At 63.9% G+C, this 230,686-nt stretch carries 210 protein-coding genes, 1 tRNA gene and 1 pseudogene (2 of these 212 running past the window's edge); 99 read left to right on the forward strand and 113 right to left on the reverse strand.

The features are described from left to right. The 5 genes in view from BLT92_RS08295 to BLT92_RS08315 are tightly spaced (at most 1 nt apart) and all read right to left on the reverse strand, a layout consistent with a single transcriptional unit that may run on beyond the window. A protein-coding gene (locus BLT92_RS08295; RefSeq protein ID WP_092104772.1) for a dipeptide ABC transporter ATP-binding protein crosses the window boundary here: on the reverse strand, positions 1–1,343 show its 5' portion. 370 nt of this gene lie to the left of the window's left edge; 1,343 of the gene's 1,713 nt are visible here — the first part of the coding sequence; the start codon lies at positions 1,341–1,343; the stop codon falls past the left edge of the window. Next, positions 1,343–3,148: a gamma-glutamyltransferase family protein gene (locus BLT92_RS08300; RefSeq protein WP_092104774.1), complete on the reverse strand. Its 1,806-nt coding sequence runs from the start codon at positions 3,146–3,148 to the stop codon at positions 1,343–1,345. The genes BLT92_RS08295 and BLT92_RS08300 overlap by 1 nt, the downstream gene beginning before the upstream one ends. Position 3,149: 1 nt before the next feature. After that, positions 3,150–4,064 (reverse strand): ABC transporter permease, encoded by a 915-nt coding sequence (locus tag BLT92_RS08305; protein WP_092104775.1) that lies wholly within the window; start codon positions 4,062–4,064, stop codon positions 3,150–3,152. Further along, positions 4,061–5,017 (reverse strand): ABC transporter permease, encoded by a 957-nt coding sequence (locus BLT92_RS08310; protein ID WP_092104777.1) that lies wholly within the window; start codon positions 5,015–5,017, stop codon positions 4,061–4,063. The genes BLT92_RS08305 and BLT92_RS08310 overlap by 4 nt, the downstream gene beginning before the upstream one ends. Then, on the reverse strand, positions 5,017–6,627 hold the full coding sequence (locus BLT92_RS08315) for an ABC transporter substrate-binding protein (RefSeq protein WP_231939092.1): 1,611 nt from the start codon (positions 6,625–6,627) through the stop codon (positions 5,017–5,019). The genes BLT92_RS08310 and BLT92_RS08315 overlap by 1 nt, the downstream gene beginning before the upstream one ends. A gap of 220 nt (positions 6,628–6,847) precedes the next feature. Between BLT92_RS08315 and BLT92_RS08320 the strand changes: the two genes are divergently transcribed. Continuing rightward, entirely contained in the window at positions 6,848–7,543 is a 696-nt protein-coding gene (locus BLT92_RS08320) for a YoaK family protein (protein ID WP_092104781.1), read from the forward strand. A gap of 28 nt (positions 7,544–7,571) precedes the next feature. Here the strand turns inward: BLT92_RS08320 and BLT92_RS08325 are convergent, their stop codons facing one another. From BLT92_RS08325 to BLT92_RS08335, 3 genes are all read right to left on the reverse strand, one after another. Then, positions 7,572–8,639, reverse strand: coding sequence for an FUSC family protein (locus BLT92_RS08325; protein ID WP_092104783.1), 1,068 nt, complete (start codon positions 8,637–8,639; stop codon positions 7,572–7,574). Positions 8,640–8,761: 122 nt separating this feature from the next. Then, positions 8,762–9,292: a MarR family winged helix-turn-helix transcriptional regulator gene (locus BLT92_RS08330; protein WP_157691393.1), complete on the reverse strand. Its 531-nt coding sequence runs from the start codon at positions 9,290–9,292 to the stop codon at positions 8,762–8,764. Between the two features lie 283 nt (positions 9,293–9,575). Further along, positions 9,576–11,138 (reverse strand): M20/M25/M40 family metallo-hydrolase, encoded by a 1,563-nt coding sequence (locus BLT92_RS08335; protein ID WP_092108994.1) that lies wholly within the window; start codon positions 11,136–11,138, stop codon positions 9,576–9,578. Between the two features lie 114 nt (positions 11,139–11,252). Here BLT92_RS08335 and BLT92_RS08340 point away from each other — a divergent pair, with 114 nt between their 5' ends. From BLT92_RS08340 to BLT92_RS08350, 3 genes are all read left to right on the forward strand, one after another. Next, the gene (locus BLT92_RS08340) at positions 11,253–12,161 is read left to right on the forward strand and encodes a LysR family transcriptional regulator (protein WP_092104787.1); all 909 of its coding nucleotides are present in this window, start codon (positions 11,253–11,255) and stop codon (positions 12,159–12,161) included. A 233-nt stretch (positions 12,162–12,394) separates the two neighbouring features. Continuing rightward, entirely contained in the window at positions 12,395–13,288 is an 894-nt protein-coding gene (locus tag BLT92_RS08345) for an IclR family transcriptional regulator (RefSeq protein ID WP_092104789.1), read from the forward strand. After that, positions 13,285–14,214, forward strand: coding sequence for a PCC domain-containing protein (locus BLT92_RS08350; RefSeq protein ID WP_092104790.1), 930 nt, complete (start codon positions 13,285–13,287; stop codon positions 14,212–14,214). Before BLT92_RS08345 ends, BLT92_RS08350 begins: the two co-directional genes overlap by 4 nt. A gap of 41 nt (positions 14,215–14,255) precedes the next feature. On the opposite strand, the gene BLT92_RS08355 is transcribed toward BLT92_RS08350, so the two are convergent. The 11 genes from BLT92_RS08355 to BLT92_RS08405 all read right to left on the reverse strand — a co-directional run bounded on the left by BLT92_RS08355 (position 14,256) and on the right by BLT92_RS08405 (position 28,449). Beyond that, positions 14,256–15,011, reverse strand: coding sequence for an MOSC domain-containing protein (locus BLT92_RS08355; protein ID WP_231939093.1), 756 nt, complete (start codon positions 15,009–15,011; stop codon positions 14,256–14,258). Positions 15,012–15,013: 2 nt separating this feature from the next. Further along, complete coding sequence (locus BLT92_RS08360; protein ID WP_092104794.1) at positions 15,014–15,781, reverse strand: SDR family NAD(P)-dependent oxidoreductase; 768 nt, start codon at positions 15,779–15,781, stop codon at positions 15,014–15,016. A 50-nt stretch (positions 15,782–15,831) separates the two neighbouring features. Beyond that, positions 15,832–17,364, reverse strand: coding sequence for a TRAP transporter large permease (locus tag BLT92_RS08365; protein ID WP_092104796.1), 1,533 nt, complete (start codon positions 17,362–17,364; stop codon positions 15,832–15,834). Continuing rightward, complete coding sequence (locus BLT92_RS08370) at positions 17,361–17,939, reverse strand: TRAP transporter small permease (protein WP_092104798.1); 579 nt, start codon at positions 17,937–17,939, stop codon at positions 17,361–17,363. Before BLT92_RS08370 ends, BLT92_RS08365 begins: the two co-directional genes overlap by 4 nt. 1 nt (position 17,940) lies before the next feature. Further along, on the reverse strand, positions 17,941–18,993 hold the full coding sequence (locus BLT92_RS08375; RefSeq protein ID WP_231939094.1) for a DctP family TRAP transporter solute-binding subunit: 1,053 nt from the start codon (positions 18,991–18,993) through the stop codon (positions 17,941–17,943). Positions 18,994–19,066: 73 nt separating this feature from the next. Next, entirely contained in the window at positions 19,067–19,909 is an 843-nt protein-coding gene (locus tag BLT92_RS08380) for an SDR family NAD(P)-dependent oxidoreductase (protein WP_092104800.1), read from the reverse strand. Then, positions 19,906–21,579, reverse strand: coding sequence for an AMP-binding protein (locus BLT92_RS08385; protein WP_092104802.1), 1,674 nt, complete (start codon positions 21,577–21,579; stop codon positions 19,906–19,908). Before BLT92_RS08385 ends, BLT92_RS08380 begins: the two co-directional genes overlap by 4 nt. Beyond that, positions 21,579–22,742: a thiolase domain-containing protein gene (locus BLT92_RS08390; RefSeq protein WP_092104804.1), complete on the reverse strand. Its 1,164-nt coding sequence runs from the start codon at positions 22,740–22,742 to the stop codon at positions 21,579–21,581. The genes BLT92_RS08385 and BLT92_RS08390 overlap by 1 nt, the downstream gene beginning before the upstream one ends. A 312-nt stretch (positions 22,743–23,054) precedes the next feature. Further along, positions 23,055–25,637, reverse strand: a complete 2,583-nt coding sequence (locus BLT92_RS08395; protein WP_092104806.1) for a GcvT family protein — start codon at positions 25,635–25,637, stop codon at positions 23,055–23,057. A 59-nt stretch (positions 25,638–25,696) separates the two neighbouring features. After that, positions 25,697–27,154, reverse strand: coding sequence for a flavin reductase family protein (locus BLT92_RS08400; protein WP_092104807.1), 1,458 nt, complete (start codon positions 27,152–27,154; stop codon positions 25,697–25,699). Beyond that, a complete protein-coding gene (locus BLT92_RS08405) occupies positions 27,151–28,449 on the reverse strand; it encodes an aromatic ring-hydroxylating oxygenase subunit alpha (RefSeq protein ID WP_407922878.1) in 1,299 nt (432 codons plus the stop codon). The genes BLT92_RS08400 and BLT92_RS08405 overlap by 4 nt, the downstream gene beginning before the upstream one ends. A 139-nt stretch (positions 28,450–28,588) precedes the next feature. Here BLT92_RS08405 and BLT92_RS08410 point away from each other — a divergent pair, with 139 nt between their 5' ends. Together BLT92_RS08410 and fdhA are read left to right on the forward strand one after the other, a co-directional pair. Continuing rightward, entirely contained in the window at positions 28,589–29,515 is a 927-nt protein-coding gene (locus tag BLT92_RS08410) for a LysR family transcriptional regulator (protein ID WP_092104809.1), read from the forward strand. A gap of 187 nt (positions 29,516–29,702) precedes the next feature. Continuing rightward, a complete protein-coding gene (gene fdhA, locus BLT92_RS08415; protein ID WP_092104811.1) occupies positions 29,703–30,917 on the forward strand; it encodes a formaldehyde dehydrogenase, glutathione-independent in 1,215 nt (404 codons plus the stop codon). Between the two features lie 296 nt (positions 30,918–31,213). Here fdhA and BLT92_RS08420 read toward each other — a convergent pair whose 3' ends face one another. Further along, positions 31,214–32,440, reverse strand: coding sequence for a M20 metallopeptidase family protein (locus BLT92_RS08420; RefSeq protein WP_092104813.1), 1,227 nt, complete (start codon positions 32,438–32,440; stop codon positions 31,214–31,216). Positions 32,441–32,776: 336 nt separating this feature from the next. Here BLT92_RS08420 and BLT92_RS08425 point away from each other — a divergent pair, with 336 nt between their 5' ends. Continuing rightward, positions 32,777–33,325 (forward strand): dihydrofolate reductase family protein, encoded by a 549-nt coding sequence (locus BLT92_RS08425; protein WP_092108999.1) that lies wholly within the window; start codon positions 32,777–32,779, stop codon positions 33,323–33,325. Between the two features lie 24 nt (positions 33,326–33,349). On the opposite strand, the gene BLT92_RS08430 is transcribed toward BLT92_RS08425, so the two are convergent. Continuing rightward, on the reverse strand, positions 33,350–33,706 hold the full coding sequence (locus tag BLT92_RS08430; protein WP_092104815.1) for a VOC family protein: 357 nt from the start codon (positions 33,704–33,706) through the stop codon (positions 33,350–33,352). A 235-nt stretch (positions 33,707–33,941) separates the two neighbouring features. Here BLT92_RS08430 and BLT92_RS08435 point away from each other — a divergent pair, with 235 nt between their 5' ends. The 5 genes from BLT92_RS08435 (at position 33,942) to BLT92_RS08450 (ending at position 37,930) form a co-directional block, all read left to right on the forward strand. Next, the gene (locus BLT92_RS08435; RefSeq protein WP_231939095.1) at positions 33,942–34,718 is read left to right on the forward strand and encodes a SurA N-terminal domain-containing protein; all 777 of its coding nucleotides are present in this window, start codon (positions 33,942–33,944) and stop codon (positions 34,716–34,718) included. Positions 34,719–34,983: 265 nt separating this feature from the next. After that, on the forward strand, positions 34,984–36,357 hold the full coding sequence (locus BLT92_RS08440) for an L-lactate MFS transporter (protein WP_092104816.1): 1,374 nt from the start codon (positions 34,984–34,986) through the stop codon (positions 36,355–36,357). Positions 36,358–36,375: 18 nt separating this feature from the next. Continuing rightward, positions 36,376–36,546: a hypothetical protein gene (locus tag BLT92_RS20400; RefSeq protein ID WP_157691394.1), complete on the forward strand. Its 171-nt coding sequence runs from the start codon at positions 36,376–36,378 to the stop codon at positions 36,544–36,546. 29 nt (positions 36,547–36,575) lie between these two features. Further along, positions 36,576–37,028, forward strand: coding sequence for a hypothetical protein (locus BLT92_RS08445; RefSeq protein WP_092104818.1), 453 nt, complete (start codon positions 36,576–36,578; stop codon positions 37,026–37,028). Positions 37,029–37,141: 113 nt separating this feature from the next. Then, complete coding sequence (locus tag BLT92_RS08450) at positions 37,142–37,930, forward strand: TVP38/TMEM64 family protein (protein WP_092104820.1); 789 nt, start codon at positions 37,142–37,144, stop codon at positions 37,928–37,930. A 27-nt stretch (positions 37,931–37,957) separates the two neighbouring features. On the opposite strand, the gene BLT92_RS08455 is transcribed toward BLT92_RS08450, so the two are convergent. After that, a complete protein-coding gene (locus tag BLT92_RS08455) occupies positions 37,958–38,566 on the reverse strand; it encodes a CueP family metal-binding protein (RefSeq protein ID WP_231939096.1) in 609 nt (202 codons plus the stop codon). Between the two features lie 98 nt (positions 38,567–38,664). Here BLT92_RS08455 and BLT92_RS08460 point away from each other — a divergent pair, with 98 nt between their 5' ends. After that, positions 38,665–39,258: a YdhK family protein gene (locus tag BLT92_RS08460; protein WP_092104824.1), complete on the forward strand. Its 594-nt coding sequence runs from the start codon at positions 38,665–38,667 to the stop codon at positions 39,256–39,258. Positions 39,259–39,265: 7 nt separating this feature from the next. Here the strand turns inward: BLT92_RS08460 and BLT92_RS08465 are convergent, their stop codons facing one another. Then, positions 39,266–39,616, reverse strand: a complete 351-nt coding sequence (locus BLT92_RS08465) for a winged helix-turn-helix transcriptional regulator (protein WP_092104826.1) — start codon at positions 39,614–39,616, stop codon at positions 39,266–39,268. A gap of 80 nt (positions 39,617–39,696) precedes the next feature. On the opposite strand from BLT92_RS08465, the gene BLT92_RS08470 reads away from it, so the two are divergent. Next, a complete protein-coding gene (locus tag BLT92_RS08470) occupies positions 39,697–40,482 on the forward strand; it encodes an NAD(P)H-dependent oxidoreductase (RefSeq protein WP_092104828.1) in 786 nt (261 codons plus the stop codon). Positions 40,483–40,542: 60 nt separating this feature from the next. Here BLT92_RS08470 and BLT92_RS08475 read toward each other — a convergent pair whose 3' ends face one another. From BLT92_RS08475 to paaA, 9 genes are all read right to left on the reverse strand, one after another. Further along, a complete protein-coding gene (locus BLT92_RS08475; RefSeq protein WP_092104830.1) occupies positions 40,543–41,319 on the reverse strand; it encodes an enoyl-CoA hydratase/isomerase family protein in 777 nt (258 codons plus the stop codon). An 82-nt stretch (positions 41,320–41,401) separates the two neighbouring features. Continuing rightward, a complete protein-coding gene (locus BLT92_RS08480) occupies positions 41,402–42,325 on the reverse strand; it encodes a 3-hydroxyacyl-CoA dehydrogenase family protein (RefSeq protein WP_092104832.1) in 924 nt (307 codons plus the stop codon). Further along, positions 42,322–43,197 (reverse strand): enoyl-CoA hydratase/isomerase family protein, encoded by an 876-nt coding sequence (locus BLT92_RS08485; protein ID WP_231939097.1) that lies wholly within the window; start codon positions 43,195–43,197, stop codon positions 42,322–42,324. The genes BLT92_RS08480 and BLT92_RS08485 overlap by 4 nt, the downstream gene beginning before the upstream one ends. Next, positions 43,194–44,360 carry a thiolase family protein gene (locus BLT92_RS08490; RefSeq protein WP_092104834.1) on the reverse strand — a complete coding sequence of 389 codons (1,167 nt, stop codon included), beginning with the start codon at positions 44,358–44,360 and terminating at the stop codon, positions 43,194–43,196. Before BLT92_RS08490 ends, BLT92_RS08485 begins: the two co-directional genes overlap by 4 nt. A 128-nt stretch (positions 44,361–44,488) precedes the next feature. Further along, positions 44,489–45,571 (reverse strand): 1,2-phenylacetyl-CoA epoxidase subunit PaaE, encoded by a 1,083-nt coding sequence (gene paaE / locus BLT92_RS08495; protein ID WP_092104836.1) that lies wholly within the window; start codon positions 45,569–45,571, stop codon positions 44,489–44,491. A gap of 1 nt (position 45,572) precedes the next feature. Next, entirely contained in the window at positions 45,573–46,166 is a 594-nt protein-coding gene (paaD, locus tag BLT92_RS08500; protein ID WP_092104838.1) for a 1,2-phenylacetyl-CoA epoxidase subunit PaaD, read from the reverse strand. After that, positions 46,160–47,140 (reverse strand): 1,2-phenylacetyl-CoA epoxidase subunit PaaC, encoded by a 981-nt coding sequence (gene paaC / locus BLT92_RS08505; RefSeq protein ID WP_092104840.1) that lies wholly within the window; start codon positions 47,138–47,140, stop codon positions 46,160–46,162. Before paaC ends, paaD begins: the two co-directional genes overlap by 7 nt. A gap of 10 nt (positions 47,141–47,150) precedes the next feature. Further along, positions 47,151–47,480, reverse strand: coding sequence for a 1,2-phenylacetyl-CoA epoxidase subunit PaaB (paaB, locus tag BLT92_RS08510; protein WP_092104842.1), 330 nt, complete (start codon positions 47,478–47,480; stop codon positions 47,151–47,153). Next, the gene (paaA, locus tag BLT92_RS08515; RefSeq protein ID WP_092104844.1) at positions 47,477–48,505 is read right to left on the reverse strand and encodes a 1,2-phenylacetyl-CoA epoxidase subunit PaaA; all 1,029 of its coding nucleotides are present in this window, start codon (positions 48,503–48,505) and stop codon (positions 47,477–47,479) included. Before paaA ends, paaB begins: the two co-directional genes overlap by 4 nt. 626 nt (positions 48,506–49,131) lie before the next feature. Here paaA and paaI point away from each other — a divergent pair. The 3 genes from paaI to BLT92_RS08530 all read left to right on the forward strand — a co-directional run bounded on the left by paaI (position 49,132) and on the right by BLT92_RS08530 (position 51,892). Beyond that, positions 49,132–49,668, forward strand: coding sequence for a hydroxyphenylacetyl-CoA thioesterase PaaI (gene paaI / locus BLT92_RS08520; protein WP_231939098.1), 537 nt, complete (start codon positions 49,132–49,134; stop codon positions 49,666–49,668). A gap of 112 nt (positions 49,669–49,780) precedes the next feature. Beyond that, entirely contained in the window at positions 49,781–51,076 is a 1,296-nt protein-coding gene (paaK, locus tag BLT92_RS08525; RefSeq protein WP_092104846.1) for a phenylacetate--CoA ligase PaaK, read from the forward strand. 84 nt (positions 51,077–51,160) lie between these two features. After that, on the forward strand, positions 51,161–51,892 hold the full coding sequence (locus BLT92_RS08530) for a TetR/AcrR family transcriptional regulator (RefSeq protein WP_092104847.1): 732 nt from the start codon (positions 51,161–51,163) through the stop codon (positions 51,890–51,892). 227 nt (positions 51,893–52,119) lie between these two features. On the opposite strand, the gene paaZ is transcribed toward BLT92_RS08530, so the two are convergent. Beyond that, positions 52,120–54,156, reverse strand: a complete 2,037-nt coding sequence (gene paaZ / locus BLT92_RS08535; RefSeq protein WP_092104848.1) for a phenylacetic acid degradation bifunctional protein PaaZ — start codon at positions 54,154–54,156, stop codon at positions 52,120–52,122. Positions 54,157–54,527: 371 nt separating this feature from the next. Between paaZ and BLT92_RS08540 the strand changes: the two genes are divergently transcribed. Together BLT92_RS08540 and BLT92_RS08545 are read left to right on the forward strand one after the other, a co-directional pair. Further along, the gene (locus tag BLT92_RS08540; RefSeq protein ID WP_092104849.1) at positions 54,528–55,880 is read left to right on the forward strand and encodes an MFS transporter; all 1,353 of its coding nucleotides are present in this window, start codon (positions 54,528–54,530) and stop codon (positions 55,878–55,880) included. Between the two features lie 93 nt (positions 55,881–55,973). Continuing rightward, the gene (locus BLT92_RS08545) at positions 55,974–56,984 is read left to right on the forward strand and encodes a threonine/serine dehydratase (RefSeq protein WP_231939099.1); all 1,011 of its coding nucleotides are present in this window, start codon (positions 55,974–55,976) and stop codon (positions 56,982–56,984) included. 116 nt (positions 56,985–57,100) lie between these two features. Here BLT92_RS08545 and BLT92_RS08550 read toward each other — a convergent pair whose 3' ends face one another. Then, positions 57,101–57,523, reverse strand: a complete 423-nt coding sequence (locus BLT92_RS08550) for a VOC family protein (protein ID WP_092104851.1) — start codon at positions 57,521–57,523, stop codon at positions 57,101–57,103. 283 nt (positions 57,524–57,806) lie between these two features. On the opposite strand from BLT92_RS08550, the gene BLT92_RS21030 reads away from it, so the two are divergent. Next, positions 57,807–57,929 carry a hypothetical protein gene (locus tag BLT92_RS21030; protein WP_269457385.1) on the forward strand — a complete coding sequence of 41 codons (123 nt, stop codon included), beginning with the start codon at positions 57,807–57,809 and terminating at the stop codon, positions 57,927–57,929. Positions 57,930–57,956: 27 nt separating this feature from the next. Here BLT92_RS21030 and BLT92_RS08555 read toward each other — a convergent pair whose 3' ends face one another. Then, entirely contained in the window at positions 57,957–58,142 is a 186-nt protein-coding gene (locus BLT92_RS08555; RefSeq protein WP_092104852.1) for a hypothetical protein, read from the reverse strand. 138 nt (positions 58,143–58,280) lie between these two features. Further along, complete coding sequence (locus tag BLT92_RS08560) at positions 58,281–59,096, reverse strand: ABC transporter ATP-binding protein (RefSeq protein WP_331712242.1); 816 nt, start codon at positions 59,094–59,096, stop codon at positions 58,281–58,283. A gap of 258 nt (positions 59,097–59,354) precedes the next feature. On the opposite strand from BLT92_RS08560, the gene BLT92_RS08565 reads away from it, so the two are divergent. Beyond that, positions 59,355–60,245, forward strand: a complete 891-nt coding sequence (locus BLT92_RS08565; RefSeq protein WP_092104853.1) for an IclR family transcriptional regulator — start codon at positions 59,355–59,357, stop codon at positions 60,243–60,245. A gap of 165 nt (positions 60,246–60,410) precedes the next feature. Here BLT92_RS08565 and BLT92_RS08570 read toward each other — a convergent pair whose 3' ends face one another. Continuing rightward, the gene (locus BLT92_RS08570; protein ID WP_092104854.1) at positions 60,411–61,325 is read right to left on the reverse strand and encodes a LysR family transcriptional regulator; all 915 of its coding nucleotides are present in this window, start codon (positions 61,323–61,325) and stop codon (positions 60,411–60,413) included. A gap of 74 nt (positions 61,326–61,399) precedes the next feature. Between BLT92_RS08570 and BLT92_RS08575 the strand changes: the two genes are divergently transcribed. Beyond that, a complete protein-coding gene (locus BLT92_RS08575; protein WP_231939100.1) occupies positions 61,400–63,001 on the forward strand; it encodes an aminotransferase class I/II-fold pyridoxal phosphate-dependent enzyme in 1,602 nt (533 codons plus the stop codon). On the opposite strand, the gene purU is transcribed toward BLT92_RS08575, so the two are convergent. From purU to glyA, 7 genes are read right to left on the reverse strand one after another with little or no spacing between them, the layout of a single operon-like run. Further along, positions 62,972–63,826, reverse strand: a complete 855-nt coding sequence (gene purU / locus BLT92_RS08580) for a formyltetrahydrofolate deformylase (RefSeq protein ID WP_092109011.1) — start codon at positions 63,824–63,826, stop codon at positions 62,972–62,974. The two genes, BLT92_RS08575 and purU, sit on opposite strands and share 30 nt — an antisense overlap. 47 nt (positions 63,827–63,873) lie before the next feature. Further along, entirely contained in the window at positions 63,874–65,286 is a 1,413-nt protein-coding gene (locus tag BLT92_RS08585) for an L-serine ammonia-lyase (RefSeq protein WP_092104857.1), read from the reverse strand. Then, the gene (locus BLT92_RS08590) at positions 65,286–66,005 is read right to left on the reverse strand and encodes a sarcosine oxidase subunit gamma (RefSeq protein WP_092104859.1); all 720 of its coding nucleotides are present in this window, start codon (positions 66,003–66,005) and stop codon (positions 65,286–65,288) included. Before BLT92_RS08590 ends, BLT92_RS08585 begins: the two co-directional genes overlap by 1 nt. Further along, the gene (locus tag BLT92_RS08595) at positions 65,998–68,961 is read right to left on the reverse strand and encodes a glycine cleavage T C-terminal barrel domain-containing protein (RefSeq protein WP_231939148.1); all 2,964 of its coding nucleotides are present in this window, start codon (positions 68,959–68,961) and stop codon (positions 65,998–66,000) included. Before BLT92_RS08595 ends, BLT92_RS08590 begins: the two co-directional genes overlap by 8 nt. Before the next feature lie 59 nt (positions 68,962–69,020). Then, on the reverse strand, positions 69,021–69,317 hold the full coding sequence (locus BLT92_RS08600; RefSeq protein ID WP_092104863.1) for a sarcosine oxidase subunit delta: 297 nt from the start codon (positions 69,315–69,317) through the stop codon (positions 69,021–69,023). Positions 69,318–69,342: 25 nt separating this feature from the next. Continuing rightward, a complete protein-coding gene (locus BLT92_RS08605) occupies positions 69,343–70,560 on the reverse strand; it encodes a sarcosine oxidase subunit beta family protein (protein ID WP_092104865.1) in 1,218 nt (405 codons plus the stop codon). Beyond that, positions 70,560–71,945, reverse strand: coding sequence for a serine hydroxymethyltransferase (glyA, locus tag BLT92_RS08610; RefSeq protein ID WP_092109014.1), 1,386 nt, complete (start codon positions 71,943–71,945; stop codon positions 70,560–70,562). The genes BLT92_RS08605 and glyA overlap by 1 nt, the downstream gene beginning before the upstream one ends. A 104-nt stretch (positions 71,946–72,049) precedes the next feature. On the opposite strand from glyA, the gene BLT92_RS08615 reads away from it, so the two are divergent. Next, positions 72,050–72,712 (forward strand): GntR family transcriptional regulator, encoded by a 663-nt coding sequence (locus BLT92_RS08615; RefSeq protein WP_092104867.1) that lies wholly within the window; start codon positions 72,050–72,052, stop codon positions 72,710–72,712. 118 nt (positions 72,713–72,830) lie between these two features. Here BLT92_RS08615 and BLT92_RS08620 read toward each other — a convergent pair whose 3' ends face one another. The 3 genes from BLT92_RS08620 to BLT92_RS08630 all read right to left on the reverse strand — a co-directional run bounded on the left by BLT92_RS08620 (position 72,831) and on the right by BLT92_RS08630 (position 76,365). Next, positions 72,831–73,607, reverse strand: a complete 777-nt coding sequence (locus tag BLT92_RS08620; RefSeq protein WP_092104869.1) for an IclR family transcriptional regulator — start codon at positions 73,605–73,607, stop codon at positions 72,831–72,833. Between the two features lie 106 nt (positions 73,608–73,713). Continuing rightward, positions 73,714–74,970: an aminopeptidase P family protein gene (locus BLT92_RS08625; RefSeq protein WP_092104871.1), complete on the reverse strand. Its 1,257-nt coding sequence runs from the start codon at positions 74,968–74,970 to the stop codon at positions 73,714–73,716. 81 nt (positions 74,971–75,051) lie between these two features. Then, positions 75,052–76,365: an MFS transporter gene (locus BLT92_RS08630; protein ID WP_092104873.1), complete on the reverse strand. Its 1,314-nt coding sequence runs from the start codon at positions 76,363–76,365 to the stop codon at positions 75,052–75,054. A 310-nt stretch (positions 76,366–76,675) separates the two neighbouring features. On the opposite strand from BLT92_RS08630, the gene BLT92_RS08635 reads away from it, so the two are divergent. Both BLT92_RS08635 and BLT92_RS08640 read left to right on the forward strand, forming a co-directional pair. Continuing rightward, on the forward strand, positions 76,676–77,359 hold the full coding sequence (locus tag BLT92_RS08635; RefSeq protein ID WP_231939101.1) for a haloacid dehalogenase type II: 684 nt from the start codon (positions 76,676–76,678) through the stop codon (positions 77,357–77,359). A gap of 79 nt (positions 77,360–77,438) precedes the next feature. Beyond that, positions 77,439–78,176, forward strand: a complete 738-nt coding sequence (locus BLT92_RS08640) for a mycothiol-dependent nitroreductase Rv2466c family protein (RefSeq protein WP_092104875.1) — start codon at positions 77,439–77,441, stop codon at positions 78,174–78,176. Between the two features lie 109 nt (positions 78,177–78,285). Here the strand turns inward: BLT92_RS08640 and BLT92_RS08645 are convergent, their stop codons facing one another. From BLT92_RS08645 to BLT92_RS08655, 3 genes are read right to left on the reverse strand one after another with little or no spacing between them, the layout of a single operon-like run. Beyond that, a complete protein-coding gene (locus BLT92_RS08645) occupies positions 78,286–80,829 on the reverse strand; it encodes a cytochrome b/b6 domain-containing protein (protein ID WP_092104877.1) in 2,544 nt (847 codons plus the stop codon). Position 80,830: 1 nt separating this feature from the next. Then, positions 80,831–81,817 (reverse strand): electron transfer flavoprotein subunit alpha/FixB family protein, encoded by a 987-nt coding sequence (locus BLT92_RS08650; RefSeq protein ID WP_092104880.1) that lies wholly within the window; start codon positions 81,815–81,817, stop codon positions 80,831–80,833. A gap of 11 nt (positions 81,818–81,828) precedes the next feature. Beyond that, entirely contained in the window at positions 81,829–82,605 is a 777-nt protein-coding gene (locus BLT92_RS08655; protein WP_092104882.1) for an electron transfer flavoprotein subunit beta/FixA family protein, read from the reverse strand. 343 nt (positions 82,606–82,948) lie between these two features. Between BLT92_RS08655 and BLT92_RS08660 the strand changes: the two genes are divergently transcribed. After that, positions 82,949–83,407, forward strand: coding sequence for an Lrp/AsnC family transcriptional regulator (locus BLT92_RS08660; protein WP_092104884.1), 459 nt, complete (start codon positions 82,949–82,951; stop codon positions 83,405–83,407). A gap of 60 nt (positions 83,408–83,467) precedes the next feature. On the opposite strand, the gene BLT92_RS08665 is transcribed toward BLT92_RS08660, so the two are convergent. Next, positions 83,468–84,115 carry a TetR/AcrR family transcriptional regulator gene (locus tag BLT92_RS08665; protein ID WP_092104886.1) on the reverse strand — a complete coding sequence of 216 codons (648 nt, stop codon included), beginning with the start codon at positions 84,113–84,115 and terminating at the stop codon, positions 83,468–83,470. A 148-nt stretch (positions 84,116–84,263) separates the two neighbouring features. Here BLT92_RS08665 and BLT92_RS08670 point away from each other — a divergent pair, with 148 nt between their 5' ends. From BLT92_RS08670 to BLT92_RS08685, 4 genes are all read left to right on the forward strand, one after another. Then, on the forward strand, positions 84,264–84,758 hold the full coding sequence (locus BLT92_RS08670; protein WP_092104888.1) for a YqeB family protein: 495 nt from the start codon (positions 84,264–84,266) through the stop codon (positions 84,756–84,758). A gap of 129 nt (positions 84,759–84,887) precedes the next feature. Beyond that, a complete protein-coding gene (gene pdhA, locus BLT92_RS08675) occupies positions 84,888–85,994 on the forward strand; it encodes a pyruvate dehydrogenase (acetyl-transferring) E1 component subunit alpha (RefSeq protein ID WP_092104891.1) in 1,107 nt (368 codons plus the stop codon). A gap of 11 nt (positions 85,995–86,005) precedes the next feature. Further along, on the forward strand, positions 86,006–87,010 hold the full coding sequence (locus BLT92_RS08680; RefSeq protein WP_172802576.1) for an alpha-ketoacid dehydrogenase subunit beta: 1,005 nt from the start codon (positions 86,006–86,008) through the stop codon (positions 87,008–87,010). Further along, positions 87,010–88,491: a dihydrolipoamide acetyltransferase family protein gene (locus BLT92_RS08685; protein WP_172802577.1), complete on the forward strand. Its 1,482-nt coding sequence runs from the start codon at positions 87,010–87,012 to the stop codon at positions 88,489–88,491. The genes BLT92_RS08680 and BLT92_RS08685 overlap by 1 nt, the downstream gene beginning before the upstream one ends. 48 nt (positions 88,492–88,539) lie before the next feature. Here the strand turns inward: BLT92_RS08685 and BLT92_RS08690 are convergent, their stop codons facing one another. Next, complete coding sequence (locus BLT92_RS08690; protein ID WP_092104895.1) at positions 88,540–90,174, reverse strand: ABC-F family ATP-binding cassette domain-containing protein; 1,635 nt, start codon at positions 90,172–90,174, stop codon at positions 88,540–88,542. A 349-nt stretch (positions 90,175–90,523) separates the two neighbouring features. Here BLT92_RS08690 and BLT92_RS08695 point away from each other — a divergent pair, with 349 nt between their 5' ends. Together BLT92_RS08695 and BLT92_RS08700 are read left to right on the forward strand one after the other, a co-directional pair. Then, positions 90,524–90,850: a DUF3311 domain-containing protein gene (locus tag BLT92_RS08695; protein ID WP_092104897.1), complete on the forward strand. Its 327-nt coding sequence runs from the start codon at positions 90,524–90,526 to the stop codon at positions 90,848–90,850. Further along, positions 90,847–92,361, forward strand: a complete 1,515-nt coding sequence (locus BLT92_RS08700) for a sodium:solute symporter family protein (RefSeq protein WP_092104899.1) — start codon at positions 90,847–90,849, stop codon at positions 92,359–92,361. The genes BLT92_RS08695 and BLT92_RS08700 overlap by 4 nt, the downstream gene beginning before the upstream one ends. A gap of 21 nt (positions 92,362–92,382) precedes the next feature. Here BLT92_RS08700 and BLT92_RS08705 read toward each other — a convergent pair whose 3' ends face one another. The 4 genes from BLT92_RS08705 to BLT92_RS08720 all read right to left on the reverse strand — a co-directional run bounded on the left by BLT92_RS08705 (position 92,383) and on the right by BLT92_RS08720 (position 96,236). After that, on the reverse strand, positions 92,383–92,691 hold the full coding sequence (locus tag BLT92_RS08705) for an addiction module antidote protein (RefSeq protein WP_092104901.1): 309 nt from the start codon (positions 92,689–92,691) through the stop codon (positions 92,383–92,385). Positions 92,692–93,065: 374 nt separating this feature from the next. Further along, positions 93,066–93,518: an SgcJ/EcaC family oxidoreductase gene (locus BLT92_RS21235; protein ID WP_157691395.1), complete on the reverse strand. Its 453-nt coding sequence runs from the start codon at positions 93,516–93,518 to the stop codon at positions 93,066–93,068. 91 nt (positions 93,519–93,609) lie between these two features. Next, entirely contained in the window at positions 93,610–95,781 is a 2,172-nt protein-coding gene (locus BLT92_RS08715) for a HelD family protein (protein WP_092104905.1), read from the reverse strand. 104 nt (positions 95,782–95,885) lie between these two features. After that, complete coding sequence (locus BLT92_RS08720; RefSeq protein ID WP_092104907.1) at positions 95,886–96,236, reverse strand: MerR family transcriptional regulator; 351 nt, start codon at positions 96,234–96,236, stop codon at positions 95,886–95,888. Positions 96,237–96,808: 572 nt separating this feature from the next. On the opposite strand from BLT92_RS08720, the gene BLT92_RS08730 reads away from it, so the two are divergent. Beyond that, the gene (locus BLT92_RS08730) at positions 96,809–97,123 is read left to right on the forward strand and encodes a hypothetical protein (RefSeq protein WP_092104909.1); all 315 of its coding nucleotides are present in this window, start codon (positions 96,809–96,811) and stop codon (positions 97,121–97,123) included. Here the strand turns inward: BLT92_RS08730 and BLT92_RS08735 are convergent. Together BLT92_RS08735 and BLT92_RS08740 are read right to left on the reverse strand one after the other, a co-directional pair. Further along, on the reverse strand, positions 97,104–98,720 hold the full coding sequence (locus BLT92_RS08735) for a peptide chain release factor 3 (RefSeq protein WP_092104911.1): 1,617 nt from the start codon (positions 98,718–98,720) through the stop codon (positions 97,104–97,106). The genes BLT92_RS08730 and BLT92_RS08735 overlap by 20 nt on opposite strands. A gap of 45 nt (positions 98,721–98,765) precedes the next feature. After that, positions 98,766–100,352 (reverse strand): ribonuclease J, encoded by a 1,587-nt coding sequence (locus BLT92_RS08740; RefSeq protein ID WP_092104913.1) that lies wholly within the window; start codon positions 100,350–100,352, stop codon positions 98,766–98,768. 583 nt (positions 100,353–100,935) lie between these two features. On the opposite strand from BLT92_RS08740, the gene BLT92_RS08745 reads away from it, so the two are divergent. From BLT92_RS08745 to pstB, 6 genes are all read left to right on the forward strand, one after another. Further along, the gene (locus BLT92_RS08745; RefSeq protein ID WP_092109022.1) at positions 100,936–102,159 is read left to right on the forward strand and encodes an MFS transporter; all 1,224 of its coding nucleotides are present in this window, start codon (positions 100,936–100,938) and stop codon (positions 102,157–102,159) included. A gap of 277 nt (positions 102,160–102,436) precedes the next feature. Then, complete coding sequence (locus BLT92_RS08750; RefSeq protein ID WP_092104915.1) at positions 102,437–103,960, forward strand: SulP family inorganic anion transporter; 1,524 nt, start codon at positions 102,437–102,439, stop codon at positions 103,958–103,960. Between the two features lie 1,228 nt (positions 103,961–105,188). Next, entirely contained in the window at positions 105,189–106,136 is a 948-nt protein-coding gene (locus BLT92_RS08760) for a PstS family phosphate ABC transporter substrate-binding protein (protein WP_092104919.1), read from the forward strand. Between the two features lie 20 nt (positions 106,137–106,156). Continuing rightward, positions 106,157–107,113, forward strand: a complete 957-nt coding sequence (gene pstC / locus BLT92_RS08765) for a phosphate ABC transporter permease subunit PstC (RefSeq protein WP_092104921.1) — start codon at positions 106,157–106,159, stop codon at positions 107,111–107,113. Continuing rightward, positions 107,113–108,018, forward strand: coding sequence for a phosphate ABC transporter permease PstA (gene pstA, locus BLT92_RS08770; RefSeq protein ID WP_092104923.1), 906 nt, complete (start codon positions 107,113–107,115; stop codon positions 108,016–108,018). The genes pstC and pstA overlap by 1 nt, the downstream gene beginning before the upstream one ends. Next, complete coding sequence (gene pstB, locus BLT92_RS08775; RefSeq protein WP_231939103.1) at positions 108,015–108,890, forward strand: phosphate ABC transporter ATP-binding protein PstB; 876 nt, start codon at positions 108,015–108,017, stop codon at positions 108,888–108,890. The genes pstA and pstB overlap by 4 nt, the downstream gene beginning before the upstream one ends. Before the next feature lie 694 nt (positions 108,891–109,584). Here pstB and BLT92_RS08785 read toward each other — a convergent pair. From BLT92_RS08785 to BLT92_RS08800, 4 genes are all read right to left on the reverse strand, one after another. Continuing rightward, positions 109,585–110,181 (reverse strand): arsenate reductase ArsC, encoded by a 597-nt coding sequence (locus BLT92_RS08785; RefSeq protein ID WP_331712248.1) that lies wholly within the window; start codon positions 110,179–110,181, stop codon positions 109,585–109,587. A gap of 332 nt (positions 110,182–110,513) precedes the next feature. Beyond that, complete coding sequence (locus tag BLT92_RS20405) at positions 110,514–110,834, reverse strand: ArsR/SmtB family transcription factor (protein ID WP_157691396.1); 321 nt, start codon at positions 110,832–110,834, stop codon at positions 110,514–110,516. Between the two features lie 426 nt (positions 110,835–111,260). Then, complete coding sequence (locus tag BLT92_RS08795; RefSeq protein ID WP_231939105.1) at positions 111,261–112,334, reverse strand: ArsO family NAD(P)H-dependent flavin-containing monooxygenase; 1,074 nt, start codon at positions 112,332–112,334, stop codon at positions 111,261–111,263. After that, on the reverse strand, positions 112,334–112,705 hold the full coding sequence (locus tag BLT92_RS08800) for an ArsR/SmtB family transcription factor (protein WP_092104933.1): 372 nt from the start codon (positions 112,703–112,705) through the stop codon (positions 112,334–112,336). Before BLT92_RS08800 ends, BLT92_RS08795 begins: the two co-directional genes overlap by 1 nt. 63 nt (positions 112,706–112,768) lie before the next feature. Between BLT92_RS08800 and arsB the strand changes: the two genes are divergently transcribed. The 7 genes from arsB (at position 112,769) to BLT92_RS08830 (ending at position 118,096) form a co-directional block, all read left to right on the forward strand. Beyond that, on the forward strand, positions 112,769–113,872 hold the full coding sequence (arsB, locus tag BLT92_RS08805) for an ACR3 family arsenite efflux transporter (protein ID WP_092104936.1): 1,104 nt from the start codon (positions 112,769–112,771) through the stop codon (positions 113,870–113,872). Next, positions 113,869–114,306, forward strand: a complete 438-nt coding sequence (locus BLT92_RS08810; protein WP_092103615.1) for an arsenate-mycothiol transferase ArsC — start codon at positions 113,869–113,871, stop codon at positions 114,304–114,306. Before arsB ends, BLT92_RS08810 begins: the two co-directional genes overlap by 4 nt. A 12-nt stretch (positions 114,307–114,318) precedes the next feature. Further along, positions 114,319–114,741 (forward strand): arsenate reductase ArsC, encoded by a 423-nt coding sequence (locus tag BLT92_RS08815; protein ID WP_092108793.1) that lies wholly within the window; start codon positions 114,319–114,321, stop codon positions 114,739–114,741. A 10-nt stretch (positions 114,742–114,751) separates the two neighbouring features. After that, positions 114,752–115,744 carry a thioredoxin-disulfide reductase gene (gene trxB, locus BLT92_RS08820; RefSeq protein ID WP_092103617.1) on the forward strand — a complete coding sequence of 331 codons (993 nt, stop codon included), beginning with the start codon at positions 114,752–114,754 and terminating at the stop codon, positions 115,742–115,744. Then, on the forward strand, positions 115,737–117,074 hold the full coding sequence (locus tag BLT92_RS08825; protein ID WP_092104938.1) for an NAD(P)-binding domain-containing protein: 1,338 nt from the start codon (positions 115,737–115,739) through the stop codon (positions 117,072–117,074). Before trxB ends, BLT92_RS08825 begins: the two co-directional genes overlap by 8 nt. Positions 117,075–117,106: 32 nt before the next feature. Beyond that, positions 117,107–117,283 (forward strand): hypothetical protein, encoded by a 177-nt coding sequence (locus tag BLT92_RS20410; RefSeq protein WP_157691397.1) that lies wholly within the window; start codon positions 117,107–117,109, stop codon positions 117,281–117,283. A 183-nt stretch (positions 117,284–117,466) separates the two neighbouring features. After that, complete coding sequence (locus BLT92_RS08830) at positions 117,467–118,096, forward strand: arsenate reductase/protein-tyrosine-phosphatase family protein (RefSeq protein WP_092104940.1); 630 nt, start codon at positions 117,467–117,469, stop codon at positions 118,094–118,096. A 131-nt stretch (positions 118,097–118,227) separates the two neighbouring features. Here the strand turns inward: BLT92_RS08830 and BLT92_RS08835 are convergent, their stop codons facing one another. Beyond that, a complete protein-coding gene (locus tag BLT92_RS08835) occupies positions 118,228–118,830 on the reverse strand; it encodes a recombinase family protein (protein ID WP_092104942.1) in 603 nt (200 codons plus the stop codon). A gap of 200 nt (positions 118,831–119,030) precedes the next feature. Next, entirely contained in the window at positions 119,031–119,474 is a 444-nt protein-coding gene (locus BLT92_RS08840; protein WP_231939106.1) for a MerR family transcriptional regulator, read from the reverse strand. A gap of 84 nt (positions 119,475–119,558) precedes the next feature. Here BLT92_RS08840 and BLT92_RS08845 point away from each other — a divergent pair, with 84 nt between their 5' ends. The 4 genes from BLT92_RS08845 to BLT92_RS08860 all read left to right on the forward strand — a co-directional run bounded on the left by BLT92_RS08845 (position 119,559) and on the right by BLT92_RS08860 (position 123,847). Next, positions 119,559–120,602: an acyltransferase family protein gene (locus BLT92_RS08845; RefSeq protein WP_092104945.1), complete on the forward strand. Its 1,044-nt coding sequence runs from the start codon at positions 119,559–119,561 to the stop codon at positions 120,600–120,602. 321 nt (positions 120,603–120,923) lie between these two features. Further along, the gene (locus BLT92_RS08850; RefSeq protein WP_231939107.1) at positions 120,924–122,036 is read left to right on the forward strand and encodes a tyrosine-type recombinase/integrase; all 1,113 of its coding nucleotides are present in this window, start codon (positions 120,924–120,926) and stop codon (positions 122,034–122,036) included. Beyond that, positions 122,020–122,367 carry a helix-turn-helix domain-containing protein gene (locus BLT92_RS08855; RefSeq protein WP_092104947.1) on the forward strand — a complete coding sequence of 116 codons (348 nt, stop codon included), beginning with the start codon at positions 122,020–122,022 and terminating at the stop codon, positions 122,365–122,367. The genes BLT92_RS08850 and BLT92_RS08855 overlap by 17 nt, the downstream gene beginning before the upstream one ends. A 13-nt stretch (positions 122,368–122,380) precedes the next feature. Then, positions 122,381–123,847, forward strand: a complete 1,467-nt coding sequence (locus BLT92_RS08860; protein WP_172802578.1) for a hypothetical protein — start codon at positions 122,381–122,383, stop codon at positions 123,845–123,847. Between the two features lie 329 nt (positions 123,848–124,176). On the opposite strand, the gene BLT92_RS08870 is transcribed toward BLT92_RS08860, so the two are convergent. The 4 genes from BLT92_RS08870 to BLT92_RS08885 form a co-directional block, all read right to left on the reverse strand. Beyond that, complete coding sequence (locus BLT92_RS08870; RefSeq protein WP_092104951.1) at positions 124,177–125,811, reverse strand: amidohydrolase; 1,635 nt, start codon at positions 125,809–125,811, stop codon at positions 124,177–124,179. A gap of 299 nt (positions 125,812–126,110) precedes the next feature. Beyond that, a complete protein-coding gene (locus tag BLT92_RS08875; protein WP_092104954.1) occupies positions 126,111–127,316 on the reverse strand; it encodes an acyl-CoA dehydrogenase family protein in 1,206 nt (401 codons plus the stop codon). Positions 127,317–127,376: 60 nt separating this feature from the next. After that, entirely contained in the window at positions 127,377–128,798 is a 1,422-nt protein-coding gene (locus BLT92_RS08880; protein ID WP_092104956.1) for a beta-ketoacyl-[acyl-carrier-protein] synthase family protein, read from the reverse strand. Continuing rightward, complete coding sequence (locus BLT92_RS08885; protein WP_092104958.1) at positions 128,795–130,435, reverse strand: class I adenylate-forming enzyme family protein; 1,641 nt, start codon at positions 130,433–130,435, stop codon at positions 128,795–128,797. The genes BLT92_RS08880 and BLT92_RS08885 overlap by 4 nt, the downstream gene beginning before the upstream one ends. Positions 130,436–130,639: 204 nt before the next feature. On the opposite strand from BLT92_RS08885, the gene BLT92_RS08890 reads away from it, so the two are divergent. From BLT92_RS08890 to BLT92_RS08900, 3 genes are read left to right on the forward strand one after another with little or no spacing between them, the layout of a single operon-like run. Continuing rightward, positions 130,640–131,287, forward strand: coding sequence for a TetR/AcrR family transcriptional regulator (locus BLT92_RS08890; protein WP_092104960.1), 648 nt, complete (start codon positions 130,640–130,642; stop codon positions 131,285–131,287). Continuing rightward, a complete protein-coding gene (locus tag BLT92_RS08895; RefSeq protein ID WP_092104962.1) occupies positions 131,284–131,625 on the forward strand; it encodes a DUF6204 family protein in 342 nt (113 codons plus the stop codon). Before BLT92_RS08890 ends, BLT92_RS08895 begins: the two co-directional genes overlap by 4 nt. After that, positions 131,622–132,068 (forward strand): helix-turn-helix domain-containing protein, encoded by a 447-nt coding sequence (locus BLT92_RS08900; protein ID WP_092104964.1) that lies wholly within the window; start codon positions 131,622–131,624, stop codon positions 132,066–132,068. Before BLT92_RS08895 ends, BLT92_RS08900 begins: the two co-directional genes overlap by 4 nt. Here BLT92_RS08900 and BLT92_RS08905 read toward each other — a convergent pair. From BLT92_RS08905 to BLT92_RS08915, 3 genes are all read right to left on the reverse strand, one after another. Further along, on the reverse strand, positions 132,004–133,284 hold the full coding sequence (locus tag BLT92_RS08905) for an MFS transporter (RefSeq protein WP_157691399.1): 1,281 nt from the start codon (positions 133,282–133,284) through the stop codon (positions 132,004–132,006). The two genes, BLT92_RS08900 and BLT92_RS08905, sit on opposite strands and share 65 nt — an antisense overlap. Before the next feature lie 217 nt (positions 133,285–133,501). Continuing rightward, positions 133,502–134,896: an NAD-dependent succinate-semialdehyde dehydrogenase gene (locus tag BLT92_RS08910; protein WP_092104968.1), complete on the reverse strand. Its 1,395-nt coding sequence runs from the start codon at positions 134,894–134,896 to the stop codon at positions 133,502–133,504. 258 nt (positions 134,897–135,154) lie between these two features. Further along, positions 135,155–136,204, reverse strand: coding sequence for a 1-aminocyclopropane-1-carboxylate deaminase (locus BLT92_RS08915; protein ID WP_092104970.1), 1,050 nt, complete (start codon positions 136,202–136,204; stop codon positions 135,155–135,157). A 204-nt stretch (positions 136,205–136,408) separates the two neighbouring features. Between BLT92_RS08915 and BLT92_RS08920 the strand changes: the two genes are divergently transcribed. From BLT92_RS08920 to BLT92_RS08940, 5 genes are all read left to right on the forward strand, one after another. Then, the gene (locus BLT92_RS08920) at positions 136,409–137,077 is read left to right on the forward strand and encodes a GntR family transcriptional regulator (RefSeq protein ID WP_092104972.1); all 669 of its coding nucleotides are present in this window, start codon (positions 136,409–136,411) and stop codon (positions 137,075–137,077) included. A gap of 157 nt (positions 137,078–137,234) precedes the next feature. After that, on the forward strand, positions 137,235–138,272 hold the full coding sequence (locus tag BLT92_RS08925; RefSeq protein WP_157691400.1) for a CE1 family esterase: 1,038 nt from the start codon (positions 137,235–137,237) through the stop codon (positions 138,270–138,272). 58 nt (positions 138,273–138,330) lie between these two features. Then, positions 138,331–139,092 (forward strand): FadR/GntR family transcriptional regulator, encoded by a 762-nt coding sequence (locus BLT92_RS08930; RefSeq protein WP_092104976.1) that lies wholly within the window; start codon positions 138,331–138,333, stop codon positions 139,090–139,092. Beyond that, the gene (locus BLT92_RS08935; RefSeq protein ID WP_157691401.1) at positions 139,089–139,880 is read left to right on the forward strand and encodes a creatininase family protein; all 792 of its coding nucleotides are present in this window, start codon (positions 139,089–139,091) and stop codon (positions 139,878–139,880) included. Before BLT92_RS08930 ends, BLT92_RS08935 begins: the two co-directional genes overlap by 4 nt. A gap of 182 nt (positions 139,881–140,062) precedes the next feature. After that, positions 140,063–141,595, forward strand: coding sequence for an AbgT family transporter (locus BLT92_RS08940; protein WP_092104980.1), 1,533 nt, complete (start codon positions 140,063–140,065; stop codon positions 141,593–141,595). A 45-nt stretch (positions 141,596–141,640) separates the two neighbouring features. Here the strand turns inward: BLT92_RS08940 and BLT92_RS08945 are convergent, their stop codons facing one another. The 7 genes from BLT92_RS08945 to BLT92_RS08975 form a co-directional block, all read right to left on the reverse strand. Continuing rightward, positions 141,641–141,871: a hypothetical protein gene (locus BLT92_RS08945; protein ID WP_092104982.1), complete on the reverse strand. Its 231-nt coding sequence runs from the start codon at positions 141,869–141,871 to the stop codon at positions 141,641–141,643. A gap of 139 nt (positions 141,872–142,010) precedes the next feature. Then, positions 142,011–142,406, reverse strand: coding sequence for a hypothetical protein (locus BLT92_RS20825; protein ID WP_231939108.1), 396 nt, complete (start codon positions 142,404–142,406; stop codon positions 142,011–142,013). 377 nt (positions 142,407–142,783) lie between these two features. Further along, complete coding sequence (locus tag BLT92_RS20695) at positions 142,784–143,533, reverse strand: DUF6114 domain-containing protein (RefSeq protein ID WP_197679691.1); 750 nt, start codon at positions 143,531–143,533, stop codon at positions 142,784–142,786. After that, a complete protein-coding gene (locus BLT92_RS08960; RefSeq protein ID WP_092104986.1) occupies positions 143,533–144,147 on the reverse strand; it encodes a DUF6230 family protein in 615 nt (204 codons plus the stop codon). Before BLT92_RS08960 ends, BLT92_RS20695 begins: the two co-directional genes overlap by 1 nt. Before the next feature lie 378 nt (positions 144,148–144,525). Further along, entirely contained in the window at positions 144,526–146,256 is a 1,731-nt protein-coding gene (locus BLT92_RS08965; RefSeq protein ID WP_092104988.1) for an alanine/glycine:cation symporter family protein, read from the reverse strand. Between the two features lie 120 nt (positions 146,257–146,376). After that, on the reverse strand, positions 146,377–147,111 hold the full coding sequence (locus BLT92_RS08970; protein WP_092109032.1) for a type 1 glutamine amidotransferase: 735 nt from the start codon (positions 147,109–147,111) through the stop codon (positions 146,377–146,379). A 232-nt stretch (positions 147,112–147,343) separates the two neighbouring features. Next, positions 147,344–147,802 carry a DUF2871 domain-containing protein gene (locus tag BLT92_RS08975; RefSeq protein WP_092104990.1) on the reverse strand — a complete coding sequence of 153 codons (459 nt, stop codon included), beginning with the start codon at positions 147,800–147,802 and terminating at the stop codon, positions 147,344–147,346. A gap of 145 nt (positions 147,803–147,947) precedes the next feature. Between BLT92_RS08975 and BLT92_RS08980 the strand changes: the two genes are divergently transcribed. Then, positions 147,948–148,433, forward strand: coding sequence for a hypothetical protein (locus BLT92_RS08980; protein WP_092104992.1), 486 nt, complete (start codon positions 147,948–147,950; stop codon positions 148,431–148,433). Positions 148,434–148,500: 67 nt separating this feature from the next. Here the strand turns inward: BLT92_RS08980 and BLT92_RS08985 are convergent, their stop codons facing one another. Continuing rightward, complete coding sequence (locus tag BLT92_RS08985) at positions 148,501–149,880, reverse strand: 8-oxoguanine deaminase (protein ID WP_092109035.1); 1,380 nt, start codon at positions 149,878–149,880, stop codon at positions 148,501–148,503. A gap of 486 nt (positions 149,881–150,366) precedes the next feature. Here BLT92_RS08985 and BLT92_RS08990 point away from each other — a divergent pair, with 486 nt between their 5' ends. Then, positions 150,367–151,962 carry a nucleobase:cation symporter-2 family protein gene (locus BLT92_RS08990; RefSeq protein WP_092104994.1) on the forward strand — a complete coding sequence of 532 codons (1,596 nt, stop codon included), beginning with the start codon at positions 150,367–150,369 and terminating at the stop codon, positions 151,960–151,962. Between the two features lie 98 nt (positions 151,963–152,060). Here BLT92_RS08990 and BLT92_RS08995 read toward each other — a convergent pair whose 3' ends face one another. From BLT92_RS08995 to BLT92_RS09005, 3 genes are all read right to left on the reverse strand, one after another. Beyond that, complete coding sequence (locus BLT92_RS08995; RefSeq protein WP_092104996.1) at positions 152,061–154,082, reverse strand: HNH endonuclease signature motif containing protein; 2,022 nt, start codon at positions 154,080–154,082, stop codon at positions 152,061–152,063. Positions 154,083–154,331: 249 nt separating this feature from the next. Continuing rightward, a complete protein-coding gene (locus BLT92_RS09000) occupies positions 154,332–155,009 on the reverse strand; it encodes an HAD family hydrolase (protein WP_092109037.1) in 678 nt (225 codons plus the stop codon). Positions 155,010–155,079: 70 nt separating this feature from the next. Further along, on the reverse strand, positions 155,080–155,829 hold the full coding sequence (locus BLT92_RS09005) for a M50 family metallopeptidase (protein ID WP_092104998.1): 750 nt from the start codon (positions 155,827–155,829) through the stop codon (positions 155,080–155,082). A gap of 235 nt (positions 155,830–156,064) precedes the next feature. On the opposite strand from BLT92_RS09005, the gene BLT92_RS09015 reads away from it, so the two are divergent. Beyond that, positions 156,065–156,805, forward strand: coding sequence for a LysE family translocator (locus BLT92_RS09015; RefSeq protein ID WP_092105001.1), 741 nt, complete (start codon positions 156,065–156,067; stop codon positions 156,803–156,805). 27 nt (positions 156,806–156,832) lie between these two features. Here BLT92_RS09015 and BLT92_RS09020 read toward each other — a convergent pair whose 3' ends face one another. Genes BLT92_RS09020 through BLT92_RS09050 form a run of 7 tightly spaced genes read right to left on the reverse strand, consistent with a single transcriptional unit; the run spans position 156,833 to position 164,941 of the window. Beyond that, entirely contained in the window at positions 156,833–157,852 is a 1,020-nt protein-coding gene (locus BLT92_RS09020) for a sugar phosphate isomerase/epimerase family protein (RefSeq protein ID WP_092105003.1), read from the reverse strand. After that, on the reverse strand, positions 157,849–158,841 hold the full coding sequence (locus BLT92_RS09025; RefSeq protein WP_092105005.1) for a sugar phosphate isomerase/epimerase family protein: 993 nt from the start codon (positions 158,839–158,841) through the stop codon (positions 157,849–157,851). The genes BLT92_RS09020 and BLT92_RS09025 overlap by 4 nt, the downstream gene beginning before the upstream one ends. Before the next feature lie 30 nt (positions 158,842–158,871). Beyond that, the gene (locus tag BLT92_RS09030; RefSeq protein ID WP_092105007.1) at positions 158,872–160,083 is read right to left on the reverse strand and encodes a substrate-binding domain-containing protein; all 1,212 of its coding nucleotides are present in this window, start codon (positions 160,081–160,083) and stop codon (positions 158,872–158,874) included. Positions 160,084–160,099: 16 nt separating this feature from the next. Then, on the reverse strand, positions 160,100–161,221 hold the full coding sequence (locus tag BLT92_RS09035) for an ABC transporter permease (RefSeq protein WP_092105009.1): 1,122 nt from the start codon (positions 161,219–161,221) through the stop codon (positions 160,100–160,102). Next, positions 161,218–162,273, reverse strand: a complete 1,056-nt coding sequence (locus tag BLT92_RS09040) for an ABC transporter permease (protein ID WP_092105011.1) — start codon at positions 162,271–162,273, stop codon at positions 161,218–161,220. The genes BLT92_RS09035 and BLT92_RS09040 overlap by 4 nt, the downstream gene beginning before the upstream one ends. Next, positions 162,270–163,844 carry a sugar ABC transporter ATP-binding protein gene (locus tag BLT92_RS09045; protein ID WP_092105013.1) on the reverse strand — a complete coding sequence of 525 codons (1,575 nt, stop codon included), beginning with the start codon at positions 163,842–163,844 and terminating at the stop codon, positions 162,270–162,272. Before BLT92_RS09045 ends, BLT92_RS09040 begins: the two co-directional genes overlap by 4 nt. After that, positions 163,841–164,941 (reverse strand): Gfo/Idh/MocA family protein, encoded by a 1,101-nt coding sequence (locus tag BLT92_RS09050; protein WP_092105015.1) that lies wholly within the window; start codon positions 164,939–164,941, stop codon positions 163,841–163,843. Before BLT92_RS09050 ends, BLT92_RS09045 begins: the two co-directional genes overlap by 4 nt. Before the next feature lie 108 nt (positions 164,942–165,049). On the opposite strand from BLT92_RS09050, the gene BLT92_RS09055 reads away from it, so the two are divergent. The 3 genes from BLT92_RS09055 to BLT92_RS09065 all read left to right on the forward strand — a co-directional run bounded on the left by BLT92_RS09055 (position 165,050) and on the right by BLT92_RS09065 (position 168,369). After that, the gene (locus BLT92_RS09055) at positions 165,050–166,237 is read left to right on the forward strand and encodes an ROK family transcriptional regulator (RefSeq protein ID WP_092105017.1); all 1,188 of its coding nucleotides are present in this window, start codon (positions 165,050–165,052) and stop codon (positions 166,235–166,237) included. Between the two features lie 189 nt (positions 166,238–166,426). Then, positions 166,427–167,266, forward strand: coding sequence for a PhzF family phenazine biosynthesis protein (locus BLT92_RS09060; protein ID WP_092105018.1), 840 nt, complete (start codon positions 166,427–166,429; stop codon positions 167,264–167,266). Further along, positions 167,263–168,369, forward strand: coding sequence for a methyltransferase family protein (locus BLT92_RS09065; RefSeq protein ID WP_092105020.1), 1,107 nt, complete (start codon positions 167,263–167,265; stop codon positions 168,367–168,369). The genes BLT92_RS09060 and BLT92_RS09065 overlap by 4 nt, the downstream gene beginning before the upstream one ends. Positions 168,370–168,372: 3 nt before the next feature. Here BLT92_RS09065 and BLT92_RS09070 read toward each other — a convergent pair whose 3' ends face one another. Beyond that, the gene (locus BLT92_RS09070) at positions 168,373–168,741 is read right to left on the reverse strand and encodes a VOC family protein (protein WP_069599141.1); all 369 of its coding nucleotides are present in this window, start codon (positions 168,739–168,741) and stop codon (positions 168,373–168,375) included. A gap of 73 nt (positions 168,742–168,814) precedes the next feature. Here BLT92_RS09070 and BLT92_RS09075 point away from each other — a divergent pair, with 73 nt between their 5' ends. Next, on the forward strand, positions 168,815–169,297 hold the full coding sequence (locus BLT92_RS09075) for a MarR family winged helix-turn-helix transcriptional regulator (protein ID WP_083248593.1): 483 nt from the start codon (positions 168,815–168,817) through the stop codon (positions 169,295–169,297). Between the two features lie 22 nt (positions 169,298–169,319). Here the strand turns inward: BLT92_RS09075 and BLT92_RS09080 are convergent, their stop codons facing one another. Then, on the reverse strand, positions 169,320–169,784 hold the full coding sequence (locus tag BLT92_RS09080; protein WP_226829547.1) for a VanZ family protein: 465 nt from the start codon (positions 169,782–169,784) through the stop codon (positions 169,320–169,322). Between the two features lie 83 nt (positions 169,785–169,867). Continuing rightward, the gene (locus tag BLT92_RS09085) at positions 169,868–170,458 is read right to left on the reverse strand and encodes a TetR/AcrR family transcriptional regulator (RefSeq protein ID WP_069599140.1); all 591 of its coding nucleotides are present in this window, start codon (positions 170,456–170,458) and stop codon (positions 169,868–169,870) included. An 82-nt stretch (positions 170,459–170,540) separates the two neighbouring features. Here BLT92_RS09085 and BLT92_RS09090 point away from each other — a divergent pair, with 82 nt between their 5' ends. Then, a complete protein-coding gene (locus BLT92_RS09090) occupies positions 170,541–170,993 on the forward strand; it encodes an anthrone oxygenase family protein (protein WP_092105024.1) in 453 nt (150 codons plus the stop codon). Between the two features lie 5 nt (positions 170,994–170,998). On the opposite strand, the gene BLT92_RS09095 is transcribed toward BLT92_RS09090, so the two are convergent. The 3 genes from BLT92_RS09095 to BLT92_RS09105 all read right to left on the reverse strand — a co-directional run bounded on the left by BLT92_RS09095 (position 170,999) and on the right by BLT92_RS09105 (position 176,487). Next, on the reverse strand, positions 170,999–172,075 hold the full coding sequence (locus BLT92_RS09095) for an NAD(P)-dependent alcohol dehydrogenase (RefSeq protein ID WP_092105026.1): 1,077 nt from the start codon (positions 172,073–172,075) through the stop codon (positions 170,999–171,001). A 144-nt stretch (positions 172,076–172,219) separates the two neighbouring features. Then, entirely contained in the window at positions 172,220–174,031 is a 1,812-nt protein-coding gene (locus BLT92_RS09100) for a bifunctional 3'-5' exonuclease/DNA polymerase (protein ID WP_092105028.1), read from the reverse strand. A gap of 62 nt (positions 174,032–174,093) precedes the next feature. Then, the gene (locus tag BLT92_RS09105; RefSeq protein WP_092109039.1) at positions 174,094–176,487 is read right to left on the reverse strand and encodes a transketolase-like TK C-terminal-containing protein; all 2,394 of its coding nucleotides are present in this window, start codon (positions 176,485–176,487) and stop codon (positions 174,094–174,096) included. Between the two features lie 357 nt (positions 176,488–176,844). Here BLT92_RS09105 and BLT92_RS09110 point away from each other — a divergent pair, with 357 nt between their 5' ends. The 5 genes from BLT92_RS09110 to BLT92_RS09130 all read left to right on the forward strand — a co-directional run bounded on the left by BLT92_RS09110 (position 176,845) and on the right by BLT92_RS09130 (position 180,277). Further along, on the forward strand, positions 176,845–177,330 hold the full coding sequence (locus BLT92_RS09110; RefSeq protein ID WP_092105029.1) for an Lrp/AsnC family transcriptional regulator: 486 nt from the start codon (positions 176,845–176,847) through the stop codon (positions 177,328–177,330). Positions 177,331–177,497: 167 nt separating this feature from the next. Further along, complete coding sequence (locus BLT92_RS09115; RefSeq protein ID WP_092105031.1) at positions 177,498–177,878, forward strand: YciI family protein; 381 nt, start codon at positions 177,498–177,500, stop codon at positions 177,876–177,878. A 13-nt stretch (positions 177,879–177,891) separates the two neighbouring features. Beyond that, the gene (locus tag BLT92_RS09120; RefSeq protein WP_197679692.1) at positions 177,892–179,157 is read left to right on the forward strand and encodes an RNA polymerase sigma factor; all 1,266 of its coding nucleotides are present in this window, start codon (positions 177,892–177,894) and stop codon (positions 179,155–179,157) included. Positions 179,158–179,198: 41 nt separating this feature from the next. Beyond that, on the forward strand, positions 179,199–179,582 hold the full coding sequence (gene cmtR, locus BLT92_RS09125; RefSeq protein WP_092105033.1) for a Cd(II)/Pb(II)-sensing metalloregulatory transcriptional regulator CmtR: 384 nt from the start codon (positions 179,199–179,201) through the stop codon (positions 179,580–179,582). After that, positions 179,579–180,277, forward strand: coding sequence for a cation efflux transmembrane domain-containing protein (locus BLT92_RS09130; protein ID WP_092105035.1), 699 nt, complete (start codon positions 179,579–179,581; stop codon positions 180,275–180,277). The genes cmtR and BLT92_RS09130 overlap by 4 nt, the downstream gene beginning before the upstream one ends. On the opposite strand, the gene BLT92_RS09135 is transcribed toward BLT92_RS09130, so the two are convergent. Continuing rightward, positions 180,252–181,766: a SulP family inorganic anion transporter gene (locus tag BLT92_RS09135; RefSeq protein WP_092105037.1), complete on the reverse strand. Its 1,515-nt coding sequence runs from the start codon at positions 181,764–181,766 to the stop codon at positions 180,252–180,254. The two genes, BLT92_RS09130 and BLT92_RS09135, sit on opposite strands and share 26 nt — an antisense overlap. 128 nt (positions 181,767–181,894) lie before the next feature. On the opposite strand from BLT92_RS09135, the gene BLT92_RS09140 reads away from it, so the two are divergent. After that, entirely contained in the window at positions 181,895–182,260 is a 366-nt protein-coding gene (locus BLT92_RS09140; protein WP_407922879.1) for a MerR family transcriptional regulator, read from the forward strand. A gap of 68 nt (positions 182,261–182,328) precedes the next feature. Here the strand turns inward: BLT92_RS09140 and BLT92_RS09145 are convergent. Next, positions 182,329–182,412 (reverse strand) — tRNA-Leu (locus BLT92_RS09145). Between the two features lie 398 nt (positions 182,413–182,810). Between BLT92_RS09145 and BLT92_RS09150 the strand changes: the two genes are divergently transcribed. The 7 genes from BLT92_RS09150 (at position 182,811) to pknB (ending at position 192,509) form a co-directional block, all read left to right on the forward strand. After that, complete coding sequence (locus BLT92_RS09150; protein WP_092105041.1) at positions 182,811–183,671, forward strand: FHA domain-containing protein; 861 nt, start codon at positions 182,811–182,813, stop codon at positions 183,669–183,671. Continuing rightward, positions 183,668–184,180, forward strand: coding sequence for an FHA domain-containing protein FhaB/FipA (locus BLT92_RS09155; protein WP_092105042.1), 513 nt, complete (start codon positions 183,668–183,670; stop codon positions 184,178–184,180). Before BLT92_RS09150 ends, BLT92_RS09155 begins: the two co-directional genes overlap by 4 nt. After that, positions 184,177–185,631 (forward strand): PP2C family protein-serine/threonine phosphatase, encoded by a 1,455-nt coding sequence (locus BLT92_RS09160; RefSeq protein ID WP_092105044.1) that lies wholly within the window; start codon positions 184,177–184,179, stop codon positions 185,629–185,631. The genes BLT92_RS09155 and BLT92_RS09160 overlap by 4 nt, the downstream gene beginning before the upstream one ends. Further along, the gene (locus tag BLT92_RS09165) at positions 185,631–187,175 is read left to right on the forward strand and encodes an FtsW/RodA/SpoVE family cell cycle protein (RefSeq protein WP_092105045.1); all 1,545 of its coding nucleotides are present in this window, start codon (positions 185,631–185,633) and stop codon (positions 187,173–187,175) included. The genes BLT92_RS09160 and BLT92_RS09165 overlap by 1 nt, the downstream gene beginning before the upstream one ends. Further along, positions 187,172–188,641 (forward strand): peptidoglycan D,D-transpeptidase FtsI family protein, encoded by a 1,470-nt coding sequence (locus BLT92_RS09170; protein WP_092105047.1) that lies wholly within the window; start codon positions 187,172–187,174, stop codon positions 188,639–188,641. Before BLT92_RS09165 ends, BLT92_RS09170 begins: the two co-directional genes overlap by 4 nt. Then, the gene (locus tag BLT92_RS09175; RefSeq protein WP_092105048.1) at positions 188,638–190,482 is read left to right on the forward strand and encodes a protein kinase domain-containing protein; all 1,845 of its coding nucleotides are present in this window, start codon (positions 188,638–188,640) and stop codon (positions 190,480–190,482) included. Before BLT92_RS09170 ends, BLT92_RS09175 begins: the two co-directional genes overlap by 4 nt. A gap of 83 nt (positions 190,483–190,565) precedes the next feature. Next, on the forward strand, positions 190,566–192,509 hold the full coding sequence (gene pknB / locus BLT92_RS09180; protein WP_092105050.1) for a Stk1 family PASTA domain-containing Ser/Thr kinase: 1,944 nt from the start codon (positions 190,566–190,568) through the stop codon (positions 192,507–192,509). 78 nt (positions 192,510–192,587) lie between these two features. On the opposite strand, the gene BLT92_RS09185 is transcribed toward pknB, so the two are convergent. The 4 genes from BLT92_RS09185 to BLT92_RS09200 all read right to left on the reverse strand — a co-directional run bounded on the left by BLT92_RS09185 (position 192,588) and on the right by BLT92_RS09200 (position 195,085). Further along, positions 192,588–193,100, reverse strand: a complete 513-nt coding sequence (locus BLT92_RS09185) for a GyrI-like domain-containing protein (protein ID WP_092105052.1) — start codon at positions 193,098–193,100, stop codon at positions 192,588–192,590. A gap of 136 nt (positions 193,101–193,236) precedes the next feature. Then, positions 193,237–193,911, reverse strand: a complete 675-nt coding sequence (locus BLT92_RS09190; RefSeq protein ID WP_092105054.1) for an anthranilate synthase component II — start codon at positions 193,909–193,911, stop codon at positions 193,237–193,239. Beyond that, positions 193,908–194,081, reverse strand: coding sequence for a hypothetical protein (locus BLT92_RS20610; RefSeq protein ID WP_092105056.1), 174 nt, complete (start codon positions 194,079–194,081; stop codon positions 193,908–193,910). The genes BLT92_RS09190 and BLT92_RS20610 overlap by 4 nt, the downstream gene beginning before the upstream one ends. A gap of 2 nt (positions 194,082–194,083) precedes the next feature. Beyond that, the gene (locus BLT92_RS09200) at positions 194,084–195,085 is read right to left on the reverse strand and encodes a class E sortase (protein WP_092105058.1); all 1,002 of its coding nucleotides are present in this window, start codon (positions 195,083–195,085) and stop codon (positions 194,084–194,086) included. A 381-nt stretch (positions 195,086–195,466) separates the two neighbouring features. On the opposite strand from BLT92_RS09200, the gene BLT92_RS09205 reads away from it, so the two are divergent. Beyond that, entirely contained in the window at positions 195,467–196,240 is a 774-nt protein-coding gene (locus BLT92_RS09205) for a cell division protein CrgA (protein ID WP_092105060.1), read from the forward strand. 509 nt (positions 196,241–196,749) lie between these two features. Here the strand turns inward: BLT92_RS09205 and BLT92_RS09210 are convergent. Then, positions 196,750–197,457 carry a rhomboid family intramembrane serine protease gene (locus BLT92_RS09210; RefSeq protein ID WP_092105062.1) on the reverse strand — a complete coding sequence of 236 codons (708 nt, stop codon included), beginning with the start codon at positions 197,455–197,457 and terminating at the stop codon, positions 196,750–196,752. A 74-nt stretch (positions 197,458–197,531) separates the two neighbouring features. Beyond that, positions 197,532–198,071: a peptidylprolyl isomerase gene (locus BLT92_RS09215; RefSeq protein ID WP_092105064.1), complete on the reverse strand. Its 540-nt coding sequence runs from the start codon at positions 198,069–198,071 to the stop codon at positions 197,532–197,534. A gap of 172 nt (positions 198,072–198,243) precedes the next feature. On the opposite strand from BLT92_RS09215, the gene BLT92_RS09220 reads away from it, so the two are divergent. Beyond that, complete coding sequence (locus BLT92_RS09220; RefSeq protein ID WP_231939109.1) at positions 198,244–199,107, forward strand: hypothetical protein; 864 nt, start codon at positions 198,244–198,246, stop codon at positions 199,105–199,107. Between the two features lie 141 nt (positions 199,108–199,248). Here BLT92_RS09220 and BLT92_RS09225 read toward each other — a convergent pair whose 3' ends face one another. Together BLT92_RS09225 and argS are read right to left on the reverse strand one after the other, a co-directional pair. Next, positions 199,249–200,520, reverse strand: a complete 1,272-nt coding sequence (locus BLT92_RS09225) for an MFS transporter (protein ID WP_092105068.1) — start codon at positions 200,518–200,520, stop codon at positions 199,249–199,251. Next, positions 200,517–202,241: an arginine--tRNA ligase gene (gene argS, locus BLT92_RS09230; RefSeq protein WP_092105070.1), complete on the reverse strand. Its 1,725-nt coding sequence runs from the start codon at positions 202,239–202,241 to the stop codon at positions 200,517–200,519. Before argS ends, BLT92_RS09225 begins: the two co-directional genes overlap by 4 nt. Positions 202,242–202,321: 80 nt before the next feature. Here argS and BLT92_RS09235 point away from each other — a divergent pair, with 80 nt between their 5' ends. Next, complete coding sequence (locus BLT92_RS09235) at positions 202,322–205,651, forward strand: S41 family peptidase (RefSeq protein WP_092105072.1); 3,330 nt, start codon at positions 202,322–202,324, stop codon at positions 205,649–205,651. A gap of 214 nt (positions 205,652–205,865) precedes the next feature. Here the strand turns inward: BLT92_RS09235 and BLT92_RS09240 are convergent, their stop codons facing one another. Further along, a complete protein-coding gene (locus tag BLT92_RS09240) occupies positions 205,866–206,453 on the reverse strand; it encodes a hypothetical protein (protein ID WP_092105074.1) in 588 nt (195 codons plus the stop codon). Between the two features lie 244 nt (positions 206,454–206,697). Here BLT92_RS09240 and BLT92_RS09245 point away from each other — a divergent pair, with 244 nt between their 5' ends. The 5 genes from BLT92_RS09245 (at position 206,698) to BLT92_RS09265 (ending at position 211,935) form a co-directional block, all read left to right on the forward strand. Next, positions 206,698–207,525, forward strand: a complete 828-nt coding sequence (locus tag BLT92_RS09245; RefSeq protein ID WP_092105076.1) for an enoyl-CoA hydratase-related protein — start codon at positions 206,698–206,700, stop codon at positions 207,523–207,525. 62 nt (positions 207,526–207,587) lie between these two features. Continuing rightward, on the forward strand, positions 207,588–208,733 hold the full coding sequence (locus BLT92_RS09250) for an acyl-CoA dehydrogenase family protein (RefSeq protein ID WP_092105078.1): 1,146 nt from the start codon (positions 207,588–207,590) through the stop codon (positions 208,731–208,733). A gap of 48 nt (positions 208,734–208,781) precedes the next feature. Next, positions 208,782–209,528 carry an SDR family NAD(P)-dependent oxidoreductase gene (locus BLT92_RS09255; RefSeq protein ID WP_092105080.1) on the forward strand — a complete coding sequence of 249 codons (747 nt, stop codon included), beginning with the start codon at positions 208,782–208,784 and terminating at the stop codon, positions 209,526–209,528. A 69-nt stretch (positions 209,529–209,597) separates the two neighbouring features. Beyond that, on the forward strand, positions 209,598–211,295 hold the full coding sequence (locus BLT92_RS09260) for an AMP-binding protein (RefSeq protein ID WP_092105082.1): 1,698 nt from the start codon (positions 209,598–209,600) through the stop codon (positions 211,293–211,295). After that, complete coding sequence (locus BLT92_RS09265; RefSeq protein WP_157691402.1) at positions 211,285–211,935, forward strand: TetR/AcrR family transcriptional regulator; 651 nt, start codon at positions 211,285–211,287, stop codon at positions 211,933–211,935. Before BLT92_RS09260 ends, BLT92_RS09265 begins: the two co-directional genes overlap by 11 nt. A 30-nt stretch (positions 211,936–211,965) precedes the next feature. Here the strand turns inward: BLT92_RS09265 and BLT92_RS09270 are convergent, their stop codons facing one another. Next, positions 211,966–212,718: a pyrimidine reductase family protein gene (locus BLT92_RS09270; RefSeq protein WP_092105086.1), complete on the reverse strand. Its 753-nt coding sequence runs from the start codon at positions 212,716–212,718 to the stop codon at positions 211,966–211,968. A gap of 184 nt (positions 212,719–212,902) precedes the next feature. On the opposite strand from BLT92_RS09270, the gene BLT92_RS09275 reads away from it, so the two are divergent. The 3 genes from BLT92_RS09275 to BLT92_RS09285 all read left to right on the forward strand — a co-directional run bounded on the left by BLT92_RS09275 (position 212,903) and on the right by BLT92_RS09285 (position 214,326). Then, complete coding sequence (locus BLT92_RS09275) at positions 212,903–213,268, forward strand: DUF488 domain-containing protein (protein ID WP_172802579.1); 366 nt, start codon at positions 212,903–212,905, stop codon at positions 213,266–213,268. A gap of 69 nt (positions 213,269–213,337) precedes the next feature. After that, positions 213,338–213,919: a DinB family protein gene (locus tag BLT92_RS09280; protein WP_092105088.1), complete on the forward strand. Its 582-nt coding sequence runs from the start codon at positions 213,338–213,340 to the stop codon at positions 213,917–213,919. A 50-nt stretch (positions 213,920–213,969) separates the two neighbouring features. Continuing rightward, positions 213,970–214,326, forward strand: coding sequence for a VOC family protein (locus BLT92_RS09285; RefSeq protein ID WP_092105090.1), 357 nt, complete (start codon positions 213,970–213,972; stop codon positions 214,324–214,326). Between the two features lie 68 nt (positions 214,327–214,394). Here the strand turns inward: BLT92_RS09285 and BLT92_RS21240 are convergent, their stop codons facing one another. Beyond that, positions 214,395–214,535: a DUF5808 domain-containing protein gene (locus BLT92_RS21240; protein ID WP_407922885.1), complete on the reverse strand. Its 141-nt coding sequence runs from the start codon at positions 214,533–214,535 to the stop codon at positions 214,395–214,397. Positions 214,536–214,693: 158 nt separating this feature from the next. On the opposite strand from BLT92_RS21240, the gene BLT92_RS09295 reads away from it, so the two are divergent. Next, positions 214,694–215,371 (forward strand): TetR/AcrR family transcriptional regulator, encoded by a 678-nt coding sequence (locus BLT92_RS09295; RefSeq protein WP_092105092.1) that lies wholly within the window; start codon positions 214,694–214,696, stop codon positions 215,369–215,371. Beyond that, a complete protein-coding gene (locus BLT92_RS09300; protein ID WP_092105094.1) occupies positions 215,368–216,615 on the forward strand; it encodes a Cmx/CmrA family chloramphenicol efflux MFS transporter in 1,248 nt (415 codons plus the stop codon). Before BLT92_RS09295 ends, BLT92_RS09300 begins: the two co-directional genes overlap by 4 nt. Here the strand turns inward: BLT92_RS09300 and BLT92_RS09305 are convergent. Further along, a complete protein-coding gene (locus tag BLT92_RS09305) occupies positions 216,598–217,107 on the reverse strand; it encodes a GbsR/MarR family transcriptional regulator (RefSeq protein ID WP_092105096.1) in 510 nt (169 codons plus the stop codon). The genes BLT92_RS09300 and BLT92_RS09305 overlap by 18 nt on opposite strands. Before the next feature lie 123 nt (positions 217,108–217,230). On the opposite strand from BLT92_RS09305, the gene BLT92_RS09310 reads away from it, so the two are divergent. Both BLT92_RS09310 and BLT92_RS09315 read left to right on the forward strand, forming a co-directional pair. Continuing rightward, complete coding sequence (locus BLT92_RS09310; RefSeq protein WP_092105098.1) at positions 217,231–218,808, forward strand: GMC family oxidoreductase; 1,578 nt, start codon at positions 217,231–217,233, stop codon at positions 218,806–218,808. A gap of 67 nt (positions 218,809–218,875) precedes the next feature. Further along, positions 218,876–220,297, forward strand: a complete 1,422-nt coding sequence (locus BLT92_RS09315) for an aldehyde dehydrogenase family protein (protein WP_092105100.1) — start codon at positions 218,876–218,878, stop codon at positions 220,295–220,297. 6 nt (positions 220,298–220,303) lie between these two features. On the opposite strand, the gene BLT92_RS09320 is transcribed toward BLT92_RS09315, so the two are convergent. Further along, complete coding sequence (locus BLT92_RS09320) at positions 220,304–220,924, reverse strand: dihydrofolate reductase family protein (RefSeq protein ID WP_231939110.1); 621 nt, start codon at positions 220,922–220,924, stop codon at positions 220,304–220,306. A gap of 44 nt (positions 220,925–220,968) precedes the next feature. Further along, positions 220,969–221,499, reverse strand: coding sequence for a winged helix-turn-helix transcriptional regulator (locus tag BLT92_RS09325; RefSeq protein ID WP_092105102.1), 531 nt, complete (start codon positions 221,497–221,499; stop codon positions 220,969–220,971). Positions 221,500–221,575: 76 nt separating this feature from the next. Between BLT92_RS09325 and BLT92_RS09330 the strand changes: the two genes are divergently transcribed. The 3 genes from BLT92_RS09330 (at position 221,576) to BLT92_RS09340 (ending at position 225,004) form a co-directional block, all read left to right on the forward strand. Further along, positions 221,576–222,922 (forward strand): MFS transporter, encoded by a 1,347-nt coding sequence (locus BLT92_RS09330; protein ID WP_197679693.1) that lies wholly within the window; start codon positions 221,576–221,578, stop codon positions 222,920–222,922. A 136-nt stretch (positions 222,923–223,058) separates the two neighbouring features. Continuing rightward, positions 223,059–224,432, forward strand: a complete 1,374-nt coding sequence (locus tag BLT92_RS09335; protein ID WP_092105107.1) for an NAD-dependent succinate-semialdehyde dehydrogenase — start codon at positions 223,059–223,061, stop codon at positions 224,430–224,432. Positions 224,433–224,662: 230 nt separating this feature from the next. Beyond that, a complete protein-coding gene (locus BLT92_RS09340; protein ID WP_269457386.1) occupies positions 224,663–225,004 on the forward strand; it encodes a helix-turn-helix domain-containing protein in 342 nt (113 codons plus the stop codon). Between the two features lie 26 nt (positions 225,005–225,030). On the opposite strand, the gene BLT92_RS09345 is transcribed toward BLT92_RS09340, so the two are convergent. Beyond that, positions 225,031–225,411, reverse strand: coding sequence for a hypothetical protein (locus BLT92_RS09345; RefSeq protein WP_092105111.1), 381 nt, complete (start codon positions 225,409–225,411; stop codon positions 225,031–225,033). A gap of 274 nt (positions 225,412–225,685) precedes the next feature. On the opposite strand from BLT92_RS09345, the pseudogene BLT92_RS20830 reads away from it, so the two are divergent. Next, positions 225,686–226,015, forward strand: a pseudogene (locus BLT92_RS20830) (ATP-binding protein); the annotation flags it as partial. Between the two features lie 351 nt (positions 226,016–226,366). Next, positions 226,367–227,698 carry a histidine kinase gene (locus BLT92_RS09350; protein ID WP_231939152.1) on the forward strand — a complete coding sequence of 444 codons (1,332 nt, stop codon included), beginning with the start codon at positions 226,367–226,369 and terminating at the stop codon, positions 227,696–227,698. On the opposite strand, the gene mobF is transcribed toward BLT92_RS09350, so the two are convergent. Further along, positions 227,670–230,686, reverse strand: partial view of a MobF family relaxase gene (gene mobF / locus BLT92_RS09355; RefSeq protein WP_172802666.1) — the 3' portion only. The gene runs 541 nt beyond the window's last position; only the last 3,017 of its 3,558 coding nucleotides appear in the window; its start codon lies off the right edge, out of view — the gene reads right to left on this strand; its stop codon occupies positions 227,670–227,672. The two genes, BLT92_RS09350 and mobF, sit on opposite strands and share 29 nt — an antisense overlap.

Genomic DNA, 230,686 nt, shown 5'->3' on the forward strand with positions numbered 1-230,686 from the left:
GGCAGAGCCACCTGATCGAGCACCTCGGCGACCTTCTTCTTCCGCTCGGCCTGCGAGCCGATCTTGAACACATCGAGAGGTTCACGGATGATCCGCTCGATGCCCCACATCGGGTTCAGCGATGAGAACGGGTCTTGGAACACCGGCTGGCTAAAGCGGCGCAGAATGCTGCGCTCGACTTTGGAAGTGGCGTCGACGTTGCGACCCCCGGCCAGAACCTCGCCGCTGCTGGACTTCTCCAGACCGAGCACGATCTTCGCGATCGTCGACTTACCCGACCCGGACTCGCCGATGATCGCAGTCGTCTGCCCACGCTTGGCGGTAAAGCTCACGCCGTTGAGTGCGTGGACCTCTTTGCCGCGGCCGCGCAGCTTGTAGACCTTGTGCAGGTCGTTGACTTCAAGCACATTCGCCGAGGTGGTCCCGTCCTGACCATCACCAGAGCCGGTCCGCGCAGCAGCCGTCGCCGACGCTGCAGCAACCGTCGCCGGCGCTGCCGTCGCCGGCGCTGCCGCCGTCGGGTTCGCCTCCCGCTCGACCACAATGCTGGGTGCGGCCTTGACCAGGGCCTTCGTGTACTCGTCCTGAGGGTTCCCGAGCACCTGCTGCGGAGTCCCGCGTTCGACGACGCGGCCTTCGTTCATGACGAGGATGGTGTCCGTCCGCTCCCCCGCGACGCCGAGGTCGTGAGTGACGAAGAGCAGCGAGGTTCCTCTTTCGGTGACGAGTTTCTGCAGATGATCGAGGATCTGCTTCTGCACCGTCACGTCGAGAGCTGAGGTCGGCTCGTCGGCGATGATGAGATCGGGTTCGCCGGACAGTGCGATCGCGATGAGGATCCTCTGCCGCATACCACCTGAGAATTCGTGCGGATAGGACCGTCGCCGGTTCTCCGCGTCGGGGATCCCCGCTTCCGTCATCAGCCGCACCACATTGCGGGTCACCTCGGCGGAATTCGACGTTCCGTATGTCCGCAGCGCGTCGGCGATCTGATCGCCCACGCGCATGCTCGGGTTGAGGCTGGCCATGGGGTCCTGCGGCACCAGGGCAATCGAACGGCCGCGCAGCGCCTGCAGGCGCAGTGGATCTGCCGACACGAGGTTCTCGCCGCGGTACTCCACGGATCCGGAGCTGACATGGCCTGCCCCGGGCAGGAGCCCGAGGATCGCACTGATGGTCGTTGACTTACCCGATCCCGACTGGCCGACCAGCGCCAATCGCTCCCCCGGCGCCAGAGTGAATCCCACATCGTGGAGGACTGGGGTCTCGTAGGAGACCTCGAGACCGGAGACTTCGAGGACGAATTCGGACGGTTCCCCACCGCCGGTGGTCACAGTAGTCATCATCTGCCTGCCGCGTACCCCTGAGCACCACGCGGGTTCGCCCCCGCAGTGACACGTCCGGAGCCAGGATCGCGGGTCACGCAGGAGAGCCTGCCCAGTTCCCAGTCGCCGGCCTTGGTCACCACGTGACCGCGGCTGATGAGTCCGTTGATGACGTCCTCGCCGAGGCGATCCTCGACGACCGCTCCACCCGGTACCCAGGTGCGCGGCCAGAACGATCCCGCCAGTGCAGTGGTGTGCAGGGCAGGTGCGTCGATCGCCTGCTGGGGTGCGTAGCCGCCGATGAGCATGCGCAGGATCAGCAGCAGCTGCCACTGTTCCTGCTGGTCTCCGCCGGGTGAACCGAGGGCGATGATCGGCTGGCCGTCTTTGGAGATCAAGGTCGGGGTCAGCGTGGTCCGCGGACGCTTGCCAGGGGTCAGTGCTGAAGGTGCGCTGTCATCAAGCCACATCATCTGCAGGCGAGTGCCCAGGCAGAAGCCGAGCTCCGGGACGACAGGGGAGGACTGCAGCCACCCGCCGGAGGGGGTGGCGGAGATGATGTTGCCCCACCGGTCGACGACGTCGATGTGGCAGGTGTCGCCGTTGTTGACGCCGTTCTTCTGCACGGTCGGTTCGCCGATGCCCGCCTTGGCCATGGCTTCTTTGTCCGCGCCCTCGAGCACGAGAGGCGGGGTGAAGGTCGGGGCAGTTCCTTCGCGGTTGGGTCCGGGACGGAACTCAAGAGAGGCCTCGTCGGTGATGAGGACCCGGCGGCTGGCAGCATAGTCCTCGCCCAGCAGCCAGTCGAGGTCGATCTCGGCATCGCCGTAGTAGGTGTCGCGGTCGGCCATCGCGAGCTTGAGGGCCTCGAGGATCGTGTGGGCACCGATTTCGGTCGAGGGATCGAGGTGTTCGTCGTCGAAGCCGTCGAGGATCTTCAACGTCTGCAGCAGCACAGGGCCTTGGCCCCAGGCTCCGATCTTCGCAATCGAGTAACCACGGAAGTCGATCGTCACCGGGGTCTCGAAGTGGGCGTCGAATCCGGCGAAGTCCGCGGTCGTCATCACACCCGCGTGGTCACCGCCGGTCGAATGCCGGTGCGGGGTGGAGGTGAGCTTCGCAACCGCCTCGGCGACGAACCCGGACTTCCATTCCTGACGTGCCGCAGCGACCTTCGCCGCACGACCTTCCACGCCTTCACCTGCGGCGATGAGCTTCTTAAGTACTTCAGCGTAGGGACGATTAAAGATCAGGTCGCCGGCCGCCGGGATCTTTCCCTCGGGCATCCATTGGGCGGCAGACGTCGGCCAGTGTTCGGTGAAGAGTTCCTGCACGCGTTCGATGGTGCCCACGACCCGGGCCAGGACGGGATGACCGTGTTCGGCGTAGTCGATGGCGAAGTCGAGGACCTCGGCGAGTTCCCAGGTGCCGTGGTGTTCGAGCAGGTTGAGCCAGGCGTCGACGGCTCCGGGGACTGCAGCCGCGAGTGCTCCGGCGCCCGGGACCATGTCGAGGCCTTCGCTGCGGTAGTGGGCGATGGTTGCGGCCTCCGGTGCCGGGCCCTGACCCATCATGATCTGCGGGTTCGCGGGATCCTCGGCGGTGGCGAAGACTCCGGTCATGTCACCGCCGGGGCCGTTGAGATGAGGTTCGACGACGTGGAGAAGGAAGGCTCCGGCTGCAGCCGCGTCGAAGGCGTTGCCGCCGCGTTCGAGCACGGCCTGCGAGGCGGCCGTCGCCAACCAGTGGGTGGAGGCGGCCATGCCGAAGTGGCCTTCCAGGGTGGGCCGGGTGGTGAAGGCAGCGGGTGGGGTGAACGTCATGTCAGTGTCCCTTCTTCGAGTTGGGGTCGAGGGCGTCGCGCAGGGCGTCCCCGAAGAGGTTGAAGGCCAAGCAGATGAACAGGATCGCAAGACCGGGGAATAGAGCCGTCGACGGCGCACGGAAAATGTACTGCTGCGCGTCGGAGAGCATAATGCCCAGGCTGGGAGAGGGCGGCTGTATGCCCAGGCCGAGGAAAGAGAGAATCGATTCTCCGATCACTGCGGTGGGAATGATGACGGTGGCCTGCACGATGATCGCCGAGGCGATGTTGGGCAGGATATGCATGCCCAGAATACGTGTCTTCGAGGCGTCGGTGGCGATGGCGGCCTTGACGAAGTCCGCCGACTTCAGCCGCATCGTCTCGCCTCTGACAACTCGGATCATCGTGGGCACTTGGGAGATTCCCAAGGCTATCGCGGCATTGGCCAGGCTGGGCCCGGAGATGGTTGCGAGGCCTACGGCGATGATGAGGAACGGAAACGCCAGGGTGACGTCGGTGAGCCGGGAGATGATCGCGTCAAGACCTCTGAAGTATCCGGCAATCAGTCCCAGTGGTGTTCCGACGACCACGGCCAGCGCAACAGCCAGGAGTCCGACCTGTAAGGAGGCGCGGACGCCGAAGGCCAGACGGGAGAGGATGTCACGACCTAGGTCGTCGGTGCCGAAGACATAGCCGATTGTGCCCGGAACTTGGAACGGCGCTTGGAAGTTCGTCTGCGCGAATCCATAAGGGGCGATGAGAGGTGCGAAGACTCCGATGAGCACGACGACGGCGACCATGACGGAGCCGATGAGTCCCAGCGGGTTGGAAAGGATTGAGCGCAGCAGCCACCAGGCGCGGTTGTTCGAAGTTTGGAACTCGGGGTCAAGGCCCTGGGTCTTCTTATCGGTGTTGGTGACGATGGGTGTGGTCATGAGGCATCCTCGCTGACGCGGATCTGTGGGTTGATGACCGAATAGAGGATGTCGACGGCCAGGTTGATGAGAATGTAGGAGGCCGTGATGACGAGGACGACCGCTTGGATGACTGGATAATCGCGGGAGAAGACGGCATCGAGAGTGAGCTTGCCGAGCCCCGGCAGAGCAAAGATCTTCTCTGTGACCACTGCCCCGGAGATCAGTCCGCCCAATTGCAGTCCGATGATCGTGACGAGGACGATGAGCGAGTTGCGCAGTCCGTAGCGGAAGAGCACCCGCGGTCTCGACAGTCCCTTGGCCCGTGCCATGCGCACGTAGTCGGTGCCCATACTCTCGATCATCGAAGCTCTGGTCTGGCGGGTGATGACTGCGGCGAGGCTGGTGCCCAGTATCACCGCGGGCAGGGTGAGGTAGTAGATGCCGCGGATCGGGTCGGAGAGAACGTCGACGTACCCCGAGGCGGGGAACCAGCCAAGGGCCACGGCCAATCCCATGATCGCTAAGAGCCCGAGCCAGAAATTCGGAACCGAGAGCCCGAGGAGGGCGATGAAGTTGCTGCCGAACTCGGGCCATTTTCCGCGGAAGCGCTCTGCGATCATGCCCAGTGCGATGCCGACGATGACGGCAACAACGATTGCGTAGAGCGAGAGCCAGAGGGTCACCGGGAGGGTGGTGGCGATCATTTCGGTCACGGCCAGGCCGGTTCGCGTGGATTCGCCGAGGTCGCCGGTGACGATGTCGCCGATGAACTTGAAGAACTGGACGAGCAGCGGCTGGTCGAGTCCGAGGTCGGCACGGATCGCGCCCAGGCGTTCGGGTGTTGCCTCCTCACCTGCCATTGCCAGGGCCGGGTCGCCGGGAAGCATGCGGACACCGAAGAAGATGACGATGCCGGAGAGCACGAACGTAATGATCGCGTGGAATATCTTGGTGAGCACGAACCGAGTCATCACTGACCTTCCTTCGCCAGGAATCCGGCTTCTGAAAGATGGACGACGCCATCGGAGAACACGTCGATGCCGGACACATCATCGGTGAAGGCCGTGAGGTTCTTCTGTCGATAGAGATAGATGATCGAGTTGAGCTCGCCGGTCCGTTGGGATGCCTGCCCATAGAGCTTCTTACGGTCATCCATGTCAGTGGCTTCGCTGGCGCGAGTGAGCAGATCGCTGAGCTTGTCGTCGTCGACTCCCGTGACGTTGTTGCCTGCTCCGGGGTAGTGGAAGGTGTAGAGGTTGCCGTGGGGATCGACACGACCCGACCAGCCCAGCTGCAGCAATTCGTAGTCGCCGCGGTCCTGGGAATCGAGCAGTGCGGTGTATTCCATCGGCTGGATCGAGATCTCGAAGCCTGCTTCCTTGGTGGCGGCCTGCACTGCCTGAGCAAACCGCAGCGTGTCCTGCGTGTTCGAGACCTTCATATTCACCTTGAGCGGAAGTTCGACTCCGGCGTCTTCGAGGAGCTTCTTGGCACCTTCTGGGTCGTAGTCGACACACTCATTGCTCGCCTCGGTGGCGAAGGGACTGTCGGGGGCAATGCCCGAACATGCTGGTGAGAACCAGCCGTTGAAGACCGTATTGACCAGCGCCTTGCGGTTGATGGCCATCGACAGTGCCTCACGCACTGTGGGGTCCTGACCTAGCGGTGTCTCATAGTTCTCCGGATTGTCGCCGAACCCCATGTTCACGGTCAGACCCTGATATCCCAGAGAATTCGACTGCAGGAGCCCGATTCCGGATTCCTCTTTGAGGGCGTCGACATCCTGCGGTGAGATGGTGTCTGCGACCTGCACATCGCCCGAGCGGATGTTCGCTGCGCGAATGTTTGCATCCGACATGATCTGGTAGGTGATCGAGTCGAGGTGAACCTTGTCAGCGTCATAGTAGTTGGGGTCCTTGACGACCTTGATCGAGGTCTGCGCGATGCGCTTCTCGAACTTGAACGGCCCCACGCACACCGGGTGATCGCCGAAGTCCTCACCCCTCTCATCCAGGGCAGTCGGGGACATGATCATTCCGGCGCGATCGGCAAGTGCCGCAGTGAATGGCGCGAATGGTTCATCGAAGGTGACTTCGAGGGTGTGGTCGTCGACGGCGCTCACGTCGTTGATCGGACCGAGTTCGGCGGAACGGGAGGACTCTTCGAGGTTGAGGCCGCGTTCGATGGTCGTCTTGACCGCCTCGGCGTCGAAGTCGGTTCCGTCTGCGAATTTCACTCCGTCTTTGACCGGGATCCGCACAGTCTTTCCGTCCTCGGAGATTTTGGGCAGTGCGGTCGCGAGCATCGGTGTGATCTCACCGTTGGCATCAATGTCGTAGAGCTTCTGACACATCGTCTGCATCACGTAGCGGGTGTAGAGGGAGGACGACGTCGTCGGGTCGAGACGGTCCGGCTCGGACGACAGCGCCATGACGAGGTTCCCGCCCTCTTTGAACTCCCCAGCGTCAGCATCGACCGACTTCACATCGGGCCGTTCGGGTGGTTCTCCGAGCGGCTGGACCGGAATGCACCCAGCCAGTAGGACGACGCTGGTGAGCACCGCCATTATCCGTTTTTTCACGCGCACTCCCATGTGAGCATCAATCTCAGCAGCTGAGCGAATCAGAGCATCAGCTTTGGTGTTTGCATACAATCTAATTGTTAATTAACGTTTTGTATACAACTGTGGAGAAGTTCCCGAATTCTGGGATCGCTCACGACTTCTGCCGGTGAGAGCGGGGCGCATCGGTTGATGCGCACCCGCTCACCGGACGGAAGCCTCGTGATCGGAAAGGACCGCAATGACACGTCGACTCGATCTGGCCATGCTGCTCGTGCTGACATTCTCGACCGGAATGGTCGACGCGATCGGCTACCTGGGCTTCGACAAGGTCTTCACCGGAAACATGACGGGAAACGTCGTCATCCTCGGCATGGGCCTGGCCGGCGCCGAGGACACTCCGGTCCTGCGCCCGGCACTGGCGCTCGTGTTCTTCATGGTGGGCGCGGCCCTGGGCGGGCGCGTCCTCGGCCGCATCGGCGAGGACTGGCACGTGCGCACCACGATCATCTATGCCGGCGTGGCCGTCGGCTGTGCGGGTCTGGCCGTCTACGTCGCACTCATTCCCGAGCCCGAGGTGGGGCTGGCCGGAACGATCTTCACCTCGGTGCTCTCGGCCCTCATGGGCGCGCAGGCGGCAGCGGCCCGGCGGATGAAGATCGCCGACGTCACCACCGTCGTCGTCACCTCGACCATCGTCGGTTTGGCGTCTGATTCGCGGTTGGCCGGTGGCGACAGTGTGCGCTGGGTCCGCCGTGCGCTCGCCGTGCTCCTCATCCTCATCGGCGCCATCGCCGGCGCCGCGACGCTGTTGATCAATCAGTGGATCGGCATCGCCATCGTCGCGGCGGCCATCGCCGTCGTGACCATCATCGGCCACCGGGGCTCCCGGAAGCGGGCCCTCGCCGAGGCGGCCGCCTCCCCCGTGCACGCCTGATTCCTCCCGCGCACGCTTGCAGCCTCCGTTAGCCTGCAGGCTCAGTTCGCTTGCAGGCGCAGTTCGCCTGTACCAGCGCCATCTCGCGTTCGCGCGCACGCTGCTTGCGGGTGGTGAGAAGGATGACGAAGAAGGCGATGACCGCACCGATCGTCGTCTCAAGGGCGCGATCAGCAATGAGGATTCCGGTGGGCCCGGGTGCGAGGAACTCGGTCATCATCAGCGCCACCGGCGTCATGAATACGAGCGCGATGCTGTAGTGGCTGATGACGAAGACCTCACCGGCGAACTGCAGGGCAGCGATCAGGAACGCGAGTCCCAGTGGGGGCCACTGAAAGGTGAACAGGGCAGCAGTGAGCAGGACGCCGGCGTAGGTGCCGATGATGCGGTAGACGGCGCGGACCAGGCCGCCTGAAGCGCCGATCGCAGAGATGGGCGCAGCGGCCGCGACCATGGCCCAATAGTGATGCCCCAGACCAGACGCGACTCCGATGGAACCGGCCAACCCGAGCGCGACGACATAGCGGCCGGACTGGGCGAAGATCCGCGACCAGTGCGGGAGAGGCGATTCGGTCAGCTGACGGTCGGGTTCTGTCCGTCGGGCCCAGAGCCTGCCGACGAATCCGAGAATGAGGGCGACACCCACGCTGGCGACTCCGGTCAGAGCGGCATCCCAGAGGCGTCCGTCGAAGGGCACGGAGGCGGTGGCCATGAAGGCGAAGATGTAGAAGAGCGGCCCGGCGGGACGCAGCCGGAGAACATCGGCGACGATCGACAGAACCCCTGCGATGAGTGTGCCGATGCCCACCAGCGCCCAGCCGTTGGTTCCGAGACCGCCGCAGATGACGCCGCCGACGATACTCAGGCTCATGAGGATGCCCGCGAAGGTCTGGTGCTTCAGCCGCAGCCAGTGAGGTTCGACGCGGCCGAAGACACCGGTGAGAGCGCCGAAGACCGCGAAGACGGTGAGATCGGTTCGGCCCATGAAGACGAGCGCGACGAGTGGGATGCCGATGCCCGCCGCGACCCTCAGCGCAGGCGTGCGGTGTCCACGCGGTGAGGGGATGCGGAAGAAGTCGCGGGCATAGGTCTTCACAGTTTTCGGGTGCCTCCTGGGCTGGGGTGCAAGTGATGGTGGGTAGCGGCGTCGGTGCCTGATGTTCGATGCTGTCGATCGTGCTGGGCGCTGACGAGCTCGGCAGTCAGCCGTCCCGCTGTCTAGCTGTCTGCTGTGTCTGCTTCGATGATGAGCAGGAGCTCGCGCAGACTGGTCGAAAGCTGATCCTTGGCCGCAGGATCGATGTCGGCCAGAAGTCGGTCTTCGAAGCTGAGGACGGACTCGAGGATCGGGCGCAACAGCTCCCACGCCTCGGCGGTCAGCTGCACGAGCGAGCCTCTGCCGTCTGCCGGGTCCGGAACCCGGGAGACGAGGCCCGCGCTGGCGAGGCACCTGAGGCGCTTGGTCACGCCGGCGCCGGAGATGATCAGTTCCGTCGACACTCGCGTCGGTGACAGCGTGCCACCGTGCCGGGCAAGCAGGGAGATGACGTCGAACTCAGCTCGGGAGATGTCTTGGGCGGCGAGCACTGCATCGCTTCGAGACTGAACGATCTGCGCAATGCGAGCGATCCGCCCCATGACGGCCACCATCGAAGTGTCGAGTCCTGGGAAGATCGTCTCCCACTGTCCACGAACCTCATCGATGTAATCGGCCCGTTCGCCCGGAGGATACTCGCGTCCAGTACTCATGGCGCGACTCATCCCATCTCGATCCGACCGAAGTCGACAGCGTCCAACGCTCATGCCGACAGACATATACTTTACCAGTTAAGTACTTTGCGACTCCCTGTTCCCCCATGAAACTCATCACGCTCCAACTGGGCCCACCTCGGTCCTACCAACGAAAAACGGGTTGAACGTCGAGAAACTTACGTGGAAACCCGCGACTCGAAACGGGTCCCGTTTTTCGGCGAATTGCACTCCACAGCCTGCACGAATCAGTTCACGCCGAGCTCCTTGAAGGCCGTGATGATCAGTTTCTCCCTGGTGAGGTCTCCTTCGAGGTGAACCAGTCGTCCGGATTCTGCCTCAGGTCCCAGAACATTCCGGCCATGATCTCGGCCCCCTGCTCGAGGATCGAATACAACGCGTGCTCGTCGGGTGCGTGTTGATTGCATCCGGGGTAGGAATGCGGCACCCACACTGTCGGCAGGCCCAGTACCTCGGCGAAGACGTCGTTGGGAATGGTTCCGCCCAGGTTCGGTTCGATCGCGGCCTCGAGGCCGGTCGTTGTCCTGATCGACTCCGCGGCCGCGGCGACGACGCGGGCGTTCGGGTCCAGTCGCGTCGCCGGCATGCAGTGCTCGAAGACGACGTCGACCCCGTGGATGCCCTGAGCCTCCAGGTGGGTTCGCACCGTGTTCTCGAAGTCGTCGATGTCGGTGCCGACGACGAAGCGCAGCTGCATGTGCGCCTCGGCCGCACCCGGGATCGCGTTGACCACCTGGTCCGGGTTCCCGGCCTTGAGGGCGAGGACCTCGATGACATTGAAGGCGAAGACCTTCTCCGCCGAGGTGAACCCGGGCTCTCCCCAGTCAGGATCGACCTCGGGTGACCCCTCTTCGACCACATCGGGCAGCTTCGCGACGGCTGTGAGCACCGAGGCGGGCGGGTCCTCAGGACGCAGCGCGGGGATCCGGATGACCCCGTTGCCGTCGACGAGACAGTTGATGGCGGAGGCGAGGACGGTGGCACAGTTGCGCAGCTTCCCACCCCAGTTTCCCGAGTGGTGGTCACCCTCGCGGTCATGGACGACGAGCCTGAAGTTCAGTGCCCCGCGCGAGCCGAGGAAGAGCGTCGGGTGCTCCGCGGCGATTCGGGGCCCGTCGGAGGCGAGGAAGAGATCGGCGGCGAGTGCGGCCCGGTGATCGGCGGCGAAGGATTTGAGACCCAGAGACCCGGCCTCCTCAGCGGTCTCCATGAGGATCTTCACGTTGTATCCCAGTCCACCGTCACCCGTGCCAGCGCCAGCGCCCGTGCCGGTGTCGAGTGACTCGAGCACGGTCTTGAGAGCCAGCGAGTTCACGGTGTGCTGCCCCTTGTTGTCGGCACTGCCGCGCCCGTAGAGCCGGTCGCCGTCACGAGTGAGCACCCACGGGTCGAGCCCGTCTGCCCATTGCGAGTCGTGAGCGAACTGCACATCGCCGTGACCGTAGAGGAGGACCGTGGGCAGGCTGGGATCTTCGATGCGTGAGGCGATGAGCAGCGGATGCTCATCGGACTCAGGGTTGTCGTGGATCGTCGTGGCGAAGGCCAGTGCTGTCAGCTCCGGGACGATCTCCTCGGCGAGGTAGGCGTGTGCGGCTGCGCCGTTGCCGGCTGCCTGACTTTCGGTGCGGCGGGCGACTCGGGCCGCCAGCAGCTCGAAGAAGTCCTCACTGCGGACGAACTCTCCGGCGCGTCGGGTGACGGCGGCACGGTCTGCGGTACGCGCCTCGGTGGATGACTCGGCTGGTGTGACGTCGGTTGATGCGTGGGATGGTGCGATGTCTGTCGGTGCCGCCTCGTCGCGGTCGGTGCTGTGGTCTGAGGTCATGTATGCAGACTGGCCGAAAACTGCTCGGATGGAAAGACAGATCTGTCCGGAATCCAGTGCGAATCGCACATGGCAAGTGTGCATGTCATGCACCACTCCGCTTAAAATGATCGCATGCCCGACCTGCGCAGCCTCAATACACTGCTGGCATTGGTCGAATACGGGTCGATTCATCTCGCCGCACGCGCGCTGTTCGTCTCCCATTCGACTGCCAGCCGACAGATCAAAACACTCGAAGACCATTACGGTACGACACTCTTCGAACGCTCGGCGACCGGAGTGATGCCCACCGGTCCGGGCCTGGCTGTCGCTGACTTCGCACGACGGATGATGGCCGAGTCCGAGCTGCTCACCGATTCGTTCGGCACCTACTCCCAAGCGGTGGAGACCATCACCATCGTCACAAGCACAGGACTGGGTCAGACCGTCGTCGCCGATGCCATCAATCAGGTTATGACCACCACTGATCAGGTGCAGGTCTCGGTCATCGACCGCGCCTCCCTCGAGGCTCTGCAGGTGCTGAAGAACCGGGAGGCGGATCTGTGCGTCAATTTCTCCGTATCCGATCAGAATATTGACTCGATTCCCGGCGTCAGGCAGATCGACCAGGTTCGGGCCCGGAATTTTGCGGTCCTCGACAAGAAGCATCCGCTGGCCCGGCGGTCCAGTCTCCACATCCGTGATCTGATCGACTACCCGATCGCCACACTGTCCGCCGGCAACACGGCCAGGATGAGGATCGAACAGGCCGTTCGCGCTCAGGGGCAGGTGTTCTCGCCGACGATCGAAGCCACCTGTCCCGTTCTCACGATGCGAGCCGTGTCGGGCACGACGATGATCGCGATGATGGCCGAGCGGACGATTCCGGACAACCTCTCCCATTCGGGATGCACCGCCGTGGAACTCGAGGACCCGGGACTCGATGCCCGCTACATTCAGATCCTCGCAGCCGATCCGCAGCGGGAGTCAGAAGGTCTCGGCCTGATGATCCAGGCCCTGCGCAGGCGACTGGCACCGAGGTAGATCGCCACAGGAGAGCCTATGCAACACGTTTTCTTGCAACTTCTGTGCCCATGCTGCTTGCAGAACCGGTGAAATGTGGAGCCACGAACCAGTGAAATGTGGAACGATCAGCTGGTGAAATATCGGTTCACTGGATGCTGGGATAGGGATCATCGCGACGTTCGCACCCGTCACCGGTCCACATCATGGATTCACCTCCTGCCCTTCACCGGCAACGGCCGATAATCGTCAGCATGGGCAATGAAGCGCAGACACATGATCTCGATCGGATGAAGATGCGCGGGCGGATCATGCGCCGGTCCGCATCGTTCAACGTCGCTCACGCCGTCGACGACCAGGGCCCGGGCACCGGAGCCCAAAGCATCCAACGCGCCCTGTCGCTGCTAGGTCTTGTCGGCATCATCGGCAGTGAGAAACCGAACGGCGCGCTCCTGGGTGAGATCGTGGCCATCAGCGGACGCCCCAAGGCCAGCGTGCATCGTATGCTCAATGCCCTCATCACCATGGGATACGTCGAACGGTGCGAGGACGGCGGGTACCGCCTCGGCGTGCAGTCGCAGATTCTGGGTCAGCTGGCGCAGAAGTCCGCCGAGCCCGCCCTTGAAGAGTCCGAGTCGAGTCTGCTCAGGCTCGCCGAGCTCACCCAGGACACCGCGTTCCTCACGCTGCGCACCGGCAGCTACTCGATCTGCGCCCGCCGTGAAGACGGCTTCGGTCCGATCTTCAACAATGCCCTGGCCGTCGGTGATCGCCACCCCTTGGGCATCGGCGCCGGAAGTCTTGCGATCATGACTCAGTTCACCGACGCCGAGGTGGACGCCTGCTTCGACGCCAACGCTCGAATTCTCGCCGAACGCTACCCCGAGGTGTCCGTTCCCGACCTCAAGGACATCATCCGCCGAGGCCGTCACGACGGTTTCGTCCACAACCCCGGCCTGTTCGCTCAGGGTTCCTGGGCGATCGGGGTCCCGGTGAGAATCACGGGCAGACAACCGCGGGCGGCACTGTCGATCGCCAGCATCGAGGAGCGGATGACCGGAGCCCGCGTGTTCGAACTCGCCACCCTGCTCCAGCACGAAGCACGCCAGATCGCCGAGGCCGTGACCAGCTTGGAGGGCCAACCATGAGCAACGCTGCGCAACCACACGAGACCACCAGTGAACACGATGCTCCTAGCTACCGCCTCGGCGAGCCCGGTGACATCGTCATCCATGCCGGGCCCCGGCAGAGTCCGAGAATCGTCTCGGTGCCGACCCGTCATAGCGAACATCTCGTCGATCTCGCCGCCGGCGATGATCTCTTCGACTCCGTGACCGGCCTCCTTGAATCGCTCGACGTTCAGGGACTCATGGTGGAGTTCGTCGATGGAGAGTTCGGTCGGATCGACTATGTCTACCCTGCCTATGGGCCCGACGCCGAGCACCCCATGTCCTTCACGTCCGAATTCCACCGCGAGGATCCGGCGACGCTGAATCACGCCTCGGCGACGGTGGGCTCGAGGGACGGTGCTGCCTTCTGCCATATCCACGCCTCCTGGATCACCGAGGAGGGCGTGACCAGGGGCGGTCACCTGCTGCCCGGCACCCGTGTCGGCCCGACGGGCATGCGCCTGCGTGCCTTCGCTCTCACTGATGCGCAGCAGCTCAGCGAGACCGACCCGGAAACCGGGTTCTCGGCATTCGCACCGGTGTCGGCACCGACTGGTCCTCCGACAGAGGAGCCGGCCGACGCGGTCATCTCCCGCGTGCGTCCCGGCGAACTCATCGACGAGGCGATCGCGTCCGTCTGTCGTGAGGCAGGATTCGATTCCGCCGAGGTGCGGGCCAGCCTCGGCAGCACCACCGGTGCCGTGTTCACAGACGCGACAGCACCATGGCCGGCGGTCGAGTTCACGCACCTGACAGGGTCGATCAAGGGCGCTCTGGGTGAGGATCCACGGGTGCGATTCGAAGCGGAGGTCGTCGATGTCGCCGGAGACGTCCACGCCGGAGTGCTCGCTGCCCGGGCGAACCCGGTGGCGGTGACCTTCGAACTCTTCGTTCTCCAGGCTTAGGCAGGCTGACAGGGGTAGGCGTAGACCGCCCCGCATCTCCCTCAACCCTGCGCCCCACCCACCACCTGCGCATAGACACCGAAGAACGGCTCTCCCTTGTCATTGCCACCGCGGTACTCGGCCAGGGTCTTCAAGACCCTCGGGCCCCGCTCCCCGGTGACGGGATCGAGGTCGATGACCGCACAGCGCGGAATCGCCTCCCCGATCCGCACCCGAACCCCGCCCAGCAGCATCTCCCGCCCGGCCCAGGTCTCCTCTATATAGGGGGTATCGGTATCGACTAGGGCAGTCGCCCGGAACCTCGCCGCCTCGGCAAGCAGATCGGGGTGCCCGACTTGCTCCCCGAGATCGCGGATTGAGGCCGTGGTCACGAGCGTGACCGGCTGGCCGTAGACGACGTCTCCACGCGGAACCTTCGCCAGGCGCACCGGTTCGCCCAACCAGGATGACAGCAGTGCATCATGCGATCCTCGGGTCAGTTCGGCTTCGACCTGCCTACCCCAGTAATCGCAGGTCAGCGTCTCGCCGGAGGCCTCCGGCGCGGCACAGACACTCCGCTCGTCGGGCAGCGTCACCTCCAGCTCGGCACCATGGAACTGGGCGAGGATGCCGACAAGTGAGGGGTTCTGCACGGTCCGCAGCACCCGCTGTTTGTCGATGTCGACGAGGCAGTACCGACGGTCGCCCACCGGCCCCCACTCGTCGAACTCGGCATCCGACTGCGCCAAATGCCGTGTCCCCTTGATCGGAGTGAACCCGACGCTGCGGACAGCAAGCTCGGCCGAAGGCTGACTCACAGTCACGACATCACGGCCCCACCGTCGATGCGCAGGATCTGTCCTGTCGTGAATGCCGCACCATCGCTGGCGAGGTAGGCGACCGCCTCGGCGATCTCAGCCGGTGTGCCCATGCGATCCAGAGCCTGATTCGAGGTGTCGTAGGCCTGACCTGCGGTCAGCGCGGACTCGACCGGGCCAGGTGCCACCGAGTTGCAGCGGATTCCCTGCCGCCCGTACTCCTTGGCCACCCACTTCGTCAGTGCGATGATCCCGCCCTTGCTCGCCGCATACGCCGGCCCTGACCTGGCCCCTGCCTCACCATCGGACACTGCACCACCATTGATCCCCGAGATCGAAGAGATGTTGACGATCGACCCCGTCCCGGCATGAAGCATGTGCGGGTGCACTGCGGCCTTGATGAAGTTGAACGTCCCGCCGAGGTTGGTGTCCAAGTCACGCTGCCACTGCTCGGCCGTAATCTCATCGATTCCGACTCGGGCGGCGGTACCGGCATTGTTGACGAGGATGTCAATCGCACCGGAGGCCTCCACGAAGGAGGCCACAGCAGCGGTAACCGCCTCGGCGTCGCGGACATCGAGTTCGTACCCCGTGAAGGTCTGCTCAGGGAACTGCTGGGACAGACTGGCCGCGGCCACCTCGGCGCCCTGGAGGTCGACGATCCCGACCGATGCTCCACGCTTAGCCAGGGCGGTGGCGATGGCCAAGCCGATACCCTGAGCTGCCCCTGTGACCAGGGCAGACTTGTTCGTCAGCAGATTGGGTTCCATGATTCTCCTTCGAAGGGTGTGAAAGACAGGCGGTGGCGGGTTACCCGGACTTAACCGACGCCGAGGAGGTCGGGCAGCCAGTTCGAGATCGCGGGAATGTAGGTGATGAGAAGCAGGGCGATGATCGCGGCAATGAGGAAGGGCATGACTCCGCGGATGACCTCCTCGATCCTGATCTTGCCGATGCCGGCTCCGACGTAGAGGTTGAGTCCCACCGGTGGGGTGAACAGGCCGATGGCGAGGTTGACGGTCATGAACACACCGATCGTGGTCATGTCCACGCCGACTCCCAACAGGATCGGTACGAGGATCGGAATGAACAGGTAGAAGGCGCTGATCGCGTCGACGAAGGCGCCGACGATGAGCAGGATGATCGTGATCACCGCGAGGATGACGAACTTGTTGTCCGTAACTCCCAGCACCGCCGTCGACACGGTCTCGGCGATGCCCTCGACGGTGATGACGTAGGAGAAGAGGCTGGCCACGCCGACGATGAACATGATGACCGCCGTCGAGACTCCCGATTCTAAGAACACCTTCGGCAGGTCGGGCAATTTCAGTTCGCGGTAGACGAAGAAACCCACCAACAGGGCGAACACCGACGCCACGGCACCGGCTTCGGTGGGGGTGAAGATGCCGCCATAGATGCCGCCGAGGATGATGACGGGAATGAGCAGGCCGGGAATGGCCTTGACCAGGGCGGCGAGGAATTCGCCGAAGCTGCCCTCGGTAGTCGCTCCCGTGCCGGTGACTCCGCCCGTGCCGATCCCGGAGCCGGTCTCCGAAACGGGCGTTCCAGCCTTGCCGGTTTTCAGCAGTCGAGTCTTCGTCGCACCGGTACCCGCTGTCGCCGACGAAGCAGCCGAGGCCGTAGCGGTCGAGTCCGAGGTCACGACCGCCTCGGCGCCGGAGGTGGTGCTGGGCTCGGTGCCTGCGGCCAGCAGTCCCCGGCCCGATTTCACGGGCAGGCCGGCGAGTTCGCGGACGCGGGGGACGAAAAGTGCGGCGATGAAGAACGCCACGGCCATGATGATGCCGGGCACGATACCGGCGATGAACAATCGGGTGATCGAGATCGATCCGAACTCCGAGGCGACGACGGCGAAGATGATGAACGCGATCGACGGCGGAACAACAATACCCATCGACCCCGAGGCCGCGACGAGGGAGACCGCGTGCTTCTTCTGATACCCATTGCGCACCAGCGCGGGAATGAGGATCGCACCGATCGCGGCCACCGTGGCCGGTCCCGATCCGGAGATCGCGGAGAAGAAGAACGCGGAGATGATCGTCACCGCCGCCAGGCCGTGGCTGAAGCGTCCGAAGACTAAGAACGCGAGATCGACGAGGCGCTGGGAGATGCCCGTGTACTGCATGACGATGCCAGCGAGGATGAAGAACGGAATCGCCAACAGCGTGCCCGAACTCATCGAGGGAAACATCACCGAGGGCACCACATCCAGGACCTGGAACCCATCGGTGGTGATGAGGACGGTGACGGCGGCCAGTCCGAGGGAGAACGCCACCGGGATACCCAGGGCGAGGAAGAGGAAGAAGCTTCCGAACAGCAGCAGCGTGATCATTTGCGGCCTCCCTCACGGTCGGTGGTGCCAGTCGAATGGGCGTGCCCGCTCAGTTCCGAGTCGTCGATGACCGGGGCGGCTTCCTGCGCCATGCGCTGCGCGATCGCCTCGGCGGAGGTGTCCTCGTGAAGCGATGCGCGCGCGGCCTGCAGCGTACGGACGATTCCGAGCAGGCCGGCCAGCGGAATGGAGAGCGTGAACAGCCACTGCGGGATGCCCAGCGACGGAGTCGCCCGGCCGCGGATGGCCTGGTTGATCATCATCTCGGTGCCCCAGATGAGGAGGACGGCGAGGAAGATGATCATCAGAGTGGTGCCGATGATGATCAGAGCCCGTCGCGCCCTCGGTTTCACGTTCTCCACCAGGTAGGTGAAGCCCAGATGCGCGCCGAGGCGGATGCCGACGACCGCGCCCATCATCGTGAGCACGACGAGGAGGTTGATCGTGATCTCCTCACTGAAGGCCAGGGAGGCTTGGAACGTGTAGCGGGAGACGACGTTGACGAAGGTGACGGCGACGATGACCATGAACGAGGCGACGACGACCCAGTCTTCGAACCATTTGACGATTTTCATCTCAGAGCCCTTCCGGAATGAACGCTTCGGACATGTCCTTGCCCCAGACCTCGCGGTATTCGGCGTACAGCGGCTTCAGTTCCTCACGGAACTCCTTCTTCTCCGAATCCGTGAGTCTGTTGACCTCCATGCCGCTGTCCTCGAGCTCGGCGATCAGCTCCTTCTCCCGGTCGCGGTTCTCCTTGATCTGGAACTCGTTGGTGTCCTCGGCCAGACGACTCACGAGCTCCTGGTCCTCGGCGTCGAGGGACTCGAAGAGCTTCTCGTTGACGCCGAAGACCAGCGGGTCGTAGGAGTAGTTCCACAGGGTCAGATAGGGCTGGACCTCTTGCAGGTTGGCGGAGTGGATGACGTCGATCGGGTTCTCCTGACCGTCGATGGCACCCTGCTGCAGCGCGGTGAAGACCTCGCCGAAGGGCATCGTCGTCGGATTCGAGCCCAGTGCCCGATAGAGGTCGGTGTAGAGACCGAAGCCGGGGATGCGGAATTTGAGCCCATGCAGGTCATCCGGGGTGTGGATCGGATGATGGGAGTTCGTGAGCTGACGCATCCCCGATTCGCCGAAGCCCAGGAGGTGGACGCCGTGCTCGGACAGATAGTCGGCGTAGACGTCTCCGCCGGGGCCAGCCAGTGCTTCCTGTCCCTCTTCGACGGTGTCGAAGATGAAAGGAGCGGTGACCGCGCCGAAGCGTGGGTCAACGGCCGAGTAGATGATCGGCGAGTTGTAGGAGAAGTCCTTCGCCCCGTCCATGAGCTGTTCGACACCCGCGGTGGCCTCACCGGCGGAGAGACGTTCGTTGCCGAAGACCTTGAGGGTGATGCGGCCGTTCGTCTCCTCTTCGAGGCTCTTGGCGAACCTCTCGGCGGCCAAGTACCAGGTGCTCGTCGAGCCTGTCGTGACGGTCATCTTCCACCGGTACTTCTGCTTCCCGTCGTCGGTCGTGCCGAAGTTCGTTCCGCACCCGCTGACCAGCAGGACGAGTGTGACCAGCACGGCGCACCAACCGAGCATGGTCCTCTTCGTCGGTGTTGTCGGCACCTTTGCCTCCATCATTGAGTTGTTCCTGTCTGTGTTGCTGTCGTGTCAGATCGTGGGGCCCTTCTCAGGTCCCAGCATGGTGGACGAGCTAGGTTCCGGCGTTGTGCACGAGTCCACCGTCGACGGGGATGAGCGTGGAGTTGATGTAGCTCGAATCGTCCGAGGCGAGGAACACCGCGAGCTTGGCGATATCCTCGGGCTGGCCCATCCGTCCCGTCGGGGAGAGTGCGTGCCTGGCGGAGAGCATGTCCTCGATCGAGTCATAGTGGCCGCTGATCGAGTTGTGGATCAGCGGTGTCTCGATGAGGCCGGGAGCGATCGAGTTCGCGCGGATACCCTCGGCCGCGTGCTGAGCCCCGACGACCTTCGTGAGTTCGATGAGTCCGGCCTTCGACGACGCATAGGCGGGGTAGTCGTAACCCATGTAGCGCATTCCACCCACCGAGGAGACCGTGATGATCGACCCGCCACCGGCGCGGCGCATGTACGGCAGCGCCTGCTTCATCGCCGCGAATGCCCCGGTGAGGTTGATGTCGAGAGCTTTCGCGAAGGCTGCAGTCTCGAGTGAGTCGAGTCCCCCGTTGACGACGATGCCGACGTTGTAGTGCAGCACCGTGGGATCGCCCAGGGTGGTCGCGCAGTGGTCGAAGGCTGCGGACAGGGAGTCCTCGTCACCGACATCGGCGACGACCGTGGTCACCCGTGAGTCCAGTTCAGCGTCAGGATCGGCCTCGCCGAGGTTGTCCGACGTCGCGTGCGCGGACCCGAGCGCAGCACGCGCATGCTCGAGGGCGGCCGAGTCCCGGTCGACGATGCACACCTTCGCCCCGGCGGCCAAGAACGCCTTCGCTGCGGCGAAGCCGTTGTTGACCTGCCCGTCAGGGGTGCCGCAGCCGATGGCCATGATGGTCTTGCCGGTCAGATCGCTCATCGTGCGCTCCCCCGTCCTTGAGAGTATTCGGTTTTGAGTTCCTTGCGGGCGAGTTTCCCGTAGGCGGTGACGGGCATCGTCTCGACGAAGTGGATCTCCTTGGGCACCTTGTAAGGGGCCAGCGTGGACTTGCACAGAGCGCGCAGCCGCTCGGCCGCATCTGCATCGGTGACCGTCGGCTCGATGATCGCGATTCCGATCTCTCCCCACTGCGGATCGGGCACGCCGACGACAACGGCCTGGGCCACCTCGGCGTCGGTGAGAAGGAGTTCCTCGATCTCACGCGGATACACGTTGGACCCGCCGGAGATGTACATATCGGATTTTCGGCCGGTGAGGAACAGGAAGCCGCGCTCGTCGAGGTAGCCCACGTCGCCGGTGTGGAAGACCCCGTGGGCAAAGGATTCGGCGTTGGCGTCGGCGCGGCCCAGGTACCCGGCGCAGACGGTGGGCCCGCCCACACAGACCTCACCCTGCTCACCTGCCGGCAGCTCGGCACCGGTCTCGTCGAGGATGACGATGTCGACGCCGGTGCGGGCACGACCGCAGGTGCCGATGCCGGCGGAGTCGACGGGGATCTGACCGTGCTCCTCGGGGCGCAAGACCGTGATCGCACCGGTCACCTCGGCGAGGCCGAAGTACTGCACCAGGCAGGGCCCGAGGCGTTCCAACGCTTGGGACTGGTCGGCCGCGAGCATTGGGGCACCCGCGTAGACGATTCGATTGAGGCTATGATCGGTGGGCCCACGGTCAGCAGGAAATCCTGCGACGATGCGGTTGAGGATAGTGGGCACGGTGAAGGCGTTCGTGATCGTATAGCCGTCGATCGAGTCCCACAGAGTGGCCGGATCGGCCTTGCCACCAGGGTGGATGATCGAAGGAGTGCCGCCGAAGACCTGCGCGAGCATATGGATCCCCGCCCCGTGCGAGAGCGGTGCGAGCACGAGCGAGGCCCCGTTCTCGTCCTCGGTGGGGAAGAGATCGCAGCGATGATTCATCAGGACCGCGCCGAGGTGGCGGTGCGTGAACGTCGCCGCCTTGGGTTTGCCCGTGGACCCTGAGGTGAAGAAGTACCAGCAGGGGTCATCCTCCTCGACCTCGAAGTCCCCGGCTGTCTCGTCTGCGCTCGAGCGGACCACTTCCCGTCGAGCGGACCCTTTATAGCCTGTCCCCTCGACGCCAAGTGGTCCGCTCGATGCGGATGGTCCAGCAGGCAGCTCCCCGATCCACAGCACGGCTCCTGTGAAGCCCGTCTGCTTCAGGGCCTCGACGAAGTCAGCGTGGGCTCGGTCGACGATGATCGCGGCGGGGGCGACATCGGCGCTGATGCTCAGCAGCTCTTCGGTCGACAGTGCGGCATTCGGTGGGGCGATGACCGCTCCGGCACGGATGATGCCCCAGAAGGATTGGACCACCTCGGCGTGGTTGGCCGAGACGAGGAGGACACTGTCGCGCCTGCCCACACCACTGGCCTGGAGCGTGCGGGCCAGAGCCTCGGCGCGGTCGTCTAGGTCCTTCCAGGTCCAGCGCACCGAGTGGTCGTCGTCAATGACAGCGGTGTGGTCCGGGATCCGGCGTGCCGTCTGGGTGAGGAAGCGGGAGACGTTGACCCCGCGCCGAGGTGTCGGTGTGAAGTCCTTGGCCGGTGAGGTTTGGGAGATGGCCCGCATCAGTGCGCGCGCTCGAGGATTGAGGCGAAGTTGGACACGGCGGCTCCGCCCATGTTGAAGACCCCGGCCAGTTCCGGATCCTGGATTTGGATGCCTGGTGAGCGACCCGTGAGCTGGGCGGCGGCGAGCGCGTGCATGGAGACGCCGGTGGCGCCGATTGGGTGGCCCTTGGCCTTGAGTCCGCCCGAGGGGTTGACCGGCAGTGCACCGCCGACGGCGGTGGTGCCCTCGGTCAGGAGACGGTGGCCTTGGCCGGGTTCGGCGAGCCCGAAGGCCTCGTATTCGAGGAGTTCGGCAATGGTGAAGCAGTCGTGGGTCTCAAGCAGGTCGAGGTCGAAAATGTCGATTCCTGCTGCCTCGAGCGCCTGTGCCATGGCTCGGCGAGCGCCGGCCATCTCCAGGGGGTCGCGCTGGGACAGGGGAAGGACGTCGTTGGCGTTGCCCATGCCGCGCCAGGTCACCGCCTGTGGGGCCGAGGCTGCAACATCCTCGGCGGCCATGACCATGCCGACGGCCCCGTCGGAGACCATCGAGCAGTCGGTGCGGCGCAGTGGTTCGGCCACGTAGGGGTTCTTCTCCGAGACCGCGTTGCAGAAGTCGAAGCCGAGGTCCTTCTGCATGTGGGCCAGCGGATTCTGGGAGCCGTTGGCGTGGTTCTTCGCGGCAATCCTGGCGAGTGTCTCCGAATGGTCGCCGTAGCGGTCGAAGTACTGGCGGGCGATCTCGCCGAAGACTCCGGCGAAGGATTTGTAGTGTTCTTCCTCTTCCCGGTAACTGGCACTGAGCAGGACCTCGTTGACGTCGTGGCCCGATGCCTGGGTCATGCGCTCGGCGCCGATGACCAGCGCGGTCTTGTGCCGGCCGGCAGCGATGGAGTCATGGGCGGAAAAGACAGCGGTGGAGCCCGTGGCGCAGGCGTTCTCGTGCCGATGAGCCGGGGTGAGGGCGAGCTCGGGGAACACGACTCCGGGAAGTGCCGCCTCGAATCCCTGCTTCGACAGACCGTTGTTGTAGACGCCGACATGGATGACGTCGATGTCGGCCGGCTCGAGGCCCGCATCGGCGATGGCATCGCGCGCGACATCGGCCATCATTTCAGGAAGCGGCGATTCGGAACGTCCGAACTTTCCGTGGGACCAACCGATGATCGCAGGCTTGGGCATGGACACTCCTTTGGATCCGCCACCGAGGTGGGACAGTCGACAGTAACTCCTGCTGTCATACTTTCGTCAGTCCCAGTTATTGGTCAATACGAATCCACCATATGGAACGAGGAGTGTCTCACCCAGGCGGCACCACCCCCAAGAAACAGAGGGAGTACAAACCGCCACGTCGAAACCACGCCGCTGCGTCGGGGCTCCGGTGCACGCCCGTGTGTGTCGACGCAGCGGCGTGGTCTCGGTGAGAGCGAAGTAGCCAACCGGGCCGCGCCTGCGCAGGCTTTCACGACTTCAAGCCCTCAGAAGCGCAGCGACTTACCCCTTCAGCCGCGTCATCTCCGGGTCGAAGATCGGCTCGGCGGTGACCGTCGCCGGCAGCCTGCGTCCCAGGTATTCGATCTCGACGCCGTCTCCGACGCTCAGAGTGTTCGGCAACCAAGCGTAGGCGATCGTCTGCCCGATCGAGTATCCGTAGGCCGCCGAGGTGACGTAGCCGTCGGCCTTCCCGGATCTGTTCACGGCGCCACTAGCTCCATGATCAGAACCTGCAGCATCAGTCCGGCCCGCGGAACCTCCCGCCACATACACCGGCTCACTCCCCAGCACCACGTCTTCCCGCCGATCCAGCGTCAGGCATGTCAGCTTCGTCGTCGCAGCAGCGGCCCGCGACTCAAGCGCGGCTTTGCCCCGGAAGTCGTCGGTCTTCGAGGCCTTGACCGCGAATCCGAGTCCTGCCTGGACCGGCTCGTGCTCGCTGGTCATATCTGAGCCGAAGGAGCGGAAGCCCTTCTCCAGGCGCATCGAGTTGAAGGCCTCGCGACCACCGGCGATGAGTCCGAACTCCCGGCCGGCCTCCCACAGCACATCCCAAAGCCGATGCCCCAGGTCAGCCGAGGTGTAGAGCTCCCACCCGAGTTCACCGACATAGGACAGACGCATCGCGGTGACGGGGACGCCGCCGATGGTGATCTGCTTGGTGCGGAAGTATTTGAGCCCGTCATTGCTGAGGTCGTCGTTGCTGACCTGCGAGATCACTTCCCGGGCCAGTGGTCCCCAGAGTCCGATGCAGCAGGTTCCCTGCGTGGTCTCACGCACGGTCGCCCACTTACTCGGATCTGCCGTCGACTGTTCCCGCGCCGCGCGGGTGATGGTGGCGAAGTCGATGTTGGAGTTCGCGCCCACCTGATACGTTTGCTCATCGAGGATCGCGACGGTGATGTCGCTGGTGATGCCACCCTCGTCGTCGAGTAGCAGGGTGTAGCTGACGGCTCCGGGCTTGCGCAGCATCGACGAGGTGGTCAGTCCGTGCAGCAACTCGCCGGCGCCGGGGCCTTTGACCTCGAAGCGTTTGAGAGCGGTCATGTCGTACATGGCGACATTCGTGCGCGTCTTCCACGCTTCGACCGCCGCGATCGGCGAGTGGAACATGTCCGCCCACCCCTCACGCTTCGGCGCCTTCCATTCCTCGGGCAGCTCTTCGAGCAGTGACGCATTTGCCTCGTACCAGTGCGGGCGCTCCCACCCATTGGTCTCGAGGAAGAATGCGCCGAGCTCTTTCTGCCGGTCGTTGAAGGGGCTGAGCCGCAGATCCCGGGGTGAGACGCGTGGCTGCAGCGGGTGGATAACGTCGTAGATCTCGACGAAGTTCTGCTGGGAGGTCTCACTGACGTATTCGGGTGTCGTCAGCGCGTCCTCGAAGCGGTTGAGGTCGATGCCGGACAGGTCGGTGTTCGAGCGGCCGAGGGCGATAAGCTCGGCCACCGCGCGAGCGATGCCGGCCCCATGGGTGACCCAGACCGCCTCGGCGACGAAGAATCCGTCGACCTCTCGCGACTGGCCCACGAGCGATCCGCCGTCGGGGGTGAAGGAGAAGATGCCGTTGAAGCCGCGCTGGACCTGCGTCTGGGCCAGCTCGGGTAGCAGCTCCTTGGTGGCCTCCCATTCGCGGGCGAAGTCCTCGGGGGTGAAGTCCAGACTCGAGGGCATGACCTCGTCGGTGATCTCATCGGGCGAATAGGTGCGCAGCGTGTCGAGGTCGACGGGCATCGGCCGGTGGGCGTAGGAGCCGATGCCGATCCGCTCACCCCATTCGCGGTAGTACAGATCCTTGTCTTGGTAGCGCAGGATGGGCGCCGAGGCTCTTGCCGGCTGTTCGTTCTTGCCCGCCAGGCTCGGCACTTCGGTCGTCCACGCGAACTGGTGGCCCAGCGGCAGCAGAGGAATCGTCGTCCCGACCATCGCACCGATGTTCGGACCCCAGAACCCGGCGCAGGAGACGACGATGTCCGCCGGGAACCTGTCGTCCCCGGCCAGCACTGCCGTGACCTTTCCGCCGGACTGTTCGATGCCGGTCACGGTGGTCCGGTCACGGAACTCGACGCCGGCGGCCCGAGCCCGGTCCATGACCAGCTGGGTGCCGCGGGCGGCGAGCGCCAACCCATCACCCGGGGTCAGCAGCCCACCGAGGACCTTGTCAGGCCCCAGCATCGGAAACAGCCGCAGGCATTCCTGCGCATCGACCACCTCGGCGTCAACACCCCAGGACCGGTTCCATCCGGCGCGACGATGCAGGTCCTGGAGCCGGTCCTCTTGGGTGGCGATCTCGAGTCCGCCGACGGGCAGGAACGAGCCCCGGCCATCGGACCCGGTCAACGAAGTGAGCTTTTCGATCGTGTACTGCGCGAACTCGGTCATCGACTTCGACCCGTTCGAGGAGAACACGAGACCTGGTGCGTGCGAGGTCGAACCGCCGGGGATGTTCAAGGGTCCCTGTTCGAGGACGAGGGTGTTGGTCCAGCCGAGCTGGGCGAGTTCGTCCGCGAGGTTGGCTCCGACGATGCCGGCTCCGATGATGACGACCCGAGGTGAGGATGGTGAGGAGGGTGAGGAAATCGGCACTGGGTACTCCTTTGTGGTGCAGTGAAAAGACTGAGGTGGTGCACAGTTGGTGCGCGAACTCAGGCGTCGATGATCAGGTCACTCGTCGCCGTCGAACAGCAGGGAAGGAATTTCCCGGCGTCGATCTCCCGCGCGCGGATGCCGCCTTGGTGGTTCATGTCGACGTCTCCATCGAGCTTGACGACCTTGCACGAGCCGCACATGCCCTCTTGGCAGTTCGCCCCGATCTTCACTCCCGCACGCCTGGCGGCGTCGAGGACGAATTCCTCCGAGCCGACCCGAACGTTGAGCCCGGTGCGCACGAAGGCCATCGTGTGCTCACCTTCGCCCACGGTAGCGAAGGTCGCCGGGTCGACGACCGTCGCAGTCTCGACCCCTGCCACGACCACCTCGACCTCCGGCTCGACCGGGACTTCGGCCAAGGCGTCGACGGCCTCGAGCGGCGCTCCGGCGGCCTCGACGGGGCCCTCGGCGGTGTACTCCGGTTCGTACATCTCCAAGGCGGCTGGCTGCGATTCGTAGTATTCCTCGCTGGCCGAAGCGATCTCTTCGGCGATCTCGCCGGCGATCGCGACTTCCTCGGCGTATTCGGCACGGGTCTCCCGGTCGCCGGAGAAGAATTCCATGAAGATCGAGGTCTCGTCCACGCCGACCTCGCGCAGACAATCGGACGCGGTGTTGAGGTATCCCTCGGGTCCGCATGCGAACACCTGCCGCCCGTTGGCGTCGGGCACGACTTCTTCGAGGAGTGGGGTCGAGAGTCTGCCGACTCTCCCGGTCCAGGCAGGTGCGGATCCGGCCGACCTCTCCCCCGATTCCCGGTCCGCCTGTGCCCGGACCGTCTGCGCCCGGTCTCCCAGGGTGTAGATGACTTCGATCCGAAAGTCGGCCTTTGCCAGGAAGTCGAGCTCCTCGCTGAAGGCAAAGCGATCCGGTGCGGAGCCGTGATAAAGGAGTACGACATCGGCCTGACCCGGCAGCGAATGGATCGTGCGCACCATGGACATCAGCGGGGTGATGCCGGCACCGGCCCCGAGCAGCAGGTAGCGGGCTCGTCGATCGTAGTCGGCGAGGTGGAACGCTCCCACCGGGCCCAGCATCTCGAGGACCGTACCCGGGCGAATGGACTCATGCGCCCACCTCGAGACGAGCCCCTTCGAATCGCGCTTGATCGTGATGGAGAACGTCCACGGCTCCGTCGGCGCACTCGAGATCGAGTAGCTGCGAGACACCGGCTCGAGATCCGGACCATGTACGGGGAAGTCGATGTTGATGTACTGACCCGACCGGAATGCCAGTGGCGCGCCGTCCATCCGCCGGAAGACGAAGACCATCATGTCGCCCGCCTCGGGGATGGTCTCCACGCACTCGGCAGAGAACTCCTGCGGGTGCCAGGGGCCCAGCGCCGTGGCGGCACCGGCAGGTCCCGTCGTGCTGGAGAGCACCCGGTTCCATGGCATCTCGAGGCCCCGGATCCGCTGGGCCAGCGGAGTCATGGGGTCGGCGAGGCGCTTCATCCCACGTGCTCCCGCATCCGAGTCACGTACCAGTTGATGAAGGCCTCGACCTGATATTCGCTCTTCATATATGGGCCCTGCTCGTAGACCGGACTCATCGCTCCCCGTTGACAAAGCTCGACGAAGTTCTTGTCCTGCAGGTTCGTCTGCTTCCACGTATGCGTCAGCGTCTCGAGGTCGTAGTCGACGCCCTCGACCGCATCATCGGCGACGAGCCAGGTGGTACGCACAAGCGTGCGATGCGCGTTGATCGGGAGCACCGTGAAGGTCACCACATGATCGCCGAGGAGGTGGAACCAGCTGTTGGGCTGCAGGTGCATCGAGCAGCGACCCAAACGAAAATCGGGAAGGTCGCCGAGGAGCTTCTTCACCAGGCGTCGGCCGTCGGCCGAGAACGACTCCCCCTGTCCGTCGAGGGATTCGCGTGAGATCCGGATGCCGGCAACGCGAGTATCGAGTTCCTCGACGACTTCGTAGGGCAGTCCGTAGCGGCGGCACCGGTACTCCAGTGAGGCCTGAGCCTGCTGGTTGCGGTCCCAGACATCCTCGAGATGCGGTGGGATCGTCTCATCGGTCAGTCCCCACGTCGGGAACAGGGCACAGGCGAGCTCCGGGTGGCCGTCGCAGTGATAGCACTCGCGGTTGTTCTCCATCACGAGCTTCCAGTTGGCCTCCTCCACGATGTTCTGCTGATAGGCCACCTTCGTCTTAGCCAGTTCATGCGGGGCGACATAGGGCTCGAAGATCCTCGCTGTGTCATCGAAGTCGGCAGGGGGTTCCTCGGCCAGACACAGAAAGACGAGGCCCGCGACGATCTTTCCGTGGGCACGTTTGAGTGAATAGCAGGCCTTGTCGAATTCCATCTCGCCCGGCGCCGAGGCGTGGATGAGGTCGCCCTCGGGCGAATAGGTCCACGAGTGGTAGCCGCAGACCAGGTTGCCCGTGGTCCCGTTGTCCGCGGTCAGTACTCGGGCGCCTCGGTGGCGGCACACGTTGTGGAGGACATTGACTCCGCCGTCGTCGGTGCGCAGCACGATTAGGGAGTAGGGACCGTAGTCGAGCGTGACGTAGTCACCGGGCTCGGGGATCTCCGCGACGCTGCAGGCGAAGACCCAGCTCTGCCCGAAGATGGCCTGCATATCGAGGTTGAAGAGATGATCATCGGTGTAGAACGGCGCCTCGAGGGAGAAGCCGGTGCGTCGGGTATCGAGGAGCTGTCGAGTTTCGTCGAGCCTCTCTTCGCTGAAGCCGGCAGGGAAGCCCCGCTTCGTCGGCGCCAGATTCACTGCGGTCAATTCCATCTCCCTTGATGTGTGCTGCACCTTGATCCGTGCTGTCACCCACGACATTAGCGATGTGGACACTGCAGGAAAAGCGCGAGATTGTGGTGGATTATGAGCGGATTCTCCGTATGATCTCGGGCACAATAGTGCCATGATCGATCCGCGTCTCATCACGCTTCGCACCTTCGCCGCCTGCGGCACCGTCGCCGCCACCGCCGAGCTCACCGGATACTCGCCCTCCGCAGTGTCCGGGCAGCTGCGCGAACTCCAGGCGAACCTCGGGATGACCCTGCTGACCAGGGACGGTCGCGGGCTTCGACTGACGGCGACGGGTCGACATCTCGTGCGACGCTCGGACAGGCTCATCGCCGAATGGGAGGACATCCGCGCCTCGTCGCTGAGCGCCGGTGACCAGTCCCCCACACATTTCGGCATCGGCGGCTTCTCGACGGCATCGTCGAATCTGCTCGCCCCGCTCGCGGCCCACCTGCGCACCTCGCATCCGGAGTCCTCGGTGCACGTGACTGAGGCCAGCCCGACGCGCTGCTTCGAACTCCTCATCGCCGAGCGCATCGACCTCGCCGTGGTCGTGTCGATGCAGGGCGATGTCCAGGTCGAGGACGATCCGCGGTTCGAGAAGGTCGACCTCCTCGATGATCCGCTCGACGTCATGGTGCCCTCCGACCACAGGGTCGCCACGCTCGAATCCGTGACGCTGGCCGAACTGGCCGCCGAGGACTGGATCACCGCCGTGCCCGGATCGCCTTATCACGCGCTGTTCATCGCCGCCTTCACCGCGGCCGGCGTGACCCCGAGGATCTCGCACGAATCCGTCGAATGGGAGACGCAGGCGGCACTCGTCGGTGTCGGTGTGGGCGTCAGTCTGCTGCCTCGACTGGTCAGCCTCGCCGGGGAGGACAATGTCACCCGAGTCCGCCTGAGCGGGCCGGGCCGACTCAGCCGGAAGATCGTCGCCGCGGTCCGGGCGGGCAGCCGCAATTCGCCCCTGATCAGGGAATCCCTCCGGCATCTGCGGTCGACCTCTCAGCACATTCTGGCGACTCGCCTCGGCGAATAGGACGCCATCAGGGCTCTGCTCCGCGCTTTCTGAGACAGCTGATGCTGACGTCCGAGACGGCTATTGACAGACGCACGAGCAAACGGCGAGACTGCAGTCACGTCTGATGAAAGACTGGTATTTCAGGAGGCCGGTCGGCTCTCCTGAGGTTCGCCGCTTCCACATTCACTCGAATGGAGACTCAACGATGAGCAACAAGGCAATCAGCTATGCAGGTCCCGGCAAGGTCGAGGTCGTCGACACCGAGTATCCCGAGTTCGTCCTCAAGGATGGGCCCGGCGTCCATCCAGAAAACGTCGGCCGCAAGGTCAACCACGGCGTCATCCTCAAGACCGTGGCCACGAACATCTGCGGCTCCGACCAGCACATGGTCCGCGGCCGCACCACCGCTCCGGAGGGCCTCGTCCTCGGGCATGAGATCACCGGCGAGGTCGTCGAGGTCGGCCCTGATGTCGAGTTCGTCAAGGTCGGCGACCTCGTGTCCGTGCCGTTCAACATCTCCTGCGGACGCTGCCGGAACTGCATCGAACGCCAGACCGGCATCTGCCTCAACGTCAACCCCGACCGCCCAGGCTCGGCCTACGGCTACGTCGACATGGGCGGATGGGTCGGCGGACAGGCCGAGTACGTCCTCGTTCCCTACGCCGACTGGAACGTTCTGAAGTTCCCGGACAAGGACCAGGCGATGGAGAAGATTCTCGATCTGGCCATGCTCTCCGACATCTTCCCCACGGGCTTCCACGGCGCGGTCGGCGCCGGAGTCACGATCGGCTCGACGGTCTACGTCGCCGGTGCAGGTCCGGTCGGAATCGCCGCGGCCACCTCGGCGCAGCTGCTCGGCGCATCGGTCGTCATCGTCGGCGACCTCAACGAGGACCGGCTCGCCCAGGCACGCGGCTTCGGCTGTGAGACCGTCGATGTGTCCAAGGGCGACCCGAAGGATCAGATCGAGCAGATCCTCGGCACTCCCGAGGTCGACTGCGGCATCGATGCTGTGGGCTTCGAAGCGCGCGGCCACGGCAAGGATGCAGCCACAGAGGCACCGGCAACTGTGCTCAACTCGCTCATGGACATTACCCGGGCCGGCGGCAGCCTGGGCATCCCCGGCCTCTACGTCACCGGCGATCCGGGAGCGGCCGACAAGGCGGCCCAGCAAGGATCCCTGTCGATGCGCTTCGGACTGGGCTTCGCGAAGTCACACGTCTTCGTCACCGGTCAGTGCCCGGTCATGAAGTACAACCGCGGCCTGATGCACGCGATCCTCAACGACAAAGTCTCGATCGCGAAAAACGTCAATGCCACCCCGATCGCGCTCGAGGATGCCCCGCAGGGCTACGCCGACTTCGACTCAGGTGTGGCGAAGAAGTTCGTCCTCGACCCCCACGGCCTGATCAAGGCCTGAGGCACCAGCAGCGCCACCAGCGCCACCAGGAACCTCCGCCGAAACACGGGCGCTGCGTCGAAACACATGGGTGCAAACCCGAGTGTCGGCGCAGCACCCGTGTTTCGGAGCCAGGGCCCCGCGCCCCGCCCGCTTCTCGGCGCGGCACCCGTGTTTCGGCGTCGCGGGTGTGCTGCGGGTGGGCTGCGGGTGGGACGCAGGCAGGCTGGGCAGCTCAGGCCAAGAGGCTCAGCGCAGCTGATGCCTCAGCCCCGCTGGCGCCTCAGCGCAGCTGGTGCCTCTGCCCCGCTGGCGCCTCAGCGCACCTCGTCCGCCAAACGCGTGAACGCCAGATGCGCCAGCGCCGCGGCCTGGTCGCCGAGCAGCCCGTCGTCGAAGGCCACCCGGGGCGAATGGTTCGTCTCCGCGCTCGGGTCGACGCCCTCGGGCGTTGCTCCGAGGAACACGAACGTACCCGGCACCTTCTCGAGCACGTAGGAGAAGTCCTCCGAGCCCATCCGCGGCACGGCCATCTCCTCGACTTGCTCGGTGCCGAAGACCTCGCCGAGGCGGTCGATGACCAGTCTGGACTCGGCGGGATTGTTCACGGTCACGGGGAATCCGATTCTGAAGTCCACCTCGGCGGTGCACCTGTGCGCCCGGGCAATGTTCTCGGCGATCTCGGGCACACGCTGCTGCAGCAGAGCGATCGAATCCGCGGAGAGGTAGCGGACCGAGGCGGTGAGCTTCGCGGTGTCCGGGATGATGTTGCTGGCCTGTGAGCCCTCGAGCTGAGTCACGGAGACGACGACGGGATCGAAGATGTCGAAGGAGCGGGTCGTCATCGTGTTCAGGGCGAGCGCGATCTCGGCGACGGCAGGCACCGGGTCACGGGTGGCCTGCGGTTGGGAGCTGTGGCCACCGGCGCCGTGAACGGTCAGATTGAGGTCGGCGAATCCGGCCATCAGCGGGCCGCCCTTGGTGGTGAACCTTCCGCGCTTGTCGGCCTCAACATGGATTCCGTATGCGGCGATGACAGGCACCCCAGCGGCCTCGAGCATACCCTCGGCAAGCATCGGTTCTGCACCTCCCTCAACCTCCTCGGCGGGCTGAAACATGAACACGATGGAACCAGGCAGCTCGTCCCGGTGCGCCGCGAGCAGACGAGCCGCACCGACGAGGCCTGCCGTGTGCATGTCGTGGCCGCAGGCGTGCATATTGCCGTTCGTCGACGCATAGTCGAGGCCGGTGTCCTCGGCCACGGGCAAGGCATCCATGTCCCCACGCAGCAGCACGGCAGGTCCCGGGCGCTCTCCCTTGAGCACGGCAACGATCGAGCTCAGCGACTCCCCCGTCGTGATCTCGAGGCCCAGATCGGCGAGCTCATCCAAGACGGTCTTCTGAGTGAAGGGCAGCTGGAAGCCGAGCTCTGGATTGGCGTGCAGGGTGCGGCGCAAGGTGACGAGATCGTCGTGGAGGCTACGGGCTTCGGTGCGGAAATCTGGGGCAGCGGCGGACGATGATACGGATGGCGATGCGGACATGGACGCGGTTCTCCTTCGGGCCGAATGAACTGTGAGTCCGACTCTACTGAGGTTCAGACCGCACTGATCAGCAGACCCTACTGAGAATCGGGTCTGACTGCATTGTCATTGGCGGCGACGGAACGTGGTGCTGCTGATCAAGCGCAGCGCACCGGAATCGCATGTGGTCGAGATCGCAGACCACGCCGAGTCCCACGCCTGATCACCCCGTTCTGCGATGACCCAGCGCCGTCGCTCCCGAGAAGCCCGAGGTCCATGAGTTCGGCACGCGACCATGGACCTCGGGTCCCGTCGTGCGTACCGTAGTGAGTGACGACACTCGACGAGGAGACCGCCGTGCGCATCATCATCACCCAGAACATGACCCTCGACGGCCGAGTCGAAATGCTCGACGACTGGTTCGACCCGCAGGCCCAGGACGAGGAGCTGTCAGCAGAACTCATGCGGCAGTCAGCCAACGAGGAAGTGCTGCTGCTCGGACGGCAGACCTTCGAAGACTTCCGCGGCTACTGGCCGCACCAGAGCGATGACGTCACCGGGGTCGCCGATCATCTCAACCAGGTCGACAAGCGAGTGGTCTCGACAACGCTGACCGACCCGGAGTGGCAGAACTCGACCGTCATCAGCACGGATCCGCTGCAGGCTGTGACAGCGATGCGCGATGAACCGGGCCGGGACGTGATCGTCACCGGCAGCATCACCCTGGCGCATGCGCTCATCACCGCCGGACTCGTCGATGAGTACCGGATGTTCACCTATCCGGCGTGGCAGAGGCGCGGACGCGGCTTCTTCCCCGATGACGCAGGAGTGCCTCGGCTGCAGCTGGTCGATTCGAAGTCGTTTCCCAGCGGTGTCGTCTACTCGGCGTACGAGCCGATGCGCTGACCAGCACTGACCATTGTCGGCCGGTTAGGCCGTGCCGAACATAACCTTCCGGCCGTCGGGGTCTTCGACCGTGGCCACGACGTCGTCGACATCGATCAGCGGGGCGCCCACGTCCTGCACATGGGTGAGGAACGCCTGCAGATCGGGGATCCGGAAGTAGAGGTGGGTGAGGTTGGACTCCGAGTTGGGCGGGAAGCTGTAGTCCGCGAACGCCTTCGCATCGTGAAGGGCGATCTGAACGCCATCCAGGTCCAGCATCCAGTAGGTGTATTCATCGCTGCCGACTGCCTCCAACGGCACCCCGGCCACATTTCGGTAGAAAGCAGCCGTCACCTCGGCGTCCGCGCAGGTCAGGAACACACCGCGAAATCTCGATTCCATGATTGAACCTCTCGTCCGTGGCCCGGTCTCCGTGAGAGCCGGCCGCACACCTGATTCCTCATGAGTCTATCCGCAGCCGCTGACATAGAGACAAGGCGAAGACGGCTCCGAAGCGGTGGAACGCTTCTGCCGAACCGTCCCAACTCGGCTTGCCAAGCGACATTCATGCTCCACACATACTTCGGTGAATCGCGACTGTTAGCCTGGCAGGCTGATCCCGACATCAGGAGTGAATGTGCAGAAGAGCAAGTGGTTGCTGGGCCTTGCCCTGTCCGTGTCCGTGGTGGCCTTCGCCGCTTGCGGTTCGCCCGAGGACAAGCCAGCGGAAGAGAAGACCTCCGCCGCAGCCGAGCAGGGCCAGGGCAAAGACCAGGCCCAGGCCCAGAACGGCAAACCGAACACGGACGGCATTCCCAATGTCGTCGCCGAAGTCAACGGCGAGAAGATCACGAAGGACGACTTCGTTCCTCTCTACGAGACCCAGTACCAGCAGATGCAGATGCAGTCACAGCAGTCCGGTCAGCAGGTCGACGAGAAGAAGCTGAAGACCCAGACGGCCGAGAACCTCGTGAGCACCGAACTGCTGAGCCAGGAAGCCGATGAGCGCGGCATCAAGGTGACCGACAAGGACATCGACAAAGCCCTCGGCGAATCCGCCAAGTCGAGTCAGATGAGCAAGAAGGACTTCCTCGCGGCCATGAAGAAGCAGGGCATGGACGAGAAGAAGGTCCATTCCGAACTCAAGACCCAGCTGTCGATCGAAGACCTCATCAAGGATGAGTACGGCGAGTTCAAGGTCAGCGGCGAAGAGATCGGCCAGGCCTACCAGCAGGCGAAGACCCAGCAGGAGCAGATGGCGCAGCAGGGCGGCCAGCAGGCCCAGGAGGTCCCACCGCTCGAGGAGATGCGTCCGCAGCTCGAGAAGCAGGTGAAGAGCCAGAAGTCGACGCAGGCGACTCAGAAGTACGCCAAGAAACTGCGCGAAAAGGGCGACGTCACGATCAACCTCTGACGGACCGCAGATCTCCGACCACTCGACGAGCCCCGCTCGGACGACACTGACAGCCAGCACTGTCGGATGCCGTCCGAGCGGGGCTCTATCGCTTCGAGATCGCTGCGAGTCTCATCCTTGGGGAATTTCTGAGTGTTCCTCGCCAAATCCGTGTGTGCGCTTTAGTGTGTAGGGGAAAGAAGCGTGTCTTTATGATTCGCTCGTCCTCACAGCACGTGCGACCGACGATGGTCGTATATAGAGCACACAAACCTAAGGATCCTTCATGGCTTCGGTCCTCTCTCGGTCGGCGATCGTCGCACCAAAGAACTTCAACCGGTGGCTGATCCCGCCGGCCGCCCTGGCAATCCATCTGTGCATCGGGCAGGTCTACGCATTCAGCGTGTTCAAGATCCCCTTCATGACGCACTTCGACGCCGGTGAGGTCTCGATCGGCTGGATCTTCTCGATCGCGATTCTCATGCTCGGCATCTCCTCGGCCGTCTTCGGTCCCTGGGTGGAGAAGAACGGCCCGCGGGCATCGATGGTCGCAGCGGGCGCCTGTTGGGTCATCGGCTTCTTCATCGCCTCGCTGGGAATCATGATCGGTCAGCTGTGGTTGGTCTACCTCGGCTACGGCGTCATCGGAGGCATCGGTCTGGGAATCGGCTACATCTCCCCGGTCTCGACGCTGATGAAGTGGTTCCCCGACCGTCCGGGCCTGGCCACCGGCCTGGCGATCATGGGCTTCGGCGGCGGTGCGCTCATCGCCAGCCCGATGTCGAACCAGCTGATGAGCCTCTACGGCGGCGGCACCGAACGGGAGAACCTCGTCGCCGGTCTGACGCCGACCTTCGTCACGCTCGGCATCGTCTACGCCGTCGTCATCACCGCGGGAGCCTTCGTCATCCGGGTCCCCCATCCCGAGTGGACTCCCAAGAACTTCGACCCGAGCAAGGCGACCTCCAAGCCCATGCAGACGAAGGGCAACGTCTCCGTTCGCAGCGCGATCCGCACCCCGCAGTTCTGGCTGCTGTGGGTCGCCCTGTTCCTCAATGTCACTGCGGGAATCGGCATCCTCGAGAACGCCGCCCCGATGGCGCAGGCCTACTTCGGCATCACGGCCGCGGCAGCAGCCGGCTACGTCGGTCTTCTCTCGATCGGCAACATGGCTGGTCGCTTTGTCTGGTCGACGACCTCGGACTATCTCGGTCGCAAGAACAACTACATGCTCTACCTCGGCGGCGGACTCGTCCTCTACCTGGCTGTGGCACTCTTCGGAGGCAGCTCTCTCATCCTGTTCATCCTCGCGACGCTCGTCATCATCTCGTTCTATGGCGGCGGCTTCTCCACCGTCCCGGCCTACCTCAAGGATCTCTTCGGCGTCTATCAGGTCGGAGCCATCCACGGCGCCCTGCTCACCGCATGGTCCGCTGCGGGCGTGGCCGGACCGCTCATCGTCAACTCCGTCGTCGAGGCGGGCGAGAAGGCAGGCAAGACCGGGCCCGAGCTCTACACCCCGGGCATGTTCATCATGGTCGGGGCGCTGGCTATCGGCTTCATCGCCAACGCCCTGATCCGGCCGGTCAGCAAGAGGCACTTCGAACGCGAAGAGACGGTCAAGGCCAAACAGGCCGCCGCCCTCGAAGACGAGAACTGAAAGGAAGGGACTGACACCATGAGCGATTCCGCACCCACAGCACATGTCCCGGCCGAGGGCTCACCGCAGTCACCCGTCGGCGGTGCCTACAAGGCGGTCGGATCGACCCTCACGGTCGTCGTGGTCGGCGGCCTCGTCTGGGGCCTGACCCTGACCGTGGTCAAGGCCGTCGCGATCTTCACCAGCTGAGGATCCACGACTTCGGCTACTCTCAGCACATGAGCCACAACGATCCTGCCCTCGGATTCTTCGCACAGAAGTCCAAGGTCAGGGTCGTTTCCATTGCCCTGTGGTGCCTGGTCGTCCTGCTCGCCTTCCTCACCGCGTGGACTACCGGTGTGGCCGGCAGCGGCACAGGCGGAACCCCCGCAGACCGTGCGCCGGCCCTTCTCCTCTTCATGACCGGCACTTCTGTCCTCGCCTTCGGTGCACTGATCGTCGACATCACCACCGCTGGGGTGCGCGATGACCTGGCGTGGTGGGGCGTCCTGCGACTCTTCGGAAGTCTCGGCCTCGGCCTGGCCGCGGGTTCGTGCGCCCATGACATTGCTCTGAAGTCGTTCCCTGCCTGGTGGCTGCCGATCCTGCTTCTCATCAGCATCGCAATCCTCTGCGTTCCAGTGGGCGTGGCCCGACTGGAGCGGCGGCATGGGAGCTCGCAGACACGCTGAACGGCGCAGCACCGGCTGACGACCACACCCCCACCCGCGCCGAGGTGGCTCTCGGTTTCGTCCTGAGCATGGTCGATTCATTGCCCACCGTCCCAGACACGTAGGATCGAGCCATGCCCTCCGATGAGAACTCCGCACCGCCCCAGGGGGCTCACGGTGAGTCCCGAGTCCCATGGGGTTCGATCCTGCGCAACGTGGCATTGGCCCTGGCGGTACTCGCTGGGCTGTGGTTGGCATTCAACGTGCACCTGCCCTCACTCGACGGACTCCAAAAGCAGATCGCGGATGCCGGGTTCTGGGGCTTCGGCATCTTCATCCTTCTCTACGCAGTCGTCGCGGCCACCCCTATCCCCGTCACCATCATGGCGGTGGCCGGTGGGCTGGCGTTCGGGCTGGTGTTCGGCACCATCTTGTCGATGATCGGCGTGCTGGCAGGGTGCTTCGGAGGCTATTGGATCTCCCGAGCTCTGGGACGCGACACCGTCATGAAGCTGCTGGGCAACCACGCCGAGGCGATCGAATCCCGGCTGACCAACGGCGGCTTCTATGCGGTATGCACCCTGCGCCTCATGCCCGGATTCCCCTATTGGCCGGTGAACTACGGCAGCGGGGCGCTGGGCATCAGGAGCCGCACGTTCCTCATCGCCACCGCTGTCTCGGCACTGCCAGGACAGCTCTCCCTTGTCGCGGTTGGTGCCTTCATCGGAAGTCCCGGAATCATCACAGGCACTGCCGTCGGCATTTCGTGGGCGTTGGTCATCGTGCTGACGATCCTCACCTTCCGACGGTGGAAGTCGGCTCAGAAACACCCAGCCGACTCAGAGAGCGAAGGCGGACGCGAAGGCGAGGTCTCGCCAAAGGTCGAGGGCTCGCCAGACAACGAGGCGAAGCCCGAGGACTGATCCGGCCCGAGAAACCGAAACTTCAGATCAAGAGAGCTGAAGATCGGTGATGCAGGTCGCACCGTCATCCATTGTGGAGAATTCGACCGAACCGGACTTCCCGCCGTGGGCGATGTCGACGATTCCCTCGATGTCACTCGGGACCCAGAACCCGGCGAAGCCATTGTCGAACGTTCTCACCTGATCGTCGACGACCACCTCGCCGGCGGCGCTGTCGGTGATCTGTACGTCGACCTCCTCATTGCCAAGCTCTCCACGACAGGTCGTCAGGCTGTGAAAGAAGCAGTCGTGAGTAGTGTTCGCGTACGGAGCGATCGAGACATAGGCCTTCTCCTCCGGCAGATCTAAAGTCACTTCCTGCGCTTCACCGACCAGCACCAACTCATCGGGGTAGACCGACGCCATGAGATCGCTCGAGCGATCCGTCACTGAAAGTCGGTCAAGATGATCAATGACTTCAACGGCACCCATCCCGTCCAAACCGTGCTCGGAGAGGAAGTCCCCCGTCGACACCGGATCGCTTCCTGACCCGGAGCCCGAATCGTCGGTCCCACAACCTGCCAATAGCAAGGTCAGAGCAGCAATGGCGATGACTCGCCTCAGGTTCACTACACGCATCGTCTCTGTCTGAGTCACGTTGACAACTATACCCCCTCTAGGTATAGCGTCGGCATCGGGCACTCTCGTGCAGCCCGCGATCGGACCGTCATGGCCAGGGAAACTGAAGGAGAAGAATGAAGAGATCCACACCGTTGACGACCATCGCCGCGGTTGCAGCCGCATCGGCACTGACATTATCGGGATGCAGCAGCCCAGAAGACGACAAGGCTGCCCAACATTCACAACATGAGACACCGTCTGAGTCGGCATCGAGTGAGGATCATGGCGAAAGCCACGAGCACGCCACCGATGGCGGCCAGCCGCCAGAGGGCATCAAAGAGGCCTCTGACCCGACGTACTCCGTCGGCGAGGAAGTCACTCTCACCGCCGACCACATGCCGGGCATGAACGGAGCGAAGGCCACGATCTCAGGCGCCTTCGACACCACGACCTATTCGGTCAGCTACACGCCCACCGACGGCGGCGACCCGGTCAAAGACCACAAATGGGTCGTGCACGAAGAACTCGACAATCCCGACAGGGCACCTCTGGCAGACGGCACCGAGGTGGTTCTCAACGCCGACCATATGCCCGGGATGAAGGGTGCTGAAGCATCGATCGACAGCTCGACCGAGGAGACCGTCTACATGGTCGACGTCGACACGGACGACATGACGATGACGAACCACAAGTGGGTTGTCGAAGGCGAGGTCCAGCCCGGACAATGACCTCGGCTCAGGGTGCTTCTTCGGAATCCGTCTGGGCGAGTGCCCAGCGATGCCCCCAGTCGTCCATCATCTCAACAAGCGGCTGCAGAGACCTACCCCAGTCCGTCAACGAGTATTCGACTCGGGGCGGAACCTCGGCGAAGACTTCACGGTGGACGAGGCCGTCGGCTTCCAGCTCACGCACCTGACGCGTCAGGACCCTGTCGGTGATGTCGCCGACCTCTCGGCGAAGCCCTCCGAATCGCCTGGTCCCCTGAAGCAGAATCTGGATGATCGTGAGCTTCCACGACCCTCCGATGACGCTGACCGTCACTTCGACGGGACACACGTCCAAAGCGAGCTGGGTAGCGGTTCTCATATCAATACTATCCAAACTGTCGGTATAGGACTTAAAAGTGCATACTTCCCAAAGTATTGGGTGGGTGTTGAGATTGTTGCATGACCACCACGAAGCCGCAAGCACTGTACGTCTACGCCCACCCCGATGCCCGATCGTTCAATCGCGCACTCTTCGACGCCGGTCGAACTGCACTCGCACGCACCCACGATGTTGTCACGAGCGACCTCTATGCCATGGGGTTCGAGCCCGCACTGTCACGCGCCGATCTCGGCGAACGCGCAGATGTTGACTCGCCTTTCCTCGACCGGTGGACGCAGGCCGCCTCCGAAGGGCAACTTCCCGATGAGGTCGCTCTCGAACAGCAGAAGCTGCTCGACGCCGACCTCATCGTCTTTCAATTCCCGTTGTGGTGGTATTCGGTTCCCGCGATGCTCAAGGGGTGGTTCGACCGGGTGTTCTCATCCGGTTTCGGATTCAATGTGACCGATCCGGAAACCGGACTCCCGTGGAAATACGGTGGCGGATTGCTCGCTGGTCGGCGCGCGCTCCTCACCATCACCCTCGGTGAGGATCTCAGAACCGTCGGCACGAGGGGCATCGCAGGCGACCTCGATTCCCTTCTTTTCGGAGTCACCCACGGCACATTGTTCTACGCAGGCATCGAACCCCTGGCGCTGCACACGATTCCCGATGCCGATGGCCTCAGCCCGGACGAAGCCCAGCACGAAATCGACCGCTTCACCCATCGACTTGCGAACCTCGCAGACGAAGCGCCGATTCCGTTTCGGACGATGATGAGCGGGGACTACCGTCCCGGGCGGGCACTGCGCGAGGAACTCGTCCCCGGGCGGACGGACCTGGGCATACACCGCGTCGATGCCTGACGCGGTGCCCGGAAGTCGAAACCCGACGAGGACCGCGCACGGACACCGCATGGCAGATCTTCACCCGAAGTTCGGTGCTCGTCGCTCCTGGAAGGCGGTGAAGCCTTCGGCATAGTCCGGGGTCTGGCGGGCGGTCTCCTGGAGGTTGGCCTCCTCGGCGAGCACCTGCGCCAGGGTCGGGCGGTCATCGGCGAGTTTCTGCACGAAGCCCTTCTCCATGGCGAAGGCCTCGGCCGGGCCGGTCACGATCGTCGACAGCTTCGACTCGACGAACTCGGCCAGTTCCTCGGCCGGGACCGCGCGGGAGACGATGCCGGCAGCGGCCGCCTCAGCGCCGGTCATGAAATCACCGGTGATGATGAGGTCCATCGTCCGGTGGTAACCCACCCGGTCGAGGAACACGTGGTGAGCACCCGAGTCGAGCATCGCGCCGATCGCGGCGAAGGGCGAGCCGAACTTCGCGTTGTCGGCGGCGAAAATGATGTCCGCGGCCGCAGCGACGCCGAAGCCCAGTCCCAGGGCGGCACCCTGGACCTGTGAGATCACGGGGATCGGCAAGGCACGGATGGACTGGAAGACGGGGGTGAAGGCTTCGGCGAGGAACGCGTGTGCGTCATCGGTTTCGACGTCGACGGCCGAGATGTCGCGACCGGAGCTGAAGACCTTGCCCTCTCCCCTGATCAGGAGCGCACGGACGTTCGGGACCGCCTCGGCGACCTTGGCCACCGCTGCGGCCAGATCACGGAGGTTGTCCGCGTCGAGGGCGTTGCGGGAATCGGGGCCGTCGAGGACGATCTCTGCGATGTTTCCCCGGTTGGACAGTCGGATCTCGGTCACGTGTGCTCCTTTGCAGATGACGGTGCTGCAGCTGAGGGTGCTGCAGCTGACGGTGCGGCAAGCGGGGTTGTTGTCCGCCTGATCACCAAGTATAGAATCCCTGGCCGGACTTTCGACCCAATTGACCTGATGCGACCTTGTCTTTGAGCAGCTGCGGCGGGGCGAATCGCGGGCCCAGTTCCGTCTCGAGGTGCTCGGCGATGCCGAGGCGGACGTCGAGGCCGACGATGTCGGTCGTCTGCAGCGGTCCGGCCGGGTGCCGGTAGCCCAGCGTCATCGCCTTGTCGATGTCCTCGGGGCTCGCGACCTCCTCTTCGACCATCCGCATCGCTTCCAGCGCCAGGGCCACGCCGAGGCGGCTGGAGGCGAATCCCGGTGAGTCCTTGACCGTGATCGCCGTTTTCCCCAGTCCCGCGACCCAGGACTTCGCGACGCCGACGAGCTCCGGTTGCGTGTGGGTGCCGACGACGACCTCGACGAGGTCGCTGACGGGGACCGGGTTGAAGAAGTGGAGTCCGATGAGCGCATGGGGCCGGGGCAGTGCGGCGGCGAGCTCATCGATGGACAGTGCGCTCGTGTTCGTGGCGATGCTCGCGGCCGGAGCGTATTTTGCGATGGCGGCGAGGATCGTCTGTTTGAGTTCGACGTTTTCCGGGACGGCTTCGATCACGAGGAGTGCCTGGTCGAGCAGGGTCGGGTCCCGCACGACCTCGACGGTGCCGGTGACGTCGAGGCCCTTGGATTTCGACTTCTCGACCGAGGCGTCGATGCGCTCCTTGGCTGCGGCCACGGTCTCTTCGGTGTTCTCGATGATGATGACGCGGGCTCCGGCGCTGGCGAAGGCGTGGGCGATGCCCGCACCCATCCGGCCCCCGCCATAGACGCCGACGGTTTCCGGAACCTGGGGGCCGGCGTTGTCTGCGCCCGCCGCTGAGTCCGGCGATGATCCCGCCGTCGGGTTCGGCGTGTGCACGGCGTCAGGTTCGCGAGCCCTCTGCTCGCTCATTCGGTGGTGCCTCTTTCGTCGTGTCGGGGAACGTCCTGTTCGTCCATCGCCTCGGTGGCCACGGCTTCGGCCCTCTTCCGCTTCTTCGCCTCCCGTTTCGCGAGGAAGGCCTCCATCCGGGTGTGCTTCTCCTCGGTCTCGAACAGCACGGCCTGGGCCAGATCGTCGATGAGCGGATGGGCTTCACGTGGAGCGTGGAATGCCGATTTGCTCAACCTCACGGCCAACGGTGCGAAGCTCGCGATCCGATCGGCAAGTGCTTCACCGGCGAGTTCGAGGTCCTCGGGGTCGACGACGTCGTTGAGCAGGCCGATGGACTTGGCCTCTTCGGCCTGGAGAGTCCGTCCCGCCAAGAGGATCTCCTTGGCGCGAGGCTCCCCCACGAGTTCACGCAGACGCCAGGCGGCTCCGGCCGCAGCGAGGATGCCCAGTCCTGTCTCGGGGTTGCCGATCTTCGTCGTCGGTGTCCCGATGCGGAAGTCACAGGCGAAGGCCAGCTCTGCTCCGCCGCCCAGCGCGTGGCCTTCGACGAGGGCGATGACGGGCATCGGCAGTTCCTGGATGCGGGTGAAGACCTTCGAGTTGATGCCGGCCAGGGCCTCTTCGCGGCCACGGCCCAACAACTGGCCTATGTCGGCACCGGCGGCGAAGACACCATTCGAGCCCGTGAGGATGGCGACCTTCGGCTCGGCTTCGAGTTCGGCGCACACCGCGTGGAGGGCATCGGCCATGTTCTGGTCGATGGCGTTGCGCACCTCGGGTCGGTTGAGCCGGATGATGACCCGGTCGGCATGGCGTTCGATCAGCAGCGGGGAGTTCGCGCCGTCCGCACCGTTGGTCGAATCGCCCCCGGCGGTGTCGCCCCCACTCATACTCGCTCCAACAGCAGGGCCGAACCCTGGCCGACGCCGACGCACATCGTCGCCAGTCCGCGCTTGGCATCGGCCTGTTCCAGGCGGTTGAGCAGTGTCAGGGTGATGCGAGCGCCCGAGCAGCCCAAGGGATGGCCCAGCGCGATCGCACCGCCGAAGCTGTTGACGATCTCCGGATCGAGGCCCAGGTCGCGAATGCAGGCCAGTGACTGGGAGGCGAAGGCCTCGTTGAGCTCCACGGTCTCGAGATCGTCGACGCTCCAGCCGACACGGTCGAGCACCTTACGGGTGGCCGGGACAGGCCCGATGCCCATGATCTCCGGAGAGACGCCGGCACTGGCACCACTGACGACGCGGGCCCTGGGGCTCAGACCGTGCTTCTTCGCGTAGCGTTCGCTGACGAGAATCGCGACGGCGGCACCATCGTTGAGGGACGAGGAGTTGCCGGCGGTGATGACTCCTCCGGGTCCGTGAATCGCCCGCAGCTTGGCGAGCTTCTCCGGGGTGGTTTCCGCACGAGGGCCCTCGTCGGCGCTGACGTCGCCGATGGGCAGGATCTCGGGATCGAACTTGCCCGCTTCCTGCGCGGCCAGTGCCTTCTGATGGGAGGCATAGGCGAAGGCATCGAGCTCTTCACGGCCCAGCTTCCACTGCTCAGCCACACGTTCGGCGGTCTGGGGCATCGACAAGGTCGTGTCCTCGCCGAAGGCCGGGTTGGTGAAGCGCCAGCCGATCGAGGTGTCCCAGGACCTGCCCGGCTTCGCCCAGGGGCGCTGGGGCTTTTCCGTCACCCAGGGTGCGCGGGTCATCGATTCGACCCCACCGGCCACGACCACCTCGGCGTCACCGGCGGCGATCATCTGCCGTGCCGTCGTGATCGCGGTCAGCCCGGAGGCGCACAGACGGTTGACGGTGAAGCCGGGAACGGACTCGGGCAGACCGGCCAGCAGCACTGCCATGCGGGCGACGTTGCGGTTGTCCTCACCGGCCTGGTTCGCCGATCCGAGGATCACCTCGTCGATGTCGCCCGGATCGATCCCCGACCGGTCGACGACGGTCTTGAGCGTGGTCGCGACGAGGTCATCGGGTCGCTGATCAGCCAGGACTCCGCCGTAGCGGCCGATGGGTGTGCGCAGTCCGTCAAGGACGAAAGCCTCGGGCATGGGTCTCCTCAGGTGTGATGTGCGGGGTGGCGTCGACAATCCTCAAGCGTATCGGCTGAGAATGTCAGACGCTCAGAAGTCTCGGGGCGTGTGCGTATACGTGGAATTCGACTCGCAGACAACTCGTCTCACGAGTCGTAGTCGACCGTGACCTCGTCGCTGACGGGGAAGGTCTGGCAGGTGAGGACGAAGTTCGCCTCCACCTCCGAGTCTTCGAGGGCGTAGTTGCGCACCATGTCGACCTCGCCGTCACAGATCTTGGCGCGGCAGGTGCCGCACACTCCGCCCTTGCAGGCGAACGGCAGATCCGAGCGTGACTCCTGCGCGGAGTCGAGGATCGTCTTGCCCTGCGACATCGCCGAGGTGGAACGCCGTCCGTCGAGGACGATCGTGACGTCGCTGGTGGCGCCCTCGACGACCTTGTCCGCGTGGACGACCTCCGGTGGCGGTTCGTCGACGTAGAAGAGCTCGAAGTGGATCTTATCCTTGGGCACTCCGAATTCGGCGAGAACCTTCCGGGCGTCGCTGAGCATACCGAAGGGCCCGCACAGCCACACGTGGTCCATATCGCCGATGGGCACCAGGCTGGTCAGCAGCTGGCGCAGCTTCTCCTCATCGAGGCGACCGGAGAACAGGTCGACCTCCCGGGGCTCGCGGGAGAGGATGTGGATGAGATCGAGCTGCTGATTGCGGGAGTCCTTGAGGTCGGCGAGCTCCTCGGTGAACATCACGGTATTCGTGTTGCGGTTGCCGTAAAGCATGGTCACCGAGGCGTCCGGATTCGACAGGACGGTGGTGGCGACCGAGAGCATCGGAGTGATGCCCGAACCTGCGGCAATGCACAGGTGTCGACCGCCGAGGTCCGGATCGGCCTGGAAGCTGCCGCTGGGCGGCTGGACTTCGATGGTCTCACCGGGGCGGACGTCGTTGACGAGCCACTGCGAGAAGAGTCCTTCCGGGATCTCGCGCACACCGATGCGCGGATCGGTCCCGGCCGGGGCGCAGATGGAGTAGGAGCGGCGGTGTTCGGCACCATCGATCATCCGGCGCAGGGTCAGTGACTGTCCCGCGGCGAAGTCGAAGAGGTCGGCGTATTCGGCCGGGACGTCGAAGGTCACTGCCGCCGAGTCATCGGTGAGGTGGTCGACCGACTTCACCGTCAGCGGGTAGAAGGCGGTCCGGGAGGCGCTCTGATTGATCGTTTCGGTCATCTCAGATCTCCTTTACATGCTGGAACGGTTCGAGGCAGTCGAGGCATTGGTACATCGCCCTGCAGGCCGTCGGACCGAATTCCGAGGACAGCTTCACATTGGCCGAGCCGCACAAGGTGCAGGTCAGGGCCCGTTTCGTGGGCATCAGCGTCAGGGCCACGGGCCCCGTCTTCCGAGGCGCCTGCCCGGGTGGGGAGATTCCGGCACCTTTGAGTGCTCTTCGCCCTTCCTCGGTGATCCAGTCACTCGTCCAGGCCGGTGTCAGGGACACCCGCACCTCGGCGCCTTCGAATCCCGCGTCCTGGAGTTCGCGCTGCAGATCATCGCGCATCGTCGCCATCGCCGGGCAGCCCGAGTACGTGGGGGTGATGGTCGTGACGACGCGACCGTCTTCGATCGTGACGTCGCGGAGCACGCCGAGGTCGACGAGCGTGAGCATCGGCATCTCCGGATCCGTGACGCGTGCTGCGGCTGCGCGGGCATAGACGAGCGCCTCGGCGGGGGTGCGGTGTTCGGCCTCGGGCACCTGCGTGCCTTGGTCGTCACCGTCGTGGCCGGTGGTGGACATGTGGGTCTGAAGTGTTGCGGTCACCATTGTCCTTTCGGGTATTGCCGGGCGACGACCTGCATGTCGGCGAGCATCTTCGACAGTGCTTCGGTGTGCAGTCCGTCGCGGCCTCTCTGTCCTCGCACGCCGGCCAGCGCGCCCCGTTCGGGGCGGTCGATGCCGGCAGTGGCGAAGACCTGGTCGAGGATGGCTCCGGCTTCATCGGCCACCTCGGCGGGATCGACTCCGATTCCGGCGGCCGCGACCGAGGCTTCGATCGGGTGGGTCTCGAAGAGTTCGTCCCACAGGGGCCAGAGTCCGTCGAGCGCAGAGAGCAGACGAGATTTCGACTCCTCGGTGCCGCGGGCCAGAGTGAGGACCCAGCGCCCGGCGAAGTCACGGTGGTAGGACATCTCTTTGACGCCCTTGACGGCGATGGCCGAGAGCACGGAGTCCCTGCTGGACTGGAGGCGTTCGAAGATCGCCAGGCGCCAGGTGGAGTAGATGAGGATCTTCGCGACCGCCTCGGCGAAATCGCCGTTGGGCACCTCGGCGAGTCGGACGTTGCGGAACGCCAGATCCTCGCGGAAGAACGCGAGCCTGTCCTCATCGGGAACCGGAGAGCCCTCGGGCAGCTGCGGCACCAGCGTGGGATCGGCGGCAGCGGTCCGGGCGAGGAGAAGTCGGGACTGGCCGAGCAGGTCGAGGGCGATGTTGGCCAGCGCGATGTCCTCTTCGAGGTCGGGGGCGCCTGCGCACCACTCGGAGATCCGCTGGGAGAAGATCAGCGCGTCGTCGCCGAGCATCTGGCAGTAGACGGCCAGCTCGTGTGCGTCGACACCGGAGGGAACGGTCGTGTCGACGCCGGCCAGGGGGTCTTCGAAGTCGGTGCCGAAGGCCCAGCTGGCGTCATTGACGAGCAGGCCCGAGTAGGCGTTCTCGGACTGGCCGTGCTCGATGTGGGCTCCGGCTTCGTCGTGGTCGACGTTGATGGAAGGTTCGTTGGTGCTGTGTGCAGTCATCGTCGCCTCCTCACATGTGGGGGACATCGTCGGGGATGTCGTAGAAGGTCGGGTGGCGGTAGACCTTGTCGCCGCTGGGGGCGAACATGGGGTCCTTCTCGTCGGGGCTCGAGGCTGTGATCGACGAGGAGCGGACGACCCACAGGCTCACGCCTTCGTTGCGACGGGTGTAGACGTCGCGGGCGTGGTGGACGGCCATCTGATCATCGGCTGCGTGCAGCGATCCGACGTGGACGTGGTTGAGTCCGCGCTTGCCGCGTACGAACACCTCGTAGAGGGGCCATTCGCCGCGGACGCTCGTGCCGGGGGCGGCGGTTCCGGGGTTGGTCTCTGCGCTCATTTGGCGGCCTCCTCGGCGGTGGTTGCGGGGTTCGTGGGTGCGGCGTCATCGGTGGGTGCGGCGTCATCGGTGGCTCCGGCGGCCGAGTTCTCGGCGAAGGCGAGCGCAGCCTCGCGCACCCAGGCCCCTTCGTCCCAGGCACGCTTGCGGTGGTTCACGCGCTGGTCGTTGCAGGGGCCGTTGCCCTTGACGACGGCCCAGAACTCGTCCCAGTCCGGCGTCGAGAAGTCGTAGTGTCCACGCTCCTCGTTCCACTTCAGACCGTCGTCGGGGAAGGTCACACCCAGGGCCTCGGCCTGCGGGACGGACATGTCGACGAACTTCTGACGCAGCTCGTCATTGGTGTGGGTCTTGATGCCCCACTCCATCGACTGCTCGGTGTTCGGTGAGTCGTCATCGGGTGGGCCGAACATCATGAGCGAGGGCCACCAGAAGCGGTTGACCGACTCCTGGACCGAGGCACGCTGCTCGTCGGTACCGCGCATCATCGTCATCAGGAGTTCGTAGCCCTGGCGCTGGTGGAAGGACTCTTCCTTGCAGATGCGGATCATGGCGCGGCCGTAGGGGCCGAAGGAGGTCCGGCACAGGGGCACCTGGTTGCAGATCGCGGCACCGTCGACGAGCCAGCCGATCGTGCCGACGTCGGTGTAGGACAGCGTCGGGTAGTTGAAGATCGATGAGTACTTCTGCTTGCCGGCGATGAGCTTCTCGGTGAGTTCGTCGCGAGTCGCACCGAGGGTTTCGGCGGCCGAGTAGAGGTAGAGACCGTGACCGGCCTCGTCCTGGACCTTGGCCAGCAGGATCGCCTTGCGGCGCAGCGAGGGCGCCCGGGAGATCCAGTTGCCCTCGGGCTGCATGCCGATGATCTCAGAGTGCGCGTGCTGAGCAACCTGCCTCACGAGAGTCTTGCGATACTTCTCCGGCATCCAGTCGCGCGGTTCGATCCGGTCCTTACGACCGATCGTGTCGGCGAACTGCGCCTCGAGTTCTGTTTCGTCCGGTGTCCCGGTGACTTCTGTTGTCATGACCACTCCACCCTTGGATGCGCCCTGCCCGGGCTGTGTGCTGCGCACCGACCGTTCGATTCGACCATCGGCCCGGAGCAAGCATTTACTGACCATTTGTTCTGTATTGTTCTCTATCAGTGTGGCACACCGCACGCCGGGGTGCAATGCGCAGCGGCTCGCGCTCAGGCACATCTCAGTGGGCCGGGAATGACCGCACAGGCCCCCGAACCACCCTTCCTGCCGAGACTCCCATGTCCGCTGCAGCACATTCGCCGGCAACGTGCTTAGCCCCCGTCGACGAACCGGCTTGCGCACCGAGACTCGCTTACACCCGAACGCTGTCGCCAAAAACGCACGCCACACCGACACCCGCGGCGCACCACCCATCAATGCTTCACTCGAAACATCGGTGCAGCGCCAAGACAACGGCGCACGCACAGTAGTCTCGGCGCTGCACCGATGTTTCGACGTTCGTGCTCGCCCGACTTGACAGAGTCGCCGATCACAACGATATTTATTGACCAGATGGTCGTTTAATCTTTGTAGATGCCGTTTCCGGAATCTCTGGGGTGAGATCGCCATCTCCCACGTGCATCCCACGTGCACCAACCGCTGCAGAAGCATCACTCGACGAGGAGCGCGATATGGAGAAGTCCGGCCACCGGTCACCCGAGGACGCAGGACCAACCGAGGTCATCGACACAGCGGAGTCCACACGCAGCGAACCGAGCACAGGAGTTGAGCCGAGCACGGGTGCCGCGGCGATGTTCGCCAACGATCGCGCCTCTCAGCATCTGGGCATCACCGTCGATGATCACGGCCCCGGCTGGTCGCAGTGCTCGATGACGATCACCGAGATCATGACCAATGGCCATGACATCACACATGGCGGCTACATCTTCCTCTTCGCCGACACCACCTTCGCGATGGCCTGCAACTACCCCGGCTCGATCACCGTAGCCTCCGGCGGGGACATCGACTTCCTCAAGCCCACCTATTTCGGCGATCACCTCATCGCCCGCGGCCGGGAGATCGTCAAACAGGGCCGCTCGGGCATCTACGACATCGAGGTCACCCGCGGCGAGGACATCGTCGCCGTCTACCGCGGCCGCTCCCGCACCCTGCCTGCACCGCAACCGACGACCGCAGACGCCTCCGCACAGCCGACGACCTCACCCTGATCTGAACCCCGGGACACCTCACCCGGCGGTCCCCTGAAACGACGCTGGAACGACGCCCCACCTCGGCGCCCACGAATTGCGAAGCACAACAGAATTGACCAAGGAGACAACGATGACTGCCAATGATCTCGATGCCGGCCAGCGCATGAGCCTCGACGAGCTGCGCGCCGACCAGCTCGCCAACCTCAAAACCACGGTCACGAAGGTTTACGAGAATGTGCCGTTCTACCGGAAGGCCTTCGACGACCTCGATATCACCCCCGCGGACATCACCAGCCTCGACGACATCGCGAAGCTGCCGTTCACGAACAAGCAGGACCTGCGCGACAACTACCCGTTCGGCATGTTCGCCGTTCCGCGTGAAGACGTCGCTCGCATCCACGCGTCCTCGGGCACGACGGGACTGCCGACCGTCGTGGGATACACGCTGGACGACCTCGACAAGTGGGGCAGCCTCATCGCCCGCTCGATCCTCGGCGCAGGCGGCAAGCGCGGACAGATGATGCACAACGCCTACGGCTACGGACTGTTCACCGGCGGCCTCGGCGTCCACGGTGCCGAGCGCCACGGGTTCACCATCATCCCGATCTCCGGCGGCCAGACCCAGCGGCAGGTGCAGCTGATCCAGGACTTCAAGCCCGAGATCATCACGGCGACACCGACCTATCTGCTCACCATCCTCGACGAGTTCCACAAGCAGGGCATCGACCCCACGACGACGAGTCTGCAGACCGCGATCTGCGGCGCCGAGCCGTGGACGGACGAGATGCGCAAGGAGATCGAGAAGTCCTTCAACATCAACGCCGTCGACATCTACGGCCTCTCCGAGGTCATGGGCCCCGGCGTGGCCTGCGAGTCCGCCGTGACCAAGGACGGTCCGACGATCTGGGAGGACCACTTCTACCCCGAGATCGTCGACCCCTACACCGGTGACGCCCTTCCCGACGGCGAGGAGGGCGAGCTCGTCTTCACCTCGCTGACAAAGGAAGCCCTGCCGATCATCCGCTACCGCACGCACGATCTGGCGAGTCTGCTGCCGGGCACCGCAAACCCGAACTTCCGTCGCATCTCGCGCATCACCGGACGCTCCGATGACCTCATCATCATCCGCGGCGTCAACGTCTACCCGGCCAACATCGAGTCCGTGCTCTTCGAATTCGAACACCTGAGCCCCCACTTCCAGCTGGTGCTCACCCGCCCCGGCCGCATGGACGAGGTCACCGTCGAGGTCGAGTCCCGCGAAGGTGTGGGCGCCGTCGAACTCGATGGGCTGAATGGACTCGTGACCGCCCGGATCAAGGAGCGCCTCGGCGTCTCCTCGACCGTCTCAGTGCTCCAGCCCGGCGAGCTGCCCCGATCGGTGGGCAAGCTCAAGCGCATCATCGACCGCCGCGAGGGCCTCAGGTGATCGACCCCATGGCGCGAGGTCCTGTGGCGGATGACCCTGCACCGGCCGCGGCGTCCGCATTGCAGAGCGGTTAGACTGGTGCGCATGCCGAAAGCGACCTCACCTGCACAGACACCGAGCTTGGAGTCCGGTGTCGACCCTGCCGTGAGCGCAGACACGGGTGTCGCGGCCCACTCGTCGGCGCAGACGAATACCACCGACGCCGAGGCTGGCGCACCGGAACAGCCCAAGCGCACCAGACGTGGACGCCCCGGTTACGACCGGGAGACGCTGATCGAGAGGGCCACCGAGGTGTTCGTTTCCCGCGGCTACGACGGTACGTCGATGGACACCGTGGCGCGTGAGCTCGGCATCACGAAGTCCGCGATCTACCACCATGTGAAGTCGAAGGAAGAGCTGCTGCACCTGGCGATCAATCGCGGCATCGGGGCCCTGGACTCCGCGGTCGAGGCCGAAAGTCAGCGGACTGGGCTGAATGCCCTCGAGCGTCTGCGTGCCGCCGTTCATGCCAGCGTGGTCATCCTCATCGAGTATCACCACTCCGTGACTCTGCTGCTGCGGGTCCGCGGGAACTCGGCCGTCGAGATCGAGGCCCTCGACCAGCGCAGGAAGATCGACGACAAGATCAGGGTTCTGGTCGCCGAAGCCATCGACGAGGGCGGTCTGCGCTCGGACTTCACCCCGGGCCTGATGACACGCCTGCTCTTCGGCATGGTCAACTCCATCACCGAGTGGTATCGCCCCAGCTACCCGGTCGACCCCGAAACCATCGCCGACGCAGTGACCTCGATGGCCTTCAACGGCCTCGAGGCCTGAAGGCGGCACGTCGGCGAATTCGCGCCGCTCGCCTTCGCGAGGTTGCAGCCGGGGCGCGCCAGTGGGTCTCAGGGGCCTCAGCCCACGTCGCATACCCCGCACACCTCAAACGGTTGGCATGTTCTTCTCGATTCCCACGCTCAGATCGAAGAGAACATGCCAACCGTTTGTGCTCTGAGGACGATCAGAGAAGATGAAGCGTCCGCACGACAGCCTGAACGCGCCCCTTACTCCTTCGTGACCAACGTCAGCACGTCGTATTTGGCGACCGGTTCGTCGTTCTGGTTGACCACCTCGGCGTCCCAGCGGACCTCGCCGTACTCGTCGGTCTCACGCGGAGTGATGCGCTTGGCGGTCAGCGTCACCTTGAGCGAATCCCCTGGTGAGACGGGTGTGATGAATGTGAGTCCTTCGAGACCGTAGTTCGCGAGCACCGGGCCCGGGTCCGGCTGGACGAAGAGGCCCGCGGCGAAGGACACGATGAGGTAGCCATGTGCCACGCGTCCGGGGAAGAACGGGTTCGCGGCCGCCGCCTCCTCGTCGGTGTGGGCGTAGAAGGTGTCACCGGTGAACTCCGCGAAGTGCGAAATGTCTTCAAGAGTGACGGTGCGCCGCTCGGATTCGAGGGCATCGCCGACGCGCAGATCGGCGAGGGTCTTCGTGAACGGATGCTGGCCCAGCTGGCGTTCAGCGCCGGCGACCCATTCGCCGCCGATGGCGGTGAGCATGTCAGGGGAGGCTTGGATCGCGGTGCGCTGCATGAAGTGTGTGATGCCGCGCAGTCCGCCCATCTCCTCGCCGCCACCGGCGCGTCCCGGACCGCCGTGGATGAGCGTGGGCAGGGGCGAACCGTGCCCGGTCGATTCTTCGGCGTCGTCGCGGTCGAGGACCAGGATGCGTCCGTGCCAGGGGGCGACCTGGCGCACGAATTCGCTGGCGAACCCGGCATCGTGGGTGACGACCGAACCGACCAATGATCCGCGCCCGCGAGCGGCCAGACGGACTGCCTCCTCGGTGGAGGAATAGGAGATCAGCGAGGTCACCGGCCCGAAGGCCTCGATGTCGTGGACGGCATCGACCCACGGATCGTCGGCCTGGAGGATCGTGGCCGCGACATAGGCTCCACCGAGGTTCTGCGCCAGTTCATCGGAGGCTTCGCGTCCGCCGGTGAGGACGTGGGCCCCCGCCGAGGTGATCTCATCGATGGCATCGAGGACGTCGGTCCGCTGCTTGTCAGACACGACCGGGCCCAGCCGGGTGGACTTCTCACGTGGGTCGCCGACGCCCTGAGTCTCCAGCTTCGCAACAAGCGCCTCGGCGACGGCCTCTTTATGCTGTTCGGGAACGAAGGTGCGACGGATCGCCGTGCACTTCTGGCCGGCCTTGATCGTCATCTCGGCGACGACACCGGAGACGAAGAGGTCGAATTCCTCGGTGCCCGGCCCCGCATCGGGGCCCAGCAGGGAGAAGTTCAGGGAATCCGCCTCGGCGAAGAATCGGGTACCGCGATCGCGGACGCATTCCAGGCCGCCGAGGTGCTTGGCCGTGGCCGCGGAACCGGTGAAGGCGATCGCATCCTGTTCGGCCAGATGGTCGAAGAGCGGGGTGACGTCACCGGCGATGAGCTGGATGGCACCGGCCGGCAGCAACCCGGATTCGATCATGTCGGCCACCACTGCTCGGGTCAGGTGGGCGGTGTCGGTGGCGGGTTTGACGACGACCGGGATGCCGGCGACGAACATGGGCCCGAACTTCTCGAGCATGCCCCAGACGGGGAAGTTGAAGGCGTTGACCTGGACTGCCAGACCCTGTCGGGAGGTCAGGATGTGGCGGCCGACGAAGGTGCCGCTCTTCGACAGGCGTTCGACTCCCCCGTCGAGGTGGACCGTGGAGTTGGGCATCTGCCGCCGGGCGACGCCGGAATAGGTGAAGAGGGTGCCGATGCCGCCTTCGATGTCGACGAACCCGTCGCGCTTCGTGGTGCCGGTGGAAAACGAGATCTCGTGGTAGTCCTTGGCGCGCTCCATGAGGTAGGCGCCGAGCTTCTTCAGGATCACACCGCGCTGGTGGAAGGTCAGCTTCTGCAGTTCGGAGATTCCGGTGCCGCGGGCATGTTCATTGACGGCGGCGAAGTCGATGCCGGCCGAGGAGACGTGGTGGAGAACCTGTCCGTTGGTCGCGTCGTGGACGGCTCGGGCACTGTCGGGGCTCCCACTGGGGGTGTGCCAGTCGCCTGCCACATACGAACTGAGAATCTCGGTCATGTCTGGTCTCCCTGCTCAACGATGTCTCCCGGTGCACGGCGGCCATCTTCGGCACCGCTGCCGATTCCTGTCAGCAATACTAACCAATTGGTCGGTTATTGTCATTGCATGAATCGCGCCGACGGCACCACGCACCGCACCGATCGCGGTCGTCGATCGCACTGCCCGTGTCACGCCGACCGCACCGGATCGCGGTCGTACACCGCACCGACACCGGCAAGCCGACCATCCGGAAAGTGACACCGATCACCACGTGCATTACGATTGACGGTAATTACTGACCATTCAGTCACTTGCGCGGAAGCGTCGGCGATCACTCAGAGTCGAGGACCGCCGCTCCGCAGCACACGTCACCCAGGGAAAGTTCTCTCATGTCCACATCTTCGCCCGCAGCGGCAGCCCCCGCCTCGATCACCCGCGAGGAACGCAAGGTTCTGGCCGGCACCCTCGTCGGCACCACGATCGAGTGGTACGACTTCTTCGTGTATGCCCAGGCCGCCGGCCTCATCCTCTCCGCCCAGTTCTTCGCACCCCTCGCCTCCGACAATCCGGCACTGGGTCAGATCATGGCCTGGGCGTCTCTGGGAATCTCATTCCTGTTCAGGCCACTGGGCGCGATCATCGCCGGCCACCTCGGCGACCGCATCGGACGCAAGAGGGTTCTGGTCATCACGCTGTTCCTCATGGGCGCGGCCACAGCGCTCATCGGACTCCTGCCCACCTATGCAGCCATCGGGGTCGGCGCCCCGATCCTGCTGACACTGCTGCGCATCCTGCAGGGATTCTCCGCAGGCGGAGAATGGGGCGGTGCAGCCCTCCTCTCGGTCGAGCATGCTCCGATCAGCAAGCGCGGACTCTTCGGCGCCTACCCCCAGATCGGTGTGCCCGTCGGCATGATCCTCGCCACCGGCGTGATCTGGATCCTGACCACGCTGCTCACCCCCGAGCAGTTTGAGAGCTTCGGGTGGAGAATCCCCTTCCTGTTCTCGGTCGTCCTCGTCCTCGTCGGCTACTACATTCGCCGACAGGTCGAGGAGAGCCCCGTGTTCGCCGAGCTCGCCCAACGCCGCGCGGAGTCCTCGGCGCCACTGTCGACCCTGTTCAAGAAGAACACCAAGCAAGTCATCCTCTCCGCGCTGATCTTCATCGGCAACAACGCTGTGGGCTACATGATCATCGCGTTCTTCGCGGCCTACGCCTCCCGGCCCATCGAAGAGGGCGGCGCTGTCGGCCTCGACCGAGCGCCCGTGCTGCTGGCCACAACTCTGGCAAGCTTCGGCTGGCTGGTCTTCACGATGTGGGGCGGTGCACTGTCGGACAGATTGGGTCGTGTGCGCACCTTCCAGATCGGCTACATCCTCCTCATCGTGTGGCTGATCCCGACCTTCCTCATGATCGACATGGCCAATATCTGGATGTACGGAATCGGCATCTTCGTCCTCACCGTCGGCATGGGTCTGTCCTATGGACCGATGTCGGCCATGTACGCGGAGATGTTCCCGCCCCAGGTGCGCTATTCGGGCGTGTCGATCGGCTACGCGATCGGTGCGATCCTCGGTGGCGCCTTCGCCCCGACGATCGCACAGTCCCTGCTCACCGCCACCGGGTCGTCCCTGTCGATCGCCGTCTACATGATCGTCGTCTGCGTCATCTCGCTCATCGCCGTCAGCCTGGTCAAGGAGCCCAAGGGCGTCGAGCTCGGCGTCGTCAAGCACAGGAGCTGAGTGGACTCGGGGACGCACTCAGCTGGCTGATCGCATCTGCTGCAAGGTTTAGGCTGGAGACGCGAAGACATCATGAGCCCTGAGGAGGCGACAGTGACGCAGTTGTCCTATCCCGATATCGAAGCGGCCGCCGCGCGGATCTCCGGCCGGGTGCGACCGGTGACGGTGGCGTCGGCTCGGCCGGGGAACGCTCCCGAGGCACCGACCACGACCGCCGCGACGTGGTCCGCCCCGCCGAGCATCGACCCGACCGGGTCGGGCGTGCACTTCGCCCTCGAGTTCATGCAGTACACCGGTTCGTTCAAGGCCCGTGGCGCGCAGAACTTCATCCAGACTCACCTGGCCGAGGGGACGTTCCCCGAGGCCGGGGTGACGATCGCCTCGGGCGGCAACGCGGGACTGGCCTGCGCCTGGGCGGCACGCGATGCCGGTGTTCCGGCCACCGTGTTCCTGCCCACCAATGCTCCCGCCGTGAAGGTCGAGAGGCTGCGCGACTACGGCGCCGAGGTGCGTCTGACCGGTTCGGAATACGCCGAGGCGGCTCTGGCCTGCCAGGAGTTCGTCGAGTCCTCCGGTGCGTTGGCATCTCACGCCTACGATCATCCGCTCATCGCCGCCGGTGCCGGGACGATGTTGACCGAGATCCTCTCGCAGATCCCCGACCTGGACACGATCGTCGTCTCCGCCGGCGGAGGAGGGCTGTTCGCGGGAGTGGCCACGGCCGCAACGTTCCACGGGGTGCGCACGGTCGCAGTCGAGCCTGCGAACTGTCGGGCACTGAACGCGGCGCTGGAGGCGGGCGAGCCCGTCGACGTTCCGGTCGATTCGGTGGCGGCGGATTCTCTGGGTGCCAGTCACGCCACACCTCTTGCTGTGGCGGCTGCGCAGAACGACCTGGTCACCTCGGTGCTGGTCGACGATGAGCAGATCATCGCCGCGCGCAATCACCTGTGGGGCGAGCACCGATTGGCGCTCGAGCATGCCGCAGCCACGGCACTGGCCGGAATCCACGGTTCAGCCGGCTCCGGGAGCTACATTCCGGCACCCGACGAGAAGGTCTGCGTCGTTCTGTGCGGGGCGAACACCAGCCTCGGCGATCTCTGAAGCACCTTCGCTTCGTGTGCACTGACAGACCATTTCATCCGCATCGGATCACATAGTCGGCCAGTGCTAGTGGGTATTTCCGTTGATTCGTCTGTGCGGCCTGACGGCAGGTTCTCCTATGCGTCCGCGCAGGAGAAGGCCCACATCACGCCGAAGCGATCGAAGACCTGACCGTACCAGTCGCCCCAGGGAGCGATCCCGAACGGTACCCCGATCTCTCCGCCGCCATCGACGAGGGCAGCGATGTATCCGCGTGCCTCGTCCGCCGAATCGGTGGTGTACAGGAAGGAATAGGCGGTGTGCCTGACGGCATAGTCCTTGCCGTCCAGCGGCGCATCGCCTCCGGCGATCGAGCCGGCAGGAGTGTCGAGAGTGGCGTGGGCGACCGCCTGCGGATCGGGTTCGAACGGCATTCCCTCCATCGGGGTGTCGCCATAGCGCGTGATGTTGAGTTCACCGCCGAAGACGGAGTGCCAGTGCTCCATCGCATCAGCTGTGCTGCCGGGCAGTAAAACATAGGTTGCGATCGACTGCGCCACAGGATTCTCCTTCGAATGACCGGGTTGGTGATTCCGATTATTCCGCGCCGCCCGGATCCCCGCAATTACTGGGGCCTTTGAATTTCCCCATTGTGCCGGTCCTCCGCGCGTCCGAGCCGATGCCTCGAGCCGCTGTCCTTTGGCTAGGAGGAGAGCGAGTTCCGTGGTCGCGACCGTGGAGATGACGACGCCGATGATTCCGGCCAGCACCTGGACGATCGTGGTTGCGACGGCATCGGAATGCAGGACGACCCACAGGGACTGACCGTAGATTTGGGGAAGGATGAATCAGGTCGAGATCTGCTTCTCGATCCGGCAACGCAAAGCCATCAGCCCGGCTGATTTCGTTGATATCAACAACTTCATCCGAAAACTCGATACCAGTGATCTGGCCCAAGCCGCCTGACCACCGACGAATCAACGGAAATACCCACTAGCGCTTCTTATCCTTGGACTTCAGAGATGCCTTGATGAGGCCGAAGATGGCGGCCGCGACGACGACGGCGATGATCGCCTTGACGAGAAACCATGCGATCGAGAACGCAATGTTGACCACCCACCATGCAATGATGATGGCGATGATTGCGCCTACGATGCTCCACACGGTACTCATCTTCATGCCTCCAGCCTAAGCCGCATGGTGTGTGCGCGCAATCACAATGGGCAGGCACGGAACGCGGACCAACACCGCAGTGACCGGCGCTCGCGGATCGCGCGGGATGAGAGCCGCTCAACAGCCGGGCCCGCTCGCGAGTCGCTACCCCACTGCCAGAGCACGCTCGCGAATCGCACGGGCCGAAAAGCGACCGTCGGCGAAGCCGACGTCGATCGGGTGCTCGAAGGCCGCGCTGACCTGATCGGTGGTGAGCACCTCGGCGATGTCACCCGATGCAGTGAGCTGGCCGTGGGAGATGAGCATCGCGTGGGACGTGGACTGCGGGATCTCCTCGAGGTGGTGGGTCACCAGCAGGGTCGTCAGCTCCGGTGAGGTCACCGAGAGCGAATCGATGGTCTCCAGCAGCTGTTCGCGGGCGGCCACGTCGAGGCCGGTGGTCGGCTCGTCGAAGAGCAGGAGCTGCGGGTCGGCGATGAGCGCTCGGGCCACGAGAGCGCGGCCTCGCTCGCCCTGGGACAGGACCTTCCACCCCGCGACCGCGCGGGAGCTCAGACCCACCTCGGCGATGAGATCATCGGCCTTCGCGACCTCGTTGGGGCTGGGTTCCCAGCGGAAGGGCCTCTCAATCGTGCCGGTCAGACCGGTGAGGACGACCTCGCGCACGGACAGGCTCGAGCGCAGGGGGTGGCGCGGATTCACATGTCCGATATGACGGCGCAGGGCCTGGAGTTCGACTCGGCCCATGCGCTGCCCGAGGATGTCGACCGCCCCCGAGGTCGGGAAGACCTGCGCCGAGGCGAAGCTGAGAATGGTCGACTTCCCGGCCCCATTGGGGCCGATGAGAACCCAGTGCTCACCACGACCGATGCTCAGGTCGATGCCGTGGAGGATCTTCGTCTCCCCTCGTCGGAACGTCACATCGTCCAGCTTGAGGACCGTTTCGCCCACCGTGTTCACACTCGCTTCCTTCGTCGTCAGGTCGCTTCCACACGGGCGACCCCTCGTCGGGAGCCGTCCTCCGCTGCGAAGCTGTCCCAGTCTAGGACTTGACCTCGCCGAGGTGGGTGCCGGTGAGCAGGGTCCCGTTCCACATCCTGGACCGCGGGCCCTCGATCCCCGCCTGTTCCAGCGTCCTCCCCAGCCACCGTCGGGACACCCGAGACACCAGGAACGCGGGAATCTGACCATCACCCGGAGCGGGACCATAATGGAGTCATGCACAACGGTGACGAAGCCCATGACGACCACCGCATGAAGATGCGTGGGAAGATCCTCCGCCGGTCCGCCTCCTTCAACGTCGCCCACGCCGTCGATGATCTCGAACCCGGGACTGGCGCCCAGAGCATCCAGCGCGCGCTGTCGCTGCTCAACCTCGTCGGCCTCATTGCCGGCGAGCGCGGCAGCGGTGCCAGCCTGTCGGAGGTCGCCTCGATCAGCGGCCGCCCCAAGGCCAGCGTCCATCGGATGCTGCAGGCGCTCATCGCCATGGGGTATGTCGAGCGCCTCGAGGAGGGCGGCTACCGCCTGGGAGTGCAGTCGCAGATCCTGGGTCAGCTCGCGCAGAAGTCCGTCGACCCGCTGGTCACGGAATCGGAATCGAGCCTGCTGCGTCTGGCCGAGCTCAGCCGCGACACAGCCTTCCTCACCCTGCGCACCGGCAGCTATTCGATCTGCGCCAGGCGCGAGGAAGGCTTCGGCGAGATACTGAACAACGCTCTGTCCGTGGGCGATCGCCATCCTTTGGGCATCGGCGCCGGCAGCCTCGCGATTCTCTCCGAACTCTCCCCCGCCGAGGTGGACGCCCAGTTCGAGGCCAATGCCCAGATCTTCGCCGAACGGTATCCCAAGGTCTCGGTCACGCAGCTGCGCGACATCATCGACCGGGCCCGCGTCGACGGCTTCGTCCACAATCCTGGTCTCTTCGCCCAAGGCTCCTGGGCGGTGGGCGTACCGCTGCGGATCCGCGGCAGCCGCCCCCGCGCGGCCCTGTCGATCGCGAGCATTGCCGATCGTGTGACTGGGCCCCGCGTCGAACGCCTCGTCGCCCTGCTCCGCCGCGAAGCCAAGACCATCACCGAGGCGCTGAGCACCCAGGCCGATCCCTGAGCGACCCCACCGGCGACGTCCCGGTCACCGGCAGACCGCTCTGACCCGCACCGCCACTTCGCAAATCGCACTGCGACGCCGCGAATGGAGGAACTTCTGATGCGATTCCGAACGCTGATTTCACACCAAAAGTTCCGCGATTCGCACGTCGCCGAGCAGCGGAGTTCATCCCGCCGAGGCGGCCTCCAGTCTCGCGGCCACCGATCCGAGGATCTCGCCCAGCCAGCCGACGGCTGCCGGATTGGGTCCGGGCCTGGTCACGAACGAGACCCGACGCTGACCGAGGTCCTGCTTAGCGGACCGCAAGACGACGTCGAAATCGGTGTCCACGGCCACCTCGGTGGTCAATGCGCATCCGAGCCCTTCAGCCACGAGCCCATGGATCATGTAGAGATCGTCGCTGCGCATGAGTTCGCGCAGCTCGTATCCCAGTCCCCGGGAGATCCGTCGCAGCACCCGCACCGAGGCGTCGGATTCGTTGCGACTGCACACCCAGTCGACCTCGCTCATCGTGCCGAAATCGAGGACCTCTTGCCCCGCCAGCTCCCCGTCGCGGGCGACCATGACCCGGTAGGGCTCGTCGAGGAGAGTGCGCAGGCGCAGCTCGGGACCGGCGAATTCGGGCAGTTCGGGGATGTCGTAGATGAGCCCGGCGTGGACCTCACCGCCGTGCAGCATCCGGACGACTTCGCTGGGTTCGGCCTCGACGACCTCGACACGCACGGACGTTCTCTGTTGAAGTCCGGCGATCGCGGCGGGCAGAAGGCGCGAACCGATCGAGGAGAATGATCCGATGCGCAGGGACACCACGCCGGCATCGCGCTGGGCGGTGACGAGCTGCTCGGCCCGGTCGATGCGTGCCAGTACAGGTTCGATCTCCTCGGCGAAGGACTCCCCCAACGGCGTCAGTCGAGTTCCGTTCCGCGCCCGGTCGACGAGCCTGATGCGCAGATGGGATTCGAGGGTGCGCAGATGATGGGTCACGGTCGGAACCCCGTGCTCGAGCACCTCGGCGGCACGATTGAGGCTTCCTTCGTCCCGGATGGCCAGGAGCACCCGGAACTGCTGCAGAGTCATCATGATATAGACACTATGTCACCGTGAATGGTTTCTTGCTATATCGTAGACAGGATTCGATCCATAGTGTGGGCGCCATGCGCGCCCATACTCGACTCCACCCCGACACAGCGACCACCCCCGCCACGGACACCGCGACCGTCCCCACGGCAACACACGCCGACACCACGATCGACCCCCGCCAGCACACCGCACCGTACGCCGAAGCTCTGCGCTCCCTGGCCGCCGAAGACTGGCAGCGCCTGCACGTTCCCGCCCACCAGGGCAACGGCTCACATGCTCCGGGCCTGGCCGAGGTCATCGGCGAGGCCGGTATGGGCATCGACTTCCCCATGCTCTTCAGCGGCATCGACCAGGACAACTGGCGCATGATCAACCACGACCGCGTCACGCCGATCATCGCCGCGCAGCAGCTCGCCGCCGAGGCCTGGGGCGCGACACGGACCTGGTTCATCACCAACGGGGCATCCGGCGGCAACCACATCGCGACGACCGTTGTGCGCGGCTTGGGACGCGAATTCGTCCTCCAGCGCAGCGTCCACTCTTCCGTCATCGACGGCGTCACCCACGCTGAACTGCGCCCACACTTCATCCACGGCCGCGTCGATCCCGGGCTCGGCTCCTCCCACGGTGTGACCCCGGCCCAGGTCGAATACGCCCTGACCGAGCACCCGAACTCCGCCGCGGTCTATCTCGTCTCCCCCAGCTACTTCGGCGCGGTGGCCGACATCGCCGCCATCGCCGAGGTGGTCCATGCTCACGATGTACCCCTCATCGTCGATGAGGCCTGGGGCTCCCACTTCGGCATGCACCCGCAGCTGCCCGTCAACGCGGTGCGCCTGGGCGCCGACCTCGTCATCTCCAGCACTCACAAGGGCGCCGGCTCGCTCGCGCAGTCCGCGATGGTCCACCTCGGTCACGGCCCGCAGGCTCAGCGTATCGAGACGCTGGTCGATCGGGTCGTGAGCTCGTATCAGTCGACCTCGTCGAGTGCGATTCTGCTCTCCTCCCTCGACGAGGCGCGTCGCCACCTCGTCACCCACCCCGAGGCGATCGAAGAAGCGCTGACCACGGCTGAGGAGATCCGCGCCCGGGTCAAGAACGACTCCAGGTTCCGCGATGCGACTCCCGACATCCTCGGCGGTCATGATTCCATCGACAACGATCCGTTCAAGGTCGTCATCGACACCCGCGGTGCCGGGATCACCGGCGCCGAGGCCCAGTATCAGCTCATCCGGGACCACCGGATCTACTGCGAACTGGCGACACCCTCGGCTCTGCTGCTGCTCATCGGCGCCACCTCGCCCGTCGATGTCGACCGCTTCTGGACGGCGCTGCAGGAGCTGCCGCGGTCCGAGTCCGAGCCGGAGCGTCCCATCGTTCTGCCCGGCAGCTGCGAAAAGGGCATGGAAATCAGCGATGCCTACTTCGCGACGCCGCAGACCGTGCCCTTCGCCGAGGCGGTCGGCCGGGTATCAGCCGATGCTCTGGCCGCGTACCCGCCCGGTGTGCCCAATGTTCTTCCAGGTGAGGTGCTCAGCGTCGAGGTGGTCGATTTCCTCCGCACGACCGCGGCTGCCCCCTCAGGATATGTTCGGGGGGCACAGGACTCGCGGATGGACACCTTCAGCGTCGTCGCGGAACCCACCTCACCGCAGCACGACGGTTCTCTTCCCTGAGAGGAATACACGTCCATCGGCGTGCCACTTCACGGCATTGGACAGGGCCTTGCACTCGGCGTCACGGCCGGCGGCGACAAGATCCTGCGGGCCGAAGGAGTGGTCGACGTCGACGAGCTGCTGAGCGATGATCGGCCCCTCGTCGAGTTCGCTGTTGACGAAGTGCGCGGTCGCGCCCACGATCTTGACCCCGCGCTCCCAGGCCTGGTGATAGGGTTTGGCGCCCTTGAACGAGGGTAGGAACGAGTGGTGGATGTTGATCGCCCGGCCCGTGAGCTCACGCGCCAGATCGTCGGAGAGCACCTGCATATAGCGGGCGAGCACGACGAGGTCGACCTCGAAGCGATCGACGAGTTCGAGCAGCTTCGCTTCTGCCTCGGGCTTCGTCTCCTTGGTCACCGGGATGCGGAAGAACGGAATGTGGTGCCATTCGACGAGTTCCCGGTGATCCGCATGGTTGGACACCACGGCCGCGATCTCGATGGGAAGTTCACCGATCTGGGCGCGGAAGAGCAGGTCGTTGAGGCAGTGCTCGAACTTCGAGACCATGATGAGGACCCGCCGCTTCTCCCCCTGCGGCCACATCTGCCAGCGGGCGTCGAACTCGGTGCCGATGGCCTCGAAGTCCTGGCGCAGACCGTCGATCGCGCCGTTCGAGCCCTCCTCGACGCTGAAGTCGATGCGAAGGAAGAGGCGCTGCGCGTACTGATCGTCGAACTGCTTGAGTTCCTTGATGTCGCCCCCATGAGTGAGGAGGGCACCGGTGACGGAATGGAGAATGCCCGGGCGTTCGTCGCATTCGAGAGTGAAGATGTAGTCCTGCATGCCTCTGTTCTTTCTGAAGTCGGGATTCGCTGGTGAATCGGTGGAGCTCAGCATTCGATGACGTTGACGGCAAGTCCGCCGCGTGAGGTCTCCTTGTACTTCGATTTCATGTCCGCGCCGGTCTGGCGCATCGTCTCGATCGCCTGGTCGAGACTCACCCGGTGGCTGCCGTCGCCGTGCATGGCCAGCCTAGCCGCGTTGATCGCCTTCACCGAGGCGATGGCATTGCGTTCGATGCACGGAGCCTGAACCAGGCCGCCGACAGGGTCGCAGGTCAGACCCAGATTGTGTTCGAGACCGATCTCGGCGGCGTTCTCGATCTGCTCCGGACTGCCGCCGAGCACGGCGCACAGACCCGCCGCCGCCATCGCGCACGCGGAGCCGACCTCGCCCTGGCAGCCGACCTCGGCCCCGGAGATCGAAGCGTTGCGTTTGAACAGGATCCCGATCGCACCGGCCGTGAGCAGGAACTCCACTACAGCATCGTCGCTCGCCCGGTCACTGTGGCTCGCCCATCCATCCTGGTTCGCCCGTTGGCCGTCGCCGACGACGAACCGGTCCATGTAGTGCAGCACCGCGGGAATGATCCCCGCGGCACCGTTCGTCGGTGCCGTGACGATCCGCCCGCCCGAGGCATTCTCCTCGTTGAAGGCGAGCGCATAGAGGTTGACCCATTCGAGGGCGTCGAGGGACCCCGAGGCACGGTATTCGGCATCTTCGAGCCGCGCGCGCAGCTCCGGCGCACGTCGGCGCACCTTCAGTCCGCCGGGCAGCTCCTTCTCATTCCGGGTGCATCCGTTGTGCACGCATTCGCGCATCACCGCCCAGATGTCGAGCAGCTGTTTGCGCAGGAGCTCCTCGTCCTGACGTTCGCGTTCGTTGACGGCCATGAGTTCGGCGATGGAAAGATCATGCTCGCGGCACAGGTCGAGCAGCTCATCGGCCGTGGAGAAATGGAGGCGATCGCGGGTGTCCGCAGCTTCGAGGGTTATCTCGTCGGCGGCGACGACGAACCCTCCCCCGATCGAGTAGTACTCACGGTCGATGACGACACCGTCCACCTCGGCGCTGATCCGCATTCCGTTGGGATGGCCGGGAAGGGATTCGCGCAAATGCAGGGTGAGATCCGCTTCCGCATCAAAAGGGACGACCACCCGTCCGCCGAGGTGGAGTCGGCCCTGCTCTCGCACCTCGGCGACCAGCGGTGCCACCCTGTCCGGGTCGAGGGTCTCCGGTTCCATTCCGCTGAGACCGGCGAGGACCGCGGAGTCCGATCCATGACCGATCCCGGTCGCACCGAGGGACCCGAACAGGCCGACCGTGATCCTGTCGACCCGCTCGAGCTTACCGTCGGCGCTCAGCTCATCGACGAAGCGCACTGCCGCCCGCATCGGCCCCACCGTGTGTGAGGAGGAAGGGCCGATGCCGATGGAGAAGAGGTCGAGAACACCGAGTGCCATCAGTCGCTGCTCTCGGCCTCGGCACTCGCGCTGCCGGCGAAGCCCGCGCCACCCCCTGAGGTGAGGAACTCCGCCATTCCGTCAAGCAGCCAGCGGACCGTGAAGTCCGCGAAGCTCGCCCGCGGGTAGACGCGGTACTCAAGCTCCGCCGAGTGGTGCACGATGACCGGCACCGGCCCCAGCTGGGTCGAGATCGCCGTGCCGACGCCGAAGACCCGCGAATGGAGGTCGGTGCGGACGCTCTTCTCGAGGACCTCACGGGCCTTCGCCCCGGTCAGTTCCAGAATCGTGCGATTCGCGGACAGATCCACGGCCTGTCCCGGCAGCCCCTCGAGGGAAGCCTCGGCGATGAGCGTCTCCCCGGGCCGCTGACGCCGAGAGACGTCGACGACGAGGAACTCGTCGGGACCCAGCCAGAGCGCATACAGTCCCGCTTCGTCACCGGTGACCTCGCCGATCTGCTTGGGCAAGGTGATTCCGAGAGCAGACTCGAGGGCCTGCGCCGAGGCGGTTCCCGGCGTGGCGCGCAACCCGAGCTGGACGGCGAACGCTCGCTCCCGCAGCCCCACAGCGTCCCCGCCGGCCTTGGTGGCCGTGGCCATCTCCTCGGCGAGGTGGGCTCCGGGTGAGACGCGGAGGGCATCGAGCGCCTCGGCGGAGGATTCGACGTTGCGCAGCTGTCTCTGGCGCTGCTCGGTGGTGTGGGTGGTTTCAGCCATCACGGCGGTTCCCTTCTGGATCGTAGAAGACGGGCGAGGTGATCTCGACGTCGACGAGGCCGCCTGCAACCGGCGATTGGATGATCTCACCCGTCCGGTTCCGGCCGTTCTCGACGAAGGCGAGACCGATCGGGCGATCGAGACTCGGCGACATGTAGGACGAGGTGACGTGGCCGATCATCGGCACGGGCCCGGCCTCCGGAGTCACCGGGGTGCCCGAGGTGATGAGCTGCGCACCTTCGGCCAACCGGGTCGTGCCGTCGACGGGAAGGACCCCGACGAGGTGTTTGCGGTCCTCGCGGGCCGTGTCGATCCGTGAGTAGGAGCGTTTGCCGATGAAGTCCTTGAACTTCGAGACGATCCACTCCATGCCCGCATCCTGCGGGGTCACGGTCCCGTCGGTGTCCTGACCGACGATGATGAAGCCCTTCTCGGCACGCAGGACGTGCATGACCTCGGTGCCGTAGGGGGTGATGTCGAACTCGGCTCCCGCCTCGGCGACGGCCTCCCACACGGCCAGGCCGTAGTAGTTCTCGACGTTGACCTCGAAGGCCAGCTCACCGGAGAAGGAGATCCGGCAGATGCGCGCCGGGACCCCGTTGTTCAGGGTCGTCTCGCGGAAGCCCATGAACTCGAAGTTCTCATTGGACACGTCGAGGTTCGGGGCGATCTTGGCGATGACGTCTCGCGACCTGGGGCCGGCGACCGCGACGGTCGACCACTGCTCCGTCACCGAGGTGAAGACGACGTCGAGTTCGGGCCATTCGGTCTGGTGCCATTCCTCGAGCCATTCGAGGACGGTGGCCGCACCGCCGGTGGTCGTGGTCATGTAGTAGCGGTCCTCGGCCACGCGCAGGGTGACGCCGTCGTCGAAGATCATGCCGTCGGGTTTGCACATGAGACCGTAGCGTCCCTTGCCGACCTTGAGCTTCTTGAAGCCGTTCGTGTAGATCTGGCCGAGGAACTCGCCGGCGTCGGTGCCGCGGATCTCGATCTTGCCCAGCGTCGAGGCGTCCTGGAAGCCGACCGATTCGCGCACGGCCTTGCCCTCGCGCAGCACCGCTGCCTCCATGTCCTCGCCCGGGCGGGGATAGTACCAGGGCCGCTTCCACTGTCCGACGTCTTCGAACTCGGCTCCGTGGGCCACGTGCCAGGGGTGGATCGCGGTGATGCGCGCCGGATCGAACAACTCGCCCTTCCGCCGGCCGGCCAATGCTGCGAAGGGCACCGGGGCGAAGGGAGCGCGGAAGGTCGTGTGCCCGACCGAGCCCAGGTCGGTCTCGCCGAGGATGCTGGCGATGGCACCGATGGCATTGACCGCACTCGTCTTGCCCTGGTCGCCTCCTGTCGAGATCGAGGTGTAGCGCTTGACGTGCTCGACCGAGCGCATGCCTGCGTTCATCGCCCGCTGCACGTCCGCCACACTCTGATCGCGCTGGAAGTCGATGAAGTGCGTCGTCAGCGCCGTGTGATCGTCCTCGGCCGAGGTGACCAGCCACAGTGGACGCGCCGGTGCGTAGGTCATCGCCGCGGCCTTGGGAACGGTGAGCGCGGCGGCGAAGCCGGTGCGGTCGGCTGCCGCATTGCCCGCCTCGGCACCGTCCTTGAGAGCCGCTTCGAGGGAGTAGTCACCATTGATCGCACCGACGGTGAACTGGTCGCGCACCGGTGTTCTCGGGACGAAGGCGGCGATGTCGCTGCGCCAAACGATCGGGCCCCTGCGCTGTCCGTGCAGGTGGATGACCGGGGAGAACCCTCCGGCCACGGCCAGCAGGTCAACGTCGATGTTTTCGCCGTGACCGGCCGCCACAGCGTCCTCATCGAGGGCTGCGACGGTGACCCGGCTGATGCGCCCCGCCGGGCCCTCGCCTGCGGTGCCGGTGACCGTGGAGCCGAGGATGAGCCGGGTCCCCGTCGTGTCGACGACTCTCTCGGCCATCGCCGAGGCGGTGGTCCGGGAGTCGATGATCGCCGGAACGTCGATTCCGGCCGCGTGCAGATCGGCCAGCAGTTCGTAGGCCGAATCGTTCGTCGCCGCGATCGCGATGCGCTGGCCCGCGGCGACGCCGAAGCGGTTGAGATAGGTCCTCACGGCCGAGGCGAGCATGATGCCCGGTCGGTCGTTGTCGGCGAACACGATGGGGCGCTCATGGGCTCCGGTGGCGAGCACGACCTGCTTGGCGCGGATGTGCCACACCCGCTGCCGGGTGCCTGCGCGGGAGGCGGTGTTGTCCCGGTGGCTGTCGGCAGAGCCGGCGCTTGCGTCGGAGCCCGTGCCCTCGGTCTCGACGAGCTCGCGTGTCCGGTCTTCGAGGGCGACGAAGAAGTTCGAATCGTAGCTGCCGAAGACGGTCGTGTTCGGACGGTACGTGACTTCCTCCGCCTCGGCGAAGTCGTTGACGGTGGTCTCGATCCACTCGGCCGCGGAGACATCGTCGATGGACTCGTCGAAGGCTCCCTCGACACTGCGTCCCGGGCTAGAGAGCAGCGAGCCGCCGGGAGCGGACCGGTCGTCGAGCAGGAGCGTCCTGGCTCCGGAGCGGCCGGCCTCCCGGGCGGCGGCCAGGCCAGCAGGCCCGGCGCCGACGATGAGGACGTCGACATGGATGTGCTTGTGCTCGTAGACGAGTTCGTCCTGACCGGGGTCGAGGATGCCCAGGCCCGAGAGGTAATCGGCCTCGAGTCCGTCGGTGATGGGCACACGGGTGGCCGGAAGCATAGATTCGCTGACATCACCGGCCACGCGCGGCTGCACGCGGACGAGGGCGTTGGACTCCTCGATGCCGGCGCTGAGAATCCCGCGGGACCGTCCCAGGTACGTCGAGGCACCGCAGTCGATGCGGCCGGAGGCGATGAGCGCGCTGGCGATCGTGTCGCCGGCGAAGCCCGAGTAGGCCTGCCCATCGACGGTGAAGCGCACGGGACGTGAGGAGTCGATCCCGGTGGCCTGCGGCATGCGCCGAGTGCCGGTGTCCGCGCGTGTGCCGGTGTCCGCGGAGCTCGTGTGTGGGGAGTTCATCGTGCGGCCTCACCTTCTGCTGGAGTCGGGCGCGGATCGCCCATGGGATAGATGGCCGTGAAGTCATAGGTCACGGTGTCGCGGACGGCATTGAACCACTTCCGGCAGCCGAGGCTGTGGCTCCACCGCTCGGCATAGAGGCCGCGGTCGTTGTCTCGATAGAAGAGGAACTCGGCCCACTCCCGATCGCTCAGTGCGTGGGGGTCGGCTGGGTAGGCAACGTGGGCCTGTCCGCCGTAGTGGAATTCGGTTTCGTCGCGTGGCCCGCAGTGCGGGCAGTCGATGAGAAGCATGGTCGTCCTTCCTGAGTCGATCCGGTCAGTGGGCCACGGCGGCTGCGCCGTGCTCGTCGATGAGGTGGCCGGTTTCGAACCGGTCGAGCGCGTAGGGGGCGTTGAGCGGGTGCGGTTCGTCGTTCGCGATGGTGTGGGCGAAGGTGAGTCCGGCGGCAGGTGTTCCCTTGAAGCCTCCGGTGCCCCACCCGCAGTTGGCGTAGAGTCCTGCGACCTCGGTCTTCGACACGATCGGTGAGGCGTCGAGGGTGACGTCGACGATGCCGCCCCAGGTGCGCAGCACATGGGCGCGGGCGAAGATCGGGAAGAGTTCGACTGCCGCGGCGAGCTGCTCTTCGATGACGTGGAAGCCGCCTCGTTGTCCGTATCCGTTGTACGAGTCGACGCCGGCGCCCATGACCAGCTCGCCCTTGTGCGCCTGGGAGACGTAGACGTGGACGTGGTTGGACATGACGACGGTCGGGTGGACCGGCTCGAAGAGTTCGGACACCAGCGCCTGCAGCGGATGGGACTGGATCGGCAGACGGATTCCGGCCATGTCGGCGAGGACCGAGGAATCGCCGGCCACGCACATGGCCACCTTCTCGGTCGCGATGTTGCCGCGGGTGGTCTCGACCCCGACGACCTTGTCGCCGATGCGCTCGATGCCGGTGACCTCGCAGTTCTGGATGATGTCGACGCCCATTTCGTCACACTTGCGGGCGAAGGCCCACGCGACGTGGTCGTGCTTGGCGATGCCGGCACGCGGCTGGAAGGTCGCGCCCATGACCGGATAGCGCAGGTCGTCGCCGATGTTGATGATCGGGCAGACTTCCTTGACCTGCTTGGGGTCGAGCCATTCGGCGTCGACGCCGTTGAGCGCGTTCGCATTCACCCGACGCTGGGACTCGCGGACGTCCTGCAGGGTGTGGGCGAGGTTGAGCACTCCGCGCTGGGAGAAGAGGAAGTCGTAGTCGAGCTCCTCGGGCAGCTGTTCCCAGAGCTTGAGGGACTTCTCGTAGATCGCCGCCGACTCGTCCCAGAGGTAGTTCGAGCGGATGATCGTCGTGTTCCGGGCCATGTTTCCGCCGGCCAGCCAACCGCGCTCGAGGATCGCGATATTCGTCATCCCGTGGTTCTTCGCCAAGTAGTAGGCGGTGGCCAGGCCGTGACCGCCGCCGCCGATGATCACGGCTTCATAGGACTTCTTCGGCTCGGGATTGCGCCACAGGAAGTCGGGGTGTTCTGGAGGGAGGTCAGCCATCAGTGTGCTCCGATCTCGGTCAGGGTGGGGTACAGCGGGTGGGCGGTGGCCAGTCGGGAGACTCGAATGCTCAGCGCAGCGATGGTCTCGGCAGCGGCTCCACCCTCTGCAGTTCCGGCGATGAGGGTTTGGGTGATGATGTCGGCGACCTCGGCGAAGGCGGCCGAGCCGAATCCGCGGCTGGCCAGCGCCGGAGTGCCGATGCGCAGCCCCGACGTCACCATCGGCGGTCGCGGGTCGTTGGGCACGGCGTTGCGGTTGACGGTGATGCCGACCTCGGCGAGGAGGTCCTCGGCCTGCCCGCCGTCGAGCACGGAGTTGCGCAGGTCGACGAGGATGAGGTGGACGTCGGTGCCGCCTGTCACGACCGAGATGCCCCGCTCGGCGACATCGGGTTCGCCGAGGCGGCGCGCGAGTTCGTACGAGCCGGACAGGGTCCGTCGCTGCTTGTCGACGAAACCATCGGTGGCGGCGAGGCCGAAGGCCACGGCCTTGCCCGCGATGACGTGCTCGAGGGGCCCGCCCTGCTGACCGGGGAAGACCGCGGAATTGATCTTCTTCGCAATCGCGGCATCGTTGGAGAGGATGATGCCACCGCGTGGCCCGCCGAGCGTCTTGTGCGTCGTCGACGTCACGACGTGGGCATGCGGCACCGGCGAGGGGTGGAGGCCGGCAGCGACGAGTCCGGCGAAATGGGCCATATCGACCATCAGGTAGGCATCGATCGAATCGGCGATACGGCGGAACTCGGCGAAGTCGAGCTGACGAGAGTAGGCCGACCAGCCGGCGACGATGAGCTTGGGCCTGTGCTCCTGGGCAAGGCGCTCGACCTCGGCCATGTCGACGCGATGGGTGTCGTCGCGCACGCCATAGGCGACGATGTTGTAGAGGCGTCCGGAGAAGTTGATCTTCATCCCGTGGGTGAGGTGACCACCGTGAGCGAGGTCGAGGCCGAGCACTGTGTCGCCGGGACGGATGAGTGCGTGCATGACCGAGGCGTTGGCCTGCGCTCCGGAGTGAGGCTGGACGTTGGCGTACTCGGCTCCGAAGAGCTCCTTGACGCGGGAGATGGCAATACGTTCGATCTCGTCGACGTGCTCGCAGCCGCCGTAGTAGCGACGACCGGGGTAGCCCTCCGCGTACTTGTTCGTGAGCACCGAACCCTGTGCGGCCATGACGGCGGACGCGGTGTGATTCTCGGAGGCGATCATCTCGAGGCCTTCCCGCTGACGGGCGAGCTCGGCGTCGATGAACCCCGCGATCTGTGGGTCGAGGTCTGCGATGGGCGTACTCAGCTCGACGGGTTCCCGGCTGGGAAAGCCGGCGTCGGCGATGACGGCGGAGGCATCGGAGGGGTCGACTCGATCCGCAATCTGCTGTGTCATGTGATCTCCTTCGATCATTGATCGTCAACTAATATATCAGTTGTCTTCCTGTATTCTAAGCAGTGTCAGTCACGGAATGCAACAGGTTTTTCAGGAGTTGAGCCATGCGCACATCGGCAGCCCCGAAGTCGAACCGAGGGTCACTCTCCGACCACGCCTACGAGACCCTTCGTCACCGGCTCATCATGCTCGACATCGCGCCCGGCGACGCCATCAACGAGGCCACGCTCAGCGATGAGCTCGATGTCGGCCGCACCCCGATCCGCGAGGCGCTCAAACGTTTGGAGAGCGATCACCTCGTCGTCTCGTTCCCGCGCCGCGGCACCTTCGCCTCGAACGTCGATCTCACCGATCTGAGCACGATCTCCGAGATGCGCGAAGTCCTCGAACCCATCGCTGCACGCAAGGCGGCCGCCAACCTCGAGGCCACCCGACGCGAGGAGTTCACCGCGATGATCTCTCAGCTGCGGGAGCTCGGAACCGACGTCGGCCAGCGGACTCTGATGGAGCACGATCTGTCTGTCCACCGCCTCATCTACGGCTCCGTCGACAATCCGCATCTCACGGAGACCCTCGTGCGCCTCGACGATCTGGCGACGCGGATCTGGTGCCTGGTCATCCCGCGCATGCCCGACCTCATCGGACATATCCGTGAGCACATCGACCTGCTCGAGGCGATCGTCGAGGGCGACGAGGAAGCGGTGGCGGAACTTGCCGCCGACCATGTCCGCGATTTCGACAGGACCCTGCGCGCAGCCCTGCGGTGAGTCCTGGAGCGAAGCCGGCGATGACGCCCGGGGTGGATCGGCCTGGGTCCAGCTGAGTCGTTGTGAATCGAGCTGGCTCGTGGCAGGTCGAGCACTGCGAGTCAGTGTCCGCCGCGAGTCAGTTTCCACCCAGACGCTGCGAGACCCGGCGAGCGGCATCTACGCAGCACTGACCGAGTTCCGCGATCTGATCCGCATCGGTGCGGAACTTGGGTGCGGCGATGAGAACGGCTGCGACGAGCGCTCCGCGATGGTCGTGCACTCCGGCTGCGATTCCGACCTCGTTCGGCGACGTGTGGGCATCATTGAGCGCGTAGCCTCGCTGCCGATTCTCCCCGAGGAGCGCGCGGTAAGCGTCGAAGTTCTCGGGGTTGGAGTCCAGACCGAGGAGGGAGTCGCTGTCGGCGAGCGCCTGGACCTCATCGAACTCAGCGAATTCAAGGAAGACCTGCACCGATGCGCTGTAGGCGGTCTGATACCGCGACCCCAGACTCGAGGTGTGTTTGACCTGCTGAGGGCTGGGGATCTGCTCGACGGTGATCGCCTCGGCCCCGTTCCACACTATGAGGGCGCTGGTCTCCTCGGTCCGGCGGGTGAGGTCTTGCAGAATCGGATAGGCGGCCCTCCTGACATCAAGGTCGGCGAGCAGGGGCCCGGCGATCGCGAGGATTCCCAGTCCCAGCCGGTAGCGGCGTGAGGATTCCTGCTCGACGATGCCCTGGGCTTCGAGTGCGGTGAGGATTCTGGACACGGTGCTTTTGTGCAGACCCACACGCGGCGCGATCTCAGTGACGCCGAGCTCCTGCCTATCTGGGGAGAAGCAGCGGAGGATCGACACCGTGTTCTCGATGACGGAGGCACCGCGGTGGGAGGTGTCGGAAGACTGTCGAGGCATGATGTCAGTGTATTCGTCCGCGGGCACCGACTGACGATGCCCGCGGACGTTCCCGGGAGCGACCCGGTCCTTCCTGCTTCAGCTCCTGCGTGAGGGGTCGTACCGCTCAGGCCGGGATGATGTTGTGCTCGGGTCCGAAGGGGAACGTCGTAATGTCCTCAGACCCGGACTCGCCGACGACGCAGATATCGTGCTCGCGGTACCCTCCGGCTCCCGGCTGCCCCTCGAGGACGGTGATCATCGGCTCCATCGACACGACCATGCCCGGCTCGAGCACGGTGTCGATGTCCTCGCGCAGCTCGAGGCCGGCTTCGCGGCCGTAATAGTGGCTGAGCACGCCGAAGGAGTGACCGTACCCGAATGTGCGGTTCGGGAACAGGCCGTGCTCGAAGTAGATCTCGTTGAGCTCGGCCGCGATGTCCTTGCACACCGCTCCGGGCTTGATCAGTTCGATCCCCCGCTTGTGCACCTCGACATTGACGTTCCACAGGTCGAGCGAGGCCTGGTCTGGCTCACCGTAGAACAGGGTGCGTTCGAGGGCGGTGTAGTAGCCCGAGGGCATAGGGAAGCAGTTGAGGCTGAGGATGTCTCCCTTGCGCACCTTCCGCGTCGTCGCCCAGTTGTGCGCTCCGTCAGTGTTGATGCCCGACTGGAACCACACCCAGGTGTCGCGGACCTCCTGGTCGGGGAAGGTCTTGGCGATCTCGTGGACCATCGCCTCGGTGCCGATGAGGGCGACTTCGTACTCGCTGATGCCTTCGGTGATCGCGGCTTTGATCGCCTCCCCGCCGAGGTCTCCGATCCGAGCGCTGTGCTTGATGACCTCGATCTCCTCGCCCGACTTGATCATGCGCTGACGCATCGCGGCCTGCGAGATGTCGACGAGGCTCGCCGAGGAGAACGCCGCCTGGATCTTGTTGCGATTCTCCAGCGGCAGATTGTCGTCCTCGACGCCGAGGCGCTTCGGGGCGGCGATGCCGCGCTGACGCAGACCCTCTTGGATGGCGTAGAGGTAGTTGTCACGGCGCCAGTCCGTATAGACGATGTTCTCGCCATAGCTCGTCCGCCAGGGCATGCCCGCGTCGATGTTGGCCGTGATCGTCACGGAGTCATCGGGGGTGACGACCATCGCGTAGGAGCGACCGAAGTAGGTGAAGAGGAAGTCCGAGTAGTACTTGATGTTGTGATACGAAGTGAGCACGACGGCGTCGAGTTCCGTCTCGGCCATGATCGTCCGCAGCCCGGTCAGGCGACGCTCCATCTCTGCGTCAGAGAACGTCAGCGTCGACTTGGAGCCGTTGTGGAGGACCTTGAGGCGCTCGAGATCGGCGACGGAGGCGGTGTCGGTGGTTGTAGTGGTCATGAGATCTCCTTCTCGTGTGGGTGAACCGTGGGTGGGTCGGGGTGCGTTGCGAGTGAACCGGGAGGGGTGCGTCTGCGCGGATCAGACTTCGCGCAGGGGTTTGTGGAAAGTCTCTTTGGCACAGAGGACCGCGCCCAGGCAGACGACGGCGGCAGCCATGAGATACCAGCCGGGCGCCAGCGGCGAATTCGTCAGACCGATGAGCAGGGTGGCCATGAATGGTGCGGTGCCCCCGAAGAGGGAATTCGAGAGGTTGAAGCTGACGGCGAAACCGCTGTAGCGGATCCGCGTCGGGAACATCTCGGCGAGGAAGGTCGGCAGCGTCCCGTCGTTGAGGGTGAGCATGCCGCCCAGCGCGATCTGGACGAGGACGACGACGGTGAAGCTGCCGGAACCGAGCAACATGAACGCCGGCACAGTGAAGAGGATGAAGACGATGGAGGCGATGAAGAGCATCCGCTTGCGCCCGAACCGGTCCGAGGCCAGCCCTGTCAACAGAATGAAGCCGATGTACGTCAGGAGTGCGATCGTCGTGGCGACAAAGGATTCGGTGGCACCGTACCCCAATTCCGTCGTGAGGTAGGTGGGCATATAAGTGAGCACCACGTAGAAACCGACCGCATTGAGCAGAACCGCACACATGGCGATGACGAGCGGGCGCCAATGGTCGCGGAACATTGCGAAGACCGGTGCCTTGATGACTTCGTCCTCCTGGGCCAGCTCGCGGAAGGCCGGGGTGTCTTCGAGTCGCGTGCGGATATAGCGGCCGATGAGACCCATGGGAGCCGCAAGGAAGAACGGCAGCCGCCAACCCCAGGTCTCCAACTGCGCGTCGGTGAGCACCGAGGTCAGGACCGCAGCGAGTACGGAACCCAGCAGGAGCCCGGAAGCGGTGCTGGCCGGAACCACTGCCCCATAGATACCACGCCGACCCGGGGGTGCGTATTCGACGAGGAATGCCGAGGCGCCCGCATATTCGCCAGCCGCGGAGAATCCCTGGACGAGGCGGACGAGCAGGAGCAGGAGCGGCGCGAACAGACCGACCATGGCGTAGCTGGGCAGCAGGCCGATGGCGAAGGTCGAGACCGACATGATGAGGATCGACACGGACAGCGCCGATCGACGACCGATCTTGTCGCCGATGTGTCCCCAGATGAACCCGCCGATCGGACGGACGACGAAGGACACCGCGAAGACCGCGAAGGTTGAGAGCAGAGCGATGCTGCCCTCGGAGGCGGGGAAGAAGACGAGTGCGATCGTGGCCGCGAAGTATCCGTAGACGCCGTAGTCGAACCACTCGACGAAGTTGCCGATGAAGCTCGCCGAGATGACACGGCGCAGGACACGTTTCTGTTTGACCGAGGGGGAGGTGGCGGGAGCCGAGATCTGAGTCATGGTCACACCGCCGATCTCATGGGAGCGAATATCGACATCTTTGTCTTCTCCATCATCGTGACTGATATGAGTAAGTTGCAGCCATTGCAACCCTGTTGCATAAACAGTAAGCCGCTGGAGTGCCGGGGTCAAGAGTGTTTCCCAAGAAAAGTGCTCATCGGATCCATCTGCCGACCGGCCAGGTTTCACTCGCGTTCTCGAGCGCAGGGTCCGGCCGAACCGACTCGTCTGCACGATGCCTGTCGCGCGTCCTGAGGTTCGGGCAGAATGGGGTTGCTGAGATCGTCCCCGTGCTGTGAAGGAGAGCGTTGTGAGCACCAGCCCCTCAACCATCGTCTTCGACGTCAACGAAACCCTGTCGGACATGTCACCGTTGGCCGGGCTCTTCGAGGAGGTCGGCGCGCCCGGAGCGCTGGCCGAGCTCTGGTTCACCACCCTGCTCAGAGACGGCTTTGCCCTGACCGCGGCCGGCGACAACGTCGGATTCTCCGAATTGGGCACCGACGCGCTGCACCGCCTGCTGACAAGCGTCGACCTCGACCGGGACCGGAGTCAGGCGGTGGAGCACATCATGGCCGGCATGGCATCGCTGCGTGTGCACCCGGACGTCCCCGAAGGAGTCCGCGGTCTGTGTCAGGCCGGGTATCGACTGATCACCTTGTCCAACGGTTCCACCGCGATTGCTGAGAGTCTCCTCGAGCGCGCTGGGATCGGCGACTCGTTCTTGTCACTGCTCTCGGTCGAAGACGCACCGGCGTGGAAACCGGCGGCGGCTGCTTACCACTACGCTGTACTCACGTGCAGCGCGGAACCGTCGGAGATGATGCTGGTCGCCGTCCACCCCTGGGACATCCACGGTGCAGCAAGGGCAGGCCTTCAAACGGCTTGGCTCAACCGCTCGGGCGCTTCCTACCCCAACTGCTTCTCTCCACCGGACAACACCGTCACCGACTTGACCGATCTCTCGTCCGTCCTGGCAGCCAGGGTCGCATGAGCCGACGTCAGGACCAGCTCCTGTCCAGCATCAGGCGAAGGATTGACGCCGGTCATCTCACGGTGCCAGTGTTGGCCGCATGAATGCCGACATACGCTTCTATTTCGACCCGGTCTGCCCTTTTGCCTGGATGACGAGCAAATGGGTGCGGCAGGTGCAGGCACAGCGTGACTACACCGTGGACTGGAGATTCATCTCATTGCGTCTGATCAATGCCGACGTTGACTACGATGCGCAGTTTCCACGCGAATACGAAGCGGGGCATACGGCCGGACTCCGACTTCTGAGAGTCGCAGCTCGGGCTCGAGCTGAACACGGCCGCGACTCCTTGGGTGCCTTGTATGCGGCGATGGGGAGGCACATCTTCGATGGTGCGGCAGATTGGCCGACCCACCGACCCGAAGGCGAGTTGCGTGAAGAGCGCGGGACGCGGGAGTTCGCGGAACCGATCCTCGCCGAGGCTGGCTTGCCCGTGGAATTGGCGCAGGCTCTCGACGACGAAACCTGGGACGCTGAGATCCAGCAGGAGACGGATGAGGCTCTCGCGCTGACAGGGAAGGACGTGGGCACGCCGATCATCCACTTCTCGCCGCCCGAAGGGGTGGCTTTCTTCGGACCGGTGATCAGTCGGCTGCCCGATGACGACTCGGCCGTCGAACTCTGGGACCATGTCGTCGGACTGGCAAGCTTTCCCGGCTTCTCGGAGCTCAAACGAAGTCTGCGGGAGCGACCGCAGCTTGCTGCTTTCGGAGTCGACACTGATTCCGCTGGTCAGCAGGAGGACTGGCATGGCGGCAGCCGTCGGCACAAGAAGTGATCGGGCTGTATGCGATTCGGCCCCTGCAGGACGCTCTCGTCCTGCAGGGGCCTTCCTCGTCCGGCGCTTCCGGCCACATCCCGGAGTCTCTCCGGCAGCGCATATTCTGCTAGCGGCTGCTGACGCGGCCGAACATATTCGCGATCGGCGCCAACAGCATCGGCCTGGCGGCGAACCAGCCGCCGACGATGACCGCCAGTGACGCCACGAACCAGATGAAACCGACCCAGCTCACATCATCCGAACCCCCGTACATGTGGTTGAGGTTCTGACGCATGCCCGTGGCGAACACGAGGAACACGTGGATGATGATGAACACGACGAAGAAGATCATCGTCGGGAAGTGAATCGCACGAGCCAACGGTGCCGGGTAGATCTTGTTGAGCTTGGCAGCGTCCTTCGGCCACCATTCGCTCATCCGCACACCGGTGATCGCAGCCAGCGGAGCCGCAACGAACACAACGAGGAAGTACATCAGCTGCTGGAGCGAGTTGTAGTTGACCCACCCGTGTTCGGTCGGCCAATCCAACATCGCGTACTGCAGCATCGCCGAGACGGCGTTCGGGAAGACCTCCCAGCTCGTCGGCACGATCCGCGCCCAGTGTCCGGAGGCGAACAGCAGCACGACGAAGACCACGCCGTTGGCCAGCCAGAACAGATCAATGCCTGTGTGGAACCACAGGTTGATGCTGATCTTCTTACCACCCTTCTTCGGGGTGTAGAAGGCCGGCGGCTTCTGCTGATATCTCACCTGCAGACCCGAGCGGATGATGAGGACCATGAAGAAGACGTTGAGGAAGTGCGTCCAGCTCGCCCACGCCGGGAACCCGTCATCGACGAACTCCGGCAGAGCGTACTCGCCCGGATACTTCTCGAGGAACTCCGGCACACCGGGCAGGGTCGTGAGCCCGCGTGCCGCGAGGACCAAGATGCCGGCAACGACGATGAGTCCGCCGAGCCCCAGGCCACCGAGCTTCGCCCACTGGCCCACGGACTTCGAACCGATCATCGTCGGTTCCTTCTTCTTCGCGGCCGTTCCCGATGCTTTCGCCGAGGCGGCCGCCGGCGAGGGTTTGGCCGCTGAGCTCGCGGCCGGAGCCTTTTTGGCAGGTGCGGAGCTCGTCTTCGCGGCAGGTTTGTCTGCCGGTTTCGCTGCGGGTTTCGCCGTCGGCTTGTCCGTCGCCTTGGCGGCGGGTTTGCCCATCGGTTTCCTCTGAGCAGGTCCCGTCGACTTGGACAGTCCGGATCTCGTCGATTTCGGGTCCGCCGAGGTGGCCGCCGGCTTTTCGTCAGGCGCGGACTTGTCGCCCGAGCTCGAGGCTGCGACAGCGGCACCGGCTGCACCGGCACCGACGGCAGCTGCTCCTGCGGCTGCCGCTGGAGCAGCCGAGGAAGACTCAGATGGTTTCTCGTCTGGAGCCGAGGCGACAGACGAATCACTTTCAGCAGCCGGAGCCGTCGAGCTCGATTCGGCCGCAGCTGAATCGGTCGAGGCAGGAGCGAATCCTTCTGGGGGCCATGGGTCCCCGCCTGCCACGCGAGGCAGTCCTCGTCGCAGAGGAGTATCGCTGAGCTCACCGGATGACTTCTTCCCGGAGGCGGCAGCAGCACCAGCGCCGACAGCTCCGGCCGTCGCAGCGGCGGCCGGAGCAGCCGATGACTTGTCGGTTTCCGTGGACGCATCATCTGCGGCTGGAGCTTCTCCACCCGCGGACGTGCTCGAGCCCGCAGCACCATCAGCCGCAGGAGCACTCTCACCTGCAGGTGGAGTCGAAGGTGCGGCCGCGGCTGGAGATGCAGAAGGTGCAGCCGCGGCCTTCGCACCTGCAGGGGCAAGGCCCTCTGGGGGCCAAGGGTCGCCACCGGCAACGCGGGGCAGACCGCGGCGCAGCGGAACATCCCCGGCGGGGGCAGTCCCAGCCGCCGCAGAGGAGTCAGCCGGCTCAGCGTCCGCGGACGCTTGGGATGCGGGCTCAGTGTCGGCATCGGACGCGACGGCTGCACCAGCGACTGCTGCTCCCGCACCTGCGGCACCGGCAGCAGCCGGAGCAACAGACGAGGAGTCAGAGTCGGACTGAGCTGCGGGCTCGGCCTCGGGGGCTGCTGACGCAGCTTCCGAATTCGATGGCGCCTTCACACCGGCAGGCGCGAGGCCCTCTGGGGGCCAAGGGTCACCACCGGCAACGCGGGGCAGGCCACGGCGCAGCGGAACCTCGATGCTCGCCTCGGCGGCAGGAGCGGACGACTGGGCAGAAGTTGATTCAGACGGCTGCTCAGCAGCGTCACCTGAGTCCGCATCCGTATCGGATGCGGCGGCCACTGTTCCAACCGCTGCACCGGCAGCGACACCGGTCGCGCCGACTGCAGCACCGGCGCCGAGGGAGCCGGACTCATCGGCTTCCTCCGACTCTCCGGCAGCGTCAGCCTCGACGGCGGTCGGCTGTTCAGCCTCGGCGGGCGACTCGGCCGCAACGGACTGGTCGGTGTCGACCTGCTCGGCCGCGTCTACGGATTCGACCGGCTCGGCCGACTCAACCGAGACAGCGGAAGTGCCCGGCTCGATCGGCTCGCCGATGGTTCCCTCTGGGGGCCATGGCTCACCGCCCGGCTCTCTGGGCAGGCCCGAGCGCAGCGAACTGGAATACGTGGCCATATCAGGACTTGTTCTCTTTCAAGGTCTCGATCGACTGCGGCACGACCTTGAACAGGTCGCCGACGACGCCGTAATCGGCGATGTCGAAGATCGGCGCTTCGCCGTCCTTGTTCACAGCAACGATGGTCTTCGAGGTCTGCATGCCGGCCTTGTGCTGGATCGCACCGGAGATGCCGAGTGCCACGTAGAGCTGCGGCGACACGGAGACACCGGTCTGTCCGACCTGGTGGGACTGGGCGATGTATCCGGCATCGACGGCCGCACGCGAGGCACCGAGAGCGGCACCGAGGACATCGGCGAATTCGCCGACGAGTTCGAAGGACTCCTCCGAGCCCACACCACGGCCACCGGAGACGACCTTCGAGGCGCCACGCAGCTCGGGACGCGAAGACGTCTCGACGACGGCTTCGAAGGACTCGACCTGGGCCGAGCGCTTGCCGGAATCGGCAACCTCGAGTGCCTGCGAGTTCGCGGACTGGGCTTCCCCGCGGGTCTCGATGGATCCCTGGCGGATGGTGATGACGGGGGCACCGAAGGTCGGCGCCGACGAGGCGGTGTAGCCGCCGCCGTAGACGGAGTGGTTGGCCACGATGCCTTCGCTGTCACGCTCGACGCCGAGGGCATCGACGGACACGGCCGAACCGGACCGGACGCCGAAACGTCCGGCGATGTCGCGACCGTCGATCGAGTGTGGAATGAGGATGGCATCGGGCGCGGCCAGGTCGCTCGCGGCGCTCAGGGCGTCGACGGCGAAGGTTCCGAGCGCGGAATTGCCCTCAGGAACCTCGGCGATGAGTGTCTGGACGGCACCGAAGGATGCGGCCTGCTCGGCGGCAGACTCGCCCTGGCCGGCAGGAGCGAGGACCAGTGCGACGGGGGTACCGATCTCACCAGCACCGCCGAGGAGCTCAGCGGCCGGCTTCTCCAGCTGGCCTTCGGCATCGGCGGTGAGGACGGCGAGAATGGAGTCTTGTGGGAATTCGGACATATCGACTCTCCTTAGGCCAGGCGGTTCTTGATGAGGAATTCGGCGAGCTCTGCTCCACCGTTTCCTTCGTCGACGATCTTCTCTCCGGCTTCACGCGGCGGTTTCTCGGCCACCGTGACCATGATCGATCGTGCAGTGGACTGGTCATTGGCATCGACGTCGAGGTCGGACAGGCCGATGACCTCGAACGGCTTCTTCTTCGCGGCCATGATGCCCTTGAAGTTCGGGAAACGGGCCTCGGGAAGCGCCTCGGTGATGGAGATGACGGCGGGAAGCTGCGCACTGACTTCCTGCTTGCCGCCCTCGACCCCACGGGTGCCTGCTACCTTGCCGTCGCTGATCTCAACCGCGCTCAGGCCGGTCACATGCGGGAAATCCAGGTGCTCGCCGAGCATGGCCGGGATCATGCCGCCATTGCCATCGGTGGAGACGTTTCCGGTGATGACGAGGTCGAAGCCGCCGCGGCGGATGGCCGCTGCCAGAACTTCCGAGGTCAGCCCGAGGTCTGCGCCGAGGAGCTCCTCATCACTCACGTGCACGGCATTGTCCGCACCCATGGCCAGGCCCTTGCGGATCGTGGCGGTCGCGGTGTCGGGTGCCATCGAGACGACGCTCACCTCGGTTCCGTCACTGCCATCTTTATAGGAGAGAGCGACTTCGAGCGCACGCTCGCCGATTTCGTCGAGGACCGCTTCCGAGGCGGAACGATCCGCCAAACCGGTCTCCAAATTCAGTTTCCGATCCCCGTATGTGTCCGGGACCTCTTTGACCAACACCGCGATCTTCAAGGATGACTCCTATTCCATGGGGCAATTCCGGCTGCTGTGAGACTTCTGTCTCATAATCTACAGCCAGCGCAATTTCGTTCGACACCCGGGGTCCGCGAGGAAGCCCGGAGAAGTACTCAGTGAATCATCTTACGTGCTGTGTGCCGTACGCAACACGTTTACTGTACGAACGATCGAAAGAATTGTGGTGTCGCAGCATGATCGCATCCCGGTCCACGAGGTCATCGCAGACTGAGCCAGGCATGATGAGCGAGGTCACAGAACGGGCTTTAGACTGGAGACGCCGACTGTGACCAGGAAACGACTGGCGGATCCGCCCGCATCAACGTTGAAGGAGCGCCTCGTGGCATTCGACCTCGACGATATCGACCGCAGCATCATCGCTGCCCTCGTCGACGACTCGCGCCTGAGCGTCCGTCAGCTCGCCGAGCAGGTGCACATCTCCCGATCGGCGGCCCACAAGCGCTTCTCCGCACTGATCGAATCCGGTGCGATCAGAAAATTCACCGCCGAGGTGGACCGCAGTGCCCTCGGAATGACCGTGACCGCGGTGGTCGTCGTCAAGATCGGCGATCGACCCTGGCCCAAGGTCAGGGATGAGCTCGCCGAACTTCCGTTCGTCGAGAAGGTCCAGGCCGTCAGCGGTGACATCGACGCCCTGGTGACCGTCAACGCCCCTGACAACACCGCACTGTCGCAGGTCATTCTGCGCCGGATCCACGAAGTCCCAGGGGTGGTGTCGTCGCGTTCGCTGCTCATCCTCGATGAGGCAGAAGGACACCGTCCGGGCTCAGGTCACTGAATCGTCGACCGCGCTCATTCGTTGACGACGCCGAATCGTCGGAGACGTTGATTCTCCGACTCAGTCCTTCCGGTATTCCCTGATCGCCCTCTCTGACCCGAGCGTCTTCCTCACGGCCCGGACCGTCAGTGCCAATGCGCGCGCCCTCCCATCCGGTCCGGTCTCACCTGCCGTGACACTGAAGAGGTGCCCCGAGCCGATCGTCAGAAAGACGTACATCGCAGCCCACACGACGGGCACCTCGGTGGTGATGGATCCATCGGACTGCCCCCTGGCGATGACTGCCTCGAGGACGTCGCCATCGTCTGCTGAACCTGGCGCAGCGTCGGATTCACTCTCCGCCTCGGCCCTGCGCTCACGTTCCACCTCGGCAAAGACATCGTCGGTGATGATGGGCTCGTCGGCGAACATGAGCGTGAGCGCGTCGGGAACCGTGAACAGTTGGGCACACACCCGCTCGACGGCATCGAGCCCGGGCCCGCTTGCAGGACGAGCGCTCATCAGTGCGTCACCGAACATTCGGGCGCCGAGGCGGGCCACCTCGGCGATCATCGCTTCCCTGTCCCCGAAATGACGGTACAGAGTGGTCCTGCCGACACCGAGTTCGGACGCCACATCCGACATCGAGGCCGTCGCATTCGCGGCGAGGATCGCCATCGATTCCCTGACCAGGGCCTCCTTGCCCAGCCGCCCCATCCCCTTCGTCATCCGCGCCCCACCCTTCGTTCTGAGATGTCGACTCCGATCCGGTCGATCTGTCTCGATTCTCTCTCATGGAACGGCATTGTTCCAGTTTGGTACACTAGTGTTCCATCGCGATGGCGAGGAATGATGATTGCCACAGCAGGGAGAGACCATGACACGCGCCGACAACGACCGCTCGACCGCCGACGTCTTCGCGCTCAGTCGAGCCGACATTCTCGTCATCGGCCTCGTCTGCGTCGGCATCGGAGTCGCCCTCGGATTCTTCCTCCCTGCAGTGGGCGCCTTCGCAGCGCGGTTTCCGATTCCCTTCGGCGATGTCGTCGAGAAGCTCAGCAAGTTCGATCAGGCCTGGGTGGTCATCGCCCGTCCGATCATCGGTGGGGTTCTCGGAGCAATCGCGACCTTCGTCATCAGCGCTTCCACCACTCCCCTGAGTGTCGACGACGACCGGATCCTCGTCGGTAGGGCCGATGACCATCCGCTGCGGATCTCCCGCGCCGCCTACTCCACCGCCTATTTCGACGGCGGCAAGCTGACCATCCTCACCGAAGGCGGGCACCAGGCGTACAAGGGAGACGTCGAAGGCAAGAAGGACAGGGTCGCCGCGGCGTTCACCTCTCGCGGATACCGCTGGGGCGAGATCTGAGCGGCCAAACGTCCGCCCGACCTGCACGAAACGGCCCTTTCGTCCGCTCTTCACGACGCAAACGCACGCCCCGTCCGAACCTGTTCGCAGACCCTGGATCGGTGACTCGGGTCACGCCACCATGGGGCCATGACCATTGACGTTCCCACCTCTCGCCGCTCACTGCCCCAGCTGCAGCCTGTCAGCTTCATCGGTGCAGACGGTCAGCCCACCGATGCCCCCACCGAGGGCTTAAGCATCCCGAGCGATCGCACGCTGCTCGGTCTGTACCAGAAGATGGTGCAGGTCCGGCGCTTCGAGGCTCAGGTCACCCACCTGACTAAGCAGGGGCGCCTGGCAACCTACCCGTCCGCCGCCGGCCAGGAAGCCATCGAGGTCGGTGCCACCACCGCACTGGCACCGGGCGACTGGCTCTTCCCCACCTACCGCGACACCGCCTCACTGCTGACCCGCGGCGTGCCCGTGACCGAGATCCTCTCCGCCTTCCGCGGCGACTGGCACTGCGGGTTCGATCCGAACGAGTACCACACCTCACCTGCGGCGACACCGCTGGCCACACAGACCCTGCATGCGACCGGCTTCGCCATGGCAGCCAAGCTCAAGGGCACCGACGCCTGCACTCTGACCTTCCTCGGCGACGGCGCCAGCAGTGAGGGCGACACCCACGAAGCCTTCAACTTCGCCTCGGTGTGGCAGACTCCCACCGTCTTCGTGCTGCAGAACAACCAGTACGCGATCTCGACCCCGCTGCGGGAGCAGTCGAACGCCACGATGCTCGCCGACCGTGCCGCCGGCTACGGCATGCCCGGCATCCGCGTCGACGGCAACGACATTGCGGCCGTATTCGCCGCCGTGACTGCGGCACTCGAACGCGGCCGGGACGGCGAGGGCCCCACCCTCATCGAGTGCCTGACCTATCGGATGGAGTCGCACACGAACTCCGACGACCCCACGAAGTACCGCGACTCAGAAGAGGTCGAGCACTGGAAGCAGTTCGACCCCATCGACCGTCTCGAGAAGCACCTGCGCTCCGCCGGTGTCCTCGACGACGACGGCGCAGAAGAAATCGCAGCCAGCGCAGAAGTGCTCGCCACGGCGGTCCGCGATGCCATGAACACCGAGGCCGAGATCGACCCGGCCGAACTCTTCGCCCACGTCTACGCAAACCCTCGCGCCAGCCTCGCCCGGCAGCAGGAAACTCTCGAGGCTGAGCTCGCAGCGGCGGTTCAGTCATGACCGTCACCGCTATGACCACAGCAGACGAGGTTCCGGCGCCGGTCTCCGTGACGATGACGAAGGCACTCAACCAGGCCCTGCACGACTCCTTGGCCGCCGACGAGAACGTCCTCGTCTACGGTGAGGACGTCGGTCGCCTCGGCGGGGTCTTCCGTGTCACCGAAGGCCTGCGGAAGGAATTCGGACCCGAACGGGTCTGGGACTCCCCTCTCGCGGAATCGGGGATCGTCGGCACCGCGATCGGCATGGCGATGGCCGGGATGCGCCCGGTCGTCGAGATGCAGTTCGACGCCTACGCCTACCCCGCGTTCGAGCAGATCGTGTCCCATGTCGCGAAGATGCGCAATCGCACGAAGGGCCGCGTGAGCCTGCCGATCACGATCCGGATTCCGTATGCCGGCGATATCGGCGGCGTCGAACACCACTCGGACTCCTCTGAGGCCTACTGGACGTCGACAGCCGGCCTGACCGTCGTCACCCCGTCGAACCCGGCCGACGCCTACTCACTCCTGCGCGAATCGATCGACTCCGACGATCCCGTGATCTTCATGGAGCCGAAGTCCCGTTACTGGATGAAGGACGAGCTGCGCCTGCCCGTGCAGACCGCCGCGATGGACCAGGCGCAGGTCGTGCGCGAGGGCAGCGACGTGACACTGCTGGCCTACGGGCCCACCGTGCGCACGGCTCTGTCCGCGGCCGAAGAAGGTGCCGACCACGGACTGTCGATCGAGGTCATCGACCTGCGGACCCTGTCGCCCTTCGACGACGCGACTGTGTCGACTTCCGTGCGCAAAACGTCCCGTGCAGCGATCATCCACGAGGCCGCCCAGTTCGGCGGTTACGGCGCCGAGGTGGCCGCCCGCGTCACAGAGGCCAACTTCACCCACCTGTCGGCCCCGGTCCTGCGGATCACCGGCTTTGACGTGCCCTACCCGTCCCCGAAGCTCGAGGAGTACTACTTGCCCACCGCCGAACGCGTTCTCGACGCCCTCGAATCCTGGGATTGGGAGCTGTGATGAGTGCCGAGACGAGTGTGACCGGGACTGCCGGCTCCACGACGGCCGTGCGCGACTTCATCCTCCCCGACCTGGGTGAAGGACTGACAGAAGCCGAGCTCATCAGCTGGCTCGTCGACGTCGGCGACGAGGTTCACGTCGATCAGATGGTCGTCGAGGTCGAATCCGCCAAGTCCGTCGTCGAACTGCCGTCCCCGTTCGCGGGGCGGATCAAGGCGCTGCATGCGAGCGCCGGTGACACCGTGTCGGCAGGTCAGGCCCTGCTGTCCGTCGCCGAGGCAGGTGCTGATTCGAGTGCGGACGCGAAGTCGAACCTGGACGACGATTCCGCCGGTGGCGGTGCGAACCTCATCGGCTATGGAACTTCCGAGCCGAAGGCCCGATCGACGAAGAAGCGGTCTTTCGGGGCTCAGAGCGAGCCACCGACCGCTGCGCAACCGGCCCCCACCGAACAGGTCTCCCCGCAGCCCTCGGCCGCCACTTTCCCGGCACCCGAGGCTGCATCCACGACGGCTTCGGACACCGGAGTCTCTCCCGTGTCGTCACCGATCGTGCGCAAGCTCGCGAAAGACCACGGGATCAGCGCCAAACACCTGCCCGGCACCGGGCCCAGCGGGGTCGTCACCCGCGCCGATGTGCTCTCAGCGATAGCCTCGGGCCCCGGTATCACCTCCGGGCGCACGGCAAGCGTCCCCGCGGGGACGTCGAACACGACTCGGACAGGCACCGACGACCTGCCGGGCACCACCTCGGCGGGGGAAGCAGCCGCGGCTTCTGTTGACGCAGGCAACCGCGACACCAGGACTCCGATCACGGGGCTGCGCAAGGTCGTGTCCGAACGGCTGACGAAATCGCGGCAGGAGATTCCCGAGGCCACGATCTGGCTCGACGTCGACGCCACGGAACTCCTCAACACCAAGCGTGCGCTCGAGGCGAGGACCGGGGAGAAGTACTCCCTGCTCTCGCTTGTGGCCCGATTCGTTGTCGCGGGGTTGAAGAAGTTCCCGATCATCAACTCCACTATCGACACCGAGGCGAACGAGATCGTCACCCACGGCGACATCAACCTCGGCCTGGCTGCCCAGACGCCGCGGGGCCTCATGGTTCCCGTCGTCCACGGCGCCGACCAGATGGGCCTGCGAGCGCTGCGCGATTCCGTGTCCGAGACCGTCGGAAAGGCACCGACCGGCAAGTTCAGCTCTCAAGAGCTGACCGGCGGAACATTCACGCTCAACAACTACGGCGTGTTCGGCGTCGACGGATCCGCCCCGATCATCAACCTCCCAGAGGTCGCGATGCTCGGCCTGGGACGGATCAAGGAACGCCCGTGGGCCGTCGACGGCGAGCTCACCGTCCGCAAGGTCATGTTCTTGTCCTTCGTCTTCGACCACCGCGCATGCGACGGTGCCGAGCCGAGCCGGTTCCTCACCTTCGTCGCGGACTGCATCGAGAACCCGATCTCGCTGCTGCCGGAGCTGTGATCAACTGACGCGTCCGCGCGCGGTCGGGCCTGTCCTCGCGCGGCCGCGTCAGCCACCCAACTTCAGACGCGGCCAGGGCTCGAGGTCGCTGAGCATCTGCCGGTCGTGAGTGGCGACGACGATCGCCGCCGAGGTGGCCTGAACCGCCTCGGTGAGTTCGTCGACCAGTGATGACGAGAGGTGGTTCGTCGGTTCGTCGAGCATCAGCAGGTCCGGCCGTTCGGCCAGGCACATCGCCAGCTGCAGCCGCCGCTGCTGTCCTTGGGAGAAACGTCCCACCGGTGACCCTGCGGAAGCCGCATCGAGCAGGCCCAGACTCGACAAGGATGGCGCGTCATCGCGGGTTCGACCGTTCTTGGCGAGGTGGTCGCTGAATACACGATGTGCCGGAGCCGCCGAGTTCCATTCGGGCACCTCCTGCGACAGCAACACGATGCGCGAACCCGCATGCCGGGAGACTGTGCCTCCGTTCGGCTCGATTCGGCCGGCGAGCACCGCCAGCAGCGTCGACTTGCCCACCCCGTTCGGACCGCTGAGGACCAACCGGTCACCGCCCTCGACTTCCACCGACACCGGCACGGACAGCCTCTCGGACACAGTGATGTCATCGGCAGCGACAATCCGGCTGCCGACTCGAGTCCGGGACTCCGGCCACCGCAGACGCATCGGCGGCTGGGGCACGGTGACCCGATGAGCCTCGAGGTCCTCGGTGCGACGGTTGAAGGCCCGCACGATCCCGTCGGCTCGTGTCGCCCGCTGGTGTTTGCCGGTGCCCTTGGGCGGGCGCCACCCGGTCGACAGCCGACCACGAGCGTCCTCTGCCGCCTGCGTCAGGCGCGCGTGTTCAGCTACCTCGGCGGCGTAGTCCTGCTCCCAGCGTTCGCGGTCTCTTCGGCGGCCCTCGAGCCACCCTTCGTAGCCACCCGCATATGTCTGGGGCAGCCCGTCACGGCTGGGATCGAGGTCGATGAAGGTCGAGGCCACATCCCGCAGCAGTGCTCGATCATGACTGACGACCGCAATTCCACCGGGATGGTCTCGCAGGCACCCGGTCAGGTACTCGAGCGCTGCCGCGTCGAGGTGGTTGGTCGGTTCGTCGAGCAGCAGCAGATCGGTGTTCGCCCCGAGCACCATGGCCAGACGGACCCGGTAGCGCTGCCCGACGGACAGACTCAACAGAGTGCGGTGACGATCCGTGCAGGCGTTCAGCCCCTCGAGTGCGATGTCGATGCGCCTCTCAGCGTCCCAGGCATCCAACCGGATCGACAGTTCGAGTGCCTCGGCGTAGGCGTCATCTGCCCCGACCACGCCGCGGGCCATCTGTTCGGTCGCCGACTCGAGGGCTTCGAGGGCGGCACGTTCTTCGCAGATGGCGTCGTCGATGAGATCTCCGACGGTCCTGTCATTGTCAGCGTCGAGATCCTGTTCGATGACGGCGACGGTGCCAGCACGCACGACCGTTCCTCTGTCCGGGGTCAGCGCGCCAGCGAGGGTGTGGAGCAGGGTCGTCTTGCCCCGACCGTTCTCACCGACGATCGCCAGGCGCGACCCGGCCGAGATCGTGACGTCGACACGGTCGAGGATGGTGCGGCCACCGAGGGCGACGTGGAGGCCCTCGGCGCGAATGTGGGCGGCCGAACCTGCGGGCAGAGTTCGGTTTCTCAGGGATGAAGTGATCGGCATTGTGTTCTCTCAGCTCGTCATGGAGCCGGACGCCACGATTGGACCGTCCGGCGATTGGCCAGGACGGCGAACGAGAATTCAGGAAGGTCCCGCCGCCGTCAGCGGCGGTCCCACAACTTGAACGAAGCAATACCGAGGTACATGTCGCCCATTCTATCAAGGACGTTATCGATTCTCACGCCCGGAGATCAAGCAACATGGCTTGCCGCTACGGCCGGCGGATTTCACACTTCGGAACGGCCTCGACCTGCCGTGACTCGCCCCACTAGCCTGGCTCGGTCCGCCCACCGGCAGCACGTTCACCGGCGCTGTCCGTCCGCCAGAGAGTTCGAAGGTTAAGAGGTCACGCATGCCACGGGTTCACGATTCGTCACCGCCGTCGAGGCCACCTCGGCGGCGGTTCTCATTGCTCCTCCTCATCGTGCCGGTCGTCGGCTACCTCCTCACACCATTCGTCGCGAACTCGGTCGAACCGCGCATCCTAGGCGTGCCGTTCATCGTCACCTACACGATCGCCGTCACGATCCTCACCTGGCTGTTCGTGTGGATTGCCGCCCGAGGTGATCGCTACTACCGCCGTGACTTGCCCGAACACATCCCCTCCGATGTCGCCTTCGGTGAGGACTACCCAATCGATGAAGCCTCGACCACCAGCGGAGAGGAGGCCGAGAAATGAGCACGTCTGCCGTCATCGCCTGCATCATCTTCGGCCTCAGTATGCTCGCAACCATCGGCATCGGCGTCTGGTCCGGCCGCGGACGCGAGAAGTCCCTCGACGAATGGTCGGTCTCCGGTCGCGGACTCGGGTTCGTCTTCATCCTCCTGCTCATGGCGGGCGAGACCTATACGAGCTTCTCGTTCCTCGGCACAGCCGGCTGGTCGTATTCCTATGGTGTGCCGATCCTCTACCTCATCGGCTATCTCAGCGTCGGACTCGTCGTCGCCTACCTCGTCGGCCCGCTGTTCTGGACCTATGCGGCCAGGCACAAACTCGTCAGCCTCTCCGACATCGTCGAACACCGCTTCCGCTCGCGGGGTCTGGCGATCCTTGTCGCCGTGCTCGCGACCGTGTTCATCGTTCCCTACATCCAGCTGCAGATCCAGGGCATGGGTGCCGTCGTCAACGCCATGAGCTATGGGGCGATCGACCTCAAAGTCGCCGCCATCATCTCCTTCATCGTCGCCGAGGCGTTCATCCTCTTCTCCGGCCTGCGCGGTTCCGCCTGGGTCAGCGCTCTCAAGGACGGCCTCGTCATCCTCGCCGTCGCCTTCCTCGCAATCTACGTGCCGCTGCACTACTTCGACGGCTTGGGCGAACTCCTCGACCGGCTCGTGACCGAGAAATCACAGTGGCTGACCTTCCCCGGCGCCGGGGAAGGAATCTACGGCAGCGCCTGGTTCATCTCGACGATCATCCTCAACGGGATCACGATCACCGTCTTCCCCACCTCCATCGCCGGCTACCTGTCCGGCACCTCGGCGAACGCCCTGCGTCGCAACTCGATCATCCTGCCCTGGTACCAGCTGCTGCTCCTCGTGCCGATGATGGTCGGCGTGGCGGCACTGTTCGTCATCCCCGCTCTCAAGGACGCGGACCTGGCACTGTTCTCCGTGGTCATCGACTCGCTGCCGGCCCCGCTCGTCGCCGTCATCGGAGTCGCGGGTGCACTGTCGGCCATCGTGCCGATGAGCGTGTACATGCTCTCGATCGGCTCGATGTGGGGGCGGACCGTCCTCGGCGGTGGGCTCTCGGGCCCGAAGAACGCCGCCTCGATGACGAAGGAACAGCTCGCGGCTCGGGGCCTGCGGCAGAAGACCCTGTCCCAGTGGGTGTGCCTCGTCGTCGGTGTGATCGCACTGGTGATGAGTCTGCTCATGCCCGATGCACTCGTCGAGCTCTCCGTGCTCAGCTATGAGGGTCTCGCGCAGGTCGTGCCCGCCGCACTCCTCGCCCTCTACTGGCCGCGGATGAGCAAGCAGGCCGCTGCCGCCGGACTCATCGTCGGCTCGGTGACCATGGTCGCCCTGCACTACACGGGCAACGATCCGCTGCTGGGCATCAACGGCGGCCTGTGGGCCATCGCGGCCAACCTCATCGTCGTCGTCATCGTCACCGTGGCCAAGCCGGACCCACGGTGGGTGCCGGCGGCAGAGCGTAAAGCGCATGCCGAGGCCAGGGGTCGGTAGGCACCGCTGCGAGACGTCAGCTCAAGCAGACTCCATTCCCTGATGCACTTCCAGTCGCAGGTTGAGCGCTTGCGTGACCCGCAATACCGTCGACCAGGTTGGGTTTCCATCCGCAGAAAGTGCACGGTACAGGCCGTCGCGGCTCATGCCCACTCGTCGAGCAAGTTCACTCATGTTTCCTGAGCGCGCAAGTATTCCCAGCGCGGCGGGGAGAGCACCAGCGTCCTCCGCGGAGTCTTCGAGCGCAGTCGTCAGCAGAATCGCCGCATCATCGGTGCTGCTGATGTAGTCAGCTGCGTCGAAAATCGGGTATTCGCCTTCCTCAGTCATTGCTGTCCTCCTTTTTCTGGTGGGCTCGCCATTGTGCGGCGAGTTCGCGTGCATCGGCAGTCTGAGCATTATTCACCTAATGCAATAGTCTAGCTTTCACCAGTCAACGCTCCTCCTCAGAGGGGAATGTCACATAGGGTTAAAGGGACTGAGGTAAGGAGGGGTGATAAATCCCGCCGGACGTGGTCGAACCCTTCGGCTAGTGCATGGGCACGAACATCCTTTGATGTTTGCGAGCAGACCCGTCTAATTTGAATCACGACTCATTCCGGCGCACTCGAGTGAAGCTGCCGATTCCGATGCTCCTTCTGCCCCCTTGCTGGGAGGATCAACATCAGAGATCTCAACGTCCCGAATTGCTTGTTCCACCACACTTATCGGACGTCGCTGTCGGAATGAGCACTCCACTCAGAGGGCAGGGCAACGACGTTGGTCTGCTGGACTGCACAGATCCACCACTTGCCAGCGCGCTCGATCAGCGTCCACGTGCCCGAGTTACACCGCACATCACCTTCACCCGCAGTCGTCTCCTGAAGCGTGTGCACGATTGCAATCGTTGGGGCGAGGAAGCCAATGCTCTCCACCTTCAAGGCAACGTGAAGACCGTGCGCGTGCCCTTCCAAGCGTTCTTTGTGATAGCTATGGATCGCGTCCCAACCAGTCATTCTTTGACCTGCGGCAGTGACTTGGACGGCGTCTCGACTGAAATGGGCATCGAAGATATCGGCGTCTTGCTGATGGAATCCGTCTTCAAGTCGTTTAAACACTGAAGTGATTTCGCTTCTGGCTCGTTTGTCTGAATTGTCGATCAGTCCAGTTGGGCGCACCCTGACTCCTCCGGGACCACGTGTGTCTGCATCTTGTGAAATTCTACGCCTGCGAAGGAGACAGGCACGGTGTCATCAGGGCCCTCGTGCCCTATCCGAAGACGGCTGCTTGTCTCGACGAACCTCGGGTAGACACTGTTCTGTCATTCGTCGGCTCGGCAAAGGCGAGATAGGACGAAAGCTCGCCGAAATAGGTGAGGTATAGTTCGTGCATTGCTCTGGTGCAGGCGATGTAGAGCATGCTTTTGTCGACGTCGGACGTGTACCTGTCAGCGGACACGCCAGGCACAATCACCGTATCGAACTCGAGACCTTTGGCCACGTGAGCCGAAGTGATGACCACTCCGCTTGCGAACTCCTCGCTGTCATAGTCGAGTAAGGTCATGTCAGCACCTGCCTCTCTCAACGCATCATGCAATTCCCTGGCTTGTTCGACTGTTCGGCACACAATGCCCAGCGACTGCTGTGGCCCTGCCGAGTGGGAATCGATCAGATTCGTGATCACGGCCACCTCGTCGAGTGTGTCCTCGGTGCGAATGACCTCCGGGGGTCGGCCGTGCCGATCGACCGATTCGAGGCGATCATTGTGTGAGATGCCCTGTGCGAAGGAAATGATCTCAGACGTCGAGCGATAGCTGCGATACATCTCCAAACAGTTGGCCTCGGGGAAGATCTCGCGGATCGTCGACAGGCTCGAGGAGCTGAATGGGTTCACCTTCTGATCAGCATCGCCAAGAATCGTCATGCGACAGGGGAAAAGCGCTTTGACTACGGCGTATTGAGCCGGCGTGTAGTCCTGCATCTCATCGACGAGTAAGTGGCGGATATTCTGATAGGTTTCAAACTCAGTCGTCCTCAGCCGCGTGAGAATAAGCGGAAAGACATCAGCGTATTCGAGTCGATTGCGCCCGGCCATGACAAACAGCCCCTTCTCTTCGCGTGAGGCCAGGAACGCCTTATACATCGACAACGGGTCCTTGTAGGGGAACAGTCCGAGAACCTGCTTCCTGACTTCCCGTTCGTCAGCGGTCTTCCACCCGCGACGATCCTTCTTAAAACGCTGTCCCAGAGTGGTCACGGCAATCTTCGCCGCGCGTTCGAGACAAGCGAAGACGGGCAGGAAACTGCATCGTTCGAAGATTTCGGCCATCTCCTCAGCCGAAATCTCCTCCCCACGATGGCTGACCGCACTCGGGGCGAGTGTGGTGGCGATTTCGGTGTGAATCCAGGTTTCGAGATCATCGACGAAATCAGCTCCGGCTTTGTGCCGCATGCGATCGGACGCCGCGTCGTGAGGATGCTCGAGAACGTGAGAGACCTGCTCATTGAAAGTCTGGAAGCCCAGTTTGGGAGGCAGATACTTCTCTGCCAGGGTCCCGAAATCGATTTCAGCGATCTGTTCCTCACCCAGTTCCGGCAGCACTCCGGAGATGTAGTCGGTGAAGACCTTGTTGGGCGAGAGGATCATGACATTCGACGAGTTGAGGCTCTCTTTGAACCGGTAGAGCAAGAAGGCGACTCGGTGAAGAGCGATCGATGTCTTGCCGGACCCAGCCACGCCTTGCAGGATGAGCACTTCAGCGGCCTCGTTGCGAATGATCGCGTTCTGCTCACGTTGAATGGTCGCGACAATGTTTTGCATTTTGTCATCGGCGGAGCGGCTGAGTTCTCGCTGGAGTATCTCATCGTCGATGTTGAGAGCCGACTCGATGACATATTCCATCTGCCCCTGGGCGATCTTGTATTGCCGTTTGCCAGTGATTTCACCATCAATCTGGCCAGCAGGGGCAGTAAAAGATGCTGGGCCCGACTCGTAGTCATAGAACAGGCTCGATACAGGCGCCCGCCAGTCGTGTACGAGGATGTCCTTGGTACCAGGGCGATAGAAATTGTGGACGCCGATGTAGATCTCCTCAGCAGGAAATTCATCGGAGGCATCCGCCGAGTAACCTGTGCGCTCAGGCTTGTCGCGGGTGAAATCGACACGACCGAAATAAGGAGAATCCTGAAGTTTCTCAATCCTCTTGCGCGTCTTTACCGTGTACTCTCCCAGGCCGACGGCCGTTGAGACCAGTGTGCGGATATTTGCCTTCTCCGCGGCGTCCATATCGCGTTGGTTATTCCAGATGAGTTCCTTCTGCGACTGGATCGTGGCATCACTCGTCGCGATCTGATCGGCGACTCGGACGAGTTCGGTGTCGATGAGGGCAAGAGTTGCCGCCAGCTTCTGTCGCTCCTCAATTTCCATCTGGGATTCTGTCATGAGTGCTCCGTTCCACGGGGGTATCCACCTACAACTCTACATTCACGTAACTGTAGAGTTGAAGTCGGACCGCCGTAGGTAGCGCGCTCTGAGGTGTGGGGGTTCTACACGCTTCCAAGTTCGGCGATGAATTCGTCGGCCTTGGCCAGCTGCACCACGAGACGCTCCCGCCGCTGCACGGCGTCCCGCCGGAAGGCCTCCAGTGCTTCCTCGGCACCAGTGCCGGCTCCAGAGGCGCGCGAATCGATGACCGATAGCAACTCCGACATCTGCTCGAGAGAATATCCGAGGGGCTTCATGTTCTTGATGAGAACGAGACGCCCGAGGTCGGCGGGAGAATAAAGTCTGAATCCTCCGTCGGTTCGCCCAGAAGGAGCGACCAGGCCGATCTCGTCGTAATGTCGGATCGTCCGCAGTGACAGGCCCGCCCGGTCTGCCACCTCTCCGATGTGCATTACATGGCCATCGGTCACACTACCCACCCACACTTTCGCATTCTCCTGGCGGCGCACACTTTGCCCCGAGTTCATGATTTCGCACCTGTCGATACATTCTACGATCATCAGGTCGCGAGACGACCACATTCTCGACTCAACACTAACGTAAGGGTAAAGTTAAAACCATAGGCAACCGCGTTGCTCACCGACCCCCTGGCACTGATGAGGGCAACGGCAGCGGTTGACTCCGTATCGCTTTCGCCGTCTACCGGGCGGTGTCTTTGCCGGGACAGCCTGGACCTGTCCCACGACTTAGGAGGTTTTCACTATGGATCCGGTCACTCGTCTCGAACTGGTACGCGCCATATCGTCTGCATTTGGATCGACCTCGGTCTCCTCGACTCAGTTGATTGAGGCCGCCCGCACAGCCCACGCTCGGAAGGAGGTACTCGAGACACTGTCGCAGGTCGACCCAGATGCCTCTTTCCGCACCGTCCGTGACCTCTGGACGGTCTTTCCTGAAATGCCTGTCGACGTCTGACATCACACGCTCATCACACACGTGAAATCACTACAGAAAGTAGGCCGATTTGCCTGTCAATCCTCGTATTAACGAAACAACTGTCCAAGTACTGTCCTCGCTGTATGAACACTCACGCAGCTTCGCCTCCGATCATGGGCGTGAAATCGAGGCGATCAACAACAGCAATAGCGTCGAGGTCGCCGAGTTCCTAACCCGCGTCCTCGCCGAAGACGCAGCACGTGCGATCAGATGCCAACACTTGCTCGAGCAGGTCTTCTCCGGCGAAGACGACTTCCTCTCCGGGCTGGCGGAATCAAGCACTCAAGAGACGCAGACACCAACCGTGTCAGGGGACGCCGACGCTAGTCTTTTGCGGCCATGAACGGTTCGCACATTAGATCGGGGTGGGCTCGGCTCACCGATTGCAGGCGCCACTGGTCGCTGAACACCGCGATCAGCTCACCGTCTGCCCGCTCGAGGACCTCCACACCGCGTTCGGCGTTAAGAGTGCCCGCCGATCGCTCATCCGTACGACGCGCGAGCGAATAGTTCAGCATCTCCAAGCGGATCGGAGCACCCAGCTCGCCGCGCAGTCGGTGGTCTGCGACCTCGAATTGCATGGGACCGACAGCGGCGAGGACGGGAGCCTGGTCTCCACGCAGATCTGAGCGAAGCACCTGAACGACACCTTCTGCCTCCAGTTGGGCGATCCCGCGACGAAACTGTTTATAGCGACTGCTGTCCAAAGCCCGGGCCACAGCGAAGTGCTCCGGTGAGAAGGTAGGCATCGGCGGGAACTCAACAGGCAATTGCGTGTAGAGGGTATCGCCAATCGTCAATGCTGAGGCGTTGACGAGACCGACGACATCGCCAGGGAACGCCATATCGACGACGTCGCGAGACTGACCGAAGGTCTGCTGGGCATATTTGGTCGCGAATCCGCGGCCCGTGCGGGCAATGGTCACGTTCATGCCGCGTCGGAAGATTCCTGAGCAGATGCGCATATAGGCTAGGCGGTCACGGTGTGCTGAATCCATGCCCGATTGAAGCTTGAAGACGAAGGCACTAAACGGTTCTTCGAGAGCACGAGTCTCGCCGTTGGCGGTGTTTCGAGCCTCAGGTGCTGGGGCGAGGTCAACGAGGATGTCGAGGAGGCGTCGTACCCCGAAATTGCGAACCGCGGCGGCAAAGATCACTGGTGTGGACAGGCCAGCAAGAAAGGTCTCCTGATCGTGATCGTCGCCCGATGCGCTGAGCAGGTCCGCCCCTTCGAGGGCCGTCGTCCAATCCTGGCCGACCCGTGCAGCGGCCTCGTCTGGTGCGAAATGCTCCTCCGGTGCAATCTGTGCACCTCCAGCGGTGGCTGTGAGCTCAACATATTCGCCGGTTTCTCGGTCAAGGAACCCGTGGAAGTCTCCCGATATCCCCACCGGCCAGGTCAAAGGGGTCGGTTCGAGGCCGGTCTTCTCAGTGATTTCGTCCATGAGCTCAAGGGGATCCAGACCTGGGCGATCCCATTTGTTGATGACTGTGATGATGGGAATGCCGCGATGTCTGCACACCTCGAAGAGCTTCATCGTCTGAGTTTCGATGCCCTTGGCGGCATCGATGAGCATGATGGCAGCATCGACTGCTGCCAAGACTCGGTAGGTGTCTTCGGAGAAGTCTGCGTGGCCTGGGGTATCAAGCAGGTTGAGGACGGTATCGCGATACATCAGTTGAAGCGATGCCGAGGTGATGGAGATGCCTCGGTCCTGTTCCATGTCCATCCAGTCGGAGACAGTGCTTTTGCGGCTGGCCTTGCCATGAATGTGACCGGCCTCGCTGATGGCATGAGCGTGGAGGGCAAGTGCCTCAGTGAGGGTCGATTTGCCAGCATCCGGATGACTGATGACGGCAAAGGTGCGGCGGCGAGCCCCCTGCCTGACCGCCTCGACGGCGTCGTCGTGGGTGTGTCCGTTTGCGTGGTTCGCTGTCATCTCGCCTCTCCGTCAGTTCCTCGTCATTGAAGTTCAGGAGGCTGTCTAGGCGAAGATGACGACAGCAGTCACCAGAGGGGCCCGCCGATAGGCTCGCACAAGATGGCGTTTGATCGTGGCGGAAATCAGGGTCTCCAGACCGTTCGTGTCGTCAATCTCAGACGTCGCCGGCTTCGCCAAGGCTGAGTCGACCTTCTTCGCAGCCGAGTTGAAGATTGCCTCGTCGTGGATGAATCCGCGAGAGATGAATTCCAGTGGTTCGGCCAATGTATTAGTATCGGCGTCAACGATCGCGACGACGGTGACCACTCCACCTTCTTGGAGTAGTCGGCGCTCTCCCAGGGTCTTTTCGGTGACTTTGCCAACGGTGTCGCCATCGACATAGACCAATCCAGCCTCGACCTTGCCAGAGATCCGAGCAGCACCGTCAACGAGGTCGATCGTGTAGCCGTCAGCTGCGATGAGGACGTTGTCAGGCGTGATTCCTGTTCGGATCGCCAGATCGGCATTGGCTCGTAAGTGTTTGGATTCTCCGTGCACGGGCATCACGGAGGTTGGTTTGATGAGGTTATAGCAATAGATCAACTCGCCCGCAGAGGCGTGCCCAGAGACGTGGACTTTGGCATTGCCTTTATGCACGACCCGGACCCCAAGGTCCGTGAGTTTATTGATGATGCCGTAGATCGCATTCTCGTTGCCGGGGATCAGGGAGCTGGCCATGAGGACAACGTCGTCGGCATTGAGGCGAATCTGGTGAGTGTCGCTGGCCATGCGCGCCAGGGCCGCCAACGGTTCGCCTTGCGATCCGGTGCACACGATCGTGACCTTCTCATCAGGCATAGTCTGCAGCTTCTTGAAGTCAACGATGAGTCCACGCGGAATCGTGAGATATCCCAGGTCCCGGGCGATACCCATGTTCTTGACCATGGATCGACCGACGAAGGCGACCTTACGTCCATGGGCGTGCGCGGCGTCGAGGACCTGCTGGATGCGATGAACATGACTGGCGAAGCTGGAGACAATGATGCGTTTCGGTGCCGTGGCGAAAACATGATCGATGGCTGGAGTGAGTTCACGCTCGGAGGTGGTGAACCCGGGGACTTCAGCATTGGTCGAGTCTGCCAGGAACAGGTCAACGCCCTCATCGGCAAGTTTGGCGAAGTGCCGCAGGTCGGTGATCCTGTCATCGAGTGGGAACTGGTCCATTTTGAAATCACCAGTATGTAGAACGAGGCCGGCCCCGGTACGAATGGCCACGGCAAGGCCATCAGGGATTGAGTGGTTGACGGCGACGAATTCGAGCCCGAAGGGTTCAGCGTCGTGCCGGTCACCGGCCTCGACATGAACCAGCTGCGGCGTGATCCGGTGCTCCTTGAGCTTGGATGTGATGAAAGCCAGAGTGAGCTCGGAGCCGATGAGGGGAATATCGGGACGTTCTCTCAGCAGGTAGGGCACCCCGCCGATGTGATCCTCGTGGCCGTGAGTGAGTACGATGCCGACAATGTCAGCTAGGCGGTCTCGGATGGAGGTGAAGTCGGGAAGGATGACGTCAATGCCTGGTTGGTGCTCTTCCGGAAAGAGGACACCACAATCGACGATGAGCAGTTTTCCTCGGTGCTCGAAGACCGTCATATTGCGCCCGATTTCACCGAGTCCTCCCAATGGTGTGACCCGAAGGCCTCCAGGATGGAGTGTGGAAGGAGCGGTGAGTGTACGCGTAGAAGAAGCCAAAGAATAGGTCTTTCTTTGTTGAGTGGAACCGCACTATGGCTGTTCCGATTGGTGGTAGTCGATGCCATGGAAACGGGCAGCAACCGAGATCGAATTCCAGTTTAACCTTACGTTACGTGAGAGTTCCACTTGGGTTCGAGGATAAGATGACCGGCTCACGTTGCCATCCGGCAAACCTTCCGTTACGGTAGTGTTGCTGGGAAGGTGCTGCACCGATCCAGGCGAGCCTGCTCCGCCTTCTGACTGCCCGATCCCTTGAGGAAGCCGACCGCCCTCGGGGGGTCGGGCTATCCACGATCTCGAGGATTCTCCGCACGCACATTCACGTAGCGGTGGAGTTTGCTGTATCAGATTCCCCCTCGACCGATGACCGCACGAAAGGCTCTCCCGACTCATTTCCTCACTCGACTCTCGCCGTTCAGCTCATCGGTCCATCGGCCTGGCCTGGATTGTCACTGTCGTGGCCGGCGGAGTCATCTCTGCAATGACCGCACCTGGACAAACAGCCGGCCTCTCGGTGTTCACTGAGCCGCTTATTGCGAGTATGGGAATCGACAGAACCGCCCTGTCCTTGTCCTATCTCACCGCCACTCTCATTGGTGCCGCGTTCCAGCCTCTCATCGGTAAGGCCTCAGACCGCTGGAACGCTCGCGTCGTCATGGCTGTCATCGCCGTTGGGTTCGCGATCGTGCTGGTGGGGTTGAGCTTTGCCCACGAACTGTTCGGGCTGACGTTCGGCTACATTGGAGTTCGGATGGCCGGGCAAGGGGCACTGAGCCTGACCGTGGTCACCGCCGTCTCCCGAGCCATCGATCACCGTCGGGGCCTGGCGCTGGGAATCGCTTCGGCGATCGGATCGACAGGCATTTCCCTGGCGCCGGTCGCCCTGGAGCGCCTGATCACCGCAGTGGGCCCAGCACAGACCTGGCGGTGGGAGGCCCTTGCTGTGATCGTCGTGGCCCTGCCGGCGATCCTATTCGTCCGATCGACTGGCCGCCGTGAGTCCACAGCTGGCAGCCCAGACGCCTCTGACGTCATTTCAATAGAGGGTGACACGGAGACGTCTGTAGACACGGACGGCGCGCAGGTTGCCGATGCGAGACCGTCAAGCGATTGGACGCTGCCCCAGGCTCGACGAACCGGAATGTTCTGGGTTCTCGCTGCGGCTGTGGCCAGCTCGTCGATGCTCAGCACCGCCCTGGCCTTCCATCAGATCGCGGTCCTCGGCGGACAAGGGCTGAGCCCGGCCGAGGCGGCGGCGAACTTCATTCCTCAGACCGTCGCGGCACTGTTGGCGACCTTGCTCATCGGTGCTCTCATCGACTCGATGAATCCCAAGATCTTCATCATCTTCTCCATGGCCACCACCTCAGCCGCGCTGCTCATGTTGCCCCTGGTGGCTCCCGGATGGACGGCCATCAGCTATGGCCTCATCCTCGGTGCCGCAGGCGGGTGCCTGCGCGGTATGGAGGGAGCGACCTTCGCCCGCTACTACGGAGTGACCAACATCGGGGCAATTCGAGGACTGGCCACCGCGATCAGCCTGGGAGCATCAGCCCTGGGCCCCTACGCCTTGGCACTGGGCACCGATCTCACCGGCAGTTTCGCGCTCCCAGCGGCCCTGCTGGCAGTGATTCCGATCGGCATCGCCATCGTCACCGTTTTCACCTCTCAACCTCGTCATAACGATCCATTGATGGCCGGTTGAGCGCCAAGCCCGATCGCCGCATGATCTTTGGCCATGGCCGCACAGTTCTTCGTGTGTCTTTCGTCGCCCCGAAATTTGTCTTTCGTCACATTACAGACGGCGAATTAGCATCGACTCTCACGTCACGGTAGAGTTGGAAATCGTTCGGGTCGTCCAGGCCCCTTCATTCTGAGTTTCCTGATCCGACAGGCACCACGTCACACTGCTGACAACTTCGCCGTTTGATCACTGTTCGCGCTTCTGCACACGAAGCACACTACTGCCCGGAAGGTAGAAGATGACCACTGTCACTGTCGAAACCGACGACACCAAACGGTACAGACCAGAACCCTCGGTGTGGACCACTCTGCGGTCGCCCAAACTCCTCACCCGTGAGGCACTTGCAGGCCTCGTCGTGGCCCTTGCGCTGATTCCCGAGGCGATCTCCTTCTCCATCATCGCTGGCGTCGATCCCCGTGTCGGACTCTTCTCCTCCTTCATCATGGCCGTCTCTATTGCCTTCCTGGGCGGACGACCTGCCATGATCACCGGCGCTACCGGTGCTATCGCACTCGTCATCGCCCCCATTGCCCACGAGTACGGGCTCGACTATTTCATCGCCACGGTCATTCTGGCCGGTGTTTTCCAGATCGTCCTCGCCCTCTTCGGCGCTGCCAAGCTCATGCGGTTCATCCCGCGCAGCGTCATGGTCGGCTTCGTCAATGCCCTGGCCATCCTGATCTTCACCGCCCAGCTGCCACAGCTCATCGGAGTTCCCTGGATGGTCTACCCACTCGTTGCAGTGGGCCTGCTCATCATGGTCTTCATGCCCAAGATCACCAAAATCATTCCAGCGCCATTGGTCTCGATCGTCATCGTCACCGCCGCTGTCATCATTGCCGCGATCAACGTACCGTCCGTCGGTGACCAGGGCGATCTGCCCGATAGTCTGCCGCAGCTGTTCTTCCCCGACGTCCCGATCAGCTTCGAGACATTCCAGATCATCGCTCCCACCGCCCTGGCGATGGCCCTGGTCGGATTGATGGAATCACTGATGACTGCGAAGCTCGTTGACGACGTCACCGATACGCACTCGAACAAAACCCGAGAAGGCTGGGGTCAGGGAACCGCGAACATTCTGTCGGGATTCTTCGGCGGTATGGGCGGTTGCGCGATGATTGGTCAGACGATGATCAACATCAAGGCCTCTGGAGCCAGGACTCGGATCTCGACGTTCTTGGCTGGCATCTTCCTCCTTATTCTCGTCGTTGCTTTGGGTGATGTCGTCGCGATCATTCCCATGGCTGCGCTCGTGGCTGTGATGATCATGGTTTCTGTCGGTACCTTCGACTGGCACTCGATCAAGATTTCGACCCTGAAGCGCCTGCCCAAGAGCGAGAACTTCGTCATGCTCGTCACGGTCGTCGTTGTCGTCGCTACTCACAACCTCGCCATCGGTGTCATCGTCGGAGTGTTCGTCGCCTCGGTGATGTTCGTTCGTCGTGTGGCCCACTTCGTCTCTGTCGAACGCGAGCTCGGTGAGTTCAAGGGACGTGCGGAGGCGAAATACACCGTCACTGGCGAACTCTTCTTCGCTTCGAGCAATGACCTTACGACCTTGTTCGAATACTCGAAGGATCCCGATCACGTGGTCATCGACATGTCCCAGTCACACATTTGGGACGCGTCGACCGTGGCAACACTCGATGCTGTCGAAACGAAGTACGAACAGCAGGGTAAGAGAGTCAAGATCATCGGAATGAACGACTATACCGATGATTTCCATACCCGCCTCACCGGCGGCCTTGGCCAGGGTCACTGACCCCTTAGTCTCCTAATGTGCGGTGGCTGAGATCTCAAGGGTGTAGGCGACGACGGTGCTGAATACTTCAGACGTATGACGGATGAGGAGTTCAGCATCGTCGTGTTTCGCCGCACCGACTAACCCTTCCCACAACACTGTGAGGTAGTGGCCACCTGCCAGCCGGTTCGCCGTCAGGTGAGGACCAGGTCGGGCGAGAGGGGGCTCGCTGTTTGTTGGCATTGGAGCAGAAGACGAACACCCACCTGTTCGCAGATTCTCAATCAGGGTCTGAAACGACAGTCGAGCAGCCTGGCGGAGGTCGACGTCGGCTATCGGAGATGAGTGACTCCCGCTGGCTATGGCTCGTGACATCAAGGTGGCGGTGAGGTCGTCGACGTCGAGGTCGGAAAGGATCTTGCCCCAGCGCTCGTCATTGCCGGGCAGCGGCTGCTCGGCAAGCGATCGGCCGGAGGCACTCTCAGAGGAGGGACTTTCGTCCCTGTTGTCTCTGCCGACGTCATCGTGGGTGCGCCTGATAGGAGAGGTCACTTTCCCACAATAGATCCGAAGCCCAACTTTTAATATGCAATCCGGAACATTTACTCCTGAGGACCTCAAAGACCGAGGCCCCCTCAAGTGAGTTAAAGATCAAGCGGACATCCGAAGATGCCCGCTTGATCGGCCCGGTCAGGGCCTGACAACGTTGCGGCCCGGGCATGTCTCCGAACCTCAACAACTACATTTTACGCCCAGCAAAGCTTGTCAGTAACTGATCCTCGACTTCCGGCCGGAATGAGGCCGGAGCAAGCGACGAACGCCAGACGCGACCGGCTAGCTCACGTTCTCAACGGCAGAAGCCCGATCCCTGTTGGTAGGACTCGCTTGGAGGACGGCCAATAACGAAAAGTCACTCCGGTGACCTTGTCGAAGATGCGCGAGTGGCGGCCTACACAAGAAAAGTGTCTAGCGCGGCTGCGGTTGAAGAGAATCGCCGCACTTGGCCGAAAATCGTTCGCGTAGCACTCCAATTTAGACCAAACGCGATTTGGACTGAATCCACATACACCGCATTCGCCCACATTGACTTCCAGTCAGCGCAAAAGAGGATTCAGTCCCAAGCCACGTTCAGTTCACCTCACATTCATATAGGCGATCTTCAATATGAAACGTATAGATGAATAACTATCTGACTGCTGCACTGTGGCGATCTGTGATGGCCTTGAGGGGTCCCAACTGAAGGTGGAACGTGAAGAAGAATTTTGCACAATTGTCCTCCGCATGTTTTATCGGAGCTGCCGCGCTGGCCCTCGCCGCATGCGGCGGGCAGAATGCCGGCTCATCCGACGGCGGTAGCGGCCTGTCTGGCGAGGTGACGACAGACGGATCATCGACCGTCGCCCCACTGACTGAGGCGGCCGCGGATATGTACCGCGAGGTTGAACCGGGAGTGAACGTGTCAGTCTCTACATCAGGAACCGGCGGTGGATTCAAATCGTTCTGCGCTGGCGAGACTGATATCTCCAATGCATCGCGACCAATCTCGAAGGAAGAAATTGCGGACTGCGAATCCAATGGTGTTGAGTACACCGAAATCGTCGCCGCAAACGACGGGCTCTCCGTCATTGTGAATCCAGAAAACGACTGGGCGACGAATCTGACCGTGGAGCAGCTGCAAAAGATTTGGGCACCCGAGTCTGAAGGAAAGATTACGAACTGGAACCAGGTCGACCCATCCTTCCCTGACGAGGAACTGACCTTGTTCGGGGCCGGTACCGACTCCGGGACGTTCGACTACTTCACTGAGGCGATCAATGGCGAAGAGGGAGCGATTCGCACTGACTACAGCCCGTCCGAAGACGACAACATCACTATCCAAGGTGTGTCTGGCGCCAAAGGAGCCGTTGGATTCCTCGGGCTCAGCTACGTCGAAGAAAACGAGGGGGCCATCAAGGCGACCTCTGTTGACGACGTGACTCCCAGCACAGAAACCGTTCAGGACGGCAGCTACACTCCACTAGGCCGGGAGCTGTTCATCTACGTGAATAACTCGTCCTACAGTGAAGACGAAGCGGCTAAGTCATTCGTAGACTTCTACGTTGAGAACTCCACCGACGTGGCCGATCGAGCGCTCTTCGTCCCACTCACCGAGGACCAAGTGACCACTGCACGGGATGAGCTCGCCAGCCTCGGCTGAGCACATTCGCCTGCATAACTATGACTATCACCTCAGCCGGTACTCGCCGCCCGACCACAAGGTCGGACGGCGAGGCCCCCGTCCTCTTTACCGCGCGCCGCCGATGGTCCGAATCGGTGATCAAACTCGTACTGCGGTTAGCCGCGATTCTCACCATCGCCACGACCGTTGGAATACTCATCGCGCTCGTCATACCGTCGATCTCGTTCTTCAGCGAAGTCTCCATCATAGAATTCCTCTTCGGCACGCGATGGGCTCCCCGCTTCGCCCAGGCATCATTCGGCGTCGTTCCACTCATCACCGCTACGCTCTGGACGACAATGATTGCGCTGATCGTTGCCGTACCCCTTGGTCTCGGGGCCGCGATTCTGTTGTCAGAGTACGCTCACCCGCGTCTTCGCAAGATCCTCAAGCCGATGCTCGAGATCCTCGCGGGCGTGCCAACGGTCGTCTACGGGTTCTTTGCACTGCAATTCGTTCAAACAACCGTTCTACGAGAATGGTTGGGACTACCTACACAGGCCTTTAGCGTCCTGTCCGCAGGACTGGTCATGGGAGTCATGATCGTGCCTACCATCGCTTCGCTAGCAGAGGATGCGATGTCCTCGGTACCGAGCGCATTGCGCCAAGGCAGCGCAGCACTTGGAGCCAACCGCATGCAGACTTCCCTGCGTGTCGTGTTCCCGGCTGCCCTGTCGGGAATCGTCGCCGCCGTCGTGCTCGGTATTTCACGAGCAGTCGGCGAAACGATGATCGTCGCGATCGCGGCGGGAAATCAGGCGCAGATCGTCGCTAGCCCATTGGACCAAGGACAGACAATGACCGGTTTCATCGCGAATGCCGCGCTCGGAGACTCCCGTGTGGGAAGTCTTGAGTACAACACTCTATTCGCCGTGGGGCTGCTGCTGTTCCTCCTCACCATGCTGATCAACGCCATCAGTATCGGATTCGTTCGACGATATCGAGAGGTCTACTGATGAAGGCTGACAACCGAACCTCAGAAAGCGACATTCGCCCTCTGAAGTTGGGAGGAAATGCCGAGCGGGCGCCGCGCCCGCTGATCTTCCTCGGGTTGCTGTGGTTATCGCTCCTGGTTGCCTTCAGTGTCCTCGTCACGCTCCTGGTGACGATCCTGGTCGAAGGGCTCCCGGTGCTGAGTTCGGACTTGGTGACGGAGTACCCGTCTTCACGGCCCGAAGAAGCCGGCGCACGACCGGCTATCCTGGGCTCTGTTTGGGTCATCATCACTACTGCAGTGCTCACTCTTCCATTGGGAATCGCTGCCGCCGTCCACCTCGAAGAGTTCGCAGACAAACACAACTGGCTGAACCGTCTGATCGAGCTCAACGTCCAGAACCTCGCTGCCGTACCGTCGATCATCTATGGCCTCCTGGCGTTGGGGTTTCTCGCTATGTTGCAGGTCGACAACAAGAACATCGTCATCGGCGGTGCTCTCGCGCTGTCACTCCTCATTCTCCCCGTGGTGATCATGGCTACCAGGGAAGGCCTGCGCGCGGTGCCTCGAGAGATCCGTGACGCGTCACTGGCGCTGGGAGCGACACCATGGCAGACAGTGTGGCGTCAAGTGCTACCTGCATCGGTCCCATCGATTGCCACCGGCTCGATTCTCGCACTCTCCCGTGCACTCGGAGAGGCAGCTCCACTCCTCGTCCTTGGGGCACTGGTATACATCACATTCGACCCCAATGGGCTGCTCAGCGGCTACACCACGCTTCCGATCCAGATATTCAACTGGACCGGAAGGCCACAGGAAGGATTCCATCAGCTCGCCGCGGCCACCAGTGTTCTCCTGCTGATTGTCCTTCTTCTCATGAACGCTTTAGCCATCTATATCCGCAACGCCTACCAGAAAAGGTGGTGACCATGAGTGACATGACTACTCAGTCCAGCTCGTCGCCCGAGCCGCGCCCACACTTTCACGCTGCAAACCATGGAAACCTTCCTCCCGTATCAAACCAACTCCTCGGTTGCGAAGACCTCGATGTCTACTACGGAGCGTTCCGTGCTGTGACGGAAGTAGATCTCGAGTTCAACCGGAATGAAATAACCGCGCTGATCGGACCATCCGGCTGCGGAAAGTCGACACTGCTGCGATCCCTGAATCGAATGAACGATTTGATCGACGGCGCACGCGTTGAGGGAACAGTGAACTTCATGGGTCAGAACATCTATGCCAAGGGAGTCGACCCTATTGAGGTCAGACGGCGCATCGGCATGGTATTCCAAAAGCCCAATCCGTTCCCGAAGTCAATCTACGACAACATCGCCTACGGCCCCCGAGTCACTGGAATGTCGGTGAGCTCAATGGATGACCTGGTCGAGGAATCCCTCACTAAGGCGGCGCTGTGGAGCGAGGTCAAAGATAAGCTCAAGGCCCCCGCCTTCGGACTATCAGGTGGACAGCAGCAGCGCATGTGCATTGCACGAACCATTGCGGTCAAGCCCGAAGTGATCCTCATGGACGAGCCGTGCTCGGCACTCGATCCCATCGCGACCATGCGAATCGAAGACCTCATGCATGAACTACGAGAAGACTTCACCATCGTGATCGTCACTCATAACATGCAGCAGGCGGCTCGAGTCGCCGATCGCACAGCATTCTTCACCGCACACGCCGAAGAGACGACGGGAAATCGCACCGGCGTATTGGTGGAGTTCGACCGAACGGCAGAGATATTCGAGAATCCGAAAGACAAGCGCACCGAGGACTACATCTCAGGTAGGTTTGGGTGAGCCAGGTCGTTTATGGGCAACGTCGCCTGTTTGTCCTGGGAAACAACGAAGCAGTGCGGGCAGCCGCGGCAGAGTTCCGATACATCGGGGCAAGCGTCACCCTATGCACACGCGTCACAGATGCCCTCGCCGGTCTCGCCCGCGAGCCCGACACCATGCTGATTGTCTCTTCCGACCTCCCTGCTGAAGCAGTGACTATTGCCGTCGAGCTGGCTGCTTCGATCCGTCAGCGCAGTGTTTTTCTCGGAATCGCTCCTGGCACAGACGACGAACTGATTCGACAGGCTTTTCGCTTGGGAGCCCGTGCCATCGTCGTGCTGCCACTCACCGCTGATCGATTGCAGCGTCTCCTGCAGACACTGCCGAGCGCACCCGGTAACGAAGGACGACGGCTTAGCCAATCTCCGAGGTACATTGGCCGACTCAATGCAACCACTGACCTCGTGCCCAGTCGAGTCGCGCCATCGAATCACGGCAGAACTGGTGTTCCTGAATCTTCTGGCGAAGTCGGCACTCGTCATCGACAGCCCCGGGCAGAGTGCATTCAATCAAGAGGGATAGGCCCGGGATACGGCGGCATGCGGGTAGTCATGTGATGCCCAAAACTCGTCGCCCAGCCCTGCCACAGGCGATGCCTCCGTTAGTGATGACCTCAGGAGAAGCTGACGACACAGGCGCTGTTGATACGTCGCGATCAGTGGTTTAGGCCCATCTCTTCAATGAGTTGCTCGACTCGGGATCGGATGTCGTCTCGAACCCTTCGAAGTCCAGCTTCGTCAAGGTGTGTCGGGTCGTCGAGGCTCCAGTCCATGTATCGACGGCCGGGGTACACGGGGCAAGCGTCCCCGCATCCCATGGTGATGACGTAGTCGGCGGCGCGAACGACTTCATCCGTGAGCGGCTTAGGGTACTCATCAGGCAGTGGGATGCCTGCCTCTCGCAGTGAAGCGATGACGCGTGGATTGATTTGCTCGTCCGGCGAAGAGCCAGCCGTGCGGACATGCACGCTCGATCCTGCAAGATGACTCAAATATGCAGCTGCAATCTGTGAGCGGCTCGCATTGCGCACACAGACGAAGAGCACCTCCGGAGTCCCTCGCAGCACTATGCCACGGGCCGAGGCCAGCGCATCGAGCCGATCTGCTGCATAGCGTGCTGTGAGCGCCGGAAGGTGCGCACGAGTCTTCGCGCGAGCGTTGAGCAGTTGATAACTCTCCAGCACATAGCGAACCACCGTCTGCTCATTGAAAGTGGAACTGAACCGGTAGGCCAGGTCTCTAGCGACGTGCACGATCGATTCTGGTAATGGTTCAACAGGCGCAGCATCGTCGATGTCGGATGCGGACCTCCAGCTGGTTAGAAGCCGCCCGTACCGTACCCAGGCCTCCGCTGTCAGAGCGTCACCTGTTGGCCCAAGGCTCAGCATACCAACCGATCTGAGTGCCGCGAGGGAAGCCTCCACTTCTCGACCTGATGCGCGTAATTCCTCGGACAGGTGTGACGGATCGTCGCCGGAGGCAATCGTGCTGAGGACACGCAGTGCCAGTGGGTCTCCGAGAACGGCGGCTTGACGCGCACGCTCTTTCGCCTCATTGGGCTCTAAGGGCCGTCCTAGGCGCGGGGTCATCGTAGGAGATCTTCGAGGGCTGCTCGGCGTTCCGAAGCAACGGATAGCCAGATGTATTTCTTCTCGCGTTCGCGCATAAGTAGTCCGTCTTCCACGAGGATTTTGACATGATGAGTGATTGTCGGTTGAGAGACGCCAAGTACCTCCGCGAGCTGACCCACCGTGGCTCGCCCTTCTTCTGCACCCAGAATCAAGCTCAAGAGCTGGAGACGAGTTGGGTCCGCGACCGCGCGCAGTGTCTGGGCAAGTTCCTCCGCCGTCGATCGCGGCAGCGGCACGCCTGACACGGCAGGGTCGGTGGTCCGGGGTTCGTTCACATGACCAAGAGTATCGGTGCGGTGCCAAGATACTCGTCTACGGCACGGACATCGACCCCGAGCACCGACATGACAGCTAAAGATCTGCAGTCTTCGACGCGGATCGAGTGAAACATCAACGCCGGCGCTGTGAGCCCAGACTTGAGCAAGCGAGACGTTATGGAACTCCGGTCTCGAACAGGGAATAGACTCTCTGCGCAGTCGTGCTTGCAAACGGAAGCGCCCGGCGCTGTAGCGACCGAAAGCACGCTGGCGACATCTCCGAGAAGGGCGACCTATAGATCGTTGAGCAGTGCGCTTCCGTTGTCGGAGAACAGGGGCGACACTTTGGACAACACCGACACGATTGTGCCGATCGACGAAACCGCCAATACGGTCAGGTTCATTACGAACGCGGTAGCACACTTTCGGTACCTGCATGACGGATCAGCACACGGTATCCGCGATGGCGGCGACGGTGGCTTTTGCTGTGGCGCCGACGCCGATGAGGGTGGCGGACCCCGGTCCGGTCCAGTCGCCGTAGCCCACAAAATATAGTCCCGGATAGTGAGTCGCCGTAGTACCGGTCAATGTGATGGTGCCGTCGCGTTCACGAAGATCGAGGTCGCGCAGATGGCGCAGAGCTGGACGGAATCCAGTGCACCAGATCACAGAATCAATATGCCGCCTACTCTCATCAGGCCAGGCCACAGCATCGGGGAGGAAGCGATTAAACATTGGGGACGCGACCAACAGGCCGGCATCGCGAGCGTCTTTGACCGGTGGCACGACGACGATGTCGCCCAGGTTGGCCACTCCGCCAGGATCTGCTTCACCAGCCGCTTTCGCCTGCACTTGACGGGTGGCGACTCGGAAAAGCTCACGCCCGTCCACGTCATCGGGAAGGTAGTGCGGCTCGCCCCGCAGACACCAAGTGACCTTGGCAGAGTCAACAAGGTCGGCCGCGATCTGTGCTCCGGAATTGGCGCCGCCGACGACCAGTACTGATTGGGAGTCGAACGGTTCGGGGCCACGGTAGGCAGCGCTGTGGATCTGGGTTCCGTGAAAAGTCTCCTGGCCCGGCACGCGTGGCCAAAATGGTTGCGACCATGTGCCCGTCGCATTGACGACTGCCGAGGCCTCCCATTCGCCTGAATCGGTGAGGACCTTAAACCCTGTCCGGTTTGGAAGGACGTGCATGACCTCGACGGGACGTTCAACCGGCAGGCCGTAGCGCTTCTCATAGTCGGCTAAGTAGTCGATGACGTGTCCAGCATCAGGATTCTCACCGTGTGCCGGAGGCATCATTCGGCCCGGCAATGATGAATACTGAGCCGGAGAGAACAGTCGCAGTGAGGGCCAAACATGTTGCCAAGCACCACCGGGTTGGTGCTGCTGGTCGAGGATGACAAAGGAAAGACCTGCCCGCCGCAGATAGTATCCAACAGCCAGTCCCGATTGCCCGCCGCCGACGACGACAACATCAACATTCCGCATCGATGTGGAGGTGCCGAGGTGCATCAGTTCAGGGTCAGGAATTGTCGCAATTCAGTGAAGGCCTCGCGAACTACCGTGTAATGGGCCCACTTTCCGCGCTGCTCCCGAGTCAGAAGACCTGCTTCGACGAGCTTCTTAAGATGATGACTGATCGTCGGCTGACTGATGTCGAGAACATCGATGAGATCGCACGCGCACACTGACTGACACCCTTGCGCAGCCACATGCGACATTACCCGCAGGCGCATCGGATCCGCCAGCGCTTTGAGCTTCATCGCCATCCGTTCGGCTCCTGCCACCTCAATAGGAGCTGCAGCCAATGAGCAGCACTCTTCCGCCGAGGCGTCGAAGACCTTCGTGTCGTCAATTGCAATAGTCATGACACCATCATACATTGACGAACATCGATGTATGCTTATAGTCTTCCCTTAGATGCACATCAATATGAAGAGGTTTGGATGACTACCACCACAACAGACTCGACACCCGTGTTGAAGGAGATGTCTTTCCTTGACCGGTGGTTGCCGGTCTGGATTCTCTTGGCCATGGCCGTTGGCCTGCTTTTGGGGAACTTCGTCCCGGGCCTCAATACTGCGCTTGAAGCGGTGAAAATCGGCGAGGTGTCACTGCCGATTGCTATCGGCCTGTTGGTCATGATGTATCCCGTGCTGGCAAAAGTCCGCTACGACGAGACTCAGCGAGTAACTGGTGATCGGAAACTACTCGTCTTGTCACTGGTATTGAACTGGGTTGCCGGTCCGGCGTTCATGTTCGCCCTGGCTTGGATCTTCTTGGCTGATCTGCCTGAGTTTCGCACTGGCCTGATCATTGTCGGCCTTGCCCGGTGTATTGCCATGGTCTTCATCTGGAACGATCTCGCGTGCGGTGATCGCGAGGCCGCCGCGGTACTCGTGGCCATCAATTCCGTGTTCCAGGTCGTCGCCTTTGGGGCGCTCGGTTGGTTCTACCTTCAAGTCCTGCCCTCATGGTTGGGATTGCCGACAACATCGGCAGATTTCTCGGTCTGGGCCATCGTCCTCTCCGTCCTCGTCTTCCTCGGAATCCCTCTCCTGGCAGGGTTCCTCACCCGGACATTCGGCGAGAAGGCTAAAGGTCGGCAATGGTATGAAGAGAAGTTCTTGCCCAAGATCGGGCCCTGGGCCCTCTATGGTCTGCTGTTCACCATCGTTTTGCTGTTCTCCTTCCAAGGAGAGGCGATCATTTCTCAGCCCATCGACGTCGTTCGCATCGCGGTGCCCTTGCTGTTGTACTTCGTCCTCATGTTCAGCGTCAGCCTGTTGGTGTCTCGGGCTGCGGGGCTGAACTATGCGAAATCGACGACTGTGGCTTTCACTGCCTCGGGCAATAACTTCGAACTGGCCATCGCCGTGGCCATCGGCACCTTCGGCGTCACCTCTGGCCAAGCCTTGGCCGGAGTCGTCGGTCCACTCATCGAAGTCCCCGTCCTCGTCGGACTCGTCTACGTCGCCCTGTGGGCCGGACGGAAACTCTTTCCCAATGACCCCACTGTCCCAACTCATGCCAATGGAGCTCGACCATGACTGAATCATCGACAAGCACCACACCCAGTGTTCTCTTCGTCTGCGTCAAAAACGGTGGCAAATCGCAGATGGCTGCGGCCTTGATGCGACACCACGCAGGACAAACCATCGAGGTGCATTCGGCTGGAACCACACCCGGAACCAGCCTCAATGCTCTCTCCGCCGAGGCGATTGCGGAGGTGGGCGCAGACATGACTCACGACTCTCCCAAACCCATTGATCCAGACCTGCTGGCGCACGTCGATCGTGTCATCGTCCTCGGAACCGACGCTCATGTCGAGCCAGTCGCGGGCATGAGAGCACCGATCGAAACGTGGAAGACCGACGAGCCCTCCGAACGAGGAATCGACGGTATCGAGCGCATGCGACTTGTCCGCGACGATATCGACGACCACATCCGCACCCTGATGACCGAGCTACTCAAAAATTCTTGATTGGAATCGCTGATGACTGAAACCACCCCCACCGTCCTCTTCGTCTGCGTCCACAACGCAGGCCGCTCGCAAATGGCAGCCGGATACCTCGAAGCGTTGTCTCACGGACAAATCGAGGTGCTCTCGGCAGGTTCAGAACCGGCCGAGAGCATTAACCCCATCGCGGTTCAAGCCATGGCCGAAGACGGTATTGATATCACCGGTTCCGCCCCGAAGATCCTCACTACCGACGCGGTGAAGGAATCCGACGTCGTCATCACCATGGGCTGTGGTGACGCCTGCCCCATCTTCCCCGGAAAACGCTACGAAGACTGGCAGCTCGACGATCCTGCAGGCCAGGGAATCGACGCAGTTCGTCCTATCCGCGACGACATCAAGAGCCGAATTCAGCAACTCATCTCCGAGCTGTCGCCGGCGGCGACCCCATCGAACTAAGGCCCAACCCATGACATACACCCCCAGCACTGATGCCGGTACAACCGATGACCTCATCATCATCGGGTCCGGACCAGCCGGATACACCGCAGCCATCTACGCCGCCCGCGCGGGACTGAACCCGCGGGTCATCGCCGGGTCGGTCACCCACGGTGGAGCCTTGATGACAACGACCGATGTCGAGAACTTCCCCGGCTTCCCCTCCGGCGTCCAAGGCCCGGACCTGATGATGGACCTCAGCGAACAGGCTCGCAGGTTCGGTGCCCGCATCGAATACGACGATGCCTCGGCAGTCGACCTCACAGGAGACATCAAGACAGTCACCACCCTGACGGGTGCGGCCTACAACAGCCCAGCCGTCATCGTCGCGACCGGATCCGCGTACAAAGAACTGGGACTTCCAGAAGAGAAGAGACTCACCGGCCACGGCTTGTCTTGGTGCGCGACCTGCGACGGATTCTTCTTCCGCGACCAACACCTCATCGTCGTCGGCGGCGGAGACTCAGCGATGGAAGAAGCGCTGTTCCTGACACGATTCGCCCGAACAGTCACAATTGTCGTCCGACGCGAGACCTTGCGGGCCTCAAAGATCATGGCCGAGAGAGCACAGGCGAATGAGAAGATTCGCTTCGTCTACAACAGTCACATCACCAGCCTCGACGGAGGCGAGAAAGTCACTGGCGTGACCGTAACCGACTCGGTCACCGGAGCCACCAGCCAGATAGAAGCCACTGGTGTCTTCGTCGCCATCGGCCACCTGCCTCGCACCGACCTGGTCAGGGGCCAGCTCGACCTCGATGCTGAGGGCTATATCCTCGTCGATGCACCCACGACTATGACGAACCTTCCCGGCGTATTCGCATGCGGAGATGCCGTTGACCACCGCTACCGCCAAGCCATCACCGCGGCCGGCACCGGATGCGCGGCAGCACTCGATGCCGAACGCTTCCTGGCCACCTACACCCCAGCAACACCCGTCCTTGAGGAGATATCCCATGCATGAGACCACCACCCAGGAACTGCCGGTTGTCATCATCGGAGCAGGACCCGTTGGTCTAGCCGCCGCCGCCCACATCCGTGAACGCGGACTCGCCCCTCTGGTTCTCGAAGCCGGCGACACCATCGGCGCCGCTATCCGGCAATGGGGTCACACCCGCTTGTTCTCTCCCTGGCGGTACAACATCGATTCCGCCGCCGAAAGGCTACTCGCCACCACAGGCTGGCAATCACCCGATCCCGACGCCCTACCAACCGGCCACGAACTCATCGAGGACTATCTCACCCCACTGGCCACGGCCCTCGGCGATACGGTCAAGACCGGTTCGCGGGTCGTAGCCGTGTCGAGAGAAGGAATCGATAAAACCCGCAGCGCCGACCGGGACGCCACCCCGTTCCTCGTCCGAGTCACCGACTCCGACGGTAGCAGCGAAGACCTTCTCGCCCACAGCGTCATCGATGCATCGGGCACCTGGGAACAGCCGAACCCGCTGGGGCGCTCCGGCCTTCCAGCACCTGGTGAGGTCGAGGCCGTGGCCCGTGACCTCATCGTCACCCCTTTGCCGGCTGTGGTCGGTATCGATAGAGACCGGTTCGCCGGCCGCCACGTCCTCGTCGTCGGTGCCGGACATTCCGCAGCGAACACCCTGCTCGAGCTGGCCGACTTGGCACGAGAAGAACCCACGACACGTATCAGCTGGGCTGTGCGCTCTGCCGATGTCTCCCACGTCTACGGCGGAGAAGACAATGACGATCTCGCTGCTCGCGGAGCACTCGGATCGCGTCTGCGATCACTCGTCGAATCCGGCGGAATCAATGTCCATACGTCGTTCGTCATCACCGGCTTCGACAGTTCCGACAACCACCTGAATATTTCGGCCACAGGCAGGGACGGGGATAGTCAACTTGACGTTGACGTGCTCGTGCCGGCCACCGGATTCCGCCCGGATCTGTCTATCCTCAGCGAGTTGCGACTCGACCTCGATCCCGCCGTTGAGGCACCCAGTCAGCTGGGGCCGCTCATCGATCCGGAGTTCCACTCCTGCGGCAGTGTCGCACCCCATGGCGAGCGACAGCTGGCCCACCCCGACGCAGGCTTCTACATTGTCGGAATGAAGAGCTACGGGCGAGCACCCACGTTCCTCATGGCCACCGGCTATGAACAGGTCCGCTCCATCGCCGCTGCTCTTGCCGGTGACCGCGCTGCGGCCGACGATGTCCACCTCAACCTTCCCGAAACAGGGGTGTGCACCACCGACCTGGGAGGATCCTGCGATGCACCAGCCATGCCGCAACCAGTGGCCATCGGCGCCGCACCCACTTCCTCGTGCTGCTGACCACACGAATTCCACCACCGAGAGAGGCTGATATGTCTGAGACCCCCCAGCTTATCGAGAAGCAGATCACCGTGTCGAACCCCGTCGACGGCTCCCCGCTGACGATCAATCTCAGCGTCGAAGTACAGATGCCTGACTGCAACTGCACGCCACGCGTGACGTCGCCGGGCAATCCTCCCGGCTGGCAACCTCGCAGCCACCGACGGTAACTCCCGTACACCCATTGGCAACCGTTTGCCCGGTGTCGTTACCTCCTCGACGACGCCAGGCAGACAACCAAAAGCATCATGGCATTTCACGAAACGATCAGTACGTCATGGCACTGATCCCACCGTCGGCCCAGAACCTCGCGCCTTGAAAAATCCACTTTGCACCCTTGAAAGGACCCGGACATGCCTATCGGTGCCCCGCTGCTTGATACCCACGTCCTCCAGCATGCCGTCGATGATCTCGCCCGCAAATATGACGGAATATTCTCCGCCGAGACCATAGAGCGATGTGTCTATGAGTCCTATACAGCCTTGTCGCGAACGGCGACGGTGCGCGAGTACCTTGTCATCCTGGCCGAACGCTTTGCTGCCAGTCGCCTACGTGCACTGGCGCTAGCGGACGGAAGGATCGAGAAACTCGTTCCTCAAGTCCTCTTCGTTTGCGTCCACAATGTTGGCCGGTCACAAATCGCCAGTGCCCTTTTGGCCCACTATGGCGGCACCGAAGTCGAGGTGCGTTCTGCCGGATCATTGCCCGGTGCTGAGGTTCACCCACTTGTCGTTACCGAACTCCATAGGCGAGGAATCGACCTCGGCGGGGCATTCCCGAAACCACTGACCGACGACGTCGTCCGTGCTGCCGACTATGTGATCACTATGGGATGTGGCGATGCGTGCCCTCTCTATCCGGGCAAGCACTACCATGACTGGGAGCTCTCTGACCCATCTGAAGAAGACAGCGATGCCGTTCGCGAGATCGTCGACGCCATCGATGTCCATGTTCGTGCACTCTGGACCGAAATTCAGAACTAGTGCATGTCCCCAACCGATATGCTTCTTTAGCTGAGATGCGGTGGAGAGTGGCAACGCTCATTGGCCGCCGGGCAATGCTGAGCCGTTCAATGAAGGCTTGAAGTATTCGCCGCTTCTCTCGCCCGTCCACCTCACCCTGGCTCAGCCAAGATGGCGTGAGTGCCGGAGGCCTGGCGGTGTCGGTACAAGGTCGCTCTCGACCAGCCCACCAAGCGTGCTGCATCTTCAGCGGTTCGACCTTTCGCTCGGGCATCCTCGGCAATCGCGAGCATCTCAGCGATCTCGTCCGGGTCGAGCGGCGGCCGCCCGAACTTGGCGCCGTTGAGCTTGGCTGCGACGATGCCTGCGTTGACACGTTCGGTGATGAGCTCACGTTCATACTCAGCCAGAGTGGCGAGCATTCCTAGCATCATCCGACCCGATGACGTCTCGGGATCAATATTGTCTGAGATAGAACTGATCTTCACTCCCCGGTCGCGGAGATGGTTCACGGTTGCCAGAACGTCGAGGAGTGAGCGGCCGAGGCGATCGATGCGCCACACGACGACGGTGTCACCATGTTCGGCATAATCGAATAACCGTTTCATTCCCGGTCGTTGTTTCGCCGTCTTACTGCCGGAAGTCACATCAGAGAACACGTCCCGTTTCTGGACTCCGGCACCAACGAGTGCATCGAGCTGGAGCTGCGCATCCTGACCGGCGGTACTGCCTCTCGTGTATCCCAGAAGCCTCATACTTCAAAAATGACTCACAAATACCGAAAAGTCACCTCGGTAAGACATTATCCGTCGAGACGGGTTATCGAAACATGCCTTGCCCCTTGAGCTCGGACCGCAAAGTTTACCACGGCCAAACCGATCGGCAGTCTTAGTAAACTATAGATTTCCGAGACACCCTGAGCTGGGGTGTGTCACTCAGACCGTGGTGCTGGACTTTAAGTAAGTCGTGTGCGGAGGATGCTGAGGAACTCGTCGGCGCGCTCTATCTGCCGGGCGAGTTTGTTTCGCTTGGTGGTGGCATCGTCGATTAGCGCGAGCAGTTGCAGCCGTGCTTGGCTTCGCTGGTCCTCGGCTGCGTCGCTGTCGACAGTCTCGAGGAGAGTGAGCATTTCACCCATTTCGGTGGTCGAGTAATTCAAGGCCTTCATTTGCCGGACTGTCATCAGGCGCTGCAAGTCGTCGTCGGTATAGACCCGAAATCCGCCCTCGGTTCTAACGGTCGGCGGAAGCAGGCCCATGTCTTCGTAGCGTCGCAGGGTTTGTGAGGATAGCCCTGACTTCTCTGCCATCTCACCGATGTGCACGTTAGTCCCCGTCTCTGTGCTCGCAATTTGCATCAACCCTACCGTAACGTCATTGTTGGTAGTGTATTTGGCCATGCAGAAGGTGCTCTGCGCGTTGCCCCTCGCTTCTTTAGAGACCCATGTGGCTACAACCGCGACTCCCGCCGGCGAGAGGACTTCATGCCCGGAAACACCCCGCCCCCGCGAGCACTATGGATCGACGCCCTGCGAGGGGTCGCCATCCTCCTCGTCATGGTCTGGCATGCCCTAGTCATCGGCGACGATCAGCGCGTGCAACACGGACCGATCTGGGAGACTTCCGTCGCCTTGCAAGGCCTACGCATGCCGACACTCTTCTTCCTCTCTGGCCTGCTCCTTCCCCGCGCCCTGGAAAAGCCGGTCGGGCCGTACATCTGGGGCAAGTGGACGAATCTCGTCTGGCCATATCTCGTCTGGCAGCTCATCGCTCTCGTGCAGGCCCCCGACCTTAGCCTGCTCAGACTCACTGACTGGGGACCGCACAACTATCTGTGGTTCATGTTCTACCTCATGGTGTACTTCGCCGTCGCCCTGGTACTGCGATGGATGCCGCCGATAGCGATGCTCGCTGTTGCCCTGACGGCATTCATCGTCCTCGGAATCGTCGCCGAGGAGGGCAGTCAACCAATGCGACTGGGCATCTACGCCGTATGGTTCTTCGCCGGCGCCGCCTGCGGCCGAGCCTTTGCCGAGGAGAAGCCGGGATTTTCGTGGGACCGCGCCATTGTCCTCTTCTGCTTCCTGGCAGCGGGATGGGTCAACCGGAACGTCGCCGGCTTGTCCACGAACCCGGAGGCCAATCCGTTCGTCTTCGTCTATGTCTCCGTCCCGACGGTCGGTGCGGCCGTGGCCGCTGCGCTTATGTTCGCCGGCCACCGGGTCTTCCTGCCGCTGCAGTGGGTCGGCCGCCACGGCGTAATCTTCTACACGGCGCACTTCGCCGTCCAGGTCCCCATCATCATAGGCTTGGTGGATACGAACTTCAGTGGGCCCTATGCAGCGGTGCTCGGCTTCCTGGCATCGGTTGTGGTTTGTTCACTGCTCGCCGCCCTGCGCAGTGTCACGATCGTCGACGCTCTCTTCAGCTTTCCGGCGCGGTTACTGCCACAAGCCGTGCGCCGAGGCGGTCGGTCCGTCGCCACTCAGACGTCACCAACTGCGTCTCAGGGCGGGCGTGGGTCGTAACTCCTGAGTCCACAGATAGTGACTTCCACGGTCGAGACTCCGAGCTCCCGGGGTGCGCAAGACGCTCGGGCGCCACTACGACAGCTGTCAGATCGGACTATTTCCTGAGGTCCGCTTCTTCAGCAGTAGCCTGTCCAGCACTTTCACGCTCAGCAAGCTTGCCAATCACGTCAGCCCGCATGCGAGCTTGCTAACGTTCGGCTTCTGACATCGTTAAATGCCCCGTCGACGAAATTCTTCCGAGCTTCTCGCCGTCCCTGCCTTTCCTTTCAGTATCACATATAGGTGCATCAATGATGCATTGAATGCAATACTATTGTTGTGAGTTCTGGACATGGCGGCGCGACCGCTCTGCGGCTGCTTGGGAACGTGCGCCCGCTGGATGAGAAGCCGTTTGTCTACGATGCGATGCTGGCGGGCTGGAGCGATCAGCAGTCCAGTCGAGGGCTTGCGGCTTCAACGATTTACAGCAGAGTGCTCGTGATCCGCCGATTCGAGGCATTCACAGGGCGCTATCCGTGGGAGTGGTCAGTTGGTGATGTCGAGGACTATACGACGAATGCGAAGTCGGGAACGCGCCCTGCGGCGCGGTCGACCATCCGTGCGTTCCAGGCAATCATTCGTCTCTTCTGCGACTACTTGTGTGACGGACGTTACGAGTGGGCGTCCGAGTGCGAGCGTCGCTTCGGTCAGGCGCCTCAGCAGATCTGCTACGAGTGGAATACCGCCGCGCACATCGTCGACTATGAAGGGCGTGCGCAACGCCGAGCGCTCACCTACGACGAGCTCGAGCAGTTCTTCGTCGCCGCGGACGCCCGGGTCGAGACCATCCTCAGACAGGGGCGGAAGGGTGCGCTTGCTGCACTGCGGGACGCTCAGATTTTCAAGACCATCTACGCCTACGGGCTACGTCGTGCCGAGGTCGCCGGGCTCGATGTCGCGGACCTGCGCCCCAATGGCGCAACTCCTCGGTTCGGCCGATTCGGTGCCGTTGAGGTTCGTTGGGGCAAGGGCTCGCGTGGCTCAGGGCCGCGCCGACGATCGGTCCTGACCATCCCGGAGCTAGGCTGGGTGACCGAAGGGCTCGCGCAATGGGTCGATCACGCACGGCCCCGATTCACCGACGAACCAGGCATGCTCTGGCCCACGGAGCGCAGAAGCCGAGTCAGTGTCCGCTACATCAACTCGAGGTTCGCGGACCTCCGCGACCAGCTGGGTCTTCCACCGGAGCTTAGCGTGCATGCGCTTCGCCATACCTACGTCACCAACCTGATCGAGTGGGGGTACTCGGAGAAGTTCGTCCAAGATCAAGTAGGCCACGCCTACGCGTCCACCACCGCGATCTACACCTCGCTCGGCGATGACTACAAGACCCGCATGGTGACCCGAGCACTGGCCCGAATCTACGGAGGAAATGATGCCGACAACCGCTGATCACAGCCCAATCGCCTGGCAGCTGCGGCAGGTGATGGCCGCCGCTGGGATGTTCCAGACCACCGACCTCATTGAACCGCTTCGCGAGCAGGGCGTGCAGCTGTCTCGCGAGCAGATCTACCGTCTCGTTTCGAAGACGCCGGAGCGCCTCAACATCGAAGTCCTCGCCGCGCTGTGCCGCATTCTCGACTGCACGCCCAACGACCTCATCGAGGTCGCACCGGTTGCTACGGCTCGTGTGCCTCGTGCCGTCGGTGAGCCGCGCAGCTCTGGGCCTTCCATTGGCACGCTGCGGCCAATCCCTGCGAAGCTCCGCCGCCCCCCAGAGTGAGCGAAATGCCAGCATGAGTCTTGGATCGAAGCGTAGATGCGACTCGTGTGGCCGTGACGTCAAGGCCAGGTACGAGATCCTCGAACAGCGCATCTGCAACGCCTGCTACTCCCGCTTGTGCCGGAACGCAGCACCTTGCCCGCTGTGCGCCCAGATGAAGGTTCTGGCTTTCCGCTCAGGTGACGGCCAGATCGTGTGTGCCGCGTGCGCGGGTGTTCCGTCGCGTTTCGGATGCGACCGATGCGGGAGCGAGGAACACCTGACCGGATCGCACTGCGGGCGCTGCCGCCTCGAGGACCGGCTCGACGATGTCCTCGCTGACGCCAACGGTTGTGTGCATCCGCTACTCGTGCCATTGCGCAATCACCTCCTCAGCGCCAGGGACCCACGTACGGCAGTCCGGTGGCTCCGCCACGAACCGATTGATCGCACGCTTCGAGCCATGGCGAGGGGCGCGAAATCCATTAGCCACGACACCCTCAACGAGCTAGGGCAGTCGACTCGTATCCGATACTTCCGTCGAACGCTGATCGCTGCCGGTTCCCTGCCTGAGATCGACGTCCGACTCAACGATCTGGAGCTCCGAAGTAGGGCGCTCATCGAAGCTCTCCCGGCTGAGCACGGCGTCATCATCACCCGGTTCTTTAACTGGGAGACACTGCGGAAGCTGCGCCGCAGGCCGCTCGATAGCCCCATCAGCGTGGGAGTGGCCAACGCCCGAACCACCGAGCTTCGCAAGATTGCCGCCTTCCTTGCTTGGCTCGGTGAGAACAACTTGAAACTCCCCACGCTCAACCAGGTGGCCGTCGATCGTTACCTCGCTCACCACGACCCGAACCTGATCATCGGAAGATTTCTTGCCTGGGTGGTCCGACACCGGATTACCCAACACCTTGACGTGCCTCGTGCCCAGTCGACAGCATCGCCGGCGACCATCGCCGAGGACGCCATCTGGGAGAAGGTCGATGTTCTCCTCCAGGATGACTCAACACCGATGTCGAGTCGGATCATCGGGCTGTTCCTTCTTGTGTTCGCCCAGCCGATCAGGGACTCCGTGCGTCTGAGACGCGACGATGTCCAGTCAACAGGCGTAAACGTCAAGGTTCAGTTCGGCAGCACCCCGGTCGTGTTACCTCCGCCGGTCGCCGAACTCCTTGTGCGCTTCCTCGACGACACGTGCGACCGCCCGCCTTATGCCGGAGCGCCGCCCGGCTGGCTATTCGAGGGCGTTATGCCGCAACAGCACCTAAGCGATGCCAGCGTCAGGTTCAATTTGGCCAAGCACGGGCTTCACGCTCGAGAGATCAAACGCGCCCGACTCGATCACCTCGTGCAGGTGCTGCCAGCGAGCATCGTCGCGGATATCACCGGAGTGACTGTCAACACTGCGCTACGTCACTCATCGAACACGCGAGCCGACTGGGGAATATACCCGGAGTTGAGAACCCGGGAGTGCAAGGAACTCGACCTAAGCGAATAATGCCGACTACCGGCAATATCCTTGCTCTGACTCGACTTGTCTCCGCCGCAAAGCAGAAGTATCAACTCGTCGCCATTTTGCATGAAGTAGACCCTGTGCCTGGCCCCGCGTTGCCATGAGCGAGCCGATCAAGTCGGAGCAGAATTCTTGACCGTCCGCTCTTGTCTTTCAGACCATTGAGCCACCGTTCGAATACCTGCGTCCGCCGAACCATGACCATATGTCGATTATATCTGACAACTAGGTGCGGAGCTAGAGGGCGGCAGCCCCCAGTGCTGCCGGTGGCAACCAATTCGTCGATGCCGGAAAAGATTGAATGCGGCAGTCTCCTAGCCCGCGTACACTTCGTCGCCCCCGACATAGGTCGCGCGCACGTCGATGTCCGCAATTCCGTGCGGGTCGATGGTCAGTGGGTTGTCTCCGAGGACGGTGAAGTCGGCGAGGTATCCCGGGGCCAGTCTGCCCTTGTAGGACTCCTCCCCTGAGGCCTCGGCGGATCCGAGCGTGAAGATCGACAGCGCCTCGGCTGCCGTGACCTTCTGCGAGGCTCCGACAGTCACCCCATCGTCGACTCCGGTTCTCGTCACCAGCGACTGCAGCCCGAACAGCGGCTGGTACGGCCCGCACGGATAGTCCGAGGATCCTGCCACCGTGACCCCCGTGTCGAGGAACGCCCGGTGGGCGAACATCCTCTCCATCCGCTCCTCCCCGTACCAGGAGTTCAGAGCCCCGCCGTGGTAGCCGGGGTATCCGGCGAAGGGGACCGCGATGACGCCGAGGCGGGTCATCCGCTCGAGGATGTCGTCGTCGATGAGGCTGCAGTGTTCGATCCGGTGCCGCAGGCCCGGGCGCGGGATCCGGGCAGCAACGTCTTCGAAGGCGTCGAGGACGAGCCTGATCGCGGCGTCGCCGTTGGCGTGGACGCCGATCCGGTTGCCGTCGGCGTGGACGCGTTCGACGTTGGCCCGCAGCTCCTCGGTCGAGGACGTCTGCACACCTTGATAGTTCGGGTCGGTGAAGGGTTCGGAGAGCAGGCAGGTCCGCCCGCCGATCGCCCCGTCGAGGAAGGCTTTGACGCCGATGAGTTTGAGCCTGTCGTCGCCGAAGCCGCTGCCGACTCCGAGTTCGGCGGCCTTGTCATAGTGGTCGATGGACAGGAGCATGCCGATGCGCAGGCTGAGCGCATCGTCGGCGCGCACGGCGGAGAGGATCCCGATGTCCTGGGGGCTGATGAGCGCGTCGCAGATCGAGGTCAGGCCCGCGGCGTTCCATTTCGCGATCGTCCGTGCGGCACCGAGCTGCAGGTCCTCGACCGTGTCGCCGGGAATGAACCGGTCGCCGCGAGCGGTGGCCGGCATCAGCACGTTCATCAGCGCCCGCTCGATGAGCTTCCCGTTGAGCCGCCCATCGGAATAGCGGTCATAGCGCCCGCCGCCCGGGTCGGGTGAGGACTCCTCGATGCCGAGGAATCGCAGGCCGGCGGAATTCACCACTCCCCAGTGCCCAGCAACGTGATTGACGAGAACCGGGGTGTCTGGCGCGATCCGGTCGAGTTCGTCGCGGAGGACGATCCCGGTCTTCTCATCGTCGTAGCGGCTGCCCTTGACCCATACCCCCGCCGAGGTTGCCCCCACCTCGGCGGCGATCGTGTCCAAGAGGGTGGGAACGTCTCCCACCGCTTCATGGGACAGGTCGAGATGGAGTGCATCACCGGCGGTCATGGCCAGGTGGATGTGGGCGTCGTTGAGACCGGGGATGATGGTCGAATCACTGAAGTCGAGCACCTCTGCGCCGGGGAATCTGTCGCGCAGTTCAGTCAGCGTTCCGGTCGCGCTGATGGTCTCACCGGTGATCGCGAACGCCTCAGGTTCGGGCGACGGCACGGAGTCCCCGGCGCCTGCCCGCGTGTCCTCCTGGGCAACGATCGAGTTTGCGCGCACGATCGTCGGTGTTCTCTCCTCCATTGGATGCTCCGTCTCTGCAGCTGGGTTCGTTGCCGCTATGGTGTCACGTCACGACGCTCAGCGCCGCACTTCCCTGGCCCCTGAGACGCGCAAACGAGCACTTCGGCCCGTAGGTTCCCACCTCGATCAACGCCAAGCTCGAATATGTCGTCGCCGGCGACGGCATATTCGGACTAACCGTTGGCCCCAGCGAAGTTCTCGCCCACTTGCTCACCCGCGCCGACACTCACGTCCTGGCGATCGACGTGCAGGTCCGTGCTGCCCCGCGCCCGCCCCACAACCACAGCGGGCCGGCGTCCTCAGTCGTCGAGCAGAGCCGCCGCGTACATGGGGCGGGCGGCGTCGGCGCTCGGCGGGTGGAACAGTCCGGCGGTCGCATCCCGGTAGAGGCGCGAAAGTTCGTGGCTGTTGTCGAAGCTTCCGCCGCCCGCACACATGAGTGCGGTCTCGGCCGCGTGACGGGCCGCATCGGAGGCCTTGATCCGCGCTCCCACCAAGCGCAGCGGCCAGCCGGCACCATGGTCGATCAGGGCGTCGAAGTCCCTGGTGTAAGCATCGAGCATGGCAGGAACTGCGAGGTAGTCGAGGTGCGCGTCGGCGAGACGTGCGCGAGTCTCGGGCACCTCGGCGAAGGTGACTCCGGCCTTCGCAGACTTGCGCTTCTTCAGCCCAGCGGCACCGAGTTCGAGTGCGCGGGCGGCCACACCCGCGTAGACGGAGGCGATGAGCAGCTGGAAGTTGCTGGTGATCGCGAAGGTCAGCGGGTCGGGGTGCTTGCCTGCCGGGATGATTCGCGAGACCCGTTCGGGGCGCATGGGCACCTGGTCGAGAATCGTCGCCCGCGACTGGGAGGCCCGCATGCCCATGACGTCCCAGTGGTCGGAGACCGTGATGCCCTCGGCGCCGCGTTCGATGAAGCCGTAGACCAATTCTCCTTCGGCGGGTTCGTCCGCATCGGGGCCGGCGATGCCCTCGTCGTCGTGGGTGATCGCTCCGTGGACGATGAGCTGCGTCCACACCGGTGAGAGCGAGGTGAAGATCTTCACGCCGGTGAGCAGGTAGCCGCCGTCGGCGGTCGGTTCGGCTTCCGTGTTCGACCCCTGCATCACCCAATCGTTGGAGGGTTCGGAGATGCCGAAGGCGAAGATCTCCCCGGCCATCACCTCCTCGAACACCCAGTTCAGGGAGGCGTCGCCGCGGTCGTTGAGAGCCTTGACGACGCCGGTGCACATGAGGTGCATATTGATCGCCAGGGCCGTAGCCGGGGCAGCCGAGGCCAATCGCTGTTGGAGGCGCGAGACCTCGTGCAGGCTCAGCCCGGGACCCCCGTAGGCGTCCGGCACGAACAGGGTGAGGTATCCCAGGGACTTCAGGTCCTCGAGGTCTTCGTCGAAGAAGCGGTTCTCGCGGTCGTAGACGCCGGCGCGTTCGCGGAAGCGTTCGAGCACCTCGGCGGGGAGGTATTTCTCAACCAGTTCGCCGAGGTGGGTCTCACGGTCGGTCATCATGTCTCCTTGCTTGCGGGGTCGGGTTGCCCAGTGGGTCGGGGTCGGCCGGTCGCAGTGTCACGCCGGTGTGTGGGGCCTGCGCAGAATGATCGCGCCGTTGTGCCCGCCGAAGCCGAACGAGGTCGACAGCACCGTGTCCACCGGCCCGTCGTCGGACCCGCTTTCACGACCACCGGTATGACCAACAGCACGGGCCTGATCAGCGACGATATCCCACCCCTCGAATTCCAGATCGCCGAGGTTGAGCGTCGGCGGCAGCCTCTGCTCCGCCATCGTGCGGATGGCGACGATCGCTTCGACCACACCCGAGGCACCGAGGAGGTGGCCGGTGGACGACTTCGTGGCGCTGATCGGAATCGAGCGCGCGGTCGCGCCGAGGGCGGTGTCGAAGGCGCTGAGCTCTGCCGCGTCACCGGCGGGTGTGCCGGTGGCGTGGGCGTTGATGTGATCGATGTCGGCGGCCTCGAGCCCGGCATCGGCCAGGGCTACACTCACCGCCGAGGCGGCACCTCGACCATCTGGGTGCGGGTTCGTCGGGTGGTAGGCATCGCTGGCGGCACCGAAACCTGCGAGCTCGGCGAGGATTGTGGCTCCGCGAGCAGCGGCCCCGGTCTCGGACTCGAGGAGAATGGCGCCCGCGCCTTGGCTCATGACGAACCCGGTCCGCGCACTGTCGAAGGGGCGGCTGGCCGAGGCCGGATCGTCCTCGAAGCCGGCGGCGAGTGCCCGCATGTTCGCATTCGAGGCCAGGTTGACCGGGTTGAGGCAGTCCTCCATACCGACGACGAGCACGGCATCGGCGTAGCCGTGGCGGATGCGCCGCATTCCTTCGCCGAGGCCGATGGCCCCGCTGGCGCAGGTGGCCGAAACACCCTGTCCGGGTCCGCGGAAATCGTAGCGCTGGCTCAGCAGTGCCGCGGCCGAGTCGGGGGCACCGTGGATCGCCAGTGTCAGGGGAACCGAGCGGGGGCCTCCATCGAGCAGTGAGCGCGTGGCGTTCTGCATGGCGTCGACGGGCCCGGACCCGGTGGCGGCGATGACGGCGACTCGGGTTCGGTCCCAGGGGAGACCGTCGGCCTCGTCGGAATCCGCCGCAGCATTCGGCAGCGCCGCAGCGTTCCGGGGCGCCGGCGCGTTCGAGTGTGCCACCCCCGCCTGTGCCAGTGCCTGGTCGGCGGCGGCGATCGCCCAATGCTGGACCGGGCTGAGCCGACGGGCGAGCGCTCGGGGCAGGATCGCCTCGGCGTCGAAGTCCTTCACCTGGCCGCCGATGCGCACGGCCAGATCCCCAAACCGTTCGCCCTCGAGCCGGCTGATCCCGCTGCGGCCGCCGACCACGGAACCCCAGAGGGAGTCGACGTCATTGCCGCTGGGGGTGATCGCGCCCAGACCGGTGATGACGACGCGGCGGCCCTCGTTGTCCTGTGCGCCCCGACGTGCGTCCTGTGCGCCCCGACGCGCGGGTCTCGATGCGCTCACAGTCGCTGTCCCTGTCCGTCCATGATGAGGTCAACGGTTTCGGCGCGCCGAATCTTCCCGCCGACGGTCCTGGGCAGATGCTCCAGCCGATAGATGCGACGTGGAACGAACTGGGGTGCCAGGCGGGCGCGTGCGTGGTCGATGAGTGCGGTCTTGCTGGCACCCGTTTGTGACGGACTGAAGCCGGCCTCCGCCGCCGGCGCATCTCCTTCGACGACGAGTGCGATGATGCTGCCCAACGCAGGGTCGTCGAGGGCGATTGCGCATACCTCGCCGAGGTGGCCATAGGTCTCGAACGCCCGCTCGACTTCCGGCAGTGACACCTTGTGACCACCGGTGATCGCGATGTCCCCGGCCCGGCCGGCGAGCTGCAGCATACCGTTGTCGATGCGCCCCTGGTCATCGACCGTGGCCCAGCCGTCCGCGCCGCGCAGCACCGCCTCAGTGGTGCCGGTGACGTAGCCATAGGAGCAGGCCGCGGCATGGATCCACAGTGTGCCGAGTTCACCCTCGGGGACCTCTGTGCCCGACTCACGCTGCGCGGACTCTCGCTGTCCGGGCTCACGCCTCCCGGAGCCCGGGCTGGGGAGGTCGCTTCGGATCTGGGCGCCGATGCTCGGATAGATGGTGATCCAGGTGCCGTCTCCCTCGCGGCTGTCACCGATGAATCCGATCTCCGCGGCACCGTAGTAGCTGATCAGCCGGGTATCCGGAAGGATCTCGCCGAGGCGGTCGCGGATGCTCGCCGGCAGGTTGGCCCCACCGGTGACGACGAGATCGAGCCCGGTGAAACGTTCGGGGTCACGGCGAGCCGCCTCGGCGAGGGCGCGGACGACGGCGGGGACGGCGACGACGCGGGTGATGACCTCCGCTGCGATGCGTCTGCCCATCGCGATCGGATCGAACTCATCGGCGACGTGCACACTGCCGCCGGTCGCGAGGCTCTCGATGACGGCGTAGAGAGTCAGGCTGTAGGACACCGGGCCGGGTGCCAGCGTCGCGACTCCGGGCAGCGGTTCGAGGTGGGCGGCGGAGACGGCGACGTTGTCCCGATACTGCCGGCGCGTCTTGATGAACGCCTTCGGGCTGCTCGTCGTCCCCGATGAGAAGAGCATGAGGAAGGGTTCGGACTCATCGCGGACGGTGGGCGCGCGGGCAGAATCTGCACACGCGGGGTGCGCAGACGAATCCGATCTGATGGCGGCCTCGCGGGCGCGGAAGTCGGCGAGGCTGATGACTGTGCCGGTCCAGGCGGAGGCGGCGAGCGCCTCGGTGAGGGCGGGCGAGTCACTGATGACGACACCGATCCCGGTGGTGCGGATGACGCCGAGCTGGTGGGTCAGAGGCCAGCGCGGGTCGATGGTCGCGGACACCGCGCGGAATCCGGCGAGCCCGGCGATGATGCGGGAGGTGTGAAACGCCGAGGTGGTGCTGATAGCGGTGATGGGGATGCCGTCGGTCTCCGGCGCGGAGGTCGGCGGCTCGGTCTGTGCGCGATGGAGTTCGTCGACGGCGGCGAACATCCGGCGGGAGTCCTCGACGAGTTCGGAGTATGTCAGAGAATCGTCGGCACCGACGAGGGCGAGCTGCTCGGGGTCTCTCCCGGCGACGTCGAGGATCATCGAGGTGATCGGCACGTATGAACCTCCTGATGTTCGTGGCAGACCGCGTCGGAGCCAGCGGGTCGGTGCAACCGGTGCCGGGGCAATCCGCATCAGCACAGTCCGTGTCGGTGTGCCCCGGCCGCCCCTCCCACAGTACAACGTGGTCGAATCGCTCTCAGCGGACCGTCGTGTCCAAATACTTTGCTGTATTCGAATACTATAAAGTATTCTGAATTCATGACCACATCCCGCCATCACCGCCTGACGCGCAGAGAGAGTCAGCAGGCCACCCGCCGACGCCTCATCGAATCGGCGGCACAGTTGTTCGCAGAGCACGGCGTCCGCGGCACCTCCCTCATCGCGGTCGCCGAAAACGCCGGATTCAGCCGCGGAGCAATCCACGGCAACTTCGCCGACAAGGACGAGCTCGCCTCCGCGGTCATGAAGTTCGTGATCGACGACCTCGGGCCCAAGCTCACTCGGGCGCTGGCGTCGCGGGCGTCGGCCAATGAACGGCTCGCCACCTATATATCCACGCACATCGACTACTGCCGGCGCGAACCGACTCGGGCCGCGGCCATCATCGCGGCCGTGGGCTACCTCGGAAGGAAGGCCGACCACACGCAGCACCACGATCGGCGCTCGGCGTCCTATGGTCAGCGCTCGGCCGATTCTGTCGCGGACCTCGTGGCACTCTTCGAGGAGGGCCAAAGCAGAGGAGAGATGCGCATCTTCGACGCGACCACGATGGCCCTGTCGCTGCGCTCGGTCCTCGACACGGCAGTGCCCGCCCACACCAGCATCGATGCAGGTGAGATCATCGCCCTGTTCGACCACGCCACGCGCAGCACCGACAACGCAGATCCAGAGGGAACACATTCATGATTCGCAACTTCCGCACCACAGTCCGCGGCAGATTCACCGACCTCGACGACACCCAGCGCGCGTCCCTGCATGCTGCGCAGGAAGACCACGATATGTTCGCCGCGCACTTCACGCCGGAGGGAACGTTCCTCTACACACCCGAACTGGTGAACTATCAGCACCGATTTCTGCTCACCATCGACGAAGCGAGCCCCGATGACGCCGAGGTGGCCGCCGGCATCCATGCCGAGGAGCTCTCCGATGCCGACCTCGCCGCGCGTGGCCTCGGCGGCAGAATCGTCGATGTCTCCTCGGTGTGCATCGAGGACGTCAAAGTGCGTTCGGGGGCACGCCGATGAACTCTGAGCATGCGGAGCACGAGACCTCGGACGCAGCACCCGATCTCGAGGCCGCACTGGTCCTGGCCTGGGCGAAGAGCTCACTGGACACCGCGATCGGCACCGTGCTCTCCCGCGTGGGGCTTTTCCTGGATGACCTTCGCCGGCTGCGCATCATCGGCGCGCAGCTGCAGGGGCTGACCCGGGAGGACATCGCCGAGGCGATGGGCGAGTCCCGGTCGCATGCAGTGCGTTCCAGCCTGCCTCTGGTCAAGCTCGGCTGGCTCTCGCGTACGGAGTCCGGCGAGTTCGCCCTCACCGACAGCGGCCGAGCACTCGTCGATCAGGCCGAAGGTCTCGCCGAGAAGGCGGCACACCGCTGGTTCACCGACACCGGGCTCAATCCGACAGAGGTGATCTCGACCGTGGGATCCAGCCGCTCCCCTCACTCCCGGCCGACATAAGGCGGACCGTCGATACCTGAGTCCCCCCGCGTTGGACCTGGATGCAGATGAACGAGGCGGCGATCATGGCGACACCGGCCCCTGCCATCAGGACACCGGTGTCCACCTCGTGCAGGGCAGCCAAGACCGTCACTCCCAGAGCTCCGCCGAGGTTGCGCGCCGTGCTTCCCGCACCCGAGGCGAATCCCGGCCTCTGCGGCAGGGCATGCATCGCCGCTGCCACAATCGCAGGGGTCAGGATCCCGACCCCGATCGCCCATACGACGAGCGCGGACCACAGACCCCACAGTCCCGGCCCAGAGATCGTCAGACCCATCAGACCGAGCCCCACGCCGGCCACAATGAGCCCCAGTGCACTTGTCTTCCAGACGCCGAGGCGGTTGCTGACCTTCCCCGACAGTGCCCCGAAGATCGGCATCGGAAGCAGCGCGGGCAGAGTCGCCAGCCCCGCCTGGAATGGGCTCAGCCCTCGATCGCCTTGGAAGAACTGAGTCAGCAGGAACAGGGACCCGAGAATACAGAAGTTCATCAGTCCCGCGACGATGCAGGCCGTCACCAGCCTCATCCGCGATGTACCCGAAGAGGCAGCGGGGCTCGGGGACGAGGCTGACTCAGAAGGCTCGACGCGCCCAGGTCCCAATCCACCAGGTCCCAGTCTCGCTGCCCTCGCCCGTGAAGAGTCCACAATGATCGGGATGAACGCCGCAAGGATAATCGGCAGATTCAGCCAGAACACGGCCCTCCAGCTGCCCAGATCGACGAGCAGTCCACCCAGCAGCGGCCCGAAGGGAAGGGCGATCCCGCCCAACGCAGCCCACAGCCCGACGAGCTTGTTTCGCTCACGTTCATCCGCCGCCGATTCCGAGAGCATGGCGAGGGTTCCCGTCATCGTTGCGGCGGCACCCACCCCTTGAACAGCCCGTGAGACGACGAGGACCTCGATCGTCGGCGACAGCGAGCAGGCCAGCGAGCCGACGAAGAAGCAGAGGAAGCCGAACATGACGATCCGACGCTGGCCCCACCGGTCACCCGCCGCCCCGAAGACCAGCAGCAGCGCGGCCAGAACGAAGGTGTAGGCATTGACGACCCCGGCCATCCCCGCCTGCCCCGCACGGAGATCAGCATTGATCTGCGGCAGCGCAATGTTGACGACTGTCACATCGAGGAGGACGAGGAAGTACCCGGCGCACAGGCCGAGCATGAGCGTTCTGGGCATCCGTCTCGCCTCATTCGTGGGTTCACTCATCGGTCAAGGACGCCACAGACGCTACCGAGCGCCTCCGCCGAGTGTCGAGATCCCGACGAACCTCACCCAACGTGCCCGCAAGCACAGGTCCCAGCATCGAAAAACGGGCTGAGTGCCGAGGCACGCCCGTGCGCAGGCGCGTCTCGGCACTCAACCCGTTTATCGGCGAGAGGTGTGCTCGTGGGCCTCAGTCAGCGACGTAGTACATGCGCTTGTTGACGAACTCGTCCATGCCGTAGGGGCCGAGCTCGCGGCCGAAGCCCGAACGCTTGGTGCCGCCGAATGGAATCTCCGCACCTTCGCCACCCGGGGTGTTGACGTTCGACATGCCCACCTCTAGACGCTGTGCGAGCTTCGCGGCACGCTCCTCGTCCTTGGCGAACACTGCGCCGCCGAGTCCGAAGCGAGTGTCGTTGGCCAGCTTGAGCGCATCGTCATCGCTGCTCACCTTGTACACGGTGGCTACCGGGCCGAAGAGCTCCTCGCGGTAGGCATCCATGTCAGAGGTGACCCCGGTCAGCACGGCCGGCGAGACATAGGCGGAACCGTCGGTGGCGAGTTCGCCGCCGACGAGAGTTGCGCCCTGCTCGACCGCACGGTCGAGCTGCTTGCGCAGATTCTCTGCGGCTCCACGTGAGGACAGTGGCGAATACTTGCCGTCGCCCGCCTCGGCGGGAGTGCCCTTCGTCCAAGCCTGTGCACGCGAGGTCAGTCCGGAGACGAACTCGTCGTAGATGTCGTCCATGACGATCATGCGCTTGTTCGCGTTGCAGACCTGGCCGGTGTTGTACAGGCGGGTGCCCCATGCGGTGTCGACGGCCTCGTCCATGTTGTCGGTGTCGAGGACGATGTAGGGGTCGGAACCGCCGAGCTCGAGCACGGCCTTCTTGAGGTTCTTGCCGGCGGTGGCGGCCACGGCCGAACCGGCGCGCTCGGACCCGGTCAGTGACACGCCTTCGACGCGATCATCGGCGATGACGGTCTCGATCTGCTCATGCGTGGCGTAGACGTTGTTGTACACGCCCTCGGGAACGCCTGCTTCCTTCATGAGCTCGGCGATCTTCGCCGCGGAGCGGGGGCAGATCTCGGCATGCTTGAGGATGATCGTGTTGCCGAGGACGAGGTTGGGCGCTGCGAAGCGCGCGACCTGGTAGTACGGGAAGTTCCATGGCATGATGCCCAGCAGCGGGCCGACGGGGCGGCGCTGGATGAATGCCTTGCCGCCCGACATCGACTTGATGGGCTCGTCGGCGGCGAACTCCGGGCCGTTGTCCGCGTAGTAGTTGAAGATCTCCTCGCAGAACTCGGCCTCTTCGGTGCCTTCGGCGACGGGCTTGCCCATCTCCTCGGCGATGATCTTCGCGAGCTCGTCCTTGTGCTCACCGAACAGGGCTGCGACCTTGTTGACGATCTTTCCGCGTTCCTCGATCGTCTTCTCGCGCCAGCTCAGGAAGCCCTTGTGAGCTGCATCGAGGACCTCTTCGATCTCTGCGTCGGTGGCGGTGTCGAACTTCTCGAGGACTTCGCCTGTGGCCGGATTCTCGACACGGTAGCCGCCTGCAGCACTGCCTACATTGCTCATTCCAGACTCCTTTGACTAGTGGCACCCTGATGGTGCCGGATAAGGCGTTTTGCATCGCTGTTCGCCGTCGAAATCGACGGATCGCGTATGCTTGCCTCTCACGCTATCAACAGGTGACGTGCGCAACAAGTGGCGGAACCTGGGCGAATCATCAGTCTCGGATACGGCCTGGTCACCTCGCCGAGGCTGTGCGGATTTCGCGGTGTTCGTCACGGAATCCGCAAACCTCAGTAGGCACGCTCACGATTTCGGCGCAACTCAGAAGATCGAGCTGTAGGCGTTGAGCGCCAGCTGCCCGCCGAGGTGGGCGTAGAGGACCGTCGAATCCTTGCCCACGGCGCCCCGGCCTCCGGCATTGCGCCTATCGGCATCCGCCTGACCGACGAGATCGAGAAGTCCGGCCATCGACTTGCCCTCGTAGACCGGGTCGAGGATAACGCCTTCGAGTTCCGCGGTGGTGCGGATCGCGTTCACGGTCGACTCGTCAGGGATGCCGTATGCCGGGCCCTCCCAGCCCGGGCGGATGTCGACCTCGGCATCGGTGATCTCCCGGCCGAGACCGATGAGTTCTGCGGCGTTGTTCGCGATGCGCTTGACCTGGTCGCGGGTCTTCTCCAGGGTCGCGGAAGCGTCGATGCCGATGACCTGGCGCTTCGGTCCCCCAGCCGCCTCGAGTGCCGCGAATCCCGTGATCATGCCCGCATGGGTCGAACCGGTGACCGTGCACACCACGATGGTGTCGAAGAAGACGCCGAGCTCCTTCTCCTGCTCGGCAACCTCGTAGGCCCAATTGACGAAGCCGAGGGCCCCGAATTTGTGCTCGGAGGCTCCGGCCGGGATGGGGTAAGGCTTGCCGCCTGCGGCCTCAACCTCGGCGATGGCGTTCTCCCAGCTGGAGCGGATGCCGATGTCGAATCCGGCCGAGTCGAGGTGCACTTCGGCACCCATGATGCGGGAGAGTTCGATGTTGCCGACCGTGTCGTTGACCGGATCGTCCCAGTCGACCCAGCGCTCCTGCACGAGGCGCGACTTCAGTCCGAGGTGAGCCGCGACGGCTGCGACCTGTCGGGTGTGATTCGACTGGTACCCGCCGATCGAGACGAGCGTGTCCGCACCGGAGGCGAGGATGTCGGGAACGATGTACTCGAGCTTGCGGGTCTTATTGCCGCCGAAAGCCAGCCCGGAGTTCACATCCTCACGTTTGGCCCACACCCGGGCCCCGCCGAGGTGATCGCTCAGTCGCTTCAGTTCGTGGACCGGGCTGGGGCCGAAGGTCAGTGGGTAGCGCTCGAAATCGGTGATCGCCATGGCGTCGTGTCCTCTTCGTCGGGTGATGCGACTCTTTGCGCTCACGTAGTGGTACGGGCTGTTGCGTGCGGCCGAACGATGCTCGCGATATGCAATATATTGCATTCTGATGGGGACTACAATGGGTCGGACGGGCAGTCCCACATGCCAGGACTGTCTTCTGCGCCAGTACTGCATCCACACCGGGTCCGAGAGAGGTCGAGAGTGCCGATTCCCACAGATACCCCGATCCCCCAGCGGAGGCTGCTGCGCGACGACGTCTACCGTTCGATCCGCGATGCCATAGTCCGCGGCCAGCTGGCACCCGGGGAACAGCTGCGCGACCAGGAGCTGGGCGCCTGGCTGCAGGTCTCCCGCACTCCCGTCCGCGAAGCACTTCAGCGCCTGGCACAGGCGGGCCTGATCGTCGCCGAGCCGGGTCGGATGACCCGTGTGGCACCGGAGAATCCGGAGGCGGTCGTCCACGCCCGGCAGATTGCAGCCCAGCTGCACGCCCTCGCGATGAGCCTCGCCTTCCCGAAGCTGGAGGCGAAGGACATTGCCGATATGGAGACCGCCAACGAAGACCTGAGATCGGCACTGGGAGAGGCGACGCCGGGGGCTTCGGACATCGATGCGGCCATCGCCGCCGACGACGCATTCCATGAGGTAGCCCTGTCTCGCAGCGGCAATCCGCTCATCCGTGACCACCTCGAGGTCGTCACTGCAACCTTGCGTCGGACCGAATACCTGCACTTCGACTCCGTGACGGGTTCAGCCTCCCCCGAGCAGCACGCCGAGATCATCGCCGCCGTCCGCGCCGGGGAGGCAGACCGCGCAATGGCCCTGACCTGCGAGAACTGGTCCACCCTCGCCGGCAACAGCACCGACTGAGCTCCACCCACCACCCGAGGGGCACAGCGCAATCTAGGCCTGGTGCCACGCCGCCCCTGCGCACCGTTCGACCGCCGCGCCATCCCAACAAGTCATTAAGTGATTAGATGACTAGTGTAGAGTGGCGCCACGATCACCGACGATCAAAGGAAGAACATTGCGTTCAGCGACGAAAAGCACACTGTCCATCGGCCTGGCACTGACGATCCTGCTCAGTCTGGCCCTCACACTCCTCCCGCACGCCGACAGCGCCCGTGCAGCCGCCCATGCCGCGTCACCATCGGCGGCAGACTCCACTCCGGCGAACCCGTCGTCTGGGTGCGGGGTGGAACAGAAGCCGGGGAACGATCAGGCCACGATCACCTCGGCGGGCGACGAACGAACCTACCGGATCAACATCCCTCGCGATTACGACGTCACCGACCCGACTCCCCTCGTCCTGGGCTTCCACGGCAGAGGCTCCGACGGTGCCGAGTTCCAGAACTACACGGGACTGCCCACCCTGCCCGCCATCGCCGTCTTCCCCGACGGCGTCCCCACGGACGGGAAGCGCTCCTGGCAGGGCGCTCCGTATGCCAGCGAGGCCGACGATGTGCGGTTCGTCGCCGATCTCCTGGATTCGATCGAGGACGAATTCTGCATCGACCTCAGCCGCGTCTATGCGACCGGCAAGTCGAATGGCGGCGGCATGGTCTCGGTGCTCGCCTGCAATCTGCGGGACAGATTCTCCGCGTTCGCCACCGTCGCCGGCGCCTACTATCCGCAGTCCTTCGCCGGCTGCGACTACTCCGAGCCGACCCCGATGCTCGCCATCCACGGCACCGGTGATGCCACCATGCACTACGAGGGAGGCGAGCGCCAGGGAGAGACCTATCCCTCCGTGCGCAACTGGCTCAAGCCCTGGGCCGAGGCAGCAGGCTGTGAGGGCTCGAAAGACAAGAAGGTCGGACGGAAGGGTGAGAAGATCGTGCGCACGCAGTGGCAGGAGTGCCGAGGCGGAGCCGATGTCGAGCTCTATTCGGTCGCCGACGGCGGGCACGTCTGGCCAGGTGAGACCATGTACAGTGGCGGCGGTTACGTGACGAAGGACTTCTCCGCGACCGAGACGCTGTGGGACTTCTTCACGGACCACCCGCGCAGAAGTGACACCACCCAAGCAGCCGACACGGCCGTCCGAACGACCGCTCACGAGTGACCCTTGACACGCAATTCACTAAGTGATTAGATGACTTAAACACTTGAAGGAGAGTGCCATGACACAACCCATCGGACTCGTCGAACGGCTCACCCGTGAGATCGTCACCACCATCCGCTCGCAGGACCTGCGGCCGGGACAGCCCCTGCCCTCGGCCAGAGCCCTGGCCGAGCGTTTCGAGGTCACCGTCCCCACTGTCCGCGAGGCCCTGCGCCGCCTCGAGGCCACGGGGTCGGTCGAGCTCAAGCACGGCTCGGGGACCTACGTACGAGAAGCGATCAACCGCAGGATCCTCGACAACCCGCACTATGTGCCCGTCGACCTCGCGGCCGCCATCGAACTGCTCGATGCCCGCATCGCCATCGAACCCGGCATCGCTGAACTAGCGGCCAGCGTGCAGGGAGAGGAGTCCGTGCAGACCATGGAGACGGCGGTCGACAATGCCCTGCAGCTGCACACCGAGGTTCCCGCCGGACACTTCCATGTGGAGCTGGCCAAGGCTTCGGGGAATCGGGCGCTGCACGAGATGCTCGTGTCTCTTCTCGCCATCCACTCGCGCACCCAGCAAGCGGCCCGCTTCACCTACGACCGACTCCGCGACCACGACGAGCACGCCGACATCCTCGACGCCGTCAAGCGCGGCGACGGCCTCGAAGCATCGCACCGGACGCGCAAGCACCTCGAGAGCATCAAGGCGGCAGTCCTCGCCGACTGGTCAGAACGTGCAGACACCGAGGAGACCACCGCCGCCGAGGTTGTGGCACCGGCCAAGGCTGTGGCACCTGCCGAGCCGACGACCATCGACGGGCACGAGCAGTGACCCGACAGACCGTGACCGAGATCCGCCCGCAGGTCCGTCAGTACGGGGAACTGACCTCTCTCGAGATCGAACTCGCGAAGCAGAGCGACTCCCTCCTCATCCTGCCTGTCGGTGCCTGCGAGCAGCACGGGGACGGGCTGCCTGTGAGCACCGACAGCATCCGGGCCGAGCATGTGGCCACGGCCGTGGCGGAGGAGTTGGCAGGCAGAGCCTTTGTGATCCCGAGCATCGACTATGGGGTGTCCCCTCACCACGGAAACCTGCCCGGCACCATCACACTCGACCCGCGGACCTTCGTCGACATCGTCACCACGGTCGCCGGCCAACTCAGCGACTCCGGTTTCACCCGCATCCTGGTGATCACCGGCCACGGGGGCAACATGGCCGCCCTCGGCGTCGCCCAACAGGTGCTGCTGGGAACGCATCCGAATCTCACCTTCGCCTATTCGCCGGTCAGCGCCCTGGCCACCGAGGCCACCGCAATACTGCCGCGCACCGAGGTCAGCGGGCATTCCGGGGAATCCGAAACCTCACAGATGCTGGCCATCGACGACCGCCTCGTCGATTCCCCTCGCCTCACTGCCGGAGCCACTGCCCTCGATGATCTCTTACCACGGGCACGGCTGAGCCGGACGAAGTCACCGGCGAGTGCCGTCACCTTTGACCAGTACTCCGAGAACGGGGTCCTCGGGGATCCCCGCACCGCCACGGCCACGGCCGGGGACGACATCCTCGGCGAAATCGTTGCGAAACTCGTCGCCTACTCCCGGGAGATGCTGCGACTATGACAGCCGACCTCAGCTAGTCCAAGCAACCCTCGCCCGGGCTTCCTCACCACCACTTTCACATCTCTTCGCCACAGCAGAACCATTTCACTTCAGTCCCACCTCTCTGACCGATGGAGTTCACGGGTACAGCCGAGTCGTGCCCAAAATGCTCCTCCTCTCACCTGGACGAACAGGAGCCAGTCATGGCAACGACCACCACCGACAAGCCCACTCAGGAACGCCTCCCGGCAGTCATCCGATTCCTCAACGTCATCGAAACCGTCGGCAACAGACTGCCGCACCCGTTTTGGCTGTTCTGGATCCTCGCGGGAATCCTCGCCGTCCTCAGCCTCATCCTCTCCGCCATGGGAGTCGGGGTGAACGACCCCGGCACCGGGGAATGGACCCCGGTGAACAACCTGCTCAGCGGCGAGGGAATCGCGATGGCCGTGAGCACTTCGCTCGACGCCTACCAGTCCTTCCCGCCGCTGATCACGATCATGGTCGTCATCATGGGCGTGGCACTGGCCGAGCGCACCGGACTGCTGTCGACGGCGATGAAGGTCTCGATCGCGAAGGTCCCCGCGTCCCTCATCGTCTTCACCGTCGCCTTCATGGGAACGGTCTCCCACGTCGCCTCGGCGGCGGCCTACGTCATCCTCGTCCCCCTGGGCGGCATGGTGTTCAAAGCGGTCGGGCGCTCCCCCGTCCTCGGTGTCATCGTCGCCTACACTTCGATCGCCTCGGGATACGACGCCAGCCCCATCCCGACGCCCAATGACGCGATATTCGCAGGAATCACCTCGGCGGCGGCGAACATCATCGATCCCAACTACATCGTCACCCCGATCGGCAACTGGTACTTCAACATCGCCAGCTCCATCCTGCTGGCCATCGTGATCACCATCGTCACCGAGCTCGTGCTCATGAAGCGCCAGAACCTCGAGGCCGACGAGGACGCCGAGCACGAAGACCTCGTCATCACGGACAAGGAGCGCTCCGCTCTGCGGTACGCGATGTTCGCTGTGATTGCGATGCTCATCTTCGTCGTCATCCTGGTGGTTCCGGACAACGCACCGCTGCGCGGAGACGGGCCGATCGGCGAGTCACCGTTCCTCACCGGAATCGCGTTCATCATCGCCATGCTCTTCGGCGTCGGCGGAATCGTCTACGGCTTCCGCGAGGGCACGATCGAGAGGTTCGCCGACGTTCCCAAGCTCATGAGCCAGGGCATCGTGTCCATGGCCCCGGTCCTCGTCCTGTTCTTCGCGATCGCTCAGTTCCTCGAGTACTTCGCCTGGACGAACATCGGCATGCTGGTCTCGGTGTCGACCTCGGAGCTGTTCACGGGACTAGGCCTGCCCACCTGGGTGGTCTTCATCCTCGTCCTGCTCGTCCTCTCGGTCGTCAACGTCCTCATCACGTCCGGGTCGGCAATGTGGGCGATCATGGCGCCGGTCATCGTGCCGATGCTCATGCTCCTCGAGGTCCCGCCCGAGACCTCGCAGGCGATCTTCCGCATCGCCGACTCCGGTTCGACCGCGATCACCCCGATGAGCCCCTACTTCATCCTCGCGCTCGGGTTCATGCAGCGCTATCAGAAGTCGGCCGGCATCGGCACGCTCGCCTCCCACACGCTGCCGCTAGCGGTGTGCATGACGATCATGTGGAGCCTGCTGTTCTTCCTCTGGTGGGGCCTGGGCATCCCGCTCGGCCCGGACGCTCCGGTGCGGTGATCGGCTAGTCAGCCGGTCGGATGCTCACCCGGTCGGATGCTCAACTCATGTCCTTGCTCGACGCTTTATGGGCCGAATACCTGCTGCAATCGCTCCTGCGACCAGCACCAGTGCCCCCAGCCCCGCGATCGTGAACCCGGCCAGCACCATGATGCCGGCCCCGATATCGGCATCGGCGGGTTCTCCTGTGAACGTGTTGAGGAACCAACCACCTCCGGCGAGCAGCCCACCCAGAACGACGAGGGCTGTTCCCCCGATGAGCAAGAGCTTTGTCATCGCGCTCCGCCCTTTCAGCCGGTCCGACAGAGTCCACCTGCTGCGACACACACGAGGCCCCCTGTCTTCCAGCACCGTGAGGTGGCCGAAGGCAGGGGCCCGTCGATGGGCAGCGTGTTCGAAGGCTGCGCGAGGCGAGTCAGGGTTCGACGATCGCCTGGTCAGTGTTCGTGTATTCGATCGAATCGGCGATGGTGCCGACCAGACCCATAGTCACTCGGAGCAGTCCCGGCTCAACGTCGTCCAGTGGCGGCGGTGTGTCGGTGCCGATTGTCAGGGAGTCACCGTTCTTGGTCGTGGCCGTGATCGACCCGAGGTACACATCGACGTTTCCCTTGAGCGTCATGGTGTCGGCCTTGGTCACCAGCCCGCCCTTTCCGGCATCTTCCCGCGGGCTGACCGTGAGCGAGAACCCTTCGATCTTGATCTCGTCCGCCGAGATCTTCAGTGTGCGGGTAGTCCCCCCATCGGCCGTGGGAACATCGACGATCGCGATTCCGCTGAGTCCCTTGAACGACAGCGATTCCGATCCCATTGACGCCGGAGTATCCGTGAAGACCGGTGCGTCGTCGTCTTTCGTCGCCTCGACAGGAGCGGTCGGCTCTGCAGACGGCGTTCCTGACTCGGTGGGCTCCGGCGTCGCTGGAGCCGACGGAGACTTAGTCGGTATACCCGTTTCGGTGGGTTCCGGCGTCGCTGGCTCTGTCGGAGACTTGGTCGGAGTGTCCGGCGAGCTCGGCGTCGATGGCGCCGGACTTTTGTCCTTGCCAGGCGAATCCGAGTCGTCACACCCGATCAACGGGCTGCACAGCGGATTCGACTGGGCCGCTGCAGAGGCCGTCGCACCCAATGTCGAGGCGGCTGCCAAAGCGATGACCGCCACGAGCGACGCCGTGGCGCGACGGGGCGTCCTCATGAGTCTCCCTCTTCGCCCGCAGATTCCTCGTCTCGCCTCCGTTCGGCACCCGACGCGATTGTGTCCGGTTCCTTTGCGTGAGACTTCTCAGCCTTCTTGGCTTCTTTGGCCCTGACCCTCTCTTCCTTCTTCGCCTTCTTGGCCCTGACCTTCTCTGCACGGGAATTTGGGTCGCGTGGCCCCATCCAGGCGACCACGAGCACTGCCCCGATACTGGACAGAAGCATGCCGATGATGAACCCGCCGAGGTTCACTCCGATCAGCGAGTAGACCGCGAGAACGAGTGCAATCAGACCATAGAACATGTGGTGCGTGGGCCGGAAGATCGCGAAGAGCCCCAGGAGCACCAGCGCGATCGGAATGACCGTGGCCTGCAGCCCCTCAATGCCGAACTGAATCTTCATGTTTCCCAGGTCGAGCTGACCGGAGAAGAAGAGTTCGATTCCGCCGAGCACGACCAGCACACCGCCGATGAAGGGTCGCTGCAGATACCAGGTCCGGAATCCGGAAGACTGCTGAGCGCTGTCCCGATCCGAACCGTCATTGTCCTGTTCGGAGTGGTTCATGTTCTCCTGCTCGGAGTGGTCCGTGTCGGGCGTTTCCCGCTCAGCCGTTTCCCGCTCAGCGCCGCGACGGCTGCGCCGGGACAATGCCAATAGGCTGGTCCTGGTCCGCTGCTCGTCAGCCTGCTCGTCGACGGGCTGCTGTTCGACGGTTGGCTGATCACTCGTTGCTGCTTCCTTCATCAGAAGCACTTCTCGGATCCGTCGGTCATCTCCAATGACATGTCCTTGAGGGTGAATACCGAAGCCTGGGTGCTCCAGGCTCTCTGCTCCAGTTTATCGATCGAAATCGTGTCGGAGTCCTGGGCGAAGTCGCCCTTGGTTCCCTTGGCTTCGGTGTTGACCTCGGATGCATCGACGCCGATCCGGATATTCTTGAACTTCGCGTCTCCCATGAGTTCGGTCATACCGATCTGCAGGCCTGTCGCGGATGCTGGTTCCTCGCCGCCGCCGGCCTTGATGAGCAGGCCGACCTTGCCGAGTGGAGTCTCCGTGACCACCGACTGGCAGAGATCCGCGAGCGTGGCTTTCTCGATATTGGCGATCACGACCTGGTGATCTTTGCCCTCGGTGCCCTTCGCGATTCCGCTGTACTGGGAGAATCCTTCTCCCTCGAGCTGCGAGGAGCTGATCTGGAACTGACTTCCCGATACCGAGAATGAGACCGGTACGGCCCCCTGGGCGACCCCGCCCATCAGCGCTGCGGAGACGATGCCCGCTGGGATTCCGACGAGCGCAATGCGTCCGGCATGCGAGGAACCGATCTTGCGGAGATTGCGAAACTTCGGGAACTTCATTGGTCCTCCTGGCGACATCGACTGCTGTGTCCGAGTCGTGGTTGTGACGTATGTTACTGGCAGGTGTTACTAGGGAGTATATCGGTCATGGACGTCGAGTCAACACTTCGATGAGACCCATTTCCATGCCATCGCCGACCGAGGGGTCTTGCCCCGCTGAAAATCCCCCAGGGACCATTCGGCACCGATACGCAGGCGGTACACGGTTGAATCCCTGGTCAACCAGGATGTTTTCACCAGCAACAGGGCTTGCGGAAACGAACAGGCGGTCAAGTCAACGGTACGCTCTGAGAGGCCATGTGAATTCGACGGCCATTCTATGCAGCGATCAGATCTCTCTGTGTACGCGCGTGTCGCACCTGTGCATGCCTCGACAGTTCAGCCCTCCCGCTTCGCCCGCTCCAATTTCTTGGCCTTGAGGGAATCACGCACCTCACGCAGCTTGTCACGCTTGCGCCGGCGCCCCGCCTCGGCGGCTCTGATCTGCTCCGCAGTCGGTTCATGGTCGCCCATGCCGACCTGCAGTTCGGCCGGCGTGATCTCACGCATCACCCCGGCATCGATGCGTTTGCGCAGGCGCAGAACCTCCAGCCGGAGAATTCGCGACAGGAAGTACAGGCCCAGCAGGTTGGGGAAAGCCATGAGGAAGAAGATGGCATCGGAGAACGCGATGACGGATTCCAGTGACATGGAGGCGCCGACGATGACGGCCAGGATCCAGAAGATCTGATAGGCCTTATCGGCCTTCCTCGAATTCCCCGTCAGATACCCCAGGGCCTGCTGGCCGTAGTATCCGTACGCGAGGATCGTCGAGAACGCGAAGAGCACCACACAGATCGTGAGCAGGATCGGGAACCATCCGGCCACCGTCGCGAACGCCTCGGAGGTCAGACCGATTCCATCCTCCGAGCTCGATCCGTAGAGTCCGGTGGTGATGATGGCCAAGGAGGTCAGAGTACAGACGATGACCGAGTCGATGAGCGGCTCCCACATCGCCACGAAGCCCTCGGTGGCCGGCTTCGTCGTCTTCGATGCTGCGTGGGCCATAGCCGCCGAACCGATGCCTGCGGCGTTCGAGAACAGGGCACGCTGAATGCCGACGATGGCCACACCGATGACGCCGCCGGTGAGACCGTCGGGGGTGAAGGCACCGCTGAACATGAGTGCGAAGGCATGCGGGATCTCGCCGACATTCATGATGAGGATGACGATGACGCTGAGGAAATAGAGGATCGCCATCATCGGAGTCAGCCTCGACGTCCACAGGCCGATCTTCTTGATCCCGCCGAGGATGACCAGAGCCGTCAGCGTCGCGACGACGACGCCGATGAGCCACAGCTTGTCGGCCAGGAAGCTGCTGTCCCCGCCCGTGGCCTTGACCAGGATCGCCGCGGCCTGGTTGGCCTGAAACAGATTGCCCGCACCGATGACTCCGATGACGGTGGCGATGGCGTAGAAGCCCGCGAGGAACTTGCCGAGCTTCGGGCGCCCGATCTCGGCCAGACCGTCGCGGAGGTAGTACATCGGCCCACCGGAGACGGTGCCGTCCGGCAGGATCTTCCGATACTTCACGCCGAGGGTCGCCTCGGCCATCTTCACGGTCATGGCGAAGAAGCCGAAGATGATGATCCACAGGGCGGCACCGGGTCCGCCGATGGTGATCGCGACAGCGACACCGGCAATGTTGCCCAGTCCCACCGTCCCGGAGAGTTCGGTCGCGAGGGCCTGGAAGCTCGATACCTGGCCCGGATCCGTTTTGCGGGTGAAGCGCCCGCGAATGATGCCGACCGAGTACTTCAATCCCCTGATGGGCTGGAAGCGCAGGTAGACGGTGAGGAAGACTGCGGCTGCCATGAGCCAGACGACGATGAGGGGTATGCCGACTCCGCCGACGGAGAGTTCGAAGAACACGACATTGCTGAAGGCTTGGGCTATCGGACCGATGAACGATTCGATCGCCTGGTCGATGCCCGAGGCGGCCGTGATGTCTGCTGCCGCCGGGATGTCGGCAGCAGGTGAGGTGAGCGTCGGCCGATCTGCATTGATCGGAAGGGTATCCAGGACAACGGTGTCGTGGATCTGGACGGAATTTTCAATTATGGGATTCATTCTCACGGGCGCTTGTTAGCGATTCGTCCGGAGGATCGGTCCGGCACCGGCGCCTGATGACAACCTAGCAAGAACGATGAAGCCTGTCAGCTGACGTTCAGCTTTCAACAACCCCAGAAGTCACCGGCGCTGGAGCCCGCGCAGGAAGTCGACGAAGCTGTGTGCGAGTGCCCGGTTGATTCTGACCAGCTCGGCATCCGCCTCGGCGACCTCGGATCTGATCGAGTCATTGGTCTTGCCGTCGGGCAGCCGGAGCGGGTCCGAACTCAGCCACTGTGCGACTTGCGCGGTATCGGATTCGGGATGGAACTGGGTGCCCCACGCGAATTCGCCGACCCGGTAGCCCTGGACCGGGGCGTCAGATCCCGTCAGCAGGAGTTCGCCACCGTCGGGCAGCTCCATCTCTTCCTGATGGAAGAGGACCGCCGGAATCGTCTTTTCCCCCGCTTCCCTGGCAATGGCCGCGAACACGGGGTCCCTCTCCCCCGCCGAGGTGGTGTGCAGATCGTAGACTCCGATCTGCGGGCGCTGACGTCGGATGATCTCCGCCGAGGTGGCGGCGGCCAACAGCTCCCCGCCGAGGCAGATGTTGAAGCTGGGGAACTCCCCCGCAGCCGATCGCCGCAGCAGGTCCCTGACCTGGGGCAGCCAGGGATTGGCCGTATCCTCGAGTGGCCCAGCGGATCCGCCGAGGACGAGGAGCGCGGAGTAGCCGTCGAGCGCGGCAGGGATCTCATCGCCGAGGTAGGGGCGAAGGACATCAACCTCGGCGCCGGCCTCGATCAGCCACGTGCCGAACCGCTCGGGGCCCGCACCCTTTTCGTGCTCGATGACAAGGATTCTCAATTCGCTCATGCTCACGATTCTCGCTCACTTCGGTTCGCGCTGCGCAATTCAACCACCGACGGCACTCGGTCCAACGCTCACTACTCAGGAAGACTGACCGGCGCACGAATAGAGGCCGCGCTCAACGATGACGTCGTTGAGCGCGGGCCCCCAAGTGCCGCCTCGGCGAGGGTGTGTGTTCAGCCGATCATGTTGTGTCCGACGGTGATGCCGTGTCCGATGGTGATGCCGTGTCCACTGATCAGCTCGTGATCGATGCGGATGCGGTGCTCTGGTCGGCGGTAACGGACCGATCGGCGACGATGGCCTTCCGCAGGGTCAGGAACAACAGGACCATGCCGACGGAGAGTGCGATGTGTCCGAGTCCGGCGAAGCCGGCGATCATGGCGCTGGATTCCTGGCCGAGGACGGTGAGCATTCCGTGCCAGACCATCATGCCGGCGGTGAGGATGATGCCGGCGTTGTAGGTCCAGAAGAACCAGGAGAACATCTTCGTGCCTGAGAGGCCGAAGACCTTGTCGAGGACGAGGACGATGAGCAGAACGATGAAGCCGAGCGTCAGCAGGTGGGTGTGGACGACGCTGAGCTGGGTGAAGCCTCCTTCGGTGAAATCGTTGGCCTTGGTGAACTCCCGGTAGAACAGACCGGAGAGGACGCCGATGATCATGTATGCGAATGCCGCGTTGAATATTTTCTTCATGCTTATACTTCATCAAGATTCGGCCTGCGTATCCTGACCCAGAGGATTGAACTCTTATCCCAACTTTTGATTGATGTTCGCCTTCACACCCTCACAACCCCCGATTTCGCGGGCTTGCGACGCTCTCGACCGCTAGCCTGAAAGCATGGCCTTCGAGAATCTGTTCGCAAAGATCGACCGCATCGCGGGTGGCAGCAAGGCCGGGCTCCTCGTCCCGGCAGAAGGACTCGCCCATCCGAAGACGAAGCGCGCGTTCGCGTGGATCACGTGGCTGCTCATCGTCGAACTCGTCCTCGGCTTCGGTGCCGTCGTCGCAGCCGTCATCATCGCCCGCGCGGGCGAACCCGTGCCGTTCGCAGTCTGGATGCGCACTGTCGTCGTCCTCGGTATGACCGCGACCCTGTTCTACTTCTTCTGGCGCTCGACGAAGGGCTACTACTGGGGGTACCAGCGGCTGCGCCTCTTCGCCCAGATCTTCCCGGTCATCACCCTGGTCATGGCCGCCATCCCCGGCCTCTACCCGGTGTGGATGATCACCGAGCAGATCGTCTTCAGTCTCATCATGATCGGCGTCGGCGACTTCCTCACCGGCAATCACATGCGCGAAGTGTTTCGGAAACCGCAGAACTGAAGCCGAGCACGACCGGATCGGACACTGGGGCTGAGGCGGAAGCCGGGCCGGACACGGGAACTGCGTCTCACCCGGCCACGAGCTTGCGGGCCTCCTCCTGGTGGGCCGCGATGAGCGCCTCCTTGTCCAGCTGCACACCGTCCCTGCCGATGGCATTGCCGTCCAGCACACGCCACTGACCGGCGACCATGACCCGATCAGCCTTCTCCGCTCCGCAGAGAACGAGGGCCGGAATCGGATCGTGTGAGCCGGAGAAGGCAAGCCCGTCGAGCCGGAACATCGCCAGGTCCGCCTGCTTGCCGGCCTCGATGCGTCCGATGTCCGCCCGCCCCAGCGCCGCCGCGGAACCGCGGGTGGCCCAGTCGAGGACGCGGGTGGAGGTGACGTCCTCCGACCCGTAGCGCAGACGCTGAACATAGAGTGCCTGACGAACTTCGCGGATGAGGTTCGAGGCATCATTCGACGCCGAACCGTCGACCCCGAGCCCCACATTGACACCCGCATCTTCGAGTTCGACGGCCCTGGCGATGCCCGAGGCCAGGCGCATATTCGAAGTCGGACAATGTGCCACGGAAGCCCCGGCCTCGCCGAGGCGGGTGATCTCATCCGTATCGAAGTGCACACCGTGGGCCAACCACGATCGGTCACTCAGCCACCCCACGGATTCGAGGTAGTCGACGGTGCGCAGGCCGAATCGTTCCCGGCAGAATTCTTCCTCGTCGAGGGTCTCTGCTAGGTGGGTGTGCAGGCGAACATCGAGTTCCTCGGCGAGGATCGCACTGTCGCGCATGAGTTCGGTGGTCACGGAGAAGGGCGAGCAGGGTGCGAAGCCGATCTGGACCTGCGCCCCGACGCCACGTTCGTGGTACGCCTCGACCAGGCGACGGGAGTCGGCGAGGATCACGTCCGGATCCTGCACAGTCTGCTGCGGAGGCAGTCCGCCGTCCTTCTCTCCCAAGGACATGGATCCGCGGGTGAGCATGGCGCGCATGCCGAGCTGTCTGGTCACCTCGACCTGGATGTCGATGGCATCGTCCATCCCCGTCGGGAACAGGTAGTGGTGGTCGGCCGCGGTCGTGCACCCGGATTCGAGCAGTTCGGCCATGGCCACGGTGGTGGCCAGTTCGAGGGCCTTCGGTGTCAGGCGGGCCCACACGGGGTAGAGATTGGTCAACCAGCCGAACAGCGGCAGGTCCGCCACGGGAGCCCAGGCCCGGGTCAGGGTTTGGTAGAAGTGGTGGTGGGTGTTGATGAGTCCGGGAGTGATGACGTGCTGGCTCGCGTCGACCACCTCGGCGACGGCCTGTCGGCCTCCGGTGGGCTCACCGCCAGCGGAGACAAGCTCGATGATCGTTCCGGATTCCGTATCGACGACGATTCCACCCGAGGCCTGCTTCGAATCCACATCGCGCCCGAGGTGGACGGCCATGGGATTGCGCAGCCACATCGTGGATCCGGTCGGGTTCCCGGCTGCTGGACAGCTGGCTGCTTGTCTGCTGGCTGCTGAGGAGCCGATTCCTGTGGTCATTGGTGCCGCCTTTCGGTGCTGAATCGGTCGAACCATCAGTTCGACCGCTGTGCGGCGACACGACTGGGGCGAATCGCCACCAGCTCAGGTTTCTCGGCGTCTGCTGCTCCGCCGTCCGATGCGGTCTGGGGAATTCGTGGAATACATCCCATAATCTGCACCTCGGGTGACACTGATTTGTCCCCCGAGGCATGCACCGGCAAGACTGCACTCTAGCATGTGCGAGAGATCACGAAACGAAGTTGCCATCCTCGGACGATTCGCCTAGCATTTTGCGATAAGGAAACAACCTTTCGCATATTGGAAGTATTGAAACCGATCCCTCACTTGCAGTCGACCACCCATATTGCCCATCCGGGCAGGGCCCGAGGCTGTCGCTCAGGGAAGAACTCAACGGAGAGATAGATGTCGGTATCGAAGCAGTCGCCCGAGAAGAACCGGTCCGATTCGGCCAATCCGGAAGATGAAAGACTTCCGGTCGGCACCTCATTCGCGTACGGCCTTCAGCACGTACTGACCATGTACGGCGGCATCATCGCCGTCCCCCTCATCATCGGCAAGGCCGCCGGGCTCGATGGCGGTGGAATCAGTGTGCTGATCGCGTCATGTCTGTTCATGGGTGGTCTGGCCACCATCCTGCAGTCATTCGGCGTTCCGTTCTTCGGGTCGAAGCTGCCGCTGGTGCAAGGCGTCTCCTTCGCCGGCGTCGCCACCATGACGTCGATCCTCGCTGGGGGTGACGGGCTCCCGGAGGTCTTCGGCGCGGTCCTCGTCGCCTCGGTGATCGGCCTCATCGTCGCACCGGCGTTCGCGCTCATTGTGAAGTTCTTCCCACCTGTCGTCACAGGTACGGTCATCACGACGATCGGACTGTCCCTCATGCCGGTGGCTGCAGGCTGGGCGATGGGCGGCAACGCCGAGGCGCCCGATTACGGCAGCGGTCGCAATATCCTCATCGCCGTCGGCACCCTCGCCATCGTCCTCATCCTCAGCCGGATTCCCGTGGCGATGGTCTCCCGCCTGTCGATCCTCCTGGCGATCGTCGTCGGAACGATCATTTGCCTCATCTTCGGCTGGGCGGACTTCTCCCACGTGCTCGATCGTGGCGTGTTCGCGTTCCCGGAGCCCTTCGCCTTCGGCATGCCGACGTTCTCCGCGGCGGCGATCATTTCGATGTTCATCGTCATCATCGTCACCTTCGCAGAGACCACCGCAGACATCATCGCAGTGGGTGAGATCGTGAGGACGAAGGTCGACTCCAAGCGCATCTCCAACGGCCTGCGTGCGGACATGCTGTCTTCGGCCGTGTCCCCGATCTTCAACTCCTTCACCCAGTCGGCCTTCGCCCAGAACGTCGGGCTTGTGGCGATCACCGGGGTGAAGTCCCGCTTCGTGGTCACCGCCGGCGGTGTCATTCTCGTCATCCTCGGCCTGCTGCCTGTCATGGGCGGAGTCGTTGCCGCGATCCCCTCTCCCGTCCTCGGCGGCGCGGGCATCGTCCTCTTCGGCACCGTCGCAGCATCGGGCATCCGCACCCTGTCCAAGGTGGAGTACGAGGGCAACCTCAACATGATTCTCGTCGCCGTCTCCTTGGCGTTCGGCATCATCCCCGTCGTCCAGCCCGACTTCTACAACTCCTTCCCATCGTGGGTCGGCATCATCCTTCACTCGGGAATCTCCTCGGCCACGCTCATGGCTGTGCTGCTCAACCTGGTCTTCAACCACATCGGCGTCAAGAGCAAGGACCGCACCGATCGCTCGGTGTTCGTCGCGGGCACCGGTCGTGCCATACGCAGAGACGAGCTCGATCGACTCATCAACCATGAGGCGCTGCTTGCCGAAGGCGACACCGTCAAGGATGGGAAGATCGTCGACTGCAACGGGGAGGAGATCCCCGTCGTCTCTGACCATCAGCACGAGAAGGTCGTCGAGGCGATCAACAACGGCGAGGCGCAGACTCAAGACGATGTGCGACGAGTGATCCGAGAGAACGAGGACTGAACTCCCTCACGAGCCTCCCAGTCAGCTCGAGCCGCCGGTGATGCATGCGCATGCATCACCGGCGGCTCTGCTTTCGGTACGGCTCTCCAGCTCAGGTGCTAGAACGGCGGCGGTCCTCCTGAGTCCCAAATCCATTCGTTCTTCTTTGCCAGTGGACTGAGCATCGAGCTGTTCTTCACCCACCCGGGCTGTTCGCCCGTCGCCTTCGGCCCCGGCCGCTTCCTAGCTGTACGTATATCACCGTGCATCGGCTGATCTTCAGATCGATCTCTCGGTTCGGGAGGATCGACTGATTTGGCATCCTGTGGACGCATCTCATCGAACAGTTTTGCGTGGGCTGCGTTGATCGGATGGTCACCGGGAGCGACTTCAGTGGTGATGCCATGTAGAAACACATATTCCAGAACGCCGGTGCGGGACATGCGCACCGAGTATTTGCGATCGGTCTTGGCTTGGTGGTGCAGCTTACATAGACAATGCAAGTTGCCGAAACGAGTGAGTCCTCCCTTTTCGGGGTGATCGCGGTCAAAGGGGATGATGTGATCGATCTCCGTGTTCTCCGCGCGACCGATGCACCCTGGGATTGTGCATGTCCGCCATTTCGCGACCAGCGTCTGCCGGACATTCGAGGGAATCTGATAGGTCTTGGCCTTGGCATCGACCGGAGTCCCCGTGGCAGGATCGGTGAGCATTCGGGTCCAGGTCTTCGAATGTCCGGCAATCCGTCGAGCCGTGTCAGCTGGGATCGGTGAGCCGTCTGAGAATACGCCAGGCAATTCGCATTCGCCGGCGAGAGTGAGGAATGGAACCGTGGTGACCATCTTCGCCTGCGAATCGAGCCATTGTCCGTGGGTCGGCATCCTCAGAACGACCTCTGCTTGGGTCTCGCCGTCCGAGGCCGGGCCGTCTTCGCCCGTGTGGCCTCTACCCGCGTTGCCTCTATCCGCGTCATCACTGCCCGAGACTCCGCTGGCCAGGCCCGCATTCACTGCGTTGACCACATCAGCGGGGGTCAAGGAGGCACCATCGGGGAGGTCCAACGGAACCTCGCGGGTCGAGGTCTCTCCGGTCGTAGTGTTATTCGAAGTCACCTGTATGTTGAGTTGAGGGCATGTCCGCGTGAGGATGTCGAACATGAGGGCCGCGATGCCGCGATCGTCATCAATCGACATTCCCGGTTCCACCTGGTCGCTGAATGGAGCGATGTTCCCCGACCGAATAGCCTTCGCAAATGCTGCGATCCGAATGTAGCAAGCCTGCAATTCGGGTGCCGGCCCAGTCAGCGTGAGGTATGCCGTTCCGTCGGGAGCAGTTGTGATGTCAACGCGTCGGCGCTTGCTCGCTTCTTCGACACGTTCTTCGAGGGGCTCGAGCACAGCGATCTTCATGCCGAGGGATTTCTTGAAGGTTTCGATCGTGATGTCGGGCCGGCGTTCAGCTAGGTATTCGTCGATGAGTGGCAGATTCTCGACTTTCACGTCGCGGCACGCATATGCGGTGGCATTCGCATGTTCGATGGTGAAGTCCCCGGCCACACACCGCGCAAAGAACTTGGGCAACCCGTGCACTAGCAGCATTCCCGAAGTGATCTGAATATATGCGCGAGCAGTGGTGGTGCCCAGGACTGTCGTGAACTCCGCGATATCCTCTGCCTGCGACAGTTCGTGCACCCAGTTGTAGAAGGTCTGATCCAGCCTGAAGCGAGGGAAGTTGGGCAGCCGATTCTTCCTTCCCTTCGAATTCTCTGCCCTTCTCGCCCGCGGCCGTTTCGCGGCGCGTTGGAACCTGCGCACCGTCTCGGCGATCGTTGCGTGGGCGTACGGTTCGCCAGGGCGGGGATTGTACAGATGCAGATGTTCGACCGCCTCGTTGAAGAACAGTTCGGCAGAGACGTCCAGAGCGGACAGCTGCGCGAGATCACTGGCCGCAAAGACCGCGGCTGCATCGGCGAAGGGTGAATCCGGAGCAATGCGAAGGCGACGTCCCGAGTTTGGCGGATCATCATCGAAACCTGCGGTGGAATTGCTCCTGCGACTCTCGCCTGCAGACGCATCCTTGGGATCATGGGCAGGTTCGGAAGCGGTGCTGTCGGGTCCGGAGGGGCGCTTCACTGTGGTCACCTGCTCTTCACGTCGGTGTGAGTGCGTACCTCAATTCTACTTACTGGCGCCGATTATTACCATCACAATTGAGTAACAAACCTATTCGTGTTCTAAATGTATTCGAGCCTGAATGCATGTGAGTGGATCTCATGAACGAAACACAGATCGGCGTGCCCATTCGGGCTGCACCAAGACTCCTTGCCGAAGCAGCAGCGCCTCGGCCCGGCTGCCCGGTCTCACCGCATCGGAAGTCCCGGCTGCCCACTCTCACCGCATAAGAAGTCCCGGCAACTGATCCATGGCATCGAAAGTCTCATCAGCACCGAATTCCGTCAGCACCTCGGGCCGCTGATGGACAGGCGAGTCGGGACAGAAGCCGAGTACGTGTGCACCCGCCGCGACGCCGGCCGTCACACCGGTCGGCGAGTCCTCGATCACTGCGGCCTCGGCCGGGTCGACGCCCAAGGCATCAGCGGCCGCCAGGTACACGTCCGGAGCCGGCTTCGAGTGAGGCAGCTCCATTCCGGAGAAGATCCGGTCGCCGAAGACGTCGAAGAGTCCGATCTTCCGCAGCTGCAGGTTAATCTTGGGGCGGTCGGCGCTCGACGCGCACGCGAGCCTGCCAGGGTAGGCGACGGCAAGGGCACGAACCGCCTCGGCGACTCCTGGGATTGCCTCCAATGACATTTCGAGAGCGTCATTGCGACGCTCACGGAACCGACTGAGCCACTCGGCGTCGATGCGGTAACCGGAATGCTCCTCGATGACGTCTGCCTCATCGCGGAGCATCTTCCCGACGAACCGGGACACGCACTCATCGCGTGAAATCTGCCATCCCAGCTCATTGAGCATCTCCCACAGAACCGTGTTCGTGAGGCGCTCAGAATCGACGAGAACTCCGTCGCAGTCGAACAGAACAGCAGCATATTTCGGGCTCAGATCCATACCCCGATTCTGCCAGTCGCCACTGACCTGCATTCACCCTCGGTCGCAAGCGACTCGAAGTGGGCCCGGATCAGCCGACCGACACCGTGGATGCCGAGTAGAGGATGTACGCAGAGACGAGCGCACAGGCGACTATGACCAGCGTGAACAAGGTCAGCCAGGCCCCAGCGGGCAGGCTCGATCCCTGGGCGAGGATGTAGGCGTCGGACTGTTGGATGCGGCGCCGGCGGGTATGCACGCGGATGACCTTGACGAGGTCCTTGAGCGAGCCGATCGCCAGGGCCGTTCCCAGGCCGGCGACGAACACGGAGATCCATTCGACCGGCAGGAACACGACGACGAGCTGTGCGGCCACGGCCGTGACCACGGCGATCGCGGCGCCGGCGAGGTTCCGAATGAAGATGAGGGCGACGAGCAGGATGAGCGCACCGATCGACAGCGCCAATGGTGCCCATCCCTGGGTCGCCGAAGTGATGAGGACCAGTCCGAGGACGCCGGGTGCCGGGTATCCCCAGAAACCCGACCAGGTGGCGGAGAACCCGACCTTGCCGAAGGAATTCATCTGCCCGGAGTGGTCGAAGTTCAGGGAGATCCCCTTGACGACGCGACCGGTCATCAGCGCAGCGAAGGCGTGGCCGAGTTCGTGCACGAAGGTGACGAACATGCCGAAGAAGCGCCAGATCCCCGGCATCAGCGTCACGACCAGCGGAATTCCGAGGACGAACAGCAGCTGCACGGCATCGGGCTCGAAGCCGTCCTGGCGGCCGAATCCGGACGTGATGGCATCCCACCAGGTCGATACTCCCTGTTTCAGGTCCATGCGCGCACCTCCGCCGATTCCGGTCCCACTGCCATCAGCTGCTCGTTCATAGCGGCCCAGTCTAGGAACCGAGTCTGAGTGGCGTCCTCAGGGTCGGCCCTCGGAACCGGGGCCGCGCCCTCAGGGTCGGCCGTCAGAACCGAACGACCGTATAACCGCAGACCGTCCGGCATGTGATCGAACTCTCCACGTCAGCCCCTTACCCGCGCTTCGGCCGCGACCATAGAATTCTTCTGTGCCGACCACCGACGCTCTTCTCGCCTTTCTCGCCGCCGCCCTCGTCATCATCGTGATCCCCGGACCGACGGTGCTCTTCGTCGTCGGCCAATCACTTTCACACGGCAGACGCTCGGGACTGACGAGCGTGCTCGGCGGCAGCGTCGGCATCATTCCGATCATCGTGGCCGTGGCGTTCGGAGTGGGTACCATCGTCGCCCAATCGGTCGTCATCTTCACGACCGTGAAAATCCTCGGCGCCGGCTACCTCGTCTACCTGGGCGTTCAGGGAATCCGACATCGCAGAAACGGCAATGAGGTGCCCGAGGTCCCGTCGGCCTCGCATGCCGACGACAGATCCGTATCACTCGAACCCGACGCCGCGGTTGATCCGAACTCCGCGGTTGATCCCGAGACCGCCGCAGCCTCGTTCGTCCCCGCCGGGCGTGAGCTCAGCTACCGCTCGATGTTCATGCAGGGCCTCATCGTCGGCATCTCGAACCCGAAGACGATCATCTTCTTCGTCGCGGCCCTGCCCCAGTTCGTCTCGATCGAGGCCGGGCATGTGCCGCTGCAGATGATCATCCTCGGTCTCCTCTTCCAGGCCCTCGCCCTGTTCTCCGACGGATCCTGGGCCTTCATCGCCGGCACGGCGCGAAGCTGGTTCGCCCGCTCGCCGAGGCGGATGTCGCGTATCCGCGGAATCGGCGGCGGCATGCTCATCGGCCTCGGCGGAACGCTGGCCTTCGCCAGTCAGTAGCGTCACGTCGCCCGCTGGCAGTGCCCACTATGACGACTGATTCGAAAATGCGGCGTCGAAGGAAACCTCCGGGCGCTTCCACAGCAATTCACGGATACGGACGACCGCCTCGGCGGCACCATGGAGCCGGTCCATACCGGCGTCCTCCCATTCGATCGAAATCGGGCCGGTGTACCCGATCGACCGCAGCGCTCGAAACGCATCTTCCCAGTGCATGTCACCGTGCCCTGTCGACACGAAGTCCCACCCACGCCGAGGATCACCCCAGGTCAGGTGTGAACCGAGGAATCCGCTCCGTCCGCTCGCAGGCCGGAGCCGTGTGTCTTTGCAGTCGACGTGGTAGATGCGATCGGCGAAATCGGTGATGAACCCGATCGTGTCCAGCCCCTGCCACAGCAGGTGGCTCGGATCCCAGTTGAGGCCGAATGCTTCCCGGTGATCGATGCACTCCAACGCCCGCACCGTCGTCCAGTAGTCGTAGGCGATCTCGGACGGATGAACCTCGTGAGCGAAGTGCACACCTTCACCGTCGAAGACATCGAGGATGGGATTCCACCGGTTGGCGAAGTCTTCATAGCCGGCATCGATGACGTCGGCGGGGACAGGTGGGAACATCGCCACGTACGGCCAGATCTTCGATCCGGTGAACCCGACGACCGTGTCCACGCCGAGCCTTCGGGCCACACGGGCCGCCCGCTCCATGTCCTCGGCGGCTCTCCGGCGCACGCCTTCGGCCTCGCCATCGCCCCACACATAGTCGCGCACGATCGCCTGATGACGGAAGTCGATCGGGTCGTCGCACACGGCCTGACCCGCCAGGTGGTTCGAGATCGCCCAGACCTTGAGACCGTGCCTGTCCAATATGTCGAGACGTGACTGCAGGTACGCCGGATCCTCATCGGCCCTGGCCAGATCCAGGTGATCGCCCGAACATGCGATCTCCAGTCCGTCATAGCCCCAGGACGCCGCCAGCCGGGCCACCTCCTCGAACGGCAGATCGGCCCATTGGCCGGTGAATAGGGTGACGGGGTGCGAAGTTTCGGTCATCGCTGCTCCTTTGCAGAGTGTTCGGCCTCATCAGAGTATTCGGCCTCTTCAGTGTGAACGCTGGGATCTGCCAGCTCGCCCTCGGCAAGTCGCCGACGCTGCAGTTCGGTGAGGGACTCGGCGCTGGTCCGCGCCAGTTCGTCCTGGGTCCTGGCCAGGGGTCGCCAGATGGATGCGGCCACGGCGATGGTGTCGTTGTCTGCGGTGAAGCTCTCCAGAGTCAGAGGTCCCGCATAGGAGATGTCGTCGAGTGCGTCGAAGAAGGAGTCCCAGTCGGTGTGGTCTCCGCCCACGGCTCCACGGTCGTTGCCGCACACCTGCACGACCCGGCAGTGCTCCCCAGCGGCCCGGATCGCGTCCGCCGGCGAGCGCTCCTCGATGTTCAGGTGATAGCTGTCCAGCGCCAGTCCGACGCCACAGCCCAGCAGGGGTTCGAGCGCGTCGAGGGCCTGATCGACCGTGTTGATGAGGCTGGTTTCGTAGCGGTTGAACGGCTCCACGGCGAGGCTCACTCCACGATCGGCGGCATAGTCGGCAACCGGTCGCAGCGCCTCCCGAAGAGTCTCGACAACCGCGGCACGCTCGCCCGCCTCCATCCTCCAGACCCGACCGGTCGCAGCCGTGAACGGTCCGGCCACGGTGGGTGAGCCCACCTGGAGAGCCACATCGACGCAGTGGCGCAGATAGTCCTGCGTATCGCCGCGGAACCTCGGATCGATGAGGTCACGACCGGGGCCCATCGCCCCGACGATCCGCGCGCCCATGCCCAACCCGGCGAGCACCTCGGCGGCGGTGCCCGGGTCCCAGTCGCCAGGAGTCTCCACGGGCAGTTCCAGCAGACCGAACCCGAAGCTGCGGGCCCGGTCTGCCAGTTCGCCGAGGCGCTGGGTCGTCAGCGGCGACGTCCACACCCAGGTGTTGACGCCGATCTCACGAGTGCTGACGTGATTCCCATGCGGGTGACTTCCGTTCTCTCGTGCGTCGATCATGGCCCCTCCCCGATCATCTTCCGTTCCGGATCAGGGGATCACCCTCTCCTGCCACACCTCCGGGAAGCCGGGCAGATCTTCGCCGCCGAACTTCGCGTAGTGGCCATCGGGCATTCCCTCATTGCGCTCGAGGTACTCATCGAGGTCCTCGGCCGTGATCGGGCTCTGCGGCAGGACCCATTCGCTCGGAACTTCCTCGCCCTGGAAGATCTTCTCAGCGGCCAGCAGCGGGGTCCGCCATTGGAAGTTCGTGTACACGGGAGCCAGCGCGGTCATCTCGGTCTCCTTCCACTTGCGCAGGAAGCTCAGCTCGTCCTCGCCGGTCATGACGGGATAGTCCTTTCCGGCGTCTTCGAAGGCTTCGATGGCGGACACGGCACCGTCGCCGGCATCCATCCAGATGCCCTGGACGTCGCCCTTGGCCAGCTCGTCCGAGACGACCTTCTTGATCTCGGCCGGGTCACCCTCGGCGAAGTAGTCGACGACCTCGATCCCGGCCTCCGAGAAGAGTTTGTCGGCGGCGGCCCAGCGCTGTTCGAGCACGTCGACGCCGGGCAGGATGCGCAGCGCCACGACCTTGTCGCCCTCCTTGAGATTGTCGATGAGGAACTGTGCGGTGTCGATGCCCCAGGCGAAGCCTCCGATGGGGTGGATGAATGTCACGGCGCAGTCCGTTTCGACTCCGCGGTCGAAGACGATCACGGGCTTGTCCGTCTTGCATGCCCGCTCGACCGCAGGCGTGATCGCAGCCGTCGAGTTGGGGGAGATGATGAATCCGTCGCAGTTGCCCTCGGCGATGAAGTAGTCGATGTCGGCGATCTGCGTGTCGTCGTTGTCCTGGGCGTCGCGGGTCTCCATCTCCGTGATGACGCCGTTCTTCTTCAGCTCCTTCAGCTGCTCGTTCATCGTGATCCACCCCGTCTGCCTCCAGGGGTTGGAGATCGAGGCGTTGGCGAAGCACATCTTCTTCCCGCCCTCGGACTTGAACTCCGAGGTGTCCTTCATCTCCGGGTTGATCATCTGCAGGTAGGGCTTGTCGTCCGGGCCCTCCGGTTCGACCTCACGCTGCTTGAACTGCTTGTCGTAGACCTCCTGGTCGAACCATTCCTCGGCCGGCGCCTCCTCCTGCGCACCGCCGTCTCCTTCCGCCGGCTCCACCGAAGGGTCGGTCGTGCACCCCGCCAATGCGATGAGAGCGCCAGCACTGGCAATGCCGATCGCACTCCTCAGTCCTCTTCTCATGATGTTGCCTCCCTTGTCATTCCCGTGCGGCTCCGTCGCCGCCGGTGAGTTGGATCGGCGAAGATTCCCCCGCCGAGGTTGTGCTTGGGTCCCGCGGCTCGTTCGCCGAGGTGGTATTCGCCGAGGCGGCAGGTCGCTTGCGCTTCTTTGCGAAGACCACCCCGGAGTATGCGACCGCAGCGATGATGATCGCTCCCTGGATCGCGTCGCGCATCGTCGCCGGCACCGAGGTGAAGTTGAGCAGAGTGAACAGCGACTCGAGTGTGAAGGCCCCGATCAGTGCGCCGACAACGGTTCCCCGCCCACCGCCGAGGACCACACCGCCCAGGACCACGGCAGTGATCGCTGTGAACTCGTAGCCCTGGCCGACCGAGGGGTGGACCCCGGCGTAACCGGCCAGAAGAACTCCCGCCACCGTTGCCGACAGCGACGACAGGACGAAGGCGAGCGTCTTCGTCCTCCATACGTTCGCTCCAGCGAAGGCCACCGCCTCGGCGTTGTCGCCGATGGCGACCAGTGTCCTGCCGAATGGCCTGCGTGAGATCCAGACCCCGAATACGATCACGGCGAGCAGGATGAGGACCGCGTAGGGCAGCAGATCGAGGATCGGGAGACCCTCGAACCCTCCCCGTCCGAGCTGTCGGAAGGACTCGGCCGGGTTGCCCGTCGCAGCCCCTCCCGTCCACCACATGACTGCGCCGTGGATGAGGAGCATCGTACCGAGGGTGACGATGAACGAGGGGACCCTGAGCAGAGTCGTGGCCAGCCCGTTGACGATGCCGACCACGATTCCGATGATCAGCATGATGATGAGCACCGGCACGGTCTTCGAATCGTCTTCGCCGATGAGATGGCCCGCGGTCATCACCTGCGCGGTGACCACTGCTCCCATCGACAGGTCGAACTCACCGCTGACGATGACGAAGTACTGACCGATGGCGACGATGGCAACGGGCGAGACTCGCTGGATGAAGCGCATGAGCGCTCCGGGCTCAGCAAAACCCGGATTGAGGACGACGATGGCGATGAGGATTGCGATGAGAAGAACGACGACGGCGCCGCGCGGATCTGCCGCACGCCCCAGCAGTCGACGAAGTCCCCCATCGCCGAGGTGGGTCTCAGGAGTTCTCGGATTCATCCTTGGCTCCGCTCATGGTCCGGCGCAGGGTTACGGTCGGGGGCGGGTCCTGCCGCGGTGGTGGAGTCGGTGGGTGAGCGGGTGAAGCGGACTCGGCGGGCGATGACTCGGCGGCGAGCGTAGAGCGCCAAGGCGATGATGATGACGAGGCCGCGGATGACGTCCTTGAGGAACGGGTTGAACTGCATGACGCTCATGAGGTTGTCGAGGACCGCGAATATCGCGACACCGCCGATGGTGCCCCAGATCGATCCGCGGCCGCCCATGAGCACCGTTCCGCCGAGGACGACCGCCGCGATCGACAGCAAGTCGTAGCTGCCCTGTGAACCGACCGTCGGACTGCCGACGCCCAAACGGCTCGCCAGCAGCAGGCCCGCCAGCCCGGCACAGACGGAACTGCCGATGTGCGCGCCGATGAGCGGCAGACGCTGCCGGACTCCGGAGAGCCGAGCGACCTCCGAGTTGCCGCCGACAGCGAACAGATGGTGCCCGAACCTGGTTCGGACCAGGATGAACGCCACGAGCCCGGCCAGGGCGAGCATGATGAACGTCGAGATCGGGACCGGACCGATGCCGGTGGCGCCGAAGAGCTGGAACGACCAGGGAACGCTGCCCTCGGTGCCCTGATAGGTCGTGTCCAGATAGCCTTTGAGCATCAGTCCGACGCCGAGGGTCGCAACGAATCCGTGAACTCCCAGGACGGTGACGATGAGCCCATTGGCCAGACCGATGCCGGCGGTGACCACCAGGGTCAGCAGCACCGCAGGGACCACCATCGCATCGTCACCGCTCATCGTCTGCGCCGCGACCAGACTGGCCAAGGACATGACATAGGGAACCGAGAGATCCAGGGACGCGCCGAGGATGACGAGAGTCTGTCCGATGGCCACGAACCCCAGGACGCTCATGCCGGTGAGAATGTCGCGGATGTTGCCGGGACTGAAGAAGTTGCGGCCGGTCGTGGCGATAAGGACGGCACCGATGATGAGCACTCCGATGAGCGCGAGATAGACGAGCGCGGTGGTGTCGAGCCGGCGCAGACGAGACTTCATCGCTCCCCCACCACCCGAGCATCGTCGCCGCTTTCCGTAGTCTCACTGAGCCGAGCATCGTCGCCGATCACCTGGTTCTCGGTTCCGGTGGCCAGGGCCAGGACCTCTTCCTCCGTGGAACTCGGCGGTAGTTCCCCGGCGAATCGGCCATCGGACATGACGAGGACCCGATCGGACATTCCCAGGACTTCGGGAAGCTCACTGGAGACGAGGACGATCGCGACACCTCGGCGGGCGAGGCTGCGGATCAGGCGGTAGACGGCGATCTTGGCACCGACGTCGATTCCTCTGGTCGGCTCGTCGAGCAGCACCACACGTGGGGATGTGGCCAGCCATTTGGCCAACACGACCTTCTGCTGGTTGCCTCCCGACAGTGCACGGACCTCCTGGTCCGCATTGCGACTGATGACTTCGAGGGATTCGAGGATTCCGGGAATCTTCGCGCGCATCCCGGAAGTGCGGGAGGGGAAGACCGAACGGATCGCCAGGAGTGCGTTGTCGATCACGGACTGCGAGAGCACCAGGCCGGTGCCCTTCCGGTCTTCTGTGACCAGGGCCAGACCGCGCCGGACGCCCTGTCGGGCGGTGGTGATCCTCACCGCCTCGCCGTCGAGGCGCACCGTACCGCGGGTGAAGGGCTCGGCGCCGAAGATGGCTGACAGGAGCTCCGAGCGACCGGAACCCTGCAGCCCGGCCAGTCCGAGGATCTCACCGGCGTGCAGATCGAAGGTGATGTCGTCAAGCTGCTCGTTTCCTGCTCCGGTCACCGAGAGCACGGTGGCACCGGTCTGGGTTCCCGCCTCGCGTTCGGGGAAGAATGTGCTGATGGGTCTGCCGACCATGGCGCGCACGAGTCCCGCCTGATCCATCTCCTCGCTCGGTCGGCTGGTGACGAGTGAACCGTCCTTCAGCACTGTGATCGTGTCGCAGAGGTCGAAGACCTCCTGCAGCCGGTGCGAGACGTAGATGATCGCCACACCCTTGGACTTGAGGGTCTCGACGATCCGGTAGAGCACAGCGACTTCCTTCTCGGACAGCGCGGCGGTGGGTTCGTCCATGGAGATCACGTGGGCATCGACCGACAGTGCCTTGATGATCTCGACGATCTGCTGTTCGGCCACGGTCAGCCAGCCGACCTTGGCATCGGGGGTGATTCCCTCCACGTCGAGGTCGTCGAGGAGGGCCTGCGTCCTGGTGCGCATCGTGGCCACATCGACGAAGCCGCGCTTCCGAGGTTCACGACCGAGGAAGACGTTCTGCGCAACGGTGCGATCGGGCAGCAGATTGAACTCCTGGAAGACGGTGGCCACACCCGCTTTCCCAGCATCGACAGGGTGGGAGAAGTCGACGATCTCCCCGTCGATGCGCAGCTGACCGCCGTCCCTGCGGTGGACACCGGCGATGATCTTCATCAGCGTGGATTTGCCGGCACCGTTCTCTCCGACGAGACCGTGGACTGTGCCGGCTCGCACCTCGATCGAGATGTCGTGCAGCACTTCGACTCCGAAGAACTGCTTGCGAATTCCTGTGGCGCTCAGCACCGGTGTGCTGGGAGTCGAATCACCGGTCATGGCGCTTCGACCTCGACCCAGGTGCGCTCGGCCGCCGATCTCAGCACTGCCTCTGTCACGAGTGCGGCGCGGACACCGTCGGCCAAAGTCGGCACACCTTCGCGTTTCTCACCGGCGAAGACTGCGTAGGAGTCGGCGACGAACGCGTTGAACGCGTCCTGATAGCCCTGCGGATGTCCTGCCGGAACCGTGCACAGTCGGGCGGCGTCGGGAGACAGAGTGTCGGGATCACGCATAAGCAGCTGGCTGCCGGCACGGCGGCCGACCCACAGCTGCTCCGGCTGCTCTTGGGCGAACCGCAGGCTCTCCTGCGCACCGGCGACCTCAATGACGAGACCATTCTTACGGCCCGGCGCCAGTTGGGACACGAGGACCGAACCGATAGCACCCCCGCTCATCTCAACCGTCATCGCGACTGTGTCCTCCGTCGTCACGGCAGCTCCGCCTCGGCGAGGGTGAACGGTTCTCGTCGTTGCGGTCAAGGACACGATGCGTTCGTCGGTGATGAATTCGATGAGGTCGACGAGGTGGGAGCCGATGTCTGCGAACGCACGGGAGGGTCCTCCTGATTCCGCGTCGACTCTCCAGTTGTCGTCCTCGGCACTCAGCAGCCAATCCTGCAGATAGCTGGCATCGATGGTCAGCAGCGCCCCTGCCTCGCCTCGCCGGATGCGGGCACGGGCCTCGCGGACCATCGGGTGATAGCGATAGACGAACGGTACGGTTCCGCTCAGTCCGAGTGCTTGCGCACGGTCGACGATGGAGCGCGCGGCGGTGGAATCGGTGGCCAAGGGCTTCTCGCAGATGATCTGGAATCCTGCGTCGAGTGCCCGCAGTGCGTGTTCGGCGTGGGAGGTGTTCGGGGTGCAGACATGGACGACATCGAGATCGTGATCGAAGAAATCGTCGCCGGCCGTGGAGGTTTCGTAGCCGAGCTCCGTCGCAGCTCTCCGGCTTCGGGCCGCTGTCGAGCTCGCGATCACATCGAGGTGAGCTCCGGCAGTGCGGGCGGCCCGAGTGTGCGTGCGGGCCATGAAGCCGCCTCCCAGCATCCCGATACGGGGTGGAGGGGCGAAAGCCTGGGCAACGGTGTCCATGAACCATTCTGATGTCGGGTTGCCTACTTTTGTCAAGACTTTTTTAAAAGTAGGTCCTCAATCGTCATCTTTTGGTGACAGTCTTTACGGATGTGCTTTACTGAAAGGATGAGCCAGGTGATCGCTTCGCAAGCACCCGACCTGTCGCATGCCGGCGGGCTCTTCCAGCTGCTGCGAGACGGGCAGCCGCGGACTCGGGCCGATCTTGCGAAGTCGACCGGCCTCTCCCGCCCCACCGTCGCCCAGAGGATCGACCAGCTGCTCGGCCTCGGGCTCATCACCCCCGTCAGTGACGCAGCCTCAACGGGCGGGCGGCCGAGCTCGCAATTCGCCTTCAACCCCCGGGCCAGGGTGGTCGTCGCCGCAGACTTCGGCGCCTCACACGCTCGGCTCGCCGTCACGGACCTGACCGGCACCGTCCTCGCGGAGCTCGGCGAGGAACGCGAGATCTCCGACGGCCCCGTCAGCGCCATCGAGTGGCTGACCGCTTCGGCGCTGCGCCTGCTCGAGACGGCCGATCGCAGTGCTGCGGACGTGGTCGGGGTGGGCATCGGGCTTCCCGGACCCGTGGAATTCTCGACCGGCCGCCCGATCAATCCGCCGATCATGCCCGGTTGGGATCGCTTCGATCTTCCCGGTGCCCTCAAGCAGACGTTCACCGCCCCGGTACTCGTCGACAACGACGTCAACATCATGGCCCTCGGCGAGCGCAACTTCGCCTGGCCGGACACCACGGATCTCCTCTTCGTCAAGGTCGCCACGGGCATCGGCGCCGGCATCATCTCCGGCGGCTCGCTGCGCCGCGGCTCGCACGGGGCGGCAGGAGACATCGGCCATGTCGCTCTGCCGCGCGCAGCCGATACTCCCTGCGCCTGCGGCAATCGCGGATGCCTCGAAGCGGTCGCCTCGGGACGTGCCATCGCCCGGTCCCTGGCAGGATCGGGTGTGGCGACAACGACTCCGGCCGACGTTGTGGCGCTCGTCAAGGCCGGCGACCTGCAGGCGATTCAGGCCGTCCGCCAGGCCGGCCGCGACCTCGGCGAGGTCCTCACCACCTGTGTGAGCCTGATGAATCCCTCACTCATCCTCATCGGCGGGACTATGGCGCAGGCGGCCGAACACCTCGTGGCTGGGGTCCGCGAGGTCGTCTACGCGCGCTCGATCCCGCTGTCGACCGAGCATCTGATGATCGCCCCATCGCGCGCAGCCGGAGATGCCGCCATTCTGGGTGCGGCGCACCTGGCCATCGACGCGGCCCTGTCTCCCGACCGGATCGCCGCCGCCCTCAGCCGGTAGGTCTCCCGCCCGCCCCGGCGCACTAGGCTTCACCGGCGCGGAGGCGAGCTCCGGCGCCACCTTGCAAGACGCCTTACCACAACTCCCCGACGCGGCGGGGCCTGATCCACGACCTGGACCTTTGTCCCCTTACCATAGGAAGTGCGCACCCCTCACAGAACAGCGCCCTTTCAACGAAGGAGTCCCCTCTTGCCACATAATCGAGCTTTCGCCCAAGTCGATGTCTTCTCCAGCGAGCCCTACCGCGGCAACCCTGTGGCCGTGATCCTCGACGCCGAGGGTCTCAGCGATGAGGAGATGGCTCGCATCGCGAATTGGACGAACCTGTCGGAGACCACCTTCGTCCTCCCGCCCAGCGACCCACAGGCTGACTACCGCCTGCGGATCTTCACTCCCGCCCGTGAGCTCCCCTTCGCCGGCCACCCCACCCTCGGCTCTGCGGCCGCCTGGCTGGAGGCCGGCGGCGTCCCCCGCAGCGAGGGGACCGTGGTCCAGGAGTGCGGTGCCGGACTCGTCCACCTTCGCCGAGGTGGCCAGACCCTGTCCTTCGCCGCTCCCGAGCCGTTTCGCACCGGTGACCTCGACGAGGGCTTCGTCGAGCAGATCGCGGCAGCTCTCCACGTGGACCGCGGTGAGATCCTCGGTCATCAATGGGTCGACAACGGACCCGGGTGGGCCGCTGTGAGACTGGCGAGCGCGCAGCAGGTCCTCGACCTCGTACCGGACTTCTCGCAGATTCCCGATACCAAGCTCGGCGTCCTGGGCCCCCACCCGAAGGACTCCGAACACGAGTATGAGATCCGCGCGTTCGTCCCCGGCGCCGGCGTCGCCGAGGATCCTGTGACGGGCAGTCTCAACGCTTCGGTCGCGCAGTGGCTCATCGGCTCTGGACTCGCACCGGCGAAGTACACCGTCACGCAGGGCACCGCGCTCGGGCGGGCCGGAGTCATCTCGATCTCCCATGAAGACGATGAGCTCTGGGTCGGCGGAACGACGACCGTGTGCTTCCGAGGGACGGCGTTCGCATGAGCCGAACAGACAAGAAGCCGGTCACCGGGATCAGGCACAACAAGCGCAACACAGCGAACAAGCCGCTGCGGATCTTCCACGGCCGGATGTACTTCGCCCTCCAGGCCCTCGCCGGTGCCGCCTGGTGGCTGGGCATCATCACACTCCCGGCGCTGCGCGACGCGACGCTCGGGAGCCTCGATCCGCTGCTCGTCTCCGCCATCGGCGTCCCGCTCTTCGTCCTCGGCTCTGCTCTGGCCGCACTCAATCTTCGCTGGGCTGTGTGGGCCGCCGCTGCCTGGACCACCCTCGTCGCGGTCGGCATGATCATCTATGCCACTGTCACCACCGAGGCGGGCCTGGGTGCCGTCCTCATGATTGGCGCCGCAGTGGGCAGCGTCATCGCCGGTACCCTGATGCTCCGCGGCAGAATTTCGTCCGGCCGCCTCCTCCTTGGACTGTTCTCCTATCGCAGCTCTCACACGCGTGTGAGGTCTCAGCTGCTGGTCAGAACCATGATCCAGCTTGTGGTCTTCTGGGGAGTGTTCCTCATCGTCCTGCCCACGATCATCAATGCGTTCCAGGAACGGTGGAACCTGACCGTGAAGTTCCCGATCCTCGTTGTCGTGGCCGGCTTCGCCCTTCTCGCCTTCGCAAGCGTCCTCGGCGTGTGGTCGGCACGGACGATCGCGAACTTCGGTTCCGGGACTCCGCTGCCTTCCGCGATGGCCAACCACCTGGTGATGCGGGGCCCCTACGCCTTCGTCCGCAACCCGATGGCCATCGCCAGCACCACCCAGGGCGTGGCAATCGGGCTCTTCATCAGCTCCTGGATGGTCATTGCCTACGCCATCGCCGGTGCACTGCTGTGGAACTGGCTGATTCGACCGCACGAGGAGGCCGATCTGCGGAAGCGCTTCGGCGCCGAGTTCGATGACTACGCTGCGCGGGTCTCCTGGTGGATTCCGAGCTTCTCCGCATTCGACGGTGACGACGACACCGGTGCCGATGACACCGATGCAGATGACACCAGCGACGATGACATCAGCCCAGATGAGACACATGCCGCCGAGACCGACGCCGCCAACAGCTCAGGCCAGGACTCAGCCGACCGCAAGCAGTAGTGCTCAGCTCGCGTCGTGGACAGTCACCGCATAGCCGTCGGGGTCGACGAAGGTGAAGGTCAGGCCGAAGGGGCTCGGCGCGGGGGCACGCAGTATCTCGACCCCTGCCTCGACGAGGCTGTTGTGCAGTGCCTGTGAGTCATCGCAGCCGAACCACAGCGCGACTCCGGTGCCCGGTCGTTCGACCGAGTCGAGATCGACGTCCGGCAACGGCTCACGGACGGCGAAGGGTATCGGTGAGGTGGCAAAGAGGACTGCACCGGGCGGTGCTGCCGGCACCTGCTTGAGCCCAATCCGCGTTTCGTAGAATTCAGCCGCCCGCTCGAGGTTTCGTACCTGCAGTGCGATGAAGTCCGGTCCTGTGACAGTCATGATCGTTCCATTCTCTTGCTTTCGATTTCCATGTCAGTGTCCTGACATGATCAATGTATGTCAGAATACTTACATGAGTCAAGAGGGTAATTCACCAGCGACACCAGACGCTTCAAGTCCACCAGGGGCGCTCGAAGCGCTGATCGGCTACCAACTCAAGCATCTGCAGTCGGCCCTGCGTTCACACATGGATGAGGCCCTGCGGCCAATCGGCCTGTCGACCCCGCAGTACGCCTGCCTCGAGCTGCTGCGGCGGGCACCGGGCGCATCGAACTCGGAACTGGCTCGCGGGGCCTTCGTGACTCGGCAGACGATGAACACGCTGCTGCGCGGACTGCAGGACCGGGGGCTGGTGACCAGACCGAGGAAGGCGTCGACCGGAAGGGCTCTGCCCACGACCTTGACTCCGGAGGGTGAGGACGCCCTCGATCAGGCGGTATCGCGGGTCGAGACGATCTCAGCGCTCATGGTCTCGACGCTCGATGACACACAGAAGAACAACCTCGGCGAGGCCTTGGATCTGTGTATCGCCGCCCTCGATCCGAAGGCCGGCTGAGCGCCGAGGCGGCGAACGGCTGCTACCGCACGACGCGGTCGACGGGCCCCCTCTCCTCGGGAGGCAGCAACAGCATCAGGATCAGCGCGAGGACGGCACCGATCCCGGCCCCGACCGTGTTGGTGATCAGGTCGCTGACAGTCGCGAACCTCGTCTGTGAGAGCACGGTGCCTTGGAACACCTCAATGGCGCCGCTGAAGGCCGCACCGATGACACCGCCGAGCCACCAGCGGCGACGCCCCAGATGCAGCGCGAGCAGAAATCCGAACGGGACGAACATGGCGACATTGGCCAGCCTCTCGACGCGCTCATAGGTCAGCCACTCAGTTGCGCGATGAGTGGCGAAGAATTCGAGCAGGCGCCCGATGGGGCCTTCGGGACTGGTGTCGAGCTGCTGTGGCGTGAGCGTGACGAACGCGATGAACAGCGTGTAGAAAATCAACAGCGCGAGGGGAGCATTGCCCATCCGCCGCTGCTGATCCGTCATTGTCAGAATAATACCGTCGCACCCTTGGTGCTCGGTCAGAGCCGGATGTCGACTCACAGGGGTCCCGCTCCCCGGACTCCAGGTCAATCGGCCCGTGATGCGAATCGGGTGCTGAGCGCCTCGATTCGCCGGTCACGATCCTGGAGGCGCATTCGCCCGGCACGCTCGAGCAGGACGATGCCGTGCAGGGCACCCCAGAACACCTCGGTGCCGATGGCGTCACCGATGACGTCGGCCAGAGCGTCGAAGGCCTCACGCAGCTGCGTCTCATTGCCCTCTTCGGCAAAGCGTGCGTCGATCGGCTGTCGGAACATCGCCTCATAGACCGCGGGGTGCTCATCGGCGAATTCGAGGTAGGAGTGCGCCACGGCCGCGATTGCTTGCTCCCCCACCTTGCCGGCGACAGCCGATCGGCACCGATCCCTGAGATCGACGAAGCCGTCGAGCGCGATAGTCAGCATGATCTCCGACTTGCCGCCGGGAAAATGGCCGTAGAGCACCGGCTGGGAATAACCGATGGCCTCGGCGAGATGACGGGTGGTCACCGACGCCCACCCGTCCTCGTCGGCGCGCTCGCGAGCGGCCGCGAGAATGCTCAGACGCCGCTCTTCAGCGCGCGTGAGTCGGTCCGCCTGCCGTTTCGCATCCGGCTGCCGCTTCGCCTGATCTGCCATAGTCCCCTCTTGTGCTTCGCCGTGACAAGGCATACTCTAGCACTGCTAGATATTCTAGCAACGCTAGGAGAGAGGATCTCCCATGACACCCGTTCTCGCCGTCATCACCACGACAGTCGTCGGCCTCATGGTCGGAGTCGAGTTCGCGGTCGCCTTCGTCATCAATCCGATCACGCACCGCCTGCCGGTCGCAGCCTCGCTGGCTGCACGAGCGGACGGCGGGAGAATGATGGGACGAGCGATGCCGTTCTGGTACATCGGCTCGCTCGTCCTCACCGTCGCCCTCACAGCGGTCTCGTGGGGGATGCCCACCGCCACCATGGCGCTCATCGCAGCAGGATTGCTGGCGATCAGCGTGATCATGTCGGTCCTGCTGTTGGTGCCCATCAACAATCGCTCACTGACGTGGACCGCAGAGGATCATCCCGAGGATTGGCGGGAACAGTATCAGCGCTGGGACAGGCTGCACTACGTCCGCGTGGTGGTCATCGTCGCCGCATTCACGCTCATCGCGGTCGCGGCCACAGTGCTCTGAGAGGCTCAGGCCACCTCGGCGCCGTCGAATGTGGCAGTGTCGATGACGGCACGGAAGTACACGTCACCGGCGACGACGCGGTCATAGGTGACATCCGCCTCGTCGATGCTCACGGTCTCGATCTTCGCTGCGATGTCGTGCTTCGCGCAGAAGTCGAGCATCTCCTGGGTCTCGGCGATGCCACCGATCATCGAACCAGCCAGCACCTTGGCGCCGCCGATCACGGAAGCGAAGGACAGCTGCTGCTTCTCCGGAGGCATACCGACGACGGTCATGACTCCGCGAGGCTTGAGCAGGCTCAGGTACTTGTCGACGGGAATGTCTGCGCTGATCGTGTTGAGGATCAGGTCGAACTCTCCGCGGTGCTCGCTGAAGAAGTCGTCCTCTGTCGTGGCGAGCATCTGCTGCGCGCCGAGCTCGAGCGCCGCCTTCTCCTTGTTCAGAGTGCGGGAGAGGACGGTGACATCGGCTCCCATGGCGACGGCGATCTGGACGCCCATGTGGCCGAGTCCGCCGAGTCCCAGAATGGCGACCTTCTTGGGTGCGCCGTCCTTGGACTCGCCTGCGCCCCAGCGGTTGAGCGGTGCGTAGGTGGTGATGCCGGCGCACAGCAGCGGGGCTGCGACGTCGAAGTCGAGAGCGTCAGGAATGCGGCAGACGAAGCGCTCGTTGACGACGACCTTCTCGGCGTAGCCGCCCTGTGTGATGGTGTCGTCGACGTCGGTGGAGTTGTAGGTCCCGACCTGGCCATTGAGACAGTTCTGCTCCTGCCCGGCCCGGCATTCCTCACACTCTCCACACGAGTTGACCATGCAGCCCACGCCCACGCGGTCGCCGACCTTCCAGTCGGTGATATCGGAGCCGACGGCCTCGACGACGCCGGCGATCTCGTGGCCGACAGTCAGGGGGAAGTGCGCCTCGCCCCATTCGTTGCGGATGGTGTGGATGTCGCTGTGGCAGATTCCGGCGGCCTTGATGTCGATGACCACGTCATCGGGCCGGGGGTCGCGGCGTTCGATGTTCGCGACGCGGAAGGGCTGGTCGGGGCCGGTCTTCTGCAGTGCCTTGACGGTGAAAGTCATGAAAACTCCTCTGTGCTGTGACGACTCCGTTGCGGAGGCCGCCGATACCTTACATGCAGCACTTCTTATCCGTCGCATATTCCGGGCCGGCACGTGATTTCTGCGACAACCCCCGCCCCCGGACCGCCCGCTATCCCTTCGCTGTTATCCCTTCGCCGCCCGCTCTGAGATCGTGAGGTCGAGCGGGAAGTCGACCGGTGCATCGCCGAACAGGAGCTTCCCCGCCGAGGCGGCCGCGTCCCTGATCGCGGCCGCCGCAGCCTCGGCGTGCTGGGCCGGCGCGTGCACGATGACCTCATCGTGGAGGAAGAACACCAGGTGAGCCCGCCGAGAGAATACCGGCCCCGATGCGGTGGCCATGTGCCCCGTGACCTCCCCCGCCGAGGTGGCTCCCGGGTTCCCCTCATCGACTCCCGGCAATCGAGCCAGCCGCAGTCTCAGGTCGGCCAACCAGGCCAGTGCCCATTCGGCGGCGGTCCCTTGGACGACGAAGTTGCGGGTGAATCGTCCCTGATCACCCGCGGCACGACGGGCCCGGTTCTCGTCTGCCGGCGTGGCGTCGAACTGGTTCGACGCGGACTGAAGTCGGCGCCACCCCTGGCTGGGCACCGGTGACGTCCGGCCCAGCCAGGTGGACACGAGACCTCCGGCGGCCCCCACCTCGGCGGCGGAATCGACGAGACCCATTGCGGCGGGGAAACTGGTGCGCAGGCGGGGCACGAGTCTCCCGCTGTCGCCGGTCGTGGATCCGTACATGGCCCCGAGCACGGCGATCTTCGCCTCCTGCCGGGTGGCGACGATGCCTTCGTCGACGAGACCCGAGTAGAGGTCACGGCCTCGTCCGGCTTCGGCCATGGCTCGGTCGCCGGACATGGCGGCGAGCGCGCGTGGTTCCAACTGGGCGACATCGGCCGAGATCAGCCGCCAGCCGGGGTCCGCCCGCAGGGCAGGTCGCAGTTGGCGCGGAATCTGGAGCGCACCTCCGCCGCTGGCCGCCCACCGTCCGGTGACGACTCCTCCGGGGACGTAGACGGGACGGTAGCGGCCCTCGCTGACCCATTCGTCGAGCCAATGCCAGCCGTTGGCCGCAAGCAGACGTGACTGCTTCTTGTACTCCAGCAGGGGCGCGATGGCCGGGTGATCGCTCTCGGCCAGCTCCCATTTCGAGGTCGAGGCGACGTTGATTCCGGCGCTGTGCAGGGAATGGAGGAGCTTGATGTGGGAGTCGAGATTGGCTCGCGGGTCATCGAGAGCGGCCCGGACCTGATCGGCCACGGCGAGCATCTTGGCAGGCTTCGCGTCCCCCATCGGCCGGGGCCCGAGCTCCTCGGCGAGGATGCGATCGTGTTCGTCGACGTCCCAGGGCACCCCGGCCGCCTGCATCTCTGCGGCGACGAGTCCACCGGCGGATTCCGCGGCGAGCAACAGTCGCAGTCGCCCCGGATCGGATGCGGACTCGAGTGCCGTCGACTGGCGTGCGAATTCGGCGAGCGCGGACTCGATGTCGTGCGGGACCTGCTTGATGTGGCTTCGTCGTTCGGTGACCTCGAAGAGAGCCTCCGCCTCGGGCGCGGCCGGTGCACTCACAGGATCCGCGTCCCACTGATCAGCCTCGGCGACGGCGCTGCGGTCGGCCACGAGCTCCGAGCGCATCAGGATCGCATGGGTCAGCCGCAGGTCAGAGCACCGCTCGATGCGCACACCGGCGGCCAGCAGGGCCGGGTACCAGTTCGGAGTGTCACTGAAGACCCACCTCGGGCGGCTCTGTGCTTCGCGCTCACGGACGAATGCGGGCAGCTCATCCACGTCGAGGTGGTGGCTGCCGATCCGTGTGCGGGCACCGTCGAGGTCGACGACGGCGATCTTGGACCCCATACCCCGCACTCCGCCGAGGTCAGCGTCGGGAGCTCGCCCGATCACGCACCACGCTGGCATGGCGGCGGGAGGGTTGGTCATACCCCAACAGTACTGCGAGGGGTGGACACGGCCGCTCTCCCCCGAGACCTCGACGCGAGACCCTAGCTCCGGCTCGCGTCGAGGGCGGCGTACACGATCGAGTCGGTGTCGATCCCGTGATAGCGATAGACGTCGTCGATGTCGCCGGACTGCCCGAAGCTGCTCACGCCGAGCGCAACATGGTCGACCTTGTTGATCGTGGCGAGGAACGACAGGGTGTGCGGGTGCCCATCGAGGACCGTGACCATCGGCACGGCGCGCTCGGCGGGGAACACCTGATCGAGGATCCACTCGGATCCCGGACCGGTTGCAGGGCCCGCAGCAACAGCTGCACTCCCGGACCGCCTGGATCCCTGTGAGGCCCGCAGAGCCCGGTAGAGCAGACCGGGGCTGGTCACACACACGACATCGGCGTCCACACCCATAGCGTCCAGCCGATCCGCGGCAGCCAGGACTTCCGTCATCATGGCACCCATTCCCACAAGCTGGACTCGGGGTCGCTTGGTCGCTCGCAGCCTGAATCCACCGGCGATGACCTGCTCCCGGCGACGCTGACGTGCGACCGAATCCGTGGGCACATCGGCCAAAGACTGGTCGACAGCCCGGGTCGACAGTCGGAGGTAGGCCGACTCGCCATCGGGCCTGCCCAAGCGGGTGAGAGAGTGGAGCAGGGTCCACTCCACGTCCTGCGCGAACGCAGGTTCGTAGGTCACGAGTCCCGGCACTTCCATGCCCGTCGAGGGAGTCGTGATCGACTGGTGCGCGCCTCCTTCGGGTGCCAGGGACACGCCGGAGGGAGTGCCCACGAGGATCGACTGCCCGCCGGCGTACATGCCGAACATCCACGGTTCGAGGGCACGATTGACGAAGGGGTCATACATCACGCCGATCGGGAAGAGCGGCTCTCCCCACCGACTCCATGTCGCGCCGAGTTCCCCGAGCAGTCCGACCAGGTTGGTCTCGGCGATGCCCAGTTCCATGTGCTGACCCTGGGCCGATTCGTTCCACTGCAGGATCGTCTCGGCGTCGTCGGCGAACCAGTTGCGGCCGGCCTCGGAGCTCCACACTCCGACCTTGTTGACCCACCCGCCGAGGTTGGTCGTCGATGACACATCGGGACTGACCGTCACCACCCGTCGGGCCGTCTCCGGTGACTGCCGGCTGAGATCCATGAGCACGCGTCCCAGCGCCGCCTGCGATGACGAGGTGCCCTTGTGCGCCCTCTCGAGGTCGCGCGGCAGCTCGGTTTCGGCAACCGGAGGGAACTCCGGACGTGCCAACCGCTTCGCACTCGCGTCGATGATCCGCCCGGCGGCAGAATCCTGGTCGAACCGTGTCCACGGTGCCTGCGTATCCTGATTGCTGCGCCGCGCCAGAGCCGCGTACTCCTCGTCACTGATCAGCGCCGAGTGGTTCTGCGGATGCCCCGAGCTCGGCAGCCCGAACCCCTTGATCGTGTATGCGATGACCGCGGTCGGCTTCGAATCGTCGATCCGCGCAAAGGCATCGAGCAGGGCCTCAATGTCATGCCCGCCGAGGTTCCTGATCGCATCCGTCAGCGTTGCGTCATCGAGACCGCCCACCAGATCCCGCAGGATCGCCGCGTCCTCCCCGTCGCCGGGCAGTCGCTCCCGTAGCTCAGCTGCGGAGCAGCGCAGCAGGCGCTGGTATTCGGGGTTCGACATCGTCAGTATCCGCTGTCTCAGCTCAGGCCCGCCAGGACCGGCGAAGAGGTTTTCGAGCAGGCGTCCGAACTTCACGGTGATCACCTGCCAACCGGCGGCGTCGAACATCGCTTCGATGCGACCGGCGGCGATGTCGGGAATCACCCGATCCAGCGACTGTCGGTTGAGGTCGACGATCCAGACGATCTCGCCGAGGTGTTTGACGTCGGGGTCGATGACAGCTTCCCATACGGCACCTTCATCGAGTTCCGCATCCCCGACCAGGGAGTACTGCCGCCCGAGGCCGATGGGCTTGAGGCTCGAGTCGACGTATCGTCGGGCGATCGAGCCCCAGATGGGTGCCGTGGCGCCGATGCCGACGGAACCGGTGGAGTAGTCGGCCGGCACCGGGTCCTTGGTGCGACTCGGGTAGCTCTGCAGACCACCGAAGGCCCTCAGGGAGGTCATGTCCGCTTCGTCGAGTTCACCGAAGAGGTAGTTGATGGCGTGCCAGACGGGGCTGGCATGCGGTTTGATGCTCACCCGGTCCTCTGCCCGCAGTTCGTGGAACCACAGAGCGGTCATGATGGAGGCGATCGAGGCACATGAGGCCTGGTGCCCGCCGACCTTGAGCCCGCTGCGGTTGGGACGGACGCGATTGGCATGGTGGATGATCGAGGTCGACAGCCACAGAATCCGATCGTGGATCTCATCGAGGGGCTCGAACGTCGAAGCTTGAGATGCCGCGGCCCCGAATGGTGAGGTGTCGCCTGCGAACGGTGCGGCGTCCAAGCCCTCATCCGCACTGGCGCCTGTGCCCGTGCTGACGTCTGATTCTGTATTGATGGTCACGGTTGTCCTCCCGAAGCGTGCGTTCGACGTGTGCGTATGGATCCATATCTGCGGCGGGTGCGCTGAGCCGGTGAGCTCAGTGCACCCGCCCCCGGTGAGCGGGATCGCCCAGTAGGTCTCCGACGGGATATGTCGAACCTGACGTCGCTCACGTTGATGATCGACGGTGAAGCCATTCCACCGTGGTTGACCGAAATGCTCAATAGTCAGTTTTGAGATTGAGCAGATTGCTCATTCTCGACGCTCCGACAGTAGACTGTGCTGAACGTTTCGAGCATGTAATGGGGGTCACAGACAATGAGCGAGAAGACACGCAGGATCGCCGATGCCCTCGATGCTCGCATCCTGCTCGAGCTCGTGCGGCAGCCGCGATCCACGATCGCCGGCCTTGCCCAACGACTGCAGGTAGCGAGGAACACCGCTCAGGCGCGACTCACACGTCTGGAGGACGAGGGCCTGCATTCGTTCGACCACCGAGTCGACACCGCAGGCCTCGGCTACCCCCTCAGGGCGCACGTCCTGGCGAACCTCAAGCAGCGCAAGCTCGACCAGGTGGGCGCCGAGCTCGCCCGGATCCCGGAGGTCCTCGAGGTCATCGGGGTCTCGGGCACAGCGGATACCATGATCCAGGTCGTCGCCCGGGACACCGATGACCTGTACCGCATCGCCGGGCGGATTCTGTCGATCCCCGGCGTCAAACGCACACGTACGCTGGTGTCGATGAAGCAGATGGTGGAATATCGGGTGACTCCGCTGCTGCGCCGCACCATTACGAAGCGCTGAGGCTCTCCCGCAGCCGGTGAACGTCGCACACCGACGGGGCAAATCTCACCCACTTCGACGAATTCCGGCAATAATTGTTCTCAGACGTGTCGAATCGACGTGCACTCGGTCGTCTCAATGATGAGCGACCGAAACGCGATCGCACCTGAGATGAACGGAGTTCCATCATGCGCTACTCACTGGTCTTCCACGCCCCCGAACCCCAAGAAGGCGGCCCCCATCCCTCGGCCGAGGTGATGGCCGAGATGCAGAAGCTGATGTCCGACTACGCCGACGCCCTCTATTCGGCAGGCGTCTTCATCGCCGCAGAGATGCTCGAACCGCAGCAGGCGACAACCACCGTCACCCGCCGAGGTGGCTCCGTCGTCATCGAGGACGGCCCCTTCGCCGCAACAAAGGAAGCCCTCGCCGGAGTCTTCGTCATCGACGTCGTGAGCAGAGACGCGGCTCTGGCCTGGGCGGAGAAGTTCCCCGGGACGAGCTACGGAGTCGTCGAGGTCCGAGCAGCGGCGGTCTCCTATATAGACGGCCACTGGGTGCAGCCCTGAATCAGGGGCCCCGATGACCGAACCGACCGACCCGATTGACGCGATTGACCCGATCGAGCAGGCGATGGTCGTCTCCCAAGACGGCTGGGGGCGGATCATCGCCCTCATAGCTGTCACCGACGGGGACTTGGCCGGCGCCGAGGATGCCCTGAGCTCGGCCCTCGAAAGCGCAGTTCGCGTGTGGCAGGAGCAGGGGGTGCCGGACAACCCCGAAGGGTGGCTCTACCGGGTTGCCCTCAATGCACGACGCGACGTGTGGAAATCGGCCGCAGCCCGCACCTCGGCAGCCTTGGACCCCGAAGTCCATGAGGCGACGGATGTATCACCGGAGCCGGATGCCCTGCCCGATCGTCGCCTCGAGCTGTTGGGCGCGTGCGCTCATCCGGACATCGACCCGGGCGTCAGGCCGCTGCTCATGCTCTCTGCGGTCATGGGCATGACCGGCAAGCAAATCGCCGCCGGCATGGCACTGCCTGCCGCGACGGTCGCTGCGCGGCTGACTCGGGCGAAGAAGCGCATCGCGTCCTTGGGCATCGGATTCGGCCTGCCGGACCCCTCTGAGCTCGAGGCTCGTCTTCCCAGCATCCATGAGGCGATCTACGGTGCCTTCGCCATCGACTGGGTGCATGCGGCGAGCGAACCACGCGATGGCACCATCGGCGAGACCCTCTATCTCTCACGCCTGCTGACCGAACTCTGCCCCTCCGATGGCGAGACGCATGGACTCGCCGCCCTCATCCACCTATCTGCCGCCAGGTTCCCGGCCCGCCGCAGCCGATCCGGGGTCTTCGTTCCCCTCGGCGAGCAGGATCCCGACGACTGGGACGCCACTCTCACCGCCCGCGGGGAGCACCATCTGCGCCGTGTGCACAGCAGCGGCGAAATCGGTCGCTACGGGTTGCAGGCGGCGATCCAGATCCTCCACATGTCCGGCGTCCGAAGCGGAAGCACCGATTGGCCGATGCTGCTGCGACTCCACGACGATCTGGAGGAGATCGCGCCCAGCCTCGGCGGGGCTGTCTCGAGGGCCGCGGTCATCGCAGAGATCGACGGCCCCGAGGCGGGTCTTGGCGAGCTCGACGGACTGAGCGGCTCCTTCACCGGACGCCTCGCGGCATTCCAGCCCGCTTGGGCACTGCGCGCGCACCTTCTCACCCGATCCAAGAGAACGCAGGAGGCCCACCTCGCCTATCGCCGCGCCATCGAGCTGACTACCGACCCTGCCGAGCGTGCCTACCTCGAGGCTCAGTCCCAACTCCTTGCTCCGCACTCTCACTGAGCACTGTTTCAATAGGTCAGCGACCACTGTATAGTCAGTATATGCTGACTATTGCTTCTCGCGTCGACGTGATGAACCGTCTGGGTCGCGCCATGGCCGATGCGACTCGCTCACGAATTCTGCTCTCCCTGCTGGAGTCTCCCGGATACCCGGCACAGCTCGCCCGTGACCTGGGTCTGACTCGCACGAACGTCTCGAACCATCTCACCTGTCTGCGCGGATGCGGGATCGTCGTCGCCGAAGCAGAAGGTCGCCAGACCAGGTACGAGATCTCCGATCCTCACATCAGCGCGGCACTGAGTTCCCTGCTCGATGTCACACTCGCCGTCGATGAGAATGCTCCCTGCCTCAACCCTTCCTGCACCGTGCCCGGATGCTGCGAGACCGCACCCGTCGATGCCAACGCCGGGACGACCACCGCATGAACGCTTCAGCGACAGCACCACCGCGCGTCCTGATCCTGCGTCGCCGTATCAGGATCGTCGTGGCGATCACCATCACTTGGAATGTCATCGAAGCCATCGTGGCCCTCATTGCAGGCGGGGCTGCCTCGTCGGCGGCCCTGATCGGCTTCGGCCTCGACTCAATCGTCGAGGTCCTCTCTGCAGCAGCCGTGGCCTGGCAGTTCGCTGCGCCCGATCCCGAGCGGAGAGAGAAATCAGCCCTGCGCGTGATCGCCGTGTCCTTCTTCGCCCTCGCGATCTACGTCAGCGTCGATGCGATCGCTTCCCTGGCCGGCCTGCGCGATCCGGAACATTCCACCGTCGGCATCGTCATCGCCGCCCTGAGTCTTCTCGTCATGCCCTTCCTCAGCTGGTTCGAACGTCGCACGGGTCGCGAACTCGGGTCCGCCTCGGCGGTCGCAGATTCCAAACAGACCCTGATCTGCACGTATCTCTCCGCCGCCCTGTTGGCAGGATTGCTGCTCAACAGCATCCTCGGGTGGGCATGGGCGGACTCCGTTGCCGCACTCGTCATCGCCGTCTTCGCCACCAGGGAGGGCATCGAAGCCTGGCGAGGCGACGCCTGCTGCGCCACTCCATTATCTGCCCTCACGGGTGAGCGCGAGATCGACGACTGCTGCGGCACCGATATCAGTGCGAGGGAAGATTCCCCGTGAGCCGCCCGTGGAAGTCACTGCTGGCGTCATTGAATCCGACGATCTCCACGTCGGATTCGTGTTCGCGGAACTTCTGCTCGATCCCGTCGAGCGCCGCGACCGTCGAGGCGTCCCAGACGTGGGACTTCGACATGTCGATGATGACTTTCTCCGGGTCATCTGCGTATTCGAACTGCGTCGTGAGGTCGTTCGATGACGCGAAGAACAACTCGCCGTCGACCGAATAATGCGCCGTCTTCCCGTCGGAGCTGAGCGTGCGGGAGACGGAGGTGAAGTGTGCGACGCGACGGACGAAGAGGATCGCCGCGACGAAGACACCGATGATGACTCCGATGGAGAGATTGTGGGTGATCAGCACCGGGATCACCGTAACGAGCATGACGATCGTCTCGCTCTTGGGCATCCGCTTGAGCGTCGAGGGCGCGATCGAGTGCCAGTCGAGGGTGAGGAAAGCGACCATGAACATGATCGCCACAAGCGCACCGATCGGGATCAGATTCATGATCGGCCCGAGGAACCAGACCATGATGAGCAGAAACACCCCTGCCATGAAGGTCGACACGCGGGTGCGGGCACCGGAGGCGCGCACGTTGATCATGGTCTGACCGATCATGGCGCATCCGCCCATACCGCCGAACAGCCCGGACAGGATGTTCGCACCGCCCTGGCCCATGGCCTCGCGTGTCTTGCTGGAGTGCGTGTCGGTGATCTCGTCGACGAGCTTCGCAGTCATCAGCGACTCCATCAGCCCGACCGCTGCCACACCGAGCGCGTAGGGAGCGATGATCTGCAGAGTCTCGACGGTGAGCGGCACATCCGGGAAGAAGGGCAGCGGAGGGGCACCGGGCAGTCCCTCCTCACCGCTGAGTGCCGCGACGTCCTTGACATCGAATCCGAACAGCCAGACCACCATAGTCATCACGATGACGACGACCAATGGAGCAGGAATGGCCTTGGTCAGCTTCGGGAACAGCCACAGAATCACCAGGCTGACCGCAATCATGGGATACATCATCCACGAGGCGCCCTTGAAATGCTCGAGCTGGGCAAGCGCGATGAGAATCGCCAGCGCGTTGACGAAGCCGACCATCACGCTGCGCGGGATGAAGCGCATCAGCTTTCCCACGCCCAAGGCGCCGAGGATCACCTGGAAGATGCCGCCCAGGATGACCGCCGCGATCAGGTAGTCGACGTTGTACTGCTCGGCGACCGGCTTGACGACGAGAGCGACGGCGGCGGTCGCACCGGTGATCATCGCGGGACGCCCGCCGAGGAAGGAGATGGAGATGGCCATCACGATGGCGGAGAACAGGCCGACCTCTGCGGGAACGCCGGCGGCGAGGGCGAAGGCGATGGCTTCGGGGATGAGAGCGAGACCCACGACGATTCCGGCGAGGGTCTCCTTCGTGAACAGCTTCGGGTAACGCAGCGCGTCCATGACGGTCGGTCGTGGACGGTAGCGGTCCTTTTCGCGCATTTGCACGGACATGCGACCTCCAGGCGGAGTGAGAGAATGCTGATTGACGGTGGCACGAGCGCGCCGAGGCGGACGAGAAGCACGTCCTCCGACAAACCTACCGTTACGGTAGGGTTGAGGGCCAATCGAGGAGTGTGAAAGTGGCAGCAACCATCCACATCGGCGAGGTCGCCGACCGCACCGGACTATCGCTGCGGACTCTGCGTCACTACGACGAGATCGGTTTGGCGTCGCCGAGCGACCGGACGTCCGGCGGCTTCCGGCTCTACACGGAGACAGATGTCGAACACCTGCTCCTGGTGCGTCGGATGAAGCCCCTGGGCTTCTCATTGGAGCAGATGGGTGAGGTGCTGGCGGCGGCGGATGTGCTCGCCGGTGATCCCGATGACGCCGGAGCGCGGGCAACTCTGAATTCGTTCCTCACAGATGCACAGCAGCGCCGCGAGAAGCTCGACCGCCAGCTCTCAGCCGCAGATGAGCTGATTATGCGCCTGCGCAAGGTCTGACTCTCCGGACACGAAACAGCCCTCCACCTTGGCCCCGAAGGGTCCCGGTGAAGGGCTGTTGTCCGCTGTGCGCGAGGGGGGACTTGAACCCCCACGACCTTGCGATCACTGGCACCTGAAGCCAGCGCGTCTACCAATTCCGCCACTCGCGCGAACAAGAGAAAACTCTAGCATCGCAACCGGCAATCATAAAACCGAGACGATCGGAAACGCCCGAAACGTGTCGACGTTCACATTCCTTGTCTTCACTGCCGCCCACTTTCGTGACTCGCCACTCATTTCCCATGACATCAGTGCTCGTGAGAGGCTCATGGAGTACTCAGCCCTCCTGCCTAAGCTGGACGACTGCCGGGAATCCGAACAGACCTCGGCCCCGAAATGCCCAGTGACGTGAGTTGAGAGCTTCACCGCGTTAGGATTGGGTGTTGGTGTCTCCGTCTCGGTGTCCTTTTCCGGGGCCGGATGCACCGAGACAGACCCGCTCGGACACACAGTCCGGGCTGGTGGCGAACGGTTCGTCACGCGCACGACACCTGGATGAGGAGGTGCCATGGGGATTCTCGATCGTTTCGAGAAGGGATTGGAGAATGTCGTCAACGGCGCCTTCGCCAAAGCGTTCCGCTCACAGGTGGAACCGGTCGAACTGGCCGGCTCTCTGCGACGCGAAGCCGATAACAAGGCCGCAGTGGTCTCGCGCGGACGAACACTGACCGCCAACCACTACAGCATCGAGCTCTCTCCCACGGACTTCGACCGTCTCTCGGGCCTCGAGAACGAACTCCGCTCCGACCTGCGACAGGTCATCGGCGATCACGCGGTCGAGCAGGCCTACAGCTTCGTCGGTCCCGTCTCCGTCGAATTCGTCGAAGCCGACGACCTCGACACCGGGATGTACCGTGTCGTCTCCAGCACTCAACGACCCGATGGATCTCCCGCAGCCCAACCCGCCAACCGCGTCGGCTACGATCCGGTCTCGCGTTCACACAACATCGTGGGCGAAGGACAGGCGAACTCCGGATCCCGTCCGGTTCCTCCCAGACGCACTCCCGAACCGGCAGCCGCGAGCAGACCGCCGTCGGCTCCGGTGCGACAGGCGACTCCAGCCCGAGCCCGTACGATCGCCGCGAGCGTGATCATCCACGGACAGACCTACGACCTGCGTCAGGGCACGAACGTCTTCGGCCGTTCCTCGTCCAGCTCCGACTACGTCATCGACGACCCCGGCGTCTCCCGTCGGCACTTCGAGATCACCGTCGAACGCGATCATGCGGTCGCGGGCGACCTCGGATCGACCAACGGAACCCTTCTGCGCGGACGCAAGCTCACCTCGGCGAACCTCTCCGACGGTGACGTCCTTATGGCCGGAGACGCAGAAGTCCGCTACCACCAGATCGAGCAGGATGCCCAGTGAGCGAGTTCACCGTCACCGTCTTCCGGTTCGCCTTCTTCATCATCCTCTGGCTCTTCGTTTTCGGCGTCGCCGGAGTGCTGCGCCGCGACATCTTCGGCCCCAAGAAAGGGCCCCGGAAATCCCGCCGAGGCGGCAAGGCCTCCCGTAACGCGGCTCCGACGCCGGCACCGAGCAGACCGACGCCAGCACCGGCGCCCGCTCCAGCACGGCCACAGGCTCATCCGGGCTCCGTCCGGGTCACCGCCGGGCCCTTGGCCGGAACGTTGGTCACTCTCTCCGGGGCACCCGTGACCTTCGGGCGCGCGCCGGACAACACGATCGTCATCAGCGATGACTTCGCCTCCAGCCACCATGCGCGAATCGTGGCCGCCAACGGCTCCTGGGTCCTCGAGGACCTCGGGTCGACGAACGGCACGATCGTCGACGGCTCGCCCATGCATTCGCCGATCAGCCTGCGGATCGGCACCCAGATCACCATCGGCCATACGACGCTGGAGACCCAATCGTGACGACCGAAGGTACGATCACCCTCCGCTCAGCAGCCCGGTCTCACACCGGGCTGGTGCGTAAGAACAACCAGGATTCCGGCTATGCGGGTCCGAATTTCTTGCTCATCGCTGACGGAATGGGCGGTCACGCAGGCGGTGACGTCGCCTCGGCGATCACGGTCTCCCGCCTGGCCGACCTCGATCGTGAACCCAGCGGCGAGGACGCTCTGGAGATCCTGCGCACCTCGATCCTCGAGGCCAACGACCGCATCTGCCGCGGTGTCGCCGAACAGCCCGAACTCGCCGGCATGGGCACGACCGTCACCGCCCTGCTGCGGGCTCCGGGCAATCGCTTCGCCCTAGCCCACATCGGCGACTCCCGCGGCTACGTGCTGCGCGACGGCGAACTGCAGACCGTCACCCACGATCACACCTTCGTCCAGATGCTCGTCGACGAAGGCCGCATCACCCCTGATGAGGCGGAGACCCACCCACAGCGGTCGGTCGTCATGAAGGTCCTCGGCGACGTCGGCGCCTCCCCCGATCTCGACCTCACCCTCCGCGAAGCCCACGTCGGCGATCGCTGGATGCTCTGCTCGGACGGGCTGACCGGCTTCGCCGACGTCGACGACATCGCACGCCTCCTCACCGACGTCTCCGACCCCGATGAGTGCTGCCGCCAACTCATCGACCTGGCCCTGGCCGGGGGCGGTGCCGACAACGTCACCGTCGTCATCGGCGACGTGCTCGAGGGCACCGTCGACACCGTGCAGGGCAACTCGGTCGGCTCCGTCCACGTCAACCCCCAGTACGCGGCGATCGGCACGAACACCGACGCTGAGGAGGCCCCCGCCGAGACACAGCCCCATTACGGTGACGGTGACCTCCCCACCGACACCGTGCCCCTGCAGGCGGTGTCCGACTCCGACAAGCAGGAGCCCACCGCCGAGGTGATCCCACCCTCACAGCGCACGGCCACGGAGACATCCGACAGGGACCAACCCACAGAGGAGGATGACCTCGACGCTGACGACGACGAGGTCGAAAAACGGTCCTACCTGGGGTGGATCATCGCCGCCATCGTCATCATCGCGATCGCCGTGGGCGGAATCTTCGCCTACAACTACATGAACAACCACTACTACCTGACGAACCTCGACGGGAAAGTCACCCTCTACCGAGGCCTCGACACGACTCTGGGGCCCATCGAACTCAGCCAGCTCGAGGACACCACCGACATCGAAGTCGGCACCCTCAACAGCTTCTCGCAGGACCGTCTGCGCAGCTCCATCCAGGCCGATTCCCGTGACGAAGCCGATCGCATCATCGAGAACCTGCGCCAGGAAGCCGAGCGGTCGGGCGGAGTCTCGGGCAATGTCCAGGACGCCACGAGTCCCAGCGATCCCGCGCCATCGCCGCCGAGCTCTCGAACAGTCGATCCCAGTGATGCCATCACTGAGGAGTCTCAGTGATGTCCGAGAACCCCAATCAAGCCGCGCGGCCACGGCCTTATCGCTTGGCTGAACTCGGCCTGCTCATCCTCGCCATCGCCGTGGCCACCAGCGCCTATGCCCTCGTAGGACTCGGCGTCGAGGACACGATCCCCGCCAATGTCTACCAGTACGCGGCATGGTTGGCCGCACTCGGCCTCATCATCCACGTCGTCGTGTGGTGGAAGGCCAAATACGCCGACCCCGTCCTCGTCCCGATCGCGGTCCTGCTCAACGGCCTGGGCCTGGCGATGATCTACCGGGTCGACCTCGGCCGGGACGAGTACCAGAACAGCGGAGTGTCACAGCTGATCTGGATGACGCTGGGCGTGGCCCTGGCCGTGGGCATCATCATCTTCCTGGGCGACCACAGGTGGCTGCGCCGCTACACCTTCGTCTCCGGGTTCGCTGCGCTCATCTTCCTCCTCCTCCCACTGATTCCGGGCCTCGGCAGGACGGTCAACGGTGCGCGCATCTGGATCGGCGTCGGTTCGATGTCCTTCCAGCCCGGTGAGATCGCGAAGATCCTGCTGGCCATCTTCTTCGCCGGCTACCTCGTGTCCTACCGTGACCAATTGGTCCTGGCCGGGCCGAAGATCCTCGGCATCCGGTTCCCGCGTCTGCGTGACTTCGGACCCATCGTCATCGCCTGGGTGGCCAGCGTCGGCATCCTCGTCTTCGAGAAGGACCTGGGCACCTCGTTGCTGTTCTTCGGCCTGTTCGTGGCTATGCTCTACGTTGCGACCAGCAAGGTCTCCTGGATCATCCTCGGCCTCGGCTTCTTCGCCGCCGGCGCCGTCGCCGCGACCTTTCTCTTCTCCCACGTCCAGCAGCGTGTCTCCGGTTGGCTCAATGCGCTCACCGCCGAGGAATACAACAAATCCCCTGGTGGTTCGTACCAGCTGGTCCAGGGCCTGTTCGGCATGTCCAACGGTGGGCTGACCGGGACCGGGCTCGGCGAGGGCCGACCCAATATGGTCCCCTACGCAGAATCCGACTTCATCTATGCCAGCCTCGGCGAGGAACTGGGCATGGCGGGACTCTTCGTCATCCTGCTCTGCTACCTGTTCATCTTCCAGCGCGGCATCAAGACTGCCCAGCAGCTGCGCGACGGCTTCGGCACACTGCTGGCCACCGGGCTGAGCTTCACGATCGCCCTGCAGGTCTTCGTCGTCGTCGGCGGCGTCACCCGCCTCATCCCACTCACGGGTCTGACCACGCCGTTCCTGGCCCAGGGCGGGTCCTCACTGATCGCGAACTGGATGATCATCGCCCTGCTCCTGCGCATCTCCGACAATGCGAGGCGACCGGTAGAAGAGTTCCACACCGGTGTCCTCAAGATCACGGAGGACCCGGACGAGCGCACCGCCTCGGCGCGGGAAGCCGGGAACCACAACGACACGAAACGTGGTGTCGAGGGCTCAGACGAAGCGCCGACGACCAACCTCGGCGCGGCCGATCTCGATTCCACCGGGCCCGATGAGGCCCCCACAACCAATCTGGGCACGACCGGAGGTGAACGATGAAGAAGTCACTGACACACATCTCCGTCGTCGGGTTCGTCATGTTCGCGCTTCTGTTCGGCTCCACCAGCTGGGTGCAGTTCGTCACCGCCGACTCCTTGAACAACAACCCGCTCAACAACCGTCGCATCCTCGACCAGCTGGCGCGTGATCGCGGGCCGATCCTCGTAGACGGTGAGAAGATCGCGTACTCCGAACCCGTCGACGACAAGTACAAGTACCAGCGCAAATACGGTTCGGAGGGGCTCAACCCCCGCGCCTATGCCTCGATGACCGGGTACTACTCCATCGTCTCGGGGGCCTCCGGCTTGGAGCGGGCGACCGGGGACTACCTCTCCGGCGACTCCGATGCCCTGTTCTACGACAAGGTCGGCAGCCTCTTCACCGGCGAGCAGCCGCGCGGAGCGGCCGTGGAGCTCACGATCGACCCGGAGGTCCAGCAGGCCGCGTGGGACGGTTTGGGCAATCAGAACGGTGCTGCCGTCGCGATCGATCCGAAGACCGGCAAGGTCCTCGCCATGGCCTCGACGCCGGGCTGGGATCCCAATCCCATCGCCAGCCACGACGCGGGCGAGGCTCAGGCTGCCTTCGAGAAGCTCAACAATGCCGAAGACAATCCGGCCTACAACCGGGCCATCGGCGGCAACCTCTACCCGCCTGGCTCGACGTTCAAGGTCCTCGTGGCCGCGGCCGCCCTGGAGTCCGGCGACTACCAGCCCGACTCGACCCTGAACGGTCCGGCGGAGCTCGACCTGCCGCAGACGACGTCGACGATCAGCAATTCCCATCCGGGTGCCTGCCGCAACGGCGGAAACCCCTCCCTGGCGGATTCGCTGGCCGAATCCTGCAACACCTCCTTCGCCTCGCTGGGCATGGACCTGGGTGAGGATGCGATTCAGGAACAGGCGCAGAAATTCGGGTTCGGCCAGGAGATGGAGATTCCGCTCAAGGTCAGCCCGTCCTCGTTCCCCGAGGATCTCAACCCGCCCCAGCTGGCGCAGTCCTCGCTGGGTCAGTACGAGGTCCGGTCCACGCCGATGCAGATGGCGATGATGACGGCGGGGATCGCGAACGGCGGAAAGATGATGAAGCCGCAGCTCGTCGATCGGGTCCTCAATGCGAACACGCTTGAGCCCATCAAGGAGAACCGTCCGCAAGAGAAGTCGCGCCCCGTCTCGGGCAAGACCGCCGACCAGCTGACCACGATGATGGAAGGCGTGGTCGAGGACGGGACTGCCTCGGTGGCCAAGATGGACGGTACGAAGGTCGCCGCGAAGACCGGCACCGCACAGCATGGCCCGGGTGCGGCTCCGCACGCCTGGTTCATTTCATTCGCCCCGGCCGATGATCCGAAGGTCGCAGTTGCGGTCGTCGTGGAGAACGGCGGAAACGCGGGCAACGAAGCTTATGGAGCGACGGTCGCAGGACCGATCGCCAAGAACATGATGGAAGCGGTGGTCGAAAAATGAGACCCGTCGAAGGCACCCTGTTGGGAAACCGATACAAGCTCACCTCTCGCATCGCCGTCGGCGGCATGGGTGAGGTCTGGAAGGGCGAGGACTCCGTGCTCGGCCGTGAAGTCGCGGCCAAGATCCTCAAGGACGAGTACCTCTCCGACTCTACCTTCCTCGCCCGGTTCCGTGCCGAGGCGCAGAACATGGGTCGCGTCTCCGATCCCGGGATCGCCGGCGTCTTCGACTACGGCGACGAAGAGGGCTCTCCCTATCTCGTCATGGAGTACGTCCCCGGTGAGGCGCTGTCGGCGATCATCGAACGCAGCGCACCCCTGTCCGAGGCGGATACGCTGAGCATCGTCTCCCAGTCCGCGCAGGCGCTGGGGGCGGCGCACAAGGCCGGGGTCATCCACCGTGACGTCAAACCCGGCAACATCCTCATGACCCCCGACTTCCGGGTCAAGATCACGGACTTCGGCATCGCCCGCGTCACGGATCAGGCTCCTCTGACGAAGACCGGGCAGGTCATGGGCACCGCCCAGTACCTGGCGCCCGAGCAGGCCACCGGCAAGGGCTCGGGACCCGGCTCCGATCTCTATGCCTTGGGTATCATCGCCTATGAGGCACTGGCGGGGCAGCGCCCGTTCACCGGGGACTCGCAGGTCGCGATCGCCATCGCCCAGGTCAACCAGCAGCATCCGCCGCTGCCGGACACGGTCTCTGAACCGCTGCGCCGCCTCGTCGACTGCCTGCTCGAGAAGAAGCCCGACCGCAGGCCTTCGGATGCCGTGGCTGTGTCTCGAGCGGCCGATGCGCTGTCCGCCGGCGATGTGGCCGGTGCCGAAGAGATCCTGCCGCAGATGCGTTTGGGCAATGCCGCCTCCGAGGCGCTGACCCAGGTCTTCAACAATCCCGAACCCGTGCCGACGACCAAGGCGATGCCCGTCACGGCGTCGAACGACGAGACTCGTGTCTACCCGGGGGCCGCAGCCGCAGGTGTGGCCGGTGCCGGAGCGGCCGGTGCCGCGGGTGCCGCCGACGGCAGCGAGCTGGATGCGGAGAATGCGGAGGACAAGGATCTCGACGAGAAGCAGTCGAAGAAGGGCCGCGCCCTCATCTGGATCTTAGCGATCATCGCACTCATCGCCGTCGGCTCTCTGCTGTGGTTCTTCCTCGGCGGAGGCAGCGGCGAACCCGAACCGTCACCGACCTCCAGCCAGGCCACGACCTCAGAGACGGCGCAGACGGTTGAGATCGATAAGAACGACTACATCGGACTCACCGAATCCTCCGCGGTTCAGAACCTTGAGCAGCAGGGTCTCGAGGCCGATACCCGCAACATCGAGTCCTCCCGCGCTGCGGGCACGGTCGCCGATGTGGGCGAAGGCGACAATGGCTACACCTTCGAAGAGGGCGACACGGTCACGCTCTACATCTCCACGGGCCCGGCCGAAGAGCCGGTGGAAACCGAGGAGCCGGAGCCCTCCAACACTCCGTCTCCGTCAGAGACCAGCGGTGACAACGGGGCGAGCACCGACGACGGCAACGAGAGTTCGTCGAGCGATGAAAACAGCAATTCGAACGACACCGGAACTGCGGATGCCGACAACGGTTCGGGCAGCGATTCCGGCGATACCTCGTCCAGCGATCCAGGCAGCGACTCCAGCTCGAACAGCGATCCGAACGGCTCAGACCAGGACAGCGGTTCGAACTCGAACAGCGACTCCACCTCGAACAGCTCCTCGAACAGCGGAAGCGATACCGCGTCGGACTCCGACGGCGGTGGAGATAACCCAACCGGCGGCGGCAGCGATCCGGGTGCAGGCGAGAACTTGGACGAGGGGATCTTTGGCTGACATCATGCGCTGAGAAGACGAGTAATCTACTTGACATGCGGAGTACTTTCCCACGACGTGGGTGAACCAAGCGGAGGACCAGAATGAATGAACCCAAGGTGCTGTCGGGGCGGTACGAAGTTCGTGCGCTCCTCGGCCGTGGGGGCATGGCAGAAGTCCATGAGGGCGTCGACAACCGATTGGGTCGTCGCGTTGCGATCAAGCTTCTGCGGTCCGATCTCGCTCGTGATCCCTCGTTCCACACCCGCCTCAAGCGCGAGGCTCAATCCGCGGCAGGGCTGAACCATCCGGGCATCGTCGCCGTCTACGACTCGGGTGAAGAGGACTTCGTCGAGACCGGTGGCTCCACCGTCTCCGTGCCCTTCATCGTCATGGAATACGTCGAGGGCCAGACCCTGCGCGAGGTGCTCAACGAACACGGCACCCTGACCATCGATGAGGCACTCAACGTCGTCGCCGGTGTGCTCGCTCCGCTCGAGTACTCTCACCGCAACGGCATCGTCCACCGCGACATCAAGCCCGCCAACGTCATGCTCACCCCCGAGGGCGATATCAAGGTCATGGACTTCGGCATCGCGCGGGCGCTCAAGGACAACAGCGGTCTGACGCAGACGCAGTCGGTCGTGGGCACCGCCCAGTACCTGTCCCCCGAACAGGCCCGCGGTGAGGTCGTCGACGCTCGTTCCGACCTGTACTCGACCGCCTGCCTGCTCTACGAACTCCTCGTCGGCAGACCTCCGTTCGTCGGCGATTCGCAGTTGGCCGTCGCATATCAGCATGTGGGTGAGACGCCGCAGCCGCCGAGCTTCTACAATTCCAACGTTCCCCCCGAGGTCGACCGGCTCCTCATGCACGCTCTGCTCAAGGATCGCGATGAGCGCTACCAAGATGCCTACATCTTCCGCGAGGACGTCCTCGCGGCCCGTGACGCTCGACCCCTGAGCTTCGACGAGGACGCGGATCGCACTCAGGCGTTCCCGATGGCCGGGGCCATGATGGGTCCCCCGCAGTACGCCCAGGATCCCGAGGTGGACCCCGAAACGGGTGCCGTATCGACGATCATGGCCAAGCAGGACGAAGCACCGCCGCCGAGGCGGTCGCGCGCCTGGATCTGGATCGGCAGCATCTTCGTACTCTTGGCTCTGGCCGCCATCGCACTGTGGGTCTACGAGATCAACAAACCACCGGACATCATCCAGGTCGAGGTCACGGACGTGGCCAACATGGACGCCAACGAGGCGGAATCCGCCCTCATCCAACAGGGCTTAAGAGTCGACCGAGATGAGGCGTACAGCGACGACGTCGACGAGGGCAAAGCCATCAAGACCGACCCTGCCGGCGGTCAACGGGTGGAGCAGGACAGCGTCGTCAAGCTGATCATCTCCTCCGGCCCCGAGAGCGTCAAGGTACCTGATGTCTCCGGTAAAGCAGAGGAGGACGCCCGCAAGATCCTCAATGACGGCAAGCTCCAGGCGGGCACGCACATCTCCCAGAACTCTCCGGACGTGGAAAAGGGCGTCGTCATCGAGACGAAGCCGGGCAGCGGCTCCGAGGTTGATGTGGACTCGAACGTCGACCTCGTCGTGTCCTCGGGAATGGTCGAAGTCCCCGACGTGACAGGCAAAACCGCGAAGGAAGCCTGCAAGATCCTCGAAGGCGACGACTACCAGCTCAAGTGCAAGACCGAAGAGGTCGAGACTGCCGATGAGGAAGCGAAGAAGGTCTTCGAACAGTCATCGGCCGGCGGCAGCGACGTCAAACAGCGCTCGGAGATCACCATCATGGTGGCCAAGAAGCCGCCGGAGCCCTCCCCGTCCATCCCGTCGGTGCCAGGAGGAATACCCACCTCACCGAGTGATGACGGCGGCAGCGACGACAACGGCAATGCCAACGGCAACGGCGGCAACGGCGGCAACGGCGGCAACGGCGGTAATAACGGAAACAACGGAAATAACAACGGCCGGGACGACGACAACGCCATCGGCGGCGGAGACAGCTGGTTCAACGGCTACTCCGACGCCAGCTGAGTCACCAGCTCAGTCACCAACTGAGCCACGAGCGGAGCCGGGAACCGGTCAACGGCGCCCTCATGGCAGAGTGAGTCCTCAGGACAGGGTGAAGAACAAGTCCGTGCGCAGGTCTGCCGGGTCCATGTCGGGGTTCGGCTCGGTCACGTAGACCTCGAAGTACGGCAGGCCCGGGTGGTGGCCGGCGTCGACGGCCTCGTTCAGGAACGCTGCCCATGCCTCTGCCAGGCCGTCGTAGCCGCCGAGGTGGGACCGAGCCGCGATCGATCCTCCTGGCAGCTGAGACGGGATCGCAATGAGGCCCTCGCCCAGAGGCAGAGCCCGCGTCAGCCCTGATGTGAGCGGCAGGCCAATCTCCAAGTCGACAGTGACGCTGGGCGGGCGCGTGTACAACGCGAACGCGGGAGCCGCGATCTCCTTCTCCGCCTCGGCCAGGGCCGGGAACAGCCCCGAGAATGTCCTGTCGAAGAGTGCGGGAAGATCCTCCATCGACACGTTCCTGGCCTCCACGACGGCCGTGGGTATCTGGGAGGCTTCGAGCACGGTGAGCTCGGTGAATGGTTCGGTCCGGATGAAACTCGACTCTGACATCAGTGGTCCTCTCGGTTCCGCCTGCCCGCCCACAGCCGCCTCGGCGGGATTTCGGGGTGCCTCGTCGGTGCTTCGCGGGCCTGGATCGCTTAGTGTGTCACGATCCTAATATGTGAGAGGGTCCTGTCGGAAGGGCCTAAGCCGAGGAGCCGGCCGGGACGGACTTCGCCGCGATCGCCGAGGCCATCGGAGACATCGTCGCAGCCTGCGAGGCGGCGCCTTCGATTCCGCAGACCTCGAGCCAATTGCCCAGCATCAGGTAGCCGCATTCGGTGAGCACCGACTCCGGGTGGAACTGGACTCCGAACAACGGCTGCTCACGATGTTCGATCGCCATGACGACACCGTCCTCGGTGCGGGCCGTGACGATGAACTTCTCGCCGTCGATGGTCTCGTCGACGATCGCCAGCGAGTGGTAGCGGGTCACGGTCAGAGGGTTCTTACAGCCGAAGAAGATGCCCTGGCTGTCATGGGTGATGACCGAGGTCTTGCCGTGCATGAGCACCGGCGAATGGGTCACCGTGGCGCCGAAGACCTCGCCGAGAGCCTGATGGCCCAGGCAGACGCCGAACACCGGGGTTCCGGACGTCTCAGCCCAGGAGATGAGATCCGGGCACACTCCCGACTCAGCCGGCACACCCGGACCTGGGGACAGGAGGACACCGTCGAAGTCGGCCGCCAGGGCCACGACAGCCTCGGCGGACATATCGTCATTGCGGATGACCTGCGTCTGCGCTCCGAGCTCACGGACGTAGGACACGAGCGTGTAGACGAAGCTGTCGTAGTTGTCGACGACGAGGATCTTTGTCATTGGCCACCGTTTCCATCAGTCACAGTTGCGTTGTTGAAGGGCATGTAAGGGGCGACGACCGGGAAGACGTACTGCATGAGCAGCAGCACCACGGCCGCGATGAGGATGAGGGCGAAGATGAGTTTGACGAACCAATTGCCGGGAAGCAGTCGCCAGATCAGACCATACATTCTCAGGCACCACCATTCTTGCTGACCTTGTCGTAGGCTTTCGAATCCTTGATGGACTCCGGTGCACCGTCTGCGGCCGGGGTCCATTCGGTGAGCTCGGCGTAGGCGATGTAGCGCTCCCTGGCCGAGAACATCGGATTGCAGGCCGTCATCGTGAGAATCCGGTCCTTGCCCTTGAATTCGGGTTCGTTGGGGACCGGCGCGAGAACCTCGACGGCATCGGGGAGGATGATGTCGAAGTTGCGGAACGTGTACGTGTAGAAGCCGTCCTTGGTCTGGACGATGATCTCATCACCAGGGCGCAGCTGCGCGATCTGGTTGAACGGCTTTCCATAGGTGACGCGGTGGCCGGCGACCGAGAAGTTGCCCACCTCGCCGGGCATCGCCGAGTTCGGGTACCGGCCCACGCCCATCCGGTTGAGGACGGGTTCGAGATCGACGCCCTCGGCGACCGTGCGATAGTAGTCGTCGCCGAAGCGCGGAATGTAGAAGATGCCGAACGCGTTGTTCTTCTCCACCGGATCCGCCACGACCGGTTCCTCCGGGTCGGCGGGAAGCTCGTTGGGGTCCTGGTTCGACCAGTCTTCGGCCAGCTTGTCGGCGAGCTGCTCGTTGTCGCGGTTGGCTTCGATGTCTGTCCACCACAATTGCCAGACCACGAACAGGATGAGGACCATCCCGGCCGTGATGCAGAGTTCGCCGAAGGTGCGGATGGTGCCGCGAACGGGACCCAGCGGTTCACGTTCCGGCTTCTGCCTGCGACGATTTGTGCGACGACCTCCATCGCGCTGTCCGCCGTTGTCGGCAGCGGCCGCACTCGCATGGGCGCCGAGGCGGGGGTCCGCTTCGCTGTTGACCGTCGGCAGTCTCTGGGTGGAGTCCTGGTGGACGGGTGGGGCATCGGAGTACACGGCCGTCGGGGCACCGTTTGCGGCGGCGGCTTCGGCTTCACGGCGTCGAAGTTCACGGCGGCTGGGAAGTGGCTGATCGGATGCTGTGCTCATGGGCTCAGTGGACGGGCCTGCGTCGGGGCCGCCGTACCCGCCCTGAGAAAGGTGTCGTTCGTCGGCTGGGTGGTGCGTGGAATTCTGTCTCTGAGCAGGACGAATAGTGGGTCGCGAGGACGCGTTCGCGTCTGATTCGTTACCCGAGGAGGGACTATTCACCACTGCTGCACCGTGCCTATTGTTTCAAATCCGGGGCTCGCCCAGAGGGCAAGCGGGGACACCGTATTGCACTTTATCGTATGAAACTGCACAAACAGGTCGTTCTCAGGGTAGTTGGAGTTTTTAAAACTGCCGGATGTCACGAGTAGACTGATGTGCGATTGTCCCTATTCATTCAATCGGTGGCCTCAGCAATGGTCGGCCGTATAAGGAGTACTCGTGGCCAAGTCCAACGGACGGACCCAGCGCCCCCAGCGCACTTCTCGCAAGTCGTCGAAGGCCGATGTCGAAACCAAGGCCCAGCCCAATGACGACGTCGAGACAGTCGAGGATCCGCAGTCCGAGCAGCCAGATGCTGTGAAGGACGAGAGCCTCGAGGGCGACCTCCTCGACCTGGACGACGGTGACGACAAGTCCGATGTCGTTGCTGACGACAGCGCTGCTGATTCTGACGGTGACGCTGCTGAGGCACAGACGGCGGACGACGCTGACTCCGACGACAAGTCCGACGAAGCCGCCGATGAGTCTGAGAAGGCTGAGAAGGCTGAGAAGGCCGCACAGTCCGAGAAGACCGCCGCAGCCAACAAGGACAGCAAAAACAAGGCCAGCAAGGACGAAGACGACAAAGACAGCAAGTCGTCGAAGAAGAGCGAGACCGCCAAGGGTGGGTCTGCCAAGAGTTCTTCGGCCAAGGGATCTGCAGCCAAGGGGTCCTCGGCCAAGCGCACCTCACGCTCAGGCAATCCGGCCAAGCGACCTCAGGGCCGCAAGACCGCCACATACACCTCGCAGTCCGGTCAGCAGACGATCAAGCCGAACCCCAGCTGGTTCCTGCCGGTGCTCATCGGTCTCTTGCTCATCGGCCTGATCTGGCTTGTGACCTTCTATGTCTCGCAGGGAGCCTTCCCGGTCGAGGCGTGGGGCAACTGGAACATCCTCATCGGATTCGGCTTCTTCGTGGCGGGGCTGATCATGTCCACCCGCTGGCGGTAATCCGCAGGCAGACGGAGTCTTCGAAAAACGGGCGTTGTGTCGACGCACGGGTGTGAAAACCCGATAGTCGACGCAGCGCCCGTTTTTCGGTGGCGTATTCGGTGTCCACGCGTACTCGCGCGACCCACCTGCCGGTCACTCGCGCGTCCCACCTGCAGCTGCGGTGTTCATCGGCTGCTGGCAGTTCCATTGCCATCGCGGTGACCTTGTCCACAGGGTCGAAGTTATACCCAAGCCGGGAGCGTCGCTTGTGTATAACTTATTTTGGGCCTGTGACCTGGGTAAATACACGCATGTAAGTTATCCACCATGTGGATAAGGGCTGTGGACAACTAATCTGAGGGATCGAAGGTGCCCATTATCCGCCGAAGTCTGATATAAGCCTGAGAGTCGCTGGAGTCCTTGGAATGGCGGCCAGCGGTACGGAGATCGGTGCGCGCCACATGGTCGAGAGCAGTCGCGCCCCATTGCGGAGATCTGTCGCGCCACACGCCCGTGATCGGTGCGCATCACATGGCGGCGATCTGCCAGGCATCGCTGATCCGCCACGCACCGGCGGCAAATATCAGCAGCAGCAGCCCGAGGGTCGCAAGCCCAAAGACCAACAGCGACTGCTTCTTCGGCACCAACAGAGCACCGCAGCCCAGCGCGAAGCCCGCAATGAGTCCGCCGAGGTGGGCCTGCCAGGACACTCCTGCGACGAGGAATCCGTAGCCGAAGTTGAGAGCGACGAAGAGCACGACTCCGGTGATGTTGCGGTCGAGCTTCCGTGTCGGCACCAGGAGGACTCCGATGATGGCGAAGACCGCGCCGGAAGCACCGATGTTGTTCGTCACCCAGTCCAGAGAGAAGGGCTTCGCGAGGACCAGGACCATCGCCGATCCGCCGATCGTCCCGAGCAGGTAGAGGATGAGGAAGCGCCAGTGGCCAAGGGCGCGCTCGACGAATGATCCGAAGAAGAACAGGCCGATCATATTGGCCAGGAGATGGAATGGTGACGGCTGTTCGTGCACCAGCGCCACAGTCAGCACCCGCCACGGCTGTTCCAGTGCCAGTGCGGGAACGAAGCTGAGCCGGTGGACAAGATCCAGGCCAGGCAGCAGCTGGGCAAGGAACACCACGCCCGTGAGGATCATGATCGTGCGGGTGACAAGCGGCGGAGACACAGAAAGGGCCCGGCCGGTCTCCCGTGCCGAGCCCTCCTGAGGTGTGTCCATCACACCATGGTACTCAGTTCAGTGCGTGCGCGTACTGACTGCTGTCAGCCTGCATGCTCACCGGCGAATCGGTTTCAGCCGCTGATTTCGACCGATTCCAAGACGACTGGTTCAACCGGCTTGTCCATGGCAGCGGTGCGGACATTGTTGATGTCGTCGGCGACCTTCTGCGAGGCCTCGTCGGCGACCTCGCCGAAGATGGTGTGCTTGCCGTTGAGCCACGGTGTTTCGGCGGTCGTGATGAAGAACTGCGAACCGTTGGTGCCGCGTCCCATCTGCTTGCCGGCATTGGCCATGGCCAGCAGGTACTTGCGATCGAACTGGAGTTCCGGGTGGATCTCATCGTCGAAGGTGTAACCGGGCCCGCCGGTGCCGGTGCCCAGCGGGCAGCCGCCCTGGATCATGAAGTCCGAGATGATGCGGTGGAAGTTGAGGCCGTCATAGAACGGACGCTTGGTGGGTTCGCCGGTCGCAGGATCGGTGAACTCACGCTCGCCCTTGGCCAGTTCCACGAAGTTGGCAACGGTCTTCGGGGCGTGGTTGCCGAAGAGGTTGATGGTGATGTCACCGTGGTTGGTGTGCAGGATCGCTGTGTGCGTAGAAGCTGTAGTCATAGGGGCATTCTTTCACGCCCTCACTGCTTCCGCAGATTCTCCTGCCTCGGATTGCGGACTCTGTCAGCGTTTCTGCAGACAATTTCATGACAGCCTGGTGTCCGGCAGCTTGCACCTAGGCCTTAGACTGAGACAGATCAATTGACCCCGACAAAGAGGATTGGGAATGTTCATGTCGAAGAAGTCAGCTCGAGATCCGTTCACTTCGAAGCTCGATTCCGCGAAGAAGACGTCACTCCGAGTCCTGGCCGATGCCAGCGGGGCCGCAAGTCCAAAGCTCCGCGAAGCCGCTGACAAGGCACGCCCTCAGGTCGAAGCCCTTGCAGAGAAGGCTCGACCGCAGGTTGAGGCCCTTGCCGATCGTGCCGAGGGTCTTGCCGTCAAGGCACGCCCCCAAGTCGAAGCATTCGCAGACAAGGCGAACGAACAGGTTCACGCGTGGGCGGACAAGCTCGATGCCTACCGTCCAGAGGCCACCGAACGCGCCGGCAAGTTCGCGTCGAACGCCGCCAACTCGCTGGCAACTGTTGAGACACCGCAGCTCGTCGACGATCTCGCCGTGCGCCTGACCGGAGACAAGAAGGCCGTGAAGAAGGCTCGCAAGGCCCTCACGAACGCCGGAAAGCGCATCCAGAAGGACACCACACGCAAGTCCGGTGGCGGCAAGGCCGCAGTCGTGTGGACTCTGGTCATCGGTTCGGCAGCCGGAATCGGCTACTACGTGTGGAAGAAGGCACAGCCGGTCGAGGATCCATGGTCGACACCGCTGCCCAACAACCGTCCGGAAGATGCCCGTCCGGTGGGCTCGACACCCGCTTCCCGCCAGACAGCAGCACCCGAGGTCTCGCAGACAGCAGTGCCCGATTCGAAGACCGCCGAGGCGGCCGCTGCCACGACACCGACCCCGAAGCCCGCGAGCGAGGCCAAGGACACCAAGGCCACACCGGCGACCGTCGTCAAGCCGGCCGAGGATTCGAAGTCAGCCGCGGAGAAGTCATCCGCCGAGACCGAAGAAGACAAGAACGCCAAGCACTGATCTGCTCTGATCTGCCGGTCAGCTGACCGGCACAGACAGATTGAACGGCTCCCGCCGCTGAAGTCCACTCACAGGAAACGGTGAGAACACCAGCGACGGGAGCCGTTCGTCATTCATCCAGAACCTATATTCATCGCGAACCTATTCGCCCAGAACCTCACGCCTGCTGGCCGACCCGCCGCCTCGGAACCGGCCGGAGATCCGAACCGCCAGCAGTCCTGAGATCGTGAACGTAAGAGTCGCTGCGAAGATGAGCAGGATCGGGGCCGTCCAGCCGTCGGTGACATTGCCCAACCAGCCCGCGAACGGCGGGGCCAGCGTGGCGGCGAGGTAGCCGCCGCCCTGCACCCGGGCAGAAGCGGATGCAGTCTCCCGGTCGCTTCCGGCGGTGCGAGCGATGATGGAGAAGATCGCGGTGAATCCGCCGCCCTGTGCGACTCCGCCGGTGATCGCCCACAGCACGTATGAACTCGGGGCCAACAGCAGCCCGACGGGCAGCGAGATCCACAGTGCGGCGATGATCGCCACCGGCACCCAGGGCTTGGTCCGAGCCGCCAGCAGCGGCACACCGAATGCTCCGAGAATGGCGGCGACCTGGAACAGCGAGGCTGTGCCGCCCGCGGCTGCCGAGTCCAATCCTCCTGTGTCAGAGAGGATCGAGGGCAGCCATGTCGTGGTCGTGTAGTAGGCGATCGACTGTCCGCTGAAGGTGATCACGAGCAGCGCGATGATGGCACGGAATTCCGGAGGGGCCTCGCGCCAGGGTCGACGCGTCTCAGCGGGCTCCGGTGCCGCTGACGCTTCCTCCGAGGCCGCGAACAGCGCACTGCGTCTGACCCGCAGCCGGATCACGAACAGCCAGTAGACGAGTCCGAGCACGGCCAGACCGCCCCAGATGGCCACGGCCCACCGCCACCCGATCACTGCCGCCAAGGGCCCCGTGCCGAGGAGGGTGATCATGGAACCGACATTCATGGTGGCCGAATACAGTCCGGTCACCATCGACACCTGACTCCACGGGACTTCGCGCCGAATGATCACCGGCACCGCGATATTGCCCAAGGTGATGGCGAAGCCGATGATTCCGGTGCCCGCGAGCACGAGCCAGGGCGGCCCGATCGAGCGCAGCACGGTTCCCAGCAGGACACCGGTGAGGCAGGACAGCACGGCCGCCTCCGCACCGAACCGCCCGATCGTCTTGCCCGCAATAGGGGTGACGAGGGCGAACAGCAGCACCGGCAGGCCTGTGAGGAGACCTACCCCCGCCGCGCTCAGCCCCGTATCGTCCTGGATGTCGCCGAGGACGGCCGTCGGAGCGATGATCGGTGCCCGCAGGTTGATCGCCAGGACGACGATGCCCACGACCATCCACGGCAGCATCCGCCGGGCGACGGACGGATCCGGCTGGTTCACATGCGCTCGGGCACGCGAATGCCGAGAACCCCGAGGCCGGCCTCAAGCACTTCGAGGACGGTCTGGCTCAGCCGCAGCCGGGAATCGCGCATCTCGGCGGATTCGGCGATGAGGACCGGGCACTGCTCGTAGAACGAGGTGAATGACTGGGCCAGGTCGAAGAGGTACGTGGCCAGACGGTGCGGCGTGGACCCGGCCACCACCTCGGCGATGACATCGGAGAGTCCGAGGAGCGCCAGACCCAGATCACGTTCGGCAGGCTCGCCGAGGTGGATCGGCGCAGTCGTGAATGCATCCCCGTCCGCCTTGCGCAGGATCGAGCGGATCCGTGCGCCGGCATACTGCAGATAGGGTGCGGTGTTGCCGATGGGGGCAAGCATGCGGTCGAGATCGAAGGTGTAGCTCGTGTCGTGGGCGACGGAGAGGTCGGCGTACTTCACCGCTCCGATGCCCACGGCCTTGGCCACGACGGCTTCCTCCTCGGCATCGAACTCGGCATTCGACTCTTGGAGGGTGGTCTTGGCACGGGCGACCGCCTCCTCGAGGAGTTCAGCCAAGCGCAGCGGGGCGCCGGAGCGGGTGCGCAGGATCTTCCCGTCATCGCCGAGCACATTGCCGATCTTCACGTGCTCGAATTCGACGCCCTCGGGCAGCCAGCCGGCGGCGCGGGCGATGGCAAAGACCATCTCGAAGTGCATGGCCTGCGGGGTGCCGACGACATAGAGCACACGGTCGGCATTGAGGGTGCGCACGCGGTGGCGGACGGCCGCGAGGTCCGTCGTGGCATAGCCGTAGCCGCCGTCGGATTTGCGGATGATGAGCGGCAGCGGATCGCCGTCGCGGCCGGTGAAGCCCTCGGGGAACACACATAGGGCACCGTCGCTGATGCGGGCCAGCCCTTGGTCCTCGAGGTCCTGGCAGACCGCGGCGAGGTCATCATTGTAGATGCTCTCACCTGCGAGGTTGTCATCAGTCAGGGTGACGTCGAGGAGTGAGTAGATGTGGTTGAAGTAGATCCGTGAGAAGCCGACGAGGCGCTCCCACAGCTCAAGGGTCTGCTCATCGCCGCCCTGCAGCGCGACAACGCGGGCCCGGGCGCGGGTGGCGAAGGCCTCGTCGCTGTCGAACTTCGCACGTGCGGCCTGGTAGAAGGCGTTCGGATTGGCCGAGATGTCCTGGGCCGTCTCCGACTCGATGCCCACGTCGAGGAGATGCTCGATGAGCATGCCGAACGGAGTGCCCCAGTCACCGATGTGGTTCTGGCGCACGACGGTGTTGCCGAAGAATTCGTGCGTGCGAGCCAGAGCATCGCCGACGACGGTGGTCCGCAGGTGGCCGACGTGCATCTCCTTGGCGACGTTCGGCGCCGAATAGTCGATGACGATGCGCTGTCCGCTCGCCTCGGACTCGGCCTCGACCACGCCACCCTGGTTGAGGGTCGAAGCCAGGAATTCGGAGGTGAAGGTGAGGTTGATGAATCCGGGGCCGGAGATCTCCGGAGGCTCGCAGATGTCGGCGAGGTCGAGGTTGTCCACGATCGTGGTCGCGATGTCGCGTGGTTTGGACTTCAGCTCCTTCGCCAGCGGCAGCGCCACGTTCGCCTGGAAGTCGGCGAACTGACTGCTTCTGATCACGGGGTCGCGTCGCGTGAAATCCTCGCCGAAGGAGAGTTCGAGGGCGAGTGCGAAACGATCGTTGAGAAGCGAAGTCAATGATGGCATGTCACCATTCTATTGGTCAGGCGCCGACCGCGCCGCATGGGCCGCGTCACCTCGGCGCGCAAGCTTGTAATGTAGGTCACGTGACTTCGAATTCTTACCTCCGGTACCCACACATCCATGGCGATCTCATCACCTTCACGGCCGACGACGACGTCTGGCTCGCCCCGTCATCCGGCGGTCGGGCATGGCGTCTGACCTCGGATCACGTTCCCGTCCGCAGCCCGCGGATCTCCCCGGACGGAACACATATCGCCTATGTGTCCTTCCGTGACGGACACCCTGAGCTCATGCTCGCCGAGGTGGCGTCCGGGGCCCTGCGACGGCTCAGCTGGCTGGGTGGATCGACGACGACGATGCTCGGGTGGGCCGATGAGCACCATATTCTCATCGGGTCCAATGCCGGTGAGTTCGAGGTCCGCAATCATGTGGTGAAGTCCGTGGGCCTCGACGGCAGCGTCGAACGCCTGTCACTCGGTCGGGCCTCGGGCCTGGGCAGGCACCACTCGGGTGTCACCGCTCTGTCCACACCGTTTTCTCGTCCCCCCGCGCACTGGAAGCGCTATCGCGGCGGCACCGCGCCGAGGCTGTGGCTCGATCGATCCGGTGACGCCGCCGGATCTGGTGCCCAGTGGCAGCGTCTGCTGCGCGAAGAGGAGGCATCGCTGACCGATCCGATCTGGGTCGGCGACTCGTTGCTCTTCACCTCGGACCGGGCCGCCACCTTCCCTGAGCATGCGCATGAGCAGGCCAACCTGTGGATCTGGGACGGTCTCGCGACGCAGACCGGGGCAACGCGCGGCGGATCGGACCAGGCCGCGGCCGGAGAACCTCGGCAGCTGACGTTCCAGACCGAGGCCGAGGGCTATGTCCGCGATGCCACGACCGATGGAACCCGCATCGTGTGGCACAGCCACGGGGAGATTCGCATCCTCGACAGCCTCGATGCGCAGATCAGGACCCTGCAGGTGCAGCTTCCCGGCACCGGGGTGCAGCCGCTCAACATCGATCCCACTTCCAGCACACTGACCGTCGTCCCAGACCACGGCGGCAATGCCTCGGTGGTGGAATGGCGCGGAAAGACCTTCTGGCTGGCCCATCGCGAAGGACCCGCGCGGGCGCTGTGCGCGGATTCATCGATCCGCACCCGCGAACCCGTCGTGCTCGGACAGACCGGACTGGCCGCGTACATCACCGATGTCGAAGGTGAGGACTCGATCGAGGTCCGGGCGGTCTCCGGTGACAAGCCGCCTCGGCGAATCGGGGCCGGAGCCCTGGGACGTGTCCTCGACATGGCCTCCGACCCGGCGGGGAAGACCCTGGCCACGATCTCCCACGACGGCAGCATCCGCCTCGTCGAGGTCGGCAACGGCAGGACCCGCCTGGTGGGGCATTCGGGCTTCGGTGAGGCCAGAACTCCTCGGTTCTCACCGGACGGCCGCTATCTCGTGTGGTCGCAGCCGACCCAGGGCGAGGAAATGCTGGAGCGGCTGATGATCGTCGACACCAAGTCCGACCGTTCAGGTCAGGCACTGACAAGTGGGAAGTACAACGACTTTTCACCGGCGTTCACAGCCGATGGCAAATACGTTGCGTTCCTGTCGGATCGGACCTTTGATCCCTCCTACAATCAGCATTCCTTCGACCTGTCGTTCAACGGTGTCACCAGGCCGTGGCTGCTGCCGCTGAGTTCGACGGAGCCCGCACCTTTCGGGCCGAGTGCCGGCGGGTGGGCGATCAGCGAGGTCACCGAAGACGCCGCGAAGGCAGAGAAGGCCAAGGCGGAGAAGACCGTCGTCACCGACGAGGTCGAACTGGAAGGGGCAGAGGAGAGGATCGTCGCGTTCCCCGTCTCCTCGGGTGTCTTCCGGAATCTCAAGGCCGCCGAGGGTGGCGTTCTGTGGATGCGCACCGGTGATGCCGAAGACGGTGAACTCGGCGACAAGCACTCCGGGGATGCCGGTGAGAAGCCGAGCGAAGTCGTCCAGTACTTCGACTTCGCCAAGCGCAAGGTCTCCACCGTCGTCGACAAGGCCGATGACTATGCGGCGACCGGTGACGGCAAGCTCATCATCGTCACCGCCGATGGAGACGTCGCGGTGCGACCGGCCACCCGCAAGGTCGAGGCCGATGACGACGATTCGGTCTCCGTGGATCTCACCCGTCTGCGGTTCGAACTCGATCAGCGGGCCGAATGGCTGCAGATGTTCGAGGAGAACTCCCGCATCATGCGCGACCACTATTGGCGCGCGGACATGAACGGAGTGAATTGGGAAGGCGTGACCCTGCGCTGGCGCCGAGTCGCCGCGAAGGCGCTGACCCACGATGATCTCGTCGACATCCTGTGGGAGACCGTGGGCGAACTCAACACCTCGCATGCCTATGTCTCTCCGTCCGCCCCGCCCGGTGACCAGTCGAAGAAGCTCGGCTTCCTGGGCGCGGATCTGGAACGCACCGATCAGGGGTGGAAACTTGCCCGCATCCTGCCCGGTGAGAGCAGTGACCCAGCTGCCAGGTCGCCATTGCGCCAGGCCGGTGTCGGTGCCCGCGAGGGTGATCTCATCGTCGCCGTCAATGGTCAGTCCGTCGATGACGTCCGCGGTCCGGCAGCCCACCTGGTGGGAGCGGCGGATTCGATCGTTGAGCTCACCCTGCAGCGGGGACGCAAGGATCGAGTGGTCGCCATCATTCCCCTGGCGAATGAGGAGAAGCTGCGCTACCAGGACTGGGTCCGTTCCCGGCGGGAGTACGTGGCGGAGAAGTCCGGTGGTCGCATCGGCTACGTCCACGTCCCCGATATGATGGCCGGCGGTTGGGCGCAGCTGCACCGCGACCTGCGCCAGGCCATGTCTGCCGAAGGCGTCATCGCCGATGTCCGCTTCAACCGAGGCGGTCACACAAGTGCCCTGGTCGCCGAACGCTTCGCCGACAGGGTCATCGCCTGGAACGCCTCCAGGAGCTACGACTCCATGCTTCCCGACCCGGAGGACACCCGCCGCGGGCCGGTGGCCTTCCTCGCGAACGAGTTCTCGGGCTCCGACGGTGACATCATCAACGCGCGTGTGCAGGCCAAGGGACTCGGCCCTGTCATCGGAGTCCGCACCTGGGGCGGAGTCGTCGGCATCGACGGTCGCTATGATCTGGTCGACGGCACCGGTGTGACTCAGCCGCGCTACGCCTTCTGGCTCGAGGGCAAGGGCTGGGGTGTGGAGAACTACGGTGTCGAACCGGACATCGAGGTCGAGCACGATCCCTCGCAGCTGTTCGGCGAGGACGATCTGCAGCTCGACCGTGCCATCGCCGAGGTGCTCGCAAGCCTGGAGGAGACGCCCGCGGCCACACCCCCGGAGCTTCCGGCCCCACGCGTCCAGTCCCCGCCCCCGGCCCAGACACCGAGCGCGCCCCCGGAGTAATCCCAGGCCCGGGCACCGGGCGCGGCGGCGGTGTAACCCCCAGGCTCTCAGCAGGACGCGGCACTCCGTCGCAGCAGACCCCGAGGAGGCCAAGGACGCTTGCGACGCTGCGCCTCGGCGCAATCGCCTCGTCATAGTGGACTGGCGGTCGATTCTGAACGGAAAATCGACCGTTTGCCCACTATGACGCTCGCTGGTCAGCGCAACCGATGATTCAGCGGCCGTCGACCGCGACGAGCGCCCAGAGGCCGAACGCCAGGAGCACGAATCCCGAGAAGATTCCGCTGAAGATCGGAATGAATGCTGGGATCGAAGCGAAGAACGCGATGAAGCCAGCGATGCCGCACAGTGTGACGACCGTGGCGAGAATATGGAATCGGTTGAGTTTGAACACGTGGCCGAGCGCATAGAAGTGGGTGCCGACGACGAATGCCACCCAGGCCACTCCGAGCTCGGGATGTCCGAGACCGCTCAACAGCCTGGAACCGCCGAAAAGTGCCAGCGCTTCGACCGCGACGATGATCCAATAGCTGCGCCCGAAGGGCACGGCCCGGCGTGGTGCCGACTCGGCCGACCCGGCGGGGGAGACCTGAGCCCGCCTCTTGCTGCCCAGTCTCCGGATGGCGAGGAACACGATGACGGCGAAGGCCGCGATTCCCGTCACGAGGACGAGGATTCGGCCAAGAGTGGAGAACGACGAGCTGTTGATGATGAGGAAGACAAGGCCGAATGCTCCGCCGATGAGGGAGCCGATCTCCGCTCCGGCAGCGGGCTGCGGTCCGATCTCGCGGGGTTGGGTCATCACTGTCCTGTCGAGAGTGCACGGGTGCCACAGGATCACGAGGCACGGTTCTATCATCACATTCTCGCACTCCGCACCGCGTGCTCCCGCGATTCCGCAGCAGTGATATCGGTTCTCCTGCGAAACATCATCGAGACAGGGTATTGACCTTCCTTCTGAACTACTGTTCACTGGGTGTGAACATAGATTCATTTTTCTCGCGGTGACTGCGAATGGCCGGGGAAACCAGCTTGAGGAGGCAACGATGCCGAACACACACGAATCTGCGGGAACCGCACAGGAATTCGAAGACATCCTCTACGAGGTCGAGGAAACCTATGCCGTCATCACCATCGATCGACCCGACTCGTTCAATTCCTTCCGCTCGCAGACCGTCGACGAACTCATCGAGGCACTGACGCTGGCCTGGGGCGACAACCAGGTCCGCTCGATCATCCTGACCGGCTCGGGACAGAAGGCGTTCTGTGCCGGAGGCGACGTCAAGCAGAAGGCGAAGACCGGCGACTACGGCCCCAGCCGATACGGGATGTTTCGCATCTCGGAGCTGCACAAGACCATGAGGTCCGTGCCGAAGCCGATCATCGCCGCCGTCAATGGTGTCGCCATCGGCGGCGGCAACGTCCTCAACACACTCTGCGACATCACGATCGCCGCCACCCATGCCCGCTTCGGACAGGCCGGGCCGAAAGTCGGATCCTTCGACGCCGGATATGGAACAGCCTTCCTGGCCAGGATCGTCGGCGAGAAGCGAGCACGCGAGATGTGGTACTTCTGCGAACTCATCGATGCCCAGAAGGCCGAGATGTGGGGCCTGGCCAATGAGGTCGTTGACGCCGAGAAACTCATGCCGCGAGCAAAGGAACGGGCCCGTGCCCTCGGCCTCAAGGCACCCACTGCGCTGCGGTTCCTCAAGCAGTCGTTCAATGCCGACTCCGAGATGCAGACCGGTTTCACGAATCTGGCCATGAGCGCCCTCGACCTCTACGCGCACTCACCGGAGTCTCATGAAGGTGCCGCCGCTTTCGCTGAGAAACGCGATCCGGACTTCAGCAGCTTCGACAACGCGTACTGAACCACACGCAATCAGAGGAACCGGCCCACACGACGACCAGCCCACCAGGACAGAGGATCACAGTGGACTTCGCAATCACTCCAGAAGCCCAGACACTGCTCGTTGCGGCAGCGACGTTCGAAGAGCGCCTCATCTCCGAGGCACGCGACAGAGAGGCCGCCGGACGCATCGGCACCGATGTGACCCAGGAATTGGGGAGTGCCGGACTCATCGCGCCCGAGCTCTCGACCCACCTCGGCGGGCGGGGACAGTCGAAGGTAGCCGCTGGGCTGGTCACCGAGGCGATCGCCCGAGGCGACCTCAACGTGGCATACCTGCAGGTGGTGGGATCGCTGATGGGACAGGTCATCGCCCGCAATGCCAGCGCCGAGGTGGCCGAGCACTATTGCCGCCTCATCACCTCGGGTGCCGAGACCGTGGCCATCGGCCTCTCAGAACCCGAGGCCGGCTCCGATGCCGGCAATCCTCAGACCACTGCCACGCGTGACGGTGATGATTGGATCATCAACGGCACAAAGTCCATGTCACTGGCGCTGACCTCGACGGCCACGGTCATCTTCGCCCGCACCGATCCTGATGCGAAGCGGGGGAAGGGCATCTCCGCCTTCCTCGTCGACCTCGACGCTCCCGGAGTGACGCGCACAGCGATCACCGATATGGGACAGTCTGCGGTGGCCCGCGGTTCCGTCGACTTCACCGATGTCAGGGTCCCGGCCGATCACCTCCTCGGTGCCGAAGGAGCAGCGTTCTCCCAGGTCATGCAGGGATTCGACTTCTCCCGTGCCCTCATCGGTCTGCAATGCACGGGCAGTGCCACCCGAGCGATCGAGGACACCTGGGGATATGTCAAGGACAGGGAGGCCTTCGACCAGCCGCTGTCGACGTTCCAGGGTGTCTCATTTCCCCTCGCCGAGGCGGAGACGAAGATGGTTGCCGCGAGGCTCCTGTGCCTGAATACGCTCTGGCTCGGCGACGAGGATCTGCCCCACACCTCGCAGGCGGCGATGTGCAAATGGTGGGCCCCGCTCGAGGCCTACCATGCCATCCACCAATGTCTCCTTCTGCACGGACAGAACGGGTACACACAGGATCGTGACGTGGAGAAGCGCTTCCGTGACGTGCTCGGCATGCAGATCGGGGACGGAACCGCGCAGATCATGAAACTCGTCATCGCCCGGGAATCGGCCGGACGCGCCTACGCACCCTGAGCACCGTCACACATCCGACAAAGACACCTTCCGAAAGGACCACACCTCATGTCTGCACTGGACAACCGCATCATCATCGTCACCGGCGCCGCCTCCGGGATCGGCAAAGGCATCGCCACTCGCCTCGCCGCGGACGGGGCCACCATCGTCGTTGCCGACCTCGACGCGACGAAGTCGCAGGAAACCGCCTCGGCGCTGGGAAACGACTCCATCGGCGTCGCAGTCGACGTCACCGATCGGGCCAAGGTCGATGCCATGACCGCTCGGGTCATCGAGACCTTCGGCCGCATCGACGTCCTCGTCAACAACGCCGGCTGGGACAAGGTCGAACCCTTCATGGAGTCCACGGCCGAGACCTGGGACCGCGTCATCGCCATCAACCTCATCGGCACTCTCAACTGCACGCAGTCGGTCGCAGCCCACATGATCGCCGCCGAATCGGGAGCCGTGATCAGCATCGGCTCCGATGCCGGACGCGTAGGCTCGAGCGGAGAAGCCGTCTATTCGGCGGCCAAGGGCGGCATCATCTCCTTCTCCAAAACCTTCGCCCGTGAAGTCGCACGACACAACATCACCTCAAACTGCGTGTGCCCGGGACCAGCCGACACTCCTCTCTTCGCTGAGATCTCCGAGGACAACCCGAAGCTGCGCACCGCTCTGGAGAAGGCGATCCCCATGCGTCGCCTTGCCCATCCCGACGACCTGGCGAATGCCGTCGCCTTCTTCGCCCTCCCCGAATCCACCTACGTCACCGGGCAGACCCTGTCCGTCTCCGGAGGGCTGACCATGGCCTGAGCCTCTCTTAGCGAGTCACCGCAACGATCCGCAATCACCGGCACGAGACCAGAGCAAAGGAGCCCTGACATGCCCACCCGATTCGACACGACCCTCACCGACGCCCTCATCAAGGAACACACCTCGACCGGCGCCTGGGAGAACAAGACGCTGCTCGATCATCTGGAGCACTGGACGGCCGAACGCCCCGATTCGGTCGTCTCCCGCGATCCCTATGGCAGCCACACGTATCGGGAGCTCTCCGCCGACGCCGAGGCGTGTGCCAGAGCCCTCGTCGACCTCGGTGTGCAAACCGGTGAGGTCGTGGGCATCCACCTTCCCAACTGGTACGAATGGCTCGTCATCCACCTCGGCGCCCTCAAAGCGGGGGCAGTCACGAACGGCCTCATCCCGATCTACCGCGATCGCGAAATCGGATACATGGCACAGAAGGCCGCAGTCACGGTCCTCTTCGTCCCCAACCGGTTCCGCAAGTTCGACTACCCGGACATGGTCGACCGTCTCCGGGACGGTCTGCCGGACCTGCGCCACACGATCGTCCTCGACGCACCCGGCGAAGAACCCTTCACCTCCCGCGAGGGACTCGAACGGTGGAGTGACTTCCTGGGCCGCGGGACGGGCGGCTCACCGCGGTCAGCTGGTTCGCCAGGATCGGCCGAGGCAGCGGCGAGCATCGACTGGGACGCACGCCGCCCCGACCCCAACGATGTCGGTCTGATCCTCTTCACTTCGGGCACGACCGGTGATCCCAAGGGGGTCATGCACACGCACAATTCGGTGCTCTCGGCCTCCCTGCCATGGCCCGACCACCTGGGCCTCGGGACCGACTCCGTCATCCACATGGCCTCGACCTTCGGGCACCTCACCGGGTACATGTACGGGGTCTGCCTCCCGCTGCTCGTCGGCGGCTCCGGTGTGTTCCAAGATCTGTGGAACGGCGAGGAGTTCGCACGGCTCATCGAGGAACTCGGCATCGAACACACCTCGGGTGCCACCCCGTTCCTGCACGATCTCATCGAGGCCGCCAAGACCACGGACCGCGACCTGTCGAGTCTCAAGCACTTCTGCTGCATGGGTGCCCCGATTCCGCGAGTCATGGTCCACGAGGCCAAGGAACTGCTCCCGAACCTCAACGTCTTCGGCGGTTGGGGGCAGACCGAATGCGGTCTTGTCACCATGACCGCTCCCGGAGACTCCGATGACAAGGTCACGAGTACCGACGGTCGCGCGCTCGGCGACATGCAGGTGCGAATCGTCGACCCCCTTGGCGAACCGGTCTCCGCCGGATCCGAGGGAAAGGTCCAGGTCAAGGGCCCATTCCTGTTCGTCGGGTATCTCAGCGAACCGAAGCTCACCGATGAGGCCTTCGACGGTGCGTGGCTGGACACCGGCGATATCGCGGAGATGGACGCTCAAGGGTTCATCAAGATCGGCGGTCGCTCAAAGGACATCATCATCCGCGGCGGGGAGAACATTCCCGTCGCCTATGTCGAGAACATCATGTACGAGCATCCCGCCGTCTCCCAGGTGGCGATCGTAGCGGTGCCCCACCCTCGTCTGCAGGAGATCGCGTGTGCCGTGGTCACCCTGCGAGAAGGCCACTCGTTCACCTTGGACGAGCTGCGTGAGTTCTTCGCCTCCAAGGGCGTGACCAAACACTATTGGCCCGAAACGCTGCAGGTCCTCGATGAGTTCCCGCGGACGCCGAGCGGTAAGATTCAGAAGTTCAAGCTGCGGGAGGAAGTGGTCGGCCGACATGACAAGTGAGACTCAGGATATCAACGCCGTAGTTCGCGGTGCTCGCGCGGAATTCCGTGAGAGGCAGATCGTCGATGCAGCCGTGAGCCTCATGCAGACGAAGGGTTCGCACGCGGTGTCGATGCAGGCGATCGCCAAATCCGCGGGCGTCAGCGTCGGACTGCTGTACAAGTACTTCTCGGATCGGGAGCAGATCGTGCTGGCCGCGATCTCCCTGGTTCTCGACGATTTCCGGCTGCGCGTGCCCGCGGCGATCGACGTGACCGAGGATCCCGTGCACCGGATCATTGCGGCCTTCACCGAGTTCTGTCAGGTCGTCGATGACCATCGGCAGGCGGTGGTTCTGACCTATCAGTCCTCGCGGTCGCTCTCACGCAGCAGTCTGGCGTCCATCCAGTCGCAGGAGTTGGCCACCCTGCAGCCGCTCATCGATGTCGTCGACGAGGCGGCGAAGACGGGCGACCTGCGCGAGGTCGATGCGGGCACGCTCGGACACGATCTCATGACGCTGGCTCATATGTGGGCGCTCAAACACTGGTACTTCCAACAGACGCAGGTCAGTCTCGGCCAGTACATCGACCGGCAGGTTCACACCGTGGTGCTGAGCAACCTCAGCGACAGCGCGCGCAAGAGGGTGAACCTGGCCTAATGCTCGCCGGGTCTGTGCCGCCTCGGGCTCTCACCCCGCCGGCCGGTAGAGCAGATAGAGGAATCCGTCGTCGGTGCCGAACAGGGACTCCAGCTCGAGCTCAACCGGTGGATCGAATTGGCCGCCGCGCAGGATGGTTGTCTCCGTCCCGGCGACCAGCCTCGGGCTGCGAGTCAGACACAGTTCGTCGACGCCCCCGACCTCCAGCAGATCGGCGAACAGCTGGGGCCCGCCCTCGCACACGATCCGAGCGAACCCACGCGACCGGAGTTCAGCGATCGCCGCGCTCAGGTCCACCGACGAGCGACCGGCCACGATCACCTCGGCGACCTCAGAAGCCTGTGCACGTGCCTGAGCGGGAGCGTCTGCGCAGGTGATGAGAATCGTCGGCGCAGAATCGGGATCCTCGGTGAACAGTGGGGCTGAGAAATCGAGGTCCAGGCTGTGCGAAACCACCGCCATGGGTGCCGTGGGACTGCGGTTCTCACGCAGATGCCGCCATTGCGGATCATCCTCGGCAGGACCATAGACCTCGGTCCTGGCAGTGCCGGCACCGACGAGGATCACATCTGCCAAGGCCCGGTTGAGGGCGAACAGCTGTCTGTCGATGTCGTTGCCCAGTTTCCCGACGTGGCCGGCAATGGTCCCGGCGCCATCGACCGAAGCCACGAACACTGCCCGCACCCACAGATCGACCTCGCTGGGAAATGCCAAGGCATCGTGCAGGCTCACACCCTTCACCTGGTCGGGCAAGAGCCGGTTGATCCTCGCAATATCGGTCATCGTCACCTCGCATCATCACACTGGTGTTCAGCGTTTTGAGTCTACGCGCGAACAGACCAGAGATGGGGCGGTGCTCTGCCCTCTTGCGTCTGGATTCTTCCGTCTTAGACTGAAATCAGCACGACAGACCGGCAGACAGGTCAGTACGGCACACGGCACAGTACGGCAGAGAGGGAGGACGATCATGTCAGACAAGCATCAGGTCCAGGTTCGGCGGATCTACGATGATCCGGTCAACAGTGACGGAACTCGAATCCTCGTCGACCGCGTCTGGCCGCGCGGAGTCAGCAAGGACAAGGCCGCACTCGATGACTGGCTGAAGGATCTCGCGCCCTCGACCGATCTGCGCAAGTGGTACTCACACGATCCCGATAAGTTCGACGAGTTCTCCCGGCGGTATCGGGAGGAACTGGGAGATGATGACCATGCCGAGGCCCTCACACAGCTCAAGGACTACGCGCAGAAGAATAAACTCACCCTCCTGACCGCCTCGAAGCGCGATGACATCAGCGACGCGACGGTACTCAAGAAGGTGCTCGACGAGAAATAGTCGCCGCACGCGTTAAGACAGCGTGCAGAACGCGGCTGAAACACCATCACGACTGGACAGAGGCATGACATGAGCGAGACAGGGCCAGAGGCGCAGACAAGCACGCCTCATAAGCAGGGCGCCGAGCCGAACGAACAGAACATCGAACCGGACACTCGAGATTGGGCGGACGTGCTCGAGGCCGGGTGCGCCGAGTGCGGGTTCACCGGCGATGAGGATGTCATTGCGGTGCCTGGCTATGTCTCGGCGTCCGCGCAGGCCTGGGACGAGGTCCTGGCCCGGGAGAATGCCGACATTCGGCCCCGACCGGACCGGTGGTCGGACGTGGAATATGCGGCTCATGTGCGCGATATCCTCGATCTGTTCCGCGAACGCACGCAGCTGATCGTCTCGCAGTCGGCTCCGACCCTGCCGAACTTCGACGGCGATGCCGTGGCCATCGAGTCCGACTACCAACACCAGAATCCCGCCGAGGTGGCCGTTGAGCTGAGAGCGGCCGCGCTGGCCTATGCGGCTGATCTGGCTCAGATCACCGACGAACAGTGGCAACGCACCGGCTACCGCTCCGATGGACGCGAGTTCACGGTGACCTCGCTGACCCGCTATGGGTTTCACGAACTCAAGCACCACCTGCAGGATGTCGGTGCCTGAAGCAGCATAGTGCCATTCACAGTCGAATATGGACACATTAGTCTGTGGACATGGGACTGGAATGGGAACAGCTCGTCGTCGATGCCCACGATCCGCATGTGCTCGGCCACTGGTGGGCGGAGGCTCTCGGATGGATTGTCATCTATGAGGACGAGGACGAGGTGGAGATCAGAGCCGAGGAACACTCTCTCCCAGGCCTTCTCTTCGGAGTCGACCCGGAGACCAAGACCGTGAAGAATCGCCTTCACCTCGACTTCCGTCCCGAAAACCAGTCCGCCGAAGTGGATCGACTCCTCGCACTCGGCGCCCACCGAGCCGATGTGGGCCAGACCGAGTACGAACCCTGGGTTGTCCTGGCCGATCCGGAAGGCAACGAGTTCTGCGTGCTCTCATCACGCAGAAAGTAGTACGTGGGCGCAGCGCAGGAATCTATTGGACCCTGTCTGCCCGACGCCTTCGGTGCCCGAACTCCTCTTCAGAAGAAGACGCCCCACACCAGTACCGCGACGACGAGGAGTAACAGCAGCGACCACGGACTCCCGAAGTTGAGCGACCATCCGATGCCGACACGCTTCGGAATTAAGAACGAAGGGTCCCGAGGACAGAAGTAGAAGATTCCGAGCTTCCAGTTCGCATCATCATCGCGAAGCTGCTTCCTGCGTTCCTTGCCGTCACGCTACACCTGTTGTCAGCGTCCAGCGATGTCAGAACAGCCCAGAACGCGCTCCGAAAGTTTATTGGACAGAACTGTCCAAAATACTCTAGGCTCGCACCATGGGCAGGAAGAAGACCTTCGACGAGCAGACGGTGATCAAGGACGCCATCGCCGTCTTCAGCGAACACGGTTACACCGGCACCGACGTCGGCCTGGTCTGCGAACGTGCGAACATCGGCCGCTCAAGCTTCTACAACACCTTCGACAGCCTCGATGCCCTGTTCCTGCGGGCACTGCGCGAATACACAGGTTCCGGAACCTCGCTTCGTGAGGAGCTGCGCACAGGAACAGCACCGGCTCCAACGCTCATCATGCACCGCCTCGGCGGGGAACTGGCCAAACAGTGCGAGGACGATAAGCGAATCGGATGCTTGTCGGCCAACACCGCGGCCGAACTCGGACGCGACGTCGACGCGGTGTGCACGATCCTCGATCCCGACCGCCGGGCCTGGCTGGAAACTTACAGCATCGTCCTCGAGCGCGGACAGGTCGAGGGCCACATCCGCCCCGATGTCGACACGAAAGTGCACGCGGAGCTCATCCACAGCGTCCTCGCCGGATTGAGGATCGCTGCTCGGGTCATGCCTGCTGACAACGTCCAGGCTCAGGCGAACGCGTTCATCGAAGCACTGTGCACACCCGAGGGAATCACAGCACTTCACAACCACACGGCACCCCACACATATGACGGCAGAGCGCCCGGACACCTCATCTCTACCGAAGGCAGCGCACAGTGACGACTTCGACTCAGACAAGAGTCCGTGTCCCAGCTCAGGTCTACCTTCTGGCAGCAGTGATCTTCTGCCTCGGCACCAGCGAGTTCATGATCGCCGGAATCCTCGAGCCCATCAGTGCGGATCTGCAGGTCAGCATCCCACAGGCCGGCTTGCTCATCACCGGATTCGCGGTGGGGATGATCGGTGGGGCACCGGCCATGGCGCTGCTGACGCTCAAGCTTCCCCGTCGGGCCACGATGATCATCTCGATCATTGCGTTCTCCGCACTGCACATCTTGGCCGCGCTGTCGCCGAGCTATTCGATCCTCATGGTCACCCGCGTCCTGGCGGCCATCGCCTGCGGAGGGTTCTGGGCAGTGGCCGCTGTCCATACGACGCGCATCGCCCCCGCCGAGGTGCATGGTCGTGCCCTGGCCAGCCTCGTCGGCGGGCTGACCGTTGCCAACCTCGTGGGCGTGCCCTTGGGCACCTGGGTGGGTACGCAGTACGGATGGCGAGCGACCTTCTGGGCCGTCGCCATCGTCACCGCACTCGCCGCGGTCCTCATCGCGCTCACAGTTCGGAACCCGGCGCATGAAGACACCGAGTCAAGCCAACACCTGCCCACTCTCCTCAAGGCCGAGCTCGCAGCGTTCAAGGGCCCACGAATCTGGCTGGCACTGGCAACGACCGCACTCTTCCAAGCCTCGGTCTTCGCCGCATTCTCATATTTCTCGCCGCTGCTCACCCGAGTGGCGGGGATCTCACACGACCAGGTCCCCGGAGTCCTGGCTGCTTTCGGCATCGGTGCCTTCGTCGGAGTCATCGTGGGCGGACGCTTCGCCGATAGGAACATCTTCGGCAACATCATCGGCAGCCTCACGGCCCTGGCACTGAGTCTCTTCGCTCTGTGGCTGGTGGCCGATACCGGCTGGGCGGCGATCGTCATGATCGTCCTCATCGGTGCCAGCGGCTTCTCGATTGCGGGGGCGCTCAATTCCCGGGTATTCCAGATCGCCACACAGGCGCCGACCCTGGCGGCCAGCGTGAATACCTCGGCGTTCAACGTCGGCAATGCCGTCGGGCCTGCCCTCGGCGCCGCAGTCATCGCATTCGGATGGGGGTTCAAGGCTCCCGTCGTCGTCGCGATCGTCCTCGCGCTGGCCTCCCTCATCGTCGTCGCGGCTGCGATCCGAGTCGAACGAGTCTTGACCGCTCGTATCGGTGTCGCGACCCCTGAAGAATCCTCAGACGCTGTCGCCTGACGCCTCCGATTCGGAGTACTCCCGGAGCAGCTGCTGAAGCCGATCGGTCATGAAGCGGTAGTACGCCTCCATCTGTTCGACCCGCCGACGCTGGACATGTGGCAACGTTCTGCCCTGATCCTGCACCGACTCCGCGAAATCCAGCAGTTGAGTCGTTGCCCGATACTGGTGGTCCAGGCATCCGATCCACGCGTCTGACCTCCAGCGATAGACAAATTGCCGCTGTCCCGGTTCTTTGAACCGTTCGATCACGCCGTTGTCGATGAGCAACCTCGTGGTCTCCGAGACAGAGCCTTTGCTCGCATCGAGAGCGTCTTGGAGCTGGGCCATGCTCAGCGGTGAATCACTGAGCATGAGAACGCCCGCCGCGCGACCTGCCATCGGGGGCCAGTTCATGGCCTCGCCGATCCGATGACTGAAACTCTCGATCAGCGACGCCTTCGCTGCCCGGTCATCTGTGTCTGCGAGCGCCGCCACGTCGAACTCCTTCATAACAATTCATTACTGAATGAACATTCACTGTTGACTGAATGTTGTGATGTACGTCATTGTAGTTGAAGAGCGGAACAATCCGCCACCCACTCCCAAGCTACCCGTTCTCAAGGAAGATGTGACGTGAAAGAAGACAACTGGGACATCATCGTCATCGGCGCCGGCTCAGCAGGGGCGGCATTCGCGGTTCGATCGGCGGAGGAAGGGAAGCGTGTCCTCCTCATCGAAGCCGGGCATGACTATCGGTCGGCAGAGATGCACGAGGCGTGGAGATCACCGAACCCTGCAGTCGCGATCATGGAACCCGACGCCATAGAAGGAATGATGTGGACCGGTCTCAACGCAACCCGCACCGATTCTCAGCCCGAAGCAATGTACTGGAGAGGAAAGGGCGTGGGAGGAAGCTCGTCGGTCAACGGGCAGATTGCGATCCGTCCGCCGCTCGAGGATTTCGACGAATGGTCGAGGTCCGGGTGCGAGGGGTGGTCGGGTGCTGAGGTCCTGCCCTACTTCTCCAAACTCGAGAACGACGAAGACTTCGGCGCGTACGAATTTCACGGCGATTCCGGGCCCACTCCCATCTACCGCGCGCCGCGCAACAGGTGGGGCGCAGTGGACACGGCACTGGCCGACTCAGCGTTGGCCGCCGGCCACCCCTGGGCCGCCGATGTCAATGCACCGCAGGCGACAGGTGTCTCTCCATACCCCATCAATTCTCATGATTCGCGCCGCGTCAGCGTCAACGACGCCTACCTCGAAGGCGCACGTGGGCTGCCGACTCTCACCATCCTCGGCGAGGCGACCGTCGACCGCATCCTCTTCGAGAACTCGCGCGCGGTCGGTGTCAGCCTGCTCACCGGGGAGAACTCCGAGACTCGGTATGCGGACACCGTCGTCCTCAGCGCCGGGGTCATCCACTCACCGACGATCCTCCTACGATCTGGCATCGGCCCACACCACCAGCTGGAGTCTCTGGGCATCGACGTCCTCGCCGACCTTCCTGTGGGACAGGGCCTGCAGGACCATGCGATGGCGTCTATCACCCTTCCGCTCAATGACTCCTCGGGCATCTCGTCACCGGACGATCGCCACACGAATGTGTGCGTGCGCTGGTCCAGCGGCCCAGAAGAGGGGACCGAGATAGTTAGATACAACGATCTGATGTTCGTCTCGATGAACCAGAGCGTGATCTCCATGGCGACGGCGAACACAGGCGCCGAATACGGCGCCTTCGGGGTCTGGCTCAACCAGGCCGACTCCCGCGGCACGGTCACGTTGACTTCAGCTGACCCCCACGCACAACCTGCGGTCGCAGAACGGATGCTCTCCGAGACTGGCGACCGTGCCCGACTCCGTGCCGGTATCCGGGCCGCAGTGAAACTGCTCGAACAGGACGCGACGCAGGCCATCCTCGGAGGATCCGTGAAGGACTGCAATGAAGAACTCTTCTCTGTCCTCGACGACGATGACGCACTGGATGCCCACCTGCTGACCACTGTCGCCGATGCCCAGCACGGAACGAGCACCTGCCGCATGGGACGTGCCGATGATCCGACCACCGTCGTCGATTCCGACTGCCGAGTGCACGGGATCGAGAACCTCTACATCGTCGACGCATCGATCTTCCCCTCGGTGCCACGGGCCAACACGAACCTGGCATCGATCATGGTCGGCGAGCTGATGGCCGACCGCATCGACTGACCAGGGCACGGGCTGACTCCGGCGCAGCCACCAACCTTTTCCCATCTTCAGAGGAGACACGACAATTGTGAAGACACTGCAGAACTACATCGGCGGCACCTGGACCAGCTCCCAGGACCCGAACCGATTGACTGTGATCAATCCATCGACCGAGGAATCGGTCGCCGAATTCCCGCAAGGGGCGGCAGCCGACGTCGACCTGGCAGTCGCCTCGGCGAAGACAGCCCAATCCGCGTGGATGGCACTGACGGTCGAGGACCGCGTGGCCCGGATCATCCGATGGGCGGATCGGATCGAGGAACACACCGACGAACTGGCCGAACTCGAATGCCGCGAGATGGGCAAACCCGTGGGCATCGGCCGCAGCTTCATCGCGGCCGGCGTTGGCGGGCTGAAGGCCTCCGCACAGGAGGCGCTGACATACGCATTCGACGCCTCCACCGACGATCCCGACGGGGGTCGCACTCGAGTCATCCGCCAACCGGTCGGCGTGGCCGCCGTCGTGACACCGTGGAACTTCCCCGTCACGATGGTTCTAGGCGCTCTGGGCCCCCTGCTTGCGGCCGGAAATACTGTAGTGATCAAGCCCTCGGAACGCTCACCACTGTCGACAGTGCGACTGTTCGAACTGCTCGACCTTCCCGACGGCGTCCTCAACCTCGTGCTCGGCGACGTCCACGCCGGTGAACCGTTAGCAGGCCACGACGACATCGATCTGGTCCACTTCACCGGTTCAGTGTCCGCTGGGAGGAAGGTCGGTGCCGCGTCAGGACAGGCACTGCACCGTGCAGTTCTCGAACTGGGTGGAAAGGATCCCGTCATCGTCGACGAAGACGTCGATGTTCGGGCGACCGCTGAGGCGGTGGCCTTCGGCTCGTTCGTCAATACGGGACAGATCTGCACATCGATGGAACGCATCTACGTGCATCAGGCCATTGCTGAGGAATTCGTCGTCGAGTTGGTCAAGGCAGCCGAAGCGTACGCCTTCGGCGATGGCCTGCAGGCGGACGTGATGATGGGACCCCTGGTCGACGAGAGGCAGCGGAACATCGTCGGTGACCAGGTGAGCGATGCCGTAGCGAAAGGTGCCACGGTGCGAACAGGAGGTGAAGTCCCCGCCGGGCACGGGTTCTTCTATCCGGCAACTGTCATCACCGATGTCGACTCTTCGATGTCGGTCATGAGTGAGGAGACCTTCGGTCCCATCGCTCCAGTCTCGGTCGTGTCCTCATTCGCCCAGGGGCTCGAGCGTGCGTCGGAATCATCATTCGGACTGGCTGCCACGGTGTACTCGCGCAATGCCGATCACATCGCTCTGGCTGCCAGCATCCCCGCGGGCGTCGTGTGGGTCAATCAGTGGCAGGGCGGTAGCGACGTGCGAACCTATGAGCCGGCCCGAGCCAGCGGCATGGGAGCCACCGGCACGACAGCTGCCTATTACTCAGCTACACGACCATTCACAGTGCACATCGCCCCGGACAGGTCTTGAGTCAACTCAGTCGACGACCGTCTGTCGGTCGTCCCCGGCCCGCTCGAACCGCAACAAGGTCATTCCGCCGGGAAACGCTCGCACCTCGGTGTTCGTCCAGATCTCCGTGTTGAAGTCGGACTCAGAGCCCCACAGCGGCACACCCGTGCCGAGGGTGAGAGGACCGAGTTTGATGATGAGCTCATCGATCTCCGAACGCAGGCTCGAGGCCAGCGTTCCGCCGCCGACGAGCCAGATGTCCTTGCCCTGCTCACCCTTGAGATCGCGGACCCGTCCTACGGGATCATCGCTGACGATTTCGACAGCGGACTCCGGGTAGGCCCCGAGCGTCGAAGAGACGACGAGATGCCGCAGGTGAGGGTAGGCGTCGGGCAGTCCTGTGGCCAGGCCGAGTTCGAAGGACCGGCGTCCCTCGATGACTGTGTCGAAGTGGAGTCCCGGGCCCGCAATTCCCATCGCGTCTCTGGCTGGTCCAGGCAGGGTTTCGGGATAATCGGTGCGAATGAAGTCGATGTAGTCATCGGTGATGGGCCACCATCCGCTGGGGTCGCCGCCATCCGGGCCGGCGATGAAGCCGTCGATTGAGAGTGCGACGAAGTACTTCAGTCGGCGGTGCTGGGGCATCATTGCTCCTCGGCGTCTCTGAATCACTTCGGCGTTTCTGAATCAGTCTAGACCAGCGTCCCCGCGGGCTGGAGCTTCTCACGGGTGCCTTTCTGTCCTCCCTGACCCTCGCCGCCCTTCTCGACCTTCCAGGGCTTGACCCAGGTCATCGCCTCGGACACGAGGACTTCGCCGCAGGAGCTGCAGACTTCACCCTGGGTCGTCTCCTGCCCACAGGTGTCGTGGATCATCGGCATGTGTGCGCCGCCGGTCGGCATAGTGGTGTGCTTCTCGCCCCAGACCACGAGCTGCTGAAGGATCGGCAGCAGATCGGCCGCGGCCTCAGTGGCGGCGTAGCCCTGACGGGTGCGTGCCCCATCCTGATAGTCGACTCTCTCCAACAGACCGGCCTCGACCATCGAGTGCAGACGCCTGCTGAGGACCGCCTCGGAGATCCGCAGATTCTCGCGCAGTGTGTCGAAGCGTCCGTGTCCGTGGAGCACGTCGCGGACGATGAGCAGCACCCAGGGATCGCCGAGCACGTCGAGAGAGCGCCCGACGGGGCAGAGCGCCTCGGACCAGTCGGATCTCAACGCCATGAGCGTTACCTTTCTTCAGAGAAGTCTGGTTATACTGCCTCCAGTATAACTTCTTTCAAGAAAGTATGAGGGATCGATGTCGACCACTCCAGTGGGCCCCCCTGGCGCCATGACGAGCAAGCGTCGCCGCATCCACCCCGCCTGGTGGGTGGCCGCAGTCGCGTTCCTCGCACTGCTCGCCGCGGCAGGTTTCCGGGCAGCCCCGGGCGCGCTCATGATCCCGCTCCACAATGACTTCGGCTGGTCGATGAGCGTCATGTCCCTGGCAGTCAGCGTCAATCTCATCCTCTACGGGCTCACGGCCCCATTCGCCGCGGCACTCATGGATCGCTTCGGAATCCGCCAGATCGTGGCGCTTGCTCTCATCCTCGTCGCAGCGGGCGCCGGGGGCAGCGTGATCATGACCGCCTCGTGGCAGCTGCTCGTCTTCTGGGGGCTGCTCATCGGGCTGGGTACTGGGTCGATGGCCATGGTCTTCGCCGCAACCATCGCCAATCGGTGGTTCATCCGCCGCCGAGGACTGGTCATGGGCATACTCACCGCCGGCTCGGCCACCGGCCAGCTGATCTTCCTGCCTCCTGTCGCCGCGATCGCGGAGTCGACGGGGTGGCGTCCGGCTTCTCTGCTCATCGCGGCAGCGGCTCTCGTGGCCGTGCCGGTCGTGTGGTTCGTCCTCCGCGACCGTCCAGAGGACCGCGGTGTCCTGCCCTATGGCGCCGATCCCGAGACCTATATGCCCGACGAGCGGCCCACAGGCGGAGCCGCCAAGCGCGCCTTCGCCGGCCTGACCTTCGCTGCTCGACATCGATCGTTCTGGGCTCTGGCCATTGCGTTCGCCATCTGCGGGGCGACGACCAACGGTCTCATCGGCATTCACTTCATCCCGTCCGCACACGACCACGGCATGCCGACGACCACAGCGGCGGGCCTGCTCGCGGTCGTCGGGATCTTCGATATCGCCGGAACCGTGTTCTCCGGGTGGCTGACCGACAAATTTGACCCGCGCATCCTTCTGCTCACCTACTACACCTTCCGCGGCGTCGGACTCCTGCTCCTGCCCTGGCTGCTCTCGGACATCGTGCATCCGTCCATGGTGCTCTTCATCGTCATCTACGGCCTCGACTGGGTCGCGACCGTTCCGCCCACCTCGGCGCTGTGTCGTGAGGTCTTCGGCGATCGAGGCACGATCGTCTTCGGCTGGGTCTTCGCAGCGCACCAGCTCGGCGCCGCGGCTGCAGCCTTCGGCGCCGGTGTCATCCGCGATGTCTTCGGCGAATACACCTATGCCTGGTGGGGCGGGGCCGTGATGTGCGCTGTCGCTGCCGCCCTGTCATTCGCGGTCAGACGCAATCGTCAGGCACGTGAGAGGACAATCGTCCCCGCCGAGGCGGCTGCTCAGGTGACATCGTCGACCGAGGACTGAGCCACACCCGTTTCATGCGAAGACGGGTCCCCACAGTTCGACCCGATTGCCCTCTTGTCTCACGATGGAGAGGGAATTGCCGGGCCTTTCCGCGTGTTGTCATACTTAGGTGAATCTATTCACGAGAGGACGTCCTATGAGCAAGTTCGCAGTGACAAACGCCAACACCGGTGAGGTTGAGGAAGAGTTCGCTTCCGTCACGAAGGAAGAGATCCCCGGTTACATCGATCGTGCCCACGAGGCTCACCTTTCGTGGAAGGAGACGCCGCTCCATGAGCGCGCGACGATCCTCCGGAAGTTCGCCGACCTCGTTGATGCCAATGCCGACGAGATGACCGACATCATCGGCCGCGAGATGGGCAAGGTCAAGAAGCAGGGCCTCGGTGAGGTGGACAAGGTTGCTCGCACGGCACGGTGGATGGCCGACAACGCCGCCACCCACCTGGCACCCACACACCTCGCAGCAGCGGGTGCGGCCAGCAGCTACGTCCGCCACCAGCCGCTGGGCGTTCTGCTGGGCATCATGCCGTGGAACTTCCCCTATAACCAGATCGCCCGCTTCGTGTTGCCCAACCTCATGGTCGGCAACGCGATCATCATGAAGCAGGCCTCGATCTGCCCGAAGTCCTCGCAGTACTTCGAAGATCTCCTCACCGAGGCGGGTCTGCCCAAGGGCGTGTACCAAAACATCTACCTCGACAGCTCCCACGCCGAGGAGGTCCTCAAGGACTTCCGCGTCAAAGGCTTCTCCCTCACCGGCTCCGAGGGTGCCGGCGCCTCCGTGGCCTCCATCGCCGCGAAGTACTACAAGCGCGCCGTCCTCGAACTCGGCGGCAATGATCCTGCCGTCGTCCTCGATTCGAAGGACGTTCCGGCACTGGCCAAGAAGCTCGTCGGCCTGCGCCTGGCGAACGCCGGCCAGGTCTGCACCTCGCCGAAGCGCATGATCGTCGTCGATAGCCTCTACGACGAATTCCTCGCCGAGGCCGTCAAGGCCGCCGAGGCGACGAAGGTCTCGACCTTCGATGACCCCGAGGTCGGCATGGGCCCGGTCTCCTCCGAGGGTGCTCGCGATGACATCGTGGCCATGATCGACAAGGCCGTGTCCGATGGTGCCACGCTGCACACCGGTGGCAAGAAGCTCGACCGTCCGGGCTGGTTCATGTCGCCGGCCGTGATCTCCGACATCGATCCGAAGTCGGACCTCGGCTGCAACGAGCTCTTCGGCCCCGCGGTCATGGTCTACCGGGCTAAGGACGAAGAGGATGCGCTGCGTTTGGCCAATGACACCGAATACGGCCTCATGAGCTCGGTGTGGACCGATGACCTCGAGAAGGGCGAGGAATTCGGCGCCAAGATCAATGCCGGCATGACGCTGATCAACTCCCACATGGAATCGGGACCCGAGTACCCGTTCGGCGGAATCAACCGCTCGGGCTACGGCCGCGAGAACGCACAGTGGGCCTTCCAGGCGTTCACCAACGAACACCTCATCCGCGTCCACGCCTGAGGACCAGACCTCACAACTGAATAGATGAAGGTCCCGCTGGCAACGTCCATATCGTTGCCGGCGGGACCTTCTTTACGAGCGCTGTCTCAATAGCTTCTCGAGTGGGCCTCCGTAGGTACTTCTCAAACCCTAGCAAGCCGCTCGGTACGCTGATTTCCCGTGTTCTCAAGGGTTCAGAACGTCGTCGGCGTCAAGCTTCGGGGGCGCGATTCGCCGATCAGCGCGGTCCGGTGCGAGAAAGTTCGCGGCAGTCTCAAACCCGTTTGAGCGCCTCGAATCGAGCCGAGGTCGCGGCCTGTTACGCCACTGGCGTGCCAGTTCGGGAATTGGCGGCGAGGTTCGGCGTGCATAGGAGTTCGGTTCGCGCGATCGCCGAGCGGGCCGGACTTGAAGCGCGTCGCTCCACGCACTCGGACGCAATCCGCGCGGAGGCGGCGGGTCTATACGCGGACGGCCTGACGCTGGCCCAAGTCGCCGCACAGCTCGGGATCAGCGATGAGGCCGTCCGGGCCGCCGTGCTCGCTTGCGGAGGTACGATCCGGCCCCGTGGCCGTCGTCGCGAGCAGGTCTGAGCGCGTGGAACCGGGGTGTTCGGCTGTCAGGCCATCACAGCCGGCGCACGATGCGCGTCAGCGTCGGTCGTGTAGGCACTACCGGCAGGTTCGCGTCGGGCAGCGACTGCCTCGCGGATGCGGACGCGGATCAGCAGGACGAGGCTGATCGGGCCGATCAACAGCATCTTCAACGCGCACCAGATCGCCCACAGCACGGCCACGTGAAGCCAGCCGGGACCGCCGTCCTCAATGAACTGGACGCAGATGCTCGCGATCAGCAGGTACGGCACGGCGAGTAGCATCGCGGGAACGCCCCACTTCAACCCCCGGCGAGTGCGGATCGCGTCGAGCAGGATGTTGGTTGGCATGTAACGCCGCAAGAAGCACCGGGTGTGGATGCTCGCGGTCCAGATCAGGCGGATCATGGTCTCGTTCCTCTCCATCGCACAGCTATGTCCGAGCGAGGCGGTGCGTTGAAGAGTGACCCAGGGGCCTACCGCGAGCGGCGCGTTACAGAGGAGAAATCCGCCTCACCTACGAGGTTACGCCCGATCTCTGAGGGATGGAAGAAGGGAAGGGGGACGGGGGCGGAGGGTGTTCTCGCCGTGCTCGCCAGCATCATCGCGGCCTCCGCCGATTGGGCAGAGGCACCAGGCGAGAACGTGGGGCTGTGTCGGTGTCCTTCAGTAGTCTTGTCTCATGGAAGACCTCGTGCTCACCGCCAGCGACGATCACGTCGCACGTCTCGCGCACGAGGGCGACCCCGTACGTGCCGTCATTGAACTGATATGGAACGCGGTCGACGCCGAGGCCACGACTGTCACAGTCGACATGGAACGCAGTTCGATGGAGGCCATCGACCAGGTGCGTGTCGAAGACGACGGTCACGGCATCAGTTCCGACGAAGTTGCCGCGACGTTTGGTCGCATCGGGGGCTCCTGGAAGTCTCTCAGCGAGAAGTCCAAGAACGGCAAGAGGCAACTGCACGGGAAGCTCGGCGAAGGGCGCCTGCGCGCGTTCGCGCTCGGGTCCCGCGTGAGCTGGGTCAGCATCAGCGACAACACCGCCGGCCAGCGGGAGCAGATCACGATCACCGGTAGCCGGAGCAGTCGTGACCGGTTTCGGTGGGATACTGCTCCGTTCACCGCCGCTGCGACCGGTACCATTGTGACTGCTCGCAACGATGAGCAACGGTCGCTGGGTGCGCTTGACGCCGATGACGTAATTGCGACGCTGCGATCGCACTTCGCACCGCTCCTCCTCAACGATCCGTCGCTAACGATCGTCTACGACGGCTCTGCATTGGACCCATCACAAGAGGTAGTCGACGACGCGACATTGCCGCTCGACTTTGGTGAGAACGGTGCGCACCGGGCCACCATGCGGATCATCGAATGGCGCACCGGCAAGCACCGCGCTGTCTACTTCGGTCCCGATGCCGATCACTTCCCGTTCGAGACCTCAGGCTCCGCCTTCGAAAGCCAGTTCGCCTACTCCGCCTACGTGACATGGGACATGCTCGGCATTGAGGAGCTTTCCGCACTTGGCCTTGGTGACATGGCGCCAGATGAAGTCGGTGAACTATGGACCGCGGCTCGGGAGGCGATTCGCGACCACTTCAACGCGCGTCGGCGTGAACGACGACGCGAACAGGTCGAGCACTGGAAGGAAACCGGGGTATACCCCTATAGGAGCGAGCCCGCGAACGATATGGAGCGCGCGGAACGAGCCGTGTTCGACGTCGTGTCCGGCTCTCTTGTGCCTCACATCTCCAAGACCAAGAACCAAGCGCAGCTGACGCTCGAACTGCTCCGCGACGCGATACGCCACGATCCGGAGAAGTTGACGACGATCCTGCATGAGGTTGTCGCCCTCAATGAAGCTGATCGTGACACACTCACCAAGCTGTTGAGCGAGACCACGCTGTCCGCGATCATTCGATCGGCCAACGTGGTCGCGAGCCGCCACAAGTTTCTTGTTGCGCTGGAGCATCTGCTCTTTGATCCGGACGATTCCGGAAAGGTGGGTGAACGAGACCATCTTCACAAGGTGCTCGAACACGAACTATGGGTCTTCGGTGAGTCCTATCACCTCATGAGTACCGAGCGGAGCCTGACCGAGCTGCTGCGAAATCATCTCAAGCTCGACGGCCTTCCGACGAAGGACGTTGCCACGGTTCGTCGGTGGGATGGCAAGACCGGGCGCACCGACCTACACCTCGCAGCCAGGAATAAGGAGCACGACCGGATCAGGCACCTCGTGGTCGAGTTGAAAGCTCCGGACATCACCGCATCGCGTAGGGAACTCGATCAAGTCGAGGACTACGCCAACGCGATCCTGTCGACCGCTGCCTTCACCGGCGACCGAACGAGCTGGGACATCATCCTGGTCGTGACCGACTATGACGACCTCGTACGTCGCCGAATCACCGGGGAAGATCCGGATATCGGCCTGTTCTTCGATCCGCAGAAGGAGCAAGGGCGACCGCTCGTGCGCGCCTACGTCCGACGCTGGCGCGAAGTCATCGACGAAAACAAGCGACGGCTGGAGTTCATGACACATGCGCTTGAGCACGACCCCTCGATTACCGAAGGACTCCAGTACGTTCGTGACGAGTACAGCGACTTGCTACCTGAAGAATTGCGAGTATCTGGCCAAGAAGAGGACGAGCCCTCATCGGTCGTTACACCAGCCGGTGCGCATCTTGGGTGACTGAGCGCTGAGGGGGGATATCTTCCTCACGAGTAGGAGCTTGCGTCAACTGAATGGCGCGATCAAGCGCGGCCTTTGCGCGAGCCGCGTCAATCTTCTGCGCCGTCGTCTCCGGTGCCGACCCGACGGGTGAGTCGTCGGTGATGCTGTACCGGTCCCGATACGCGGCGACAGTGCGTGCGGCACGCTTCCAGGCCGCGGCTTTCCTCGGGTCGCGAGGAGGCACGCCGAGCAGCTTTGTCCACGGCGCCTTCGAGTCCAGTGCGGTGTCGAGCACGGCATCGGCGCGTGTTCCGATCAACTCTCGCCGCTCATCCAATGCCTCGCGCATGTCGTCCGCCATCGGGCCGCTGGCGCGCGGGATGAGGCCGGCGATGAGTCGCGGTGCCTTCCGGGTGCGGCCCGAGCCGGCGGGCCGTGCTGTGGCGCGGGCGACGCGGTAGTGCAGGACGGAGGCGATGTCGTCTGCGTCATCGAACCCGCGTGCCGCGACCAGACGCGGGAGCAGACGGTCCATATCGTGGTGGTTGGCCTCGGCCCGGCGCAGTTCGGCGGTGAGCGCTCCGAACGCCTCCGAATCCACAGCGGCATCGGCCTGACTCTCGGTGAGACCCGAGGCACGGATCAAAGTCGCCCAGCGATCGCGTTGGGCTGTGGCAGCGATGGTCTCGTACTCGGCCGCGAGTTGGGCGAGCGAGCCCCACTGCTCGTGTTCAGCGGTGATGGTCTCGTGGGCAGACAGCTCTGCGCCAACGTGCTGGAGGACGCCGTAGAGCACGCTGCGCGCGGTGGCGTCGGGGTTGTCACCTGGATGCGGCTCTGTGTGGGCATCGTCCGCGCGGTCCAGGACCACATACGCCTGGTTGGAGTGCTTGCCGCGGGTCATGGCGACATAAAAGTTCTCCCGCGTGGTCGTCGGCCTCACCAGCACATGCGCGGTATCGACCGTGACACCCTGAGCCCGATGTGCAGTGACCGCGTACCCGAGATCGACATGCTCGGCCACGTACGACGCCGGCAGCACGATCGACCCGCCGAACTTGCGCCCGGTGGGACGGATCGTGACCGAGCCATCGTCGCGCACGTCTTTGATAGTCCAGGTGTCGCCGTTGCGAACCCAGTCCTTGCCGTTGCGAAGGCGCCGGTCGTTGCGACGGGTGATGACCGTGTCCCCGACCCCGGCGGTGGTGCCGTCGTTCAGCTCGACCTCGCGGCCGGGTGCGAGGGTGCCGTCGAGGATCAGGTCCGCGCGGGCACGGGTGTTGAGCGTGTTCACGTCGCGGGTCTCGGCGATCAGCACTGACACCGATCCGGAGTTGCGGTCGGCACGCCATGCGGCGTAAGCGGCATCGGTCATCGCCTCGGCGTCGCCTTCGTGGATGCGGCCATGGTCGAGGTAGGTGTCGATCACCTCAGTACGTCCATGCCGTAGCGCAAGGGATGCGGTCTTCTCCCAGGCGTTCGCGAAGCGGTGGACATCGACCAACTCGGGCGCATCGTCGCGGTCTCCCACGAGCAGTCCGAATGCGCCACCGGCGTCCATGGACTGGAGTTGGGCGAAGTCACCAACCAGCAGCACCTTCGCGCCCGCCTGCTCCGCAAGGTGCGTGATCCGGGCCAGGGACAGGGTGCCTGCCAGGGATGCTTCGTCGATGATGACGAGCTGCCCGGCCTCGAACGTCGTCCCGTGCACGAGGTGGCTGGTCCACCACTTCGCCGTGTTCTCCGTCGCGACGCCAAGGTCATCAGCGAGGACCTGCGCTGCTACTGCGGAGGGGGCCAGACCGACCACGGACCCGGAACCGTATTCGGCCTCCCACACCCTCCGCAACGCCGACATAGCCGTGGTCTTGCCCGCACCTGCCGGGCCGACGAGCACGTCGAGCACCCGCCCGGAGACGGCGATCTTCATCAGGGCGCCGGCCTGGTCCTCGCCGAGCATCCGTCCCTCGGCATCGGCGCGGGAGGTGATCGTTTCCACCGTGCCGACCGGGACCGTTGGGGCGGTGAAAGTACGGGATCGGTCGAGCAGCCGGTCCTCGGCCGCGAGCAACAGCTCGGAGGAGAACACGGTGGAGTGCTTGGGCCGGAACACACTGGTGCCGTCCACGCGCCGGAAGGCGGCTGGGCTGGAAGTGAGGTCGGGTGGAGTGAGTCGCAGCGACGCGTTCTCGGCGGCGTCGGCGACCATGCCGACGATTGCCTCCCGGTCCTGCATGGAGGCGAAGCGCCAGCCCATCGTCTGCCGGGACGCCTCGGCCATCAGGTTCCAACGGCGCCAGGTCGAGCGCTTCTCACCGACGACCTCGACCACTGCGGCCCCGAGTTCGGCGATGGTCTCCAGCGGCACGTCGTCGGCTCGCAGCAGCAGGGGCGTCTCGTTGTCGGTCACAGTGCGTGCCCACGTGGTGGCGTCCTGGCCGAGGATGCCGGTGGCGCGGGTGCGCCACTGCTCGGTCAGATCGGCGAGTGAATGGGCTTCCTTGGCCGGTCGGGTGCTGAGGGTGGCTTGGGCGCGCAGCTTCATGATCGTCACCGGTGACGGCCGACGCCCGCGCCTGTCGACGTATTCGGCGATGAGGCGGTCGGTCTCGGTGTCGATGTGCCGGGCGCGGGTGGAGAACGCCTGAACCAGCTCTTCCGGCACACCGGTTATTGCCCACGCCGGGTTGCGGTCCCGGCCCATGTCACGGGCCTCCCATTCGACGCCGAAGGCGCGGGTCATGTGATCGGCGAACACCGCCTCGTGCAACTCCGAAAGCGCGACAACGGCGGCGTGCATCGGCCGCCCATCCAAGCTCCGCCACTTCCCATCCAAGACGGTCTGGACCTTGTTGGAGATAACGACGTGGGTATGCAGGTGAGGATCGCCGGCACGGGAATCGAAGTGATCGAACGCCGTCGCCACCAGCCCGGTGACGTCGACCTGCGCAACAGCTCCGTCGCCGGCGGTTGCGCCGGTGCGGGTGGCTGCAACCTCGCGCTCCA

Source organism: Brevibacterium picturae, from assembly GCF_900105045.1.
Classification (GTDB): domain Bacteria; phylum Actinomycetota; class Actinomycetes; order Actinomycetales; family Brevibacteriaceae; genus Brevibacterium; species Brevibacterium picturae.

Bases quoted from the DNA above. Each gene is read 5' to 3' on its own strand.
- BLT92_RS08670 (WP_092104888.1), top strand. From the start codon at position 84,264: ATGACACGCGCCGACAACGACCGCTCGACCGCCGACGTCTTCGCGCTC.
- BLT92_RS08960 (WP_092104986.1), bottom strand. From the start codon at position 144,147: ATGAAGTTCCCGAAGTTTCGCAATCTCCGCAAGATCGGTTCCTCGCAT.
- arsB (WP_092104936.1), top strand. From the start codon at position 112,769: ATGACTACCACCACAACAGACTCGACACCCGTGTTGAAGGAGATGTCT.
- BLT92_RS09100 (WP_092105028.1), bottom strand. From the start codon at position 174,031: ATGACCAACCCTCCCGCCGCCATGCCAGCGTGGTGCGTGATCGGGCGA.
- BLT92_RS08900 (WP_092104964.1), top strand. From the start codon at position 131,622: ATGAACTCTGAGCATGCGGAGCACGAGACCTCGGACGCAGCACCCGAT.
- BLT92_RS08350 (WP_092104790.1), top strand. From the start codon at position 13,285: ATGAGCAACGCTGCGCAACCACACGAGACCACCAGTGAACACGATGCT.
- BLT92_RS20410 (WP_157691397.1), top strand. From the start codon at position 117,107: ATGTCTGAGACCCCCCAGCTTATCGAGAAGCAGATCACCGTGTCGAAC.
- BLT92_RS09255 (WP_092105080.1), top strand. From the start codon at position 208,782: ATGTCTGCACTGGACAACCGCATCATCATCGTCACCGGCGCCGCCTCC.
- paaI (WP_231939098.1), top strand. From the start codon at position 49,132: ATGGAGAAGTCCGGCCACCGGTCACCCGAGGACGCAGGACCAACCGAG.
- paaA (WP_092104844.1), bottom strand. From the start codon at position 48,505: ATGACAACAGAAGTCACCGGGACACCGGACGAAACAGAACTCGAGGCG.
- BLT92_RS08870 (WP_092104951.1), bottom strand. From the start codon at position 125,811: ATGGAGGAGAGAACACCGACGATCGTGCGCGCAAACTCGATCGTTGCC.
- BLT92_RS08990 (WP_092104994.1), top strand. From the start codon at position 150,367: ATGTCGGTATCGAAGCAGTCGCCCGAGAAGAACCGGTCCGATTCGGCC.
- BLT92_RS08625 (WP_092104871.1), bottom strand. From the start codon at position 74,970: ATGACCACTACAACCACCGACACCGCCTCCGTCGCCGATCTCGAGCGC.
- BLT92_RS09050 (WP_092105015.1), bottom strand. From the start codon at position 164,941: ATGGACACCGTTGCCCAGGCTTTCGCCCCTCCACCCCGTATCGGGATG.
- BLT92_RS08360 (WP_092104794.1), bottom strand. From the start codon at position 15,781: ATGGAACCCAATCTGCTGACGAACAAGTCTGCCCTGGTCACAGGGGCA.
- BLT92_RS09115 (WP_092105031.1), top strand. From the start codon at position 177,498: ATGCGCTACTCACTGGTCTTCCACGCCCCCGAACCCCAAGAAGGCGGC.
- BLT92_RS08750 (WP_092104915.1), top strand. From the start codon at position 102,437: ATGACCACTGTCACTGTCGAAACCGACGACACCAAACGGTACAGACCA.
- BLT92_RS08620 (WP_092104869.1), bottom strand. From the start codon at position 73,607: ATGCCTCGACAGTCTTCCGACACCTCCCACCGCGGTGCCTCCGTCATC.
- pstC (WP_092104921.1), top strand. From the start codon at position 106,157: ATGACTATCACCTCAGCCGGTACTCGCCGCCCGACCACAAGGTCGGAC.
- BLT92_RS20695 (WP_197679691.1), bottom strand. From the start codon at position 143,533: ATGAAGGAAGCAGCAACGAGTGATCAGCCAACCGTCGAACAGCAGCCC.
- BLT92_RS08440 (WP_092104816.1), top strand. From the start codon at position 34,984: ATGGCTTCGGTCCTCTCTCGGTCGGCGATCGTCGCACCAAAGAACTTC.
- BLT92_RS08305 (WP_092104775.1), bottom strand. From the start codon at position 4,064: ATGACCACACCCATCGTCACCAACACCGATAAGAAGACCCAGGGCCTT.
- BLT92_RS09220 (WP_231939109.1), top strand. From the start codon at position 198,244: ATGTCGAAGAAGTCAGCTCGAGATCCGTTCACTTCGAAGCTCGATTCC.
- BLT92_RS08715 (WP_092104905.1), bottom strand. From the start codon at position 95,781: ATGACAGAATCCCAGATGGAAATTGAGGAGCGACAGAAGCTGGCGGCA.
- paaK (WP_092104846.1), top strand. From the start codon at position 49,781: ATGACTGCCAATGATCTCGATGCCGGCCAGCGCATGAGCCTCGACGAG.
- BLT92_RS20825 (WP_231939108.1), bottom strand. From the start codon at position 142,406: ATGGGATCGGAATCGCTGTCGTTCAAGGGACTCAGCGGAATCGCGATC.
- BLT92_RS08875 (WP_092104954.1), bottom strand. From the start codon at position 127,316: ATGACCGACCGTGAGACCCACCTCGGCGAACTGGTTGAGAAATACCTC.
- BLT92_RS08825 (WP_092104938.1), top strand. From the start codon at position 115,737: ATGCATGAGACCACCACCCAGGAACTGCCGGTTGTCATCATCGGAGCA.
- paaB (WP_092104842.1), bottom strand. From the start codon at position 47,480: ATGAGCGCAGAGACCAACCCCGGAACCGCCGCCCCCGGCACGAGCGTC.
- BLT92_RS09215 (WP_092105064.1), bottom strand. From the start codon at position 198,071: ATGACTACAGCTTCTACGCACACAGCGATCCTGCACACCAACCACGGT.
- BLT92_RS08690 (WP_092104895.1), bottom strand. From the start codon at position 90,174: ATGCCGATCACTTCATCCCTGAGAAACCGAACTCTGCCCGCAGGTTCG.
- BLT92_RS08910 (WP_092104968.1), bottom strand. From the start codon at position 134,896: ATGAGCAATGTAGGCAGTGCTGCAGGCGGCTACCGTGTCGAGAATCCG.
- BLT92_RS08555 (WP_092104852.1), bottom strand. From the start codon at position 58,142: ATGAAGATGAGTACCGTGTGGAGCATCGTAGGCGCAATCATCGCCATC.
- BLT92_RS08855 (WP_092104947.1), top strand. From the start codon at position 122,020: ATGCCGACAACCGCTGATCACAGCCCAATCGCCTGGCAGCTGCGGCAG.
- BLT92_RS09135 (WP_092105037.1), bottom strand. From the start codon at position 181,766: ATGTCCGTGCAAATGCGCGAAAAGGACCGCTACCGTCCACGACCGACC.
- BLT92_RS08700 (WP_092104899.1), top strand. From the start codon at position 90,847: ATGAGCACGTCTGCCGTCATCGCCTGCATCATCTTCGGCCTCAGTATG.
- BLT92_RS08605 (WP_092104865.1), bottom strand. From the start codon at position 70,560: ATGGCTGACCTCCCTCCAGAACACCCCGACTTCCTGTGGCGCAATCCC.
- BLT92_RS09280 (WP_092105088.1), top strand. From the start codon at position 213,338: ATGAGCGAGACAGGGCCAGAGGCGCAGACAAGCACGCCTCATAAGCAG.
- BLT92_RS09075 (WP_083248593.1), top strand. From the start codon at position 168,815: ATGAGTCAAGAGGGTAATTCACCAGCGACACCAGACGCTTCAAGTCCA.
- BLT92_RS09285 (WP_092105090.1), top strand. From the start codon at position 213,970: ATGGGACTGGAATGGGAACAGCTCGTCGTCGATGCCCACGATCCGCAT.
- BLT92_RS08585 (WP_092104857.1), bottom strand. From the start codon at position 65,286: ATGGCACTCGGTGTTCTCGACCTCTTCTCCATCGGCATCGGCCCTTCC.
- BLT92_RS09120 (WP_197679692.1), top strand. From the start codon at position 177,892: ATGACCGAACCGACCGACCCGATTGACGCGATTGACCCGATCGAGCAG.
- BLT92_RS08600 (WP_092104863.1), bottom strand. From the start codon at position 69,317: ATGCTTCTCATCGACTGCCCGCACTGCGGGCCACGCGACGAAACCGAA.
- fdhA (WP_092104811.1), top strand. From the start codon at position 29,703: ATGAGCAACAAGGCAATCAGCTATGCAGGTCCCGGCAAGGTCGAGGTC.
- BLT92_RS08975 (WP_092104990.1), bottom strand. From the start codon at position 147,802: ATGAAGAAAATATTCAACGCGGCATTCGCATACATGATCATCGGCGTC.
- BLT92_RS09165 (WP_092105045.1), top strand. From the start codon at position 185,631: ATGTCCGAGAACCCCAATCAAGCCGCGCGGCCACGGCCTTATCGCTTG.
- BLT92_RS08890 (WP_092104960.1), top strand. From the start codon at position 130,640: ATGACCACATCCCGCCATCACCGCCTGACGCGCAGAGAGAGTCAGCAG.
- BLT92_RS08365 (WP_092104796.1), bottom strand. From the start codon at position 17,364: ATGATCACGCTGCTGCTGTTCGGAAGCTTCTTCCTCTTCCTCGCCCTG.
- paaE (WP_092104836.1), bottom strand. From the start codon at position 45,571: ATGACCGAAACGATCAATCAGAGCGCCTCCCGGACCGCCTTCTACCCG.
- BLT92_RS08650 (WP_092104880.1), bottom strand. From the start codon at position 81,817: ATGTCCGAATTCCCACAAGACTCCATTCTCGCCGTCCTCACCGCCGAT.
- BLT92_RS08615 (WP_092104867.1), top strand. From the start codon at position 72,050: ATGCGCACATCGGCAGCCCCGAAGTCGAACCGAGGGTCACTCTCCGAC.
- BLT92_RS08400 (WP_092104807.1), bottom strand. From the start codon at position 27,154: ATGAAGCGCCTCGCCGACCCCATGACTCCGCTGGCCCAGCGGATCCGG.
- BLT92_RS09185 (WP_092105052.1), bottom strand. From the start codon at position 193,100: ATGTCAGAGTCGAGTTTCATCCGGACCGAACCATTCACCGAGCTCACC.
- BLT92_RS08940 (WP_092104980.1), top strand. From the start codon at position 140,063: ATGGCAACGACCACCACCGACAAGCCCACTCAGGAACGCCTCCCGGCA.
- BLT92_RS09110 (WP_092105029.1), top strand. From the start codon at position 176,845: ATGAGCGAGAAGACACGCAGGATCGCCGATGCCCTCGATGCTCGCATC.
- BLT92_RS08795 (WP_231939105.1), bottom strand. From the start codon at position 112,334: ATGCACCTCGGCACCTCCACATCGATGCGGAATGTTGATGTTGTCGTC.
- BLT92_RS08630 (WP_092104873.1), bottom strand. From the start codon at position 76,365: ATGACTCAGATCTCGGCTCCCGCCACCTCCCCCTCGGTCAAACAGAAA.
- BLT92_RS08705 (WP_092104901.1), bottom strand. From the start codon at position 92,691: ATGACTGAGGAAGGCGAATACCCGATTTTCGACGCAGCTGACTACATC.
- BLT92_RS09030 (WP_092105007.1), bottom strand. From the start codon at position 160,083: ATGAGAAGAGGACTGAGGAGTGCGATCGGCATTGCCAGTGCTGGCGCT.
- BLT92_RS08815 (WP_092108793.1), top strand. From the start codon at position 114,319: ATGACTGAAACCACCCCCACCGTCCTCTTCGTCTGCGTCCACAACGCA.
- BLT92_RS08380 (WP_092104800.1), bottom strand. From the start codon at position 19,909: ATGAGCGATCTGACCGGCAAGACCATCATGGCCATCGGCTGCGGCACC.
- BLT92_RS09130 (WP_092105035.1), top strand. From the start codon at position 179,579: ATGAACGCTTCAGCGACAGCACCACCGCGCGTCCTGATCCTGCGTCGC.
- BLT92_RS09170 (WP_092105047.1), top strand. From the start codon at position 187,172: ATGAAGAAGTCACTGACACACATCTCCGTCGTCGGGTTCGTCATGTTC.
- BLT92_RS08465 (WP_092104826.1), bottom strand. From the start codon at position 39,616: ATGAGAACCGCTACCCAGCTCGCTTTGGACGTGTGTCCCGTCGAAGTG.
- BLT92_RS20400 (WP_157691394.1), top strand. From the start codon at position 36,376: ATGAGCGATTCCGCACCCACAGCACATGTCCCGGCCGAGGGCTCACCG.
- BLT92_RS09265 (WP_157691402.1), top strand. From the start codon at position 211,285: ATGACAAGTGAGACTCAGGATATCAACGCCGTAGTTCGCGGTGCTCGC.
- BLT92_RS20610 (WP_092105056.1), bottom strand. From the start codon at position 194,081: ATGTATGGTCTGATCTGGCGACTGCTTCCCGGCAATTGGTTCGTCAAA.
- BLT92_RS08905 (WP_157691399.1), bottom strand. From the start codon at position 133,284: ATGCCCAGAACGCTCATGCTCGGCCTGTGCGCCGGGTACTTCCTCGTC.
- BLT92_RS08840 (WP_231939106.1), bottom strand. From the start codon at position 119,474: ATGGCCAAATACACTACCAACAATGACGTTACGGTAGGGTTGATGCAA.
- BLT92_RS09150 (WP_092105041.1), top strand. From the start codon at position 182,811: ATGGGGATTCTCGATCGTTTCGAGAAGGGATTGGAGAATGTCGTCAAC.
- BLT92_RS09175 (WP_092105048.1), top strand. From the start codon at position 188,638: ATGAGACCCGTCGAAGGCACCCTGTTGGGAAACCGATACAAGCTCACC.
- BLT92_RS08945 (WP_092104982.1), bottom strand. From the start codon at position 141,871: ATGACAAAGCTCTTGCTCATCGGGGGAACAGCCCTCGTCGTTCTGGGT.
- BLT92_RS09035 (WP_092105009.1), bottom strand. From the start codon at position 161,221: ATGAATCCGAGAACTCCTGAGACCCACCTCGGCGATGGGGGACTTCGT.
- BLT92_RS09070 (WP_069599141.1), bottom strand. From the start codon at position 168,741: ATGACTGTCACAGGACCGGACTTCATCGCACTGCAGGTACGAAACCTC.
- BLT92_RS08810 (WP_092103615.1), top strand. From the start codon at position 113,869: ATGACTGAATCATCGACAAGCACCACACCCAGTGTTCTCTTCGTCTGC.
- trxB (WP_092103617.1), top strand. From the start codon at position 114,752: ATGACATACACCCCCAGCACTGATGCCGGTACAACCGATGACCTCATC.
- BLT92_RS08735 (WP_092104911.1), bottom strand. From the start codon at position 98,720: ATGACAGCGAACCACGCAAACGGACACACCCACGACGACGCCGTCGAG.
- BLT92_RS08390 (WP_092104804.1), bottom strand. From the start codon at position 22,742: ATGCCCAAGCCTGCGATCATCGGTTGGTCCCACGGAAAGTTCGGACGT.
- BLT92_RS09095 (WP_092105026.1), bottom strand. From the start codon at position 172,075: ATGACTTTCACCGTCAAGGCACTGCAGAAGACCGGCCCCGACCAGCCC.
- pdhA (WP_092104891.1), top strand. From the start codon at position 84,888: ATGACCATTGACGTTCCCACCTCTCGCCGCTCACTGCCCCAGCTGCAG.
- BLT92_RS09240 (WP_092105074.1), bottom strand. From the start codon at position 206,453: ATGACCCAACCCCGCGAGATCGGACCGCAGCCCGCTGCCGGAGCGGAG.
- BLT92_RS09190 (WP_092105054.1), bottom strand. From the start codon at position 193,911: ATGACAAAGATCCTCGTCGTCGACAACTACGACAGCTTCGTCTACACG.
- BLT92_RS08835 (WP_092104942.1), bottom strand. From the start codon at position 118,830: ATGAGGCTTCTGGGATACACGAGAGGCAGTACCGCCGGTCAGGATGCG.
- BLT92_RS08385 (WP_092104802.1), bottom strand. From the start codon at position 21,579: ATGCGGGCCATCTCCCAAACCTCACCGGCCAAGGACTTCACACCGACA.
- BLT92_RS08480 (WP_092104832.1), bottom strand. From the start codon at position 42,325: ATGAGCGAGCAGAGGGCTCGCGAACCTGACGCCGTGCACACGCCGAAC.
- BLT92_RS09040 (WP_092105011.1), bottom strand. From the start codon at position 162,273: ATGAAGTCTCGTCTGCGCCGGCTCGACACCACCGCGCTCGTCTATCTC.
- BLT92_RS08830 (WP_092104940.1), top strand. From the start codon at position 117,467: ATGCCTATCGGTGCCCCGCTGCTTGATACCCACGTCCTCCAGCATGCC.
- BLT92_RS09020 (WP_092105003.1), bottom strand. From the start codon at position 157,852: ATGACCGAAACTTCGCACCCCGTCACCCTATTCACCGGCCAATGGGCC.
- BLT92_RS09260 (WP_092105082.1), top strand. From the start codon at position 209,598: ATGCCCACCCGATTCGACACGACCCTCACCGACGCCCTCATCAAGGAA.
- BLT92_RS08575 (WP_231939100.1), top strand. From the start codon at position 61,400: ATGCGCGCCCATACTCGACTCCACCCCGACACAGCGACCACCCCCGCC.
- BLT92_RS08450 (WP_092104820.1), top strand. From the start codon at position 37,142: ATGCCCTCCGATGAGAACTCCGCACCGCCCCAGGGGGCTCACGGTGAG.
- BLT92_RS09090 (WP_092105024.1), top strand. From the start codon at position 170,541: ATGACACCCGTTCTCGCCGTCATCACCACGACAGTCGTCGGCCTCATG.
- BLT92_RS09345 (WP_092105111.1), bottom strand. From the start codon at position 225,411: ATGATCCGCCTGATCTGGACCGCGAGCATCCACACCCGGTGCTTCTTG.
- cmtR (WP_092105033.1), top strand. From the start codon at position 179,199: ATGCTGACTATTGCTTCTCGCGTCGACGTGATGAACCGTCTGGGTCGC.
- BLT92_RS09275 (WP_172802579.1), top strand. From the start codon at position 212,903: ATGTCAGACAAGCATCAGGTCCAGGTTCGGCGGATCTACGATGATCCG.
- pstA (WP_092104923.1), top strand. From the start codon at position 107,113: ATGAAGGCTGACAACCGAACCTCAGAAAGCGACATTCGCCCTCTGAAG.
- BLT92_RS08420 (WP_092104813.1), bottom strand. From the start codon at position 32,440: ATGTCCGCATCGCCATCCGTATCATCGTCCGCCGCTGCCCCAGATTTC.
- BLT92_RS08445 (WP_092104818.1), top strand. From the start codon at position 36,576: ATGAGCCACAACGATCCTGCCCTCGGATTCTTCGCACAGAAGTCCAAG.
- BLT92_RS09055 (WP_092105017.1), top strand. From the start codon at position 165,050: ATGAGCCAGGTGATCGCTTCGCAAGCACCCGACCTGTCGCATGCCGGC.
- BLT92_RS08590 (WP_092104859.1), bottom strand. From the start codon at position 66,005: ATGGCTGAAACCACCCACACCACCGAGCAGCGCCAGAGACAGCTGCGC.
- BLT92_RS08695 (WP_092104897.1), top strand. From the start codon at position 90,524: ATGCCACGGGTTCACGATTCGTCACCGCCGTCGAGGCCACCTCGGCGG.
- BLT92_RS09330 (WP_197679693.1), top strand. From the start codon at position 221,576: ATGTCGACCACTCCAGTGGGCCCCCCTGGCGCCATGACGAGCAAGCGT.
- BLT92_RS09295 (WP_092105092.1), top strand. From the start codon at position 214,694: ATGGGCAGGAAGAAGACCTTCGACGAGCAGACGGTGATCAAGGACGCC.
- BLT92_RS08680 (WP_172802576.1), top strand. From the start codon at position 86,006: ATGACCACAGCAGACGAGGTTCCGGCGCCGGTCTCCGTGACGATGACG.
- BLT92_RS08845 (WP_092104945.1), top strand. From the start codon at position 119,559: ATGCCCGGAAACACCCCGCCCCCGCGAGCACTATGGATCGACGCCCTG.
- BLT92_RS08800 (WP_092104933.1), bottom strand. From the start codon at position 112,705: ATGTATGATGGTGTCATGACTATTGCAATTGACGACACGAAGGTCTTC.
- BLT92_RS08640 (WP_092104875.1), top strand. From the start codon at position 77,439: ATGAATGCCGACATACGCTTCTATTTCGACCCGGTCTGCCCTTTTGCC.
- glyA (WP_092109014.1), bottom strand. From the start codon at position 71,945: ATGACACAGCAGATTGCGGATCGAGTCGACCCCTCCGATGCCTCCGCC.
- BLT92_RS09000 (WP_092109037.1), bottom strand. From the start codon at position 155,009: ATGGATCTGAGCCCGAAATATGCTGCTGTTCTGTTCGACTGCGACGGA.
- BLT92_RS09325 (WP_092105102.1), bottom strand. From the start codon at position 221,499: ATGGCGTTGAGATCCGACTGGTCCGAGGCGCTCTGCCCCGTCGGGCGC.
- BLT92_RS09085 (WP_069599140.1), bottom strand. From the start codon at position 170,458: ATGGCAGATCAGGCGAAGCGGCAGCCGGATGCGAAACGGCAGGCGGAC.
- BLT92_RS08530 (WP_092104847.1), top strand. From the start codon at position 51,161: ATGCCGAAAGCGACCTCACCTGCACAGACACCGAGCTTGGAGTCCGGT.
- BLT92_RS08335 (WP_092108994.1), bottom strand. From the start codon at position 11,138: ATGACCTCAGACCACAGCACCGACCGCGACGAGGCGGCACCGACAGAC.
- paaC (WP_092104840.1), bottom strand. From the start codon at position 47,140: ATGACTGCACACAGCACCAACGAACCTTCCATCAACGTCGACCACGAC.
- BLT92_RS08915 (WP_092104970.1), bottom strand. From the start codon at position 136,204: ATGGCGATCACCGATTTCGAGCGCTACCCACTGACCTTCGGCCCCAGC.
- BLT92_RS08645 (WP_092104877.1), bottom strand. From the start codon at position 80,829: ATGGCCACGTATTCCAGTTCGCTGCGCTCGGGCCTGCCCAGAGAGCCG.
- BLT92_RS09080 (WP_226829547.1), bottom strand. From the start codon at position 169,784: ATGACGGATCAGCAGCGGCGGATGGGCAATGCTCCCCTCGCGCTGTTG.
- BLT92_RS08490 (WP_092104834.1), bottom strand. From the start codon at position 44,360: ATGCCCGAGGCTTTCGTCCTTGACGGACTGCGCACACCCATCGGCCGC.
- BLT92_RS09305 (WP_092105096.1), bottom strand. From the start codon at position 217,107: ATGAAGGAGTTCGACGTGGCGGCGCTCGCAGACACAGATGACCGGGCA.
- BLT92_RS08345 (WP_092104789.1), top strand. From the start codon at position 12,395: ATGGGCAATGAAGCGCAGACACATGATCTCGATCGGATGAAGATGCGC.
- BLT92_RS08895 (WP_092104962.1), top strand. From the start codon at position 131,284: ATGATTCGCAACTTCCGCACCACAGTCCGCGGCAGATTCACCGACCTC.
- BLT92_RS08310 (WP_092104777.1), bottom strand. From the start codon at position 5,017: ATGACTCGGTTCGTGCTCACCAAGATATTCCACGCGATCATTACGTTC.
- BLT92_RS09045 (WP_092105013.1), bottom strand. From the start codon at position 163,844: ATGACCGGTGATTCGACTCCCAGCACACCGGTGCTGAGCGCCACAGGA.
- BLT92_RS08300 (WP_092104774.1), bottom strand. From the start codon at position 3,148: ATGACGTTCACCCCACCCGCTGCCTTCACCACCCGGCCCACCCTGGAA.
- BLT92_RS08595 (WP_231939148.1), bottom strand. From the start codon at position 68,961: ATGCCGCAGGCCACCGGGATCGACTCCTCACGTCCCGTGCGCTTCACC.
- BLT92_RS08745 (WP_092109022.1), top strand. From the start codon at position 100,936: ATGACCGCACCTGGACAAACAGCCGGCCTCTCGGTGTTCACTGAGCCG.
- BLT92_RS09200 (WP_092105058.1), bottom strand. From the start codon at position 195,085: ATGAGCACAGCATCCGATCAGCCACTTCCCAGCCGCCGTGAACTTCGA.
- BLT92_RS08685 (WP_172802577.1), top strand. From the start codon at position 87,010: ATGAGTGCCGAGACGAGTGTGACCGGGACTGCCGGCTCCACGACGGCC.
- BLT92_RS08375 (WP_231939094.1), bottom strand. From the start codon at position 18,993: ATGATGGAGGCAAAGGTGCCGACAACACCGACGAAGAGGACCATGCTC.
- BLT92_RS09320 (WP_231939110.1), bottom strand. From the start codon at position 220,924: ATGATGCCCCAGCACCGCCGACTGAAGTACTTCGTCGCACTCTCAATC.
- BLT92_RS08860 (WP_172802578.1), top strand. From the start codon at position 122,381: ATGAGTCTTGGATCGAAGCGTAGATGCGACTCGTGTGGCCGTGACGTC.
- BLT92_RS08460 (WP_092104824.1), top strand. From the start codon at position 38,665: ATGAAGAGATCCACACCGTTGACGACCATCGCCGCGGTTGCAGCCGCA.
- paaZ (WP_092104848.1), bottom strand. From the start codon at position 54,156: ATGACCGAGATTCTCAGTTCGTATGTGGCAGGCGACTGGCACACCCCC.
- BLT92_RS08965 (WP_092104988.1), bottom strand. From the start codon at position 146,256: ATGAATCCCATAATTGAAAATTCCGTCCAGATCCACGACACCGTTGTC.
- BLT92_RS09350 (WP_231939152.1), top strand. From the start codon at position 226,367: ATGCGGATCATCGAATGGCGCACCGGCAAGCACCGCGCTGTCTACTTC.
- BLT92_RS08410 (WP_092104809.1), top strand. From the start codon at position 28,589: ATGATCGATCCGCGTCTCATCACGCTTCGCACCTTCGCCGCCTGCGGC.
- BLT92_RS08330 (WP_157691393.1), bottom strand. From the start codon at position 9,292: ATGAGTACTGGACGCGAGTATCCTCCGGGCGAACGGGCCGATTACATC.
- BLT92_RS09025 (WP_092105005.1), bottom strand. From the start codon at position 158,841: ATGATCGACGCACGAGAGAACGGAAGTCACCCGCATGGGAATCACGTC.
- BLT92_RS08980 (WP_092104992.1), top strand. From the start codon at position 147,948: ATGGCCTTCGAGAATCTGTTCGCAAAGATCGACCGCATCGCGGGTGGC.
- pknB (WP_092105050.1), top strand. From the start codon at position 190,566: ATGAATGAACCCAAGGTGCTGTCGGGGCGGTACGAAGTTCGTGCGCTC.
- paaD (WP_092104838.1), bottom strand. From the start codon at position 46,166: ATGGTGACCGCAACACTTCAGACCCACATGTCCACCACCGGCCACGAC.
- BLT92_RS09210 (WP_092105062.1), bottom strand. From the start codon at position 197,457: ATGGACACACCTCAGGAGGGCTCGGCACGGGAGACCGGCCGGGCCCTT.
- BLT92_RS08740 (WP_092104913.1), bottom strand. From the start codon at position 100,352: ATGACGGTCTTCGAGCACCGAGGAAAACTGCTCATCGTCGATTGTGGT.
- BLT92_RS09065 (WP_092105020.1), top strand. From the start codon at position 167,263: ATGAGCCGAACAGACAAGAAGCCGGTCACCGGGATCAGGCACAACAAG.
- BLT92_RS08470 (WP_092104828.1), top strand. From the start codon at position 39,697: ATGACCACCACGAAGCCGCAAGCACTGTACGTCTACGCCCACCCCGAT.
- BLT92_RS08665 (WP_092104886.1), bottom strand. From the start codon at position 84,115: ATGACGAAGGGGATGGGGCGGCTGGGCAAGGAGGCCCTGGTCAGGGAA.
- BLT92_RS09245 (WP_092105076.1), top strand. From the start codon at position 206,698: ATGCCGAACACACACGAATCTGCGGGAACCGCACAGGAATTCGAAGAC.
- BLT92_RS08720 (WP_092104907.1), bottom strand. From the start codon at position 96,236: ATGCACATCGGAGAGGTGGCAGACCGGGCGGGCCTGTCACTGCGGACG.
- BLT92_RS09335 (WP_092105107.1), top strand. From the start codon at position 223,059: ATGAGCAAGTTCGCAGTGACAAACGCCAACACCGGTGAGGTTGAGGAA.
- BLT92_RS21030 (WP_269457385.1), top strand. From the start codon at position 57,807: ATGAATCAGGTCGAGATCTGCTTCTCGATCCGGCAACGCAAAGCCATC.
- BLT92_RS08930 (WP_092104976.1), top strand. From the start codon at position 138,331: ATGACACAACCCATCGGACTCGTCGAACGGCTCACCCGTGAGATCGTC.
- BLT92_RS09270 (WP_092105086.1), bottom strand. From the start codon at position 212,718: ATGACCGATATTGCGAGGATCAACCGGCTCTTGCCCGACCAGGTGAAG.
- BLT92_RS08430 (WP_092104815.1), bottom strand. From the start codon at position 33,706: ATGGAATCGAGATTTCGCGGTGTGTTCCTGACCTGCGCGGACGCCGAG.
- BLT92_RS09005 (WP_092104998.1), bottom strand. From the start codon at position 155,829: ATGGACCTGAAACAGGGAGTATCGACCTGGTGGGATGCCATCACGTCC.
- BLT92_RS08565 (WP_092104853.1), top strand. From the start codon at position 59,355: ATGCACAACGGTGACGAAGCCCATGACGACCACCGCATGAAGATGCGT.
- purU (WP_092109011.1), bottom strand. From the start codon at position 63,826: ATGCAGGACTACATCTTCACTCTCGAATGCGACGAACGCCCGGGCATT.
- BLT92_RS08985 (WP_092109035.1), bottom strand. From the start codon at position 149,880: ATGTGGCTGCGCAATCCCATGGCCGTCCACCTCGGGCGCGATGTGGAT.
- argS (WP_092105070.1), bottom strand. From the start codon at position 202,241: ATGCCATCATTGACTTCGCTTCTCAACGATCGTTTCGCACTCGCCCTC.
- BLT92_RS08970 (WP_092109032.1), bottom strand. From the start codon at position 147,111: ATGAGCGAATTGAGAATCCTTGTCATCGAGCACGAAAAGGGTGCGGGC.
- BLT92_RS08570 (WP_092104854.1), bottom strand. From the start codon at position 61,325: ATGATGACTCTGCAGCAGTTCCGGGTGCTCCTGGCCATCCGGGACGAA.
- BLT92_RS08485 (WP_231939097.1), bottom strand. From the start codon at position 43,197: ATGAGTGGGGGCGACACCGCCGGGGGCGATTCGACCAACGGTGCGGAC.
- BLT92_RS08370 (WP_092104798.1), bottom strand. From the start codon at position 17,939: ATGAAAATCGTCAAATGGTTCGAAGACTGGGTCGTCGTCGCCTCGTTC.
- BLT92_RS08540 (WP_092104849.1), top strand. From the start codon at position 54,528: ATGTCCACATCTTCGCCCGCAGCGGCAGCCCCCGCCTCGATCACCCGC.
- BLT92_RS08340 (WP_092104787.1), top strand. From the start codon at position 11,253: ATGCCCGACCTGCGCAGCCTCAATACACTGCTGGCATTGGTCGAATAC.
- BLT92_RS08320 (WP_092104781.1), top strand. From the start codon at position 6,848: ATGACACGTCGACTCGATCTGGCCATGCTGCTCGTGCTGACATTCTCG.